The organism is Sporosarcina sp. SG10008, assembly GCF_044569405.1.
In the GTDB taxonomy this organism is placed as follows: Bacteria; Bacillota; Bacilli; order Bacillales_A; family Planococcaceae; genus Sporosarcina; species Sporosarcina psychrophila.
The window spans coordinates 447501-678186 of sequence record NZ_CP172607.1 but is presented as its reverse complement, the minus strand read 5'-3'; the positions used below and the strand labels follow the sequence as shown (position 1 = coordinate 678186).

General features: G+C 39.7%; 204 protein-coding genes, 20 tRNA genes, 2 rRNA genes, 5 pseudogenes, 2 riboswitches and 1 other annotated feature (2 of these 234 only partly in view). Of the genes and pseudogenes, 73 read left to right on the top strand and 158 right to left on the bottom strand.

Annotated features, from left to right (window positions below; genetic code table 11):
* Positions 1-130 carry the end of an SLOG family protein gene (locus ACGLYD_RS03395; RefSeq protein WP_067213872.1) on the top strand. It extends 428 nt beyond the left edge of the window, so only the last 130 of its 558 coding nucleotides appear in the window; the start codon falls outside the window, past its left edge; its stop codon occupies positions 128-130.
* A 421-nt stretch (positions 131-551) separates the two neighbouring features.
* A complete protein-coding gene (locus tag ACGLYD_RS03390; RefSeq protein WP_399631360.1) occupies positions 552-1277 on the top strand; it encodes a glycerophosphodiester phosphodiesterase in 726 nt (241 codons plus the stop codon).
* Between the two features lie 76 nt (positions 1278-1353).
* On the opposite strand, the gene ACGLYD_RS03385 is transcribed toward ACGLYD_RS03390, so the two are convergent.
* From ACGLYD_RS03385 to ACGLYD_RS03365, 5 genes are all read right to left on the bottom strand, one after another.
* Positions 1354-2058 carry a gamma-glutamyl-gamma-aminobutyrate hydrolase family protein gene (locus ACGLYD_RS03385; protein ID WP_399631358.1) on the bottom strand — a complete coding sequence of 235 codons (705 nt, stop codon included), beginning with the start codon at positions 2056-2058 and terminating at the stop codon, positions 1354-1356.
* A gap of 30 nt (positions 2059-2088) precedes the next feature.
* Positions 2089-3747, bottom strand: coding sequence for an FAD-binding dehydrogenase (locus ACGLYD_RS03380; RefSeq protein WP_187047045.1), 1659 nt, complete (start codon positions 3745-3747; stop codon positions 2089-2091).
* 21 nt (positions 3748-3768) lie between these two features.
* Positions 3769-4086 (bottom strand): thioredoxin family protein, encoded by a 318-nt coding sequence (locus ACGLYD_RS03375; protein WP_399631355.1) that lies wholly within the window; start codon positions 4084-4086, stop codon positions 3769-3771.
* 110 nt (positions 4087-4196) lie between these two features.
* Positions 4197-4991, bottom strand: a complete 795-nt coding sequence (locus ACGLYD_RS03370) for a GNAT family N-acetyltransferase (RefSeq protein WP_399631353.1) — start codon at positions 4989-4991, stop codon at positions 4197-4199.
* Between the two features lie 108 nt (positions 4992-5099).
* Entirely contained in the window at positions 5100-5609 is a 510-nt protein-coding gene (locus tag ACGLYD_RS03365) for a DUF3231 family protein (protein ID WP_067213871.1), read from the bottom strand.
* Between the two features lie 217 nt (positions 5610-5826).
* Between ACGLYD_RS03365 and ACGLYD_RS03360 the strand changes: the two genes are divergently transcribed.
* The gene (locus tag ACGLYD_RS03360) at positions 5827-6813 is read left to right on the top strand and encodes a M23 family metallopeptidase (protein WP_399631350.1); all 987 of its coding nucleotides are present in this window, start codon (positions 5827-5829) and stop codon (positions 6811-6813) included.
* 397 nt (positions 6814-7210) lie between these two features.
* Positions 7211-7768, top strand: a complete 558-nt coding sequence (locus ACGLYD_RS03355; RefSeq protein ID WP_187047042.1) for a membrane lipoprotein lipid attachment site-containing protein — start codon at positions 7211-7213, stop codon at positions 7766-7768.
* A gap of 70 nt (positions 7769-7838) precedes the next feature.
* Here the strand turns inward: ACGLYD_RS03355 and ACGLYD_RS03350 are convergent, their stop codons facing one another.
* From ACGLYD_RS03350 to ACGLYD_RS03320, 7 genes are all read right to left on the bottom strand, one after another.
* Positions 7839-8621 (bottom strand): class I SAM-dependent methyltransferase, encoded by a 783-nt coding sequence (locus tag ACGLYD_RS03350; RefSeq protein ID WP_354313643.1) that lies wholly within the window; start codon positions 8619-8621, stop codon positions 7839-7841.
* 623 nt (positions 8622-9244) lie between these two features.
* A complete protein-coding gene (locus ACGLYD_RS03345) occupies positions 9245-9763 on the bottom strand; it encodes a hypothetical protein (protein ID WP_342537785.1) in 519 nt (172 codons plus the stop codon).
* Positions 9764-10332: 569 nt separating this feature from the next.
* Positions 10333-11598 carry a neutral/alkaline non-lysosomal ceramidase N-terminal domain-containing protein gene (locus ACGLYD_RS03340; protein WP_399631347.1) on the bottom strand — a complete coding sequence of 422 codons (1266 nt, stop codon included), beginning with the start codon at positions 11596-11598 and terminating at the stop codon, positions 10333-10335.
* A gap of 145 nt (positions 11599-11743) precedes the next feature.
* The gene (locus ACGLYD_RS03335) at positions 11744-12469 is read right to left on the bottom strand and encodes a class I SAM-dependent methyltransferase (protein ID WP_399631344.1); all 726 of its coding nucleotides are present in this window, start codon (positions 12467-12469) and stop codon (positions 11744-11746) included.
* Positions 12470-12665: 196 nt separating this feature from the next.
* Positions 12666-13088, bottom strand: coding sequence for a VOC family protein (locus ACGLYD_RS03330; protein WP_399631341.1), 423 nt, complete (start codon positions 13086-13088; stop codon positions 12666-12668).
* 483 nt (positions 13089-13571) lie between these two features.
* Positions 13572-15608: a prolyl oligopeptidase family protein gene (locus ACGLYD_RS03325; protein WP_399633099.1), complete on the bottom strand. Its 2037-nt coding sequence runs from the start codon at positions 15606-15608 to the stop codon at positions 13572-13574.
* 124 nt (positions 15609-15732) lie between these two features.
* Complete coding sequence (locus ACGLYD_RS03320) at positions 15733-16749, bottom strand: LLM class flavin-dependent oxidoreductase (protein WP_067206944.1); 1017 nt, start codon at positions 16747-16749, stop codon at positions 15733-15735.
* A 154-nt stretch (positions 16750-16903) separates the two neighbouring features.
* Positions 16904-17132: a binding site (T-box leader), on the top strand.
* Positions 17133-17191: 59 nt separating this feature from the next.
* Here ACGLYD_RS03320 and ACGLYD_RS03315 point away from each other — a divergent pair.
* Both ACGLYD_RS03315 and serA read left to right on the top strand, forming a co-directional pair.
* Positions 17192-18352, top strand: coding sequence for a pyridoxal-phosphate-dependent aminotransferase family protein (locus ACGLYD_RS03315; RefSeq protein ID WP_399631338.1), 1161 nt, complete (start codon positions 17192-17194; stop codon positions 18350-18352).
* Positions 18353-19939, top strand: a complete 1587-nt coding sequence (serA, locus tag ACGLYD_RS03310) for a phosphoglycerate dehydrogenase (RefSeq protein ID WP_399631335.1) — start codon at positions 18353-18355, stop codon at positions 19937-19939. It begins immediately after the preceding gene.
* Positions 19940-20905: 966 nt separating this feature from the next.
* Here serA and ACGLYD_RS03305 read toward each other — a convergent pair.
* From ACGLYD_RS03305 to ACGLYD_RS03290, 4 genes are all read right to left on the bottom strand, one after another.
* Positions 20906-21379 carry a YjdJ family protein gene (locus ACGLYD_RS03305; protein ID WP_399631333.1) on the bottom strand — a complete coding sequence of 158 codons (474 nt, stop codon included), beginning with the start codon at positions 21377-21379 and terminating at the stop codon, positions 20906-20908.
* Between the two features lie 1210 nt (positions 21380-22589).
* Entirely contained in the window at positions 22590-23396 is an 807-nt protein-coding gene (locus ACGLYD_RS03300) for an HAD family hydrolase (protein ID WP_067206932.1), read from the bottom strand.
* A 189-nt stretch (positions 23397-23585) separates the two neighbouring features.
* Entirely contained in the window at positions 23586-25652 is a 2067-nt protein-coding gene (locus tag ACGLYD_RS03295; RefSeq protein WP_354313656.1) for a catalase, read from the bottom strand.
* A gap of 138 nt (positions 25653-25790) precedes the next feature.
* Positions 25791-26879: a branched-chain amino acid aminotransferase gene (locus tag ACGLYD_RS03290; protein WP_067206917.1), complete on the bottom strand. Its 1089-nt coding sequence runs from the start codon at positions 26877-26879 to the stop codon at positions 25791-25793.
* A gap of 400 nt (positions 26880-27279) precedes the next feature.
* Here ACGLYD_RS03290 and ACGLYD_RS03285 point away from each other — a divergent pair, with 400 nt between their 5' ends.
* A complete protein-coding gene (locus ACGLYD_RS03285; RefSeq protein ID WP_067206916.1) occupies positions 27280-28248 on the top strand; it encodes a ring-cleaving dioxygenase in 969 nt (322 codons plus the stop codon).
* A gap of 297 nt (positions 28249-28545) precedes the next feature.
* Positions 28546-29193, top strand: coding sequence for a CPBP family intramembrane glutamic endopeptidase (locus tag ACGLYD_RS03280; protein WP_187047813.1), 648 nt, complete (start codon positions 28546-28548; stop codon positions 29191-29193).
* A gap of 269 nt (positions 29194-29462) precedes the next feature.
* On the opposite strand, the gene ACGLYD_RS03275 is transcribed toward ACGLYD_RS03280, so the two are convergent.
* The 5 genes from ACGLYD_RS03275 to ACGLYD_RS03255 form a co-directional block, all read right to left on the bottom strand.
* Entirely contained in the window at positions 29463-29912 is a 450-nt protein-coding gene (locus ACGLYD_RS03275) for an SRPBCC family protein (RefSeq protein WP_067206910.1), read from the bottom strand.
* A 160-nt stretch (positions 29913-30072) separates the two neighbouring features.
* Positions 30073-30795: an amino acid ABC transporter ATP-binding protein gene (locus ACGLYD_RS03270; protein ID WP_067206907.1), complete on the bottom strand. Its 723-nt coding sequence runs from the start codon at positions 30793-30795 to the stop codon at positions 30073-30075.
* Positions 30796-30812: 17 nt separating this feature from the next.
* Complete coding sequence (locus ACGLYD_RS03265; protein ID WP_338653165.1) at positions 30813-31514, bottom strand: amino acid ABC transporter permease; 702 nt, start codon at positions 31512-31514, stop codon at positions 30813-30815.
* Between the two features lie 85 nt (positions 31515-31599).
* Complete coding sequence (locus ACGLYD_RS03260; protein ID WP_399631326.1) at positions 31600-32394, bottom strand: basic amino acid ABC transporter substrate-binding protein; 795 nt, start codon at positions 32392-32394, stop codon at positions 31600-31602.
* Positions 32395-32636: 242 nt separating this feature from the next.
* Positions 32637-33254 carry a cyclase family protein gene (locus ACGLYD_RS03255; protein WP_067206899.1) on the bottom strand — a complete coding sequence of 206 codons (618 nt, stop codon included), beginning with the start codon at positions 33252-33254 and terminating at the stop codon, positions 32637-32639.
* 323 nt (positions 33255-33577) lie between these two features.
* Here ACGLYD_RS03255 and zwf point away from each other — a divergent pair, with 323 nt between their 5' ends.
* Both zwf and gndA read left to right on the top strand, forming a co-directional pair.
* On the top strand, positions 33578-35020 hold the full coding sequence (zwf, locus tag ACGLYD_RS03250; protein WP_399633097.1) for a glucose-6-phosphate dehydrogenase: 1443 nt from the start codon (positions 33578-33580) through the stop codon (positions 35018-35020).
* A 229-nt stretch (positions 35021-35249) separates the two neighbouring features.
* Entirely contained in the window at positions 35250-36698 is a 1449-nt protein-coding gene (gndA, locus tag ACGLYD_RS03245; RefSeq protein WP_399631323.1) for an NADP-dependent phosphogluconate dehydrogenase, read from the top strand.
* A gap of 220 nt (positions 36699-36918) precedes the next feature.
* On the opposite strand, the gene ACGLYD_RS03240 is transcribed toward gndA, so the two are convergent.
* Both ACGLYD_RS03240 and helD read right to left on the bottom strand, forming a co-directional pair.
* Entirely contained in the window at positions 36919-37365 is a 447-nt protein-coding gene (locus ACGLYD_RS03240; protein ID WP_187047028.1) for a GNAT family N-acetyltransferase, read from the bottom strand.
* Positions 37359-39578 carry an RNA polymerase recycling motor HelD gene (helD, locus tag ACGLYD_RS03235; protein ID WP_399631320.1) on the bottom strand — a complete coding sequence of 740 codons (2220 nt, stop codon included), beginning with the start codon at positions 39576-39578 and terminating at the stop codon, positions 37359-37361. The genes ACGLYD_RS03240 and helD overlap by 7 nt, the downstream gene beginning before the upstream one ends.
* Positions 39579-39969: 391 nt before the next feature.
* On the opposite strand from helD, the gene ACGLYD_RS03230 reads away from it, so the two are divergent.
* Positions 39970-40161: a hypothetical protein gene (locus ACGLYD_RS03230; RefSeq protein ID WP_067206889.1), complete on the top strand. Its 192-nt coding sequence runs from the start codon at positions 39970-39972 to the stop codon at positions 40159-40161.
* A gap of 77 nt (positions 40162-40238) precedes the next feature.
* The gene (locus ACGLYD_RS03225; RefSeq protein WP_067206887.1) at positions 40239-40463 is read left to right on the top strand and encodes a DUF5342 family protein; all 225 of its coding nucleotides are present in this window, start codon (positions 40239-40241) and stop codon (positions 40461-40463) included.
* Positions 40464-40523: 60 nt separating this feature from the next.
* On the opposite strand, the gene ACGLYD_RS03220 is transcribed toward ACGLYD_RS03225, so the two are convergent.
* The 3 genes from ACGLYD_RS03220 to ACGLYD_RS03210 form a co-directional block, all read right to left on the bottom strand.
* On the bottom strand, positions 40524-42212 hold the full coding sequence (locus ACGLYD_RS03220) for a methyl-accepting chemotaxis protein (RefSeq protein ID WP_399631316.1): 1689 nt from the start codon (positions 42210-42212) through the stop codon (positions 40524-40526).
* A gap of 180 nt (positions 42213-42392) precedes the next feature.
* Positions 42393-43076, bottom strand: coding sequence for a GNAT family N-acetyltransferase (locus ACGLYD_RS03215; protein WP_399631313.1), 684 nt, complete (start codon positions 43074-43076; stop codon positions 42393-42395).
* Positions 43073-44185 (bottom strand): mandelate racemase/muconate lactonizing enzyme family protein, encoded by a 1113-nt coding sequence (locus tag ACGLYD_RS03210; RefSeq protein WP_399631311.1) that lies wholly within the window; start codon positions 44183-44185, stop codon positions 43073-43075. Before ACGLYD_RS03210 ends, ACGLYD_RS03215 begins: the two co-directional genes overlap by 4 nt.
* An 83-nt stretch (positions 44186-44268) precedes the next feature.
* On the opposite strand from ACGLYD_RS03210, the gene ACGLYD_RS03205 reads away from it, so the two are divergent.
* Complete coding sequence (locus tag ACGLYD_RS03205; RefSeq protein ID WP_340765668.1) at positions 44269-45519, top strand: HTH domain-containing protein; 1251 nt, start codon at positions 44269-44271, stop codon at positions 45517-45519.
* Between the two features lie 78 nt (positions 45520-45597).
* Here the strand turns inward: ACGLYD_RS03205 and nhaC (ACGLYD_RS03200) are convergent, their stop codons facing one another.
* Positions 45598-47052, bottom strand: a complete 1455-nt coding sequence (nhaC, locus tag ACGLYD_RS03200) for a Na+/H+ antiporter NhaC (protein ID WP_067206876.1) — start codon at positions 47050-47052, stop codon at positions 45598-45600.
* Positions 47053-47704: 652 nt separating this feature from the next.
* On the opposite strand from nhaC (ACGLYD_RS03200), the gene ACGLYD_RS03195 reads away from it, so the two are divergent.
* Positions 47705-49033, top strand: a complete 1329-nt coding sequence (locus tag ACGLYD_RS03195) for a TrkH family potassium uptake protein (protein WP_399631308.1) — start codon at positions 47705-47707, stop codon at positions 49031-49033.
* Between the two features lie 164 nt (positions 49034-49197).
* Positions 49198-49908, top strand: coding sequence for a polysaccharide deacetylase family protein (locus ACGLYD_RS03190; RefSeq protein WP_399633094.1), 711 nt, complete (start codon positions 49198-49200; stop codon positions 49906-49908).
* A 162-nt stretch (positions 49909-50070) separates the two neighbouring features.
* On the opposite strand, the pseudogene ACGLYD_RS03185 reads toward ACGLYD_RS03190, so the two are convergent.
* From ACGLYD_RS03185 to ACGLYD_RS03170, 4 genes and pseudogenes are all read right to left on the bottom strand, one after another.
* Positions 50071-51429: pseudogene (locus tag ACGLYD_RS03185) on the bottom strand (transposase).
* A 144-nt stretch (positions 51430-51573) separates the two neighbouring features.
* Positions 51574-52586, bottom strand: a pseudogene (locus ACGLYD_RS03180) (IS630 family transposase).
* A gap of 107 nt (positions 52587-52693) precedes the next feature.
* Positions 52694-53386, bottom strand: a complete 693-nt coding sequence (locus ACGLYD_RS03175) for a response regulator transcription factor (RefSeq protein WP_399631305.1) — start codon at positions 53384-53386, stop codon at positions 52694-52696.
* Positions 53379-56090, bottom strand: coding sequence for a DUF4118 domain-containing protein (locus ACGLYD_RS03170; RefSeq protein ID WP_399631302.1), 2712 nt, complete (start codon positions 56088-56090; stop codon positions 53379-53381). The genes ACGLYD_RS03175 and ACGLYD_RS03170 overlap by 8 nt, the downstream gene beginning before the upstream one ends.
* A 265-nt stretch (positions 56091-56355) precedes the next feature.
* Between ACGLYD_RS03170 and ACGLYD_RS03165 the strand changes: the two genes are divergently transcribed.
* The 5 genes from ACGLYD_RS03165 (at position 56356) to ACGLYD_RS03145 (ending at position 62282) form a co-directional block, all read left to right on the top strand.
* Positions 56356-56430: a potassium-transporting ATPase subunit F gene (locus ACGLYD_RS03165; RefSeq protein ID WP_399633091.1), complete on the top strand. Its 75-nt coding sequence runs from the start codon at positions 56356-56358 to the stop codon at positions 56428-56430.
* Between the two features lie 26 nt (positions 56431-56456).
* Positions 56457-58151, top strand: a complete 1695-nt coding sequence (gene kdpA / locus ACGLYD_RS03160; protein ID WP_399631299.1) for a potassium-transporting ATPase subunit KdpA — start codon at positions 56457-56459, stop codon at positions 58149-58151.
* A gap of 15 nt (positions 58152-58166) precedes the next feature.
* The gene (gene kdpB / locus ACGLYD_RS03155; protein WP_399631296.1) at positions 58167-60233 is read left to right on the top strand and encodes a potassium-transporting ATPase subunit KdpB; all 2067 of its coding nucleotides are present in this window, start codon (positions 58167-58169) and stop codon (positions 60231-60233) included.
* A 13-nt stretch (positions 60234-60246) separates the two neighbouring features.
* Positions 60247-60885 (top strand): K(+)-transporting ATPase subunit C, encoded by a 639-nt coding sequence (gene kdpC / locus ACGLYD_RS03150; protein ID WP_399631294.1) that lies wholly within the window; start codon positions 60247-60249, stop codon positions 60883-60885.
* Between the two features lie 680 nt (positions 60886-61565).
* Positions 61566-62282 (top strand): 3-ketoacyl-ACP reductase, encoded by a 717-nt coding sequence (locus ACGLYD_RS03145; RefSeq protein WP_340765670.1) that lies wholly within the window; start codon positions 61566-61568, stop codon positions 62280-62282.
* Between the two features lie 68 nt (positions 62283-62350).
* Here the strand turns inward: ACGLYD_RS03145 and ACGLYD_RS03140 are convergent, their stop codons facing one another.
* The 5 genes from ACGLYD_RS03140 to ACGLYD_RS03120 form a co-directional block, all read right to left on the bottom strand.
* Positions 62351-63649 (bottom strand): hemolysin family protein, encoded by a 1299-nt coding sequence (locus tag ACGLYD_RS03140; protein WP_399631290.1) that lies wholly within the window; start codon positions 63647-63649, stop codon positions 62351-62353.
* Between the two features lie 69 nt (positions 63650-63718).
* Positions 63719-64042, bottom strand: coding sequence for a MerR family transcriptional regulator (locus tag ACGLYD_RS03135; RefSeq protein ID WP_399633089.1), 324 nt, complete (start codon positions 64040-64042; stop codon positions 63719-63721).
* A gap of 506 nt (positions 64043-64548) precedes the next feature.
* Positions 64549-66555: a penicillin-binding transpeptidase domain-containing protein gene (locus tag ACGLYD_RS03130; protein ID WP_399631287.1), complete on the bottom strand. Its 2007-nt coding sequence runs from the start codon at positions 66553-66555 to the stop codon at positions 64549-64551.
* A gap of 355 nt (positions 66556-66910) precedes the next feature.
* Entirely contained in the window at positions 66911-67462 is a 552-nt protein-coding gene (locus tag ACGLYD_RS03125) for a DUF420 domain-containing protein (RefSeq protein WP_399631285.1), read from the bottom strand.
* Positions 67463-67567: 105 nt separating this feature from the next.
* Positions 67568-68350, bottom strand: coding sequence for an ABC transporter ATP-binding protein (locus ACGLYD_RS03120; protein WP_399631282.1), 783 nt, complete (start codon positions 68348-68350; stop codon positions 67568-67570).
* 155 nt (positions 68351-68505) lie between these two features.
* Between ACGLYD_RS03120 and ACGLYD_RS03115 the strand changes: the two genes are divergently transcribed.
* The 4 genes from ACGLYD_RS03115 to ACGLYD_RS03100 all read left to right on the top strand — a co-directional run bounded on the left by ACGLYD_RS03115 (position 68506) and on the right by ACGLYD_RS03100 (position 71915).
* Positions 68506-69411, top strand: coding sequence for an AEC family transporter (locus ACGLYD_RS03115; RefSeq protein ID WP_187047018.1), 906 nt, complete (start codon positions 68506-68508; stop codon positions 69409-69411).
* Positions 69412-69528: 117 nt separating this feature from the next.
* Positions 69529-69960 carry a YusW family protein gene (locus ACGLYD_RS03110; RefSeq protein ID WP_187047017.1) on the top strand — a complete coding sequence of 144 codons (432 nt, stop codon included), beginning with the start codon at positions 69529-69531 and terminating at the stop codon, positions 69958-69960.
* A 619-nt stretch (positions 69961-70579) separates the two neighbouring features.
* Complete coding sequence (gene pssA, locus ACGLYD_RS03105) at positions 70580-71113, top strand: CDP-diacylglycerol--serine O-phosphatidyltransferase (protein ID WP_067206854.1); 534 nt, start codon at positions 70580-70582, stop codon at positions 71111-71113.
* A gap of 25 nt (positions 71114-71138) precedes the next feature.
* Positions 71139-71915 carry a phosphatidylserine decarboxylase gene (locus ACGLYD_RS03100; RefSeq protein ID WP_067206852.1) on the top strand — a complete coding sequence of 259 codons (777 nt, stop codon included), beginning with the start codon at positions 71139-71141 and terminating at the stop codon, positions 71913-71915.
* Between the two features lie 67 nt (positions 71916-71982).
* Here ACGLYD_RS03100 and ACGLYD_RS03095 read toward each other — a convergent pair whose 3' ends face one another.
* The 12 genes from ACGLYD_RS03095 to corA all read right to left on the bottom strand — a co-directional run bounded on the left by ACGLYD_RS03095 (position 71983) and on the right by corA (position 86656).
* Positions 71983-73419, bottom strand: coding sequence for a DEAD/DEAH box helicase (locus tag ACGLYD_RS03095; protein WP_399631278.1), 1437 nt, complete (start codon positions 73417-73419; stop codon positions 71983-71985).
* Between the two features lie 249 nt (positions 73420-73668).
* A complete protein-coding gene (gene ptsG, locus ACGLYD_RS03090) occupies positions 73669-75708 on the bottom strand; it encodes a glucose-specific PTS transporter subunit IIBC (RefSeq protein WP_354313674.1) in 2040 nt (679 codons plus the stop codon).
* Between the two features lie 379 nt (positions 75709-76087).
* Positions 76088-76930 (bottom strand): glucose PTS transporter transcription antiterminator GlcT, encoded by an 843-nt coding sequence (gene glcT / locus ACGLYD_RS03085; RefSeq protein WP_067206843.1) that lies wholly within the window; start codon positions 76928-76930, stop codon positions 76088-76090.
* Positions 76931-77332: 402 nt separating this feature from the next.
* Positions 77333-78307, bottom strand: a complete 975-nt coding sequence (locus ACGLYD_RS03080) for a zinc-binding dehydrogenase (RefSeq protein ID WP_067206840.1) — start codon at positions 78305-78307, stop codon at positions 77333-77335.
* A gap of 15 nt (positions 78308-78322) precedes the next feature.
* Entirely contained in the window at positions 78323-80095 is a 1773-nt protein-coding gene (locus tag ACGLYD_RS03075; protein WP_399631274.1) for an acyl-CoA dehydrogenase family protein, read from the bottom strand.
* Entirely contained in the window at positions 80085-80846 is a 762-nt protein-coding gene (locus ACGLYD_RS03070) for a 2-phosphosulfolactate phosphatase (protein WP_340741669.1), read from the bottom strand. Before ACGLYD_RS03070 ends, ACGLYD_RS03075 begins: the two co-directional genes overlap by 11 nt.
* The gene (locus ACGLYD_RS03065) at positions 80843-81907 is read right to left on the bottom strand and encodes a phosphotransferase family protein (RefSeq protein ID WP_399631272.1); all 1065 of its coding nucleotides are present in this window, start codon (positions 81905-81907) and stop codon (positions 80843-80845) included. Before ACGLYD_RS03065 ends, ACGLYD_RS03070 begins: the two co-directional genes overlap by 4 nt.
* Positions 81908-81947: 40 nt before the next feature.
* On the bottom strand, positions 81948-82820 hold the full coding sequence (locus ACGLYD_RS03060) for a 3-hydroxyacyl-CoA dehydrogenase family protein (protein WP_067206835.1): 873 nt from the start codon (positions 82818-82820) through the stop codon (positions 81948-81950).
* 3 nt (positions 82821-82823) lie between these two features.
* Positions 82824-83393, bottom strand: coding sequence for a TetR/AcrR family transcriptional regulator (locus ACGLYD_RS03055; RefSeq protein ID WP_187047013.1), 570 nt, complete (start codon positions 83391-83393; stop codon positions 82824-82826).
* Positions 83390-84163 carry an SDR family oxidoreductase gene (locus ACGLYD_RS03050; RefSeq protein WP_187047012.1) on the bottom strand — a complete coding sequence of 258 codons (774 nt, stop codon included), beginning with the start codon at positions 84161-84163 and terminating at the stop codon, positions 83390-83392. The genes ACGLYD_RS03055 and ACGLYD_RS03050 overlap by 4 nt, the downstream gene beginning before the upstream one ends.
* A gap of 2 nt (positions 84164-84165) precedes the next feature.
* Positions 84166-85392 carry an acyl-CoA dehydrogenase gene (locus ACGLYD_RS03045; RefSeq protein ID WP_187047011.1) on the bottom strand — a complete coding sequence of 409 codons (1227 nt, stop codon included), beginning with the start codon at positions 85390-85392 and terminating at the stop codon, positions 84166-84168.
* Between the two features lie 301 nt (positions 85393-85693).
* Positions 85694-86656, bottom strand: coding sequence for a magnesium/cobalt transporter CorA (corA, locus tag ACGLYD_RS03040; protein WP_067206826.1), 963 nt, complete (start codon positions 86654-86656; stop codon positions 85694-85696).
* Positions 86657-87316: 660 nt separating this feature from the next.
* Between corA and ACGLYD_RS03035 the strand changes: the two genes are divergently transcribed.
* Entirely contained in the window at positions 87317-87715 is a 399-nt protein-coding gene (locus ACGLYD_RS03035; RefSeq protein ID WP_354313794.1) for a DUF5658 family protein, read from the top strand.
* 63 nt (positions 87716-87778) lie between these two features.
* On the opposite strand, the gene ACGLYD_RS03030 is transcribed toward ACGLYD_RS03035, so the two are convergent.
* Positions 87779-88096 carry a spore coat protein gene (locus ACGLYD_RS03030; RefSeq protein WP_354313680.1) on the bottom strand — a complete coding sequence of 106 codons (318 nt, stop codon included), beginning with the start codon at positions 88094-88096 and terminating at the stop codon, positions 87779-87781.
* Complete coding sequence (locus ACGLYD_RS03025) at positions 88093-88293, bottom strand: hypothetical protein (protein ID WP_067206822.1); 201 nt, start codon at positions 88291-88293, stop codon at positions 88093-88095. Before ACGLYD_RS03025 ends, ACGLYD_RS03030 begins: the two co-directional genes overlap by 4 nt.
* Positions 88294-88295: 2 nt before the next feature.
* Here ACGLYD_RS03025 and ACGLYD_RS03020 point away from each other — a divergent pair, with 2 nt between their 5' ends.
* Positions 88296-88847, top strand: a complete 552-nt coding sequence (locus ACGLYD_RS03020; protein WP_399631266.1) for a hypothetical protein — start codon at positions 88296-88298, stop codon at positions 88845-88847.
* 216 nt (positions 88848-89063) lie between these two features.
* On the opposite strand, the gene ACGLYD_RS03015 is transcribed toward ACGLYD_RS03020, so the two are convergent.
* From ACGLYD_RS03015 to ACGLYD_RS03005, 3 genes are read right to left on the bottom strand one after another with little or no spacing between them, the layout of a single operon-like run.
* Positions 89064-89633 (bottom strand): manganese catalase family protein, encoded by a 570-nt coding sequence (locus ACGLYD_RS03015; protein ID WP_067206819.1) that lies wholly within the window; start codon positions 89631-89633, stop codon positions 89064-89066.
* Between the two features lie 14 nt (positions 89634-89647).
* Entirely contained in the window at positions 89648-89914 is a 267-nt protein-coding gene (locus ACGLYD_RS03010) for a spore coat protein CotJB (protein WP_067206816.1), read from the bottom strand.
* Positions 89911-90117 (bottom strand): spore coat associated protein CotJA, encoded by a 207-nt coding sequence (locus ACGLYD_RS03005; RefSeq protein WP_082786798.1) that lies wholly within the window; start codon positions 90115-90117, stop codon positions 89911-89913. Before ACGLYD_RS03005 ends, ACGLYD_RS03010 begins: the two co-directional genes overlap by 4 nt.
* Before the next feature lie 150 nt (positions 90118-90267).
* Between ACGLYD_RS03005 and ACGLYD_RS03000 the strand changes: the two genes are divergently transcribed.
* On the top strand, positions 90268-91077 hold the full coding sequence (locus ACGLYD_RS03000; RefSeq protein WP_340741666.1) for a DUF2935 domain-containing protein: 810 nt from the start codon (positions 90268-90270) through the stop codon (positions 91075-91077).
* Positions 91078-91873: 796 nt separating this feature from the next.
* Here ACGLYD_RS03000 and ACGLYD_RS02995 read toward each other — a convergent pair.
* Positions 91874-93502, bottom strand: a complete 1629-nt coding sequence (locus ACGLYD_RS02995; RefSeq protein ID WP_340741665.1) for an ABC transporter substrate-binding protein — start codon at positions 93500-93502, stop codon at positions 91874-91876.
* A 433-nt stretch (positions 93503-93935) separates the two neighbouring features.
* On the opposite strand from ACGLYD_RS02995, the gene ACGLYD_RS02990 reads away from it, so the two are divergent.
* The 4 genes from ACGLYD_RS02990 to ACGLYD_RS02975 all read left to right on the top strand — a co-directional run bounded on the left by ACGLYD_RS02990 (position 93936) and on the right by ACGLYD_RS02975 (position 99215).
* On the top strand, positions 93936-94550 hold the full coding sequence (locus ACGLYD_RS02990; RefSeq protein ID WP_342537754.1) for a YIP1 family protein: 615 nt from the start codon (positions 93936-93938) through the stop codon (positions 94548-94550).
* Between the two features lie 736 nt (positions 94551-95286).
* Positions 95287-97263 carry a methyl-accepting chemotaxis protein gene (locus tag ACGLYD_RS02985; RefSeq protein ID WP_399631261.1) on the top strand — a complete coding sequence of 659 codons (1977 nt, stop codon included), beginning with the start codon at positions 95287-95289 and terminating at the stop codon, positions 97261-97263.
* Positions 97264-98330: 1067 nt separating this feature from the next.
* Positions 98331-98750 (top strand): DUF948 domain-containing protein, encoded by a 420-nt coding sequence (locus ACGLYD_RS02980; protein ID WP_067206802.1) that lies wholly within the window; start codon positions 98331-98333, stop codon positions 98748-98750.
* A 15-nt stretch (positions 98751-98765) separates the two neighbouring features.
* A complete protein-coding gene (locus ACGLYD_RS02975) occupies positions 98766-99215 on the top strand; it encodes a DUF948 domain-containing protein (RefSeq protein WP_338653200.1) in 450 nt (149 codons plus the stop codon).
* 47 nt (positions 99216-99262) lie between these two features.
* Here the strand turns inward: ACGLYD_RS02975 and ACGLYD_RS02970 are convergent, their stop codons facing one another.
* The 4 genes and pseudogenes from ACGLYD_RS02970 to ACGLYD_RS02955 form a co-directional block, all read right to left on the bottom strand.
* On the bottom strand, positions 99263-99796 hold the full coding sequence (locus ACGLYD_RS02970; protein WP_082786505.1) for a DUF948 domain-containing protein: 534 nt from the start codon (positions 99794-99796) through the stop codon (positions 99263-99265).
* 27 nt (positions 99797-99823) lie between these two features.
* On the bottom strand, positions 99824-100240 hold the full coding sequence (locus ACGLYD_RS02965) for a DUF948 domain-containing protein (RefSeq protein ID WP_354313687.1): 417 nt from the start codon (positions 100238-100240) through the stop codon (positions 99824-99826).
* Positions 100241-100381: 141 nt separating this feature from the next.
* Positions 100382-100474, bottom strand: a pseudogene (locus ACGLYD_RS02960) (hypothetical protein); the annotation flags it as partial.
* Between the two features lie 196 nt (positions 100475-100670).
* Positions 100671-101426, bottom strand: a complete 756-nt coding sequence (locus tag ACGLYD_RS02955) for an NRDE family protein (protein ID WP_342537752.1) — start codon at positions 101424-101426, stop codon at positions 100671-100673.
* Positions 101427-101720: 294 nt separating this feature from the next.
* Between ACGLYD_RS02955 and ACGLYD_RS02950 the strand changes: the two genes are divergently transcribed.
* The 5 genes from ACGLYD_RS02950 to ACGLYD_RS02930 all read left to right on the top strand — a co-directional run bounded on the left by ACGLYD_RS02950 (position 101721) and on the right by ACGLYD_RS02930 (position 105787).
* Positions 101721-102092 (top strand): hypothetical protein, encoded by a 372-nt coding sequence (locus ACGLYD_RS02950; RefSeq protein ID WP_067206789.1) that lies wholly within the window; start codon positions 101721-101723, stop codon positions 102090-102092.
* A 96-nt stretch (positions 102093-102188) separates the two neighbouring features.
* A complete protein-coding gene (locus tag ACGLYD_RS02945; protein ID WP_342537751.1) occupies positions 102189-102815 on the top strand; it encodes a LysE family translocator in 627 nt (208 codons plus the stop codon).
* A 675-nt stretch (positions 102816-103490) separates the two neighbouring features.
* Positions 103491-103919 carry an Rrf2 family transcriptional regulator gene (locus ACGLYD_RS02940; protein WP_354313689.1) on the top strand — a complete coding sequence of 143 codons (429 nt, stop codon included), beginning with the start codon at positions 103491-103493 and terminating at the stop codon, positions 103917-103919.
* A gap of 138 nt (positions 103920-104057) precedes the next feature.
* On the top strand, positions 104058-104699 hold the full coding sequence (locus ACGLYD_RS02935) for an NAD(P)-dependent oxidoreductase (protein WP_399631254.1): 642 nt from the start codon (positions 104058-104060) through the stop codon (positions 104697-104699).
* A 23-nt stretch (positions 104700-104722) separates the two neighbouring features.
* Entirely contained in the window at positions 104723-105787 is a 1065-nt protein-coding gene (locus ACGLYD_RS02930) for an LLM class flavin-dependent oxidoreductase (RefSeq protein WP_340741658.1), read from the top strand.
* A gap of 822 nt (positions 105788-106609) precedes the next feature.
* Here the strand turns inward: ACGLYD_RS02930 and ACGLYD_RS02925 are convergent.
* Positions 106610-107890 (bottom strand): acetylornithine deacetylase, encoded by a 1281-nt coding sequence (locus ACGLYD_RS02925; protein WP_399633085.1) that lies wholly within the window; start codon positions 107888-107890, stop codon positions 106610-106612.
* A 211-nt stretch (positions 107891-108101) separates the two neighbouring features.
* Positions 108102-108204: riboswitch (TPP riboswitch) on the bottom strand.
* Between the two features lie 18 nt (positions 108205-108222).
* A complete protein-coding gene (locus tag ACGLYD_RS02920) occupies positions 108223-110409 on the bottom strand; it encodes an S-layer homology domain-containing protein (protein ID WP_399631251.1) in 2187 nt (728 codons plus the stop codon).
* 232 nt (positions 110410-110641) lie between these two features.
* Between ACGLYD_RS02920 and ACGLYD_RS02915 the strand changes: the two genes are divergently transcribed.
* Entirely contained in the window at positions 110642-111670 is a 1029-nt protein-coding gene (locus tag ACGLYD_RS02915; RefSeq protein WP_399631249.1) for an NADP-dependent oxidoreductase, read from the top strand.
* A 96-nt stretch (positions 111671-111766) separates the two neighbouring features.
* Here ACGLYD_RS02915 and ACGLYD_RS02910 read toward each other — a convergent pair whose 3' ends face one another.
* Both ACGLYD_RS02910 and ACGLYD_RS02905 read right to left on the bottom strand, forming a co-directional pair.
* Positions 111767-112684 (bottom strand): PhzF family phenazine biosynthesis protein, encoded by a 918-nt coding sequence (locus ACGLYD_RS02910; protein ID WP_067206769.1) that lies wholly within the window; start codon positions 112682-112684, stop codon positions 111767-111769.
* Between the two features lie 41 nt (positions 112685-112725).
* Positions 112726-113271, bottom strand: coding sequence for a hypothetical protein (locus ACGLYD_RS02905; RefSeq protein WP_067206766.1), 546 nt, complete (start codon positions 113269-113271; stop codon positions 112726-112728).
* A gap of 226 nt (positions 113272-113497) precedes the next feature.
* Between ACGLYD_RS02905 and ACGLYD_RS02900 the strand changes: the two genes are divergently transcribed.
* From ACGLYD_RS02900 to ACGLYD_RS02890, 3 genes are all read left to right on the top strand, one after another.
* Positions 113498-114130: a TetR/AcrR family transcriptional regulator gene (locus ACGLYD_RS02900; RefSeq protein WP_067206763.1), complete on the top strand. Its 633-nt coding sequence runs from the start codon at positions 113498-113500 to the stop codon at positions 114128-114130.
* Between the two features lie 307 nt (positions 114131-114437).
* Positions 114438-115265: a DUF418 domain-containing protein gene (locus tag ACGLYD_RS02895; RefSeq protein ID WP_255428604.1), complete on the top strand. Its 828-nt coding sequence runs from the start codon at positions 114438-114440 to the stop codon at positions 115263-115265.
* Positions 115266-115363: 98 nt separating this feature from the next.
* Positions 115364-115561, top strand: coding sequence for a hypothetical protein (locus tag ACGLYD_RS02890; RefSeq protein ID WP_067206759.1), 198 nt, complete (start codon positions 115364-115366; stop codon positions 115559-115561).
* A 118-nt stretch (positions 115562-115679) separates the two neighbouring features.
* Here the strand turns inward: ACGLYD_RS02890 and ACGLYD_RS02885 are convergent, their stop codons facing one another.
* The 4 genes from ACGLYD_RS02885 to ACGLYD_RS02870 all read right to left on the bottom strand — a co-directional run bounded on the left by ACGLYD_RS02885 (position 115680) and on the right by ACGLYD_RS02870 (position 120328).
* Complete coding sequence (locus ACGLYD_RS02885; protein ID WP_067206758.1) at positions 115680-116204, bottom strand: 5' nucleotidase, NT5C type; 525 nt, start codon at positions 116202-116204, stop codon at positions 115680-115682.
* Between the two features lie 639 nt (positions 116205-116843).
* Positions 116844-116951 carry an SEC-C metal-binding domain-containing protein gene (locus ACGLYD_RS02880; protein ID WP_082786504.1) on the bottom strand — a complete coding sequence of 36 codons (108 nt, stop codon included), beginning with the start codon at positions 116949-116951 and terminating at the stop codon, positions 116844-116846.
* Between the two features lie 160 nt (positions 116952-117111).
* Complete coding sequence (locus ACGLYD_RS02875) at positions 117112-119925, bottom strand: DEAD/DEAH box helicase (RefSeq protein WP_399631243.1); 2814 nt, start codon at positions 119923-119925, stop codon at positions 117112-117114.
* Positions 119885-120328, bottom strand: a complete 444-nt coding sequence (locus ACGLYD_RS02870; protein ID WP_354313695.1) for a hypothetical protein — start codon at positions 120326-120328, stop codon at positions 119885-119887. Before ACGLYD_RS02870 ends, ACGLYD_RS02875 begins: the two co-directional genes overlap by 41 nt.
* A gap of 213 nt (positions 120329-120541) precedes the next feature.
* Here ACGLYD_RS02870 and ACGLYD_RS02865 point away from each other — a divergent pair, with 213 nt between their 5' ends.
* The 5 genes from ACGLYD_RS02865 (at position 120542) to ACGLYD_RS02845 (ending at position 126197) form a co-directional block, all read left to right on the top strand.
* Entirely contained in the window at positions 120542-121051 is a 510-nt protein-coding gene (locus ACGLYD_RS02865) for a ferritin (RefSeq protein WP_067206752.1), read from the top strand.
* 546 nt (positions 121052-121597) lie between these two features.
* Complete coding sequence (locus tag ACGLYD_RS02860; protein ID WP_067206749.1) at positions 121598-121930, top strand: DUF485 domain-containing protein; 333 nt, start codon at positions 121598-121600, stop codon at positions 121928-121930.
* Positions 121931-121945: 15 nt separating this feature from the next.
* Positions 121946-123496, top strand: a complete 1551-nt coding sequence (locus tag ACGLYD_RS02855) for a cation acetate symporter (RefSeq protein ID WP_187046999.1) — start codon at positions 121946-121948, stop codon at positions 123494-123496.
* A gap of 83 nt (positions 123497-123579) precedes the next feature.
* On the top strand, positions 123580-125499 hold the full coding sequence (locus ACGLYD_RS02850) for a DUF294 nucleotidyltransferase-like domain-containing protein (protein ID WP_187046998.1): 1920 nt from the start codon (positions 123580-123582) through the stop codon (positions 125497-125499).
* 32 nt (positions 125500-125531) lie between these two features.
* Complete coding sequence (locus ACGLYD_RS02845) at positions 125532-126197, top strand: exonuclease domain-containing protein (RefSeq protein ID WP_340741651.1); 666 nt, start codon at positions 125532-125534, stop codon at positions 126195-126197.
* An 89-nt stretch (positions 126198-126286) separates the two neighbouring features.
* Here the strand turns inward: ACGLYD_RS02845 and ACGLYD_RS02840 are convergent, their stop codons facing one another.
* The 9 genes from ACGLYD_RS02840 to argC all read right to left on the bottom strand — a co-directional run bounded on the left by ACGLYD_RS02840 (position 126287) and on the right by argC (position 135831).
* The gene (locus ACGLYD_RS02840) at positions 126287-126412 is read right to left on the bottom strand and encodes a hypothetical protein (protein WP_255428601.1); all 126 of its coding nucleotides are present in this window, start codon (positions 126410-126412) and stop codon (positions 126287-126289) included.
* Positions 126405-126713: a hypothetical protein gene (locus ACGLYD_RS02835; RefSeq protein WP_231885777.1), complete on the bottom strand. Its 309-nt coding sequence runs from the start codon at positions 126711-126713 to the stop codon at positions 126405-126407. Before ACGLYD_RS02835 ends, ACGLYD_RS02840 begins: the two co-directional genes overlap by 8 nt.
* Positions 126714-126869: 156 nt before the next feature.
* Positions 126870-128252, bottom strand: coding sequence for an S-layer homology domain-containing protein (locus ACGLYD_RS02830; protein WP_067206738.1), 1383 nt, complete (start codon positions 128250-128252; stop codon positions 126870-126872).
* A 193-nt stretch (positions 128253-128445) separates the two neighbouring features.
* Entirely contained in the window at positions 128446-129987 is a 1542-nt protein-coding gene (locus ACGLYD_RS02825) for an S-layer homology domain-containing protein (protein ID WP_354313698.1), read from the bottom strand.
* Positions 129988-130160: 173 nt separating this feature from the next.
* On the bottom strand, positions 130161-131108 hold the full coding sequence (locus tag ACGLYD_RS02820; RefSeq protein WP_187046994.1) for a stalk domain-containing protein: 948 nt from the start codon (positions 131106-131108) through the stop codon (positions 130161-130163).
* A gap of 556 nt (positions 131109-131664) precedes the next feature.
* Entirely contained in the window at positions 131665-132834 is a 1170-nt protein-coding gene (locus tag ACGLYD_RS02815; protein WP_399631236.1) for an acetylornithine transaminase, read from the bottom strand.
* Positions 132813-133592, bottom strand: coding sequence for an acetylglutamate kinase (argB, locus tag ACGLYD_RS02810; RefSeq protein ID WP_399631233.1), 780 nt, complete (start codon positions 133590-133592; stop codon positions 132813-132815). Before argB ends, ACGLYD_RS02815 begins: the two co-directional genes overlap by 22 nt.
* Positions 133555-134781 carry a bifunctional glutamate N-acetyltransferase/amino-acid acetyltransferase ArgJ gene (gene argJ / locus ACGLYD_RS02805; protein WP_399631230.1) on the bottom strand — a complete coding sequence of 409 codons (1227 nt, stop codon included), beginning with the start codon at positions 134779-134781 and terminating at the stop codon, positions 133555-133557. Before argJ ends, argB begins: the two co-directional genes overlap by 38 nt.
* A 15-nt stretch (positions 134782-134796) precedes the next feature.
* Positions 134797-135831, bottom strand: coding sequence for an N-acetyl-gamma-glutamyl-phosphate reductase (gene argC / locus ACGLYD_RS02800; protein ID WP_399631227.1), 1035 nt, complete (start codon positions 135829-135831; stop codon positions 134797-134799).
* A 217-nt stretch (positions 135832-136048) separates the two neighbouring features.
* Here argC and ACGLYD_RS02795 point away from each other — a divergent pair, with 217 nt between their 5' ends.
* Positions 136049-136828 carry an enoyl-ACP reductase gene (locus ACGLYD_RS02795; protein WP_399631225.1) on the top strand — a complete coding sequence of 260 codons (780 nt, stop codon included), beginning with the start codon at positions 136049-136051 and terminating at the stop codon, positions 136826-136828.
* A 598-nt stretch (positions 136829-137426) separates the two neighbouring features.
* On the opposite strand, the gene argH is transcribed toward ACGLYD_RS02795, so the two are convergent.
* The 4 genes from argH to ACGLYD_RS02775 form a co-directional block, all read right to left on the bottom strand.
* Positions 137427-138755: an argininosuccinate lyase gene (argH, locus tag ACGLYD_RS02790; protein WP_399631222.1), complete on the bottom strand. Its 1329-nt coding sequence runs from the start codon at positions 138753-138755 to the stop codon at positions 137427-137429.
* A gap of 305 nt (positions 138756-139060) precedes the next feature.
* Positions 139061-140164 (bottom strand): Ger(x)C family spore germination protein, encoded by a 1104-nt coding sequence (locus tag ACGLYD_RS02785; RefSeq protein WP_354313701.1) that lies wholly within the window; start codon positions 140162-140164, stop codon positions 139061-139063.
* A gap of 2 nt (positions 140165-140166) precedes the next feature.
* A complete protein-coding gene (locus ACGLYD_RS02780) occupies positions 140167-141246 on the bottom strand; it encodes a GerAB/ArcD/ProY family transporter (RefSeq protein ID WP_067206714.1) in 1080 nt (359 codons plus the stop codon).
* A gap of 3 nt (positions 141247-141249) precedes the next feature.
* Complete coding sequence (locus ACGLYD_RS02775) at positions 141250-142722, bottom strand: spore germination protein (RefSeq protein WP_082786503.1); 1473 nt, start codon at positions 142720-142722, stop codon at positions 141250-141252.
* 1054 nt (positions 142723-143776) lie between these two features.
* On the opposite strand from ACGLYD_RS02775, the gene ACGLYD_RS02770 reads away from it, so the two are divergent.
* Positions 143777-144679, top strand: coding sequence for a cation diffusion facilitator family transporter (locus tag ACGLYD_RS02770; RefSeq protein ID WP_067206712.1), 903 nt, complete (start codon positions 143777-143779; stop codon positions 144677-144679).
* A gap of 50 nt (positions 144680-144729) precedes the next feature.
* Here ACGLYD_RS02770 and ACGLYD_RS02765 read toward each other — a convergent pair whose 3' ends face one another.
* Positions 144730-145710, bottom strand: a complete 981-nt coding sequence (locus ACGLYD_RS02765) for an LCP family protein (RefSeq protein WP_067206709.1) — start codon at positions 145708-145710, stop codon at positions 144730-144732.
* A gap of 20 nt (positions 145711-145730) precedes the next feature.
* A complete protein-coding gene (locus ACGLYD_RS02760) occupies positions 145731-146384 on the bottom strand; it encodes a DUF1232 domain-containing protein (protein ID WP_354313703.1) in 654 nt (217 codons plus the stop codon).
* 237 nt (positions 146385-146621) lie between these two features.
* On the opposite strand from ACGLYD_RS02760, the gene ACGLYD_RS02755 reads away from it, so the two are divergent.
* Both ACGLYD_RS02755 and ACGLYD_RS02750 read left to right on the top strand, forming a co-directional pair.
* Complete coding sequence (locus ACGLYD_RS02755) at positions 146622-147203, top strand: branched-chain amino acid aminotransferase (RefSeq protein ID WP_399631217.1); 582 nt, start codon at positions 146622-146624, stop codon at positions 147201-147203.
* 74 nt (positions 147204-147277) lie between these two features.
* Positions 147278-148162: a TRM11 family SAM-dependent methyltransferase gene (locus tag ACGLYD_RS02750; protein ID WP_399633084.1), complete on the top strand. Its 885-nt coding sequence runs from the start codon at positions 147278-147280 to the stop codon at positions 148160-148162.
* Positions 148163-148230: 68 nt separating this feature from the next.
* Here ACGLYD_RS02750 and ACGLYD_RS02745 read toward each other — a convergent pair whose 3' ends face one another.
* Positions 148231-149778: a sensor domain-containing diguanylate cyclase gene (locus ACGLYD_RS02745; protein WP_354313705.1), complete on the bottom strand. Its 1548-nt coding sequence runs from the start codon at positions 149776-149778 to the stop codon at positions 148231-148233.
* Between the two features lie 246 nt (positions 149779-150024).
* On the opposite strand from ACGLYD_RS02745, the gene ACGLYD_RS02740 reads away from it, so the two are divergent.
* A complete protein-coding gene (locus ACGLYD_RS02740; protein ID WP_399631214.1) occupies positions 150025-151212 on the top strand; it encodes an ABC transporter permease in 1188 nt (395 codons plus the stop codon).
* A gap of 320 nt (positions 151213-151532) precedes the next feature.
* Here the strand turns inward: ACGLYD_RS02740 and ACGLYD_RS02735 are convergent, their stop codons facing one another.
* On the bottom strand, positions 151533-152918 hold the full coding sequence (locus tag ACGLYD_RS02735; protein ID WP_399631211.1) for a leucyl aminopeptidase family protein: 1386 nt from the start codon (positions 152916-152918) through the stop codon (positions 151533-151535).
* A 331-nt stretch (positions 152919-153249) separates the two neighbouring features.
* Here ACGLYD_RS02735 and ACGLYD_RS02730 point away from each other — a divergent pair, with 331 nt between their 5' ends.
* The 3 genes from ACGLYD_RS02730 to ACGLYD_RS02720 all read left to right on the top strand — a co-directional run bounded on the left by ACGLYD_RS02730 (position 153250) and on the right by ACGLYD_RS02720 (position 155679).
* Positions 153250-153876: a LysE family transporter gene (locus ACGLYD_RS02730; RefSeq protein ID WP_399631208.1), complete on the top strand. Its 627-nt coding sequence runs from the start codon at positions 153250-153252 to the stop codon at positions 153874-153876.
* A 152-nt stretch (positions 153877-154028) separates the two neighbouring features.
* On the top strand, positions 154029-155261 hold the full coding sequence (locus ACGLYD_RS02725) for an MFS transporter (RefSeq protein ID WP_354313710.1): 1233 nt from the start codon (positions 154029-154031) through the stop codon (positions 155259-155261).
* 124 nt (positions 155262-155385) lie between these two features.
* On the top strand, positions 155386-155679 hold the full coding sequence (locus ACGLYD_RS02720; RefSeq protein ID WP_338653248.1) for a LysE family transporter: 294 nt from the start codon (positions 155386-155388) through the stop codon (positions 155677-155679).
* A gap of 72 nt (positions 155680-155751) precedes the next feature.
* Here ACGLYD_RS02720 and ACGLYD_RS02715 read toward each other — a convergent pair.
* Positions 155752-156284: pseudogene (locus ACGLYD_RS02715) on the bottom strand (amino acid permease); the annotation flags it as partial.
* Between the two features lie 462 nt (positions 156285-156746).
* Between ACGLYD_RS02715 and ACGLYD_RS02710 the strand changes: the two are divergent.
* Positions 156747-157421, top strand: a complete 675-nt coding sequence (locus tag ACGLYD_RS02710; protein WP_354313711.1) for a DNA alkylation repair protein — start codon at positions 156747-156749, stop codon at positions 157419-157421.
* 127 nt (positions 157422-157548) lie between these two features.
* On the opposite strand, the gene ACGLYD_RS02705 is transcribed toward ACGLYD_RS02710, so the two are convergent.
* On the bottom strand, positions 157549-157734 hold the full coding sequence (locus ACGLYD_RS02705; RefSeq protein ID WP_338653252.1) for a gamma-type small acid-soluble spore protein: 186 nt from the start codon (positions 157732-157734) through the stop codon (positions 157549-157551).
* 347 nt (positions 157735-158081) lie between these two features.
* Between ACGLYD_RS02705 and ACGLYD_RS02700 the strand changes: the two genes are divergently transcribed.
* Together ACGLYD_RS02700 and ACGLYD_RS02695 are read left to right on the top strand one after the other, a co-directional pair.
* The gene (locus tag ACGLYD_RS02700) at positions 158082-158405 is read left to right on the top strand and encodes a PadR family transcriptional regulator (RefSeq protein WP_340765795.1); all 324 of its coding nucleotides are present in this window, start codon (positions 158082-158084) and stop codon (positions 158403-158405) included.
* Entirely contained in the window at positions 158398-159426 is a 1029-nt protein-coding gene (locus ACGLYD_RS02695) for a DUF4097 family beta strand repeat-containing protein (protein WP_342537726.1), read from the top strand. Before ACGLYD_RS02700 ends, ACGLYD_RS02695 begins: the two co-directional genes overlap by 8 nt.
* An 857-nt stretch (positions 159427-160283) precedes the next feature.
* Here the strand turns inward: ACGLYD_RS02695 and ACGLYD_RS02690 are convergent.
* Positions 160284-160787 carry a DinB family protein gene (locus ACGLYD_RS02690; RefSeq protein ID WP_067206678.1) on the bottom strand — a complete coding sequence of 168 codons (504 nt, stop codon included), beginning with the start codon at positions 160785-160787 and terminating at the stop codon, positions 160284-160286.
* Between the two features lie 234 nt (positions 160788-161021).
* On the opposite strand from ACGLYD_RS02690, the gene ACGLYD_RS02685 reads away from it, so the two are divergent.
* Positions 161022-162347, top strand: coding sequence for a M28 family peptidase (locus tag ACGLYD_RS02685; protein ID WP_399631201.1), 1326 nt, complete (start codon positions 161022-161024; stop codon positions 162345-162347).
* Positions 162348-162407: 60 nt separating this feature from the next.
* Positions 162408-162854 carry a YaiI/YqxD family protein gene (locus ACGLYD_RS02680; RefSeq protein WP_399631198.1) on the top strand — a complete coding sequence of 149 codons (447 nt, stop codon included), beginning with the start codon at positions 162408-162410 and terminating at the stop codon, positions 162852-162854.
* A gap of 283 nt (positions 162855-163137) precedes the next feature.
* On the opposite strand, the gene ACGLYD_RS02675 is transcribed toward ACGLYD_RS02680, so the two are convergent.
* Positions 163138-163284, bottom strand: coding sequence for a hypothetical protein (locus ACGLYD_RS02675; protein WP_399631197.1), 147 nt, complete (start codon positions 163282-163284; stop codon positions 163138-163140).
* A gap of 1122 nt (positions 163285-164406) precedes the next feature.
* On the opposite strand from ACGLYD_RS02675, the gene ACGLYD_RS02670 reads away from it, so the two are divergent.
* Positions 164407-164862 carry a GNAT family N-acetyltransferase gene (locus ACGLYD_RS02670; protein ID WP_067206669.1) on the top strand — a complete coding sequence of 152 codons (456 nt, stop codon included), beginning with the start codon at positions 164407-164409 and terminating at the stop codon, positions 164860-164862.
* A gap of 357 nt (positions 164863-165219) precedes the next feature.
* Here the strand turns inward: ACGLYD_RS02670 and ACGLYD_RS02665 are convergent, their stop codons facing one another.
* Positions 165220-166224 carry an LLM class flavin-dependent oxidoreductase gene (locus tag ACGLYD_RS02665; RefSeq protein ID WP_338653269.1) on the bottom strand — a complete coding sequence of 335 codons (1005 nt, stop codon included), beginning with the start codon at positions 166222-166224 and terminating at the stop codon, positions 165220-165222.
* Between the two features lie 132 nt (positions 166225-166356).
* Between ACGLYD_RS02665 and ACGLYD_RS02660 the strand changes: the two genes are divergently transcribed.
* Positions 166357-167436, top strand: coding sequence for a type III polyketide synthase (locus ACGLYD_RS02660; protein ID WP_399631195.1), 1080 nt, complete (start codon positions 166357-166359; stop codon positions 167434-167436).
* 12 nt (positions 167437-167448) lie between these two features.
* The gene (locus ACGLYD_RS02655; protein WP_187046968.1) at positions 167449-167979 is read left to right on the top strand and encodes an isoprenylcysteine carboxyl methyltransferase family protein; all 531 of its coding nucleotides are present in this window, start codon (positions 167449-167451) and stop codon (positions 167977-167979) included.
* A 537-nt stretch (positions 167980-168516) separates the two neighbouring features.
* Here the strand turns inward: ACGLYD_RS02655 and ACGLYD_RS02650 are convergent.
* From ACGLYD_RS02650 to nhaC (ACGLYD_RS02635), 4 genes are all read right to left on the bottom strand, one after another.
* Positions 168517-168771, bottom strand: a complete 255-nt coding sequence (locus tag ACGLYD_RS02650; RefSeq protein ID WP_067206657.1) for a GlsB/YeaQ/YmgE family stress response membrane protein — start codon at positions 168769-168771, stop codon at positions 168517-168519.
* 331 nt (positions 168772-169102) lie between these two features.
* Positions 169103-169513: an NUDIX hydrolase gene (locus tag ACGLYD_RS02645; RefSeq protein WP_399631191.1), complete on the bottom strand. Its 411-nt coding sequence runs from the start codon at positions 169511-169513 to the stop codon at positions 169103-169105.
* Positions 169514-169560: 47 nt separating this feature from the next.
* A complete protein-coding gene (locus tag ACGLYD_RS02640; RefSeq protein WP_399631188.1) occupies positions 169561-169926 on the bottom strand; it encodes a hypothetical protein in 366 nt (121 codons plus the stop codon).
* A gap of 426 nt (positions 169927-170352) precedes the next feature.
* Entirely contained in the window at positions 170353-171750 is a 1398-nt protein-coding gene (gene nhaC / locus ACGLYD_RS02635; protein WP_067206648.1) for a Na+/H+ antiporter NhaC, read from the bottom strand.
* A gap of 746 nt (positions 171751-172496) precedes the next feature.
* On the opposite strand from nhaC (ACGLYD_RS02635), the gene ACGLYD_RS02630 reads away from it, so the two are divergent.
* The 4 genes from ACGLYD_RS02630 to ACGLYD_RS02615 are packed head-to-tail and all read left to right on the top strand — an operon-like array spanning position 172497 to position 175602.
* Positions 172497-172868 (top strand): GntR family transcriptional regulator, encoded by a 372-nt coding sequence (locus ACGLYD_RS02630; RefSeq protein ID WP_067206645.1) that lies wholly within the window; start codon positions 172497-172499, stop codon positions 172866-172868.
* Between the two features lie 14 nt (positions 172869-172882).
* Entirely contained in the window at positions 172883-173572 is a 690-nt protein-coding gene (locus tag ACGLYD_RS02625) for an ABC transporter ATP-binding protein (RefSeq protein ID WP_399631184.1), read from the top strand.
* A complete protein-coding gene (locus ACGLYD_RS02620; protein ID WP_399631182.1) occupies positions 173569-174399 on the top strand; it encodes a hypothetical protein in 831 nt (276 codons plus the stop codon). Before ACGLYD_RS02625 ends, ACGLYD_RS02620 begins: the two co-directional genes overlap by 4 nt.
* Positions 174400-174414: 15 nt before the next feature.
* Positions 174415-175602, top strand: coding sequence for a hypothetical protein (locus ACGLYD_RS02615; RefSeq protein WP_399631179.1), 1188 nt, complete (start codon positions 174415-174417; stop codon positions 175600-175602).
* A 219-nt stretch (positions 175603-175821) separates the two neighbouring features.
* Here ACGLYD_RS02615 and ACGLYD_RS02610 read toward each other — a convergent pair.
* The 10 genes and pseudogenes from ACGLYD_RS02610 to ACGLYD_RS02565 form a co-directional block, all read right to left on the bottom strand.
* Positions 175822-175931: pseudogene (locus ACGLYD_RS02610) on the bottom strand (thermonuclease family protein); the annotation flags it as partial.
* 91 nt (positions 175932-176022) lie between these two features.
* Complete coding sequence (locus ACGLYD_RS02605) at positions 176023-178329, bottom strand: glycoside hydrolase (protein WP_399631177.1); 2307 nt, start codon at positions 178327-178329, stop codon at positions 176023-176025.
* 36 nt (positions 178330-178365) lie between these two features.
* Positions 178366-179553, bottom strand: a complete 1188-nt coding sequence (locus ACGLYD_RS02600; protein WP_197485375.1) for a cell wall metabolism sensor histidine kinase WalK — start codon at positions 179551-179553, stop codon at positions 178366-178368.
* A 175-nt stretch (positions 179554-179728) separates the two neighbouring features.
* On the bottom strand, positions 179729-180376 hold the full coding sequence (locus ACGLYD_RS02595; protein ID WP_067206628.1) for a response regulator transcription factor: 648 nt from the start codon (positions 180374-180376) through the stop codon (positions 179729-179731).
* Positions 180377-180506: 130 nt separating this feature from the next.
* Positions 180507-181343, bottom strand: a complete 837-nt coding sequence (locus ACGLYD_RS02590) for a metallophosphoesterase (RefSeq protein WP_399631174.1) — start codon at positions 181341-181343, stop codon at positions 180507-180509.
* A 331-nt stretch (positions 181344-181674) separates the two neighbouring features.
* Positions 181675-182415 carry a thermonuclease family protein gene (locus ACGLYD_RS02585; protein ID WP_342537712.1) on the bottom strand — a complete coding sequence of 247 codons (741 nt, stop codon included), beginning with the start codon at positions 182413-182415 and terminating at the stop codon, positions 181675-181677.
* A 112-nt stretch (positions 182416-182527) separates the two neighbouring features.
* Entirely contained in the window at positions 182528-184567 is a 2040-nt protein-coding gene (locus ACGLYD_RS02580) for a catalase (protein ID WP_399631170.1), read from the bottom strand.
* Positions 184568-184641: 74 nt separating this feature from the next.
* Entirely contained in the window at positions 184642-185004 is a 363-nt protein-coding gene (locus ACGLYD_RS02575; protein WP_399631168.1) for a fluoride efflux transporter FluC, read from the bottom strand.
* The gene (locus ACGLYD_RS02570) at positions 185001-185378 is read right to left on the bottom strand and encodes a CrcB family protein (protein ID WP_187046957.1); all 378 of its coding nucleotides are present in this window, start codon (positions 185376-185378) and stop codon (positions 185001-185003) included. Before ACGLYD_RS02570 ends, ACGLYD_RS02575 begins: the two co-directional genes overlap by 4 nt.
* Positions 185375-187531 carry an ATP-dependent helicase gene (locus tag ACGLYD_RS02565; RefSeq protein WP_399631165.1) on the bottom strand — a complete coding sequence of 719 codons (2157 nt, stop codon included), beginning with the start codon at positions 187529-187531 and terminating at the stop codon, positions 185375-185377. The genes ACGLYD_RS02570 and ACGLYD_RS02565 overlap by 4 nt, the downstream gene beginning before the upstream one ends.
* A gap of 433 nt (positions 187532-187964) precedes the next feature.
* Between ACGLYD_RS02565 and ACGLYD_RS02560 the strand changes: the two genes are divergently transcribed.
* Positions 187965-188498: a hypothetical protein gene (locus tag ACGLYD_RS02560; RefSeq protein WP_399633081.1), complete on the top strand. Its 534-nt coding sequence runs from the start codon at positions 187965-187967 to the stop codon at positions 188496-188498.
* A 720-nt stretch (positions 188499-189218) separates the two neighbouring features.
* On the opposite strand, the gene ACGLYD_RS02555 is transcribed toward ACGLYD_RS02560, so the two are convergent.
* From ACGLYD_RS02555 to ACGLYD_RS02480, 16 genes are all read right to left on the bottom strand, one after another.
* Entirely contained in the window at positions 189219-189821 is a 603-nt protein-coding gene (locus ACGLYD_RS02555) for a hypothetical protein (protein WP_399631162.1), read from the bottom strand.
* Between the two features lie 274 nt (positions 189822-190095).
* Positions 190096-190557: a VanZ family protein gene (locus tag ACGLYD_RS02550; RefSeq protein ID WP_399631160.1), complete on the bottom strand. Its 462-nt coding sequence runs from the start codon at positions 190555-190557 to the stop codon at positions 190096-190098.
* 454 nt (positions 190558-191011) lie between these two features.
* Complete coding sequence (locus ACGLYD_RS02545; RefSeq protein WP_399631157.1) at positions 191012-191365, bottom strand: hypothetical protein; 354 nt, start codon at positions 191363-191365, stop codon at positions 191012-191014.
* Between the two features lie 119 nt (positions 191366-191484).
* A complete protein-coding gene (locus ACGLYD_RS02540) occupies positions 191485-191880 on the bottom strand; it encodes a nucleoside 2-deoxyribosyltransferase (protein WP_399631155.1) in 396 nt (131 codons plus the stop codon).
* A 295-nt stretch (positions 191881-192175) separates the two neighbouring features.
* Positions 192176-192742, bottom strand: a complete 567-nt coding sequence (locus tag ACGLYD_RS02535) for a histidine phosphatase family protein (protein ID WP_399631153.1) — start codon at positions 192740-192742, stop codon at positions 192176-192178.
* A 140-nt stretch (positions 192743-192882) separates the two neighbouring features.
* Complete coding sequence (locus ACGLYD_RS02530; RefSeq protein WP_067206574.1) at positions 192883-193185, bottom strand: hypothetical protein; 303 nt, start codon at positions 193183-193185, stop codon at positions 192883-192885.
* Positions 193186-194090: 905 nt separating this feature from the next.
* Positions 194091-194954: a CPBP family intramembrane glutamic endopeptidase gene (locus tag ACGLYD_RS02525; protein WP_067206571.1), complete on the bottom strand. Its 864-nt coding sequence runs from the start codon at positions 194952-194954 to the stop codon at positions 194091-194093.
* A gap of 59 nt (positions 194955-195013) precedes the next feature.
* Positions 195014-195547 (bottom strand): hypothetical protein, encoded by a 534-nt coding sequence (locus ACGLYD_RS02520; protein ID WP_067206568.1) that lies wholly within the window; start codon positions 195545-195547, stop codon positions 195014-195016.
* Between the two features lie 201 nt (positions 195548-195748).
* Positions 195749-196132, bottom strand: coding sequence for a hypothetical protein (locus ACGLYD_RS02515; RefSeq protein ID WP_338653308.1), 384 nt, complete (start codon positions 196130-196132; stop codon positions 195749-195751).
* Between the two features lie 123 nt (positions 196133-196255).
* Positions 196256-196555, bottom strand: a complete 300-nt coding sequence (locus tag ACGLYD_RS02510; RefSeq protein WP_067206563.1) for a hypothetical protein — start codon at positions 196553-196555, stop codon at positions 196256-196258.
* Positions 196556-196697: 142 nt separating this feature from the next.
* A complete protein-coding gene (locus tag ACGLYD_RS02505; RefSeq protein WP_399631148.1) occupies positions 196698-197138 on the bottom strand; it encodes a terpene synthase in 441 nt (146 codons plus the stop codon).
* Positions 197139-197248: 110 nt separating this feature from the next.
* Positions 197249-197818, bottom strand: coding sequence for a hypothetical protein (locus ACGLYD_RS02500; RefSeq protein ID WP_399631146.1), 570 nt, complete (start codon positions 197816-197818; stop codon positions 197249-197251).
* 481 nt (positions 197819-198299) lie between these two features.
* Positions 198300-198869: a nucleotidyltransferase domain-containing protein gene (locus ACGLYD_RS02495; RefSeq protein WP_187046950.1), complete on the bottom strand. Its 570-nt coding sequence runs from the start codon at positions 198867-198869 to the stop codon at positions 198300-198302.
* A gap of 485 nt (positions 198870-199354) precedes the next feature.
* Complete coding sequence (locus ACGLYD_RS02490; protein ID WP_187046949.1) at positions 199355-199645, bottom strand: hypothetical protein; 291 nt, start codon at positions 199643-199645, stop codon at positions 199355-199357.
* A gap of 356 nt (positions 199646-200001) precedes the next feature.
* Positions 200002-200439 (bottom strand): hypothetical protein, encoded by a 438-nt coding sequence (locus tag ACGLYD_RS02485; RefSeq protein WP_067206554.1) that lies wholly within the window; start codon positions 200437-200439, stop codon positions 200002-200004.
* Between the two features lie 616 nt (positions 200440-201055).
* Positions 201056-201244, bottom strand: a complete 189-nt coding sequence (locus ACGLYD_RS02480) for a hypothetical protein (RefSeq protein ID WP_067206551.1) — start codon at positions 201242-201244, stop codon at positions 201056-201058.
* A gap of 551 nt (positions 201245-201795) precedes the next feature.
* On the opposite strand from ACGLYD_RS02480, the gene ACGLYD_RS02475 reads away from it, so the two are divergent.
* Positions 201796-202329: a hypothetical protein gene (locus tag ACGLYD_RS02475; RefSeq protein ID WP_399631142.1), complete on the top strand. Its 534-nt coding sequence runs from the start codon at positions 201796-201798 to the stop codon at positions 202327-202329.
* A gap of 283 nt (positions 202330-202612) precedes the next feature.
* Here the strand turns inward: ACGLYD_RS02475 and ACGLYD_RS02470 are convergent, their stop codons facing one another.
* The 7 genes from ACGLYD_RS02470 to ACGLYD_RS02440 all read right to left on the bottom strand — a co-directional run bounded on the left by ACGLYD_RS02470 (position 202613) and on the right by ACGLYD_RS02440 (position 209391).
* Positions 202613-203161, bottom strand: a complete 549-nt coding sequence (locus tag ACGLYD_RS02470; RefSeq protein ID WP_187046947.1) for a GNAT family N-acetyltransferase — start codon at positions 203159-203161, stop codon at positions 202613-202615.
* Positions 203158-203745: an AAA family ATPase gene (locus ACGLYD_RS02465; protein WP_187046946.1), complete on the bottom strand. Its 588-nt coding sequence runs from the start codon at positions 203743-203745 to the stop codon at positions 203158-203160. Before ACGLYD_RS02465 ends, ACGLYD_RS02470 begins: the two co-directional genes overlap by 4 nt.
* Positions 203742-204269 carry a signal peptidase I gene (gene lepB / locus ACGLYD_RS02460; protein ID WP_067206530.1) on the bottom strand — a complete coding sequence of 176 codons (528 nt, stop codon included), beginning with the start codon at positions 204267-204269 and terminating at the stop codon, positions 203742-203744. Before lepB ends, ACGLYD_RS02465 begins: the two co-directional genes overlap by 4 nt.
* A 377-nt stretch (positions 204270-204646) precedes the next feature.
* The gene (locus ACGLYD_RS02455) at positions 204647-205084 is read right to left on the bottom strand and encodes a YusW family protein (RefSeq protein ID WP_187046944.1); all 438 of its coding nucleotides are present in this window, start codon (positions 205082-205084) and stop codon (positions 204647-204649) included.
* Positions 205085-205781: 697 nt separating this feature from the next.
* The gene (locus ACGLYD_RS02450) at positions 205782-207782 is read right to left on the bottom strand and encodes a methyl-accepting chemotaxis protein (RefSeq protein ID WP_399631136.1); all 2001 of its coding nucleotides are present in this window, start codon (positions 207780-207782) and stop codon (positions 205782-205784) included.
* 184 nt (positions 207783-207966) lie between these two features.
* Positions 207967-208560, bottom strand: coding sequence for a histidine phosphatase family protein (locus tag ACGLYD_RS02445; protein ID WP_335339517.1), 594 nt, complete (start codon positions 208558-208560; stop codon positions 207967-207969).
* Between the two features lie 42 nt (positions 208561-208602).
* A complete protein-coding gene (locus tag ACGLYD_RS02440; RefSeq protein ID WP_067206522.1) occupies positions 208603-209391 on the bottom strand; it encodes an alpha/beta hydrolase in 789 nt (262 codons plus the stop codon).
* Between the two features lie 119 nt (positions 209392-209510).
* Between ACGLYD_RS02440 and ACGLYD_RS02435 the strand changes: the two genes are divergently transcribed.
* Complete coding sequence (locus ACGLYD_RS02435) at positions 209511-210023, top strand: gamma carbonic anhydrase family protein (RefSeq protein WP_187046942.1); 513 nt, start codon at positions 209511-209513, stop codon at positions 210021-210023.
* A 302-nt stretch (positions 210024-210325) separates the two neighbouring features.
* On the opposite strand, the gene metK is transcribed toward ACGLYD_RS02435, so the two are convergent.
* On the bottom strand, positions 210326-211522 hold the full coding sequence (gene metK, locus ACGLYD_RS02430; RefSeq protein WP_067206517.1) for a methionine adenosyltransferase: 1197 nt from the start codon (positions 211520-211522) through the stop codon (positions 210326-210328).
* A 189-nt stretch (positions 211523-211711) separates the two neighbouring features.
* A riboswitch (SAM riboswitch) is annotated at positions 211712-211829 on the bottom strand.
* A 182-nt stretch (positions 211830-212011) separates the two neighbouring features.
* On the opposite strand from metK, the gene pckA reads away from it, so the two are divergent.
* Positions 212012-213598: a phosphoenolpyruvate carboxykinase (ATP) gene (pckA, locus tag ACGLYD_RS02425; protein ID WP_067206514.1), complete on the top strand. Its 1587-nt coding sequence runs from the start codon at positions 212012-212014 to the stop codon at positions 213596-213598.
* A gap of 155 nt (positions 213599-213753) precedes the next feature.
* Here pckA and ACGLYD_RS02420 read toward each other — a convergent pair whose 3' ends face one another.
* From ACGLYD_RS02420 to ACGLYD_RS02400, 5 genes are all read right to left on the bottom strand, one after another.
* A complete protein-coding gene (locus tag ACGLYD_RS02420) occupies positions 213754-214545 on the bottom strand; it encodes an alpha/beta hydrolase family protein (protein WP_399631131.1) in 792 nt (263 codons plus the stop codon).
* On the bottom strand, positions 214535-214996 hold the full coding sequence (locus ACGLYD_RS02415; protein WP_067206508.1) for an NUDIX domain-containing protein: 462 nt from the start codon (positions 214994-214996) through the stop codon (positions 214535-214537). The genes ACGLYD_RS02420 and ACGLYD_RS02415 overlap by 11 nt, the downstream gene beginning before the upstream one ends.
* A gap of 46 nt (positions 214997-215042) precedes the next feature.
* Positions 215043-215351 carry a transposase gene (locus tag ACGLYD_RS02410; protein ID WP_231885774.1) on the bottom strand — a complete coding sequence of 103 codons (309 nt, stop codon included), beginning with the start codon at positions 215349-215351 and terminating at the stop codon, positions 215043-215045.
* An 88-nt stretch (positions 215352-215439) separates the two neighbouring features.
* On the bottom strand, positions 215440-215622 hold the full coding sequence (locus tag ACGLYD_RS02405) for a putative motility protein (protein ID WP_067206503.1): 183 nt from the start codon (positions 215620-215622) through the stop codon (positions 215440-215442).
* A gap of 63 nt (positions 215623-215685) precedes the next feature.
* Entirely contained in the window at positions 215686-216135 is a 450-nt protein-coding gene (locus ACGLYD_RS02400; protein WP_067206501.1) for a Dps family protein, read from the bottom strand.
* 101 nt (positions 216136-216236) lie between these two features.
* Between ACGLYD_RS02400 and yidD the strand changes: the two genes are divergently transcribed.
* Positions 216237-216467: a membrane protein insertion efficiency factor YidD gene (gene yidD / locus ACGLYD_RS02395; RefSeq protein ID WP_067206498.1), complete on the top strand. Its 231-nt coding sequence runs from the start codon at positions 216237-216239 to the stop codon at positions 216465-216467.
* Between the two features lie 160 nt (positions 216468-216627).
* Positions 216628-217605: a metal ABC transporter solute-binding protein, Zn/Mn family gene (locus ACGLYD_RS02390; protein ID WP_187046939.1), complete on the top strand. Its 978-nt coding sequence runs from the start codon at positions 216628-216630 to the stop codon at positions 217603-217605.
* A gap of 527 nt (positions 217606-218132) precedes the next feature.
* Here ACGLYD_RS02390 and ACGLYD_RS02385 read toward each other — a convergent pair.
* The 5 genes from ACGLYD_RS02385 to ACGLYD_RS02365 form a co-directional block, all read right to left on the bottom strand.
* Entirely contained in the window at positions 218133-219578 is a 1446-nt protein-coding gene (locus ACGLYD_RS02385) for an o-succinylbenzoate--CoA ligase (protein ID WP_340741601.1), read from the bottom strand.
* A gap of 196 nt (positions 219579-219774) precedes the next feature.
* On the bottom strand, positions 219775-220593 hold the full coding sequence (gene menB, locus ACGLYD_RS02380) for a 1,4-dihydroxy-2-naphthoyl-CoA synthase (protein WP_067206491.1): 819 nt from the start codon (positions 220591-220593) through the stop codon (positions 219775-219777).
* Positions 220590-221435, bottom strand: coding sequence for a 2-succinyl-6-hydroxy-2,4-cyclohexadiene-1-carboxylate synthase (gene menH / locus ACGLYD_RS02375; RefSeq protein ID WP_399631126.1), 846 nt, complete (start codon positions 221433-221435; stop codon positions 220590-220592). The genes menB and menH overlap by 4 nt, the downstream gene beginning before the upstream one ends.
* A complete protein-coding gene (menD, locus tag ACGLYD_RS02370) occupies positions 221428-223140 on the bottom strand; it encodes a 2-succinyl-5-enolpyruvyl-6-hydroxy-3-cyclohexene-1-carboxylic-acid synthase (protein ID WP_399631123.1) in 1713 nt (570 codons plus the stop codon). Before menD ends, menH begins: the two co-directional genes overlap by 8 nt.
* Complete coding sequence (locus ACGLYD_RS02365; RefSeq protein WP_067206483.1) at positions 223133-224518, bottom strand: isochorismate synthase MenF; 1386 nt, start codon at positions 224516-224518, stop codon at positions 223133-223135. Before ACGLYD_RS02365 ends, menD begins: the two co-directional genes overlap by 8 nt.
* A gap of 163 nt (positions 224519-224681) precedes the next feature.
* On the opposite strand from ACGLYD_RS02365, the gene ACGLYD_RS02360 reads away from it, so the two are divergent.
* Both ACGLYD_RS02360 and ACGLYD_RS02355 read left to right on the top strand, forming a co-directional pair.
* Entirely contained in the window at positions 224682-225593 is a 912-nt protein-coding gene (locus tag ACGLYD_RS02360; RefSeq protein WP_399631120.1) for a 1,4-dihydroxy-2-naphthoate polyprenyltransferase, read from the top strand.
* 185 nt (positions 225594-225778) lie between these two features.
* Positions 225779-226507, top strand: a complete 729-nt coding sequence (locus ACGLYD_RS02355; RefSeq protein WP_187046933.1) for a TraR/DksA C4-type zinc finger protein — start codon at positions 225779-225781, stop codon at positions 226505-226507.
* Between the two features lie 801 nt (positions 226508-227308).
* On the opposite strand, the gene ACGLYD_RS02350 is transcribed toward ACGLYD_RS02355, so the two are convergent.
* The 22 genes from ACGLYD_RS02350 to ACGLYD_RS02245 form a co-directional block, all read right to left on the bottom strand.
* Positions 227309-227380, bottom strand: a tRNA-Glu gene (locus tag ACGLYD_RS02350).
* 10 nt (positions 227381-227390) lie between these two features.
* A tRNA-Ser gene (locus ACGLYD_RS02345) sits at positions 227391-227481 on the bottom strand.
* Between the two features lie 9 nt (positions 227482-227490).
* A tRNA-Asn gene (locus tag ACGLYD_RS02340) sits at positions 227491-227565 on the bottom strand.
* 1 nt (position 227566) lies between these two features.
* Positions 227567-227643 (bottom strand) — tRNA-Ile (locus ACGLYD_RS02335).
* 4 nt (positions 227644-227647) lie between these two features.
* Positions 227648-227721, bottom strand: a tRNA-Gly gene (locus ACGLYD_RS02330).
* 7 nt (positions 227722-227728) lie between these two features.
* Positions 227729-227804: transfer RNA gene (locus tag ACGLYD_RS02325), tRNA-Phe, on the bottom strand.
* A gap of 59 nt (positions 227805-227863) precedes the next feature.
* Positions 227864-227939, bottom strand: a tRNA-Asp gene (locus ACGLYD_RS02320).
* A gap of 3 nt (positions 227940-227942) precedes the next feature.
* A tRNA-Met gene (locus ACGLYD_RS02315) sits at positions 227943-228017 on the bottom strand.
* A 42-nt stretch (positions 228018-228059) separates the two neighbouring features.
* Positions 228060-228152: transfer RNA gene (locus tag ACGLYD_RS02310), tRNA-Ser, on the bottom strand.
* Between the two features lie 17 nt (positions 228153-228169).
* Positions 228170-228246, bottom strand: a tRNA-Ile gene (locus ACGLYD_RS02305).
* Positions 228247-228253: 7 nt separating this feature from the next.
* Positions 228254-228327 (bottom strand) — tRNA-Met (locus ACGLYD_RS02300).
* Positions 228328-228349: 22 nt separating this feature from the next.
* Positions 228350-228425: transfer RNA gene (locus ACGLYD_RS02295), tRNA-Ala, on the bottom strand.
* An 81-nt stretch (positions 228426-228506) separates the two neighbouring features.
* Positions 228507-228583, bottom strand: a tRNA-Pro gene (locus ACGLYD_RS02290).
* A 26-nt stretch (positions 228584-228609) separates the two neighbouring features.
* A tRNA-Arg gene (locus tag ACGLYD_RS02285) sits at positions 228610-228686 on the bottom strand.
* Positions 228687-228707: 21 nt separating this feature from the next.
* Positions 228708-228793: transfer RNA gene (locus ACGLYD_RS02280), tRNA-Leu, on the bottom strand.
* A gap of 7 nt (positions 228794-228800) precedes the next feature.
* Positions 228801-228875: transfer RNA gene (locus tag ACGLYD_RS02275), tRNA-Gly, on the bottom strand.
* An 8-nt stretch (positions 228876-228883) separates the two neighbouring features.
* A tRNA-Leu gene (locus ACGLYD_RS02270) sits at positions 228884-228965 on the bottom strand.
* Positions 228966-228995: 30 nt separating this feature from the next.
* Positions 228996-229071: transfer RNA gene (locus tag ACGLYD_RS02265), tRNA-Lys, on the bottom strand.
* Between the two features lie 6 nt (positions 229072-229077).
* Positions 229078-229153, bottom strand: a tRNA-Thr gene (locus ACGLYD_RS02260).
* Between the two features lie 24 nt (positions 229154-229177).
* Positions 229178-229253 (bottom strand) — tRNA-Val (locus ACGLYD_RS02255).
* A gap of 66 nt (positions 229254-229319) precedes the next feature.
* Positions 229320-229435 (bottom strand): 5S ribosomal RNA (gene rrf, locus ACGLYD_RS02250).
* Between the two features lie 153 nt (positions 229436-229588).
* A 23S ribosomal RNA gene (locus tag ACGLYD_RS02245) occupies positions 229589-230686 on the bottom strand (it continues 1834 nt past the right edge of the window).

The window sequence follows — 230686 nt, the reverse complement described above, 5'->3', positions numbered from 1 at the left end:
TGGCTCTCCAAAATTTGTTAAAAGGTCCGCGGAAAAACATGCGGAACGTTCCGATTATCAAGTTCTCACAATCAGCGCGGACGACTTGCAAGTAATTGCAGAAGAAGAACAAATGGATGAATGGCAATAAGGTTTCCGATTCCTTGACACTTCTTGTGCTACATGGTATGATAGTTCCGTTAACAATAAGGTAATGCTTAAGATTTGAATATCTGGCATTCTACGTACTGTTTTTGAGAATACTTATTCACACTGGCGCGACTAAAGGGTCGCAAGGACGTAAAAGTAGGCAGGGTTTATGTTGCTTAAGTTAGAAAGCACCCAGTGGAACAATGACCGCGGCTCTGAAAGCTTATCCTTTCTATGGAAATTATTCCCCGAATAATCGGGATGAAAAATTAAATTCAAAAGTATAGTGTTACCTGACAAAACAAAGGGATGTTCCTCAATCGAGGGCATCCCTTTTCCAATTTCATTTACTAATCGGGTTTATAATTGCGTTGCTGTTAAACACATATTACAATAGCATGAAAAGGATGGTGGTCCCAATAATGGATATTTACTCACATCGCGGTTCGTCCGGAACACATCCAGAAAATTCACTCGCCGCCTTCCATGAAGCTGCCAGGCTTCCTATTTACGGCGTAGAATTCGATGTTCATTTGACAAAAGACGGTGAACTGGTTGTCATTCATGACGAAACTATCGCTAGAACATCAGATGGCAAAGGTTTCGTGAAAGACATGACACTTGCGGAGTTAAGGTCATTTGATTTTGGCAGTTGGTTTTCTGATGAATTCCGAGGTGAACCTATACCGACGCTGTATGAAGTGCTCGATATTTTTTCCGAGACTTCTCACCATCTAAATATCGAACTAAAATCGGATATATTCCCTTACGAGGGAATGGTGGGGAAAGTTGTTGCAATGGTTCAGAAGATGAAACTCGATTCGCGTGTCGTTATTTCATCATTCGATCACGAAGCTGTTCGGGCAGTAAAAAAAATTGCACCACACATTGAAACTGCAGCTTTGTTCATGGAAGTACTAGTCGATCCGCTCGATTATATGCGTACTATCCCTGCTGATGCACTCCATATCTCATTACCATCCGCTGCTCGTCCATCTATGAGAAAAGTGGTAGAAACCGGAGTGGCTGTTCGTGTCTTCACTGTTAATGAAGTAAAGTATGCAGAAGCACTGAGGAAAATTGGTGTCACCGCCCTATTTACTGATTATCCAAAGAAAATGATGATTCATTTGAATAGAAAAAGCTGAACAAACCCAGCTTTTTCTATTCAATCATTTTTTCGTTTAAAGATTGATTACTATCACTAGACATTATTTAGTTCCCCTAGTTAGTACACTCACTAATGAATCTTTCAAATAACCGCAAGGAGACAGCATCCCCTGCTGCCGATAATGCTTCGGGATGCCATTGAACGCCTAATACGAATTGTTCATCCGTGCTTTCAATTGCCTCCACAATCCCATCGCTTGCTACAGCAGTAACTTTGAAATCAGACGGTACTTCCTTCAGCGATTGATGATGATACGAATTCACCTGAATGCGTTCACTCCCCGCAATCGATTCAAGCAAACTTCCTTTATCCAGTTGAACATAATGAGAACAGTGCGTGTTGGGTGCCTTTTGTATATGTTGAAGAATTGGACTGTCGTTTTGTTTATAAAGATCTTGATACAATGTTCCACCAACTGCGACATTCAGTACTTGAAGCCCTCTACAAATGCCAAGAATCGGTTTCCCTGTTTTGAGCATTCTGCGCGCAAGTTCAAGTTCGCTTGAATCCCTGCTTGGTGAGACTACTCCGAGATACTCATGCGGTTCTTCATTAAACAACATCGGATTGATATCATTTCCTCCAGATAATAAAAGGCCATCAAACATTTCGATCAGTTGCTCAACGTCTTGCTCCAACCCAACCGGAACAATCATCGGCAATCCACCCGCTCGGATAACTGCCTGTACATATGTGTTTTTTAATATATTTTCCCCATCTTGCTGAACATCTGTCGTTATACCAATAACTGGTTTCATCCACATATCCCCCTTATAACTAGTATATTCTTACGCTCGCGTATAGTTTGCACATGCCCTTCCCGCTTGCCTTCCGGAAAAAATACAGCCTCCAAGGAACGTCCCTTCCAATGAACGATAGCCATGAACACCACCACCGCCAAATCCTGCTACTTCGCCAGCGGCATATAAACCCGGTATTGGATTCCCAGTCAGGTCAAGAACTCGGCCATCTAAATCGGTTTGCAATCCACCAAGTGTCTTTCGACTGACGATATGTAAACGCACCGCAATCAACGGTCCTTTTTTAGGATTAAGGAGTTTATGTGGAGCCGCTACTCTGACAAGCTTATCTCCGATATAGTGACGTGCACCACGCAATGCTGTAATTTGCAGATCCTTGGTGAATTTATTATCCATCTCACGATCCCTAGCAATGACTTGCCGTTCAATGTCGTCTAACTTCAATAAGTTTTCTCCAGTCATTTTATTCATCCCCGAGACAAGTTCCGGGAGTGTATCGGCTACGATAAAATCTTCGCCTTTATCCATGAATGCTTTTACCGGCGCAGTTGGGCCAGGCAGGATTCTCTGTAGCACTTTCCCGATACTCTTTCCCGTCAAATCCGGATTTTGCTCAGATCCGGATAACGCAAATTCTTTCTCGATGATTGATTGGGTCAATATGAACCAGGAGTAATCGTAGCCGGTTGCCCGGAGTGCTTCAAGTGTTCCTAATGTATCAAATCCTGGGAAATTCGGAGCTGATAATCGCTTCCCCTTAGCATCTAGCCAAAGGGAGGATGGGCCAGGAAGAATACGAATCCCATGATTTGCCCATACCGGGTTCCAGTTTTTAATGCCTTCCGTATAATGCCACATCCGATCCCTGTTAACAATTCGGCCCCCAGCTTGCTCTGTAATCGCCAGCATACGCCCATCCACATGTTCAGGAACCCCTGAAATCATATCTTTCGGTGCTTTTCCAAGACGGAGTGGCCAGTTTTTTCGGATCAATTCAAGATCCGCTCCCATACCCCCACTTGTCACTAACACCGCTTCCGCATATAATTCAAAGCCACTAATCACTTCACGGGAACTCGCTACACCACGGGCGACGGCACTAGGTACAAGTACAGCACCACGTACTCCAGTCACAGCACCATTTTTCGTAATCAATTCATCGACACGGTGGCGAGGCAGATACTCAACTAATCCTTTATCTATCGCAATCCGCATTTTATCCTCAAAAGGTTTAACGATACCAGGTCCTGTTCCCCATACAATATGAAAGCGCGGGACCGAATTACCAGGTCCTTCCGCTAGATGGCCACCGCGTTCCGCCCATCCTACAACCGGAAAAAAACGAATGCCTTGCGCATGCAACCACTCTCTTTTCTCAGTTGCAGCGAAGTTAACATACGCTTCGGCCCACTTCTTTCCCCAATAATCTTCATCTTCCTGACGGTCAAAACCAGCAGTTCCCAACCAGTCCTGCCAAGCAAGTTCCCGCGAATCCTTAATGCCCATTCTTCGTTGCTCAGGTGAATCAACGAGAAATAAGCCGCCAAATGACCACCAAGCTTGTCCGCCAAGAGAGGCTTCAGGTTCCTGATCGAGCAGTAGAACTTTCTTCCCGGCATTTGTAAGCTCTGCCGTCGCAACTAATCCCGCCAAACCAGCACCAACAACAATGACGTCATATTTCATCGAGTAGCCTCCCCCCTTAAATCAAGCCGAAAGACTGTTTATAAATTCTTCGATTTCCGTTTGTGATTTACGGTCTTTACTAACAAAGCGACCCACTTCAACACCACTATGGAATGCGATAAAACTCGGGATTCCAAAAATATCTAAATCTCCACATAAATCTATAAACTCATCACGGTCAACAAGAATGAAATTATATTCCGGATAATCTGCTTCGATCCCAGGTAACAAAGGTTCTATTACTCGGCAGTCCGGGCACCAATCTGCCGAAAACATGAACATTGTTCTCTCCTCATTTTTCAGCTTGTCGAATTGTTCCATTGAATGTAGTTTTTCCATTTGAAATCACTCCTATTTTTTAGTTAGCTTACACGATCTAATTATAGCATCAACAAAGACACAATTTAATATTTTCAGTGAATTATAGTTAGATTCCACCTACCATTCTGTTATTTGAAACTCCACATGCACCATTTCCCAATATCAACAAAACCAATTCGTTTATAGATGGAGCCCGCAGCGGGATTATCATAGAAAAGACAAAGCATCTTGCCTTCATTGAGCAATTCTGTGCAAAGAATAGACATGCAATATGAAGCTAATCCTTTTTTCTCATATCCCGATAAAGTACCAACGCCAACAATCATGGCCGACTGACTATTTTCTGCAGTGCTCGATGCGGAACTTATTATCCGCCCATCTTCTTCGATGAAGTACGTACGGGCAGATTTATTACTAAGTGACTCACGTTTACGTTCAACACTGAATGTACTCGTAGCAAATTCGGGAATTCCATACATTTGATCTATGATTCGTTCCGCGTCATCAGGTGTCGCTTTTTTCACTTCAATCTCTGGGGGTACTTCTTGCAAACCCTTAGCATGCTCACATTTAGCGTAATAGAGTACACGTGGATTTGACGGTTTACTAGTCAAATACGGTTCCAATTTAACAACAATCTGCTCAATCCCTGAAATGAACTCATACTTTTCATCATGATTGATAATTTCTGCAAACCCTTTTGCATCGTATTCTTCTGGTGCATATACGATGAAATTACCATCATAGTTTAGTAGAATCCCTCGCAATTCACCATCCTCAACAAAATCACCCCATAATTTCTGAATCGGGTTAGTAAACCCATACGCTTCAATATCTCCTATTATAAATAGATTTTCTGCAGGCTTCTGTGAAACGAAATCGAACGTAACTTTCCTGTCTTCTTCCACAAGCTGTCGAATCATCTGAATCATCCCTCTTCAAGTTTTATGGACTAGCTTACCACATAAGACTTTCAAGGTGCAATACGAAAAGGACCTTGTCAACTTAATGACAAGATCCTTTTCGTTTCGTTAACGACTAGGAGAATCCGTATGAAGCGGTGGCGGTATAATCCACCCTTTTTCTTTGTTCATTCTCAATAACTTCAAACCAAATAACATTTTATCTGCATGGAATTTTCCGAACATCATTGCAAGGTCTTCTCGCAAGCATTGTCCCAACACTTGGCTGCAAGACACAAGAGCTTGTCCGACGTTAATCGATATGGCACCGCTGATTTCAGGATCCATAAACCTTGCTCCGACCGGTATATCTTCCGCTTTCGCTTTAGGACGCTCTGGCAATGACGGCGGCAATGCAATGCCATTCTCTTTTAAAATATTTTCAAGTTGTTTGTTCTCCGATTTCATCGTTTTTACTGCTTCTTCCAACAGCTCGATGAGATCCCCGTCACCTGCATGATTAATAAATGCTTGATACGCACTGATTAAACCATTATTCGCTCCAACAAACGCCCATGAGCCTAGTACTTCACCGTAATGTAACGGTTCATCTTTTGGATTACCATTTAAAATACCCAATTCATCTCTCCTTTTCTCTCCACTTGTGTAATGGATTTCAATCGTATTATGTGTTAGAAAAACATTTATATACATATTTTTCACCTGCGAGTCACATACAAACCACAGGTGAATAATTAGTTTAAATTCAATTTTGAATTGTTTTCCTGAAAAATGTACTTATGAATAAATCCAATTGGGGAATTCTAATATACATGTATTAAAAGGAGGTTTTTTCGTGCGTCACTGGTTTGTCTTACCAATGTATGTACTCGCATTGTCTTTGCTATTCTTAACGGTTGTTTCAGCAAAAGAAGAGCCTAATCAAGAAATGATGCTAGATGAACGAATGCGTCTTTATTTGCGCTTCGAAAACATAACTGTCCCGTGGTATTATTTAGCGGCAGTTGATCAATTTGAACGCAACATCCAACAAGTTCGAACTGACATTCCGAAGAATGAAGGGCCGGTCGCCATTCAGTTTTCAGATGATTATTGGACAGGTCCACTTAACCCCGATAAAAAAGATACTTCTCCTGAATCGATTGCTTATTCAGATGGGAATGGACTTGATGGCAATGAAGATGGGCTAGCCAATATAAATGATGCAGAAGACGTCCTTTATACAATGGCAACTTATTTAAGCGAATATGGGCAAGCGGAAGAAGATTTCAAATTGGCTTTATTGGACTATTACAAGCGCGAAGACACGGTTAAACAAATTATAGCTATTGCAAAACTGTATAAACACTTTGAAACATTAGACTTGGATGAACACGCCTTTCCTGTCCCAACCAATTACAATTACAGTTACCGTGGAACCTGGGGAGCAAGCAGAGGATGGGGTGGCAGAAGGATTCACGAGGGAACCGATTTGTTCGCTGGATATGGTACCCCTGTTCGAGCCACGTCCTATGGCGTTATCGAAATAATGGGGTGGAATGATTTTGGAGGTTGGCGGGTCGGCATTCGCGACACCCATAATACGTACCACTATTTTGCCCATTTAGCTTATTTCAATAAAGATCTAAAAGAAGGAGACATAGTTGAACCAAAGACCATCATTGGTTCAGTGGGCAGCTCAGGTTATGGAAAAGCAGGAACATCAGGACGTTTTCCTCCTCATCTCCACTACGGGATGTACAAATATAACGGACGAACAGAATGGGCTTTCGATCCTTATCCTTCGCTTAGAATTTGGGAACGGCAGGATAAACAGAAGTGAGGTCAGTGAAAACATCAGTTATAATACTAACGTATTCGGTTGACGGAGAGAAAACATCAAATAACAACCTATATTGGGGACACAATTCACTATGAATTGATGTCTTCCTTTTTGTTGTTATATCAGTGCTTAAGTCGATTTGACAAACTAATTAACAGATCAATACGTACACGAATTGAAGTCACCGCATAAATTTATGCGGTGTTGTTGAAACAAATGCCGATAATGTTGCTAATTGTTCACTTAATATGAAGCGAACTTATTAAATAAATGAAATTTATGTTTAAATATATTTTGAATTTTTAAATTATCCATTTAAACAAACTAGCAGGATTCTTGAATGAAGTGAAACCAAAAAGTGGGACAATTCGTCTCATTAAAAAAAGGGGGATAATTGTTGAAAAAAATATTATTGTTTATTTTAGCCACCTTCATTTTGAGCGCTTGCAATCAATTGACTAAAAATTCAAATGAAGCTAGTGTTTCGCGTTCAAAAGAAACCGCTTCTACTGTTCAAACTTTGCCAGAAGATATGCCAAATGACTTTGGGTTCTCTGTTCAGTTTGGTGTGGGAAAAAATAATGAAATCAACACATTTCAAAATACAGTGACCAAAGATTTAATAACGGATGGGACTGCAAAGGCAACTGTAAATTTAACAGATAAGGAAATGGATAAGATTTATAAGAAAATGAAAGAAGTTAATATAGTTGAAAAGAAAACTTTTATACCCGAACCTATAAACGGAACCATTTGCACACAAGAACCACACGAAGAGGATGAATGGAAAATTACCATCAACGGCGAAATCATAACTCATTCTTTTTCAGAGACATACTGTGATCCTACCAACGATGCTAAACAATTAATTGAGTTACGAAATTACGTATTTAGTATAATTAGAAGTAAGGAAGAATATATAGGACTTCCCGAATCCAAAGGGGGATATGAATAGTTAATAAAAAATGGATACTTTTTTACTAACGTTTAATAATTCAACTAAAGTACTGTTAGTGAAAAAAATATTATTCAATCTTTAGCTTTATAGCTCTTGTAGTAATAAAAGTTTTAATATGCTTGTCTAAAATCCTTGTTCCACCGAAGTCATCCTCATAAAAACCTGTAATAACAAACCCTGCTTCAATTTGCCCTTGAATTTGATCTTCCAAAGTATGTGCGTATTCTATTGTTTGACTTGATTTTATATAAGCTTGAACTTCATCCTCTTGCAAATAATCCAATGACGATGAAGGTATGGAATATTTCACATCAAGAATACCTTTTCTTTCTTGATTATCATCAAAAATCCATAATAAAGGATTTGTAAATCCTGCAATTAAAATACCTCTATTTTTTAAAACTCTTGAAACTTCCTTCCATACAGGGTTAACATCTTTTACGAATAAGTTAGAAACAGGATTAACAACAATATCAAAATATTCATCTTTAAAGTCACTAAGGTCTGACATATCGCCTTGTACCGTTTTTATAGTTAATCCATCACGTTTAGCTACATATTCATCTTGTTGCAATTGCTTTTTAGATATATCAGTCACTGTTACATCTGCTCCAGCCGCAGCTAAAATAGGTCCTTGTTGCCCTCCACCAGATGCTAAACAAAGTATTTTTAATCCTACTAAAGATTTCGGAAACCAATCTCGTGGAACTGATCTTTCAGTAGTGACAGTAATTTCCCATTCACCAGATTTACTTTTTTCAATGATTTCGCTACTCACAGATTGTGTGTATCTAGACCCCTCTTCAACTTTCTTATCCCAAGCGTTACTGTTTTGTTGTGTTGTGTCCATTGTAATTCCTCCTATTTTGGCTAGGTTGTGGATGGGGCACCTTCTTAAAGTGAATCCGCTACGTTACTTTATTAACAGTAAAAACAATCTCCTGGCAACCTTGTTTTGCTAAAGTTAGCAATAGGTAAGCATTTGATTCTATTCTCCAGATTTCCCCCTGCACCGCACGGAACGTACCAGTTTCCATGCATTCCACAGTTGACACCTACTACTGTGGACAAAAAACACAGATGATTTCTTAGGATAATCATTACATCATATTTGGAATAAATACTTTGATAAACAGGGAGTAGCCTAGAGCACCTACGAATAAGGCAATAAGAATTATTACAATCGGTGTAATTTTTTTCATAGTCCCCCTCCTCGTTTGAATTTTAATAGATAATATTCTGTATTGATACTCTATTGTCATGATCGACTATATTGTGCTCATTCTAGTAATCTGCTCCATTTAGTTCAATAAGGCGTAATAAATATAAGCTGTTTTATATTTACTGATTATTTTCCACACATAAAGGATTTTCTTAAGCTACTTTACTTGAAATAACGCCCCGTTACTTTAAGTACAACTAACTCGTATTGTAAAGATCGTATCCAACACCTTCATCATCGAGTTTTACTTCTTATTTGTTTATTTGAATCCAAAATCCAGCTATATTAATAGCCTTTATATTTTCATTGTTCAATACGATTTGACCCTGTGAAAAAACAAAATACCAATCAAAAGTTAAACCTTGAATTGCATATTTAGTCGCTTGCATTTGAAGCTTGTTATCATTTACAATTTCAACAACTTCTACACATTCCACTACTGAACAATGAATCGCATGTTCCTCAATTAAGTACGTCTCAAATTCGGCTGGGCTTGTGGGAACACGATATATTACAAAAATAAAAATGACTATAAATATAAAAATGACTTTATCTTTTATTGGTGATTTTGTATGCAAAATTAGTCCTATTGCACAAATCAGTGTGATCCATAACACTGATTTAATATCAAAAATAGAAAAAAAGAAAAAGGAATTGATAATTATGAAAGATAAATAACGTTTCAGAACATCATTTTTTGATTTGATGAACAGTATATATATCGAAGCTATTAATATGAAGATAAAAAATGCGAGATTAACAATAACCATTTCTCCCCCTCCTTGTACAGTGCCTGTCTCCATACTTTAAAGACACGGCTGCCGAATTTCCAAAAATTTCTCCTTTTGCTTGAAGAGATCAGACATCACTGCACAACCATCTAAAATCCAACATAGCAATACTAAAATCACTTTTTTATCAAACATGCACACTCCTCTAATGTGTAAGAAAACAGGTTTTTGACCTTTGTTATAAAAAGCGCAAAACAAAGAGGATGCAAACGTGTACAGAACGGATATTGAATATTACGGCTACCAAAGATGGTCGATCAACAATCGTGTCATATGGCCCAACCACCAGTCTAACTCCAACGTTCACGGTGCATTACAGATTGTCGCACTTGATATGAGTAGCAGCTATGCGAGATTAATCCTACACTAGTTATTGCACTAGCCTCTAGGAAGAATGGAGTTGGTTCCTGATTTACCTATCATATCGATATAATCATTCTGAAGGCTCAGTCTTTTTTTGTTATGCAACTTTATAGATTCTAAGCAATATTTAATTTTCATAGGAGTTCAAGTGGAAAAGTTACATTTACTAATAAGCTCAGCATAAATTATTTAGTATTATATAATTCCAACACCTTTTTCACCACCTGTTCAGCAGTATTTTCAACTGGGGGCATCCACAAGTCAGTAATCGGTCCATAAATCACTGGATTCACTTCCACCTCATAACCACCGTATGGGTACGCTTCTTTTGTAGGTAAATAGCCAAGATAACCATTGGTATAACCCCCAAAAAAGGCAAGTTTATTCTTTAGTCTTTTTTTAATGTCAATAGCTGTTTCAGAAAAGGGCTCCATTGGTATTCCTGAAAATGAACCCTCATTAATTTGAAGTAATTGAATTTCTAAATCAATAGAAAGTTGCTTAATATTTTGTTTATGCATATCCAAAAGAACCATTAACCATTTATCAGTATTTACACCCCATTGATCTGCAGCTAAAAATGCCATCCTTTTTATAACATCAGGTTCAGGAATATCTTTTAGTTTCATGGACATTTTAGTTGAAACAGTTCTAAGCTTAGAAATAGACTTACAATTAATACTTGGAATCATCGTAAGGACGCTACCACTTAAGGCATAAGCCATTTTTTCTAAGGCTTCCTTTGAACCACGATAATTAGCATTAACATTTCCAGCCGCCCCTTGAATAATTATTACAGGACAGTGAAGTGTATTTTGAAGAATATCCCTTGTTAGCCCAGGATAGTCTGCTGATAAAATATCACTATCTCCCTTTAATACATTTGGATGGGCAGTACAAAATACAATTAGACCTTGAAATTTTCCTGTTGCAGGGTGTTTTATTGCTAATACTCCTATTCTGTTATCAACAGCCCCATTCACATTTATACCCATCTTCACTTTTCCATCTAATGAAATCTCTCTTCGGTTTACTCCTATTTCACCCATTGTTACATTCCATCCAACCTCAGATGGTTGCATATTCTCATTTGCATTAACAGTAGCTTTTACGACATTTGTAATTAAGCTAGTCTTATAAGATTGAACCATTTGATTATTACTTGCTGTTGCAGGACCAGAATGTGTATGAGTATAAACAACCGTTATATTTTCAAATGGGATTTTCAATTCCTTTACTATTTGTTCACGAATAATTATAGTATCTTTTATTAACATGCCTATGTTATCAATACTAATAATTACGGACTTTGTTTCTTTGCTTTCAAAAATAAAGGCTGTTGCATAAATACGTTCATCAATATTACTTATCCCAGTTGGTCTATGGTATCCAATAAAATCAATACCCAATGGTGGCGTGATATCAACCCTATAAACTCCAACTTTACTCATTTAAATCTCCCCATTAATTCTGTGGTTTTTTATTTTAGGACGTTCCGTTCTTCTTCAACAAACCTGGCCGGTAAGTCAAAAACGTTCCTATTTATCATAGAATCGTCGCGACGTTAATACTAATTTCAGAAATAATTTTCCATCATTACTTTTTGAAAGCTTTTATTATAAATGTTGCAGGCACTAATTGGGCTTTTTGGGTTGAGTACCATCTCGAAGGATTATCTGAAACTTTGTTATCAGATAACTCAACATCATCTAATACTTTTTCAATAGTGAAACCGGATTCGATTAGTGTATTTATATATGTACTTAATTTCCGATGGTGAATAATGACACTATTATGCCACGCTTCATTGTATTCCGGACCTTCGATATTATAAGATTTATTAAAAGTAAACGATGAATCTTCGTAGGTCAAGCGGTCGTGGATAGGGTGTTCCCAACTAAAGATGAAAATACCACCTGGCTTTAGATAGTTATGGATATTTGACAATGTACGTCGTAAATCAACCGTCCACCCTAATGCATAAATTGAGTATGCAATATCAAAGTAATTGCTTGGTAGTCCAGGGTTTTCCTCCATTGGAGACTCTACTAAAGAAACTTTGACTTGTTGGTTACCCAACAATTTAGTAGCTGTTTCTATTTGCTTTGTTGAAAGATCTACCCCCCAGAGTTCCTTTGCTCCTTTATTTCCCATATATTGTAATGAATGCCCACTACCACATCCAATATCCAAGACCTTTTGATTTGAAATATCACCAAATAGTCCAAGTCGTTCTTCATTCAAAGAAAATGGTCCATATTCCGGAAGAGCTGTTCTTCCGAAAAAACGTTCTGCTGATTTCTCCCAGCTTTCCTTATTCAATTTCAAAATTTCCTTATTCGCTTCGATGTTTGCCACTTCCTTTGATTATTCTCAAATTTAATTTAGTACCAATTTACATCTAACTATCTAAATTCTACGAAGTATTATTATTTCTTTTTCAATCAAATGACCCTTTAGTTTAACAAGGAAAATAGTTACAATTAGTTATTTTTCCTATTCCAATCTTCTAACGACATCATTTCAAAGTCTTCCTAAAATCCAACCTTAAAGGGGTGATTAATTCAAGAGAATTACCATCAGGGTCTTGAAAATATATTGCTGCATGCGCATTGGGATTATTCGGTAAAACTAGTGGTTGCTTTTCTGGTCGGAATCCAAAGTCAGTCTTTACTGGAATTCCTTTTTGTTCGAGCCATTCTTTGGCAACCTCTATATCCTCTATATCAACTTGAAAAGCAATGTTTCTCAATGAAGGATGATATGGTGTTTCAACTTTATCTGTTTCCCACAGCCCTAACCAACTACGTCCTTTCTCAATCCAAAAAAATACTAGTTTCTCTTTTTGATATGCAATTTCTAAATTAAGTTTTTTATAAAACTCTATAGAAGTTTCAAGATTCCTAACAGGTAAATGTGCTTCATATAAACCTTTAATCATCGACATAACTCCCTTTTGGTTAGAATACACTTTTTCGAAAAAATCACCTCAAATTACTGTCTGAAAATCACTCAATTTCAGACCTGAGGTGAAAAACATTCACTTTATGATCTGGAGACGAAAGATCAAACCAACACCTATGTTGAAGTATTGAATACGGTGTACAAACTGAGCGAAGGCGCCTTACAAGGGGTAGCCGAAGCCCTAAGACTAACGGCGAAGCTGTCTGGCTTAGGGCGGGAAGCATCCCCGAGCGCCGGAGGGAATTCAATGGGATTCTTTATTCCAACTTGTTAACTTACCTCATTGAAAAATTCTTGCTAAAACTGTTGCGCTTTTTAATCGCAAAATCATAGGAATGGCTATATACAAAAAAAGGGGGACCTATCCGCTATTGCGAATAGGTCTGTAATTCCCCTAGCTATTTAGTTATTTCGTTCCCATCACAAGAAATAGTTACGATTGTTTCGGTTCTTGTCTAACTTAAATTTCAATCTCCAATGTCTTAAACAAGAACGAATACATATCCGTCTGTTCTTCGATGATTTTAACAGTTGGTTTACCAAGTCCGTGGCCGGCATTCTTTTCCACCCGCAGAAGGATTGGATTATTTCCTAGTTGTGCCGCTTGCAATGTCGCTGCAAATTTCGTCGCATGCCACGGCACCACACGATCATCCGTATCAGCTGTTGTCACAAGTGTCGGTGGATACTCGACGCCTTCTTTGACATTATGAAGCGGAGAATACTTGTACATGAACTCGAAATGTTCCGGATTTGTTTCAGCATTTCCGTAATCGGTCACCCAATAGCGTCCCACAGTAAATTTATGATAGCGCAGCATATCAGTGACAGGAACGAGACAAAGTGCCGCCCCATATAGATCAGGCCGCTGAGTGATGCATGTTGCGACAAGCAATCCACCATTACTTCCGCCCATAATGGCAAGTTTCTTGCTGTTCGTATAGTTTTGTTCAATCAGCCACTCTGCTGCTGCAATGAAGTCATCAAAGACATTTTGCTTTTGCCCCAACGTCCCCGCTTTGTACCATTCCTCACCAAACTCTCCACCGCCACGTAAATTCGCAACCGCATACACGCCGCCCGCCTCAATCCACATACGCTGTGATGGGGAAAAAGCCGGAGTCAAGTTAACATTAAAACCGCCATAACCATATAACAAAACAGGATTATCGCCCGTCAATTTCAACCCTTTTCGATGCGTCAGGAACATCGGAATACGCGTGCCATCTTTGGATGGATAAAACACTTGAGTAGTCTCGAAGCCTGTTGCTACAAATAACTCTGACGTATTAAATACAGTATTCAATTCATCTTTTTCAAAATCATAGCGTGCAATCGTTGTCGGCACCAAATATGATGTATAGCCTATGAACATCGTTGACGCTGTTTTCTTGCCGGTCACGCCTGATAAGGAAATGTAATTAGGAAGAGACACTTCTTTTTGGAACCGTCCGTCCAAATCATAAATACGTAGTTTGTAATGGGCATTATGCAAATAGCATACGACAAACTGCCCGTTAATGATTTTTGCGAATGTAAGGACGTCTTCTTGTTCTGAAATGATGTCAATCCAATGCTCTTTCCCTGGTTTGTCCAAATAAACAGCAATAATTTTTTCTTTCGGTGCATCGTGACTAGTCGTGAAGTAAAAGAGCTTCCCTTCATTTCCTATAAACGAATATTCGCCGTCATCGTCTGCCAATAAATGAACAAATCCTTCATCAGCTTGTTCATCACGATAATAGATACGACTTTTATTTTCTGTTCCTTTCCATACTGATAAAATCAAATAACGATAATCATCAGAGAGTATTGGATTAAAAGATAACTCTTTATCCTCAGTGTCTTCATATGCCAGAATATCCTCTTCTTGGACTGTACCAACCGTGTGCCAGTAAACGCGGTTATAGTTACTCTCATCTTCTGAATCGACCGTCCCAGGTTCAGGGAATCGATTATAATAAAATCCGCTTCCCTCTTCATTCCATGCAATACTGCTAAACTTGCACCATTTGATGACGTCAGCTTCGTCTTTTCCCGTCTGTAAATTGCGGATTCGGATTTCCTGCCAGTCACTTCCGTTCAATGAAACACCGTAGGCTAGGCGATTCCCATCTTTCGTAAACGCAAGATTCGTTATCGCTGCCGTCCCTTCTTCATTCAACGTATTCGGATTTATAATGACCTCAAGCTCATCTGATGATATATCCTTTGTCCGATAAAAAATTGCTTGGTTTTGTAGTCCATTATTTTTATGAATATAATAATAGTCCCCTTCTTTTTGCGGAACGGAGTATTTCGGATAATTCCATGATTTCGTTAATTTCTCTTTCACTTTATCCCGTTTCGGATACGTTGCTAAATAGTCTTGGGTTGCTTCATTTTGTTCATCAATCCAATTCTTCACCTCTAAAGTTTCCGGCTTTTCGAGCCAGCGAAAAGGATCTGCAACATCAGTACCATGGTAGTTTTCAACAATCGTTTCTGTCTTTGTCATATTGCTCACCTCATTACCCCCTATAAATGTCATCATCTATATTTTACCATATCACCACCTCAATTAAATAACTATTCTAAATAAAAAGCCGCTAACCTAATTAAAGGTTGCGACTTTTATTTATTCAATCCATCATGTCTGCAATTATGCTATACGAACGCATGCGCTCTTCATGACTGTATACTTGCGTATTGATAATTAATTCGTTCGCTCTTGTTTCTTGAATGAAACTTTCGAGCTTGCGTTTAACCGTTTCGGGACTGCCAACAATCGTTGTACGAGGATCGAGCGTTTGCTTAATAGATGCTTGTTGCTGTGGTGACCAATACTCATTGATATTGTCAACTGGTGGTTTTAATTGTGATGGCATTCCCGTAGTGATACCAAGGAATTGAAGTTGCTGTGAAGTCGCCAACCATTGCGCTTTTTCGTCCGTCTCCGCTGCGATGACATTGATACCAAGCATGGCATACGGTTCTTTCAAAAACTTAGATGGCTTAAAGTTTTGATGGTACAACTGTAATGCTTGCAACGTATACGCAGGTGCAAAATGACTCGCGAAAGAAAAAGGTAAGCCTTTCTGTGCTGCAAGTTGTGCACTAAAGCCGCTCGAGCCGAGAAGCCAGATGGGTATATCAAGTCCTTCACCTGGAAAGGCGCGAACTCGAGCGGATCTGTCCGGTTCAAAATAAGCTTGAAGTTCGGCTAATTGTTCCGGGAAATCGTCACCAGTACTTTGTAATGTGCGACGCAGTGCATAAGCAGTTGCTTGGTCAGAACCTGGCGCACGCCCAAGTCCCAAATCGATTCTTCCCGGATAGATAGATTCGAGTGTACCAAACTGTTCGGCAATAACAAGTGGTGCATGGTTAGGTAACATAATACCGCCCGAACCTACGCGAATTCGTTTTGTTACGCCTGCAATATGACCTATAAGTACCGATGTTGCGGAACTTCCAATGCCAGGCATATTGTGATGTTCTGCAAACCAGTACCGATTGAAACCTAATTTTTCAGCATGCTGTGCCAATTCCGCACTATTTTTGAAGGACTGTGTTGCATTGCTACCTTCATTTATTGGAGAAAGGTCCAAAACGGAAAGTGGAATCGAATTGAACTTTTTAATTTTATCAGCAACCAAATCTTTTCACTCCTTATTTTGTTCTTATAAGAAAGAATACCGTTCCTGACTAGATTCCTCTACCAATTGGACTCAGAAAAAAGTGATTTCGGATAAAATGATGCTTGACATTCAATTTTCATTTGTTATGATTAGTTCTAATTCCATAACTAATCTAACTATTTTGATGGAGACACACTTTATCTACTGAAATCTCAAGAGAGCTGATGGATGGTGCAAATCAGTGATTTCGCAGTAAAGTAGCACTCTGGAATAGATAAACTGAAACGTCTAGTAGGTTTATCCGTCACATGCGCGTTAAGCATGCTAACCAAGACTGTCTATTTTTTTCAGACAGTAAAAAGGGTGGTACCGCGTGAGTATTTCAGCTTTTCGCCCCTTACATTTATTTGTAAGGGGAGGAGGGCTTTTTTTTGTTCCCAAAATCGAGAGGAGAATGAAGATGTTACAAGATCAAATGCTACTTAGGATTCCAGGACCAAGTCCCATCCCGCCAAGTGTACAACGAGCGATGAGTCAACCAATGATTGGCCACCGAGGACAAGAGACATCGAATATGCTTAAAAATATCGCACCAGGTCTGCAACGGATTTTCGGTACGACACAAGACGTTGTTATTTTAACAGGTAGCGGAACAGCTGGTTTGGAAGCTGCTGTTGTAAATATTGTGAAGCCTGGCGATGAAGTATTAGTCATTGTAACAGGCGCATTCGGCGAGCGTTTCTCAAAAATTTGTGAAGCTTACAATATCACGGTTAAAAGCTTAAATGTCGAATGGGGCGAAGCGCTGAATCCCCTAGAAATTAAACGCTATCTACAAGAGCATCCTGAAATCAAAGCTGTATTTTCTACATATTGCGAGACTTCTACTGGCGTATTAAATCCTATCAAGGAACTCGCACAGGCAGTACGTGAAGTGTCAGATGCATTAATCGTCGTCGATGGTGTTTCATGTGTTGGCGGTGTTGAGACGAAAATGGATGATTGGGGAATCGATGTCCTGGTGACAGGTTCTCAAAAAGCATTCATGCTACCAGCAGGACTGGCTTTCATCGCGGCAAGTGAACGTGCCTGGACTATCATCGAGAATAACCCACAACCACGCTACTATATGGATTTAGTAAGATATCGCGACAATCTGTTAAAAGATACTACCCCTTTCACACCTGCACTATCCTTGTTATTCGGCTTGGAACAAGTTCTTCAGCTTGTCGATCAAGAAGGAGTCGAACAAGTAAATGCACGACATATTTTGATGATGAACATGACGCGCGCCGCTTTCCGGGCATTAGGTATTCCTTTATTAACAAGTGATAAAGATGCCTCTCCTACGGTCACAGCGGTTAAACCGGAAGATTTCGACGCAGAAGCGTTTAGAAAAGTGATTAAACATGAGTTCGGCTTAATCGTAGCAGGCGGCCAACAGCATTTAAGCGGCAAAATATTCCGCATTGGCCATATGGGATACTGTTCTCCCGCAGATGTCCTTCAAACAATCAGTGCGATGGAAATCGGCTTACTCAAAGTCGGCAAAGAAATTGAATTAGGAAAAGGCACTGCCGCTGCACAGCAAGTCTACTTAAACGAAGGAGTGTTGGTCTAAATGACTTTTAATATACTTATTAGCGATCCGTTAAGCGAAGATGGTATTTTTCCATTAAGGCAGGCTGAAGGCTTGAACATCGTCGTTGATACAACTTGCACACCCGCTGAATTAGCGTCTAAAATTCATAACTATGATGCCTTGCTTGTTCGTAGTCAAACACAAGTGACACGCGAAATTATTGAAAAAGCAACGAGGTTAAAAATCATTGGGCGTGCTGGTGTCGGCGTCGACAATATCGATTTAGACGCAGCGACTGAACATGGTATTATCGTTGTCAATGCTCCGGATGGCAACACGAACTCCGCTGCTGAACATACAATTGCAATGCTTATGTCCCTTGCACGCAAAATTCCGCAAGCCTTCAACTCATTAAAAAACCAGCAATGGGACCGTAAGTCATTCATTGGTGTTGAATTAAAAAATAAGACACTCGGTGTAGTAGGTCTTGGTCGTATCGGTGCGGAAGTTGCGGCAAGAGCAAAAGGTCAGCGAATGAATGTCATTGCCTATGATCCTTTCTTAACAGAAGAGAAAGCGAAGAAGATGGGTATTACTGCGGGAACTGTTGAAGAAGTACTAAGAGCAGCAGACTTTATTACTGTTCATACTCCACTTTTGAAAGAAACGCGACATATGATCAATAAAGAAGCCTTTAATTTGATGAAAGACGGCGTTCAAATCATTAACTGCGCACGCGGCGGTATTATCGATGAAGATGCATTGTATGATGCAATCGTAACGAAGAAAGTTGCAGGAGCTGCACTCGACGTCTTTGAAACAGAACCATTTGTTGGCCATAAACTGCTGACACTTCCTGAAGTCATCGCGACTCCACACTTAGGTGCAAGTACGATTGAAGCGCAAGAAAGCGTTGCAATTGATGTTAGCCGTGATGTTGTCACTTTCTTAAACGGCGGTGCGGTGCAAAACCCTGTTAATCTTCCTTCTGTTTCAAAAGAAGCGCTGGCTAAAGTTGAACCATTCTTTGACTTAGTTGAAAAGTTGGGCGTATTCTTATCTGATTTAGCAGAGGGGGTTATCGAGGAAGTAAATATTTATTACTCAGGGCAGCTTGCTGAATCTGATGTCCGTCCTTTGACACGCAACACGCTAAAAGGCCTGTTGAAGCGCAATCTTGGAAACCATGTCAATGATGTCAACGCCAAGTTTTTGGCAGACCGTATCGGCATCAAGGTTAATGAACATAAAACTTCTACATCGAAAGGTTTTTCAAATTTAGTTACGGTTGAAGTATCGACAACGAATGGAGTAAGACGTGTTGCCGGAACTTTACTAAATGGTTTAGGTGCACGTATTGTCAAAGTCGATGATAACCTTGTCGATGTAAAACCTGATGGCCATTTACTGTTCATTAAACATAAAGACCAACCGGGTGCAATTGGCCGGGTCGGAACATTACTAGCAATCGAAAACATCAACATCGCAACGATGCAAGTTGGCCGATCCACTGTTGGCGGTAATGCAATCATGATGCTATCTGTCGATAACCATGTTGAGAAGGCTAACGTAGAACGTTTGAAAGAGCTTGAAGATATCTTTGACGTTATCGCGATCGATTTGTAAGTACGATTCCGATTTTGTTTGACTTGAATCAAATAAATAAATGGATAGAGTCTTCAGATGACATCTAATTCTCTATCCATTTTTCTTTTAAAGTTCATTGTTATAAAATCCACTTTCACTGGACCACTTCCGGTTCGCTTTCGGCGAACTAATCACGACACATTTACCGTGAGACATGTGTGGCTAGAAGTGACTCCGTCACTTCTAGCCACACTTTTTTCGGTAATCCTGTTGCGAATAGTTGCCTGTCGCTTACCTTCAATGTTCAAGTGAAAAATGCAGTTATGTTTGAAAGAAACGAATAGATGACTTTCTATCGGGCACTCTTGCAAGTTGTACATTGTGTTCCTTGCTTACTTCTAGCAAAGAGTATGCATCTAATCTTGTGATATCTTATAGAAAGTGACACTCCTTCACTAATACAAAAGGGAAAACCCTATAGAAAGTTTCAGCCGCCAAAATTGCATCTTTGGCGGCTTTTCTCCAGGTAAGAAGCCAGCTATTCTTTCGTCCCAAAAAGCATCTGCACTTCGTGTGAAGCCACTGAAAAAGCTCTTTTTTATATTACGAACTAGTTGATTGTAGTGAAGAGCGGCGACTCCAGCGGGAACAGCGCGAGCTGAAGACCCCGCAGGAACGCAGTGACGAGGAGGCTGAAGCCGTGCCCGCGGAAAGCGTCCGCTCGGAACGGAAATCAACGGGATTGAAGGAAATCGTACTTTTTCAGTGCCCTCCTTCATGTACTTATGCATTTTGAGCGCGCCGGATGAAGGGCCACCATACGATTACCGAAAAGAGTGTATAGGGATACGACAAAGTCGCATCCCTATACACACAGACCTCTCGATAATGATATAGACGTCATTCAATCCAAAGCAGCCCAAATGCCACTATACACGTAGCGCCCAGTAGGTGATCACGTCATTCACTGGTTAATTTTGTTTAATTAACAGGTGTGAAATAAAGCTAACTTATTTCTTTAACCTTATTATTAACTAGTCTAACCAACGCAATAACTAAAAATAAAATACCGATAAACAAAAGACTAGCGAAAATGATTTTCAAACCGCTAGTTGGAGAATTAGACAGGAAACCGCCTAATACCAGGAATAAAACACTAATAGAAGCAAGGTAATACGTGAACACCTTATGGTTACGTTTAAATAAAATATACCCCAGGAGGATTATGAGATATGTCCCACTTAACAACATTAGCAAAGGAAATACAGGTGCAAATTTAGCTGCATACATAAAATAATCAATTGGTAGAATTTCGCTTGCGTTTTCCACTTGTCCATTCACTATTCCAGAAAAAAGCGCGGTATGTTTCCATTCCCAAGAATGCTCTAGTAGTGCGCTACCTTCATACCATGCTACCCCAGTAGAAAATAGTAAAAGAATTGATGCCAAAACAAATTGGATGATGACCCTAAAAGACATTTTCTCCACCTCAAATTATCGATAAACTCTGATTTCCATTTACTCACAACTTAAATATCTCTACTATATATGTTGAACAAATGAATACGACGTATGCGCTTTACAAGGGCTTTTGGAAGGCTACTGAAAAAACCTAATAATTGGAATGAAATAGAAATCCTACGAATACCGCTTCGATGCTTTGTGGATGCCTCCCGCGATAAGCCAGGGCACTGAAAAAGTACAATTTCCTTCAATACCGTTGATTTCCGTTCCGAGCGGACGCTTTCCGCAGACACGGCTTCAGCCAATCGAACAGAAAAGGGTTCGATTTGCCGTATTTCTGCGTTCTTTGCAGAAATTAAGGCATTCTTACCCCGTGCTCCCAACGCTAGCGCTTTTGCTCGCAAAAGCCGTTCTTCGTAACGGCTCTTCCTGCGGGGTCTTCAGCTCGCGCTGTTCCCGCCGGAGTCGCCGCTCTTCACTACAATCAACTAGTTCTTACTATAAAAAAGAACTTTTTCAGTGGCTTATCGCTCCGGCTACCACGAAGACGCGCCTTCGCTAGATGGTCTTTGTGAGAAAGCGCATTTCATTATTAGTGGTGAAATCTGCAACCTGGATTGCGTCTTTCTTGACTATAATTATATATGTTGAATCCGGTATATATACTGAGCGAAGGCGCCTTAACAGGGGTCGCCGAAGCCATAAGACTGGCGGCGAAGCTGCTTGGCTTATGGCGGGAGGCATCCCCTAGCGCCGGAGTGGTTCAATGGGATTCATTTATATAGTAGCAACTAGTAATCACATTATAATCTCAGCATATACATCTCAAAATCACATTTCTCTCGATATTGAACACCCTAGCGCAGGCGCGGCAAAGGGGTCGCCGAAGCCGTAAGACTGGATGCGAAGCGCTAATCCAGGCTTATGGCGGAAGGCATCCCCAAAGCGCCAAGCGTTCTATAATCCACACCCCGAATTATAACTCTCTCATTATCGAGAACCACAGCAGATTCAATGGGATTCTTTAATTCAACATATATAATACGTTCTTCACGATACGAAGATTCCGTTAATTTTAGATGATCAATCCAAAACTATTTTCATTTCCATAATTTAAATCCCGCACAAAAAAGCGCTGACCAACTGGAGCGCTTTTTCGTTTTGTAATGTAAGCAGTTTGTCCACTCCATCCTCAATCCTCAATCCTTCAGGATAGATTTGATACTCATTGGACAGCCTGTTTCTTATTCAACTCTTCAAGGATAGGATATAACTTTTCTAAATGATTAATTTCATAAGTCGGTACAACTTCTTCACTGGGCAGTTTATTCTCCCGATTAATCCAGACAGAACGCATTCCGACACGTGATGCTCCTAAAATATCCGTCATTAGATTATCGCCTACCATTATTGCTTCCTCTGCAGTTACGCCGTTTTCAGTAAGCACATGTTGAAAAATAGATGCGTCGGGCTTTCCTACTCCGAATGCGCCTGAGACGATGATTTGGTCAAAATAAGGAACGAGTTCGGATGTGACTTCAAGTTTCGTGTGTTGTAAACTTGGTGAACCATTTGTTAATAGTACAAGCTTGTATGTATCTTTCAGACTGTCCAGCACTTCGAATGTTTCTTCATATAGATAAGGATGCTTTTTCCGTTCCTGTGGGAATAATTCTGCTAACGTGCTGCCAAGGTCTTCATCATTAATGCCGATTCGCTGAAGTCCATTTGTCCACGCTTCCTTACGATAGCCTGGAACAATTGCTTTCATTTTTTGAAAATAGTCCCCTTCATCATTGAATGTCCCCCAGAGACCTTCGAATGGGTTAATGCCAATCATCTGAGTAAATTCATAGGTATCATACGATTCGTAAAGCTTTCTCGCTTCCAATCTGACAGCTTCTTCAAGTTTAGCAGGATTAAGATCATGTACTTGGGCTGCATGTTCACATGTTTTTTCGAATGCGGTTTCTACACTTTTTTTATCCCATAATAATGTATCATCCAAATCAAAAATAATCGCTTTTATCATAAGAAATCATCCCCTATCTGCTTTATAAACTAGTATACATGATTTCAGACTAGTTTAACGAGTAAGAACAAAAGCGCTAGAGTCTAGACGTGAAATAGCTTCTCTTGGTGTTTAACCACAGTACGAGATTTTATAATTTCCTAGTCAAAGAAAAAACCGCTCCCTATTTCTAATCGGAGCGGCCATTCTTCAATAAATTTCTCTGTCCCAGAAGCGTTGCTGTGCGATTGCTTTTACAAAATCATCATCAAAATCGGGATTATCCGTCGCGAAGACAATTCCTGGCCCCGCCTTCGCATTTGATAATTCAAAGAAAGGAAGACCTGTCGATGCAAATCCAATCGGTTTATAATGCTTGAACGATTCGTTAATAAAGTATTGGATATTGGAATTGAATTTTGCTTGATTTTCAGCCGTACCACCAACAACATATAAGCTATCAAATAAAACCGGATCCATTGTAAGGAATGTTTCATTAACGATTACATTAAGGCCATCCGCACCTCTTACTGTGCCTAGTTTTTCACCAACAATATCCACTGTGACGCCATATTTCCTTAACGTTTTGACAGCTCTTTTCACTTCTGCACCATTAAAATCATTACCAATCAGTACGCCGACTTTCAACGTGTAAGGGACTCTAGTTGTATTTTCCTGACTGAGTGCCGGTGATGAGGCCTTGACGTTCACTTGCTTGCCAGTAGGAGGGTTCACCCCGACACCATCTGCGATATGGATTGCCAATCCTTCATCCACATTGGCAAACATGTCAACAACTTGCTGTCTTACACTTTTACTAGCCACTTTCCCAACTTCAAAGATGAATGCATCAGTGATATGCTGCTTCTCTGGTGGCGACATACTATTCCAAAATAGTCTAGCCTGAGAAAAGAAATCTTTGAATGAATCGCTTCTTGCTTGAATGATACGCCCTTCCACTTTTTCTGCATAATGGACGAATCCGCCTTCTTTCGCAGTAGAAGTGGACGGTGTATTATCCGCAAGCGAGTTTTTATGGTAACTGACCTGCCCAACATCAATTCTCTGACGGCTATAGCCATTTCGCTGATTATTATGGAATGGACAGACGGCACGATTGATAGGAATCTCAGTGAAATTCGGTCCCCCGAGGCGAATGAGTTGTGTATCTAAATAGGAAAATAATCTACCTTGTAGAAGTGGGTCATTTGTGAAATCAATTCCAGGTACGACATTACCCGGATGGAACGCAACTTGCTCTGTTTCCGCAAAGACGTTGTCAACATTACGATTAAGCGTCATCTTGCCAAATATTTTAACAGGTACGATTTCTTCCGGCCAAAGTTTCGTAGCATCTAGTACATCGAAATCGAACATGAATTCATCTTTTTCATCAATCATTTGTACACCTAGTTCATACTCAGCAAAATTACCATGTTCAATTGATTCCCATAAATCCCGCCGTTGAAAGTCTGGATCTTTCCCAGAAATCTTCTGTGCCTCATCCCATACAAGCGAATGTACGCCAAGTGCTGGTTTCCAATGGAACTTTACAAACCGGCCTTTGCCTTGTTCATTGACGAATCGGAATGTATGAACACCAAATCCCTCCATCATTCGCCAACTCCTCGGAATCGCCCGATCTGACATTAGCCACATGACCATATGCGCCGATTCTTGGTTGTTAGCAACAAAGTCCCAAAACGTATCATGTGCAGAGGCAGCTTGCGGCATCTCGTTATGTGGTTCAGGCTGTATCGCATGGACAAGATCCGGGAACTTAATGCCATCTTGGATGAAAAAGATGGGAATATTGTTACCCACAAGATCATAGTTCCCTTCCTCGGTATAAAACTTAACAGCAAATCCCCGTACATCCCTTACTGTATCCGCAGAACCTTTGCTCCCTACAACATTCGAGAATCTCGTAAAAACTGGGGTTTTCGTTCCGGGTTCCTGTAGAAATCCTGCTTTTGTAAATTCCTTCATTGATTCATACAATTCGAAAAAACCGTGTGCTGCATATCCTCTGGCGTGTACAACCCGCTCTGGAATCCTTTCATTGTCAAAGTGAGTTAATTTTTCACGAAAATGAAAGTCCTCCATTAATGTTGGTCCACGGATACCCGCTTTCAATGATTCCTCGTCATTCGAAACTTTCAGTGCTTGATTTGTTGTCATTTTTGTTCCTTCATTATTCACACGGAATTGTTCCAACTGTTTATCTTTACTGTTTTCATCTATGACTTGTTTGTGGTTTGGTGATAATTTATCCACACAATCCCCTTCCGCTATCCATTTAGTAATTCTAGGCGCTTCCCTACTATATGCAGGACTTCCCCAACTGGATACAAAGAAAAGGATAGCACCTTGGAAGGGCTACCCTTTTCTTCACCTATTATATAGAAGAAACAATTATACTTTTACCGTGTCAGTGACTTCAACTACCCACCCGAATGAATCTTCCACTTTACCGGTTTGAATACCCGTTAGTGTCTCATACAGTTTTTTAGATAATTCACCGGTTTGATTATTATTAACGACCATTATGTCATCGCCCCAATTTAGTTCTCCAATTGGTGAAACAACTGCTGCCGTTCCTGTTCCGAAAGCTTCCTCTAAAGTACCTGCTTGGTGTGCTGAACGAAGTTCTTCCATGGATATTTTACGTTCAACAACCGGAATATCCCAATGCCTCAGTAATTGAAGGATTGACTTCCTCGTAATTCCTTCTAAAATACTGCCATTTAATATTGGTGTAATAACTTCACCGTTAATTTTGAAGAAGACGTTCATACTTCCCACTTCTTCTATATACTTTCTTTCTACACCATCAAGCCAAAGAACTTGTGAATAACCTTTTTTGCTTGCTATTTCTTGTGCTCTTAGCCCGGACGCGTAGTTACCGGCTGTTTTTGCCGTTCCAGTTCCGCCTGCTACTGCACGCACATACTCATTTTCAACGAGAATTTTAACGGGATGAATTCCTTCTTTATAATACGATCCAACAGGAGAAAGGATAATGATGAATTTATATTTCTTCGATGGTGAAACGCCAAGATAGGGTTCAGTCGCAACCATGAATGGTCTTATGTACAGGGAAGTTCCTTCTGTTACTGGAATCCAGTCTTTATCGATAGAAATTAATTTTTCTAAAGCTTCGATTGCAATTTCTTCATTGAAAGCTGGCATGCATAAGCGTTCACTCGATTTGTTCATGCGACGCATGTTTTCTTCTGGGCGGAATAACAATACTTGCCCCTCTTTGCCTACATAGGCTTTTAATCCTTCAAAAATTGTTTGACCATAGTGAAAAACGGTTGCCGCCGGATCCATTTCAAGTGGTGCATATGGAATGATTCTATGATCCGTCCAGCCTTGGCCTTCACAATAGTCAGCCACAAACATATGGTCTGTAAATACTCTTCCGAATTCCAACTGATCTGATTGTGGTTTTTGTTTTTTTGATTCACTCAATGTGACAGTGATTACATGGTTCGTCATGATGTGTGCATCTCCCTATGTCTAATTTTCAGGCCAGCTGATTTGGCTATTTCCGTATATTATGTGATTAAAAAGGAATACCAAGATAAGCGTTACCTCACGCTTAAACGATATTCCTTCATTTATCCATGTACGTAAATAACTTTCTAATAATATAGATTATATCAACTTCTTCGTAAATAAGCTATCTAATCATAAAAATATATCACATTTTTTATAGTCCCTTTCCAGAATAAAGAATAATCGTTCTGAATACCTATGAAGATAAAAACAGATGATATGTATGGATATTGAACCCTCGAAGGGACACATCTCTTGACAATTTCGTCCTCTCGCTGTAATATTAGCTTGAATTCAAGATAACTTTACAAAGATATTATCCAAGAGAGGATTGATAAAGATGAACGTAAAAGGCATTCACCATCTAACAGCAATGACTGGTAGCGCGGCGCATAACTTTAAGTTTTACACTGAGGTACTTGGTATGCGACTAGTGAAAAAAACAGTAAATCAGGACGACACAACTGCTTATCATTTATTTTACGGAGATGAGCAAGGGAATCCAGGAACTGAACTGACATTTTTTGATTTCCCAAATGCTGGACCAAAACGAGCAGGTGTCAGTAGTATTTCCAACTCATCACTTCGTGTAGCAAGTGACGCTGCACTAAATTATTGGATTGAACGCTTTACTGAATTTAACGTAAAACATGCACCCATTTCAGAATTTGCTGGTCGCAATGTTATTTTCTTCGAAGATGCGGAAGGTCAACAATTGACGCTCGTTTCCGATGAGACAAACTCAGTCGCTGCGACTGGAACTCCATGGGATAAGAGCCCTGTTCCGGTTGAGTATGGGATAACCGGGCTTGGTCCAGTTAGGCTAACTGTCCGCACTCCTGAACCGACTATCGCAGCTCTTCAAATACTCGGGTTTACAGAGAAGAACCGTGTTCCAGCTCTTGTTGAAGGACAAGACGACATCATTGTTATGGAAGTCGGAGATGGTGGTTCAGGCGCTGAAGTGTTCGTTGAGCCACGCAATGACTTACCTGCAGAGGTGCAAGGGATAGGCGGCGTTCACCACGTAGCTTTCCGTGTTAAGGACGAAGAAGAACTACATGCATGGATTGATAAAATTAACAGTACACGATTGCCGAACTCCGGATTTGTAGAGCGATTCTATTTCCGTTCACTATACTTCCGCGAGCCAAATGGTATCCTATTCGAACTTGCAACAGATGGACCTGGATTCGCAACAGATGAGCCGCTTGAAACATTGGGTGAGTCACTTGCGCTACCACCGTTTTTGGAAGGTAAACGTGCGGCAATTGAAGCGAATATCAAACCATTGAATACAAGTAGATAAAAGAGCTGCGTGTAGAGATAATGTCTGGCTCTATACATCAAGATTCCTATATGGAGTAATCACCATTACTGGTGGTTACTTCTTTTTTATTGGAACATATTTTATGCGTTAACCATGAAAATCTAACTTGAAATTGTTTAGTGTAATCGATGTATCCTTCAAAATCCAATTAGTAGATTATACTGATTAATTAATCGGTAAATGATACGATATAATGGATACGGTTTAAAATGATAGTCATTGCTACCCGAAAGATAGGGATCTTTATTACGACTTAAAACACATGGAGGATTTATAATGAAACTCTCAGTTTTATTAATTGGCCCTACGATTATGATCTTTTTAGGTTTAATCATATTCAAAAGTGTCCCTATTACCTTTATCCTATTCTATGGTTGGCTTTTATTTGTTCCGATTCTACTATACTTTAGAAATAAAAGTATTCGATGGAATCGTAAAAAACACCTCAATCTCAAATCTTTCACAGTTGGTCTGATTAGTGGTGTTATTTCTTTGGTAGCTATTTACGGGGCAGTTGCACTACTACATAATTTAGTTTTCGATCTTGGCGAACTAAAACAAATTTTGGTGGAGTGGAATTTCACAGGAAGTATCCTTTTCTGGTTAATTATTTTCCTCATCTTCATCAATCCTGTTTTGGAGGAGCTCTATTGGAGAGATGTTATGTATAAGCGCCTTATAGATAGAGTAGGTGCGGCTCAAACGATTATGATTACATCATTTTTTTATAGTCTATATCATCTAGTTCCCCTCTTTTCAATTTTCGCATTTCCTTTTAATTTCATTGCTGTTATTCCAGTATTTATAGCAGGTCTTATGTGGGGCTACTTTAGATACAAATTGAATTCAATCAGCGCATCAATTATTAGTCATATCCTAGCTGATCTTGGAATCATGTTGGTTTACTTGAACTATATTTTGTAATTTGCCCTACCAAATATCCCCTAAGTAATTTACTCTATTTGTTGAGATAAAGAATCCCATTGAATTCGCTAGGGAATGCTGCCAGTCTTTGGGCTTCGGCTCCCCCTTTAAGGCGCCTTCGCTTAGTTTATATAGGAATTCGGTGTATGTTGTGTTGCCCTCAAATCATATTGGTACTCATCATGATAAAAAGGCCATTCCCCGTGGGATGGCCTTTTCTATTGTATAGACTCCATCATCCAGTTAGTTTCTGTGAGAGGATCGATAGTTTAGTTTTCCGATTCAGCTACCTCTTTTACCCGTTGTAAAAATTCCACTACAATCTTGTCTGTGGAAAACAGTAAAAATAATTTCATGAACCATTTTAACGGACGATTCGTCGCAGTATAGGTTAAAGAAGTTCTGTGATCACTGAGCTTGACCAGCTCGTAGCGCGCCGTTATATCAAACATATTAGCAAGTGTAAAACCAACCTTTAACTTTTTCGCATTCGGGGAATCGTCATACTCTAACGTTTCTATTTGGTACTCCATAACACGCTTTCCTTCTTTATATTTTTGTAAATACACACTTCCAACCATTCCATCTGTTATTGTAATAGGTTTATTTTCAACTACTTGTGGCATAATCTTTTGCATATTTTCTAAAGAACCATTAAAAAAATTCCATACTTGCTCAATTGGCGCATCAATCTCTATTTCCTTCGTCCACTGTTTCATAATAAAAATCACCTCACAAAAATTTGCTTACATGTATTATAAATTTCACTTTACCACACAAGAAGATTCACTAATTCCTTCATAAAAAAGGAAAACAGTATAAGCGAACATACATCGCCTATCTGCTTTCCTTGATTCCAGCTTGCAAGATTGGTCCAAACTAGAGCACTTTACTTAAAAATGCTTTTGTTCGTTCGTTTTTGGGTTTATTAAATACTTGATCAGGTATACCTTCTTCTACGATTATTCCTTGATCCATAAACATCACGCGATCGCCCATCTCTCTCGCGAAGCCCATTTCATGCGTGACGACGACCATTGTCATCCCTTCAATTGCAAGCTGTTTCATAACATCCAGCACTTCTTTCACCATTTCTGGGTCGAGTGCAGAAGTCGGTTCATCGAATAGCATGATTTTAGGTTGCATCGCTAATGCCCTTGCAATTGCAACACGTTGCATTTGACCACCCGATAACTGTTCGGGATAAGAATTCGCTTTATCAGCTAGTCCGACCTTCTTCAACAATTCATGAGCTAGTTTTTCCGCTTCCGCAGAATTCATTTTCCGGATTTTCCGCGGAGAAATAGTGATATTATCGATTACACGCATATGCGGGAACAGGTTAAACTGTTGAAACACCATACCCACATCTTTCCGGATTCCATTGATATCCGTTTTCGGGTCATTTACTTTAACTCCGTCTATAAAAATGTTGCCGGCCGTAATATCTTCCAACAAATTTATACAGCGTAAAAATGTACTTTTCCCAGAACCACTTGGACCTATAACACAAATGACTTCTTTTTCTTTCACTTCATAATCGATTCCTTTTAACACTTCCAATTTCCCAAAAGACTTATAGAGGCCTTCCACTTTAATCATTTGATCACCTTCCTACCTTAACGCCGAGTTGAGAACATTTTCTTTCTTTGCATTGGAACATAGCTATTACTGAAGCGTTTTTCTACATACGAAATAATTTTACCGAAAACGAAAGTTAGACACAAATAAAGTATTGCAACCGTAAGATAGGGCTCCCAAAACCTTGAATAAGCTCCGGCAACTACTTTCCCCGCGTACAATAAATCATTAGCTGCGATAATCGTAACTAATGATGAATCTTTTAGAAGGGCAATCAATTCATTCCCAAGTGGTGGAACCATCCGTCTAAAAGCCTGCGGTAGAATAATATTTTTCATCGCTACATTTTGCGTCATTCCAAGAGACCTTGCCGCTTCCATTTGCCCTTTTTCAATCGACTGAATACCCGCACGTATAATTTCCGCATTGTATGCAGCGCTATTTAAAACAAGCGCAAGTGCACCTGATACAAAATAACCCAATGAGTGACCGAAAATCCCTGGAATAAGTGCTAGATGTATTAATAAAATTTGTACTAATAATGGCGTCCCACGGAAAAAGTCGACATAGTATTTGGATGGATAATAGATCCACTTTTTCTTGGATAATTTCCCCATACCCACGAATAAGCCTAATACAAAGCCTCCCAAATAGCCAACTACGGTGAGTGCTAAAGTAATTCCAATTCCACGAATGAATAATTCGCGATAATTCCATATCATTTCCCATCTAATATCCATTAAATCCAGAAAATCTAGGAAAACCAATTCAATCACTCCCATTAAATGACTTGGTGTATGCATATCGTCTTTAAACTACAAACGATTAGTCAACATCAAACCCTGTGATTTCCTTCAATTTCCCGTTGTCCTTGATAATTTTAATCCCTTCATTCAGCATGTCAATAATTTCTGTATTGCCTTTTTTGACCATTAATCCATAAAACTCTTTTTCAAAACTATCATCTTCTACTGTTTTAAGTTTCACCTTCGGGTTGTTCGCTTTGTAATCAATGATAACTGCATTATCCCCTACAGCTGCATCTGCATTACCATTAATCATTTCACTAATTGCTAGTGGCATAGATTCTGTTGCTACAATTTTGGAACTTGTATTCCCTAGAAGCTCCCTAGTTACGATATGACCCGTTGTATTGATTTGAACAGAAACCCTTTTATCTTTCAAATCTTCAAACTTGGCAACAGTTGAATCTTCCGGTACAAGAATCAATTGGTTTGCAGCAAAATATGGATCTGAAAAATCGAATGATTCTTTGCGTTCATCTGTGATCGTAATCGATGACACAGCAAAATCCACTTCTCCACCATCTACTGCCGGGAATAAAGGCTCCCAACCGTAGTTTTTGAATTCAACTTCAAATCCTGCAGCTTCTGCAATCGCTTTCACAATATCAATATCTATCCCAACAATATTGCCTTTCTCATCCATTAACTCCATTGGTGCATACGTTGCATCCGTCCCAACTTTTAATACTCTTTTTCCACTGTCTCCATCTTTCGATGAACCAGAATCCTTCGTGCCTGTTCCACAAGCAAACAATAGAATGCTTACACTCGCTAACAGTAACCCCAATGATATAGAGCGCAATCCTTTTTTCATCGTCATTCCCCCTTATGTTTTTGAGTTCCTGCAACATGTATCACTATAGTTATCCGAAAGTTCTGGATAGTTACTTTATTATATACGAGTCATCAGTCCTATACAATAGAAAAATAGACGTTACCTAAGCACAACCGACTAGGGTATAATCCACAGACCAATAATTTTATAGTTTCCTATAGGAACAACAAAATCCCACCGGTAATAGTTACCCGGTGGGATTTGATTCTCAATTAATAAAATTATTGTAGTCCCTCAAATAATAACACTCTTGCAGGTGATGCATCTGTACCCGTCAATTTTAAAGGTGCAGCAACCATGAAATAGTCCCCTTGTTCAACTTCTTTTAAACGAAGTCCTTCAATAATAATAATTTCGTTTGCAAATAATGTTTTATGAGTTGGATGTCCTTCTTGGCTTCTTTCAATTCCAAGCGTATCTATTCCCACTCCTCGAATACCGATCTCGGAAAGATATTCTGCTCCATCTTGTGCAAGATAAATAAAATCAAAATTAAATGTATCCTCAAAAGAATTCTTCGTTTTAAATAGAACGAAATCACTCTTTTGGATCTCAAATTTTTCTAAATCCGCTTTAGAAATCCCATCTTCTACATTTGTTAGATCGAGTACTTTACACTGTCCCACAAGACTTTCCATTGGAATTGATTCGAATGTATCTCCATCTACAACCATGTGTAGCGGCGCATCGATGTGTGTTCCTGTATGCACATCAATCTCCAACCGAGTTTCGGTTACATAGCCATTTGTTACCCGATTAAGTTTTGGTTGTTTTTCAGGTTTATCTTTGTAAACAGTCATACCTTCATAAATAGTGCCTGTTACATCATGCATTTTCATTTTAGCAACACTTCCTTTTTTTTAGTGTCTGACTATATAGCTATCCTCGCATGAAATTTAGCATGCCGTCTAGCAAAACTACTTTCGTTACCTCATCAGTATACCAAAATTGACACTAAGTTCATGCATGTCCTCTATATATGATTTTATTTATAGTCTTAGAACCACACATCGTTTAATGATATACTTGAAGCAGTTTCAAGTATAATTCGTGTCTACACTACAATTGGAGGAAAGCGAAAATGGATAACGTAACAGCCTCAGTTGGACCTGATGAAAAAAATCAATTAATTGATTTCCAAGAAGAATGGACAACCCAAGACATGACCTTTGTTTTATTTGGAGCAACGGGAGACTTAGCAAAACGTAAATTATTTCCTGCTTTATATAATTTGTTTCTCGACGGCAAATTGCCAGATTCAATCTCCATAATTGGTTTAGGCAGAAACTATTTTTCCGATGACATTTTCCAATCAAAAGTCGAAAGTGCACTTCGTGAATATTCTAGAAGAGCTGTCCAAACTACCGGATTGAATGAATTTTTAGCCAAATTTCGATACTGTAAATTTGATGCAACAGACAATGATTCGTATCAAAACCTACATGAACTTATTCACGACAGAGAAATAGAATTAAACATTCCCGGAAATCGACTTTTCTATTTGTCGGTTGCTCCTCAACTGGTTGATATCATTACATCTGGTCTTAATCAAAGCGGTATCAGTCAAACGTCAGGCTGGAAGCGGCTCATTGTTGAGAAACCCTTCGGAAGCGATTTAAAGACGGCACGACAATTAAACGAGAGTTTGAACAACGCTTTCAATGATGAAGAAATTTACAGAATCGACCACTATCTTGGAAAACCTATGGTCCAAAATCTCGAATCCTTTGAATTCGCCAATCCGATATTTGGTTCATTATTAGATCATAAACGAATTGCTAATATACAAATCACAGCATGTGAAACGGTCGGGGTAGAAACACGAGCCGATTATTACGATCAAGCAGGTGCAATTCGGGATATGGTTCAGAATCATCTTCTTCAGTTAGTAATGATGACGGCCCTTCACCTACCCGAAAAAATGACTGCTGAAGAAATTCGAAAGCAAAAAGTAACGATCATGGAATCCCTTCGACCTATCAATAAAGATAAGATGGAACAAGATGTTGTACGTGGTCAATACGAAGCCGGTGAGATTTTTGACACCCCGGTTGTTGGTTATAAAGAAGAGCCTGGGGTTAATGCTTCTTCAATGAATGATACTTATTTCGCAGCTCGCCTCTATATTGACAATCCATCTTGGAGCGGAATCCCCTTTTATATACGAACAGGGAAACGGATAGGTACAAAATCCACCAAGATTGTCATTGAGTTTACGAACAATGTAAAACAAATAGATGCCCTTCCAGCCGATGGGATCACTCCAAACTTATTGATATTCGAAATTAGTCCGAATGAAGGTATTTCTTTAGTGATAAATATGAAAAACCCTTCAAGTAACCAATTTGAGCCTGCTTCCATTAATTTCTCCACCAATTCAGAGGATCAGCCAGAAGCATATGAACTACTTCTATTTGATGCGATACGCGGTAATGCAACATTCTTCGCTAATTGGAAAGAAGTTGAATTATCATGGCAGTGGATTCAACCACTCCTAGAAGCGTTTCAAGAGAATACACTACCTTTACATTCATACCCTGCCGGTTCAAATGGGCCAGAGGCAGCTAATCAACTATTGCAGGCCGATCAATTTCATTGGTGGTAAAGAGCCGCCTGTTCAGGAGCACAGCCAAAGTACGCCGCGTCCTGCGACAATTAGGAGGGATGAAGTTCAATCCCTCCCCGCTGCGTGACCCATATCCTGGAGGCCTCCAAGTCTCTAGGTGATGGAGTCTAGACGTGAAATCTTCATATTGCAGATTACCTACAGTACGAAGTTTTATTATTTCCGAAGCAAAACGTGATAAATTACATAAAAAGAATGGGGTAGGATTATGACTAAGAAACAAATGGGCGTTATTGGTTTGGGCGTAATGGGGATGAACCTTGCGCTAAACATCGAAAGTAAAGGCTATTCGGTAGCTGTCTATGATTATTGGACAGATCGAACAGATGAATTTTCCAACAAAGAAGCGAAAGATAAAGCTATTCATGGTAGCTATAGCATTGAAGATCTAGTCGCTTCGCTTGAAGTTCCACGTAAGATCTTATTAATGGTTAAGGCCGGGGAAACGACAGATACAGTGATCCAGTCCCTTGTCCCTCATCTTCAACAAGGGGATATTCTTATCGATGGAGGAAATACATTCTTTAAAGATACGAATAGACGTACAGCAACCTTAAAAGAATCAGGCATACATTTCATTGGTGCAGGTGTTTCTGGTGGAGAAGAAGGAGCTCGTAACGGCCCATCGATTATGCCTGGAGGCTCAAAAGAAGCTTACGAACAAGTGAAGCCCATTCTTGATGCTATTTCGGCAAAAGTTGACGGCATTCCCTGCAGTGCATATATGGGTCTTGATGGAGCAGGACATTATGTGAAAATGGTTCATAATGGCATTGAATATGGCGATATGCAACTGATTTCCGAAGCCTATTTCATCATGAAACATGCACTTGGTCTTGAAGTGCAGGAGTTGCATGAAATATTTTCAGAATGGAACAAGGGAGAACTCGACAGCTATCTCATTGAAATCACAGCAGATATTTTCACAAAGATGGATGAAGAAACTGGGAAACCGCTCATTGATCAAATTCTAGATGTAGCCGGACAAAAAGGCACAGGAAAATGGACAAGCCAAAATGCGTTAGACTTAGGCGTGTCCCTTCCAATCGTCACAGAGTCCGTATTTGCACGATTTATTTCTTCTATTAAGGGAGAGCGCGTTGCAGCAAGTAAACTACTAAAAGGCCCGGAACTGAAAAAGTATGTAGGTGATCCAAAAGAGTTGATTGAAGCGATTCGTAAAGCTTTATATATGAGTAAAATTTGTTCATATGCCCAAGGTTTTGCGCAAATGCGTGCAGCATCTGAGGAGTATGATTGGAAAATCCCTTACGGAGAAGTAGCCATGATTTTCCGTGGAGGATGTATCATTCGTGCCCAGTTCTTACAGAATATCAAAGAGGCATTTGATACTAACAGTGACTTGCCAAACCTTTTAGTTGATCCCTATTTCCAAGAAATAGTAGGAGACTATCAGAATTCGCTTCGCGAAGTAGTAGCCGTAGCCACTCAACATGGGATTCCAATTCCTGCTCTCTCAAGTGCATTGGCTTACTATGATAGTTACCGTACGGAGACATTACCGGCCAATCTTATCCAAGCTCAACGCGATTATTTTGGCGCACATACCTATGAACGCCTGGATAAAGAAGGCCATTTCCATACTGAATGGGCAATAACAAAAGCGCAAGCGCCTGGTCAGGAGCGACAGGCATAAGACGGGCTGGCGAAGCGGCGTTCTTTGCCGCACAGCCGGACCGACTTATGACCCGAGCCCCTAGGCGCTGGAGCCTAGACGTGAAATAGCCTATTTCGCAGGTTATCCATAGTACGAGATTTTATAGTTTCCTAAGCAGCAAAAAAGTACCAGGAACCGATAATCGGCGCCTGGTACTTTTTATTGGCTTTCGGTCGTTTAAAATTTCGGTGACAGTCATTTAGTTTGCGGACAGTTTTTTCTCCAATATGATTCTATGAATTCCCTCGTCATCCGCGAATGTTTCCACAACATCAAATCCATTTTTAATATTAAGGATAAGCATATTCCGCCAGCTATTTCTCGTCTTTGTTTGAACAATTTTATAACCCGACTCAACTAAAAAGCGATGTTGCTGTTCCAGTAGCCTTGTTGCGATTCCTTTTCCTCTGTAGTCCTCATGAACTGCCCCGTACCAACTATAATACTTATGCGGGTCAAGCTCGTAACCAATTTTATAACCGACCACCGTTGATTGATCAAAAGCTACATTTATTAAGATTTTCTGCTTTAATTTTATTTTCTCCACTAACGTTTTGGAATCTTTGAAAATACTTTCATGTAATTCCAAAATCCCATCAATTATTTCATGTTCAGGAATCTCCAAAAACTGTTTAAAGTTCAGCATAACGAACCCTCCTCACCAATAATATGCAGTTCATGCATTGGCCTTGTCATTGCTACGTATAGTAACTTTCGGTCGATTGGGTGATTTCGGAATGGCTCGTCGAAAGCGGCGATAATGACCGCATCAAATTCCAATCCTTTTGCTAAGTGGCTTGGAACAATGAGCAGACAATTGTCATTGATGCCAGATTGATCTCCCACTAGATGGACTGACATTCCAAACTCCTGCAGAGAGGTGAAAATCTCCCTAGCCTCTTTACGCGTTTTACAAATAAGTGCGACAGATTGATGACCGCGTTCGATAATTCCTTCATAAATACGTTGAATGCCGCCCCCCTCTAACTCATGCATCTCATAATACTTCGGTTCTCTTCCATGACGAACGACCGGTTCTACAAGTGGTAGATCTTCATCCATCTGTGCAAGAACTTGATTCGCCAGATTCATTATTTCAATCGTCGTTCGGTAGCTTTTTTGAAGTGTCGTATACGTTGCTCTTGGAAACAGTGCCTTTATCGGTTCCCATGATGTTAATGATCTGTAACTATGAATTCCCTGGGCCAGATCCCCAACCATTGTAAACATATCCGTCTCTAGACCGTCTTGCATTGAAGCAAGCTGGAATTCGCTGTAATCCTGTACTTCATCGATGAAAACAACCCTCATTTTCCATTCATCTGCAATGCCTCTAAGCTTTGCGTGCAAATAATAAAGAGCTGCTAAATCCTCGACTTCCCAAAACTCTTTTTTATGTGCCTCCCAAAAAGCATATCTGTCGCGCTCGGACCACTCGTCTGCAAATTCCTTTTGTAGTTCGCTACTTGTTAGCCAGTCCCGATATAATTTCTTGATATTGAACTTTTTGAATCTGCGCATATAGGCTGACGCAACCGTTTTGCCTTCCTTTTCAATAACAGGAAGTCTTTCATCTCTTTCTTCCAATATTCTTGTTAACTTCAGTTTCCTTCTTTCATCATCCCTTATTCCGTATAACGCCTTATCAAGTGCCGCGTCGTACTTTGTCGTTAGCATATCCATAAGTTGTTTTCGTTTTCGCTTAACGTCACTTTGAACGATAATTTTAATTCTATCCAGTCTTTTCTCAACTGGCATATACGAAAACTCTTTTAGAAATAGCTGTTTCAACCGAGAAGCTTTCATAATCCGATATTTTTCAATAAAGACATCTTCAAATAACTCAGCCATATCCAGTTCCAACTTATGCACATAGCGTTGCATGATTTCTCGGTATTGTAGGCTTCCCTTCACACGTGTTACAAAAAGCAAAATTGCATCTAGCGTGTCAGATTCAGTAAGCTGTTCCAACTTAGCGTCTGGATCCATCAACTTCAGTTTCAATCCTGTAGCACTTAAAACATATTCGCTATATGTCGTCTGACAGATGCGCCCTACACCGAGTTCGGGAAGCACATCCGCAATATAATCCATAAATAATTTACTTGGTGCCAAAATCATCAATTTATCAGCAGGAAAGTTTTCACCCATTGTATAGAGGAAATAAGAAATACGGTGAAGGGCAATCGTTGTTTTCCCGCTTCCTGCGGCTCCCTGTACAATAATTGGTTGTTTCAAATTCGCACGGATAATTGCATTTTGTTCAGCTTGAATCGTCGACACAATTTCAGTCAGCCGTGTATCCGCCTTGCCAGCAAGGGCTTCCTGAAGTAGTTCATCATTCGTTGTAAGATCGACATCACGGATATCAAGAAGTTCACCTTCTTCAATTCGATACTGCCGTTTGGAATAGAGATGTCCCTCGAACTCTTCATCTCGCACTTTATAGGATAGAGCCCCTAGTCTCCCGTCGTAATAGACATTTGCAACCGGTGAGCGCCAGTCGACGATAATCGGTTCCTGCGTTTCCCGGTGGAATAAAGAAGTCTTGCCAATATAGAGTAACTCATCAGCCTCATTCTCTTTTCGAAAATGAATGCGGGCAAAATAGGGCTTCTGCTGAATTGCCTCCAGCCCCTCTTTTTGCGAACGGGCCATTTCAAAAAATCGAGCGTTTGTCAAAATGTTGATATAGCTTAAACTTGAATCCAAATAATCCAGATCAGCCATCGACTGGCGGATCTGTTCTTGGGAGGATTTTACATCACGTCGCGATTCCTCCAACAATTGCTGCATGTACTGTTTGGTGTAGTCAAGGCGCTGTAATTCAAACTCTAAGTCAGGATGTTTCTGAGACATACAGACCCTCCATTTGTTGTATTTTGCGTCACGTGCGGTTGTATGGGAGATGTTGGGGATTATTAAACAGAATTGAAGTTTACCACTTGCTAAAGGCGGAATCAACACCATTTAGTACAATGGAAAAAATATTCTGATTAAAGAAGTGATTCAGCGCGGATAGATACAGATAAGTAAAATTCACTTCCACTGGTTTAGATATTTGTAAAAGTAAATAGCGCTTTCTCATCAAACTCTCATCTGCGTCTCATGTCTCTCTAATTTAGGTGCGTTACTCTAGATAAGTAGGACAGGTTGAAAGCATGTCCACAAAATTGGCTAGCGTATTTCATGTACATTAATCAATTCTTAAAAATTATTCTATCAAACATAAAAAATGGAGGCCCCAACTATGTTGACTAAACTTCAAAATCGAATTCATGAATGGATAGCAGTAAACTACCAAGGGAATGAATATTCATGGCTCTCCCAGAATGCAGTCACAAACTGGTTTAGCCCTAATCCATTAAGTAAACATGAAATTCAGCAATTACAACAAGCTAAAATCAAAGCAAATGCTAACATGCATAACTTCATGTACTAGTCCTAGAATTATACTTTCTCAGCAAATTTTTATTATGACTTTTAAAATATCAATCTAAAAAAATGGAGGCTACAAGTATGGTCAATCAATTTCAAATTAAAAAAGCGTTATTCCAGAACCACATTAATGAACGGTTTTCATTTTCATTAAACTACCAAGGTAATGATTTTCAAGGCATTTATCACGAGGGCGTAATTAACTGGTTCAATCCACACCCACTAAACAAAATTGAGTCACAACAATTAGGAAAAATCGAATCCAGCGTAACTAATAAAATGAACAGGCTTCTTGTCTCCAGCTAAGAAGTGTGGCGAAAAAACAAGCTAATTGCACGTGGCAATCAGCTTGTTTTTTCCTACCTATTAGACTTTAAATTGTCCCATATCATTTTGCAGTTTTTCCGAAAGCTCCGCAAGCACTTGCGCACTTGAAGAAATCTCTTCATTTGCAGCAAGCTGTTGTTCTGTCGCTGCGCTTGTCGACTGAGCTGCAGCAGATGATTCCATGGCAAGTTCCTGCACTTTTGAAGAACCACTAGATACTTCATCCGTCATTGTACGAATCTGTTCGATTGCGGCGGAAACAGCTGTCACTTTTTCACCGACGTCACTAGCCGCCTGTTCAATCCGGTTAAATACACTGCGTGTACGTTCCGTCACAACAAGCCCCTCTTCAACGCGGCGACTTCCATCTTCCGTGCTGGAAACAGCCTGTGCGACGTTGCCAATCATTCTATCAATCATATTACCGATTTCTCCAGCGGATCGTTTCGACTGTTCAGCAAGTTTTCGCACTTCTTCTGCAACAACCGCGAAGCCTTTTCCATGCTCGCCAGCACGGGCTGCTTCAATCGCCGCATTGAGCGCCAGCAAATTGGTCTGCTCAGCAATATCAGTAATGAGTGACGTTACTCTCCGGATTTCTTCCGAATAATTAGCCATGCCATTCATTATCACAGCCGACTGTCCAATTGCTGAACTAATGACCGTCATTTGGCCGTTAACATCTTCCATAAGGGATGCTCCCTCTTCGACCAATTGGGCAACGTCTTCAGATGACAGAAGCATTGCTTCATTATCTTCCGTAATTCGGTTGATGCTTGTTACCACTTCTCCCATAGCTAAAACCGTCTCATTTACAATCGCAACTTGCGATTCGCTTCCGAATAAGTTTTTCTCCGAAATTTCGGCAACCATTTCAGATGCTGCTAAACTCTCTTCCGAACTCGCAGATAATTCTTCCGCCTGGACGGCAAGCTGAACTGCAGATTCATTTGCATTCGTAATGATAGCGCGAAGGTCTTTGCTCATACTGTTAAATGCCGTCGCCATCTCACCTATCTCATCTTTATTGCGAATTATAACCGGTTCTATTGCTAAGTTACCATCCGCAATTTCTGTTAACGCTGCTGTCATTTTCCCGACTGGACGTGCAATACTACGGCTGATCACAACAGCAATAGCAATACTCAACAGAATCGCTAGGGCAATTAGCCCCACTGTCAAAATACGTGTTTGCTTAATAAGTTTTTCAATTTCTAGGTTTATTTCGTCCGTCTTTGCATTTTGATCATTAATTTGGTCATTGATTTCCGTTACAATGATATCCTCAAAGACAGATGCATCAGATGCAATACTGAGCGCCTTTTCTTCACTGGAATTATTAAGTTCACTAATGGCCGACTCTAAAGTTTCTACATAATTTACACGTGAGTCTTTTAGTTCGTTAAATAACACACGTTCGGCGTCTGTCTGTGGCAATTTGTCTAGGATTCCCCAGTACAAATCAAATGTTTCGATTGACTTTTCTTTATTCTTTAAAAACAATTCATTTCCAAACAATAAGTAGCCCCGAAAATCGGTCGAAGTTGCATACTGTGCAGATAATAGTTTTTCAAACAACACCACTTTTGTTACCTGTTCGTCTAGGATAGATCGGTACTCACTATTCACTTTAGTTAGCGACCAAAAACCCATTGCCCCCACTATTATCATAAAGACAAGAACAGATAAGAACCCGCTCCATAATTTTTTACCAACTGAAAATTTCATTTAAGTTTTACCTCCCGCATATTAAATCCATTCATTAGTATAGCTTATATGAAACTAGTAGTATAGTTGTAATAATAAAATATAATGACATAGGTATTAACATCTAATTACAATTTAATCCCATCTAAAAAAACCTTACTTTACATGTATCTTGTAAAGTAAGGTTTTATTCTATCAAGATCACTTTTCAAAACGAACAACCCATTGGTTATCCACTTGTTCAATGCCTGTCCCCTTCCAACCATCATACAGGTACTTTTGTTGTTGTTCTGTATCCGCCATTAAGACAAAGCAACAGTCCAAGGTATCCTGTTCTATTAAAGGGCCTGTTAAATCTTTCATCAAAATATATCTGAGTAAATCACCATATTTCACTTTTAATGCTACAATTTGCATACCATGTGCAAATTTATCTTTTAGACTGGCAATATTAAATGGTGCAACAGTTGTACAAATATAGCGGAATCGCTGTGAATCAACTTGCTTCATTAGAACTTTCCCCAATAACACTTGTAAGCCATTGCCTTGGAAGTCCGGATCGACATTCGAGATTTCGGAATAGAGCACAAGCGGCCATTCACTTCTTGGTAGTCCCGCATCTTTCCCTAGATGCTCTTCATCCAGTTCTGGTTCAAGCATGGCCCGAAATGCAATCAGTTGTTCATGATAATAGGCACCAATCATGAGTCCTTTGCCGTTTAAAATATAGCTAAACTCTTCTTCTGTCAACGGCTGTAAAAAAGAACCTGTAGATAATGATTCAATCACTTTCCGCTGAAGGATAAGAATTTCGTCGAGCCAATCTGCTTCTAAGCGTTTTATAGTAATTTCACGCCCGTTTTTCAACAAATGCTTTTCCCTCATCCGCTTACCTTCTCTGAGAACACAGTCAGTTCCTGCAACACTTGCTCATCAATGTCGATTCCTAATCCCGGCTTGCCACTCAAACGGATAAATGGAACGTCATAATGTAAATTTCCAACGTCTTTGCTGAACTTAAGCGGTCCTGTTAATTCCACACTTGTAATTATTTTTTTCGAGAATGCAACGTGGAATCCTGCTGCTGATCCGATAGATGACTCCACCATCGAACCAATCTGACACTCAATCCCCGCCATTTCGGCCATATGGGCAAGCTTTGTCGCTGGATAAATCCCGCCACATTTCATCAATTTAATGTTCACTTTATCAGCAGCACGCTTCGCGATGATTTCTCTCATGTCACGCACGCCACGTAAACCTTCGTCAATCATCATTGGAGTAGAAGACTTAGATTTCACCTCGACCATACCATCTATATCATCAGCTCGCACAGGCTGCTCCAACCAATCGAGCGAACAGTCCTGCAGCTTTTGAAGACCTTGTAATGTATTGGCGCTATTTACCCAACCTTGGTTAACATCGACACGAATCGCAATATCCTCGCCTACACGCTCACGTACCGCTTGAATGCGTAATACATCGTCCGCTACATTGGTGCCGACTTTCATTTTCATCGAACGGTATCCAGCGGCTACACGTTCTTCTGCTTCAATCGCCATTGCTTCCGGAGCGGCGATGCTTAACACATGCGTAATCGGAAACTCTTCGTGGTATCTTCCTCCAAGAAGATTATAGACAGGGACACCAAGTGCTTTTCCTGCAACATCATAGCATGCTATGTCAATTGCAGCTTTTGCTGTTGGTACTCCGTAAATTTCAGCATCCATCAGTTCATGAATTCGCTCCATATTCATAGGATTTTCACCTATTAACTTCGGTGCCAGGGTATTTTTCAAGATTTCAAAAGTTCCTTTCCAACTCTCACCCGTTACATGTTCATCGGCAACACCTTCTCCATAGCCGACTAAACCGGTATCCGTTGTGATTTTGACAATGATGGATGGCATATAATCATAAGTGGCGTAACTAATAATAAAGGGTTCATAAAGTGGTAAGTGAATCGCATAAATTTCAATTTCAGCTATTTTCATAAGTCAAAATCCTCTCTCTTGGCAAACTCTATTTTTTATTGTATCATTGTCGTTAAATAGTCGCTAATCATTGGGGGTTCATCGTGAAGATTAAAATCGCAGTTATCGGGTCAACTGATTTTTGCCAACGTACAGAACAACTTGTCAACAATCGAAAAGATATTGAACTTAACTGGTATCGCTACGCTGAACCCAGTGAGGCACCGAGTTTACTGCAGACACTTAAACCGTGTGATGCCCTTTTGTTTTCAGGTTCCCTGCCTTACTTTTATTCCAAAAAGCTACTTGAAAACCTACCGATCCCAGCCGTTTACCTGCAACAAGATGAAACAGCATTGGCCATTACATTGCTTCATTTATCTACACAGAACCAGCAGGAATTGAGTCGCGTATCCATCGACGTGCGTGAGCAATCCTATATTGAACACGTACTCAATGATTTAGGTCGAGGTGTGGAGTTGCCTTTTGTTCACTTGCTAAAAGATGATGAAAAAATCACTACCATAACGTCCTATCATCAAACTCTTTCTTTACAAGGTAAAACAGATATGGCGATTACAAGTGTCCATGCTGTTTTTGAACAGCTACAGCAGCAAAACATTCCTGCATGTAAGATGATTGACCCTGAAAGTACGATTCTCCGGAGTATTGAACAGGCAAAACAGCAAGCATTGTTACAAAAAAGTAACTCCGCACAGATTGCAGTCGGAATTGTAAAATCAATTTCTTCGCTACCAAACGTAGAGACATCCATTGCGAAAATAGCATCCATTATGCAGGCTCGTTGGAGTGTACATGACGGTGATTTCACCCTGTACACTTCAATGGGAAACATCGAATCCGCTATAAAAAACAAGGAATTTCTTTCTACATTCCAATCACTTGCTACCAAAGCAAAAATGGCATTCGGCTGTGGCGAATCAATCATTGATGCAACTGAAAACGCGAATTTCGCACTCAATCTTATACAACTAAGTGATGGTCATTGTTTTTATATGTTAGATACAAACAAAAGATTGCATGGTCCGTTTCCACAATCGGAAGTAACCGTTGAGATGAAAATCACTGAGCCTGCACTTGTGGAGATGGCCGAAAAAACCAAGCTCAGTCCAGCAAATATCTCTAAATTGATGCAATATAGTCTGATGCGTCAAACGAAACAATTTACTGCAAATGATTTGGCATTATATTTAGATGTCTCACGAAGAACCGCAGAACGTACATTAAAAAAACTCGTCGACTATAAGTATGCTACGATCATTGGTGAAGAAATGACCTACCGACAAGGAAGACCTCGCGCTTTATATGAATTTAACTTTCACCCTTATTTTTAAAAAGAATGGAAAGTTCACTTGATAGATGTGAACTTTCCATTCTTTCTCGGCTAGACTCCAGCGCTTGCGCTTTTGTTTTTAAGCCAAATTTACCTCTTCGTTTACTTTTTCTTTTTTTAATTCATCTACTGCAAGTTTTTCCTTTTCTTGTTCAGTCAACTTCACAATCGAAAAGCCTGTTAATGCATAAATAATGGATATCAAAGGAACAACTAAATTCAATATGGCATATGGACCGTATTGTACAACACTTACTCCCAATGTTCCAAAAATGAATACACCGCATGTATTCCATGGGATGAAAACCGAAGTCAGCGTTCCACCGTCTTCAAGTGCACGTGATAAGTTTTTCGAATGCAAGCCCATATTCTGATACGCTTTACTGAACATCCGTGATGGAACGACGATAGAGATATATTGCTCTGAACAAGATGCGTTTGTTAAGAAACAAGCTCCGATTGTCGAGATAATTAACGACGCGGAAGATTTAACAACTTTAAGCAGTTGATTCATTAATGACATAAGCATGCCCGAAAACTCTAGAATCCCGCCAAATGTCATGGCGACAATAGTCATAGATACCGTAAACATCATCGAATCCAATCCGCCACCGTTAAACAAAGCATCTACCATTACATTCCCTGTGGCAATTGTGAATCCGCTTTGCAAAGCCTCAATGCCTGCAATAAGCGTACCGCCCTGTACAAAAATTTGTGATAGGAATCCAAGCACAATTCCTATTACAAGAGCAGGTATAGCCGGTACTTTTACAGCAACAAGTACAACAACGGCCAATGGTACAAGCATCAACCACGGTGAAATGACAAAGCTTTCTTTTAACACTTGTGCTGTTTGCGCAATTTCTTCTACTTCAATATTGTTTGCTGCAAAACGATTTCCTAAAAAGGCATAGACGCCAAGAGCAATTGCTAAGCCAGGAATCGTCGTGTAAAACATATGCTTGATATGATCAAACAAATCCGTCCCTGTTAACCCTGCTGCTAAATTCGTAGTATCTGAAAGCGGTGACATTTTATCCCCAAAGTAGGCTCCTGATATAATTGCTCCTGCAATCATACCTGCTGGAATCCCCATACTTAAACCGATTCCCATTCCCGCTACGCCGATTGTTCCCATTGTCGACCATGAGCTACCAATTGCCAAAGATACAATTGAACAAATAAGACAAATTGTTACGAGAAACCAAGCTGGTGTAATGATTTGCAAACCATAGTAAATCATCGTTGCAACAATTCCGCCGCCCATCCACGCTCCAATTGTCAGCCCTACCAAAATAATGATAACGACAGCCGGAAGAGCCAATCGAATACCTTTATACATCATTTCCTCAATTTCCTTCCAAGTAAATCCAGCTCGCCAAGCTACAATAGCTGCAGTCGATGTTCCAATTATCAATGGAATATGAGGACCTTGTTCTAATTTAACAACCGTAAATATCATGACAACAATCATTACGACTAAAGGAAGTAACGCCATCCAAAAACCAATTTTTCTCTCATTTTGTTGATCCATCTATATTCCCCCAGATTGAAGTATTTTCAAAATTATTAACTGTCGCTTAATAGTCGTTAATAGATATATTAAGGGCTGTTTGGAACAAAGTCAACCGTATTTTCGAATTATTTGTAAGCGGTTTCAAAAGAAATGAACTATTATTAAAGTTACCCCCATCAAAAATAATCTCGCCCCGCCCTTCAAATAAAATAGGTAATGAGATTTTTCATTCTGATTTAAAATGGCTAGGCGGAAGCATTTTAACACTTTAAAAGATACTTTTTGCATTGTAAGTGTTGAAATAAAGAACTTCATTGAATTAGCTACAGCGCTTGGGGATGCCTCCCCCCTTTTAAGGCGCCTTCATTCAATTTATATAGGTATTCGAATGTCCAACTTATATAGTTGTTTATTCCCAAAAAAGTATCGTAAAATAGCACCTATTCTGATAATATATAAGCAACTAAACACTATCAAGCTGACACGCATAAATTTCTATCCGCTGTGTCATTCTCATCTTTTTAGCTCAGATAGTAACAGTCGAATGGAAAATACTACTCTCCATCGAGAGACTGCAATCGGAAAGGTTTACTGTAGTTGGTTAATCACTAGATATCTTTCGACTAGCCTGCAATAAGAATTCCATATTCTATAGGATGGGAGCATGCATATGTACTCAAAGAAACTATATAAACGACATCTCTCTCCCCCGGTTGTGATTGCTGGTAATTTCCTGCTGCTAATCCTTATCGGCACGTTACTTTTGAAATTGCCGATCGCAACTGAGCATCCAATCTCTTGGATAGATGCACTATTTACAGTGACGTCTGCAACTACGGTGACTGGGCTAATTGTATTCGATCCAGTCTCTACACTCACATTATTTGGAGAAATCGTTTTGCTGTCTCTTATTCAATTGGGCGGAATTGGCTTAATGGTATTTGCCGTAGCGATACTTTTATTGCTTGGGCGAAAAGTTGGAATGCAAAACAGAATTTATCTACAAGAATCCTTCAGTTTTCAAACCCTTGGGGGAATGGTGAAATTCGTTCGTCAGATTTTACTTTTTGTTCTGATTGTTGAAGGGATTGCTATTATCATCTTATCGCTCCATTGGGTACCTACCTTTGGGTTACGGGATGGGATTTATTACAGTGTTTTCCATGTCATCTCGGCATTTAATAATGCTGGATTTTCATTATTTCCTGATAACCTTGCTCAATTTGTTAGCGACCCGCTCGTTAATCTTGTTCTTTCTTCATTACTCATCATTGGAGGATTGGGGTTTGTAGTCGTGCTCGATCTTGTCAAAAACAAGTCGTTTGTGCATTGGTCACTTCATACAAAGATGATGATTAGTGGAACAATTGCATTAAATTGTGTAGCCACAGTGACAATCTTTGTGCTTGAGTTTAATAATACACATACAATTGCTGACTTTTCATTGGCTGAAAAAGCACTGGCATCTTATTTCCAGGCTGTTTCACCTCGTACAGCCGGTTTTAATACAATTCCGATTGGTGAAATGGAAGACTCCTCCTTGCTATTTACAATGTTCCTTATGTTCATTGGCGGAGGTAGTGCTTCAACTGCATCGGGGATTAAATTGACTACATTTATGATTATTGTCATAGCTACCCTCTCCTATTTTAGATCCATACGGGAACCTCATCTGTTTGGAAGGACGATTAAATTTGACATCATCTTTCGATCATTGGCAATTGCAACGGTTAGTACTATGATCGTTTTTGGTTTTATATTTTTATTAACGATTACAGAAACCATCCCGGTATTCCCTCTCGCATTCGAAGTCTTTTCAGCATTCGGGACTGTGGGATTATCAATGGGGGTAACCGAAGACTTTAGTGCTATTGGAAGAGTGTTATTATGTGTAGTGATGTTCTTAGGTCGCATTGGTCCACTAACTTTATTTTTTTTACTGTTGAAACCGAAAAAAGAGTCTTTCCGTTATCCTTATGATCAAGTCCAATCTGGATAAAAAATAAATGACTCGAAGTACAAAAAAATAGCCGTATAATCCTTCCTCTTTGACAAATACTATTTGCGGGGACACAAACAACAATGAATCCTCTGCCAAAATAGCAAGGCAAGGAGGGATAATGCGTGAAGCATTGGGGATTAAAAATAGGTATTGTTAGTGTTATGTTTTTTTCAATTGCTTATGTTTCTTTTGCAACAGAGAAAGATAGGCCTTATTACGAGGATAAAGGGTATGTGCTGTGGGATATCAAAACAACAGAGAAAGTCATTGCTCTTACATTTGACGATGGTCCACACGCTACTTATACACCACAAATTTTAGATGTGCTTGACAAATATGATGCGAAGGCTACATTTTTTGTTATTGGTGAGCATGCAAAAAAGTTTCCAGCTATTATCCTCAGAGAAAAAGATGAAGGCCATGAAATAGCTAATCATACGTATACCCATCCTTATTCAAAAACAGTTGAAGTACTAGAAAATGAATTAATAAAAACGAATGAGGTCATTTATGACATTATCGGTACTTATCCAACGTTATATCGGCCCGTAGGTGGAAGTTATAATGATCGTATTATTAATATTGCTGTAGAAAATGGGTTTAAGGTGGTTATGTGGTCATGGCATCAAGATACAAAGGATTGGCAAAGACCAGGGGTAAATAAAATTGTAACAACCGTATTATCAGGTGCTAAACCAGGTGATGTCGTTTTATTTCACGATGCTGGCGGTGATCGCTCCCAAACCGTGCAAGCACTCGAAGAAATTCTACCTGCACTTAAGAAGCAGGGATATGAATTTGTCACGATATCTGAACTTTGGAATAGTAATGGTAGTCAAGTATCAAATCAAAAAGATGATTTATTGAAATGATGAGCCATAAAATCTATCTACGGAGCGCATAATGATGAGTTCAAATTTCCCATTGGAAGTATAAAAGAGCTATATGAGCCAATTTCATAATTGACGTTTTTAAAAATATGTGGGATAGCCCCTTGATATTTTCAAGGTTTTTCAAACTGAATGCTGATATATTTAAGCCACCTGGAAGAACTGTCTCTTGAATTTCATTCTGATTCGATCCGTGACTACTTTCGAGGCATTGTAAACAAGCGTCACCAACTGGAAATGGAGTCTCGCTTTCTTTCCGGTTCGATGACGAACATTATTAAGACCGAAGTACTCCATTAAATATGCATTGACACGTTCGACAGCTGTATGTTCTTTGTACAGTTCAGTCCATTTTTTTGACCCTCTCGCTGGGAAAGTATACTTCCGGATATCCAGAAGCTTCCTGGTTTTATACGTCTTTTGATAAAGTGAATCGTGTTGTAATGGGCAAGTTGCACATTCTTTTGGGCGGGTATATTTTTTAGCGTGCTGTATGTCGTATCAAAACTGTCGTAATGATAGGAATGTTCTAGGACGCATGTTGGCGCGAAGTGGATATCGTATCCAATTACTTCTCCTTCACCGCGAGGATTATAAGGAATGATGGCTTGTAAGTTTTGACTTATTGCTTGCTGATAACCCCCTTTAAAATCATAACCTGCATCGAAAAGGATAGCGTGAAATTAGGTTGGAAGGTCCTGTTCAATCTTTTTTAATAAGGAAATTGCTGCTTTTCCATCGCTCAGATTACCCGATGTCATCAGTCCCGCAAGAATATATTGACTCTTTGTGCTGACAGCTAAGTGGGCTTTGTAACCGAACCATGAAAAGTTTTTCCCATCACTGTTTTTCTTAATTCCCCATTTTGGATCAATCGGAGCCTCAGTATATAGCGTTTCCACAGATTCGAATAGTTGATGAATAATTTCTTTTTCATAAATCGGACGTGCTGCTTCTTTAGCTTCTTTATCCGCTAACCAGTGTTCACGTTCTGCTTTCGGTTTACGCCCCAACTTTTTAGGTGCAGGTTTTTCTTTCTTTTCCGATGGCCAAGCGCGATCTCGCGCTTCAAAATGAGTTGCGTCAATTGCGATGTTTTCCTCAGTAATATATCCTTCATCAATCGCAAGCAGAAGGAGTTCATCATGCACGCGTGCCATCGCATCTGATTTACTAATCAGTCCAATCATTCGTGAATAAGATACTTCGGATGGGACTGTATCGCAATGAAGAAAGCCACAGTCATATCGAAAAAAAGGATCATTTCCAAGACGTTTCACAAGGTCCTTCACCGTTGGAATTCGCTCCACCGCACGAGCAATTAACGAATATGCCATGGCCTATAATTTAATTCTCTCGGCGCACCTACACTTGTGTTTTTTCCAACAAAGTCCAGACAGATTCAAGATTTATCGTTGAAAAAATGGCGTTAAAACGATGGGTAGGTTCCATGTCATAAAGTTCATGCATGTTAAACAGGCTATGTTGTCGTACAATGGGGATCTCTCCAGTCTGTAATGTTTGTTGTGGTGACTACATTATTCAGGATTTGGGGAGGTCCTCTATTTTTTTGTCTAGAAAGCCTTGGTACGTATGGGCTGAGAATTATGAAATTAACTCATATATGTTGAACATAAGAATCCTGCTTTAAAATCTTACACAAAGACGGTCAATGACCTCGTCGTGTCATTTGTAACATCAAGAATAAATTCTCTTACTTTCAAAGTGATCTTTTGAACGTTAGGGAAAAAGATGTTATTAATAACAGACTCTTTCAGCCATTTTCATAAGCCTTCAATCAAGTTAAGTTGTGGGCTGTAGGGAAGTAGAAAAACGAGTTCAAGTCTGTCTACGTTTTCTTCTAAAAATTCTTGCAGATGCTTGGCGTGATGAATGCGTGCATTGTCCAGAATCATAACGATTTTACCGGAAGGATAATGCGCTAGAACTTTAGCTAGAAATTCCTTAAAGACGACTACGTAATACTTTTCTTCTTCGATGCAAAAGATTTCACCTGTTTCATAATCCAATGTTCCAATCAGCTTGACACTTTGTGTTGGCCGTACATTGGGATAATCCGTTGCTTTGCCTTTTAGGAACCAGGTCCGTTGAATCACCTGATAATCATGGATCATCGACTCATCTTCGAAAAGGATATGATTAATATCTTCGTCTACAAGCTCTTTTTAGTGCGGGAAATGTTTCTTCAACAAACACTTTCTGTTTTTCGGGATTTGCCTTTCCAGTGTATAGGTCGGACGTGTATAGCTATGACCTAGCTGCTCTAAAACACGGGATATTCCATGCAAAGAGTGAGAGATCCCCCATTTTCCTTCAACAAATTCAACAATAAGCGCAAGTGTCTAACTGTATCTGGCTGTAAACCATACATTAGTTGGGACTTGAGTCGACACAGTTTCTAAGAGAATGTCATTTGGGTCCTTGGATAATTTAGGAGATTTACCAATAGAATGGCCGAGTGCAAGTCCTTCAAGACCACTTTCTTTATAAGTAGAAACATAAATGCTGATTATTTCAGGGATTCAGTCAATAATTCGAGCAATTTCTTTCATTTTATACCCGGATAAATAAAGATAGATAGCTTGAGAACGTTCGAAATGACGCCGGCCTTTACACATCGCATCGCTTTTTTTCTTCATCAATTTGATTATGAGCAACCATAATCAATCATTCCTTTCGGGGATTTATTATATCTATCCCCGTTTAGGAAGTCTGGGAATCTTTAATTCAACTTATATAATTAGGATTAGTACCGCAACATCCGATACCCAACGCGCACATGCGTCTGGATATATTTTGGAGTCGCGGGGTTGTCTTCAATTTTCTTGCGTAGCGTCGCCATAAATACACGCAGGCTTGGCACGTCGGATTGCAACACATGGTTCCATACTTCCTTCAAGAGAAAATTATGCGTCAATACTTTGCCGACATGTTTGGATAATACTACCAACAACTTATATTCAATCGGTGTCAAATGTACTTCCTGCCCACGCACAAAAACGGTATTCGCTAAATAATCGATTCGTAAATCGCCGTTCTCGAACACGGGTTGTTCTTTATCCAAATTGCGATCGCTCGAAATCCGCCTAAACGCTACGCGAATGCGTGCCAGTAGCTCATCGACGCTGAACGGCTTCGTTACGTAATCATCGGCTCCGGCATCGAGTGCGTATATTTTATCATTATCCTCGCCACGTGCACTCACGACGATAATCGGAGTTTGCGACCAGCTGCGCACTTTATGGATAACGTCAATGCCATCCATATCCGGTAGTCCAAGATCTAGAATAATTACAGCAGGTTGCATCGATAGAACTCTTTGCAACGCGGTTTTACCATCTGACGCAATTTCATAATCATAATTCTGCATAGTCAATGTCATTTTGATCAAGTTTGCGATAGCTACATCATCTTCAACTACTAAAATTCGATTATTCACAGACATTGATATCTCCTTTTTTAAGCATAAAACCAAAAATGGTGCCTGATGGGTCATTGTCTGCCACTGTTAGTTCGCTACCATGTACTTTTAAGATTGTCTGACACAATGCTAAGCCAAGTCCGAGACCCCGTCGGCTGTCACTGCGGTGAATTTTACCCGTCGTAAACGGTTCGAAAAGTCGGACTTTTAGCTTGTCATCAATGCCAGGACCGTTATCCATGATGCGGATATGCACGTAACTACCTGCTTCCTGCGCAGTTAGGCTAATCTCACTGCCTGCCGGTGTGTATGTCAGCGCATTATCGATAATATTAATAATCACTTGAATGATGAGCCGCGCATCCATCATTGCGAATAACAACTCCGGCTCGACATGGCAAGAAATTCTATGCGTATTGTCATTGCGCACCACATGTAAAAGTGCTTCCTGCATAATATCTCCCACAATTTCTAGTTGTATTTCAATCGCAAGTTGCCCATCATCCAGCCTCGATACAGCGAGCAGATTTTCCACCATTTGCACGAGCCATTTCGAGTTGCTGTAAATATCGCGATATAGCTGGATTTTTTGTGTGTCGTTAAGTTGTTCTGAGCCCATCAACAATATATCAGCATTACCTGAAATGCTTGTCAGCGGTGTCCTTAAATCATGTGAAATTGCACGCAAAAGATTTGCTCTCATCTGCTCAAGCTCCGCCTCTCGAGTGACTTCCTCATTCGATTTCTGCAAATACCATTTATCAAGTGCAAATGAAAAATCGTTCATGATGGCGTGCAAAATATGACGTTCAAAAGCCGGCAATGGTGCTTCTTTTGTCAGTGCGATACCGATAACCCCCTTCACATTGCCGCCCGAGATGAATGGTAAATAGTACCCGTTCGCTTCAGGGAAGGTATCTGTTGACACGCCTGCCACATGCTTATTATTTGCAACCCATGTTACCACGCCGCGCTCGTTCGCATTGTCAAACAGTGCTGCGAGCTCTTTGTTTTCCGAATTAATTAGGGCATTTGACGGGGAAAATACAGAACTCACAATTAGTTCATTCGCGATTTCAAAAAATTCGACAGGCTTTTCAACTAGCTTGACAATTTGTGACATACCCTCATTAATGATTTCCTCAAGCGACTTCGCATGCTGCAATTTCCGATTCGTTTCAAGTAATACTTCCGTTCGATATGACTTACGAACTGCTCCAATTGCCTGCGCCTTCACTTTCCGCGTCAGACTACTTGTGATGAACCCGGAAACAAACATGATTAAAAACGTCATCGCGTAGTCTCGGTGATACGCTTCGAACGTAAATCGTGGTTCGGTGAATAAAAAGTTGAACAACAGTACCGCCACTAGCGAACTAATCATGCTTACCACCCAGCTGGTTGACCACATGGCAAGTACCAACACGCCTAAAATATAAATGGTGATGATATTCGCTTCACTTACACCGACCGTTGAAAAAAACAGCCCGATTGCCGATGCCAAGCCAAACACGACTGACATTTTTAACAAGTCATTCCAATTAAACTTTAAGTGTGGTCTTACACGAGGGAAGCGCATCGGTTCGTTTTGTTGATCTGCTACAATATGCATCGACAAATTCGGCACGTAGTCATTAATTCGGTCTGCGATTTTGGGATTTGGCAGCCACCACTGCTTTGTCGCCGCGGATCTCCCAATAACGAGACTTGTCACACCGCTCATCCTCGCATAATTGGCAAGCGCCGCTGCCACATCGTCCTCCTGCACAGTGACTACATGGCCACCGAGCTGCTCCGTCAGTTTAATATGCTGTTGCAGCCGTTCGGACTGAGCTTCGTCGCCATTATTCATATCATCTCTTTGTACATAAAGTGCCGTGAATTTGCCATGCAGAGCGTGTGCCAATCGCGCTGCCGAACGTATAACTTTTGCGTTCGTCGGCGAACCACTGATACCCACCAATACATGATCTTCCACCTGCGCGTTGTTGCACCGCGAATCGCTCTCATGCGCCGTTTGATGATAAATCGTGTCTGCTGTGCGTCGTAGCGCGATTTCTCGGAGCGCCACCAGATTCGATTTTCGGAAAAAATGGTCCATTGCGTTTTCAATCTGTGCCGGTCTATAAATTTTACCTTCTATTAAACGTTGAATTAAATCATCCGGTTCAATATCGACAAGCTTGATTTGCGATGCATTGTCGATCAAATAATCCGGAATGCGCTCGCGTACGTTCACACCAGTAATCTCTTCAACCAAATCGTGGAGACTTTCAATATGCTGAATATTGACGGTCGAATAGACATGGATTCCTTTCGCTAGCAATTCTTCAACATCGCCAAATCGCTTTAAATGGCGCATCATCGGTACATTTGTATGCGCCAGCTCATCAATCAGCACAATCGCGGGCTTTCGTTCAAGAACCGCGTCGATATCAAGTTCTTCAAAGGTCTTTCCTTTATAAGCTATATTTTTGGGCGGTACTATTTCAAGCCCATTAAGTAAGGCTGCTGTTTCTGGTCGGGCATGTGGTTCGACATAACCGACGACCACATCCATACCGAGCTTTTTTGCTCTGTGAGCGGCGTCTAGCATGGCATATGTTTTACCTACTCCCGCAGCATATCCGAGAAATAGTTTTAGCTTGCCTAGCCCTACCTCCATTTCCTGTTGTTTAATCTTCGCTAAAATTGCTTCCGGACTCGGACGTAAGTCTTCCATTAGTCTTCACCTCTCTTTTATTATAGCGCCAACTACCATTAAGGCAGTATTAAGATTGATATCTTAATACTGCCTTAATACAATTCGTTTTTCTCTAACACTACGTTAATTTGAAAACGATTATGATGGAAATAGCTAATAGATGGAAAGGGTGATAGATGTGATGGATGTTTATATGGTTAGTTTACTAATCATAAGTTTTGCTAGTATTTATGGCTTGACGGTCTGGTGTTACAAGCAAGTAAACAACTAGGGAGGAATTTTGATGTGGATAGTAATAGGCATTGTGAGTGCGTTGTTTGTTTATTTAGGTCATGCATTGCTTTATCCAGAAAAATAGTAATTAGCCAATAGGAGGTAACGGATATGTGGCAAATCGCCTTAGTACTATCAGTATATTTACCGCTTGTCATTGGTATAGGTCATTATTTGTATCACGTGACGATGCAGAAAAAAACATGGCTTGATCCGGTAATGGACCGAATTGATAATGTCATCTACAAATTTGCGGGTGTCAAGCGGGTTGATATGACTGGCAAACAATATGTGCTGGCGCTCATTCTTTCAAATGCCATTATGGTATTCATCGGCTACGTTATATTGCGTATTCAGTCGGTACTATCTTTCAACCCGAATGATATTGGTAATATGGAAGCGACGTTGTCATTCAATACGATTGTTTCTTTTATAACTAATACGAATCTGCAGCATTACAGCGGTGAATCAGGGTTAAGTTACTTGGCTCAGATGCTTGTCATCACGTTCATGATGTTTACATCTGCGGCGACCGGTTACGCGGCCTGCATGGCATTTTGCCGTCGCTTAGTGGCGAAAACAGATACACTCGGCAATTTCTTTGTGGACCTTGTACGCGTGACAACACGTATATTACTTCCTCTTTCCTTTATCGTAGCAATGATTTTAGTATTCGAAGGAACACCGCAAACTTTTAACGCGAACGAAACTATACAGACAATAGAAGGCAAGATGCAGGATATAGCACTTGGGCCTGTTGCGTCGCTCGAATCAATCAAACACGTCGGCACAAACGGAGGCGGTTATTACGGCGCCAACTCAACAACCCCGTTTGAAAATCCAACTGTGATTTCAAACATTGTTGAAATACTATCCATGATGCTGTTGCCTGGCGCATGTGTTGTGGCATTCGGCTTGATGGTTGCATCCCGGGGTAAGAAAGTACTATTCGGTAAACAAGGGATGGTCATCTTTGCAGCAATGGGTATTCTGTTCTTTATCGGCTTGGTCACTTGTTACATGGCTGAACGTGCGGGTAACCCGGTTATAGACTCACTCGGCATCACGCAGGATCTTGGCAGTATGGAAGGGAAGGAAATGCGCTTTGGTGTTGCGCAATCTGCTTTGTTCACAGTTGTGACGACGGCCTTCACGACCGGAACCGTCAATAATATGCATGATACCTTAACGCCGCTTGGTGGTATGGTGGCGATGTTTAACATGATGCTAAACGTTGTCTTCGGCGGCAAGGGAGTCGGTTTGATGAACATGATGATGTATGTCATGCTGACAATTTTCATTGCCTGTTTGATGATCGGACGCACCCCGCAGTTTTTAGGTAAGAAAATTGAAGAAAAAGAAATGAAATTAATCGCGCTTTGTATTTTAATCCACCCAGCAATCATTTTGATTTTCTCCGCAATTGCTGTTACGACCGTCGCGGGAATCGCGGGAATCACAAATCCGGGTGCGCATGGCTTATCGCAAGTTCTATATGAATATGCCTCTTCCTCGGCGAATAATGGTTCCGGTTTTGAAGGGTTAGCCGATAATTCGACATTTTGGAACGTGACGACGGGTCTTGCGATGTTCTTTGGCCGCTATTTAACGATTATTATTCAACTGACCATTGCATCACTACTTGCTACTAAATTATGGCACAGTGAAACGGTGGGGACATTGAAAACAGACAACGCAATGTTCACATTCATGCTTGTCGCAATTGTACTGATGATTGGTGCATTGACATTCCTACCCGCTTTAGCACTTGGTCCAATTACAGAACACTTACAAATACGTTCTTGACGAGGAGAGACAACAATGGAAACTGCATCAAAAAAGAGTTTTATCACGCGTGATATTATAAAAAGCTCTTTAATAGGGGCCTTTAAGAAATTAAATCCAGTCTATATGATAAAAAACCCTGTGATGTTCGTAGTTGAAATTGGGTTCATATTTGTACTCGTGTTAACTTTTTTCCCGAATATGTTGGACGATGGTGGAGATAGACATGCGCGTCTCTATAATGCGATAGTCGCTTCGATTTTACTCGTCACGATCCTATTCGCAAACTTTGCCGAAGCCATAGCGGAAGGTCGTGGAAAAGCTCAAGTGCAGACACTTAAGAAAACAAAAACCAGCACAGAGGCGCGTTTGTTGCTTGCTGACGGCACGCAGGTCATGAAACATGCCGAAGAACTTAAAAAGGGCGATATTGTGTTAATTCGGGCTGGTGAAATCATCCCGAATGATGGCGAAGTGATTGAAGGGATTGCAACTGTCGATGAATCGGCAATCACCGGTGAATCGGCCCCGGTAGTGAAAGAGCGCGGTGGTGACTTTTCATCGGTTACAGGCGGTACCACTGTGACAAGTGATTGGCTAAAAATTGAAATCACCTCTTTACCAGGTGAATCATTCTTAGATAAAATGATTGTCCTTATTGAAGGATCGAGCCGTAAAAAAACACCGAATGAAATTGCATTAAACACCTTATTAGTCAGTTTAACGATTATTTTTTTACTAGTTGTCGTGACGCTATATCCAATGACTACCTATCTAAATGTTGATATTCCTATAGCGACGCTAATTGCGTTAATAGTCTGTTTAATCCCGACGACAATCGGTGGGTTGTTATCAGCAATTGGTATTGCCGGTATGGACCGCGTGACACAGTTCAACGTTATCGCTATGTCAGGAAAAGCTGTCGAAGCGTGTGGCGATGTCGATACATTGATTTTGGATAAAACCGGAACCATCACCTATGGGAACCGTCAGGCATCAGAATTTTCGCCGGTACAAGGCGTTGATAGTAAAACACTGATACGTGCTGCATGGTTGAGTTCATTAACAGACGACACGCCTGAAGGGAAATCGATTTTATCACTTGCGCGAACACTAAACGTCGATGATACCGATGAAAAAACGATTACCGAGACGAGCGATCATATTTCATTTACAGCTCAGACACGCATGAGTGGGCTAGATATGAAAAACGGACCAAAAATTCGAAAAGGCGCGTATGATTCGATGAAAAATAGAAGCATCGCTTCCGGCCAAGTTATCCCACAAGACTTGGAGGGTCTTGTGAATCGAGTTTCATCACTTGGCGGTACACCGTTAGTCGTGACGGAAAATGATAAAATACTTGGCGTCATTTATCTAAAGGATGTCGTGAAATCTGGCTTAAAAGAACGATTTGAACAGCTGCGTGCAATGGGCATTAAAACGATTATGTGTACAGGCGACAACCCGCTTACAGCTGCAACAATCGCAAAAGAAGCCGGTGTTGACAGCTTTGTCGCTGAAAGCAAACCAGAAGATAAAATTAATTTAATCAAAGTAGAGCAGGCATTAGGGAAAATTGTAGCGATGACTGGTGACGGTACGAATGATGCACCAGCACTTGCTCAGGCAAACGTCGGATTGGCAATGAACTCCGGGACAAACGCGGCGAAGGAAGCCGCGAATATGGTCGACTTGGACTCGAACCCAACGAAAATCATTGAAGTTGTAGAAATTGGGAAGCAATTGCTGATGACAAGGGGTGCATTAACGACATTCAGTATCGCAAACGACGTGGCGAAATATTTCGCAGTCATTCCGGCGATGCTAATGGTGGCAGTCCCTGAGATGGGCGCACTGAACGTCATGCAGTTGAACTCGCCGACGAGTGCGATAATTTCAGCTTTACTATTTAACGCGATCATCATCCCGTTACTAATACCAATCGCACTAAAAGGTGTTCACTATAAACCGATGAGCACTGAGAAATTATTAAACAGAAACTTGCTACATTTCGGGCTTGGTGGTGTCATCGCACCCTTTATAGGTATAAAGTTGCTCGATTTAATGACAGGGCCTATTTTAAGTATGATAGGTCTATAGGAGGAAGAGTACTATGAGAGGGTTTTTCGAATACACCAAACAAGCACTGTTGGTCACGTTTTCGTTACTCGTTTTATGCGGCTTAATCTATCCATTTGCAGTCACTGGGGTAGCTCAAGCTTTATTCAATAACCAGGCAAATGGCAGTCTAATCGAAGTGGATGATAAGATTGTCGGTTCTAAAAATTTGGGGCAGGCGTTTACTGACCCTATGTATTTCTCGGGACGCGTATCTGCGGTGAATTACAATGTCTATTCGAAAGAAGATACCGTGCCGAATGCGAACGGCGAAATAGCTTACGGCGGTGTCAGTTCGGGGACATTCAACTACGCACAGTCCAATCCTGAACTAAAAAAACGAATTGAAGCGGATATCGTGAATTTTTTGGATGCTAATCCGGGCGTAAAGCGTGAGCAAATTCCAGCTGACTTGATGAACGCCTCGGGATCGGGTCTTGATCCGCATATCAGCATTGAGGCTGCGGACATCCAAGTGAAACGCGTAGCACAAGCAAGTGGATTGTCTGTAGATGAAGTGAATGCAATTGTCCGAGCAAACACCGAGAGCCGTGTGCTAGGGGTGCTCGGAGAAGATAAAATCAACTTCTTGGGCGCTAACTTAGACATATTCCGGAAAATGAAGGGGGAATGAAGGAGATATATTGAATGATTCCATTGAATAATGCTCCGGCGCTTAGGAGATGCCTTTCGCCCTAAACCAGGTAGCTTCGCCATCGGTCTTAGGGCTTCGGCTACCCCTGTTAGGCGCCTGCGCTGGGCTCAAATACGTAATCTGGGGCCAGTTAATAACACCGGATTCAATAATTCAACATATATAGTTGATACTAATTATAGTCAAAAAATCTGCACTCCAGATTGCAGATTTCACCGCAGATAATGAAAAGCTCTTTCTCACATAGACCACCCAGCGCAGGCGCGTCTTCGTGGTAGCCGGAGCGATAAGACTGAAAGCGGTCTTCTTTCTGGCTTATCGCGGGAGGCATCCACAAAGTGTCGAAGCGGTATTGGCAGGAATTCTAATTGTGCTAAGTATCGGGACTTTTTCAGTGGCCTCCCAAAAGCCCTTGTAAAGCGCATACGCCGTATTCATTTGTTCAACATATATATCAATCATTTTTGTTGTGAAAGCAGTATAAACTTGGATAAAAACCGTTTGTAGGTAACTATTTGCGGTTGGCATCTGCTAGTGATGCCACTTTTTTTCACACCTCAGTTCCTCCAAAACGTTTCTTATAATCGCCGCGGACACTAATTCGCGCTGCATTTGTTATACTGCTCTATGTAGAAACTTTCATAGAGGGAGTGTTATGTATGCAAATCATAAAAGGTAAAAACGCTATAATTACTGGTGCAGGCAGAGGTATCGGCCGCGCGACAGCCATTGCTTTTGCTCAAGAAGGCATCAATGTAGGACTTATCGGAAAAACAGCCGAAAACCTTGAGAAAGTAGCAAAAGAACTTAGCGAATACGGTGTCGAAGTGACGATGGCAACTGCCGATGTGTCGGATAATGAATCAGTCATTGCTGCAGTCGAACATATCAAATCAGAGCTTGGTCCCATCGATATCCTCATTAACAATGCAGGCATCGGTAAATTCGGCAAGTTCCTTGAACTTTCACCAGAAGAATTCAAAAATATAATCGATGTTAACTTGATGGGCGTCTATTACGTCACACGAGCTGTTCTACCAGAAATGATTGAAAGAGAATCAGGCGACATCATTAATATTTCCTCAACTGCCGGTCAAAAAGGAGCACCAGTTACAAGCGCATACAGTGCATCAAAATTCGGTGTTCTCGGACTTACGGAATCGCTTATGCTTGAAGTGAGAAAACATAATATCCGTGTCAGCGCATTGACACCGAGCACAGTCGCTACAGATTTGGCTTTCAGTGAAAACTTGACAGACGGCAACCCGGATAAAGTGATGCAGCCTGAAGATCTTGCTGAAGTAATGGTTGCACAATTGAAACTGCACCCGCGGATCCTAGTTAAATCTGCTGGTTTATGGTCAACTAACCCTTAAGAGAACTTCAACTAAATTTTTTCAAAACAAAAGGACCTTTTTAGGTCCTTTTGTTTTGAATGAATAGTCTATTCGTTTTTCCGGATTTCTATATAGCGTATTTGATGCCCGTCTAGTTCTTTGATTATAAAAAGAAAGCCGTCTTTCTCAATCACTTCGTCTTCTTCAAGTTCGTAATTCTGCGACAAGCACCATCCGCCAATCATATCCACAGTTTCATTTTCCAATGATATTCCAAGTAAATCATTGATTTCTTCTATCAATACTTTACCGCTGACGATATAATGGTCTTCTGCAATTCTTGTGATTTCCGCGATCTCATCTTCATCAAATTCATCGTGTATATCCCCGACAATTTCTTCAAGGATGTCTTCGATTGTTACCATTCCAGCCGTACCGCCATATTCATCGATTACAAGCGATAATTGGGACCGTTCGTTTTGCATTCTTTTTAGAACTTCATCAATGGGCAATGTTTCGATTACCACTGGTATCGGATGCAACAAGTCTTTAATGGAGAATGACTCTAAGGCCGAGCGATCTCCGAGAGTAAAGTATAGCAAATCCTTACTGTTGATAAAGCCTATGATATTATCTATATCCCCCTCGTAAATGGGATAACGTGTATATCTTTCCTCTTGGATTGTATATGCTACTTCATCGAAAGAAACATCCGAAGAGAACGTTACCATTTCAGTCCGTGGCACCATAATCTCTTTTGCAATTCGGTTGTCAAATTCGAACATTTTGTTAACATAGTTCAGTTCGGACTGATTAATTTCTCCGCTTTTAAAACTGTCTGACAAAATGAGCCGTAACTCTTCTTCAGTATGAGCAACTTCGTGTTCCGATGCTGATTTAAAGCCAAATAGACCTATAAGCAAACGAGCTGATCCATTCAACACAAAGATAAAGGGAAACATTAATTTATAGAACCACATTATTGGTTTAGAAAAAAGCAATGTCAATGCTTCTGCTTTTTGGATTGCTATTGTCTTCGGAGCAAGTTCCCCCACTACAACGTGTAGGAAAGTGATGAAGACAAAGGCGATTACAAAGGAAAGTATCTGGGAAACAGATGGATCTACATCGAATTTTTCGAACAGTGGATGTAGCATTGTCTCGACTGTTGGTTCCCCGAGCCAACCAAGCCCTAAAGCAGTAATTGTAATTCCTAATTGGCAGGCAGAGAGATACTCGTCCAAATGAGTGGTGACGTGCTTTGCAGATATCGCACCTTTTCGTCCTTCCGCAACTAGCTGATCAATTTTTGTACTTCTAACTTTCACTAATGCAAATTCTGTTGCTACAAAGAAAGCTGTTAAAGCAATTAGTACTGCGACTAATACTAAATTTAAAATTTCCACTATGTCAACCTTACATTAAGCAAAGCCTCCACCTCCTGAAATGATTGTTTACTACTTTCGCGTGTAAAATTAGACAAGTAATTGTAATAAAGCTTGTATTACTGGCAGAGTATCATGGGTGATGCTCTCCTTAATTGAAGAGTTTTCCCGTTCAGCTCTTTTTAATAAAACCAAAAGTTCCTGAAGATTACTTTTTACTAAGAGTGCTTTCTCCAGCACCAGCTCACTAGTATCCGGAAACGCCAGCTTCTCATTAATTTCTTCAAGTGAGAAACCTTTTTCCTTTAAATGTGAAATCTTATCTAACTGCACAACATCAGAAAGGTCAAAAAGACGATAGCCAGTATCGGAACGTGATGGTTTTAAAAGATTCAAGTTTGTATAATAATCGATTGTCCGTTTAGATACTCCTGCAATGTCGGCTAATTCCCCAATTCTTAGTTTATCCTTCCCAATAGACTCGCCTCCAAACTATCACGTGATACTTTTATTTTACCATTTTCATGAAACAACAAACAAATATTGAACTAACTTTTTTCTACACTTTCAAAAAATTGTTCATAGAAATGTACCAAATCGCGCTCCTAATATAATAGTTAAAATCAAGCTACATCACCTGACAATCTAGAAATCGAGCAAGTCATCACTTTAATCGATAAAATAAGGAATTTTCCAACTATATAGGTTAAATTAAAGAATCCTACCAACAACGCTTGGCGCTAGGGGATGCCTCCCACAATAAATCACTGTCAGCCTTATTGCTTCGGCTACCCCAGTAGATGCCTTCGCTGGAGATTATATAGAATCATTCGTTCAACATATATACTATGAAAAGCATCATTCGCTGTACTTGCGTTTTTTCAGTGAACTAGACACCCAAACCATGCTTGCACAAGCTATTAGTTCCCCATGACTTGTGCAACCCTTTTTACTACATAGCTGCTTCCACCTTTATCTTCTATACTTTCAATCATCATAGCCAAAATATAAGATGTTTCATCTGTTTGATACCCGACGAAGAATCCATTTTCCTTGCCGCCTTTTTCCTGTGATGACTTTAATTCTGTAGTGCCTGTCTTCCCAGAAAGTTTAACAGCAGGGATATTTGCATCTTTAGCAGAACCATTTACCACAACTTCACGTAAGTCTGCCCGAAGGATTGCAGCGTTGTCAGCTGAAATTAGCCCCTCTACCCATACTTCACCTTTTGGTTCATCTTTGAATAAAACCATCTTGAACATCTTTCCGTCATTTAAGATTGGAGCATAACTCGAAGCTAAGTGAGCGATGTTCATTAACATTTGACCTTGTCCATAAGAGGTATCCACAAGTTGTGCTTCTGTCCCGATTGTTCCGTCATTCGATATTTGAGAAGTTCGCAGTGGATAACTAAAGGGAATATCTGCTCCAAAACCGAATCTTTTTAGACCTTCAGTTAGGGTATCTTTCCCCATTTCGAGTGCTTCCTTTGCAAAATAGATATTATCCGAGTAAGCAAGTGCTTTTTTTAAGTCGATTGGATTCGGTGGAGTATAAACTCTTGTGACACCAAAATTGCCCCATGATTCATCTTTTTTCCACCTCTTCCCTTCAATTGTATACCCTTTACTAGGATCAATCGTTCCTGCCTCTAATCCAATTGCCGCTGTAATCGGTTTTATTGCCGACCCAGGAGCATATGTCGCTGCGAATCGATTTAATAGTGGTTGTAAAGGATCATCAGTCAATTCTTGGTAGCGTGATGAACCCACGCCAATCATAAATTCATTTGGATCGAAAGCTGGTGAACTTGTCAACACAAGCATTTCTCCCGTTTTGGGATCCACTGCTGCCGCTGTTCCTACCTCACCATTCATCGCATTAAATGTCCTCTGCTGAAGTTCCGCATCGATTGTTAATGTGACTGAATTACCATCTGTCGCAGTTTTCTCAGCTATCGTAATTCTCTCTGCTTCTTGTTTCGTTTTCTCAATATATATTCGAATCCCGTCCTGACCACGGAGCTGTTCTTCAAGTAGCTGTTCCAGTCCACGTTTACCGATAGAATCGTTTTCTCCATACCCCTGAGCTTTGACTTTCTCTAACTCGTCAGCATTAATACGACTGATATAGCCCGTAAGATGTGAGAGTGACTCGCCATATGGATATTCTCGCATTTCTACTTGTGTATAGGTAACCCCTGGCACTTCAATCATTTTTTCTATAATCATATCTTGGGTTGATGCCACTTTTTTAATAGGAACAAATTGATCTGGCTTGACCCAACTTTGAGTGAGTTGTTTGTTAATAAATTCCGGCGTTACGCTAAGTATTGTTGCGAGTTTTTCTGCATCTCTTTCTTCATTGAACTTTTCTGGTACGATTCCTGCTTCGTAGCCCTTTCCGTTTATAGCCAAAGGCAGTGCATTACGATCAAAGATTTCACCGCGCTTTGAAGAAATAGTAGAAATGCCTACTTTATCTGCCTTCGTTAAATCTGGGAGAATGAAAGATGGATCCCATTCGACAAACCAATTTTCATCTTCACTTGATTTACTATATGTCATAATTACTTTTTTCTCGAACTCCACTGGTCCTGCAACGGTTTCCATTGTTATATGTACAGGAAACTCCGGTTGATCCTCAGGTTTATAGTTCTTATCTTCATCCGACTTAGTAAAAACAACTTTTACATCAGTGATAGTTAAATCTTTATAAAGCTTCGTCGTTCGGTCAATATATTCACTTGAACCAAAAGCATCTTTTGAAGCTTCACTTACATATTCATCATACATTTTTGTAAACTCAGCATCGTTCCATAATTTGATATAAGCCGAAAGCCTATCTTCGGGCGTTTCCTTTTTTGAACATGCTGCGAGAATAGCAATAACGATAAGAAAAATACCGATGTATCTCCATTTTTTCATATGTATGACCTCTTTCATTTGTATTTACACTGAAAAACCATTTGTGAATAATTGGATTTAATTACTTCCCTTAGATTCAAGGCATTACTCAAAACCCTCCTTTTTATCAAAGGCATCCTTCATCATAAAAAGAACGCTCTACTATCAGTACGTTTAATTATACAGAAGGTTCCATTAATTCAAAATAAAAGACCTTTAAATTACACTTTCAAAATTCACTCCCCTGCATTTCAAATCCACTGACTAAATTTCCACATAAAAAAACACCACCAAAAGGCAGTGCTAATTCATGTACTACTATGATGTTAATTTAAGTGTGCTTGTCCATACATTTATACTAATTCCAGCAACTCACTTAATAATAAGGTGAAATCAGTATATACACCAAAACACCTGTAAAGCTGACGTATAACCAAATCGGCATTGTCCATCGCGCAATTTTCTTATGACGCTCATTCTCCATATTCCATGCGCGCGCTACACTCGTCAGTGCAAGCGGGACGATAGCTGCTGCAAGAATAATATGTGTAATTAGAATGAAGTAATAGAATCCGGCCATAAAGCCTTCTCCACCGTAGGGCGTGGATGGTGCTAGATAATGGTAAGAGACATACGTAATTAGGAAGAGAAATGTTGTAACAAAGGCCGCATAGATAAAACGGCGATGAACAGTGATATTCCTTTTAAGAATAGCGATAAGAGCACACACCAGGAATACAAATGTAAAACTGTTGAAAATTGCATTCATCAAAGGCAGGATTGTTAGATCGAATGCATCAAAATCTTTAACTCCTCGCATTCCAGACAAAACGCCAATTGCACCGATGAGTATAACAGAAAGTGCAATAATCCATGGTTTATAATTACGTTTTTCAAACGTTTTTGCAGATTTTTCATTCTTCATCATAAAAATCATTCACTCCATTACTAATTAGATGAAACGCTATCCTATAATTGTATAGCAAGAAGTAAATCAATGCCTTATCAAAGAGTACTTTTTTGTGAACGAATACTAGCTCCTTATTTCCAACCATGGCCTACTTTCCTTCCAATGCACATGGACGGGAATTCCAAATGTGTCACTTAGCAACTCATCGCTAACTACTTGTTCTTTGGGTCCTGCGGCAATGACTTTTCCATCCTTCAGAAGGAGTACATGTGATATCCCTTGGACAAGCTCTTCGATATGGTGGGTTACATAAACGATATGACATTCATCCTTCATAATTCCATCCAGTGATTGGAGGAACCGCTCACGCGAAAGAATATCCAATCCAGAGCATGGTTCGTCCAACACAAGCATTTTAGGCTCACTCATTAACGCACGGGCGATGATGACTTTTCTCTTTTCCCCTTCTGAGAGTAGCCGATAGGGCTTTCCCTTCAAATACGTCAACTGCAGACTCTCGAGTAAAGAATCCGCTTTCTCCCATTCTTCTTTTTTCACTTGCTCATAAATACCGAAACTAGCAAACTTTCCACTTACTACGACTCTTTCAATCTTTTCGTTATTGAAATACTCGGCAAAGCGCTCCAATGAACTACTGACAAAACCTATTTCTTTACGGAGTTCCGGCAAATTGGTCTTCCCAAAAAAATTGCCCAGTACGCTAACCTCGCCAGTTGAAGGGAAATGGAATCCAGACATGATACTAAGTAGGGAAGTTTTCCCTGATCCATTCAAACCAAGTATTCCCCAATGTTCATTTTGATGGACGGACCAATTAATGGCCTGCAAGATTACCTTGTCCCCCTTACTGAATGACACTTCCTTGAATGAAACAATTTCATTCACACTAAAAACCTCCTTTTTTTTACAGCAAAAAGCACCGTGCAGATAATGTAAATCTACTGGACTTCGCTACATTACTTTGTTTGTCTATCATTATAGTTGACTAGTCCAGATTCTGCTATGCTAGTAGCAGGTCAAAACGTTGGAGCTGAACCCTAATGAATTTACTATTAATTATTTTACCAGTATTTATCATCTTCTCAATTGGCTACATAGGACAAAAATTTATAGGCTTTGATATTAAATCAATTTCAACAGCGGCCCTTTATTTAATGTCTCCCTTTTTAGCATTCCGCACGTTTTACACAAATGAGTTGACGATGGACTATTTCTATATTGTGTTATTTAGTTTACTCCTGACAACTATCCTGCTAATTGTTGTATGGATTACGGCAATTAGTATGAAGGCAACACGGTCAGAACTATCAGCAATGATTCTTGGCGGGGTATTTATGAATAGCGGGAACTACGGAGCTCCGGTAGTACTGTTTGCATTCGGAGCAGTCGGATTTGACTATGCCGTTATTATGATGGTATTTCAATCGTTACTAATGAATACCGTCGGCATCTTCTTTGCAGCGATGGGTGGAGAAGAAAAATCTACATTACGCCAGTCCGCACAGCGGGTAATCCGTATGCCACTCATGTATGCCGCCTTTTTAGGAATAGGACTCCAGCTAGTTTCAGTGTCTATTCCAACCGCAGTCATGGAAGCCGTTAGCCTAATTGCCGATGCATCTATTCCGACTGTGATGCTCGTACTCGGTATGCAGCTTGCGGCCATTTCGCGAAAAAGAGTCGCTTACCGCTATGTTTCTGCCGTCAGTATTATCAGAATGGTAGCCTCTCCGTTGATTGCAGTCGGAATTTTGTATTTCATGCCCGTCAATGACCTTCTAAAAGCGGTCGTTATTGTACAAGCATCCATGCCAGCAGCGGCAAATACAACGATGCTTGCATTACAGTTTGGGACAGAACCTGATCTTGTATCGTTTACAACATTTTTCACAACACTAATCAGCATTATCACTATTCCGGTCATACTGTTCTTCTTAGGTGTTTAATACTGACACGTGATTGGAAACAGATTTTTCGTCTCCAACCGTATAACTCCCCCCTACTCCGGTTAGATTGACAGTAGTCTACTTTAGATAAGGCCGGAAAGGATGACCGAGTTGAATATGATGCGTTTAATTTTACGAATCGCGATGATTTCTACACTAATACTGATTGTCGGTTGTAGCAATAAGAACCTAGTAACAGAATCCGATTCACCCAAAGAGCCGCTTGGTGAGACATACGGCTTCACGGCTTTTGATGTAGCAATTGATACAAAAGAAATCAAACAAGCAGTCACCGCCAATTATGATGAAAAACGTGATAAAACAGAGGCAACATACGAAAATCAAATAGAAGACCTCTACTTGCATGGCAATAAAGCCATGGAAAAGCTTAATACAATCTTCGAGGAACTCTCGCTTGAACCAGACATGGATGATGAAGATATCATCAAGCAAGCATCAGAGGCATTCGAAGTGATTGATTATACAACGTTAAAATTGACAGTGAAGTTTAAAGGCCACGATATAAAAAAATTAATGATGTCGAAATAGTCCCTCTGAATAACAGTAACGCCCCTATCAGCAATTGATTGGGGCTTTTTTTGTTGCAATCATTAGCTCTACTTTTTGCGCGTTTACACTTTTTTTAAAAAGAATCCTCAAGACATTCATGATGCATCGAGTTTTTTGCCAAAACATTTTGGGAAAATCAAAGATCTTGATTTCAGCTTACATTAGACAAAGCAGCTATGATTTTTTAAAGTGTAGGGGATAGTAGATGGTCAGTTCCCCCACTGCTTATCTCTGAATAAGCTATTGTCCACTGAAGTTATTCCTATGGCTAATCATATAGGAGTAGCGCCACCACTTAGCTTGTTTGAAAGCTTTTGTTCATGTAGCAAGAAACCCCTACTGCAATAACAGTTTATTATAAGTAACGGGAGGTCCAAGAGATTGAAAGAGAGCAAAGCGGCTGACATTCATACTTTAAATTGCATGGCATTCATTATTCAAGTATAATATAAGATTACCGGTTACATACTTTATTTTAATTCGTCTTTAATTTCACAGTTTTCACCATAGAAATCATGGTATCATTGTATTTTCGGGTAGTTGAAATCATGGCTATTAATTAATCGAAAATCGTATGTACACTATTAGGAGGTGTTTTATGATTTCACCTGATTATGTTGAACAATCCAAAGTGAAAGCGCAGTTAGCAAATGCAATTACATTGATGAACTTATGTTTCGGCGTTATTGCTATTATTCTTATTATAAAAGGCTTAGGTCATATGAGTTTACTTTTCATCTTCCTTGCCGCATTATTTGATCGTTTCGATGGAATGGTCGCGAGACATTATAATGCAGAATCGCTTTTTGGTAAAGAACTTGATTCATTATGTGATTTAGTTTCATTCGGATTAGCACCCGCATTATTGATTTACGAAACAACACTTTATTCGACGCCTTGGCTTGGAATCATTGCTACCGTTTTTTATGTCTTAGCCGGTGCAGTTCGTCTCGCTCGTTACAATGCATCTGAATTTGATGGTGCATTTTATGGTGTTCCTATTACGGTAGCAGGGGTTGTCATGACACTAAGCTTTTTCCTTGTTCCATATGTGGGTCCATTATTTTTCGTTATATTGATGTTGATTATGTCAGTATTGATGATTAGCAACATTCGTATTGCGAAAGTGTAAATGAATCGTTCGGAGGATAAATTAAATGAAAAAAGCACTCTTTAAATCTTTTGTTGAGCTCACGGGGAATCCAGTTTCTTCTGCTCTCTTAAAATCATTTACAAGTTCACGATTTAGCCGGCCGTTCATTCAGCCATTCAGCAATGCTTATCGCATTAATAATGACGAAATGGAACACCCAATCTCACACTATAAAAGTCTACAAGCCCTCTTCACACGCCAGCTAAAAGAAGGTATTCGTCAAGTGGATCCTTCGCCAAATGCCCTCACTTCACCAGTGGATGGTGTTGCAAGTGGAGTTGGGAAAATAGCTACCGACCAATCTTTTCTGATAAAAGGCCATCAGTATAAGATAAACGAAATTATGGGTACCTCTGAAAAAGCAGCTGCTTATAAAGATGGCACGTATTATATCTTTTACCTGTCACCTAGCCATTATCATCACTTCCACTATCCTGTTACAGGAAGTTTGGTTTCACGCTACGCTCTTGGCGGCGTTTCTTATCCAGTGAATAGTTTAGGATTACGTCTTGGACAGAGCCCCTTCTCCACGAATCATCGCCTCATTTCAGAAGTAATGACAGATTTCGGAAAAGTGGCCATAATAAAAGTTGGAGCTTTAAATGTGAATAGCATACAGCTTCACAATTCATCAAAAGAATGCATTAAAGGAAATGATTTTGGTTATTTCAGTTTTGGATCTACAGTTATTCTGTTTATAGAAAATAATCCGGACTTCATTCCGACTATTGAGTTGAACAGTGAAGTGCAAGTGGGACAAGCAGTTGGTAAATGGACTTAGTAGTATATAAAAAGCAATCCTTGTTCAGTGAATATACTGATCAAGGATTGCTTTTTTATATCGAGATTTATTTTTTCGCTTTATGCACTTTCAATAACTTCCCTTTAACTGTTGTCGTTTTCATTTCATTCAACACCAGCTTACCTTTGCCATTCAGTATATCAATATAGGTCACAGTGTCCTGGATTTTAATGATTCCGATGTCTTCTGCAGATACGCCAGGAATATTTGTAATTGTACCGACAAAGTCAACCGCGCGAAGCTTTTTCTTTTTACCACCGTTAAAATAGAGCTTCATAATATCTTTATTTACTAGTTCATTTTTGTTCTTTTTCAATTCAGGAAGGCTTTCTATTTTCTCTGTAAATGCGCCCATTGCTACTACAACTGCCTGTTTGGATGGAGCATTGCGTTGTTGAATTTCAAATCCAATGTACGCTTCAATCTCATCAAGGAAGTGATTTTCATTAGGCGTAACGAAAGAAATCGCTTTCCCTCTCTTACCAGCCCGTCCAGTTCTCCCTACTCTATGCACATAGCTTTCAGTTTCCACAGGAAGATCATAGTTAATTACATGCGTAATGCTGTCGATATCAATACCACGTGCAGCAACATCTGTGGCAACTAGGTAACGGAATTCGCCGCGCTTGAATTCATCCATGACAGAGAAACGGTCTTCCTGCATCATGCCGCCATGGAGTTTGTCGCAAGTATAGTGGAGTTTTTCAAGCTGTTCAGTAACACTATCCACTTGATCTTTTGTCCGGCAAAAAATGATGCAGCTATCTGGATTTTCAACAACGGTCACATCACGCAGCAGGTCAAATTTCTGTGGGTCCCTTACGATAATGAGTGAGTGGTCAATTTGATCCGTCAATGTAACAGTAGAAGCTATCTCAATATTTTTCGGGTTCTTCATATATTTACTGCTTAGTTTGCCTATCTTTTCTGGAAGTGTTGCTGAGAAAAGCATAGTCGTTCTATTTTTCGGTAATTTATTAATAATCGATTCGACTTGGTCAATAAAGCCCATATTTAGCATTTCATCAGCTTCATCTAGCACTAGATATTCAATTCGATCAAGCACAAGTGAACCTCGCTCAATATGATCGAATACACGCCCTGGTGTCCCGACAACTACGTGGCATTTTTGCTTTAGTTCTTCTTTTTGATAGGCATATGGTGATTTCCCGTAAACAGCGGCAGCTTTAATACGCTTAAAACGGCCAATGTTTGTAATGTCTTCTTTGACCTGATCTGCGAGTTCACGCGTCGGTGTTAAAATTAGCGCCTGTGGTTTGTTCTCGTCCCAGTCAACCATTTCACAGATGGGAATTCCAAAAGCCGCAGTCTTCCCGCTACCCGTCTGTGATTTGACAACTAAATCGTTTTTAGTAAGTGCCGCAGGAATTACTTTCTCCTGCACTTCTGTTGGTGAAGAATACCCAAGCCCGTCTAGCGCCCGTGTAATCTCCTTGCTTAAGTTGTAATCCTGAAATGTCATTGTTAATCAGCCTCTCATTCTAAGTGTATTATCTCACAAACAGGGGCCATTCGTCAGTTAAGGAAGTCTTCTGACACTAATTATAAGGGTGATATACAAAAAGAAAGAAATCAGCCATTTTATACATGGCTGATTTCTCTCTAAAGGGGCCTGACACTCAGTATTTACAGGTAAGAAAGTATAAGTTTTCCGACTTAGAATAGTGTCTAGCTTCAGACGCTCGGTTCTAGAAGGCGCCTTCCGCTTTTCTTACTTTTCAATCGTCACAATGTTGTCTTCTTCTAATTCAACAGTACCTGACTTATTAATAACGACTGATTCACCCTCAAATAGATTAGTGAAGATAATCGGAGTAATGATTGAAGTCGCATGCTCCTTAATATAATCAACATCGAATCTCAACAAAGGTTGTCCTTTTTTAACTTGATCACCTTGTGCAACTAAAGCTTCGAAACCTTTACCATCTAATTTGACCGTATCAATTCCAACATGAATTAAAATTTCTCTTCCTGAATCAGCTTGAATTCCTAATGCATGTTTTGTCGGGAAGAAAGTAACGATTGTCCCATCTACTGGTGAAACAACAATACCTTCAGATGGCACAATCGCAAAACCGTCGCCCATCATTTTTTCGGCAAACACAGCATCAGGTACTTCTGAAAGTGGCTTAATCTCGCCTTGTATCGGTGAAATAAATACATCTGTCGTTTGATTCGTTGTAACTTTACTTACAGCTTGGACAGGTTGTTCAACCACCTCAGTACGAGGTCGTTTTCCACTGATTACATCTTGAATTTGGCCTTTAATAATTTCAGAACGTGGGCCGAATATTGCTTGAATGTTATTACCAACTTCAAGTACGCCCGCCGCACCTAACTTTTTCAAGTCTTTTTTGTTAACGGCTTGAACATCGATAACAGATACACGAAGCCTTGTAATACAAGCATCTAACTGGCTGATATTCTTTTGACCACCCATTGCTTCAAGAATATTGTAAGCAAGATCAGTGTTGCCCTTTGGACCAGTTTTCGCTTCTTCTGTATCTTCATCATCTGCTTCACGTCCCGGTGTCATTAGATTAAACTTACTAATCATAAAGCGGAACAAGAAGTAATAGATCACTGCAAAAACAAGGCCGAGTAATACGGCAATCCACCATGACTCTTTGCCCGGTAAAATACCGAAGAGGAAGAAGTCAATGGCTCCACCTGAGAAGGTGTAACCGATATGAACTTCCAAAAATGTCATCAATACAAATGATAAACCATCTAAAACAGCATGGAGTAAGAAAAGTATAGGCGACAGGAATAAAAATGAAAATTCAAGTGGTTCGGTTATCCCTGTTAAGAATGATGTTAAAGCACCTGATGCTAATAGTCCTGCAACTAATTTTTTCTTTTCTGGTCGCGCTGCATGATACATCGCGAGCGCTGCTGCCGGCAAACCAAACATCATAATTGGAAATTCTCCACCCATGAAGTTACCAGCTGTAAGTTGTACACCATCTTTTAATTGTGCAAAGAAGATTGTCATATCACCACGAACAACTGAACCAGCCGCCGTCGTATATGTACCAAATTCATACCAGAATGGTGCATGGAAAATATGGTGCAATCCAAACGGTATTAGCAAACGTTTGATAAATCCAAAGAAGAATACGGCGATATATGTACCTTCATCGAGTAACCAAAGTGATGCACTATTCATTCCGGCTTGAACTGTTGGCCAAATAACAATCAATAGTAATCCAGCTACGAAAGCCGCACCAGCTGTAGCAATTGGAACGAACCTTTTCCCTGCAAAGAACCCAAGGAAAGAAGGCATTTCAATATCATGAAACTTGTTGTAACAAAACGCTGCTATCAAACCTACAATAATCCCGCCGAAAACTCCGGTTTGTAACGTTGGAATTCCGAAAACGAGTGCATAGGCTGGATTATCAGCAAGCATGTCTGGTGTAATCCCGAGCCATGAACTCATTACTTGATTCAATACGAGGTAACCAACAAGTGCCGCAAGTGCTGCAGCGCCGTCTTTTGCTAACCCAATCGCGACACCAATTGCAAAGATAAGCGGTAAGTTATCAAAAATAATTCCCCCCGCATCTTCCATTACTGTTGCTGTCAACTGGATCCAATCTGCTGATAAAAATGGCAGATAGTTAAGCATTGTTTCTTGCTGGGCAGCATTACCTATACCAAGCAATAAACCTGCTGCTGGAAGTAGGGCTACTGGAAGCATTAAAGCTTGTCCAACTTTTTGTAAAACACCAAAAGTTTTTTTAAACACTGTATAACCTCCTAAATCTTTAATAAGTCATCGGGGTTTTTCAACTATATAGGTTGACATAAAAAATTCCATTGAATTCGCTACGGCGCTTGGGGATGCCTTCGCTTAGTTTAATAGCTATTCATATGTTCAACATATATACATACAAAAAAGACATGAGAAAAAAGGAAATTGAAATAAGCCTAAGAGTTGCCCCCAAAACTATCATCAATCATCTTTTCACTCATGCCTGATCGTATCAGTAACACGTACGAAGATAATATTTTTATAAATTATGTCTGACGCCAATTGTATTACCCAATGACTTTATATATTAACCCTATCATAGTTATTAGAACCTTGCAAATAGATTTATTTGACCTGCAACAGATTACGATCTTTATTCCATTTTTGCTTGAATCCGTTGGAGATGTAGTGTTAAGTAAACCGCTTCAGCTTCATAGATCTCTTTTTGTAAGGTCTGTTGCATTACTTTAATCAGCTTCCAAGCTAGATTGTAACAAATTGGATACTCGTTTTTTAACAACCCTGTGATTTTTTCCGGCTCAGCAATCTTGTCTCCACGCACCACCCGCTCAATTGCAAAACGAAGATGGCGGATTAAACGAATATAGTCAATGCTAGTTTTATCAATAATTATGTCCAATTGCTCTTCAATCATTGTGACAAGTCGAACAATTAAATCTGAATGTCTCGTTAATTCACGCACATTTTTATTTACAAGGGCACTGTGAATATGTAAGGCAATGAAACCAATTTCACCTTCTGGGAGCGCGACAGATAGCTGTTCATTGACCATCGCTGTCACTTCAGCAGCAATTTTATACTCATCAGGATAAAGTGCCTTTGTCTCCAGTAAAAAAGGATTCCGAATTACCATTCCCCGTCTCATCCGATTAACCGCAAAGAATAAATGGTCTGTCAGCGCTATGTGGATATGTTCATTTAGCGGCATGCCAGCCCGTTCCCGAATAATTTCGACTGCTGAAATAAGCACTTTTAATGTCTTTTCATCAAGAGTGGAAATAAGCTGTTTGTACTGCTCCTGCTCTTCAGGATCATTCAATACAAATAATTTCTCAACTTCCTCTCGAATAATCGACTCTCCAGACTTTTTACCAAAGCCAATGCCCCGACCAATTAAAACGACTTCATTTCCATTCACATCAGTAGCAATAAGTACATTATTATTCAACGCTTTCTTGATCAGGTACGTTTTCATCCATCTATCCCCATTATCTTTTCTTGACTCTATTCTAGCACTAATCTCAATTGAATAGGTGCCTGTTATGCTCACCATGAATGTACTTATGACCGCCACTGGGCTGTTTATGACCGGCACGAAGCGTATTATGACCGCCTTACGTCACTCATGCAAATAAGTTTTAATACATTTTCTTTACATATAGAAACACCACGAGTAGGAAATCTTTATCAATCTCTCAACTACCTATTTATTGAACATATGACTACATGTAAAAACTTAGCGAAGGCGTCTTAAAAGGGGTAGCCGACGCCATAAGACTGATAGCCGCGCAGCGTCAGGCTTATGGCGGAAGGCATCCCCGAGCGCCGCAGCGGAGTTGAGGGGTATTTTTTCTCAACTCTCTAATTACCACTATTATTAAGGAATCAAAACAAGTTTCCCCATCGTTTTTCTCCCCTGCATCAATCGATGTACATCCGCCGCTTCTTCCAGTCTGTACGTGCCGCCAATCGTCAATGCTAAATCGCCGCTCTCAATAAACCCAAGCAATTCCTTGAAACTAGCTTGATACATATCATAATTATTCATAATTTGTGGCAGGAAAAATCCAATGACAGATTGATTGCGGCGCATCAATTCTCCAGCCAGCAGTGGTGAGGATTCACCGCTTGCCGCACCAAATACAACCACACGTCCGAATGGTGCAAGGCATTTCAACGTCTTGCGGAAAATATCGCCACCGACCATTTCAAGTGCTAGATCCACGCCTTTACCATTGGTTAGTTCACGGACCTTTAATTCCCAACCTTCTTCTGTATAGTTAACAACATGATCGGCACCCATTTCTTTTGCATGCACCAATTTTTCATCACTGCTTGCAGTAGCAATAATCTTGCCTGCTCCAAATATTTTCGCAAGTTGAACTGCAATTGCACCGACCCCACCTGCTGCTGCATGAACGAGAACGGTTTCTCCTTTTTCAAGCCGTCCCATTGTCTTTAAAATATGGTATGCCGTTTGCCCTTGCAGGGGTAGCGCGACTGCCTCAACAAAATCAACGCCGTCAGGAATAGGGGCAAGTGCCATCTCATGAAGATTCACATACTCCGCATAACCCGCCGATTCAATTAAAGACACGACGCGCATACCAGATTTATAACGTTTAACGTCTTTCCCTACTTCAGTAATAACGCCTGCAACTTCAGCACCAGGCATAAACGGCAGCGGAGTCGGCACAACGTATTTCCCTTCACGACGCGCGATATCCGCATAATTCACACCAATCGCCTTCACTTCAACCAGCACTTCTTGATCGCCAATTGTTGGTTTATCGATATCGACTAGTTCCAACACGTTCGGACCTCCATACTGTTCAAATCGAATTGCTTTCATCTTCAAAATCCCCCTTTAAGATATATACTGCCGTGATTCATTAAATGCTTTAGCAATGGCTCTTTTCGTTTGGATTGTGCCTTTACTCGCTAGATTACTAAATCGATTTGTCACATCAGCAAGTGCTGTCTTGCGCTTCTCTCCAGTTGTAACACCTGCAATCAATTTGCGAGCAATCATCTCAACTTCGAAAAGCGTATCGTCAATCAAAGCTTCTGTCAGTTGCACTTTAAGAGTAGATTTTTCTTCACCTTTTTTTGCAATTGATTTCTCAGTTCGCAGTACAGCAGATTCAGCTGCGTATAGTGCAATTGCGATGTCAGCCAATTTTAGTATCGTTTCTTGCTCATCCGCAATACGAGCTGCAAAAGCTTCATAAGCAAGACCTATGGACAGTAAAAATACATTGCGGATTGAACGGATTGCTTCTTTTTCATGGGCTAGAATTTCATCCTCTAACTCAATTGATTGCTTTAGTTGCGCAACGGCCTGCCCGACAAGCCCTGGTAACGGGACTAATCCTTTCCCCACCTGTTGCAACAGAGCCATCGGAATGAGCAATCGGTTAATTTCATTTGTACCTTCGAAAATTCGGTTAATACGCGAATCACGATACACTTGTTCAACCTTATACTCTTTTATAAATCCATAACCGCCATGAAGTTGAAGTGATTCATCCGCAACATAATCCAACGTTTCAGAACCGTATACTTTGCAGATAGCGGCTTCAACCGCATACTCCCTCATTCTGTCTGCAATAAGCTTCATGTTACTTGACCCGTCCACTTCACCAAGTGCATCTTCAAGATAGGAAGCAGTTCGGTATTGAAGAGACTCTGCTGCGTAAATGCGTATTGCCATATCTGCCACTTTTTCTTCGGTGGCAGTAAAGGATGCAATCCTCTTGCCAAATTGTTGACGTTCATTTGTATAATCAATCGCTAACTTGAAGGTGTATTTCGCTGCTCCTGTGCAGGCAGAACCAAGATTGAAGCGGCCCAGATTTAGCACATTCAATGCAATATGATGTCCTTTGCCGATTTCACCCAATAAGTTCTGGACAGGCACTTCACAGTTGTCGAAAAATACGGCTGTCGTGGACGAACCCTTGATGCCCATCTTCTGTTCTTCTGGCCCAAGTGATAAGCCTGGAAAATCTTTTTCAACGATGAACGCCGTAAACTTGGTACCATCGACTTTTGCATAGACAATGAAGGTATCGGAAAACGAAGCATTTGTAATGAACATCTTCGTTCCGTTCAACAAATAATGCGTTCCCTCTTCATTTAATAGCGCTGTAGTAGATGCAGCTAAGGCATCCGACCCGGCAGAAGGCTCTGTAAGGCAATAGGCGCCGATAAATTCACCAGATGCAAGCTTCGGCAAATACCTTTCTTTTTGCCACTGCGATCCGAAATACGTAATCGGTAACGTTGCAATACATGTGTGATTAGAATGTGCAACGCTATAACCACCTGCAGCTCCGATAATTTCCCCTACAAGCCCTTTCGTGATTTTATCGAGGCCAAGTCCACCGTATTTCTCGGGAATACTATGGGCAAGCAAACCCAATTCTCCTGCTTTTCTAAGAAGTGACCTGACAAGCGTAAAGTCCCCGCCCTCAATTTGTTCATTGTGAGGCCGCACTTCTTTTTCAATGAATTTCTTCGCCGTATCGGCAATCATATGGTGTTCAGCCGTAAAATCTTCCGGGGTGAAAATAGCTTCTGGCTGCGACGCGCTGTATAAAAATGACGTACCACGATATATTAGTTGATCAGTAGTCAATCGTTTTATCCCCTTTCACACTCATTTTCCCGTCCTCAAATTCGGGTACAACCTCAACTATTCCTCTAGTAGCGGAATAGAGAATATCTTCCTCCAAATCCACTTGCATAAGCATCTGGCCTGTTAAAGATGTTTTGAGTATCGAAGCGGCGTTCTCTTTATTCCCTCTATATAAATACAGAGCTGCTTTCGCAGAATCCGTCAGTTCCCACGACTCATTTTGTCGAAGTAATTCATCTATGAAATAGCCTGCCCCGTAAAAGTCCTCTAGGGAAAACTGCTTCATGGTTCCAGCGCAAATTAAAATGATTGAATCGTCCACGTGCTCTAGTGCTATTTTTCGTGCAACAGCGTGCCCATTTATCAATGAGGCGGCGAATACCTTTTTTGCGTTCTCGACATGACGAATAGCGACGGTGCCATTCGTTGTTGAAAGGATGATAGTTTTTCCCTTTGCAACATATTTAAGTATCGTGGGAAGCGGATCCACAAAACCTTCAATTGTTAGTCCTTCAGATTCTCCAGCTATAATTGTCGCTGATTTCTCAAAACTTCCCGCTACTTTCAAGGCTTCCTCCCCGTCCATTACAGGGATAACTTCCTTTGCTCCATGATGAAGAAGTGTGGCAATGGTCGTTGTCGCAAGTAAAATATCAAACACGACTGCCACTTTATCTTTATTGATCAACTCTGGCATGATCGCTTCTTTTTGAAGAATGACATGAAGCTTTGGTCGAGTTACTGTCATCATTTTGTCGTTCCGACCATCGCTTGCTTGACAAGTATCTCTACAAATTTATCCATATGAGAGAAGCGAGCATCTGTCGTTTGTCCATTTTTATAGCGGTAATAAATTTGCTGACAAATGACAGCGAGTTTAAAGTACGCAAAGGTACTATAATAATTAATATTCGTCATATCCCGCCCACTTTTCTCTGCATAACGCGCAATAAAATCTTCGCGTGTAAAAAATCCTTTCTGAATCGTAATCGGTGGTTTGCCAAGTCCATGCAGTAACTGATCCGGATCATCTGCCTGCATCCAATAACTTAGTGCCGCCCCGACATCTGCAAGTGGGTCTCCAACAGTCGTCATTTCCCAGTCAAACAATCCTGTCATCACAGAATAATCACGTGAAAACATCGCATTATTTAATTTATAATCATAGTGAATAATCGTTGGTTCAGCTGATTCAGGAATATTGTTTTGCAGCCAAGTAGTAAGCGCTGCAACTTCCTCAATAGCAGATGTCTTCGCTTTTTCATAGCGTCCAATCCAGCCATGGACTTGCCTTTCCAAGAACCCGTCCGGCTTGACCATCTCAACAAGTGCTGTTTTTTTGTAGTCAATCGCATGTAACTCCACAAGTTTATCGACCATAATTTCAGATACTTTTCTTCCTAATTCATCAGGAGAATTCGTACCACTTGGAAACTCTGTATCGAGAACAATTCCGTTCCGTCTTTCCATAACAAAAAATGGGCTACCTATGATAGTTGAATCATTACAAAAGACGAGCGGTTTCGGTGCAGTTGGATAAACAGGATGAAGTGCAGCTAATACATTGAATTCTCGTTCCATATCATGCGCTTTCGCAGCAACTGGACCGAGTGGCGGACGTCGAAGTACCGCTTGCCAAGTCCCTATTTCGATTTCATAGGTTAAATTAGAATGGCCCGTTCCAAACTGCCGAACTTCAAGTTCACCTTCTGGTAAATCGGCACAATTCTCCCGAAGAAATCGCAAGAGGACTTCTTCGTCCAATCCTTCTCCTTTTCGGACAGGTATCGTATCGTTAGTTGTTGATATCACCCTACTCACTCCCTATTCTTTTGGAATTAATTCACCCTCATCAGCCGCGATTGTAGGAATAGAATCCTTGTCCCGTTTTCCGTCCTAAATGACCTGCTTCTACTTTTTGCACAATACATGCAGCTGGTTTGTCTGCCTGATTTCCCGTTTCCGCGAATTGCTGCTGCATGACAAAATTGACAACGTCTGCTCCGGATAAATCAATAAGTTCAAACGGTCCCAATGGATGCCCAAGCGATTTTTTCACGATTAAATCTATATCTTTAAAATCAGCGATTCCATTTTCATAAAGTGCAATGGCTTCTTTATGAATTGCGCCTAATATACGGTTTGCGACAAAGCCGGATATTTCCTTTCGAAGGATAATTCCCTCCTTGCCGATTTGTTCACAAACAGCTAATGCAGTCTGCGCTGTTTCTTCAGACGTTTCTTCACTCATGACGATTTCCACACACTCCATAACCAGAGGTGGGAAAAAGAAATGCGCGTTACAAACTTTGTCTGGACGCTCCGTCACTTCTGCAAGCAACGAGTTGACGATGGTTGAACTATTAGAGGCTAAAATGGCATGTTTCGGTGTAAGACGGTCCAGTTCCCTAAACAATTGCTGTTTACTAGTTAGTTTTTCCACAATCGCTTCAATTACAAAATCTGCATCTCTCGCGGCTTCGTTGAGATTATCCGTGAATGTGAGATTTTGAAAAGCAGTTTCCTTGCTACTCGCAGTTAACTTCCCACTTGCAACCCATTTATCCATTCGCTTTTCCAAGCTCGCTTCTGCATCCTTCAGTGCTTCACTATTTACATCCTGCAATGAAGTCCTGTATCCTCCAAGCGCGCACAGCATAGCAATTTGATGCCCCATTTGTCCCGCTCCAACAACAAGAATATGCTTAATTTCATTCGCACTCATCATTCATTCCCCCTTCAAATCAATTCCGTGTAAGATGAAATCCATATACATATTCGCAAGTTCTTTCGACGATATATTGCCAGACGGGTCAAACCATTCATAACTCCAGTTTGTAACCCCTAAAATCGCAAAAGTAGTCATTTTGGGATCTAGATTATCCCGAAACTCCTTCTTTTCAATTCCCTCTTTAATGATTTTCTCAATAGTGAGATGGAACATTCTTCGTTTATTTTTTATGACACTACTGTTTTCCTCTGATAAATGACGCATCTCCCTAAAGTAAACACGTACATTTGAACCTTGTGTTTGAATATCCTTAATGAGCATCTCAACAATTTTCGTAAGCTGATTTCGGCAACTTTCATTACTGTCTAAAACCTTCTTTTGTCTGGCTACTAAATCATCGATATAGCGGAGATGGATGTCCATAAGAAGCGTTTCTTTACTCGTGAAGTAATAGTAAAAAGTCCCTTTCGTCACGCCTAGTGAATCAACAATGTCCTGAACAGAGGTTGAACTAAACCCTTTCCGTTCAAAAAGTTGAATGCTTTGTCTAGTAAGCTCTTCTTTCATAATGTACTCATTCCACCGTCGACTAGCAGAATATCTCCCGTCACATAGTCAGAAGCTTTCGATGCAAGGAAAAGAGCGACACCTTTTAAATCTTCTTCTGACCCTAAGCGGTTTAACGGTGTGGAATTTAAAATATATTCATGCCCTTGTTCAATTGTGACTTTTGACATTTTGGTTGGGAAAAATCCAGGTGCAATCGCATTAACGTTAATATTGTGCTGCCCCCATTTAGCTGCGAGATCTTTCGTAAATGTGATAACTGCTCCTTTACTGGTGTTGTAGCCGATAGTATCCATAAAGCTCGGATGCGTCCCGCCAAGTCCAGCAACGGATGCGATGTTAATGATTTTTCCGTTTTCTTGCTCAATCATGACTTTACCGACTTCTTGACTCATCAAAAATGTGCCATTGACGTTTACATCCATCACTTTTTTCCACGCTTCATAGGGCATGTCAACAACAGGCGCACCCCATGTTGCCCCGCTATTGTTGACAAGGATGTCTATCGTGCCAAAAATTTTCATCGTCTCTTCAACTACCTTTTTTACGTCATGCTGATTCGTCACGTCACATGCAAGTCCAATCGACCGAACACCAAGCGCTTCCAGTTCTTTACTCATTTCAATACAAGCTTCAATATTGCGTGAACACAGCACAACGTTTGCACCTGCTTCCGCAAACCCTTTTGCAATCTGTGCCCCAAGTCCTCTGCCACCACCTGTTACGATTGCTGTTTTCCCCGTTAATCTAAAAAGGTCAAGTACAGTCATAATTAGTTCCCCTTTCCGTGAGCTGCATATTTTTTAAGTTCCAGACGTGCGATTTGATTGCGATGAACTTCATCAGGTCCATCTGCGAGACGCAGCGTTCTTGAATTTGCCCACTGCGCCGCCAATGTATAATCTCCACTTACACCCGCTCCACCAAACGCTTGAATAGCGCGGTCGATTACACGCAGTGCCATATTTGGCGCCGTCACTTTAATCATCGCGATTTCTGCTCTCGCTTCTTTATTACCAACCGTGTCCATCATATAAGCTGCTTTTAACGTCAAAAGGCGTGCCTGCTCGATATCAATGCGTGATTCTGCAATCCATTCTCGAACGACGCCTTGTTCAGCAATAGATTTCCCAAATGCAGAACGTTGTTGAACACGAATACACATTTCTTCAAGCGCACGTTCTGCAGCGCCAATTAACCGCATGCAGTGATGAATTCGACCAGGTCCTAGACGACCTTGCGCTATCGCGAATCCTTTCCCTTCACCCCACAACATGTTTTCCGCCGGTACACGAACATTGTCAAATGTGATTTCCGCATGTCCGTGCGGCGCATGATCATAGCCAAATACGGAAAGCATTCTCTCAACCTTCACCCCGGGTGTATCAAGTGGCACTAAAATCATCGACTGCTGCTCATGCAACGCAGCATTAGGATCGTTCTTGCCCATGAAAATTGCAACTTTACAACGCGGATCGCCCGCGCCGGAAGTCCACCATTTACGCCCATTTAATATATACTCGTCCCCATCCCTGATAATGCTTGATTGGATGTTTGTTGCGTCGCTAGAAGCGACATCCGGTTCTGTCATAGCAAAGCAAGACCGGATTTCCCCATCTAACAGCGGTTCGAGCCATTGTTTTTTCTGCGCTTCCGTTCCATATCGCACAAGCACTTCCATGTTTCCTGTGTCAGGCGCGTTGCAGTTAAATACTTCTGGCCCTATTAATGATCGGCCCATAATTTCACAAAGCGGTGCATATTCTACATTGGTAAGGCCTGCACCCATTTCACTTTCAGGAAGAAACAAGTTCCATAGACCTTTTTCGCGTGCTTTCATTTTCAACTCTTCTATAATTGGCGGATTTTGCGCCCAGCGATTTTCTTGTGCATTTAGCTGTTCGTCAAAAGTCTTTTCATTTGGATAAACAAGTTCTTCCATAAATGCCGTCAACTTCTGTTGCAATTCAATCGTCTTTTCCGAGTATGAAAAATTCATAATCTCTCTCCATCCTTTCATTCTATAAATAATATGTGTACTAACCGGTTAGTATGTTCTGAATATAACAACTATTCAACATGTTAACGCTTACTAATCGATTAATCAAGTAGATATATGGAATTATAGGATGCCATCGAATTCGCTACGGCGCTAGGGGACGCCTTCGCTTAGTCTGTATAGTATTTATTTGTTCAACATATATAGTTTTATAGAGTAAGGAAGAACAACGTTTAAAAAGGCGCCAGCTATGTAGATGCTGACGCCTTTCGATAAATCTATCCATACAAATGACTACCATTTAAGATTTAAACATACCTAACCAGCCTTTATATTTGAACAATGCCAACATAGACGTTCCTATTACAAGCATAACAATTAATACGATGATGTATCCGTATCGCCAAGTAAGTTCCGGCATGAACTCAAAATTCATCCCGTATACACCCGCTATAAACGTTAGAGGTATGAAAACGGATGATACAATCGTCAGTATCATCATAATACGGTTCATTTGATTCGAATTTATCGATAATTGGCTGTCTCTAATATCAGTTGTTAGTTCCCGGTTAGATTCAAGAATATCTCCGAGTCGTAGTAAATTATCATAGATATCACTAAAATAGGCTTGTTCATTCGCGGATAGCTTTATCCGTTCTGAATTAATTACTCGATGTAAAAGTTCATGCATCGGCAAAATTGTTCGCCTTAATCGCAATAAATTGCTGCGGACTTCGAATACAGAATCCATGGATAAATGAACAGTTGATGGTGCAAGCGTGTCTTCAATATCATCCAGATGATCTTCTATTTTATGAAGTACCGGGAAGTAATCATCGACGATTTTATCGATAATCTGATGCGCAACAAAAACATGTCCTTTTTTCCATTTCCCTGGATTTTGAATAATCCTTTCCCTCGCATTTTCCAGCCCCTGAACCGCCGTATAATGAAAAGTGATGACATAGTTTTTTCCGAGATACAAATTTATTTCTTCTGCTTTTATCGTTTCAGGATTTATGGTATGCAATACAAAAAAAGCATAGTCATCATAAAAATCCAATTTCGGTCGTTGAAGACGGTTCAAACAATCTTCGATAGTCAGCGGATGAAACTGAAAAAATGAATGCAACAAAGAAGCTTCTTCTTCATTTGGCTGTTCCAAATCCACCCAGTACCACTTGAATTGACGAGTATGTATGTCTTCTAGCGGAAAATCAAACAATAATTTATTCTCTACTGTGAGTCCCATCGTCCGGATCAAACGAACACCTTCTTTCTAACTCCACAAATCCTGTTCATGAGTAGCCTTCGCTCGATATATATATGTTGAATTAAAGAATCCCATTGAATCTGCTGTGGTTCTCGATAATGAGTGAGTTGTAATTCGGGGTGTGGATTGTAGAACACTTGGCGCTTTGGGGATGCCTGCGCTAGGTTGTTCATTATCGAGAGAAATGTGATTTTGGATGTATATGACGAGATTGTAAGGTGATTACTAGTTGATACTATATAAATTTGAAATAAAGAATTCCAATGAACCGCTACGGCACTCAGTATATATACCGGATTCAACATATATAATTATAGTAAAGAAATCGGCAATCTAGGTTGTAGATTTCATCCCAGCTACTAAAATGCGCTTTCTCATATAGACCATCCAGCGCAGGCGCGACTTCGTGGTAGCCGAAGCGATAAGACTGAAAGCGGTCTCCTTTCTGGCTTATCGCGGGAGGCATCCACAAAGCGCCGAAGCGGTATTAGTAGGAATCCTAATTCATTCCAAGTACAAGGGCTGTTTCAGTGGCCTCCCAAAAGCCCTTGTAAGCGCATACGACGTATTCATTTGTTCAACATATATAGTATACAAAAGAAAATCATTCACCGCATTGTTCACACTCTTTCATCAGTCTTACTGTCTAGTATGAATAGCCGCAAGTTATCCCAAACTCTATGTAGAACTTTAACTATCGTCAGCATAGGAGGCATTACTATTCAGGATGACAGGAATATATTTTCCACCCGTAAAAAACTGCTTACCGCCGGAATTCTTCTTTTACTATTAGCCGTTGTTGATTCATTTTTCACCGATTTTGGCATTCAAAAACAGTATATCACTGAAGCGAATCCATTAATGGCACTTATCTACGACACAAGCATTTGGGGATTTTACGCCCTTAAAATTAGTTTGCCCTGTGTTTTACTCTATTTACTGACAGAGATTGAACAAAAAAGGTATTTAAAACTATTAGTTGGATCTGCAATTCTGCTTTACAGTGTCGTTCTATTCCAGCATATCTATTGGATTTCATTAGTGCTTTAGGACAATGAATCCAAAATAAACACCACTCAATCAACTTAGTGGTGTTTATTCGTGTTACTTTTGTTATTTTAGTTGTTGCTTGTACTCGGTGTACTCCTGATAAAGGGCTGTAACCTCACTAGACTGAGCAGGTGTAAGCGAGCACCAACCATGTTGGAATTGCAAATCATATAATTTTCGATGTTGCTGCGATGTTTCTTTCATCATATCAAATAGTGATGAGTAGAACTTTGAATTGCTCGCTTCAGGCATAGCAATTGCGTAGGAGTTGCACATATTTTTTTCCGTCGCTAATGCTGAGCTTAACATATCAGAATCATTGACCGCGGACTTTTTAGAAAGCTGTGTTTTAGGATTTTGAATCTTTTTAGTAGAAGTCATTGCATATTACCCCCGTTTTCATTCAGGACAGTTAGCAAATTATCATAGTGCGTCAAGTGCATTTTCCCTGCTTCTTCGAATTGTCGTTTTAAATCAGGCAGTTGGCAACTTTGAGCGGCCTGTCTATACTGTTTCACCGCTAGCAAATTCGAATTTAGCATATTTTGCAAATAGCCAATATCTGAAGTTGACACCATTCTTGGGGGCTCAAAGTAAAGTATCTTCTGTTGTTGTTGCGATTTCCCTTCTGATTGTTGTGGTTGTTCCAGTGGTTCAGGTTGCTTTGGTTCTTGTGATTGCGGTGTTTGCTGTGGTTCTGGTTGTTGTTGTTGTTGTTGTTGTTGTTGTTGTTGTTGTTGTTGTTGTTGCTGCGGTTGCTGTGGTTCTGGTTGTTGTTGTTGTCCTTGTTGTTCTTGTTGTTGTTGCAGCGGTTCTGGTTGTTGTTGTTGTTGTTGTTGTTGTTGTGGCGGTTGCTGCTGCTGCTGCTGTTGCTGTTGTTGTTGTTGTTGTTGTTGCTGTTGTTGTTGCTGTTGTTGTTGTTCTTCTTGCTCCTGCTGTTGAATCTGTATCTGCAGTTCGAGTTGTTGAAGTTGAATTTGCAGTTTTTTTAGTTGTTGAAGCTGTTGTTGTGATTGTGCAGACTCCACACTTCTTAGCTCCTTTCAAACAATTTAATCTTAGTATGAATCTTGCGACAGATATTATACGGTCTAAAATAAAAATACCAGGATATGAATCTAGTCGAAATTGAGTCTTGAAGCCCATCTTCTATCCTTCAGCTTCTAGTGAAAAGTCCTATTTGAATTGGAATAGGCGGTTATGCTGATGTTCGCAGAAATCCATCACTTCTTAAACAACGTGAAGGAGGTGGTAGTTCTATAATCAATTAGTTTAGTAAATTTAAGGATACTGATTCTAGTAAATTAAAAATTCCGTCACCCAATTACCAGGGGAACGGAATAATCTTTTAAAATACCTTTTTACGATCACGCTCATCTTTTAGTAGTTCAACTGATTCCCTAAAGCGCAAAGAATGAATATTTTCCCTCTCCCTCAAAAACCTCAAGGAATCATTGATTAACGGGTCGTCTGAAACGTCGATAAGCCATTGGTATGTCGCTCTCGCTTTTTCTTCAGCTGCGATGTCTTCATACAAATCGGCAATCGGATCACCTTTCGCTTGAATATACGTTGCAGTAAACGGAACACCGCCTGCATTTTCATAGAAGAGATCGTGACCATGATTGACGAAATGTGCACCAAGGCCAGCCTCTACTAGCTGTTCGGGTGTTGCGTCTTTCGTCAATTTATAAATCATCGTCGCTAGCATTTCGAGATGAGAGAATTCTTCCGTTGCAATATCAGTCAATACCCCGATGACCTTACTTGGAACCGTATAACGCTGATTCATATATCTGAGCGCCGCAGCAAGTTCCCCATCTGCTCCACCATATTGTTCCATAAGGTATTTCGCGAGCGTCGGATTACATGTACCTACCTCAACTGGATACAAGAGTTTTTTTTCATAAACCCACATTACCTATCCCCTCCTTATCGTTGCCATGGCCACGGTGTTGAATTCCAGCGCCATCCAATTTCAATTGCCTGTTCAGAAGGAACTGATGCGAGGGATAAAGGTCCATATCTATTTTCGTATTGGTGTCGTACATGGGCTGCTGCTTTTATTGCTTCCCGCCATTGATCTAGGGCTTCCGCTTCATCGGGATGCGTATCCGTGTACAATGTTAGTTCAACAACGACGAAATCTGCTTGCTGCACGCGTAACATCATTTGGCGTTCTTCTTCAAACGCACTCATGAAATCCCCTCTTCCCGAGAAAATCCATCTGCAAGTGACGGCCAAAGTGTCCCTGTTCGTAACGCTTCTTCAGGTGAGTTTTGAGGGAGTCCCGGTTGCTGGTAATTCATAAAAATTTGTGGCGGCAAAACAAAGGTCTTCACCCGTATAGGCGGACACGGGTCAAGCGGCGAAACGTAAGGCCTATAACTCCCCCGGAACATTGGACGTTCCAAATTTAATCACTCCTCGAACCATCATATGATAGAACCGCCTACTTGATACACTGACATATTTTTCATAATCCGAATGCTTTATCTCATAAATACTATGTGTGACTCATAGGAATAACAATAGAAAGAGGAGGTTGTTTTTTGGTTAAATCGTTTCAAGTGGATGCACTATTTAAACTTCATTTTTGGCTACAAATTTTGGGAGACCATAGCCGTTTCATCCATGACTCATTAGCGCCCAGTGAAATTGAAAATATCAAGATTTCTAATACGTTCATAGAGAAATTCGATCAACTGCTTACAGCTTCTGAACAGCAATTAGAAGAGCAACAGCTTCTCACCCTGCTCCAGAATGCAAAAATCGCAAGTGAGGAAATTCGAACATTTAAATTGCAATTAATTCAGGAACAGTTAATCGGAAATATAAAAATCTCTTTACCTCCATCCTTCATCAACCACATGGTCAATGAAGTAGAAGAAGCGATCCGTCTCTTTTCCTATTTGGAAAAAGGACAGATAGCACCAGCCGTCCATCCACTCCATCATGATTTGCTTTGGTTACTTGACGCCGCCGGTCATGCAGGTGCCATTGACGCAAACCTGGACCGGGTTGAAAAACCACTGCATGAGAAAAGCCGTAAATTTACAAAGGAATGGGAAGACTTCTATTTAAAAGCGATAGAACTCGCTGGTTTCTTACGAACAAACATCATGAAATTCCCTGCTTTAGAAAATTTCCATAATGATGTTCATTTGGAAATGACAATTTTCCAAGTATTTTTGCACGAATTAGAAGAAATGGAACTGAATAAAGAAGCACTAGGAACTTTTACTGCACTTATGGCTGATCATATGGCTCGAGAGGAAAGTTATTATTTAATGAAATTGGCAGAAACAGCCGGTACCCCATCCCCATCAAGCAATCCTACAAAACCGCGAACAACAGCATAATCGAACCGCTGAAGATTACATCAAAATAAAAGAGGCAGCGTCTAACACGATTCTAAATCGTGGCAGACGCTGCCCTTATTGTTGTTCAAGTTTTAACCAACACAACTATTCTTTATGTTTAACAGATAACAAGTCTGTTGATTAACCACTTTCTTACATTATGACCTGTTAGAAAAGCAAATAAGTCTGCATTTGCAACTATACATTTCTGACTCGCTTTGGACTAAATAATCACAATACCTTTACCTCGGGTTAAATGTGGCTGGAAGTGTTGAAGTCACTTCCAACCACATCCCTTGGGGAGGAATTGTAATTCATTCCTCCTCGGCCATTCTGTTGCGATTATCTGTCCGTCGCGAACCTACAATGTTCAGGTGTTAATGCAACTACTTTAGAAGATGAAAATTCGGGCACTCCATCGATTTTAATAAAGCCTCTTTGCTTAATTTAGCAAAGATTATACAAGTAACAGTGTGACACTGCCTTAAACTCGAAAAGGTAATATTAAAAAGATGGGGTAAGTAGCCAAAATTGCATCTTTGGCTGCTCCATCCTGGATAGGAAAGTAGCTATTCACTCGTTCCCAAAAGCTTCAGTACTAAGTGTACCTATATCTTTGGGGAACGAAGGACGAACGGCAACCCTACACAGCAAGAAATCCCGATAATTGTATAGTAGTCGTTCACCACAAAGCAATACGAATACACCTGTATATTGGGCGTCTTGTGTCTTATCACAATCGTAAGCGGTATCTCCTGGTTAACTTTGGTTAATCAACACTTGAGACCTTTTACCATTATTTATTTAAATAGATTTTAGCGAAATTATCATTTTCCATTGGATGAGCCTCAAAACCTTCAACATAATCGGCAAGGCCAATAGGCGGTGTTGTATGAGCTATTGTTACCCATGGAGCATCTTCATGGAATATTTCCTGCGCCTTTTTATACAATTTAATTCGTTCTTCTTGATCGAAAGTTTCACGAGCTTGTTGCAATAAAGATGTAAATTCTTCATTTTTATAAAAAGCACGATTACTAGCGGGTTTCTCAGTGTTAGTGCTACTTAAATTCGGAGATAAGAAATTGTCTGGATCGGCCATCACACCTGTCCAACCGTACATTGCCATCGTATGCTCACCGTTTCCTGTTTTCTCAAGATACGTAGCCCACTCATAGGTTTTGATTTCAGCTTCAATACCAATCGCTTGTAAATTTGCTTGAATCACTTCAGCCGTTTTTAAAGGCTGCGGCATATATGGTCTTGGGTTACTCATTGCCCATATCTCTGTTTTAAACCCATCGGGATACCCGGCTTCCACCAATAATTTCTTCGCATCTTCAGGATTATATGGATAATCCACAATATCATCATTGTATCCCCAAAGTGATGGTGGTATTGGATTCTTCGCCACTTCGGCATAGCCATTATAGAATGCATCTACTAACCCTTTCTTATCAATAGCCATATTAATCGCTTGACGCACTTTTACATTATCAAACGGTGCCTTTTCCGTATTAAATACCATGAAACCATTATTAAAACTTGGTCGTTTGACCAGTTTTAAACTGTCATTCGCTTCGACTGTATCAGCATCACTAGGGTTCATACCATCAATGATATCTACCTCTCCAGATAATAAGCCATTTAAGCGAGCAGAGTTATCAGGAAGTACCGTGAAAATTATTTTATCCAAAAGTGGTTGACCTTCAATATAGTAATTTTCGTTCGCCTTTAATACAATTTTGTCATTACGTGTCCAACTTTCGAATTCAAATGGCCCCGTACCTACGGGATGTTCAATGAATTTCTCATTGTACTTTTCAATCGCCGCTGGACTTGCCATACCAAACATCGGAATTGCCAAATAGCTAATAAAAGGAGCTGTCTTTTCTATCAATTTAATTTCAACAGTTGAATTATCGATTGCCTTTACATGTTCAATTTTGTGATTTGGTTCCCCTTTAAATCCTCCATAGAGGAACGGATAATATGTAAAATCCCCAATATGATAAGGATTCTGTGGATCCATCCAACGGTCGAAATTGAAAACGACTGCATCGGCATTGAAATCTGTCCCATCGTGAAACTTAATACCGTTTTTAAGATGAATTGTCCACGTTAACCCATCATCAGCCGTTTCGAAAGATTCCGCCAATTTAGGTTGTAATTCCAACTTCTCATCGTATTCAAATAATGTTTCAAAAATAGCATGTGTAACCCGTATCGATTCGCCGTCCGTTACATTAATTGGATCTAGCCCTACAGAATCCGCACCTCGAGCATAAACTAACGAACCGCCTGCTTTAACTGCCCCATCCTTATTTTCTTCTTTTGAATCTTTCTTATTATCTTCTGAACAAGCCGTAAGTACTAGTAATAGTACCACTAGAATACTAGTCAACCTAAAAGCTTTCCTTTTCACTATAATTCCCCCTTTATTTCAACGGGATAAAAAGTAATATGTGTAGACTCTATGCAGAATGAATTCAGCTCAGTTCACATAACAATTATCTGTATTTTAATCCGATTGATTATACTGATTTATCTTATATAACTATTTTCTACTCGTCAAGGTCACTTTTATTGGTTATATAGGTTGAAATAAAGTATCCCATTGTTAGGCGCCTTCGTTCGGTTTATATGGTATTCATTTGTTCAACATATTTAGCACGATTTCCCCCAGTAGAGTAATGGTAAATAGTGACCTGCACTGGGTTGCATCTCATACAATATAAATAATAGAGATGACTATCGATTCGTCATTTTCAGTCAACTAATATACAGACATACTAATTTTCAAATATATAAAAAAGAAAAGTGGATCATGAAAACTGACGGAAAGGAGCAATTTAAGAATGAATCCGCTATTTTCGATTTGGTCACAGCCAAGCACCACAATTCGATACATTATTGGTCATAAATCAATGATGTATCCATTTATCCTAATTTCCATTTCCGCGCTTATCAATAGCATTATGGCATTTGCAGACTTAGGCCTTTTTAACGGTTTGTCATTATTTACAACACTTGTTGTCGTTCTTTTTTCTAGCTTGCTTTCAGGGCTGGCAGGCTGGGGAGTTGTTATAGTTGCGTATACGTGGATTGGTAAATTATTAGGTGGAACAGGGACAATGCGGAAAATGGGCCTTGCAACCGGAGCCAGTGCAATTCCTATGATTTGGACAGCGCCTATAGGAGTCATTGCAATTTCCCTCTACGGACAGCAGCTTTTCGCTACTCCAACAGGCCCGTTAGGTACGAATATGTCCGTAGGCTTCTTCTTCTTTCAAACCTGGATTATGTTAGCTATTTCTATTTTCGGGCTTGTTGTCGAGAGTAAAGCAATTGGAATTGTTCACAACTTCTCTGCATGGCGCGGATTTGGCACAATGATGTTATTTATGTGTTTTATAGTCGTTATTTCAATCATTATCCTTGGATCCATATTTTCAATACTTCTTGCTATGTAGTCGGTACTTAACAAATAGACTGTTCTTCCAACAACGCTTTGTCGCATGGTGATGGCCTCACGTAATAAGCTCGCCAGAAGATCACATAGGAGGGATTGAACTGCATCCCTCCTTGATCTTATTGCTCCAGCGCCTGTAGTATGCGGATGTGCAGCCTTTCATTAGTGGCGCTCCTTCGCTAGATTTGTTCGTTATACGGGTGAGGTATAACATCTAGTAACTCCAAATAAATAGTGCCGAATTTATAGTATTTAATCCGAAGGTTACCTACCTTTAAAATAACTACTGACTAAACGACAAACTTCTATGTTTCCCACCAAATGACGCTATTACTCTAGTAAATTGGTTCACTATTAAAATTGCATTACTTTTCTAGTCAAATAAATAAGCCTTTATTTTTCCATTTGAATTGCATTAATTTCATCCATATAAATGTATTTTAACCGAATCCCCTTTTGGTACTATTGCATTCTCAACTAATATCACAAAAAATATCCCCCTCGTTTCAGTATAAATTTTTTCTTCTACTCTCCTATTTATTATTTTAAAATAATTAATCAAACCATATAGAATATTATGACATGTTCAATTCTTTCGTTTAGTAGTATGCTAAAGTTAGTGGATAAATATGATTCCTTAGTTCTACGTATATCCACGTAGTCACCTGAGCAATCAAGCACTATTATCCCTATTTCCAAAGACTTAAAACACAAAGTTAGAGAAAGAGGTTAGCTGGATGAAAAAAATCTTAATGGGCCTGCGAAACATTAAAACGAAACTAATTACATCTTTTGCAATCGTATTAATTATCCCTGCAATTATTATTGGAGCACTGGCTTATATGACGGCCAAAGACGCGGTTAAATCTGAGATATTGGCTGGTTTCACTGAAAATATCAACTTATTAAATTCAACAATTGATAATACGATGCAACTAAAAACACATGATATAAATACCTTTTCTACAAATATAACTTCAAGGCTATACCAGGGAGATAGTAGTCCTGAACTACGCGAAATCTTCACTCAGTACATAGAACTACATCCGGAAGCCGAAATCATCTATATAGGTACTGACAAAGGTTTATTTATACAAGAACCTGATGTAGGGATTCCTGCGGATTACGACCCTAGAAAAAGACCCTGGTATATAGAGGCAATGGACAAAAAAGGTGAAGTCATTATTTCCGATCCCTATATTTCGGCGAGTACAAATGAAATGGTTGTTACCCTTTCACAGGTAATAAAAGATGGTTCTGGGGTTGCGGCAGTAGATATCAACTTGAATCATTTACAAAATATAACCAATAAAGTAAAAATAGGTAAATCAGGATATGCCGTTCTAATAGACAAAAGTAAAAAATATATCACGCACCCTACCGAAGCTGCCGGAAATGAAGTAAATATTGGCTTATCCGATAAACTTTATGCTCAGGAAATCGGACAGTTTGACGCTAAGTTCGATGGTGAAGAAAGATTAACGGCTTTCGTAACCAATGAGTTAACCGGTTGGAAGCTCGCGGGATCTGTAGCCACCTCAGAGATTAATGCTGCAGCATTACCTATTCTACAAAGGACCGCTTTGATCATCTTGCTTGCGATCATTATAGGAGCGATAACTGTTTACTTTATTATTAAATCCATCATTAATCCAATCAAAGATCTAAAAGAAAAAGCGATTACAATAAGCCAAGGAGACTTAACACAGCATATCGATGTGCAAACTAACGATGAAATCGGACATTTAGGACAAGCATTTAACGACATGCAGGAAAGTCTCAGAACGTTAATTAAAAACGTTGAAAAGAGTGCAGAATTAGTAGCATCCTCTGCTGAAGAGTTATCGGCAAGTGCGGAACAAACAAGCGATGCTACAGAACAAGTGGCAACTTCCATTCAAGAAGTAGCACATAGTGCAGAAATGCAAACAGATGGTGTAGACTCCGCTGCACATGCATTAGCTGCGATTTCTATTGATGTCACGCAAATTGCAGAAAGTTCTACAATGGCTTCTGAACTATCTTATCGTGCAACGACTGAAGCTGAAATAGGTGGTCAAGCGGTCACAGATACGGTTAATCAAATGACATCAATTCATAAATCTGTTATTGAATCGAACACAATCACCAAATCATTGCATGAGCGATCTAAGGAAGTGCGTTCGATTTTGGATGTAATTACAGATATTGCGGGACAAACAAACCTTCTTGCTTTGAATGCCGCTATTGAAGCTGCAAGAGCTGGTGAACATGGTAAAGGATTTGCTGTTGTAGCTGATGAAGTTCGTAAACTAGCGGAACAATCTCAGAACTCTGCAAAAGAAATCCGTGAAATCGTGGAAGGCATTCAAGTAGATACAGAGAACTCCGTTGAAATCATGGAACGTATTACGGAAAATGTACAAGAAGGTGTAGATGTATCAAATGAAGCCATTGAGAAATTCAATCACATCATTCACAGTATGAAAGAGATCACACCTCAAATGGAAGAAGTCTCGGCCACTGCTCAAAGAGTAGCCGGCGCTGTTCAAGGAGTCACTATCACGGCAAATGAAATTGCAAACAGCGCGCAAGGCAATGCAGCTGCTTCCCAAGAAGTAGCTGCATCTTCAGAGGAGCAGCTAGCTTCGATGGAGGAAATTTCTTCATCGGCTGAATCACTATCCTTTATGGCAGAAGAATTAAAAGAATTGATTTCCAAGTTTAAGTATTAATAAACCTTAGATTTCTTCATGATTAAAAGCTCAACTTTCTCTTGTATGAATAGAGAAAGTTGAGCTTTTATCACGTCTATTAATTAACCAATAGTAACCAGTGAATATCATGATCAGCTACTGGGCGCTACGTGAATAGTTGACTTTGGATTGCTTTGGATAGAATGACTTCTATACGATTACCGAGATGCCTGGATGTGTAGGGGTGCGACTTTGTCGAATCCCTACACATTTTTTCGGTAATCGTATGAAGGACCTTTATCCGTCGTGCTCCAAATCCATAAGTACTCGTAGTGCTGAATCTTTTTTGGACGAAAAAATAGAGGGGCATCTACCTGGATAAAAGCCGCCAAAGATGCAATTTTGGCGGCTGATGCTTCCTATATGGTTTTCACTTTTTTATTAAAGATGTGTCAGTTTCTATAAGACATCACATGAATTAGATGCATAATCTTTACTAAAAGTAAGCAAGGTACGCATTGTACAACGTGCAAGAGTGCCCGAAATTGCATCTTCGGGCACTTACACTCTCTATAGAAAGTCATCTATTCACTTCATTCAAACATAACTGCATTTTTCACTTGAACATTGTAGGGACGCGACAGGCAACAATTCACAACAGGATTACTGAAAAATGTGTGGCTAGAAGTGACGGAGACACTTCTAGCCACACTAGGACCCCTCAGTAAATCTGTCATGAATAGTTAACCGAAAGCGGGCCGAAAATAGTCCAGTGAAAATCAAGGTCATTAAGCCCTACTCACCAGTATTTTATGCAACTAAATGGTTAATCAACAGACGTAAGTTTTTATCTTACTATGCTCTATAGCTTATTTGAACCTCCCCTCCGCCTACCCTAAATGACAACTCCAAAATCCGAGTTCAACTGCATCCAAACTGTTGTAAGTGTTTAGTGAGGGCTGTATAGTGGTAGAAAAGAGATAAAGATAATTTACTATATATATTGAACAAATGAATCTCTATATAAACTCAGCGAAGGCGCCGCAGCAGATTCAATGGAATTCTTTATATCAACATATATAGTCCGAATTGGAGATGAAGTATTAATGGAAATTCTTTTATATGTAAGTGCCCTCATTGCATCCTTATCCTTATTGCTTATTGTCATTTTTGTTATCATCACATTAAAAAGTGCAAAACAGACCATGGGAGAGGTTTCAGAAACACTGAAACGGGTTGAGACGAAACTCACTGGCATCACTGAACAATCCGAGCAATTGATGGAAAAGACGAACCGAATTGCCGATGATGCGGAAAACAAACTACAAACATTGAATAGCTTATCCGACTCTGCAAAAAAACTTGGAAACTCCACGGATCATATGAACAGATCGATTCTTGCGATTTCGGATGATGTTGCTACACCTCCCGAAAAATATCGTGATTTTATGGAGAAAGCAACGGTTCTAACTGAGACAGCGGCACGGGTTTATTACCGTTTTCAAAAGGAAAAGCATAAAAATTAAATGAGGTGATTCAATATGGATTGGTTAGGTATTGGTGTACTCATTATCGGAATCGCATTTGCTATACTCGTCATTTATTTATTGAAACCGATTAAAAAACTAGCGTCTGTACTTGGAAGCCTCCAACAGACAACAGATCGTCTGCCAAAGGTATTAGACGATGTAACAAGCCAAGCCACGACCGTACTTCAAGCAAGCAATACGACACTCGCTAACGTCAATCAACAAGTAACTGATATTAGTCCAGTATTCCACATTATCGGAGAGGTAGGTAAAGAGGCAGAAAAGTTCACATCCGCTGCTCTTGATAAAACAACTTCGTTAAAACAACAAACTACTGGCGCAAAGGAATTTGTGACAAGCAAAAAGTATGAAGGTATCTTTGGCCTACTGTCATTCCTATTCTTCCTTTCACAGAAGAGACACGAAATCTCAGAAAAAATGCCTAAAACAAATTCAAATTAAGCAAATAAAAATCGTGTGAAGGGAATCTTAATCCCTCCACACGATTTTTATTCTCCCCTACTAACAGCCTCTTTTGCTTCTTCTTTCATCTTATTAATAGCAATTGTATGTTTCTCACCTTCGCTATACAAGTTTTTCCCAAGAATTACACCAGACCGTTTTTTAGCCATTTTAGTTTTTCTCATTGTATAGAATCCGAGAGCGGCAGTACCATATAAACCACCCAATCTCTTATCCTGCTTGTCTCTATCTGCTTCGCTCATTTTATTCTTAGCGGAAGCAGTCAAATCGACAAGTGAAGATGACAATATCCTTGTAGACTCACCAACATCACCGACGATATGAAACAAAGGTGACAGCGTTCCAAGCTTTTCATTGACATCAGCAAGAGTGTTATTACTATTTTGGATTAAGTTCCCTGTCTCCTGTAAGATGCCGTCCAATTGAGTTGGTAGTTGTTCAATTGTCTTATCAACACCATTTAAAATAGAAGCAACATTATTCAATACGCGTGCGAGATAAATGGCAAGTACCAATAACGCGATTCCAATCAGCAATACGCCGATTCCCATTAAATCCATATCCATCCCTCATTTCAATTTTTTAAATTAAGTACGTTTTCCACGTTGCCAAGAAGTTAATAGGCTTGAAGCGAATTCAGAAAACTGAATGACGCGCACGAACGGTTTTATCCCCGGCAATGAAGAGTTTTGTGCATAGCGCTCAGTTCGCACTTCCAATTCCTCACCCAATAATGATGACGAATCCCCAACATGCTTGACCGTATAAAAAACACTATTTAATGCCAGTGATTTTTCTTCAATATCTGTTGCCGTAGTATTTGCCTCCGCAATCGTTCGTTCCAATTCAATAACCGACTTATCCAGTTTAGTTTCAAACGTACTGACAGTCTTTCCAACAGTCCCAATGATACCTGACACGCGGAAAAGCAATTTTGCAAAGTATACTGAAACAAGCGCAAACGCGATTGCTACGATAAACACGCTAATATGTATGAAAGCCATTTATCTGCAGCTCCTTCCTTCTCATTTTATACCACTTAGACATGGCCCATGAAACATAAGTATTTTTATGATTAATCAGAAGTTAAAAATCAATCCTTTCTACCTAATCACAAACAACCACTTTATCTCATTCTAACAGATTTATTCTGCATCCCAATTCCAATACGTAATTTCACCTAATGAAACGCAATGAATTCCTTTTAATTCTTGCAGTTTCATTAATTCTTTGACTGGACCTGTAACAACCGCACCGTTCGCTTGGAAACCCTGGTCCCTAAAATGGTCGTACTTCTATAAAATGTTAGGGTCTATTTTGAGCTTTCTATAGCTTTTTCAATTAAGACTGAAAAATGTTTCCGATCAACTGAATCGATTGGCAACTTGCACACTAGATATTCGGAATTCTGTATATGTATTTGTGGTAAATACATCAGATGAAATACTTCCTTTCATTCGCCAATTCTCCGTTTACAAAAGTACGCTCAACGAAAGTAATGCTTTGATCATGCCCTACTAACAAAACAGTAGACGAACGGGTTCCATAATTAGGAGTTTTGATGAAGAGCGGTGATAGTTGCCGTTCGAGGTCCAAGCCTACCCCCGTATTCGGCAATAGTGCATCTGGCGCGACGTCAGCATCAGAAATGAGTTCGAACAGTGCATCAGTATCAATAATAGCGTGTTCCAATACATAATCCCGAAGTGTAGTTCTCCCCTTCACCACTTTCGGCCAAGCAGTGTTTAGAAATTGATTGCTCAAACCATGTGTCCCTGCGGATACTTCCATAATTTCTGGTTGCTTATTGGAAAAGTAGAATAAGGAATCAGCATCACCAACGAGAATGTTGAATCCTGCATAATCATCTTTTCTCTCTTTTAACGTTTCGAGGAAAACTTCGGGCGACACGTTCCCCGCCAAAAAATTTGTGACGATATCCCCCCGCGTTTTTTTGTCGGCATTAGCTTCTCCCGGATCACGGTAATTCGTCAATGCTGCAAATCGACCAGACTTCGTTATACCGAGCCAAGTCCCCATATGCAATAAATCACGTCCTGCCAATATATCAGGCTGATCCGTCCAAAATTCTGCGGAAGCTGTCGGACGTTCATAAAACTCATCTCGATTCGCGGCTACAATCAATTTGTACGTCGGATGTTCATCGTAATGAAAATTAATCAGACACACTTTCTCACGTCCTTTTAACCTTTATTATACATTGAATCAATACTAAGTTTCTGAACAATGATGTAACATATATTCATTCGGTTAGAAATTGACAAAAGACTAAATTTTCGTTCACACTAGTAATAATCTATGCTCCTTTTGATAGTGTAGGGCACTGATTGAGTCATCATTTCCCTCTCTACAATTGGTATTTTTTATTTTTCTGCAAGTAATTTAGATATAGCAATCAATTGTTTTACATATTTCCACTAATAATTCAGTGGGTACCTTAGATTTAGGAGGTGAATTAAAACTATGATGTTAGAAATTAAAAATAAAAAAACATTGAACAAAGCTAAAATTACAACCTTTATATTTTACACTATTTTTTTCACACTGCTTGTAGGTTGTAAACAGAGTAGCACAGATTGGGCATTCCATTTTGTAGTATGGAACGAAGATATATACGAAATTGATAAATCGGTTATTGTTGATGTAGAGAAAGAAATTGGCACGGTGAAAAAGTATGTAGAAAATGAAGGATACTATAAAGGGGTTTTTTCAAATTTCGTTCCAAAAGGTACAAAGTTATATAAGATAAAAGATATAAATGTTAACGAAGCAATAGCAGTAGAGTTAGATGGCTATTATATTGAAGCGAGAAACCAGGGAAAGTATGGAGAATAAAAAAAGGCATTTGGCACTAATGCAATTCGGAATTTTGTCTGTACCAGCGGTCTTAAATTTAGTTTGTTTATTAAAATAGTCGAAAGGGGTGGTGAAATGCTTGATATCTCTACTTTGAGCGCATTTATTATCGTCGTCATCGGATTGTTTTTGATACCAGGACCTGCTGTCTTATTAACAATTACCCGGGCGGCACAGGGAGGTCGTAAAACCGGAATCATGACTGGACTTGGCATAGCAACAGGTGATTTCATTCATACGTTATTTTCTGCTGTCGGATTTTCAGCAATCCTAATGACTTCCGCGGTTGCTTTCAATGCTGTGAAATTCGCGGGAGCGTCCTATTTATTATATATGGGTATTCGGGCGATTTTGGCAAAAGCTTCGACAACCAAGATGCCTGATATTTCACAGGTGTCAGCATCACGCGCTTACGGGCATGGTATTTTGGTGGAAGCTTTGAATCCGAAAACTGCTCTTTTCTTTTTAGCTTTTTTCCCACAATTCGTAAAGCCGGAAAATGGGTCAACCTTTATCCAATTTCTAATTCTAGGCATTATTTTCGTTGCATTGAGTATGATCTATACAACAATTTTGGCAATTGGTACGGGTACGATTGGGCGACTGATGAAGCCGAGATTAGGGATTGGCCGGTGGGGCGGAAAAATTTTAGGATTAGTTTATATCGGCATTGGTTTTAAAGTCATTTTTCAAAGTCGTTAACACTTTATTGGTCTAGATAACTACATTTTTCAATAAGAGGTTTCGTGAAGTTAACAAGAACCGGGTCTCTAAAACTTGTTTAGTATAAGTCCCTAAAATCATAATTTCCAGCTCTGTATCAAGATCAAACACCCTATATTATGTTGAACAAATAAATATGGCGTATGCACTTTACAAGGCTTTTGGGAGGCTGTTGAAAAGTCTGATACCTAGCATAAAATAGAACTCCTACCAATACCGCTTCGACGCTTTGTGGATGCCTCCCGCGATAAGCCAGAAAGAAGACCCCTTTCAGTCTTATCGCTTCGGCTACCACGAAGACGCGCCTTCGCTGGATGTTCTATGTGAGAAAGCGCATTTCATTAGCTGTGATGAAATCTGCAAGTTGGAGTACGTCTTTCTTTAATATAATTAGTATCAACTAGTAATCACCTTATTATCTCAGCATATACATCTCAAAATTACATTTCTCTCGATAATGAATACCCTAGCGCAGGCGCGACAAAGGGGTCGCCGAAGCCGTAAGACTGGATGCGAAGCGATATCCAGGCTTACGGCGAAAGGCATCCCCAAAGCGCCAAGCGTTCTACAATCCACACCCCATCACTTGAAGAATAACAATTGACAATCAATACGCGTTGTAACTATAATGATTACACCGGGAGGTTACTTGCAATGAAAATCAGTAGTCGCTTTACAGTTGCAGTTCATATTCTATCCCTCGTGGCGATTGAAAGTAACGAGCTTTGTACTTCGGAATGGATTGCAGAAAGTGTGAATACAAATCCTGTAGTCATACGAAGAATAATTGGTAAACTAAGAAATGTAGGACTTATTCAAGTTCGGCAAGGTCTTGGGGGAGCTACGCTTCAAAAACCTTTAAAAGATATTACTTTACTCGATGTGTACAGAGCAGTCGAAGTCGTTGAAGAAGGCGAGCTTTTTCAATTTCATGAAAAACCAAATCCAAATTGCCCGGTTGGCGCCAACATTGAGGCAGTTCTTGAGCTGATTTTACTTCGAGCTCAAGAAGCAATGGAATCTGTGTTACATGAAATTACGATGGAAGAATTAGTATCGGTATTAACACAAAAAATCGGATAGTTCATTCGATTTTTTAGCCGCCGCTGTAACTGTAACCATTACAGTTACAGTCGGATTAATTATAGCCAATGGCTTCAAATCACTAGGCGCGCATTATTTTATGTGCATAAAAAAACTAATTTACTGGAGGATTTAAACATGAAAATTGGAATTATCGGAGCTACAGGAAAAGCAGGAAGCCTTATTGTAAAAGAAGCGAATGACCGTGGACACGAAGTAACAGCTATCGTTAGAAATGCAGCAAAACTAACTGAAGAAAATGTTGTCGCCCTCGAAATAGATATATTTAATCTACAAGCTGAAGACCTTCGTCAATTTGATGTTGTTGTAAATGCATTCGGTGCTCCTGCAGGACAGGAACATCTTCATCTAGATGCCGGAAGAGAGTTAATAGAGGTGTTTGAAGGCGCTCCAGAAACAAGATTAATTGTTGTAGGTGGCGCGGGAAGCTTGTTTGTAGATGAAGCAAAAACCATCCGTCTAATTGACACACCGGAATTCCCTGAAGAATACTTTGCAACTGCTTCCAATCAAGGAAAGAACTTAGAAGACCTGCAAAAGACGAGTGGAGTTAAATGGACATTCATTAGCCCAGCAGCATTCTTTAATCCTGAAGGAAAAAGAACGGGTTCGTATCAAAAAGGAAAAAACAATTTAATCGTGAACTCAAAAGGTGACAGCTATGTAAGCTATGCTGACTATGCAATTGCAGTTCTTGATGAAATCGAAAATCCTCAACATATAAATGAACGTTTCACCCTTGTTTCTGAAGCGGAATAACTTAGTTTTAGGAGATGAGAACAATGCAAACAGAAACTAGGAAACCCGGAATTGAAATTGGAATATATACATTTGGGGATCTTGGTCCAGATCCCCTAACTGGAAAAACAATAAGTATTCAACAGCGCCTTCATGAAGTATTGGCTATTGGAAAGCTGACTGAAGAAGCCGGACTTGATATTTTTGGTGTCGGTGAGCATCACCGCTTAGACTACGCCGTATCAGCTCCGCCAGTTGTTCTGGCGGCAGTGGCACAAAACACGAAGCGTATTAAATTGACGAGTGCAACGACTGTTTTGAACACAGTCGACCCTGTTCGCCTATTCGAGGATTTTGCTACACTCGATTTAATTTCGAATGGTCGCGCTGAGATTATTACAGGTCGTGGTGCATTCGTTGAATCTTTTCCGTTATTCGGTCATGACTTAAACAATTATGACGAACTGTTCGATGAAAACATACGACTGCTTCAAGAATTGAATACCAATGAAATCGTCAATTGGAATGGGTCATTCCGTTCGCCTTTAACTAATTCTATGATTGCCCCGCGCCCTGTTCAAAATAAACTGCCGATTTGGGTTGGTGTAGGTGGAACACCTGATAGTGCAATACGAGCTGGAAAACTTGGAACTGGTTTAGCATTAGCTATCCTTGGTGGGGATCCAATTCGTTTCAAACCACTTGTTGATTTGTATCGCCAAGCTGGCATAAGTGCCGGACATCGTGTAGAGGATTTAAAAGTGGCTGTAACAGGACATACGTATATAACAAAGACATCCCAACAAGCGAAAGACGAATTTTATCCTTACTATGCAAATTATTGGGGATATGTGAACAAACAACATGGAATGATTACGAGAATATCCCGCTCTGATTTCAATTATATGGCCAGTCCCGAAACCGGATTATTTGTCGGCAGCCCTCAGCAAATAATTGAGAAGATTCTCCACCAACACGAACTATTTGGACATCAACGATTCATTGCACAAATGGATATCGGCGGCTTGCCGTTTTCTAAAGTCGCAGCGAGTATTGAAATGTTAGCAACACAAGTAGCTCCGATCGTTCGGCGTGAAACGGCTCGTTAAGATTATCCCATGTGAATTTAACTCGAAACATAGCAACCATTTGAAACCGCATCAGAAATAACCCCAATTATTTGGCGATATGCAACAATATACTAGTACTAGATGAATGGAAAGTTTACTTACACTCCCTATTTTTTCGTATTACACCACGTCTGTCGATTAACCAAAATTAACAAAAAAACTTGATCACACACTGGGTACTCTTTGTATAGTTGCATTTGGATTGCTTTGCATTAAACGACTACTATACCATTATCGTGATGTCTAGATGTGAGGGATGCGACTTTGTCGCATCCCTCACATCTTTTTCGGTAATCGTATGGTAGTCCTTCATCCATCGCGTTCCAAATTCATGAGTACACGTAGTTCTGAAGCTTTTTGGGACGAAAGAATCACTGGCTTCTTAATTGAAGAAAAGCCGCCAAAGATGCAATTTTGGCGGCTGAAACTTTCTATATAATTTTTTCTTTTTTTAGTAAAGAAGTGTCACTTTCTATAAGACATCATATGATTAGATGCATACTCTTTGTTAAATGTATGCAAGAAGTACATTATACAACGTGCAAGAGTGCCCGAAATTGCATCTTCGGGCACTTACAATCTCGATAAAAAGTCATCTATTCATTTCTTTCAAACATAACTGCATTTTTCACTTGAACATTGTAGGTACGCGACAGGCAAGTATTCGCAACAGGATTAACGAAAAAAGCGTGGCTCTCGGTAAATATGTCGTGATTATTTCGCCGAAAGCGAACCGGAAATGATCCAGTTAAAATGGGTTTTCGAAGCCCTACTCACCCAGTGTTTTATGCAAATAAATGGTTAATTTACAGACGTGGTATTACACCACTCATTTATAAATATCATAAGCGTCTTGGTAAATACCACTAATTCTTCAATGTTTATCTTTTCATCGACTGAATGTGCCTCTTCCAACTTTCCAGGACCATAGATAACAGTTGGAATTCCTGCTGCACCTAGCCATCCAGCATCTGTTACTGATCTCGACATACCTATTATTGCAGGACTTTTTTCGGTTTGTTCATGACAATGTGCAAGAAGTTGAACAGCTGCATGGTCCGCATTCATTTCAAGCGCCGGAAATATTTCTCCACGTTCTTCAATCATTGATTTTCCACCCCAGCGAAAGTGAATGGGATTTTCTCTTAACCACGTGTCTGCTTTTGCTACATGGTTCAAATGCTCTTCGATTTCTTTTGTTACAGATTGATAGGTTTCATTCGGATAGAAATGAACGGTGATCCAGAGCCGACATTCATCCGCCACAAAAGCTGCATGCCTTCCTCCTTCTATAACTGCTGGATTAATAGTAGTGGCGCCAGGCGCAAAATCCGGATATTTTTTTGTCACAGCCCAGTGACGTTCTAAATCTTGTAATCCAGCAATAACCTTCATCATCTTTTCTATCGCACTAGCCCCATTAACCGAACCGCCTGCATGAAGCATACTCATCCTCATTGCATCATGGAAAACTTCCTTACTTTTAATCGTTATCCAGCCGGTAATCACACCACCCTGACCATGGATTTGACGATCACTGCCATCGACTACAAGTGCAAAGTCTGCTGTATAGCCTTTTTCCATACATGAAAGTGTTCCAGCCTCTCCCGCTTCCTCCCCAATGACAGTCTGAATTTGCAAATCACCTTTCAGTTCCACACCTAGTTCGTTTAATAATTTAACGGCTAGTAAAGTCGCCGCTACTGCACCTTTCATATCGGATGTTCCTCGCCCATATGCGTTGCCATCTTTAGTCGTCAGTTCAAAGACAGGCACAGTCCACTCTGTTTCATACCCCACTTCTGCAACGTCTATATGTCCATTAATGATTAGGCTGTTATATAGGTTTCCATCCGTTCCCTTTTTAATGCCTACAACGTTCGGGTCGCTAGGAAATACATCCCAACTAACCGTTTCAAATTTTTCTTGTTCTAAAAAATCTTGAATATACCGCTGTACGCCTGTTGTATTTCTTGCCGGTGGACTAACTGTCGGGAAACGAACGAGGTCCGCTAGCAATTGCACTAACTCCTCTTGACGTTCATCAACTAGGTTACTAATTCTATTTTCCATTTTACTCATCCATCCCTTATCTATATTTTTGGTAGGTGAATCTATATACGTTGTAATAAAGAATTCCATTGAATTCACTACGGCGCTAGCCCTTGTAATGCGCCTTCGCACAGTTCACTATCTTTATTTCATTTGTTCAACATATATACACTGGAACAGAAAACAGCCGCTTTCCATAATCGGAAGGCGGCTGTTTTCTACGTATATAAAGACATTATGTGTAAAGTTTCAGCTGCTTCCCTACGCTAGTATGAACTAGATCAGGTTCGAAGGGTTTACATCTATGATGTGTCTCAGCCTAAACGGCTCCCCTAGCAGTATCTATTTAGTTTTTTTCTTCTTCACAATGCATCTGTTCTTTCTTCCCCTTTAGGAAGATAGTTTGATAAGTCGATATCACGTAACCCGTTCTTTATTTTAGTTGTGTAACCTAAATTTTCATTCGATAAAAACGAAGCTTTTGAAGCAATCATTTCTTCTAATAAAGGCAAATACGTCGGATCAATATCTTTCCAAAGTTTGTACGAATTTATTAAGTCCTCTAAAGTCAGGTGCTTGTAATCATCGCCTTTATAGTCACGTAATGCGGAAATACGATACCAAATATCGCCATTATCACGAATCCAATCATCTTTATCCGCTACAATCGCTGTTTGTATAGCCTGCGCTGTATCTAAATACTTCTGATCACCGAACTCATTATAAGCCATGAGTAAAACGTTCATACCGCCCAACACATGATTCATAGAGGCATGTGTCGTTACTTGCTGTGCAATCGGGAAGTAATCCGCGATGTAGTAAGACTCGTCATTCACAGGAATGACGTTTCCTTTACTTTTTTGTGAGACTAGTAAGTCAGCATAATTACGCAATGGCTCTTTCGCATTCTCAATTCCAAAATCAGCACCACTATTATAGTAGAAAAGCGCGATTTGCTCATTAAAACGTGTATCAATGAATGGAGCTGTAATGTCATATAAATCTTTCAAATAGGTGCTTGTAACTTCTGTTTCCCAATAATCTTTGTCACCTTTGAAATTCTTCAAGTTAACAAATGAGTTGTAAATTAAGTTCTCAAAATAACGATCCTCTTGCTCATTATATAAAACCAGAGCACGATCTTCTTTTAATAGAAGTAAGTTCCGCCCATATCCTTGCCCTGTATCAGGCATTGGCTCTGTGGTTATCGCCATTTTATTGTATGGGCCACCCGCCGTGTACCAATTATTACGTTTTTTATAATACTTAGCTGACTCAAGCATCCAGCTCTCCATATTCTCTTCATTCGCAAATAATTGGTCATCCGCATTCATATACCACTGATCTACAATGTCATTGCCTTTTGAATTTAACGTATGCACAGATAATAATGTTGTTCCAACCTGAGCATAAGACAGTGCCTCTTTTTCACCGAGCAATTGACGCATGTAACTGTAGCCATCATTCTCATACTCTAATGACAATTGCTTTGACAAATAAGACTGACCAACCATCCGCTCCTTCACTGATCCATCTAGCTTCACAAATTGGAGTAAACCTGTCGGATAGGATGTTGTGTCACTGCCAAAAACGTCTTTATCATTACGTTTAATCTTGTATTTATCATAACGGTTTAGCTCAAATGAAGCCACTTCATTTTCTTTTTGAATGACATCTACTGTTACAGCAGATTCAGTAGGGTTAATGATTTTCGAAAATAAGAAGTAATCGCCATTATCAAATGAACGAACCGTTAACTCAATGGTCGCACCTTCTATACCGATGTCATAAGTGTAAATATTATCTCGTGAAAATGAGTTATCGATTCTCGTATGATTCGTGAAAAGTATATTCTCTGTCGATCTTAGGTAAATCGGATGTTCATCAAATGACACCTTCATTAAATTCACAGCAGAGGGAATCCGAGTAAAATTAGGCGACAGCTCTAAGTTCGTTAATTCATATTTTTTGGTAGTTGCAATGTTCCCCTTCTCCACAAGTACTTGATGCAGAATCACCGCAAAAGTAGCGCGGTCTACTTGTGATCCGTGATTGAATAGACCTTTTTGTATGCCTGGCATAATTCTGTATTGTGGAACTGCGCCTACACTTCCTTTATCCAATGAAATAAGACTTGGCCATTCGATTAATGCACTATCTTGCAAATTAAATGCATCTACTAATGCCAACTCCATTTGCCTACGTGTTAAAGGTTCTTCCATACCAAAAGAATTGCCTGTCACGTCTTTGATTAAAAATTCATATCCCGCTTTTGTAAAAGATTGAGTAGCCTCTCCAACTGTCATTGCTAGATCCGGACGAAATTGCATATCGCCGTAACCCGTCAATATGCCCATTTCTACAAGTTGCATAACTTCATTTTTCGCCCAGTGGCTATTTGGAATATCCGTAAATTTTGCAGCTGTCGTGACGTCTTCTGATTTAACGACTTGAGCTTCTGCCGCGTTAGCTGTTAATCCAACAGTAGCTGACGTCGGTAAAGCTACCGTTAATGCTAAAGCGAGAAACAGTGTATTTATTTTCTTCATTTTTGTTTAAAGCCCTCCTTTAGTTAAAATTAATAACATCAAATTATAGTTAAGTATAATTATAACACTTTTGGATACTATTTTGGAGTTCGTCCACAGGAGAAAGCAAGGCTGAACAATAGCAATTCAATGGAAAAGAAACACCAGTCCATAATCATTGACCTTAGTAACTCTTGAGTGTTAGGGTTTTCACTTGCCAACTAATTCGGCAAACTACAAAGGAGGAATTGCAATGAAGCAATTGATACAACAGGAAATTCACCTAGCAAATCGTCCCAAAGGAATGCCTGCGAAAGAAGACTTTACCTTTGTAAAGAATTCAGTTCCCTCACCAAAAGTAAATGAAATTTTAGTACGGACGCTTTATTTATCTGTTGACCCATACATGCGTGGAAGAATGCAAGATGCCAAGTCATATATTGCTCCATTTGAATTGAATAAGGTCATTTCAGGGGGTGTCGTAGCTGAAGTAGTTGAATCCCAGTCAGACGCCTTTAAACAAGGTGATGTCGTTGTTGGGAATCTTGGCTGGGCTGAATATACCGTAGCTACTCCAAATGAAATTCGCAAAATAGACCCTAAAATGGCACCTATTTCAACACATTTAGGTATTCTCGGCATGACAGGTTTAACTGCCTATTTTGGATTGCTTGATATCGGAAAACCCCAAGAAGGCGAAACGGTCGTCGTTTCTGGGGCTGCCGGGGCAGTTGGATCAGTAGTTGGACAAATCGCGAAAATCAAAGGTGCCAAAGTAGTAGGTATTGCAGGTTCAGATGAAAAGATTGACTACTTATTGAATGTACTCGGCTTTGATGCAGCTGTAAATTATAAAAAGGATAGTTTCTGGACAGATTTAAAAAATTCCGTACCTGATGGAGTAGATGTCTATTTCGATAATGTAGGCGGCGACGTTTCAGACGCTGTTTTTACAATGCTAAATCGAAATGCTCGTATTCCATTATGCGGATCAATTTCTTCCTACAATGCTGAAGGAAAAGATAGAGGTCCACGTATTCAATCAGCTATGATCAAGACGAGCGCTATGATGCAAGGCTTCACGCTAGGCGATTTTGCCACTGATTTTGAAAGAGGGTTTACCGACTTAGGTAAATGGCTACTGCAAGGTAAACTGAAATATGAAGAAACAATTGTTGAAGGATTTGAAAATACACCAGAAGCATTCCTTGGTTTATTTAAAGGAACAAATCTGGGAAAACAGCTCGTAAAAGTGGCTAATCCTGAATACGCGAAACTTTAACATTTAATGTGAAATAGCATGACCTGCAACTTCCAAATACTTATTCAACAATCTCCTCAGGTTACTAAATGAGGAGATTTTGTTTTGTCAAAAAGTCTAAACCTTGTTGTGTTTGTTCGTAACAAAAACTATTTCAAGCTCTTTTACATATACTGCAGTTCCTGTAATTTCAATATCATAACTTTTTTCATTTTTCGAGACTTTAACTAGTACACGACCATCCTTTCCCATTTCATGGCCTTGTTCTACTAAAATACGTAGATGGTTTTCGAAGTTTCTATTTATGTATTCGGCGTAATAAGCACCCATCACTCCTGAGGCTGTTCCTGTAACGGAATCTTCAATTGTACCGGAATATGGTGAAGAGAAATGTCGAGCATGCATATCTGCATTTTGATCGTACGTCTCCAAACAAAAAGGATGAATAGATGCTTTAGGTATTTCTTTTAATACGGATGGAAATAGCTCATTGTTAGCTTTCATTTTATTAAAAATGCTAAGTTTCTTAATTGGAACTAACAATGTCCATGAACCTGTACTACCATATACAGTGGGTAAATCAGATTCTATATCATCTCTATTAATTCCGATTGAATGGGCCAATTCTTCGTACGAACCGCTAAAGTCTTTTAATTGTGGGGAATCTTGTTTCATAGTTATGTATTCCTCACCATCCGCTTGTGAATCTATTCTGATAGGTAAAATCCCTACTTTCGTTTCAATTGTTAGTTTACTCTTATCATTCAATAAATTCTTAGACTTTAAAGCATATACAGCAGCAATTGTTCCATGTCCACATAAATCCATTTCTTGTCCTGGTGAAAAATAACGTATTCCAAGATCAGCCACATTCGAATTGACTAAAAATGCAGTCTCGTTGAAACCTGCCCTGTAAGCTATTTCTTGCATCTCAAAATCTGTTAAATCATCCCCGTTCAGCACTACTCCAGCAGGATTCCCTTTGTTTGGCTCTTTACTAAATGCGTCATAATGGTAAATAGTTATCGATTTCACTCTTCATTTCTCCCACCTAAAATAAATATATTATCCACTCTTCATTTCCATACAGTCATATACTTCTTACGGTATTTGATATCTTCTTCTGTCTCAATCAAACCCATTGCTATCTGTTTAATTTCTTCCTCTTTTAATGCATCATATAAATTTTTCAAGCCTTGAATCATATCAAATCGAATCAAGGTGTAATGTTTTTCATGCACACCGTTTTGAAAACGTTCCACTATATGATGAATCACTTGTTGTTTTTGTTCCTTTCCAGCTAAGCCCACTCTCCATATCGACTGTAAGCTATGTCGGGCTGTAACAAATTTCGGATCTTTGGTCACTTCCCATAACGCTGGAAAATCGCCTAATATACGTTTTTCTGGATCACTTTTCGCAAGACCAGCTAGGAACTGAGCACCCCTAGATCTTCGATGATTATCGGAATCTGTTAGCCATTCCTTTAATTCGTCCCAAACTTCATAAGCCCAGTCCACTTCTTCTTTTACAGCTGCATTAATAGCATTAAACGCTTCAAATTGAACATTTTTGTCCTTTGCTTCTAGGTTTTCAAAGTAGGATCGGGTTACACTGTCCACTTGATTCATCTCCCTCTCAATAAAAAGTTATTTACTTACGACATTACATCCTACCGATAAATATACAGTGAACCCCCTCATATATCTATCGCTATACTTCATTAATAAATTGACCGTGAAATTTCTCCGTGTTAAAATCTGATTGAGTGATCAATTAAAAATTTGATTGTACAATCAAATTAACTTGGAGGAATCATAATGTATATAAATAATAGAGGTCATATAAATGAAGGAAGATAACAAAGTTGAAGGAAAAAAATCGTTTATCGCAGAAGCAAGACGTGACCAAATTGTGGAAGCAGCAATTAAAACCCTTGATGAAATTGGATACTTAAAAGCCAGCCTTTCTCAAATTGCTAAAAGAGCGGACATCAGTACCGCATTAATTTCTTACCATTTTTCGGATAAGAACGATTTGATGAACCACCTTCTGATGAATCTTGTAGAAGGGTCAACATCTTATATCTTAGAGAGAGTTGGTCGAGAAAATACAGCTTTTGAGCAACTGAATACATTCATAGCGGCAAATTTAGCATATCAAGGTACGCATCCGACACGTTATACGGCTCTGATAGAAATTGTCTTTAATGCCAGAACGCCCGATAACATTCCCTACTATAAATTAGGCGATGATGAAGAGGACCAAATCATGTATGAACTACAACAAATACTACATTATGGTCAAAAACAAGGGGAATTCGGATCTTTTAATGTAGTAGTCATGGCCAGTATGATTCAAGGAGCTATCGGAGAGTATATGGCTCACACTGCTATAACAAAAAAAGTCGACTTGGATACGTATAGCAGCGAGCTCGTGAAAATTGTTAATCAGGCAGTAAAGGGTAACAAATTTGACTAACGTTACTCTAAAGTCAAATCCTATCTCCAATTATGATCGGAAGCTTGCTCCGGATCTTGCCCGCGGCTTTATGCTACTGTTCATCGCATTGGCACACGCCCACGTATTTCTATACGCCGCCGATCGAGAAATCACAAAGGTTGACCAGATCGTTGTATTGTTTCGGCAAGTCTTAGTTGACGGCCGTGCATTCCCTATGTTCTTTCTCCTCTTTGGCTACGGTATGGTCCAGCTCATGCTTCGTCAGGAAGAAAAAGGTAACGATTGGATTTCAATTCGCAAGCTGTTCCGCCGGCGAGGCTGGTTGATGATTCTCATCGGTTTCTTGCATGTAGCACTATTATTCGAAGATATCATAGCATTATATGGCCTGGCTACCCTTCTCTTGGTCGGATTCCTCCGTGCATCAGACAAGAAGCTGTTATGGATTGCTGGAATATTTCTTGTTCTAGTAGCAATCTTTGGTTCATTGATGCCTCGTGGTTACGACGCCTTAGTAGATAACGCTGTACTCTCCTCAATAGCGCTGGAGAACCCATTTCTCGCTAGCGCTATCCGTATTCCGGAGTGGATTATCTACACACCTTTGCTTGTCTATCAGGTCGTCCCTGGCATGCTTATCGGAATTTTGGCGGCACGGCGGCGAATCCTCGATAATCCGGAGCAACACCTGCTCTTGCTTGTGCGCACTTCAATGATTGGTATTGGTCTCGCTACTGTCGGAGCAATCCCGTTGGCACTGATGTCCTCACAGTATTGGACTAATCCATCGTTTGGAGCGCAGACGTTCGCTACTATTCTACACACCGGTACTGGCTATGCAGGTGGATTGGGCTGGGCAGCGTTTATCGGATTGTTAGTCATCAAGCTTGGGGAAAAACGAGGACCCATCACTATGGCTATCGCCGCAGTAGGACAGCGCTCGATGACCTTTTACATTTTTCAATCGGTCGTATTCATCGCTGTTTTTGCTCCGTATGCCGGCGGTCTAGGTGCACATATGGGCCAAGCTGGCAGCGATGTCATCGCGTTATTCACCTGGCTCCTCTCAGTAGTCATCGCCGATTTCATGCGTCGCGCTAATGTGAGAGGTCCTGCGGAGACCTTGTTGCGAAAGCTGTCTTATCGTACTTGATTTACTGATTGGGATAGTCGTTAATTTAGGATGCACCAAGGTTGTTAATTAAGAAAGCGATTGTGTGAAGGAAGTTACTCAAGAAAAAGGAGATTACAATGAATTTTATAGAGAAAGTATTTAATTGGATGGTAATGATTGGACTAGGATTATTAGTAGGACGAATTATTACACTTGTGTTTAGACTTCTGGATATTCCGTTTACAACCTTTTTTAAAGACTACAGTATCATTTCATTGATCATTTTAATAGTAGGCGCGATTGGTTCACAAATGATGAAGGATAATAAAAAATAAAAGGTATCTGGTACTAATACAATTCAGGGTTGTATCAGCACCAGATACCTTAAATTTATAATACCCCTCTCTTCCTTTGATGAAGATGAGGGGTTATTTTTGATTCTATCGCACTAATTTACTTAAGAAAATAATCCGCGGTATCTTTCCAATTGTTTAATCGCGTATATCCGGTTGTATGGACATTATGTGGAGCTGTGAAAAGTAGGCCCTTCCCCTGAAATGTTTCTAAATTACTTGGCGTATCGTCTATCAAATAATCTGCAAGAATTATGCTTTTATCGCCGCAAAAGACGAAATTCTTTTCATTCAAAAAACTGAAGTGTTTCTTTAACCAGCGATATTTTGGTGCTAACGAAGCTGGAAACTCCATTGCTGCGGTTACAATATATATTTCATAGCAAGCACTTAATTCTTTTATCACTTCTTGACTATCTTTGATCACGTCTAACTCCAAGAAAAATAATTCGTTTGCTAAATAGTGGTCCACTTTCTTTTCAAATCTAGCATCTAATTCTATGAGTTTCTTGCCATGCAAATGGTGGTCCGTATAACTTTCGTTAAATTCATCATTAAATAATTCTAGACATTTAGCGCTAAAATGCGATATGACTTCATCCATATCTATCGCGATACGTTTCACAACATTTACCCCTTTATGATTCATCTCATGATTCTACTATATATGTTGACATAAAGAATCCTCTCAACAACGCTCGGCTCCTCATAGGGGTAGCCTTCGCTGGAAATTATATAGAATAATGATTGCGGCGTATGCGCTTTACACAGGCTTTTGGGAGGCCACTGAAAAAGCCCTTGTACTTGAAATGAATTAGGATTCCCCCTAATACCGCTTCGGCGCTTTGTGGATGCCTCCCGCGATAAGCCAGAAAGGAAACCACTTTCAGTCTTATCGCTCCGGCTACCACGAAGACGCGCCTACGCTGGATGGACTATGTAAGAAAGAGCTTTTCATTATCTGCGATGAAATCTGCAATCGGCATATACATCTCAAAATCACATTTCTCTCGATAATGAACATCCTAGCGCTGGCGCGGAAAAGGGGTCGCCGATGCTATAATACTGGATGCGAAGCGCTAATCCAGACTTACTGCGTAGGGCATCCCCAATAGCGCTAAGCGTTCTACAATCCGCACCCCGAATTAATACTCCCTCCTTATTGAGCGCCACAGTAAATTTAGTGGGCTTCTTTAATTCAACATATATAGCATGCAATTGTCGTTCATATAATGACTAGTGCTGTGCACGGCTTATCTGAAATTTATGCCCCACAACATTTTTTATACTTTTTTCCACTTCCACAAATACAAGGTTCATTCCTTCCAATGCTTACATCGTTAACAAATGTTTTAGTGTTTTCCACTCCCATGCCAAGCAACCTCTGAATATCGGAAATATCCTTAGGCTTGTCCCCCACTTTCAAATGTAATATTTACGAGATTCTGTGCACTCACACAATTCAAAAGCTGTGACATCCACCAGAGTTTTCAACTTTATTCAGCAGGGGTTTGAATCCCTGCTGAATAACCTTAAATCGATAATATCTCCCGAATATCATCTTCCGATAACGAGGATAGCATCGTTTCGCCTGTTTGAATAACTTGATCGATTAATTCCTTTTTACTTTGCTGCAATTCGTTTATCTTTTCTTCTATTGTTCCTTGGGCAATTAGCTTTATAACTTGAACGACATTTTTCTGCCCCATTCGATGTGCCCTCCCAATCGCTTGCTCCTCGATTGCTGGATTCCACCATAAGTCATAGAGAACAACCGTATCTGCCCCGGTTAAATTCAGACCCGTTCCGCCCGCTTTTAATGAAATAAGAAAAATCGTTTCAGATCCTTCATTAAAATCATCGACGAGTTGAACTCGCTCCTTGGCTGGCGTTTGACCATCTAAATAGAAGCAACTCTGTCCTGTTTGCACAAGTTTTTTCCTAATAATGTTCAACATGCTTGAAAACTGTGAAAAGATTAAGATTTTGCGGCCATTTTCCCGTCCGTTTTCAATAATCTCAAAAAGCTCTTCCAGCTTTCCAGATTGCCCTTCGTAGTTCTCGATGAATAAAGAGGGGTGACAACAAAGCTGTCGAAGTCTTGTCAGTCCCGCCAAAATTTTAATTCTCCCTTTACCTAAACCTTCTGTGTCAAGTGACTCTTTTGTTTCAGCGCGGATTTTGTCCAAGTAGCCGAGGTAAAGCTCCTTCTGTTCTTTCTTCAGTTCTGAGTAATGAACCATTTCAATTTTGTCAGGTAATTCCTTCAAAACGTCCTTTTTCAACCTTCTCAAAATAAAAGGTTTAACCAGCCTAGCAATGTATTCAGGTTTTAAACTACGAAACGTTTTCTGATCATGTAAAAACCCAGGCATGATTGCTTGAAAAATCGCCCACAACTCGTCCAATGAATTTTCAATCGGCGTCCCAGACAAGGCAAACCGCTTATGCGCCGTTATCGCCCTTACTGCTTGCGCAATTTTGGATGCATAGTTTTTTATCGACTGCGCTTCATCTAGAATAAGCGTATGGAATTCTTGCTCCTCATACCACTCTAAATCCTGCCTCAACGTATGATAGGAGGTAATGTATACATCCGGAATATTATCCTGGCCCAAAATAACCTTTCTTTCCTGAACTGTTCTAGTAGCGATATCCACCCTTAATTCAGGAGAAAACTTACTGAATTCATTCTTCCAATTATAAACCAATGATGCTGGAGCGACTACGAGCACGGGCTTCCCCGACTGAGCCTGCTTCTCAGATTGGATATAAGCAATACATTGCAAGGTCTTTCCTAAGCCCATGTCATCTGCTAAAATTCCACCCAGTTGGTATTGTGCCAATGACTTCAACCACTGAAAACCCGTCAACTGATAATCTCGCAAGTTTGCTTGAAGTGTGTCCGGTATCACATATTCTTCTTCCTCTGGGGATTTAATGGCGCTTATGAACTGCCGGAAGCTTTTCCCGAATTTCCGGTTCTGTTTGTCCAACTGCGTTAAGCGCTCATCGATTTGCAGACCTCTATATAACGGCATGTTCATTTTACCATTTACCATTTCAATCGATTTATCATTTAACTCTTTATAAAGATCTGCTACGTCCTTCAACTGTTCATCATCAAGTGACAAAAAAGCTCCAGTTGGTAAACGCACATAGCGTTTCTTTTCAATAACAGACTGGAGAATATGTGGAACCTTGTCGTAATCCACTCCGTCCATTGAAAAGTCAACTTCCAATAGGTTCCCACTTGAGTGGATATCGACAGCAACTTTAGCCATTTTCTCTGTAGGTAGAATCAATGATTTAATGGCTGGCGCTAAAAATATGTCTGCCTTCTCTTCAAGTAGCGCCAATGTGTCGTATAGAAATCCGAATATATCTTCCTCGTCATCTGTGTAATACTGATTCTCGCTCACTTTCAATGAAGAATCCTCGAATGCATTCATAAATAATTGTTCCTGTTTTGCATCACGGATTAATATCGTTTGTTCCTCATTAGCATCGGTCTCACTTTGGGCAATCGGGTTAATGACAATCGAATCGTAATGATACTCTACCTTCACCTCGATACGATCACTAGTCCCTTCCACAAACATCTTCACCCGTAGTGGAGGATTCATAATGATCGATGAAACAGTCTTGGCTACTTGAACCTTGCCAATTTTCTTTAGCTTTGGCATGGCTTGTGAAACAAATGTCCCAACTTGTTCAGCTGATATCGGGATAATTGGACTTCCTCCACTTTTAATTAATGGAACGAATAGTTGTAATGCCCGTTGCTGTTCACCCGATAGTTTATGTAATTTCCCTTTATATGCATACCAGCCATAGGTTTTAAAATATTCCCCATCTACATGTCCGCTTACTTTCAATTGAAATTCTTTGGACTTGCCATTTTCAAGCGAAAAGGAGAAAGGAAGATCTTCGTCTACAATTTGCAGTTGTCCATAAACGAAATCTTCTTGCTGAAAAACACAATTTTGATGTTGCAAGGTAGCAAGTAACTCATCTACCGCGTATGGAGGTATGACTATATCTTTTCCTGACCTACCGTTACCTCCCCAAGTACTCGTATCATAGATGGTTTCAGTTTTATAAAACTGCATTAATTTATGGATAATCGCCAAATCTTCCATTTGAAACACATGATATGCGGGATCATACGTAAAATGCTTGCCAAACTGCAAGTCAGTGTTTTGTGACATGCTATCGAATAACTGCCGAATATCCTTGACGATATATAATCGTTTAGTTCCAATTTTCATCTGAATGTCAAAAATATCTTTTTCTCTATAATAGCTAGCTAACGTATGTGCCCTCAATAGAAATTCTACTTTCAAATAGCACTTCATCTTCTGCATTCAATTCTGAACGATTGTTACTTTCTCCAAAGTAATCAATCAACTCTTCAGCTCGCCGATATCTTGCATTTTTCGTTCCACTCTTTTTGCTACTAGTAGCAACGTTTTGTTCATCGGCAATTGCCAAAAGCGTAGCACAAACATGCTTACACTCTCCATAGGAATAATGCGCAGGACAGTTACAATCATCATCAATGTCGTAACCATTCAATTCTATTTGAACAGTATACAACTTGCTTCCAGAGACTGTTGCACGCCATATATTCTTAGCACTATTTAATTGTAAACCATGTACTCTACCACTTTTATGGTAAGCTTCTCCTTTATTAAATGTAGAAGCCGTAAATATTCTTTTTATTAAACTAGTATCTAATTTGTTCATATATCTTCCCTCCGCCTATTTTCCCGGTGCGAACACTCACTTTTATCCTCTATTATACAATGTTCCAAGTTCTAACCGTAAATTTCATCTTTTCCTATCGCTAAAACTCCTAATACGACAAAATTCCGTGTTTTCAATCAAAATACGTGAATGAAAATCTAGATTAGGCTATGATAAAGAAGAATAGTCTTAACAATAAAAGGAGGCAATATGATGATTAGTCAACGACTAGCGGATGCTCTTAATCAGCAAATGAATAATGAGTTCAACGCTGCACAAGCTTATATGGCAATGGCTGCTTATTGCGAGCACAATAATTATGCTGGCTTTGCCAATTATTATCTTCAACAAGCCGAAGAAGAGCGTTTTCACGGCATGAAAATTTATAACTATATGAATGACCGTGGGTTACAAGCTAAATTCTCCGCAACGTCAGAGCCAAAAATCGAATTCGCGTCAGTATTGGATACATTTGAATCGGGTTTACTACAAGAAAAAGGCGTTACCAAGAACTTTTATGAATTAACGGACCTCGCTTGGGAAGAAAAAGAACATGCCACAATTTCGTTTTTGAGATGGTTCTTGGACGAACAAGTTGAAGAGGAAGCATCTTTCGATACACATATCGAGTATTTGAAGCGTATCGGAGAAGATAAAAACGCATTATATATTTATGAGAAAGAACTTGGGCAACGCGACTTCTCTGCAGAATCTGGAGAATGAATAAGTTCCAATTTTTTCACTACCCCTCTCTTCCTTGACGAAGATGAGGGGTATTTTTATACACTTTTTTTGTGATATACCTACATGTCTTAGACCTCATAACACTTTCCTCTCCCCCCAGATTGATAGGATACTAATACCCTATGACTTCACCTCCCTTTATAAATGTTGAACCATTGGATACTTAAATTGGCTGAGCGAAGGCGCCTTATAAGGGACACCCTCCCGCCGTAGTGAATTCAATGGGTTTCTGTATTTTAATATATATAAATTGGTTCCATCGTCTATACTTGCCGCTAATTCCTAGCCATTTGATAAGTTCCTTTTCTCGCAGTGACAAAACTAAGTTTTAACTATTCAGAAAAATACCTTGTGAGTTATCGGAAAATTTGGTAATGTGAAACTAGCCTTCTATTATATGATTAACATTTTTAACAGATTTAGTGCGTTTTTTACAAAATATGAAAGCGAATTCATCTAAAAGGAGGCTTATTACTTTACTAAACTACCAGTTTTCAACACTTCAGAAAAAAAGGGGATGAAATCGTGGGTAAAAATCCGAAGAAAAAGCAAGCAAGTGAAACATTGGACTATGAAAAAATTATCAATACACCTGAATTCAAAAATTTAGTCAAACGAAAAAGAATCTTTTCTACGCCATACATTATTTTCTTTTTTATCGCCTATTTTACACTACCTATTCTCACCGGATATACAACCATACTTGAAAATCGAGCCATCGGTTGGATGACTTGGACATGGGTCTATTCATTAAGCATGTTCGTAATGGTATGGGTGTTTACATCCATCTATATGAACAAAGCTAAAAGCTTCGATATAGACGTTGAAGAAATTCTAAAGAAAAATGTTTTAAAATAAAGGGGGTACTTACACGTGGACAATATTATATCAATAGCAATTTTCGTTGCAGTGATTGGATTGACACTCGGTATTACTTACTGGGCTGCTAAACAGACAACAACTGCAAGTGATTTTTACACGGCTGGGGGATCGTTAACCGGTTGGCAAAACGGAATGGCGATTGCTGGGGACTACTTGTCTGCTGCATCATTCCTTGGAATTGCCGGAGCAATTTCGTTAAATGGATTTGATGGATTTTACTATAGTATCGGTTGGTTAACTGCTTATCTAGTAGTTTTATTTCTAATCGCCGAGCCGCTTCGTAATCTAGGGAAATTTACAATGGCCGACATGATTGGAGCACGTTTTGGAGCAAAAAAGGTTCGTGGCGCTGCAGCGTTAAATACAATTACGATTGTGTTATTTTATATGCTTGCTCAGCTTGTAGGTGCAGGTGCACTTATTAAATTACTTCTTGGAATTGACTACTGGATTGCAGTTCTAATCGTTGGTGTCATGATGACAATCTATGTACTATTCGGTGGTATGACTGCAACAAGTTGGGTTCAAATTGTTAAAGCGATTTTACTTATGATAGGGACCATTGTTATTTCATTCCTCGTTTTGTTAAAGTTTAATTTCAACTTTATTGGGATGTTTGATGCCATGAGAACGGCAACACCACATGGCGATGCCTTCTTACATTCCGGAATAATCTATAAAGATCCGATTGGTTTGATCTCTGTACTAATTGCACTCGTTTTAGGTACGGCTGGCTTACCGCATATCTTAATGCGTTTCTTCACGGTAAAAGATGCGAAAACAGCTCGTTCTTCTGTTATTTATGCAGTTTGGATTATAGGTATATTCTACGTCTTAACCATTTTCCTTGGATTCGGTGCAGCTAAGTTTGTTGGTGTGGATGCCATTGTTGCTGAGAATGCTGCTGGGAACATGGCCGCACCAATGTTAGCGGGTGTGTTGGGAGGATCAGCACTTGAGTCATTCGTTGCAGCGGTTGCGTTCGCAACGATTCTAGCAGTTGTTGCCGGACTTGTTTTGTCAGGAGCTTCAGCTATTGCACATGATATTTACGCAGAAATTATAAAAAAAGGAAAAGTAACAGAGAAACAACAAGTAAGAGCTGCAAGATTCGCTGCACTTGCAGTTGCTATTGTCTCAATCATTTTAGCACTAGGTGCGGAAAAATTGAATGTCGCGTTTCTTGTTTCACTCGCATTCTGTATCGCCGCCTCTGCGAACGTTCCGACAATTCTTCTTACGATCTATTGGAAAAAATTCAATACGACAGGCGCAGTTGCTTCAATGTTAACCGGTTTGATTGTCGCGCTTGTTCTTGTTGCATTAAGTCCTAGCGTTATTAATCCTGTAGAAGGAGCGGCGTTCTTCGTTGGGCAACCACTCTTCCCATATTCGAACCCTGCCATAATTTCAGTTCCAGCAGGATTCTTAGCAGCGATTATTGGTACACTCGTTTCATCTAAGAAATTCGAAGCTGAAGAGGTTTCTTATGCCGAAGTGAAATTTAAAGCAGAAACAGGTTATAGAGAGCTAGAACGATAATTCATAGCAAAAAATCCCCCTCCCTAATTTAACTGGACGAGGGGGATTTTTCTCTAAAAAGATGAAGGTGGAGGAAATTCATAATGAACAGTGCACAACAAAAAATGTATAAGAAAGTGCATGACCAGCCTATTTTCAGAGGATTAACTGAGGAAAAATTTGCTGAACTAATGGCTGAATGCAAAATTACCTATTATCGGAAATCTGCAAAAGTGAATTACTTTATAACACCTCATGAAGGGTTGTTACTCATTTTAACAGGGACAGCAGAGATATTCATAGTTGGAGATGATGGGCAATCCTTCGCCCTTGAAGAAGTTCAAGAAGGTGAGGTAATCGGTTTTTCAAATATCGCTTATTATTTAGGTGAATCCAATAGGCCGCTCGATCATCATCGTCTTGTATTGGAAGTAGTAGAAGATTCCTATTGTCTACAGATTCCATATGCTGTCCTAAAAGAAAGAATAGATGACACGGATGTCCGTGATGCTATTTTGAAACTCATGTCTATTCGTCTCGCAAATGTCTATGCTTCCCTTGGTGAGCAGGTTAAGTTGTCAGATGAGTGGGGAGAAAGCGAGCCTTATGTACGTCGTGTCGAAGACTTTATGAACTCCTCTGTGATTACAGCCTCTGAAGATGCGTCAGTTCAGCAAATAGCACGAATAATGGTCGATAACTCAATCAGTTCGCTAATGGTCGTGGATCAGGAAGAGCAACTAATCGGGATCATTACAAAAAAAGACCTTGTCCAAAGGGTCGTTGCACAAGTGGCAAACGGCGAACTGAAAGCTAAAGATATTATGACAAAAAAACTGCATACTATTTCACGTCATGATTATTATTACGAAGTCCTTTCGGCATTTTATAAGAATGGGGTAAAACACTTACCCGTTATCGAAGGTAATCGTTTGGTGGGTATAGTTACACTGTCCAATCTTATTTTCAAGCGTGATCGTGGATCAATGGGTGTATTGAAAACGATTGAAGAGGCTTCTTTCGAAAATTTACCTGCCGTTAAAAACGCGATTTACGATGTGTTATCTAGTTTAATTAACGATGATATCTCTACCATTCATACGTTGGAGATTGTTACAAAACTATACGACCGACTCGCACGACACTGTGTGAAACTCGCTGTACAGTCGTTAGAAAGGCAAGGTAAAGGAACACCACCCGTCCCCTTCGCATGGTATGAGATGGGCAGTGGTGCTAGGGGCGAACAATTCATGTTGACGGACCAGGATCACTTCCTTGTCTACACCGACCCGCACGAAGATGATAGGAAGCACGTGGCGTTTTATTTTTCATTGCTTGGTGATGCAATTGTTAAGCATTTGGAGAAAGCTGGCTATTCCAGATGCGTCGGAAAAATGATGTCAAGCGAGGTGCAGTGGCGCGGTTCCGTTACCGATTGGCAGCAACGCTTACGTAACTGGGCGCTTAAGGCGACTAATGATGATATATTACTTGGCTATAACTTTTTATCTTTTCGTTTTCTAATGGGTGATGCATCGTTACATAATCATTTTGTTCGGATGGTACAAATTCAATTGAAGTCCTCACAAACTTTTCTTTATTACATGGCGCAGCAGGAACAAAACAAGCCCATACCCCAAGTAAACCAGTCCTTTTTGGCATTATTTAAAGGAAGAGGAACCCGAGAAATCATTGACATTAAAAAAAACGCATTGTTTCCAATGCATCATTGCCTACAAATACTGGGCGTTCAAAAAAATATCATTACACGCACACCATTACAATTAGTAGACGACCTTGTACAATTAGGTGAACTATCGGCTGGCTTTGCCGATGATATACGTCATTCATATGAAATTGCACTAAAAACACGAATTCAACTGGCTTGGAAAAAACATCTGCGAGATGAATCTATTACCACTGAAATTCAGTTTGCATCGATGCGAAGATGGCAACAGGATGAATTAACAACGATGTTAACGACAGTCCACGCGCTGCAATCACATCTACTTGCAAAATTATGATCTATTTTCGCTATCGCTTGGAGGCAATATGTATGTTTTGGAGAAAACAACGATTAAATTATAAGTTGGATCAATCATTTTTGCTGAATACAAAGTTGCGTGATATGCCGTTTACTGTCTTCGATACTGAAACGACTGGGTTTGCAATTGCTGCCGATGACGGACTCATTGAAATTGGAGCTGTCCATGTCGAAAAGTCAGAAGTAACGAATCGTGTATTCCAGACCTTTGTAAAGCCATTAGGTGAAATACCTGAATATATTACTAGGTTAACTTCTATTGAACAATACCATGTAGAAAATGCCCCAACTGCGCTCGAAGCTATAGAGAGCTACTTTCAGTTTATTGAGGATACGAAGAGTGGAGGGTGGATTGGACATCATGTAAGCTTTGATACGCTGGTCATAAAAAAAGAATTACAGCGTGTGAAATACTCCTACGAAGAACCCACTTCTTTTGATACGCTTGATTTAATCGATTATTTAAATCCATCTTGGGACCAACTAGATCTCAAAGAGTACGCACAGCTATTTGGCACGCCACTATTTGAACGCCACCGCGCACTTGGAGATGCACTGACAACAGCTCATTTATTTGTTGAATTATTGAAGCATCTTGAAGAAAAAGGAATTATAACGCTGGCGGATTTACTGCGATTGAAACACAGTAATCTTCGTCTAAAGACAGCTCGGTTTTAGCTATAGCTAATAAAACAGGACCCGCTGATTTATTTGGAGTCCTGTTTCCCCTTTTTCGTGCTTATAGGATGAAGAAACATTATTAATTATTATAGATCTACCACTTCCGTCAACTCCCCTAAATTCGTCGAGCCAAAAACTAGGAGAAGAAGAAATACGATTAAGATGACCGTATTAATAAAACTTCCGGCGTCAAAACCGATTTTTTCACTCACGTCCGTTCCCCCTGTCTTTATTCATTCGCCTTTTTATTCCCTCAAATAACTCGTCTAATGTTAGATCACCATTTTTCTCTAGAAAATCAGTCATTTCATTTACTTTTTTATCGTTTAAACTTTTAAACTCTCCTAGCAATGTAACTGATATGACTGGTTTATCCCTAAATAGTTGAACGGAATCGACTTTCAGTTTGCCGAGCAAAAGGAGTGATGCCGCTACAATTTCAAGATCTTTCCCTTTCAAGAGATCGCCCAGCGTGTATTTTGTATTTGGATTTTGATTGAAATTATTGTACACGCCTAAACACATCCTTTTTCGGGATAGTGATTCGTACTTTGGTGCCTTATTGTTTATCTTATGTTAAAGGCTTTATGTTTGTGTTTGGAATTCCTTTAGAAAGGGAGTTTCAATTCCTTATTACCACAAAAAAAACACCCCGAAGGATGCTTTTCGTCATTTTTTCAGAATGTGTTTTTTCCCCTTACTATCTTCAACTATGATTTCAGTGTCCATTACAGTCATATCTTGCGCTTGGATAGTAGACAACCTTTTCGTTTTACCATTCAGCATACTGTAGGCGAAAACACCTTTTTTATTGAAATAATACATGGCACTAGAATCATATTTAATCGATTTATTATTTTGGTTTACGTTAGGTTTCACTTTTGAACCTTTTATGTCGTCAAAAATGACACGCGCATCAAACTCATGAACTTTCTTTATGCCAAAGCCAATTTGATCGGCTGAATAAAGGATTAACATATCATCAGTATTAACTTCCTCATTAAAACCTTTATCGAATTGACGAACCTTTTTCTCTATCGTGAAGTAGATTTCAAAATTATGGAGTGTTACATTCCGGATAACATTGCTATTCGGAAGGTTATACATGGTAATATCGTTGTACTTGTCACCAGTTGTGCTTAATTTCTCACCCGTTATCGATGATACCATTAGACCGTAATCTGTTGGCAACCCGCTCTTTATATCAACTTCTTTCCAATAAGGAGTGAAGATTTGATTATTGAACAAGATGATGGGAAATCCATTTCTAAGCTTTTGCTCTACATAGCCATCTGAATCACTGAAATCATCTTCTGACAGTAAGATAATTTCCTCTTTTGTCTTTTGATTAATTTTCACAAGTTTGTTAGTTTTCACTGTGTATATCCAACCGTCCCGTTCAACTTCTACACCTTTTTCACTGACAGCAGAACGATAACCCGCAAGTTTCATTTTGTCATCAAGAGCACGGGCTAGGAAAGAAGAAAATTGCGAACGTGTTACCGGATTTCCCGGTTTGAACGTTCCATCTTGGTATCCACCTGCTATCAAGTTTTTAGCTAAACTATTGATATCCTTAAAAGCCCAATTTGCTGGCGATACATCGACAAATGTCGGCTGATTGTCCATTGGCAACTCGAATGCTCTGCGCAAGATTGCCGCCATTTGCGCTCTTGTCGTGATTTCTCCGGGGCGCATATAACCATTTTCTCCACGAAGAATACCAAGTTCACTGACTGTCGCCAAGGTTTGATAATGTTTAGATATATTGGAAACGTCTTTAAATTGCACTGTCGGTTTGTCAATCAGCTTAAAATCGAGCGCTTTCACAAGCATTGCTGCGACCTGAGCACGCGTGATGGGTTCATTCGGTCGGAACGTTCCATCTGGATAACCACCGATAATGTTTTTATTATACAAATAAATAATATCTCCATTCGGTCCCTTTAAATCGGAAAATGGGTTTGAATCGCGCCCTGTTTCTGCTTTCGCAATAGGAATAATAGTAAATACTAGCAGGAATGCAACAAGTGCCATGGTAAATTTCTTCATTTTAATACCCCCTTATTCTAGTAAATTATAACATATGTATTGGAAGTAAGACTCCCTTATAAGGTGCCTTCGCTCAGTTTATATAGGTATTCATTTGTTCAATAAATAGTAATTTCATTGAATAGATGGACCGTTTTCATGAAAAAAAGACGGTGAACCAATTTCCCAATCGGTTCACAATCTAGTGTAGTGGTTATTTCAAATATCTTCTTGAGCCCGCATAGTTTGCTTTGTATGGGTGTGTATCAATGGATACAATTTCCACGTTTCTGCTTGAATTGGGTGCGTGAATCATCTGACCTTTTCCGATATACATGCCGACGTGATAGACCTTCCCTTTGCCTTGATTGTACGCAAAAAATAGTAAATCGCCCGGTTGCATACTTTTCCTTGCAACAGGTGTACCATTCACCGCCTGGACGAATGAATCACGCGGAATCATGATGCCGTGATTTTTGTACACCGAATGGATAAGACCCGAACAGTCAAAGCCAAAACCTGATATCCCTGACCAGATGTACGGAAGTCCAAGAAACATCTTGGCACTATCGACGATATCTTGTTGAGTCGGTTTTGGTATTGCAGCAAAGTTTTTAACGACTTTTGCATCTTGCTTACGCAAATATTTCACACCATTGGCAGGCGTTTGAACGTGTAACCAATCCCCTTCTTCCTTAATGACAGGAAGCATTGTTGTGTAGCTGATATCCATGAACTTGTTGGCCTTTTTCGGTTCATTATAAAGAGTAGCGATATTCGTATCAACGATTGCTAGTTGGCAATCCGTATAATCAGTCGTTATTTCCGTCACATGAGATTTCGGAACCCATCCTGGATATCCCGCTTTATTCCTAGGCGTGTATTGGTCCTTTACAGCAATTTCATGCCAGTTTCCGCTACTTTTTAGAATAACAACTTCTTGCCCATAAAGGGCTTGTGTATCTGTTTTTCCAACAAGCCATAATTTTTGACTGACAGACATGCTTTTCGCCCACTTTTGAATGTCGGTAGGATTAGAAATAGAAGGACGGTCCACTACACGATTGTTGTTCGGTGATTTCCATAAGTTTGTCACCTGCACAGCAACAACTGCCGTCTTTTTACCGTCAGACTTATAGCAGACAGGCTGTTTTTTAAATTCTGGGTTCAGTATTCGTGCGAGAAACACACCGAAATTCGCTTTTGTAATGAATGCTGTTGGCTTATATGTATTGTTTGGATAACCCGTTGTGATTTCATTAGCGAAGAGCGTTTTAATAGAATCAGACGCCCAGTATGCCGAATCGACATCTTTGAAAGTCTGTTCTGTTGTTCCCTTCAACTCAAAAGCCTTGACTAAAATTGCTGCCATCTGTCCCCTTGTTAACTTATTGTTTGGCATGAACTCGCCGTCAGCATTACCATTGACGATACCTTCATCGGTTATTGTCGCAATGATGTCGTATCCTTCGTCTTCTGGAGTGACGTCGGTGAAGTTTGGATCGGGTCGGTCTACCGTTTCGAGTCCTAACGCCCTAATAATCATAGCTGAAGCTTCAAGGCGCGTAATTTCTTCATTCACCCCAAAGTTTTGTGCTGGGTCTGCAAAGATAATACCGCGCTCCGCCAAAAAATCTAATTCTGCTTTCGACCCGTACTTATCATTGACGTCTTTAAATAATGGTGCCGCAGAAACATTGTCGAATGTAGCTAACATAACAAGCAGCGCAGTAAAAAATACCATAATCTTTTTCATCAAACATAAACTCCTTTTCTAGTGAAAGATTGTATATTAACAGTACAGGAGATTGAACATTCTGTATAGTGGTACTTCATGAAATAACATAGAAAAAAGCCTGAAACGCCTGACCTTTTACAGGGCAGTCCCATCGTTTCAAGCTTTTTTTCATATGCCATGCTTTTCGATTGTTAGTTTTGGATTAGTAGCTCCAAGAAGTCTTCTGAAACGTATGTTTTCATACCTTTCAATTCTGGTGCAACTTCGAATTTACGAATGCTTTTATTATAACCATACATGTTGTCGCCGCGTTTAATAGTGAATGAACTGTTATCCAATGTAACAAGTGCACCATTTACTTTTGGTTGAGAAAGAACATGATAACCAAGATGCTCAGCGACTATACGAAGTGGAATCATCTTAACGCCATTTTTCATGTAGTGGTCGTTAGCGATGATGTCTTGTAAGCCTGTTGATACTTCTGGTTTTTCTTCCGGCTCAACTTCAGGCGCTTCTACTGTTGCATTATCCAAAGCAATAATTTTAGTTGGTGGTGTTTGTGGTGGTAGGCTTCTCGTTGTGATTGAGTAAAATACCATCAATTCTTTACCGTTCAACTCTTTCAATTCGATTGCTTTACCTTGTTGATTGAAAAGAGGCGTATCTTTGCCGATATTCAATTTCAACTCGCCATCCAAGCTTAAGAATTCTTTGTCAAACTGGCTGACTTTCACTTCACCAAAAACTTCTTCATCGTTTAAAATGACAATTTCAGGTGTCACTGTTGCCGGATAAATCAGGATCATAGGTTTATTTTTATCATAATAGGCTGAAACAGTTGCACCCTTTTTAAAGTCTGCTGGTTTTAAAGATTTTGTCGTCCCACTATTAAATAGCAAGGAATTATCATTGATGCGCAAAATCGTAATCATTTTATCTTCATTTTCAATCGTTACACGAATTCCCTCTTCTTCTTTTTCAATTTCTTGAATGACACCCGTAGCTTTCATAAAGTTTGTCGTAACTTGTTCTTTTTCACTAATGGCTTGTGTAGTATCTTCTTGTGCTTGTGCTGAATAGCCACCCACTACGCTTCCTGCTAATAGTGCTGCCAATGCGATTGTACCGATTTTCTTCATAATATCTCTCCTCACTTTTCCTTATTCAATTGATTAGACGGAGGACGATGGAAGAAGTTTCATTTTTTTTGGCGGGGCCATTATGGGATATGATCGGTCGGTCGGGTTATATGATCGGGGCGCGGGGGTTATGATCGGGACGACAGGGTTATGATCGGGATGCCGGGGTTATGATCGGGACGACGGATTTATGATCGATGCGGCAGGGTTATGATCGGGACGCGGGATTTATGATTGGGGCGCCCGAGTTATGCTCGGTGCGACATGGTTATAATCGGGACACCAGATTTATGATCGATACGACTGGTATATGATCGGGTTGCAAGATTTATGATCGGTGCGACATGGTTATGTTCGATACGACTGGTATATGATCGGGTTGCCAGATTTATGATCGGGCCGCTCTTTTTGCATCATTGGGTATGCTTGTCAATTGTATGAACGTTTCGTTTCAAATACAAAAAGACCCGCTAGTTTTAGCGAATCCTTTTGTTTTAACCTTCAGACTGAGGTCTATTGAATAGCGCTTCACTGAACGCCTTAATTCAAAAGATCATTACGTTATTGCCGTTTTTTCGGGGAGTAGAACTGCCGAAAGAATATCCACAGCTTGGTCTATTTCTTCGTATGTAACCGTTAACGGTGGTAATAGTCGAATGACGTTAGCTCCTGCTTGAACGAGCAGTAAACCTGCTTGTTCTGCCTGTTGAATGAATGGCAGAATCTCCTCTTCGCATTCAATACCGAGTAACAGACCCGCCCCACGAATAGAAAACTGGTCTTGCGGCAATAATGCCTGCACTTTTTCAATCAAGTAAGTCGATTTGTCTTCTACTTCTTGTAGAAACTTCTTTTTAAATACAATATCGACAACTGTTTGTGCAACTGCAACGGCCAGTGGATTACCTCCAAATGTCGTGCCATGCGTTCCTGGGCCGAATGAAGGAAAAAGCTCACTTGATCCAAGCATGGCACCAATCGGGAATCCACCGCCTAATCCTTTGGCAAGTGTAATGATATCTGGCTCAAGGTTTGTCTGCTCATAGGCATATCGCGTTCCCGTACGACCAATGCCAGTCTGTACTTCATCGACAATGAGTAAAATACCTTTTGACTTACAGATATCTGTTATTTTTTGTGCAAAGTCCGGGTCAATTTGGTTGACGCCACCTTCTCCTTGTATAACTTCTAGCATAATTGCGGCTACATCGCCGTCAATTGCAGCTTCCAGTTGTTGTTCGTCATTGTATGGAATGATACGAAATGTTTCTAGCAGTGGACCGAAGCCCTCACGAACCTTCGCTTGCCCAGTCGCAGACATGGCGCCAAATGTCCGGCCATGAAAGGATTGTTCGAAGGTAATGATGACGTTTTTCTGTGTATGTTTTCGAGCTAATTTAATGGCTGCTTCATTTGCTTCAGCACCGCTGTTACAGAAAAAAGCATGGCTGAAAGGTGTATCCTTTATAAGCTTAGCTGCCAACAGTTCCTGCTCGGGGCTTTCGAATAAATTTGAGACATGCCATAGTTTTTCACTTTGCTGTTTGACTGCTTCAACGAGCGCTGGATGTGCATGACCAAGACTGATGACCGCGATTCCACTTATGAAGTCGAGGTACTCTTTTCCTTTATCATCCGTCACGACTGTACCTCGCCCTTTTACAAGATGAACTGAACGACGTGCGTAATTTTGAAATAGCGTAGTCAAATGAAAACCTCCTCGCATTTAATTGTGGTACCTTTAAATTGCTGTCCGACAATTTGCACCGATGGAATGCCCGCATCTAGACAGTCAAGTGCAGCTTTCACTTTCGGTAACATGCCTCCGTATATTTCGCCTGTTTCAATCCACTGGACAATTTCGGTCGGTGATGCGGTTTGTTGAACACTTCCTTCTATTTGAATGCCAGGAGTATCCGTCACAAGAAGCAGGCTGTCTGCATTTATTGCCAGAGCGATCTTACTTGCGACTGTGTCTGCATTAATGTTGAGAGGAGCTCCATCTTCTGTTGCACCGATACACGAAATAACTGGCACAAGACCATTATTAAGAAGTGTTTCTATTAATTCGGTGCGGACATCCTGGATTTCTCCTACAAATCCGTACAGTTTTTCATTCAACACTTTACATGTTAGGAGTTTTCCATCGTATCCGCTAAGGCCAATCGCATCGATGCCACCTTTATTTAATTGATGGACGAGGGCTGGATTCACTTGACCTATTAATGTCGATTGAACTATCCCCACTGCTTCTTTCGACGTTACACGGATACCGTTTACTACGGATGATAACACTTTATTTCTGGCAAGTTCTTTATTAATAAAAGGTCCGCCTCCGTGAACAAGCACTACATCATTATCGGCTTTTTGCAGTTGTATCATATTCTTGAAAAAGTCTTCATTTAACCCTTCCAACATACTTCCACCGAGCTTTATTACCATTCGTTTACGAGCGATACGTTGCGTTGATTTGGACATAGTCATATGTTAAATCGCACCCCCATGCTACTCCCTTACCAATTCCCTGATGAAGATCCACACTAATTTTCACTTCCGGTTGTTTCAAATAGATCAGCAGTTGCGCTTCGGAAAATGGGACAGGCTCCCCGTTTTCAACAACAGTTGTTGGACCGATTTTAATTTTTATGGCATTCGGATCCAGCGTGGCCCCACTATAGCCGACAGCCGCGATAATTCTTCCCCAATTGGCGTCACAGCCAAAGATAGCCGTCTTCACAAGCGGTGAACCAACCACCGTTTTAGCAATTTTACGTGCTTCGATATCCGTAATCGCTCCTGATACTTCGACTTCAATAAGCTTCGTCGCGCCTTCTCCATCTTTCGCAATCATTTTCGCAAGGTCTTGAGAAACAGCATGCAATGCTTCCGTGAATTGTTCCCAGTCCGGATGTGCCGGCGTCAATGAATTATTCCCTGCCATCCCATTTGCCATTACGAGCACCATATCGTTTGTAGATGTATCGCCATCTACTGTAATCGAGTTAAACGTCAAATCTGTCACCGTTTTGAGAGCAGCTTGTAGATGAACTGACTCAATCTTAGCGTCCGTTGTGATGAAACCAAGCATTGTTGCCATATTCGGATCAATCATTCCCGATCCCTTTGCAGTTCCGGCGATAGTAATCTTTTTGCCATCAATCACTGTGCTGTATGCTGTGTTTTTTGTTACGGTATCTGTTGTTAGAATCGCTTGTGAAAAAAGAATCGAACCTTCTAATTCAGAACTTGGCTCAAGCTTTTGAATTCCATTTACAATCGGTTCCATTCGCATCATCTCACCGATAATTCCAGTCGATGCAACTCCAACTAATGCAGGTGCAATACCGAGTTTTTCTGCCGCTTTTTGTTGCATAAGACGGGCATCTTTCAATCCTTGCTGGCCTGTACACGCATTCGCATTTCCCGAATTAACAATGATTGCCTGCATTTTTCCCGTTTGTTGCATCGCTTCTTTTGTAACCATTAGCGGTGCCGCCTGAATTGCATTCGTTGTAAATACACCTGCAACATTTGCGGGTACTTCACTAACGAGTAATGCCAAATCATTTTTCTTATGTTTAATTCCACAATGGATGCCCGTGGCTTTAAAACCAATTGGGGACACGATGTTATTTCCCGATATGCGCTTTAGAGCTAAAACTGTTGTCGTCATAATACTCCCCCTAAGTTAGATGAATGCCGGGACAAGTGACAAGCCGGTTATTTCCTCGAGACCGAATTGAACGTTCATGTTTTGAATGGCTTGCCCTGCTGCCCCTTTGACTAAGTTGTCGATGACAGAAACGATTGTTGCCCGATTCGTCCGCGGGTCCACTTTCACAAGGAGATCACAATAGTTTGAGCCGTATACTTGATTGGTTCCAAACTTATCTTTTTCTTGCATAACACGAACAAATGGATGATTAGCATATGCTTCTTTCAGACAATCAATGAGGTGAGCTTCTGTTACCCCCTCCACAACTGGTGCATAACTCGTCGCCAGAATTCCTCTTGTCATAGGAACAAGATGTGTACTAAATGTGATAGGTGGAATTTCTTTTGCAAAGAATGCCAACGCTTGCTCAATTTCTGGAATATGCTGATGCTGATTTAATTTATAGATGGCTGTATTTTCATTTGTTTCGCTGAAATGTGTCATCTGACTAGGCTGATTGCCAGCACCGGATACGCCGCTTTTTGCATCGATAATTAACTGGCTTGCATCGATTGCATTTTCTTTCAATAATGGCAATAGCGACAACAGAACCGCTGTTGGGTAACAACCCGGATTGGCAATTAACTGCGCTTGCCGGATTGCCTCATAATTCCATTCAGTCAATCCGTATACGCTCTTCTCAACAGCTGACGCCGGTGCTGGTTTTTTTTTATACCACTGCTCATATTGAGACAGATCTTTTAAACGGAAATCTCCCGACAAATCGATAAGCTTCGGTCCTTTTCCGATTAACGGAGGAAGAAGTGTACTGGCAACACCCGCTGGAGCACTTGAGAATACGACATCGAATTCCGCTAACCTGTCTAGCTCTATTTTTTGAAGGGGCTGATTGACTATATTCATAAGATGTGAATACTTATGCGAAAACACTACACCTTCTTCAGATGAAGTGAATAATTCAATTTGTTCGACTTTTGGGTGGTTATGCAGTAGCCGGATGAGCTCAAGTCCACCGTACCCTGATGCGCCAATGATTCCTACTTTCATTACAATCACCCCTGTTTATAAGTTATCCTTATTATATGTATGCATAATTATAAAGTCAACTGTATTTTTATTTATATTTGAATTATGTATCTTTGAATACGTTTTCATTTTTATGTAATGGCTATTCACAATTTCTGAACAAATGTGCTATAATTCTTTTAGCATCTGGTACTAATAATAGGTATATAAGATTTTATTACCTACTCAGGAGGTTACTATGGAAGATTTACTTAAAATTAAAGGTAAGAACATTGTTGTAATGGGCGTGGCAAATGAACGAAGCATTGCTTGGGGCGTCGCAAAAACACTTTTTGCAGTCGGTGCAAATGTTATTTTCACATATAGAAAAGAGCGTTCACTTGCTAAACTTGAAAAACTATTAAGTGCAGCCGGTTTTGAAGCAAAACTGATTGTGCAATGTGATGTAAATGAAGATGAAAGTATCCATGAAGCATTTGGGAAAATTGGCGCTGAAGTCGGTACAATTCACGGAGTTGTCCATTCACTTGCATTTGCGCATGCAGAAGATCTGAAAAACGACTTTGTTGAGACTACGAGAAGCGGATACGCATTTGCGCAAGATACGAGTTCTTATTCACTCATTGCGACTGCTAGAGAAGCACGTCCATACATGACAGACGGTGGTTCGATCGTAACAATGAGTTATTTAGGCGCGCAACGTGTGCTTGATGGCTATAATGTGATGGGTGTTGCTAAAGCAGCGCTTGAAGCATCTGTGAAGTACTTGGCGTTTGACTTGGGGAAAGAAAATATCCGTGTCAACGCAATCTCAGCTGGTGCGATTCGCACACTGTCTGCAAAAGGCATAGCTTCCTTCAATACGATTTTGACTCAAATTGAAGAAAACGCTCCATTAAGACGCAACGTCACACAAGAAGAAGTAGCGGACATGACACTTGTTACGTTGAGCAACCTGTCCCGCGGCGTAACTGGTGAAATCATTTATGTAGATGCTGGCTATAATATTATGGGTTAAGAAAATAGCTTGAAAGGATAAATTGTCCTTTCAAGCTATTTTTTTGTTTCGATATGAGGAGTGTTAACATATATCTCTGGGGACCAAGCATATATCGCCCTAACCGATCATATAACCCGCTTACCAATCATATAAGCCACTTACCAATCATATAATCCGCCACCCGAGCATATTTCCCCCTAACCGATCATATATCCCGCTTACCAATCATATTTCCCCCTTACCAAGCATATATCCCACTTACCAATCATATAACCCACTTACCAAGCATATAACTCACTTACCGATCATATATCCCACTTACCAAGCATATAGCCCACTTACCAAGCATATAACCCGCTAACAGATCATATAACCCACTTACCAATCCTATTTCCCCCTTACCAAGCATATAACCCACTTACCGATCATATCCCCCGCTAACCAAGCATATATCCCACTAACCAAGCATATCCCCCGCCAACCAAGCATATATTCCGCCAACCGAGCACACTTCCCCCTAACCGAGCATATCCCTCCGCACACCGAGCATCCCCCCCCACTCACATGCCACAACACAACATAAAAAGGACTGTCCTTTTTCAGACAGTCCCATCCTTTATTTCCCTACTTGCTTCATCAAGTGCTTATTCCCTTTTGTTATAATGTTTTCATAATCAATGTAATCATATATATCATCAGTAATTTGCTCGCTAAACTTAGCCAACTCTTCGACTGTCAAATCCTCGATTGCTTTCTTCTGTTGCTCACAATAAATAATCAATCTGCCAACGATTTCGTGTGCATCACGGAATGCTGTTCCTTTGCCTACTAAATAATCGGCAACTTCTGTCGCGTTGAGGAAGCCCGCTTTAATCGCTGCTTTCATATTGTCCGCATTGACGTGTAGCGTATCAATCATTTTCGACATAATTTCAAGACAGTCCATTACCGTATCAAGTGCGTCGAAAAATTGTTCTTTATCTTCCTGCATGTCTTTATTATAAGTAAGGGGCAATCCTTTCAACGTCGTCAACAATGAAAACAAGGAACCATAGACACGTCCCGTTTTCCCGCGAATTAATTCTGCAGCATCAGGATTTTTCTTTTGTGGCATAATGCTACTTCCCGTTGAATAGGCATCTGCCATATCGATGAATTTAAATTCTTGGCTGCTCCACAAAATAAGTTCTTCACTCAATCGGCTCAAGTGCATCATAACAATTGAGAAATCCGACATTAATTCAAGTAAATAATCGCGGTCACTAACGCCGTCTAGGAAATTGTCCACTGGTTTTGCAAACCCTAATAACGCAGTCGTTACGTCGCGGTCGATGTTATGCGTTGTACCTGCAAGCGCTCCGCAGCCTAATGGGTTTTCATCCAAAATATCAATCGCATTGCCTACACGCTTTTTATCCCTTTTGAACATTTGTGCATAAGCCCCTAAATGGTGGCCGAACGTAACGACTTGCGCACGCTGTAAATGTGTATAACCAGGCATAATTACATTGTTTGCTGCCCCTTTAGTATTCAACGAATCGATAAGCATTTGCAGACTATCCATCACTTGCGCCGCTTTGCCTTTTGCATACAAGCGCATGTCCACAGCGACTTGGTCATTACGGCTACGTGCTGTATGTAGTTTCTTTCCTGTTTCTCCAATACGTTCCGTCAAATGCATTTCTACGAATGAATGGATATCCTCATAATTGCCTTCAATTTTAATCGCACCCGTTTCGATATCTTGCAAAATGGAATCGAGTCCACCCACAAGCAGATCGCCTTCTTCTGGTGTCAATAAATCACAGTGCACCAGCATCGTAACATGCGCAAAGCTTCCTGCAATATCCTCTTTATACAACCTATGATCAACAGGTAATGATGTATTAAATTGCTCCATTATTTCATCCGCACGACTTGTAAAACGTCCGCCCCAAAGTTTCATGTATAATCAACCTCTCGAATGTATTATTATTCATTTTAATGTATTATAATAATCATTCTACATGATTGCAACAATAATTACAGATTGACTGTATTGCAATAATTTGTATTAGTTATAAAAAGTGCAACCGATCATTGCACTTGTCATATCACCAATAGAACAATTTTCTTCACTTCTGTTAGTGAAGCATTTATTCGCATGAAATATTGGTGAGTAGGGCTTGGGAAGATCCATTTTCACTGGATCATCTCCCGTTCGCTTTCGACGAACTAATCACAACATATTTACCGTAAGACATGTTTGATTTACTTTATAATACCTGCGTTAAGAATTTTAAAATCCACATCTACCTTGTATTCTGCCGTTTCTATTATTTTCTCCGTTAATTCATCCGTCCATTTCCCTTTGTGATACATTCTAAAATTCTCACTAAATCCAACTGGGTCAACTTTCAATTCCTGTAACTTTTTCAGCAAATCTTCTATTTCTTTTTTTATGTGTTTGCTAATTTCTTTTTCAAGCTTTTTATTCTCCTCAACTTTACTAAGATCCCTTTTCCCCTTATATTCAACAATCACTCCTTCTATTTCAAGTGAAATGGACAACTCTGGAGATTCAATATCTTTATTGCTCTTTATTTTTAATTTGTTTTTAATTTGTTCAAGAAATAGTTGTTGATCCTTCTCACTTTCTTTGAATTCAACTGCAATTGGCGAAAGCTTTTGAAGTCCTTTCAACGCTTGAATTAGTAACGATTCCTGATTCGTAATCGTTTGAACCATTTTTTCATTATTAAACAAAGCGATACTAGTGATTTTAAGTGATTTCCCCTTTTTTTCTAAAAAAGGAACCATCGTATGATATATCGGACTTGTTTGGGTGTTCATGTACTCTTGAATCGTTGTAAAAGGACTAAAAGAATTATGGAGTTTAGGCTGAAACAAATCATTCAAATAAGCATCCAGATGTTCATTTTCAGGGTAATCGGCTTGTAGAATATCTTCCGCTCTATCTTTTACCACTGCAAGACGAACTTTATTCCCAACTGTTGAATCTCTATAAAAATGTTCAATTACTTGCGTCATCTTTCCACTCTTCGCAAACTCTTCATTAACTAAAACTGTACGTAGCTGGTTTAATATAATCATTTTGTCTGCTTCAGAAGATATTTTGACAAGACCTTCTTGTATCATCTCTGTGTTAACTGAATAGACTTCCGTTAGTACTGGAGACTCGCCCATTGGTTGGGGTATCGATACGGTCATCCACATTTCTTTATCATTCACGTAATCGAGGGCAACGCTACTGACTAACGCTAAATCTTCCACGGAACCCCGCTGGCCATCTTGCGTGCAACCTGCTATGAAAACGGAACATATAATAAGCAGTCGTAAATTAATTTTCCACATCTCTATCCCTCGTTCTTTTTTTGTTTAAGTACGTGGATTATACATAATACAACTGGCCATATAAACAGCGCATACATAACGTAAAAAACACGTTCAAACAACAGCTTTTGAAACTCTTCCATAAATGGAAATTGGACAATTACGTAGACGAGCGCTGCTATAATGTATAGATGTGCCTTCTTAGATGTTGATCGAATTGAATCTAACCCTCTCTTTGCAACCCACAAGTAAGCAGCAGTCGTAGATAAAATAAGAAACACCCACATCGTCATGGCTAAAACGTCGATTCGTTCTAGAAATGATAATTCTACTTCTTTAAATAATCCTAAAACGGGATACAAAACATTTTTAAGTTGCCAATCCGAATAATACATTACACTCACGAAGGTGAATGCAAAAGTGAACAAAACGGATATCCATATTCCAATTGAAACATGTTTCAATGTTTTTTTTTGATTGATGATATGTGGAAAATAAAACAATATTAATTCGAAACCGCCAACCGCTAGTAACCCTTTTTTAGTTGCTGTGTAAAACTCCTGCTTATTGAAGTTAAAAAAAGGCATCATATGACGAATATCCCCCGCAACAAAACCCCATTTCAAAAAGTAAACGGATCCTATTGTTAAGAAAAAGGCCATGATACAAAATCGTGCGATTGATTTAATCTCGCCGCTTACGATGTAAATGAGCAAGAGTAAAAAAATGAGTAGAGGGCCTGTAATTGTACGGTCTATAAGTGCACTAACTTGGATTAATTGAAAGTAACTTGCGCAGACGGCTGCTATCACTATGATGAAATAGACCAGCAGAACAACATTTAAACTCTTCCCTAGCCATTTGCCAAGCAGTTTTTCATGAATGGCGAATAAATTATCGTCAGTATATTTTAGACCTAGCCATATCATCGGAATAAGTGCGATATTTGCGATAATCCCAAACAATAGGGGCATCCACCACTGACTGTAGCCCATTGCGCTTATTCGATTCGGCAATGACAAGACAGTGGTCCCTACAATCACATTTTGAACAAGAAACACGACATGGTAACTATTCAGTACTTTTAATTTAGTATTATCCATTACTCATTTCCCCCCTTCTACAGGAGGTTTTTTTGTACTCTGTGCCCTTGAAATACCCGCCTTTCGTCTACGGTACAAAGTTGGCACACGCACAACACTGTTTAGATAATCTGACCATTTCCTTGGTATTACGGGCGTCATATATGGGGTCCCTAAAGAAGTTAAACTTAATAAATGATGAAAAAGCCATGCAAATGCAATCATCTGACCGTATAGTCCAAACATACCCGCGGCCACAATAAATAAATAGCGAATCGAACGACTCGCGTTACTCATTACAAAATTCGGCGGTAAAAAGGACAACAGCGCTGAAATCGCGACTAAAACAATAAGTACATTACTCACAAGACTTGCTTCAACCGCAGCTGTTCCAATGACAATCCCGCCAACAATACCTATCGTTTGACCAATTTTTGTCGGCATTCGTGTGCCGGCTTCTCTTAATATTTCAATAACGAGTTCCATAAATAGCACTTCAAGAACAGGAGAAAAAGGAACCTTTCCTCTAGACTCTTGTAAGTTTAGCAAAACATTAAAAGGCAACATTTCCGGATGATGAGATAGCACTGAAATATACGTAGGCGTTAATATTATCGTTAAGAAAAAACCAAAAAAACGAAGAGCACGAAGAAGTGAGGCCGTTGTCCATCGGTTATAATAGTCTTCAGGGGAAGTAAATAGTTCAAAAAATGAAATTGGACAAATTAACAGTGCTTGACTGTTATTCATTAAAATAGCGACTCTTCCGTCTAACAAATAGTTTACTGCAGCATCAGGTCTAACCGTCCCATGAAATTGCGGGAATGGTGAAAATGGATGATCATCCATTAGTTGTTTTAATACAGAGATATCATTAAATCCCGGATGTTTAATTTCAGAAATTTTTTTTAATACTTTATCCAAATTGTCCTTATTCACAATATGCTCCATATAAACGACAGAAATTTTAGTATTTGTTTCAGTTCCTATGGTGTAGTCCTCGTTTTTTAGACCCGTATTTCGAAGCCTTCTTTTTATTAGTGATAGGTTTGTTTTTAACGATTCGGTAAAGGCATCTTGCGGGCCAATGACGCTCGATTCGGTATCAGACCCAATAATTGAACTCATGGGAGGGCTATATGTATGAACAGTTATAAATAGATTTTTTTTATGAAAATATACGATCGTATTTCCTTCAGTGATTGAAAATAAAACACCAGAAAGATTGACTTTCTCTGGCACATCAGCCGATTTTAGCAAGTCTTCCTTTTGATCTAACAATGGAAAAATAACAGTTCTGTACAAAGTAAGCTTTTCGATAAGTGAGCTAAAGTAAATGATCGTCACTAGCTCATCGGGTGTTTGAATGTCTTTAAATACGGCATCATTTATTCCAGTTAACTCGTTCTTAATAGCGGCAATCGTAATGAGCACCTTGTCATTCTGAGAGGATGTTCCATTATTGTGACTATCCTCCCCTCCTTGCAAAAAACTCATCAAGATCACCTCCCTTTTTGTATACTGTTAGTTTCACTATCTCCTAAATCTTGATAATTTATTCTAAACGGGGGTAGTATACATCATAATTTTCTCCTTTATAATAAGTTGAAACTCGTCTGTTGATTAACCATTTGCTTGCATAAATAACAGGTAAGAAGAGGCTTGAAAACTTCCATTTTCACTGGATCATTTCCGGCTCGCTTTCGGCACACTATTCCCGATATGATTAACGGGGGAGAGGGTGTGACTAAGTACCTGTCGCAAACCTACACTAATTAAGTGAAAAATGCAGTTGCTTTAGAAGTAAAGAAGAACAACCTTTTTCACAAGGTATAAGTGCCCAAAGATGCAATTTCGGGCACTCTGGTACATTGTACAATGTGTAATTTAGTGAGGCTTATACTCCACATCATGTAAGCTCCTATAGAAAGTAACACTTCCTAAAATAAGAAAAGAAAAGACCATAGAGAAAGCTTCAGCCGCCAAAATTGGATCTTTGGCGGCTTTTACCCAGTTAGGAACCCTCTATTCCCCCGTTCCCAAAAGCATTAGCACTTCGTGTACCTTTGCCTTTGGAGAGCGACTGATGAACGACCACCAGGCGATTACTGAAGAAAATGTATAGGGATGCGGCGAAGTCGCATCCCTATACATAAAAATAGCTCAGTTATGTATAGAAGTTGTTAAATCCAAAGCGAGCCAGAAGCAACTGTACACCGAGCGCCTAGTAGTCAATTAAGTTATTAATTGGTTATTTAACACGAGTGATGTTGATATAAAGAATTTCATTGGATTCGCTAAGGCGCCTTTGCTCAGTTTAAATAGATATTCATTTGTTCAAGACCTATGGTAAAGAATTGATGAAGTGCTAGCACTTTTCCTTGCTGTCTGAATCTGGCAGTGTTACAATTGGAAAACGTCTTAATTTAGCGAGTGATAGCTATGAATGCATTCAACTTAAACGATTATACGAATACCCAAAAACCTTGACAGGAGCCTGTCAAGGTTTTTTGTTTCCCTCGGGAAACATATCAATAGGAGGTCATCATTGATGAATAAGCATAGTCATTCAAGCGCTTCAATAATTGCGGTTTGGATTAGTTTAATAAGCAATATCCTCCTAACAGGGATTAAACTTGTTGTGGGCTTCCTCTTTCAAAGTCCGGTCCTTCTAGCTGACGGTTTCCATAATGCAGGCGACGTGATTGCCAGCGGTGCTGCTCTGACCTCAATGCGAATATCCAAACGTCCCGCTGATGATGACCATCCTTATGGTCATGGAAAAGCGGAAGTCATCAGTTCTGCCATTGTTGCACTGATTTTAGGATTAGCCGCCATTTATATTGCGTATGAAGCAATTTCTGCACTTTTTGAGGAACCAGCAAAGGCTAGTTTAATAGCCTTACTAACTGCATTCATTTCGCTAATATGGAAACATGCCTTGTATGTCTATACAATCCGGATTGGTAAATTGACCAATAGTAAAGGGTTGATTGCGACCGCCTATGACCACTTGGCAGACGTTTACGCCTCCCTAGCAGCTGTTGTCGGAATTGGACTTGCACTTGTTGGTGATCTGTACAACATTCACTTCCTCTCTTACGGTGATCCGGTTGCCGGTATCATTGTGTCGTTTTTAGTGCTCAAACTTGCTTATGATATCGGAAAAGAAGCAATGGATGTCCTAATGGAGAAAAATATAAGCCGGCACAGACTGGATGGATTCGCGGCCTTAATCATGACAATCCCTGAAGTGAAACGGATTGACCGTTTGCGAGCTCGGGAACATGGACATTATATTCTTGTAGACCTGCGTGTAGGTGTACCAGGTGAAATGACTATCCAAGAAGGGCATGATGCTTCACGAAAAATCAAGGATACCATCATGGCTAGTAATGAAGATGTAGATGAAGTTTTGATTCACTTAAACCCTTGGTATAAAGAAGACGAATAATAAAATGGCGTACATGTCAGCTGACATGTACGCCATTTTTTGTTCGTTACTTAGTTTTCAGGTTGCTCTTCGACTAATTCAGCATCTACCACTTCGTCCTCTGTCGATAAAAACTGTTGTAATGCCTCTTTGTTTTGCTCGAAATCAATACTTAGAACTTCCCCTGCCGCTACACGCTTCTCTTCAAAAGAGTGTTCAACAGGAATACGTAGCGTCTCTATTTTATCAGTCTTGCCAAGAAGTAAACCTTTACCGATTGTAAGGATTGTTCGATTATCCACATTTGTATTAACGTAAGGCTCCACAACGCCGAGTAACTTAGGCAAGTTTAGTAAACTGTGGATGCTCACAGCTTCATCCTTTAATTTCGACAATGCTTCCTGCTGCCGTTCCACCCGCCCATAATCATTATTTTTATCGTGGCGGAAACGCACATAGCCAAGTAACTGTTCGCCATTTAAAACTTGGTTTCCAGGCTGTAATGTCATTCCAATTCCATGAGACATGGCATAAGGAATATCAACTTCTATCCCATTAGGAGCTACAACGTCTACGATTTTCGAAAATCCAGTAAAGTCAACAATTGCATAGGAATGAATATCAATATCAAAATTTTGCTTAATCGTTTGTCTTACAAGTTCCGGACCTCCAAGTGAAAAGGCAGAATTGATCTTATGACTTCCGTGATTAGGGATATCCACATACGTGTCTCTCATAATAGATACGAGTTTCATCTGATGAGTTGTTTGGTTATAATGAGCAATCATTAGCGTGTCAGCTCGTGCATCTTCTTCTCCTCGGGAGTCACTACCTAATAACAGAACATTAATTTCACCAAATTGTGGATCCGCACCTTCAAATTCATCAAATGACGCGCTGTCATCTTTAAGTGATCCTTCGTTTGCCATAGATAATCCGCTATAGTATTGGACTACTCCGTAAATGATTCCCGCTAACAAAATCAATGTAGTTACTATAAAGAAATTTCTTAGTCCTTTACGTTTCTTATTTCTTCGCTCGCTTCTTTTCATTCAAAAATCCACCTATCGCTTTATTCTATGTTAGTTCTTCCTATTGAATTTGAAGCAAGTTGTACTGCAATCGCATCATCTAAATAACCAATGGCAAATAGGTAGTCAGGGATAGCGTCTAAAGGAATGATAAAATACAATAATGCACTTCCAATTATCGCAAGTTCACTCCGTGTACCCTTCCCCAGACGAAACTTCTTGAATAAGTCCTTCATCTGACAAATAAGTGGCCCGATGCTACCCACACTTTCCAGCTTCTTTCCGAATCCAGTAAGAATATCGTTTTTTCCTTCTACTGTTTGTACATACTGTTGGTACTTTGCTAACTTCTGTTCGATGACGGCTTCAGTTACATTTTGATTTGCCACGTCTGAAGATGCAAAAACCTCCTGAATACTATCAGCAGATGTACGGTTCTTCAACAAAAAATCTTCCTGCTTCTGTTCAATAGGGTAACCAGCTGCTTCAACAAGATCGACCAAAGGCACTTCTAAACAGTCAGCAAATCGCTCTAAATGTTGCAGGTTCGCTTTTCTTTTACCGTTTATCACTCGTGAAATGGTAGCTGTATCGATTTTGCTAAGTTCACTTAGTTTTCGCATTGACAATGAACGGTCTTTTAATAATTCCCTTAGTAACAAACCAAGAGGCGAATTGATTACGTCTTTAGCCATTATCAATTCTCCTTTCCATGAAACTAACCGAGAATTAGACGCTATGAAGAATTGTATAGTTGCGTTGACAATTTGTCAATATAAATAAACCTCATCTTCTTCGACCACTTTTTTTAAAATAGTTGAAGGAAATACGAGTTACAAATTAAAAGCCTAATGAAACAATGTAGGCTATACTAGTAGATAAGAGGAACGGAGTATAATTCAATTCCTCTCTAGTCAAGGAGCTGATCTGAAATGTTAAAAAAACAGATGGAAAAGTATATTGCTGAAAATACGCTGGATAATAAAATCGAGTTCTTTAATGTGGATAAAGAATATGTCGCCAAACATCAATTGATTACCGGTGATGTAACCGTTGTAGAGAAAGCGTTTAAATTCAGTGCCATAGAACGGTGTGTGAAAGAGACAGAAAATCTGATTCGGGAAGAAGATCAGAACTTTCTCAATGACAGCATTTCCTACTTAAAAAATCATATGAATGAATTCGTTTACGTAGAATCAAATGCTTTTGAAGTAATCAGAGTCGACGCTGTCGTTCTAGAACTTGATGATGTCTTCGAAACGTATACAGCCCTATTCGGACTAAAATTACAAAAGAAATTCGGGAATGACATGAAGGCATATCTTGACACGCATTTACATGGAGATGGTGCTAAATATAGTGTGATGTTTTCCAATGAAGACGGGTTATGGGATGTAAATTTTGCACTTAATTATATTGAAGGTTTTAGTGAAGATTTATCTTTTGTTGAGGTTTATCAACTGATGTATGACTTTATATTCAAAATGGTTGAGGCCGTTGATGAAGCGCAATGAAGGATGGGAATTAATTGAATGATTTAGGTTTTATTTACACATATACGCAACACACAGATGAGCATGATTTGTGCATGTTAGAGATGAGATCATTTTTCGGCTTTGATGTCACTTCTACTGTATTGAGAAGTTCGATTGAAATCGATCCAAGTCGCAGCGCATTTATGAAAGAAAGACTGGATATCATGTATGAAGGCGACAATCTTGAGGAAATCTCCCGGCAAGTTGAAAAATACGATTTAGGTGGCTCTACATTTAGAGTCGTCAGTTTGAATACAACAGATCTCGATACGACGAAAAAGATTGGGCATCCGGAGCGTAGGAAAATCGAGCGTGAAATTGGACTACGTGTCAATGGTACTCCCGACTTAGTGAACCCACCTGCAAATACGTTTGGCATTGTTTTATTAGATGGTAAGTGGTATTTCGGGAAGCATGTTGAAAGTGAGTCGGTCTGGTTCCTTCATCAGAAAAAGCCGCATATGTACTCTACGGCATTAAGTACACGTGTCGCAAGAGCAGTGGCCAATATTGCGATTCCGCATCCAGAGGGTGTACGAGCCATCGATCCATGTTGCGGCATTGGTACGGTGCTGGTTGAAGCACTGTCGATGGGCATTAATATCGTTGGACGAGATATTAACCCGCGTGTCGTTTTGGGATCAAGAAAGAACATTGCTCACTTTGAGTTAGAAGGCACTGTAGAAATCGGTCCTATTGCAGAAGTCGTTGACGAATATGATGTTGCGATTATCGACATGCCTTATAATCTTTTTACACATATTACTCCTGAAGAGCAGCTTGAAATATTGAAGGAAGCACGCCGGTTTACGAAGAAAGTCATCGTCGTGACGATTGAAACAATCGATCACATGGTTGAAGAGGCTGGATTCGTCATTACTGATCGCTGTGTTGCGAAAAAAGGACATTTTATCAGACAAGTGCTTGTTTGTGAATAAAAGGAAAGACCTCGTTTAAAGTAGCGAGGTCTTTCCTTTTGTGATTTCATGGGAAAAATCTAGGCTATTTAATTTTCAGATAGTACAACTCTATTCCTTCCATCCACTTTTGCTTGATATAATGCTTTATCCACCCTGCTGAATAGTTCTAGGATTGTTTCCCGATTACTATGATAACTACCGACACCTAGTGAAATTGTTATATTATTATTTGTCGGACATATAGTGGACGAGACATTTATACGAAGTCTTTCAGCGATATCCATTGCTTCCTGGACATCCGTTTCAGCCAGCAGGATTACAAACTCTTCTCCACCCAATCTAATACAGACATCGTCGCCCCGAATAATTTCACTCATTTTTCCAGATAAAAACTTAAGCACTTCGTCTCCGATTTGATGGCCATATCGATCATTGACGGCTTTAAAATGGTCGATATCAATCATAATCATAGAAAATGGTCGATTGTCCATAGTCCATCTTGCAGTGACTTTGTCTCCGTACCTACGATTCTTTAATCCGGTAAGAGGGTCTGTGTAGGAGCGTTCCTTATAATCCGCAACCCTCTGTTGCTGACTTTTTGCGTATTCGTGAATTGTTCCATTCAACTGCTTAGCTTCAAAATACCATGTTGGAATGTCAGCACATTCGCTTTGTCCTCCATTTTCTTTTAGATTTGCCGAAAACGTCGCCAATTTGCGCAACGGTGACGATAATCTCTCAGTCAATACAATCGTCAACACGAAGAAAAACATGACAAATGGAAGCGCGTAAAGTAACATTTTGTACACCATTCCTGATAAAGGTTTGACGCTTGCTTCATAGGGTGTTTGCGAAACAACTCCCCACTTACTAGACTTTATGTATGTGTAACCGGCAAGATAATCTTTACCTGTTGAGTTCATAATTTTTTGTGCACCGCTTTTATGCAGTAGGATTTTTTGTGTGATTTCATTTTCAAGGACCGTTTCCCCGATTCTTTCAGGGTCCGGATGGTAAATCAGCATCCCTTTATTATCGACCACCCACACGTAAGAACCGTCCGTGGAAAAGTGTTCGCCAAGAATATCATGAATAATATTATCTTCCTGCAAATAAATCGTGCCGCTTAAAAAACCGAGGTATTCATTTTTTTCGTTCCACAATGGGGTGGAAATTAGAATAAGCAGTCTGCCGGTTGCAGCTCTGTAAGGCGTAGAAATCAGGTTCTTTCTTTCAGATAGTGCTTCTTTTGGACCTTCTGTATCTAGTTTCTTCCCTACTATGCCCACTTCCGGCGAGGTGGCAAGTACTACACCATCTTTGTTAACAACGGAGAGCGAGTTAAAGTTTTTACTACTGCTTATTAAGTCCGCAAGTTTTTCAGTTAACTTTTCAGCATCGTCAATTTCAGCACTCATTTCAGACGCTTTAACTTGCAAATTACTTTGCATTCCTTTAAATACTTCTTCCGTTAATTGTGCCAGTTTCATTGAGTAGACTCTATTAATCTCCAGGGAATTGTTTATTAAATTTTCTTTTGTGACATAATATCCAGATAACAACGTAATACTGAGAATACCAATCATCGCAAATGATACGAGAAGCGTTATCCAGAATCGTAACGTTTTGATCATATTTATTACCTCTTTTTTGTTGTATTTCACTTCTATTATTAAAGCGGTTATTTAGAGAACTGTTGAATTGCTTGGTTTATCAACAAAAAATATGAACGAGATTAGGAACCGTTTTATGGGTTGTGGATAGACTACGGCTTCCTATATATGGTATACACTCACTTTATAAGATATACTATATGGGATAACTATGCCTAGTAAATGTCCCTTATAGTATAGTACATATTCGAAAGTCATGGTGATATAATGGAAATTAATTCAATCTGGGATAAAAGATTAAGAGAATTTTATGTTGAAATCGTAAAATACTTTTCACTTATTGCAATGGGTGTATTTTATTCCTTTATCATCTTTGGTAGTGTTTTTCTTTATTACTACGTGAAATTTCTTCAATGGTTACCTCCCTTTCTTCCAACTGAAGTGATAGCGTCATTAGTAATTACGTTTACTTTTTTGATGACGGACGTTCGTACATTTGTCAAAAAAGCTGATGTCATCTTTTTAATGCCAGCAGAGACAGCGTTGTCCTCATATTTTAAAAAATCGTTGTTTTATAGCACTTTTATGGATGTAATCAAACTACTAATCACGTTATTAATTATTAGTCCTCTTGTAAAACAGACTGAAATTATTTCGATTACAGTCCTTATTACTTTTTCAGGCTTAATCCTCTTGAATATTCGCCTGACTTGGGTTGAACAATGGATTACTACAAAACTTCAAAAGTTACTTCACAAAGTCATTAGGTTTCTATCATTTTATACTATTATTTATTTGATGTTTACGGGTCTGTGGGTAATTGCAGGAACTTTACTAATTATCAATTCCTTCATTTGGTTCTATGTATTTAATAAGAAAGGAACGGGGCTTAATTGGGACTATTTAATAAGCCAAGAAGAGAAGTCCCTATTAAAGATTTACAGATTTATTAATCTATATATTGATGTCCCCCATCTTCAGCATTCGTTTAAACGCAGGAGGTTCTTGGGTTGGCTAATAAAGAACGTAATAACTTATAAGCAATCTTCTTCTTACACATACTTATTTTCACACTTGTTTATTAGGTATAATGAATTTTATTATTTGTATGCAAGATTAACCTTAATAGGGATTAGCATTCATTTTTTCTTTCCTGCTAATGGCTGGATTATAGCTTTTCCACTGTTATTTTTATCTGGGTACCAGTTACTTCCTTTACAATGCTCGATAAATAACAGTTCCCGTATTTATCCCGTATCAATTAAGGCCCTTAAGCAGTCTTTTCAAAAACTACTAATGAACCTATTAATCGTGCAGCTACTTTTTTTCAACTTGGCTTCGTTTAGTCCTAATCCTCTTATAAAAGTGGTTGTAATAATTTTCTCGGAGTTGTTAGTTATATATTGGTTTGTTTACTTTTTTGCATCAAAACGAATTATGAGACAACCTGAATAACTATTTACTTCTAAATTACAGCAGTTACTTCACAAGTATAAGTACAGTAAATCGCACTGAAAAATACAAGAGCCTTTTGGGAGGTGCATATGCTGAATTCACTAATGCACACGTCACTTGCAATAAAAACAAATTTCACTAAATCCTAATTTTTTTATATTGATTAGTTTCCAGCCTTTCATTCTACCAGGAATAATAGGTAGAAATAGAGGTAATATGTAGATGTTAGTTGTATGAGTACCTATATAATTTGAGCACTACACGGTCAATTTCACAAATAACAAGAAAGTACCCAGCATGATAACTGAGTACTTTCTTTTTTAGTTTGAAACATATATTGTAAAGTCAGCCAATAGGCGTGCACCGTAGCCTGTCGCAGATTTTGCATAGTATCCTGAAGCACTGTTTTTACTCATCATGCCCGCCATATCAACATGCAACCATTTACTTTCTTTCGGTACAAAACGACGAAGGAATAAGCCTGCCGTAATTGATCCTGCACCACCTAATGAACTGATGTTGTTCATGTCCGCATAGTCACTGTCAAGCGACTTTTCGTATGCGTCAACTAATGGCATAGGCCAGATGAAATCACCGTTTTGATCGCCGATTTTTTTCATTTGGGCAGAAAGTTCTTCATCTCCGAAAACGCCACCGATTTCAGTGCCGAGTGCATTGACGATTGCGCCTGTGAGCGTTGCGATATCGACGATGTAGTCCGCTTTCCATTCGCCTGCACGAATAAGTGCATCTGCTAAAATGAGGCGTCCTTCTGCATCGGTATTGCCGACTTGCACCGTCAATCCATTTTTGTAGGTAATGACTTCTCCTGGTAAAACAGATGTGTTGTCCGGCATGTTTTCCACTATTGGAATAAGTGCCACGACATTCACTTTCGCGTTCGATTTTGCAAGCAATATGAGTGCACCAGAAACAGCAGCTGCTCCCCCCATATCCATGCGCATATCACTTAGGTCTTTGCCGCTCTTCAAGCTGATGCCACCTGTATCGAATGTCACGCCTTTACCGACAAGTGCCACAAGCGGTTTCGATGCGTCACCTTTGTAAACTAGTTCAACGAATGAAGGCTTGTAGATACTGCCACGCGCGACTGTCAGGACGCCGTTCATCTTCATTTCCTTAAGCTTTTCTTTATCGAACACATTCACTTCAACGCCAGTACCTTCAAAGTTGTTTTTCAATACTTCCGGGAATGTTTCTGGATTTAAGACGTTTGACACTTCATTCATCAAGTCGCGTGAGAATGCAGTTGCTGCCGCACGAATCTTCCCTGCTTCAACGAATGGTTTCGCTTCGCCTCCAACTACATGAAGCTTAGTTTGGAATGCTGTGACATCCGATTTATATGTAACAAACTGGTACGCTCCTAGTTCCCATCCTTCTGCAAATGCTGTCAGCACAGATCCTTTATCCAACTTTGTATAGGCATCCGAAAGAACTTGCGCTTCTACAATTGCTGTTTCGGCTTTTTGAGCGCTTACATCTCGAGCAATATTCCCTGCTGTTGCGCGAACTTTCTCTAGTGTCATATCTTTTTCTTTACACTCTTTTACCACAATATAATGTGTTTCTCCGATTAATATAGAACTATGCCCCGCCTTTTGATTGGCTACGAATTGTTTGATCGCAGCATTTCCCGAAACAATTGGATTGTTTGCGAAAATAACTTTTACTTCATTAGACATATGATTTCCCCCTGGTAAATTATTTCGACTTCTAAAATAGTTTATCACAAGTTATCCAACTTCAACGAATTATCTTTTTTCGGTAATCACGAGGCAAAGTGTTGTTTACTAAATCGAGATTTATCATTGCTTCTTACCAAATCCACTATATAAAGGCAGTCTTTAATCAGATGAACGGAGCCATCGCAACTTAATATTATGTTAATAAAAACGCTTCTAAAGCAGAGAATACAACCTCAAACATTCCATTTGAATTCCCCCCTTTAAATAGTCCTATAAGTCATCGCCTTTGAATAAAATGAAATGACGTCATATTAGTGGAGGGCTATTCATGAATTCAATATTCACCTATATCTTTTTAGGCATATCAATGGCTGCACCAATTGGACCGGTTAAGTCCATCTTATTAAATACGGGTATTAAAAATGGTTTTTTTCATGCCTGGTTTTTTAGTCTTGGTGCTTTGACAACCGACATCATGTATATGTTCATAGTGTATTTTGGCGTTGGTCAATTTATTGATTCGCCTTTAATGAGAATAATTCTTTGGTCTTTTGGCTGTTTTGTACTGTTGTATACGGGTATAGAAAATTTACTATCGCTACATAAAATTGAGATGAATTTGAAATTCGGTAAAAGAGTCCGACTTAGAAAATCAATACTATCTGGATTCTTCATGTCATTGTTGAATCCACTGACCATCCTTTTTTGGCTAGGGATATATGGTTCTATACTCGCGAATACGGCCGGAGTCTCTACAGGATATCAAATTTTTATAAATAGTATCGCCATTTTGGTTGGCATTATTTTAGTGGATTTTATAATGTCCTTTTTATCCAGCGGAGCTCGTAAATTATTATCCACCAAGCTTTTGAAAATCGTCTCTCTTATTTCATCCATAATAATGATTGGTTTCGGAATCTACTTTGGCATGCAGGCTTTTCAAGCGTTATTTTAATATGCCCTCAAAAGGTTTGATGAGTATGTTCCCTCATTTTTACATAGTACTGTTTAGTAAAAGACTATACAATAAACATCTAACGCATAAAATGAACACACAAGGAGACCATACCTTTATTAGTCAAAAACAGGATTAGTCGAGGTGTGGTAATGGGAAAAAGCACGGTTCAAGTAAGTATATGGTGCACTGTAAGTATGGCTTCAATTCCTCTTATCATGACACTAGGGAATTCCATGCTTATTCCAGTGCTCCCGATACTGGAAGAAAAGGTTGGAATCACATCATTTCAGTCGAGCATGATCATTACAAGCTATTCGGTTGCGGCTATTTTTCTAATACCAGTAGCCGGCTATTTATCAGACCGTTTTGGTAGGAAAATGGTTATATTACCGAGTTTAATCTTCGCTTTAATCGGGGGTCTGATTGCAGGGTTTGCTTCATGGAAAATGGAGGACCCATACACAATGATTATCGTTGGTAGAATCCTGCAGGGAGTAGGGGCGGCTGGAGCCATGCCAATCATTTTGCCACTTGTGGGTGACCTTTATCAAGATGATGATGAAAAAATGAGTTCTTGTTTGGGTATTATCGAAACGTCGAACACGTTTGGAAAAGTATTAAGTCCCATCTTAGGTTCAGTATTTGCCGCTATTTTATGGTTCCTGCCGTTCTTCTCCATTTCAGCGCTTAGTTTAATTTCTTTTGCACTTATCTTTTTCTTTGTTAAAGTCCCCAAAGAAAAAGATGATCCTGTAAAGTTTAAGCAGTTTTTAAGTAACACAAAAAAAGTATTCAAGGTGGAAGGAAAATGGTTGTATACCGTATTCCTTAATGGAGTCCTAGTTATGCTGATATTATTCAGTATGTTATTTTTTCTATCAGAAAACCTTGAAAAAGTTCATGATATAAAGGGCATAAAAAAAGGGTTTGTTTTGGCCATACCGCTTCTGTTACTTTGTATTTCTTCGTTTATTTCCGGTCGAAAAATTAAAGGGGATCTAAAGACCATAAAAAAAGTAATGATTATTTGCTTGATTGCAATGTCCGCCAGCGTTATATTCGTAGGGTTTACAAGTAAAAAACTGATCCTTCTGTTAGTGGTAACGAGTATAGTTGGAATAGCTATTGGTGCATTATTGCCTGCACTCGACGCTATTATTACAGAAAACATAAAAAAAGAGTTAAGAGGTACGGTTTCCTCTTTTTATAGCTCAGCGAGATTTATCGGTGTTGCAGCTGGTCCCCCTATTATGTCACTTGCTATGAAAAATTTTCTCAATGTCAGCTATATTACTGCAGGTGTATTGGGATTCATCCTAATGTTCATTGTCTTTAAGTTCATCAAAGTCGAGGAAATTGAAAAAACAAATAAAATAGCGTAAAAAAAGGACCTAGCAGCGATTGTTGCTAAGTCCTTTTTCAATTAGTATTTCTCCTTTAGATAGTTGTACAGGTCAATCCCTTCGAATAAGATGCATAGACATCATTTTAAGGGCGGACTTTTTCATGAATTCAATAGTTGCCTATATCTTTTTAGGTGTATCCTTGGCTGCGCCAATCGGCCCTGTTAACGCGGCGCAACTAGACACGGGGATTAAAAACAGATTTTTTCATGCTTGGATTTTTGGTATTGGAGCTTTAACAGCTGATGTCTTGTATATGATTATGGTATATTTCGGGATTGGCCAAATTATTGAGTTCCCTCTTGTAAAAATAATTCTTTGGTCTTTTGGTTGTTTTGTTCTTACATATACGGGTATTGAGGGTTTACTTTCGCTACATAAAATTGAGTTAGTTTAGAAATTCGGTAAAAAGTTCGTCTTAGACGTTCCTTATTACCAGGTTTTTTCATGTCACTTTTGAATCTACTGCAGATTGAGGAATTCCGACCTTTAGATTGCCCTCAATTATCCCTGTCAGCGCTAAAATGGCAATCACAATAAACATAAAAATAGCGGCGATTTTCATTACAGCGTATACATTTTCTAATTTCCCCAAACGGCATAGATCGATATAAATATCCATAACTAAACGTTAGGAAACCAAAATCTAGACAAGATTGAAATCGCCTTAAGCTGACTGCCAATGATTAATATTTCCGAACACCATTAAACCCAACCACTACTAAAACCGGCACAACGTCCATATGCATTTTTGGCATAGGTACGGAATGACTCTTGCTGCGGATCCTTTGCAGACATTTTCGCTAGTATTTCAAACACGATAAATGTTGCACTTGCAGCCCTGATAACAGAAGGACCTGTCATTTTAATCGCAATACTTGATGCCTGGAAAAAACATGTACCAATAATGCGACCTACTCCGATAAGGGATAATTGCCACCAAGCAAAATTTGCTGTTTCATTCTTGCCGCCCGACGTCCCCCCATTTCTACACCTCCACATAAAGATAGACTTCCACAAATCAGCGGATTTATTTGTTAACGAAATGATAAAAAAATTCTATTAATACAATAGATTCAACTTATTAAAATTATTAGCTTCCCTTAATTTAACACAAGAAAGCATCACTACCACAACAGCTCCGTGATGCGAATGTTACTCGCTTCACAGGACTATTTTCTATATTGAGCACTTTGTTATTTCATTCCGATTAAATTATTTATTCAAGAAATACCCCTCAATATCATCTATATACTCGGCACTTAACAATTGGAAAGGAAGTGAGTTTTTTGGGCTTATTACTAGGAATCAATTTCCAATATCGCTACGTCGCTAGATTCATGTGTCGTACAAATAGATTATTGCAGTTTCTATTGAATTCTAAATTAATAGTGCCAAGTATATAGCATTAAGTTATTCTTTTTGATACGCTTTTCTTAATCACACCGTCAGGAGGTAATTTCATTGAAAACAGTATGGAATCATCAAGGAATTATTGAACTATTTGAAGCCAATCGCAATGAAGAACTAGCTGGACCGATGACGGCCTATCTGAAAAATCATTTCCCTTTCCTCGGTATCAAAAGTCCTAGACGTAAGGAATTATTGAAAGAGCACTTCGCCGAATATACGTTGCCTGGACCTGAGCAGCTGTTTGAAGAAGTGTGGAAACTTTATGAACTGCCGAAGCGGGAGTACCAATATGCAGCAATTGCGCTGATTGAGAAAATGAAAAAGCATTTAACGACAGATGATTTTCCTGCTTTACTTCAATTAATTGAAACGAAATCATGGTGGGATAGCGTGGATTCAATTGCGCCTCACTTTGTAGGTCACATTGTAAAACTTGATCGCGATTATGGTGAAAAAATCATGTTGGAGTGGTCTCTTTCGGACAATATGTGGACAAACCGTTCAGCAATTCTTCATCAATTAAAATTCAAACAACAGACAGATACCGAGCTATTATTCCAGATTATCAAACAGCATTCAGATTCTAAGGAGTTTTTCATCCAAAAAGCGATTGGTTGGGCATTGCGAGAATATGCAAAGACGGATCCAGATCTTGTGAAAGTATTTGTGGAGGATCATCCATTAAAGCCGCTTAGTAAGCGGGAGGCGTTGAAGCATTTTAAGTGACTTCGCTCTTGTCAGTGTAAGTAAACCATCAAAACAAGAAAATCTCCCCTTAAGTTGAAGTTATTTCATCTAAAAAAATGCCAAGTATCCACACCATTAAAAACGGTTCGGTTACCTGGCATCTTTTTTATAGATTTTTCTTTTTTACCTCTTCCATATTAGTATCACTATAAATTGCGGTTCCAGTTCCACCCGTTTTGGCAAGTATTTCTTTCACCTCATTATACGTTAGACCAGATTCTTCATTTTGTCGTTTAACCTCCATAATGTCCGTACCCGCTTCTGTAAATTTCTTTTGACTATTACTTTTCATTTGAGAACCTCCAATTATTTTGTCCCCTTATAGTTCCCCAATGAAAGATTTTCACGCAGGCTCTTCCTGCCAACTATAAAACATTGTCAAATGCCAGGAATATCACCGTTACTTGCCTTCCTCATAAATGCTCGCAATTTTTCCAATTGAGGCAATTCGGATTTACACATTAGTTTGGCTAACACTCAAAATTATATGCGGAAATTGTGTGGGTATGAAAAGTACTTGTATAAATGACAAAACCAGTACCTTGCAATGAATAATACTATATGATATATTGTTGTCAACAAGTACTTTGTATGAGATAGTACTGTCCATTGAACTATAGTGAAAGGAGTGTAAGCGAAGTGAATGTACAATTCAAAAAAGGTGTGCTGAATTTATGCGTGCTTGTTCTTCTTGATAAGCAAGATCGCTATGGCTATGAGCTTGTGCAAAAGATTTCCGATCAAATTGCAATTTCCGAAGGATCTGTTTATCCCCTGTTGCGTCGTTTAACAAAAGAAGGTTATTTCACGACCTATTTGCAGGAATCAACGGAAGGCCCTCCCCGTAAGTATTACACATTGACGGATGCTGGCCGAGAATATCTTCATGAACAGTTAAGCGAATGGAAAAGTTTCACGGATGGCGTGAATACATTAATCGAGGAGGGTGTAAGGAATGACTGAAAACCAATTTATAGTTGAACTTGAAACTGCATTGAACCAACTGCCTGCTGAGGAACGGAATGAAATTATTCAAGATATCCAAGAATACTTCACGAATGGCCGTGAGGATGGAAAATCAGAAAACGACATCGCCACCTCCCTAGGCTCTCCTAGGAAAATTGCTGAAGAATTACTTGAGTCGTCTTCATTTGTGGAAAATAAGGCGGAAATCGTGTCAACGAATGAAATCATTACAATCCAAGATAACCTGTTTTTGAATGTCGATATCAACGTCCAGCATGGCGCACTATTTGTCAGTCCATCTGACAGTTCGATGACGACCGTTGAATTGATTGGTTCTAATGAAAAATTGAAACTAACTGCGGAAGTCGTTGGCGATACATTGTTCATCAGGCTTAAAAGTTTACGCCACTGGTTACTCATGTTCAATTTCAATATGAAAGCGGTGACCCTTAACGTGATTATTCCAATGAAGCTGTATCAATCGATTGCGATGAAGACAGATAATGGACGGATTTCTGCTGAGAAAATACTCTGCAAAAAAGTCAGTGTAAATACCGACAATGGAAAAATCCAATTAAAAGAGATTGCTGCCACTTCGTTGACAGCTGAAACGGATAATGGACGAATTGAAATCGATAAGGTGCAGATCGATCATTTACGAGCGAAAACGGATAACGGGCGAATTGAAATGCGTCATGTCGATGCGGACAGCATTGCAGCTGAGTCTGATAATGGTAGAATCGAGCTCGAACATGTCACGGGTTCCATTGTTGGCAGTACTGATAATGGCCGTATTACACTTCAGACGGACAGCCTTGATCGAAATATTGATTTTCAAACTGATAACGGAAGCATTGTTATTCAATCAACTAGCAAGCCAACAAATGTCTCCATTCATACGAAAACGGGCCATGGTAAAGTCGATGTATTTGGCGAACGCAATTCACGGACGGTCATCGGCACTGGTGAACATACGATTCGTTTGAAGTCGGATAATGGACGGATTACGGTCGGGTGACCATGGATATGATTGGTTGGTGATGGTTTATATTCGCTCGGTGAACGGATATGCTCGGGAGCAATGGGATATGATCCTTTAGCTTACGGATTTGCTCGGGGGTAATGGTATATGATCGTTTTGCTTACGGATATGCTCGGGAGCAATGGGATATGATCCTTTAGCTTACGGATTTGCTCGGGGGCAATGGGATATGATCGTTTTGCTTACGGATTTGCTCGGGTGTAATGGTAAATGATCGTTTTGCTTACGGATTTGCTCAGGGGCAATGGGATATGATCCTTTAGCTTACGGATATGCTCGGGAGCAATGGCATATGATCGTTTTGCTTACGGATTTGCTCGGGAGTAATGGTATATGATCGTTTTGCTTACGGATATGCTCGGGAGTAATGGTATATGATCGTTTTGCTTACGGATATGCTCGGGAGGTAATGGCATATGATCGTTTTGCTTACGGATATGCTCGGGAGTAATGGCATATGATCGTTTTGCTTACGGATATGCTCGGGAGCAATGGTATATGATCGCTTTGCTTACGGATATGCTCGGGAGCAATGGCATATGATCGTTTTGCTTACGGATTTGCTCGGGAGGTAATGGCATATGATCGTTTTGCTTACGGATTTGCTCGGGAGTAATGGTATATGATCGTTTTGCTTACGGATATGCTCGGGAGCAATGGCATATGATCGTTTTGCTTACGGATATGCTCGAGAGCAATGGCATATGATCGTTTTGCTTACGGATATGCTCGGTCTACAACCCTATATGCTCGTTTTCCATGTTAACTAGTTAATCTCAAATAAAAAAAGCTGAGGACACCGATTTCCAGGTGTCCTCAGCTTTTTCATGTCTTTACACGACCGGTGCTTCTCCACCAAATGCTGCCCACTCTTCGCGGGATGGTCCATAGACGCCCGGTACAGGCAAGCCGGCTTGTCTCATAAGTACGGTCATTTGACCGCGGTGATGCGTTTGGTGCGCTGTTAATATACCAAGCACAGTTCCGATCGCCCATTGCTCCCCATACATCTCTTTTAATTCAGCTAACGATTCATCAGTCCACTGTTCTTTGATTGCCGCAACCATTGCTTCATTTGTTGAACGGTAAGCCCCAGCAATTTCAACAGCCGATGTTGGTACAGCTGCATCGTGAGGATTTGCTTCGAAATCAAGGCCTGTCCGTGACATCATCTCGCCAAGCGTTGTAACGATATGCCATGCGATTCGGCCAAGGGTACGGTCTTCGGCTGACACTTCTTGATCAAGAGATTTATCAGTTAATGTGTTTAGGATTTTCTGTGTCGATTCACTTTCATGGCCCCAGTTAATAAGAAACTCTTCGATTGTTTTAAACATATATATCCCTCCAAATTTTTCTTTACTCTATAAACCTTTTCGTCACCTGTCGTAATTTCCCCTTCATTATCATAAAAATAGAGGACATGGGCATTCTCCTGCTATTTATAGAACTCGCCGTTTCACTTCCTCTAGTAGCGTTGCTTGCCTGGCTTTGTGAATCCATCCCTGTCACGATTTTAATGTAACTGTATCGTCATGGTATAATTTCCATAATTAGAATGGAGGAATCTTATGACCCGTAAAAAAATGCTGTTCCCATTCCTATTACTAATTTCTATCCTAATGACAGCTTGTTCAGCTAGTTCATCTGGCGTGGAAGGTCCTGAATTTGATAAAGCACAAACTGAATTTATCCAGGAATTAAGTGTTGAAAATATTTTTTCTTCATTAAGTGAATTAACGAAAAACCCCCGAGTAGCTGGCACAAGTTCGGAAATGCAGGCAGCTGCTTTTTTGACTGCTCAATTGAAGTCGGAAGGATATGAAGTCGAAGTTCAACCATTTGATTTCGAAAGGTACGTCATACCAGAGTCGCATGGCCTAGTTGTCGAAGACTTTCCGGGCCCACTCTCTCCTGCCCCATTTCAATATTCAGTTGACGGTAATGTCGACGGTCAATTGATCGATGCAGGATATGGCTTGAAAAAGGATTACAAAAAAATTGATGTAAAAGGAAAAATTGCGCTTGTCGCTGTTGATAAAACTGCTTTTTATGAACTGGTTTTATTCGCTTCAGAGGCAGGTGCTAAGGCTATTCTTCTCTATTTCCCTGATGAACTGGAAATTGATAACTGGACGCTTGGTAGAGAGCATTTTAAAGACTTCATCCCCGCTCTAGCTCTTACTTATGATGAAGGGACCAAGCTTGTTGAATTTGTGAAAAATGGTCCCCCCGTCAGTGCGGCTGTTAAAATTAAAGGAGCCCGTATTGACAAGGCTGCATCACAAAATTTGATTGCCACTAAGCATCCCACTTCCGAAGCGGATGATGACATCATACTAATTGGTGCCCATTATGATTCCGTCGACAAAGCACCCGGTGCGAGTGACAATGCAAGCGGTACAGGAGTTGTCCTTGAACTGGCAAGGATGTTCAAAACGGTTCCAACAAATAAAGAAATTCGATTCCTATTTTTTGGTGCCGAAGAAGAAGGATTACACGGTTCAGAAAAGTATGTAAGTACTTTGACGAAAGATGAAATCAAGCGCTCTGCCGCCATGTTCAACTTGGATATGGTTGGCAGTGCCGACGCTGGAGATTTAGCCATACAAACGATAGATGGTTCAGACAATGTAGTTACAAAAGCCGCAAGTAAAGCGAACGAAGCACTAAATGGTGACCCAATCGAGACCGACTTCGGTGATAGAAGCGATCACACACCTTTTCATAATGCAGGAATCGACGCAGCGTTGTTCATTTATGATCCAGTGGAAGAGTGGTATCATACGCCAGAGGACACAATTGAAAAGTTAAGTAAGGCCCGTCTTGTTAACGTCGCCAAAATTGTTGGTACATCGATTTTTGAACTAACCTTTTCAGGTACAACCAAAGAATAATACAAAACGAGTTCTTTATTCATAAAATCTGGCATACTAAAGATAAAGGGAGGCTGCTTTATGACGACAATTCTAATCGACGCGGATGCGTGTCCGGTTGTGAAAGAAACGATCCGAATAGCGGGGACCTTCGGATTTCGCTGCATCCTTATCTGCGATACGACCCACGAAATGCATCGAGATGGTGCAGAGACTATTATCGTCTCTAAGGGGGCGGATGCAGTTGATTTTGTTCTTGTAAATCGTGTACAGAAAGATGATATTGTCGTTACACAAGATTATGGTTTGGCCGCGATGGTGCTTGCAAAAAAAGGGCATCCAATTGACCAAAATGGGCGACTCTATACGGAAGACAATATTGACCAGCTGTTATATGCTCGCCATACCGCCCAGAAAGTTCGAATGGCTGGCGGACGATTACGCGGCCCAAAAAAGCGTTCAAAAGAGAGTGATTTGAAGTTCGAAGAGAGTTTAAAGAAGTTGTGTGCGGAACTTGTAGAGAAGTAAGAAAAAACCTGTAAGCATCTTATGAAAAATAGAAAGAGAGCCCAAACCATAATCGGTTGGGCTCTTTTTTGTCAGCATCGTTATTTTTTGTCCCTTATTTCTTCAAAAGATCTATTACTCGATTGTTTTGCGTTTCAATGGACTTTAAACTTTTCTCAATTGTGTTTGAAGAAAAAAACACAATCAGTACAATATTCACTCCAATAATCAATTCCAATGCTTTTCCCCTATAAAGTAGCTCTTTTCATTATGAATATTTTCTAGTTTAAAGCATCGTCGCATTCTATACCTTTTTCCTCAATTCATCACGTATTTCTTTCAGGTATTCATTCCTTTGTTTCGCGGACTTTATAATAGCAACAACTGCATAAATACCAAATCCTAGAATACCTAAATACAGTAAGAAAGGTATAATTCCTAAAATAGACAATAAACTAACCCCCTTTATTAATCGTATCTCCCTCCACTCTACCACAATTATCCATAACGGTAAGACGTATATATGCAATATGTTTTCATTTTCGCCTTGATAAGAGCAATAGTATATAGTCGGTGCTTAACAAATAGAATGTTCTTCCAACACCGCCTTGTTCGTTATACGGGCGAGGTATATCACCCATTTAACCCCAAATAAGTAGTGCCAAATACACATGTGTTGATTAACCAAAAACAACCAGTAAATAACTGAATCCAACACTAGGCGATTCGTGTGCAATTACTTTTGGGTCGCTTTAGATTGAACGACCTCTATAGGATTACCGAGATGTCTTGAAGTGTAGGAATGGTGCTTATTCATCCGTCGCTCTCCAAATGTATACGTACACAAAGTGCTAAAACTTTTCGGAACGAAAGAATAGCGGAACTTTTTATCTGGATAATAGCCGCCAAAGATACAATTTTGACGGCTGAAGTCTTCTCCATAGTCTTGTCTTTTTTAGTTAAGGAAGAGTCACTTTCTTATAGTACATCGCATGATAAGACGCGTAATCTTTACTAAAAGTAAGCAAGGAACACCTTGTACAAAGTACTTGAGTGCCCGAAATTGTATCTTCGGACACTTACAACCTTTATAAAAAGTCATCTATTCTTTTTTTAAAAAACAGCTATATTTTTTACTTGAACGTTGTAGGAATGCGACAGGCAACTATTCGTAACGGGATGACCGAAACAAGTGTGGCTAGGAATGACGAAGTCATTTCTAGCCACACTTGCCACTCGGTAAAGAGGTCATGAATAGTTCGCCGAAAGCGGACCGGAAATGATCCAGTGAAAATAGAGTTTTTCAAGTCTTTCTTACCTGCTCTTTATGCAAGGTAATGGTTAATCAACAGACGTGTGCTGAATATAAAGTAGAAGAAAAAAGATTTTTATGATAATTAATATGATATAATCAAAATGCTCACAAATTATCTGATAATTAGTAGGGAGAAATAGTAAGAGGAGGCGTTCATTATGACAAACAAAATCACTTTTATTACTGACGACTACAAGGGGATAGCGACTAATTAACAAATTGGTTTAGTGTTTCCCCGAATTTTGAAAGGGGAAAATTATGAGTACAGAGAATGTGAAAATTGTAGAACTAAATGCAGAAAACTGGTATGACTGTTGTGAATTAGAGGTATCAAAAGAACAACAAGAATATATTGAGCCAAATGCAATATCAATAGCTCAATCAAAGTTTGAACTTACGTTAAAGCCATATGCTATTTATGCTGAAGAAAGAGTAGTTGGTTTTTTGATGTACAATTCTGTTCAAGAGGAACTTGATGGTTATTGGGTATATAGAATAATGGTGGATAAGCAATTCCAAGGCAAAGGTATAGGTAAAGCCGCTACTAAACTAATGATATCAGAAATGGCTATATCGCTAAATGCAATAAAAATTGTAGTAGGTTATCATCCAAATAACTTGGGAGCTCATAATTTGTACTCTAGTTTGGGATTTATTGATGATGGTGATAGGTTCGGTAAAGAAATGGCAGTTATCAAATATATAATCAATTAATAAACCAATAAGTATCTTAAATTCCGTCCTAATCGATGATTCAATTGAAGATAGAAAGAGCATGTTTTGAATAATCCCTTTCAAAACATGCTCTTTCTTTTTTAAAAATTTTAAATTTCTTTCCTTACTTTTATCAAATCAGTTTTACTATTCTTGTCAGATCTACCGGGCTATTTTATACAGTTCCTTAGATTTCAAAAAAACAAAATAAGAGCACCGCCAAAAGGCAGTGCTGGTATCTTAAATTGAAATACATTGCTTTCCCTGAATGAAATCCAGCAGCCTATCGACAAGCTTTTTTCATCGTTCTGTCATCTTTTGTACAAGTTATGCGTACGTTGAAGGGTAGACAATCGTTCAGACTAACATTTCCTTAGCAATCAATTCATAGGATTTCAGCTTATCTTGGAAATCGTAAGCAATCATGACAAGCATCACTTCATCCGCATTATATTCTTCTGCAATTTTTTCAATCTCAGCACGGACCTTTTTTGGCGTACCGACAATCATCCGTTTGCGATTTTCGATAACCCGTTGCTGTTCATAATGACTATATGGATAAGTAAGCGCTTTGTCGGGTGAAGGAGTTCCAACTGAGGGCATTCCCTGTTCAAGCATGACCATGGACAAATCAAGTGAAGAGATAATTCGCTCCGCTTCTTCTTCCGTTTCTGCACAGGCGAAGAAGACAGCAACTGCCTGCTTTGGCCTTTGCAAATATGCAGAAGGTTGGAATCTTTTGCGATAGTGATTCGCGTAAGAAGGGCCTCCTTCTCCGTTGATGAACTGTGCAAACATATACGGTAACCCTTTTTCTGCTGCGAGAAGTGCGGAACTTTGGCTTGATCCCAACATCCAAACTGGTGGTGCTTCTTCAATGATGGGCGTTGCTTTCAAGCCTTGATATATGTGCTCTGCTGGCATTGTGTCATTCAAATACATGAGCAAGTCATCCACTTGTCCAGGGAATTTATTGACATCTCGGTAGTTCCCGTCATGCAGTGCATATGTCGCACGCGGCATTCCACCCGGTGCGCGGCCAACCCCAGCATCAATCCGTCCTGGAAAAAGTGCTTCAAGAAGTTTGAAGTTCTCAGCTACTTTATAAGCCGAGTAATGAGGCAACATTACACCACCTGACCCTAAACGGATTGAAGACGTAACAGATGCAAGATGGGAAATGAGTATTTCAGGTGATGACCCAGCAAGCGTCGTTGCGTCATGGTGTTCAGAAACCCAGAACCTTGTATAACCCCATTCCTCAGCTTTTTTTGCAAGTTGTGCTGTGTGTTTTAGCGATTCCACGGCGTTACTGCCTTCGGAAATCGGCGATTGGTCTAAAATGCTTAATTTTATGGACATAAAAGCCCCCCTATTATCATTCCCTCCATTTTACATGAAGTTCCCTATTTACATGGTGGGCATGCTCAATATCAATGTTTGATAAAGTCATATTAAGGCAATGAGTACTATTAATGAAGCTGGAGGTAGCCTATGCCAAAAATTCTTTCTGTCAGTACTTTTAAACCGCCTCATGAAGTGAAACAGCAACAAGCAGTTGAGTTAACCCGATCACTTTTTAGTAAGAAATATAATGATATTGAAAGGCTTTTAAAAGTCTTTCAAAATGGCGACATCGAAACGCGGAATGTCTGTATGCCCATTGAATGGTATGGAAAAGAGCATGACTTTGAAGAGCGCAATAATTTATACATTCAACATACTGTCGATTTCGGTGTACAAGCTGTGCTGTCATGTCTCAAAGGGGATGGCATGCTTGATGAACCGATTGAACCGTCAATGATTGACGCCATTTACTTCATCTCAAGCAGTGGGATTTCAACACCAAGCATTGAAGCACGTATTATGAATCGGCTTCCTTTTCGGGATGATACAAAACGTGTTCCTATTTGGGGGCTTGGTTGTGCTGGAGGGGCCGCTGGAATCAGCAGGGCGTATGAGTATTGCCTTGCCTTTCCGGAAGCAAATGTCCTTGTACTCTCTGCTGAATTATGCAGTTTGACGTTTCAGAAAGACGATTATTCAAAAAGTAATCTAGTAGGTGTCTCACTATTTTCTGATGGGATTGCTTGCGCATTGGTTTCTGGGGATAAATCTTCGGTGAAGGTCAAAAAAGTGATGCCCAAGGTTATTGCAACCACGTCAAAACTGATGCCCGATTCTGAAAATGTTATGGGCTGGGATGTGAAAAACACTGGACTGTATGTTGTTTTCTCAAAAAGCATTCCAGCTATCATAACAAATTGGCTCGGACCTTTCGTCCATGAATTCCTCGGTGATCATGGGCTAACAAAAGACGATATCTCACACTTCGTCGCACATCCTGGTGGAAAAAAAATACTTGAAGCATATGAAACAGCCCTAGGATTTGATCAAAACAAAACGGATATTTCGCGTGATGTATTGCGTCACAATGGGAATATGTCGTCCCCTACTATCCTTTACGTGTTAGAGAAGTTCATGGAAAGTGAACCTGCTGCCGGTGAGTATGGACTAATGGCTGCACTCGGCCCTGGATTTTGTGGTGAACTGCTGTTATTGAAATGGGAATGAGGTGTTTTGCAGATGCTATTTGCCATTGTCATTTCAATCGTTATCTTACAGCGGCTTGTTGAACTTGTTGTTGCGAAACGCAATGAGCAATGGATGCGCAGCCAAGGGGCTTTCGAAGCGGGTGCCGCCCACTACCCCATTATGGTTGCCATGCATATAGCCTTTTTCATTTCCCTTCTTGCAGAAGTCATTCTGCTCGACAAGTCACTGTCATCAATATGGATTATACTTCTCGTCATTTTTCTAACGGCGCAAGTAGCACGGATCTGGTGCCTTACTTCGCTCGGGAAGTTCTGGAATACAAAAATCATCATCTTACCAGGTGCAGACGTTGTACAGAAAGGCCCGTATAAGTGGGTGCGCCATCCGAATTATGTAATTGTGACGACTGAGCTCTTGGTGCTTCCCCTCATGTTTGGTGCTTATTTAACAGCAATCATTTTCACATTGCTGAATGTTTGGATGTTATCCGTGCGGATTCCCGCAGAAGAGAAAGCATTGAAGGATGCGACGAATTATAGAGAGAAGTTTTCGCTGGACTAATATATTCGGCACTACCTATTAGAATTAACTAGGCGGTATACCTCACCCGTATAACGAACAATTCTAGCAAAGAAGCGACACTAATGAAAGGCAGACCAATATCGCCGCATCCTGCAGGCACCTGAGCAATATAGACCAAGGAGGGATGCAGTTCATCCCTTTCTGACGGGCTTATTGCGTGAGGCCATCACCAAGCGACAAAGCGGTGTTGGAAGTACACTCTAATTGTTAAGTGTCGACTATATAATTAACGAATACATTCGATACCTACTTTTCTAAAGAACAAAAGCGCAAGTGCCTGTTCAGGGGCGACAGGCATAAGACGGGCTGGCGAAGCGGCGTTCTTTGCCGCACAACCGGACCGACTTATGACCCGAGCCTCTAGGCGCTGGAGTCTGGACGTAAAATCTCTATGTTGCAGCTTATCCACAGTACGTGATCTTATGATTTTCTAAGCTACGATTAAAAAACGCTGAGCTTAACTAGTCAGCGTTTTCTTATTTCCTAGCTATCAAACAACTTTCAATCATGAAGAGATTAATATCTCCTACGCATGGATTTCATAACGAAACTAACAACAATCACTATGATAAGTGCTCCGACAATGGCAGGAACAATGTAAAAATCAGCTAATTTCGGACCCCAATTCCCTAGCAACCTACTTCCAATCCATGCACCAATGATACCAGCAATCACATTTCCTACGAGTCCACCCGGCATATCTTTACCTGCGACTAACCCTGCAAACCAACCGATGATTCCCCCAATAATTAAATATAATAACAGTCCCATACATTACATCCCCTTGTTATTTATTTTTAGTATATGAATTAATTATGATAACGGTAAAAATCCATTTTTTTAATCAACTAGAATGTTTATAAAGCCTATAGAATACTTAGAAATTGCCCTGAATAATTGAAGAGACAAATGACATGTCGTTACTCCTCCCCATATTCATCAGTTCCTTTTCCTTACTCCAATGAAAAAGTTCAAATTTCGTATTCTCTATAAACTAATACGCTTAATAATTCTTGAATATACCTTTTCTCCATAACTCTTGCCACTCCATTTCACCATCGACTAATCCCATATTCTATTCTATCTTCTAGCATCCCTCCCATTACACTTGAATTGTATAAGCCGAAGATGATTTAAGCATTCTTTCTACTCCGCCAGGATGATAAGGCATAAAGCCATTCGCTGTCGGCAAATCTACCCACTTTATTTCTAAAATTTCTTCTTCGTCTTGAATCGAGCATTCCCCGGATACGATCGTTGCTTTAAATGTTAGAAATAAAGCGTGATGCCCTTTTGCATTAAAAAATGCTTCATTCACCGCCACGATACGGTCAACTTCAATTGTCAAACCTGTTTCTTCTTGGGCTTCACGAATAATTGCCAGCTCTAACGTTTCCCCATCTTCAACGTCACCGCCGGGAAGAGACCAGCCGCTACCTTTGTTATTGACCATCAGTACTTTTTTCTCGTCTTCTTTATAAATAAGTGCATAGACAACATTTACTCTTTTCATTTCTGACTTCCCCCCAATGTCCATTAACTACAACAAAATACCCAAAACTACCCTTCATACATGCCTAGATAGGGTATCTCCTTACCGTCTACTACTGCAATATATGCGGGCGTATCCGTTTTATATATCTTTGTTCCAACAGGTAATTTATTAGATGTACCACTTTTAAAGTTCCATGCTTTGTCCGTCTTTTTTGTTATTTCTCCCACTTGCTCACCCAATTCATAGGATAATTCTTTTAGCCATTCTAGATCTCGAGCCTTCGAGTAGACGATACTATCTAAAACAAAAATATCCGCATCACTACTTCCAAGAAAATCTTTCGGCGTGGGATTTCCTTTATAAGCTTCTTGACAGCCTGATACTACCAATAGAAGGAAAGTTATAAAGAGTACTAATCGACCGATTTTCATGAATATAACTGCCCCCCTTATTCAAAAGTCTTATAAGTCAACATGCAAAAAGCGAGTGATATGACAGGCAGAAAACCGTAAACAGGCCCAAGTGTAAATGAAACCCCGCCATTAACATAGCGACTAGTCCGAAGCGGTTTCGTATTGATATTCTATCTAAATACGCTTTATCAGCCTCTGAAATACCTTCATCGTCTTATGAAAATCTGTTTATAAACTCCATGCATTTTTTTATAAAGCCTCATAATTCATATGCCCTAAAATACAACATAACCTCCTATATTCGCCACAATATGGAACAACCCTACTACTTATACGTTGTTCATGTACAAATGGTTCCATAATCTACAAATAATAGGCTTTTGAATGTTTTATTAATTTCCAAAAGCGAAGGAGCACTCCCTAACAGGTGTGCTCCTTCGCTTTTTACACTTTTACCTTTTCATCAGTCAGATACGTCAATGTTTTCCCAGTAAACCCAAACAGAACTGTTAATATCGGAGACAACAGGCAAAAGAATGCGAATGGCAAATAGTCTACTGTTGCGACACCCAACACACCTGTAATGAAAATACCGCAAACGCTCCACGGTACTAACGGATTGACAACCGTGCCCGCATCTTCCATCACTCTACTCAAGTTCTTATTCGCTAACCCTACTTTTTCATATTGTGATTGGAAAGCTTGCCCTGTCAATAATATCGACAAATACTGTTCACCAATCAACACATTAATCCCAATCGCCGTTAACGCAGACGCTGCAATGACAGAGGAAACTTTCTTCAAAAGACTTTCAATTTTCCCGAGTAGACATTGGACAATTCCTAGTGTAAATAACAATCCCCCCATACTAAGTGCCAACAACACCAAACCAATTGTAAACATCATACTTTGCATGCCACCACGAGTAAGTAATTCGTCAATGTCTTTGATTCCTGTCGTTGAAACAAAGCCTTCGAATAAAATCTTAAACACTTCTGGAGCACTGAAACTCTGATGGAAATAGGAAATGATAATCGCACTGATGGAACTTAACGCCAATGTCATTAACGCCGGGACTTTCATTATCGTCAGAACAAAGAGAACAACAAGAGGAATCACCGTATACCAGTGAATCATCCCTGTTTCCAACAAGCCATCTTGGAAATAGGCAATTTTATCAACATCGCTTAATGTGACACTTGGTGATAATAAAGCGAAGATAATCAGCGATAAAATAAATGCCGGGATTGTCGTCCAACCCATATTTCGAATATGTTCAAACAAATTGACGTCAACAATGGATGAGGCCAGGTTTGTCGTATCCGACAGGGGTGACATCTTATCTCCAAAAAATGCTCCGGAAACAATTGCACCCGCCGCTATAGGCAGTGACAAATCGAGCATAGTCGCCATCCCAATAAATGCTACCCCTACTGTTGCTACCGTCGTCAACGAACTACCGATTGAAACACCAACAATTGCAGTAACAACAAAAACAATTGCAAAGAAAAATGACGGTGTAATTAGATTAAACCCGGTATAGATTAGCGTCGGTATCGTCCCACTCATGATCCAACTACTAACTAAAATACCGATGAAGAAAAACAGGAATACTGCACTCATACCCGCTCCTGCTCCTTCGACCAGGCCACCTTCAAGTTTGCGGTACGAAACCTTTTTGAGCAGACCATAGCAAATTAATAGTAATATTGAAAACAAAATTGGCAAATGTGGAACTGCACCAAACTGAACAATACTAACACTAATTATCGTTACAATTGCTGCTATAAGTGTTATCGCCTCTAGAAATGTGGGTGAAATAACTTCCTTTATTCGAAACATGATGAAATCCTCCTCGATGGTTTAAAACTGTGTATTATTTTTGGATACAAAAAAGCCCCTTCAATCCCTTGGAAAGGGACGAAGAAGCTCTCCGCGTTACCACCCTAATTGATGAACCAGTTCTGGACTGGCCATCCACTTCATTAGTTGTTGAGAAAATCGGATGGCGTACTTCATACATATTGCTGCCTGAATTCACACCTACCATTCAGTCTCTTGCTGCTGCTCACAATATGATTACTGGACCATCTCTCAAATATATTCAATTTTAATGATTATCTTTTGTACAAAAGTAATTGATTTGAATCTTATCACGTTTAGCGGGCATGTCAAGGAGTTTCGCAAAAAGATTAAGTGTTGCACGTTTCTCGAAATTCAGATAACAACCAACGTCTAACGCAATTTAGAACTCAATAAGAACCATCGAACAAGAAGAAATGGATATTCTTGGTTGACAGTAAAAGTGTATTAAGGATATAATACAAATTGTAATGTGTATCAACCAATTAATACACATTGTTTGTAGGACAGGTGAATGTATTACGTGGCATTTCTTTGCGATTACTGTATAAATGCTTTAATACATAATATTGCTTTTCTAGACGCATTCTTTTATCGCAAAAGTATTAGACACTTAATACAGTCATCGTAACTAGTGTTTCGTCCATTATTTTTGCCAACACTGTATCACCCCCTTAGTACAGGTTAGGCGTAAAACCATTATGTTTTTTTTAGGAGTTGGGTTTATGGATATAAAGTTTAATAATCGTGATCCTGTTTATGTGCAAGTGATTCGGCAATTTAAAGAACAAATTGCAACAGGTTACTTTGAACCGGGTCAGGAGATTCCATCGAGAAGGGAACTCGCTAATCAGCTGAAAATTAATCCAAATACGGCGCAGCGAGCGTATAAAGAAATGGAGGAACAAGGGTTGATTTTTACGGAGGGGAATTTGCCAAGTCGCATTACGAGGGATGCGCAGATGCTCAAAATAGTAAGAGAAGAATTGATTTTAGAGGCTGTAGATACGTTTGTTCATTCGGTTCGATCCATCAATGTTCCTGTACACGAGGCTTTGGATTTAGTGAAGAATACGTATGAAAGGGAAAATAATTAAATGGGGGGATCTTTGTGATTGAAATAAAAAAAATAACAAAAAAGTTCGGCAGGAAAAAAGTATTAAATGGCGTTTCTTTTACTGCTGAAAAAGGGAAAATCACTTGTCTAATTGGCATTAATGGTGTTGGGAAAACAACAATTATGAAAGCAATTATGGCTTTAACTCCTATTAATGGAGGTGAAATCCTCATTGATGGTGAAAAAATTCATAAAGGGAGTTATGAAAAAATCACCTTTATACCAGATACAATAACGATGTTACCGCAAATGCGAATACGGGACGCCTTTGTATTTATGACTGATTTTTACAACTGTTGGAATCAGGAACGTGCCACTGAACTGCTCCAGTTTTTCAAACTAAACGAAACGGATCGTATTTCTGAACTCTCAAAAGGCAATTCCGCAAAAGTGAACCTTATACTTGGTTTGGCAATGGATGTCGATTATGTCTTAATGGACGAACCATTTTCAGGAATTGATATATTTAGCCGTGAGCAAATTGCCAATGTATTTACGAGTCATTTAATTGAAAATCGTGGCGTTATTATCACGACACATGAAATTAATGATATCGAACATTTAATTGATAAAGTTGTTTTACTAGATGACGGCGTAGTTTTAAAAGAATTCGATACAGAAGAAGTAAGAGAAAAAGAGGGGAAATCGGTAATCGATGTAATGAGAGAGGTGTATCAAGCATGAATCGTTATTTGAAGTTAGTCAATTTCGAAGTGAATAGATTTTTAAAGCTTTACCTCGTTTTACTTGGCATTACGATTCTTTCGCAAATCATTGGGGTGATTGTTCAATCACGGGCCTATTTAAATCGGGCAAATGAATTAATGTATAAGGATTTAATGACGAAGGACCAGTTTATCGAACAATATGGGAATATCTCTTTCTATAATTTTACACAGGCAGCTTGGTTTCTGCTCCCCATTATGCTTTGTGTTGTAGTATTAATAATCTATGTCTTTTTTATTTGGTATCGTGATTGGCTTGGAAAAAATACATTTAGTTATCGTTTACTCATGTTGCCAACAGCACGCATTACTATTTTTTTTGCAAAGGCTACAACGATTTTACTCTTCGTTTTAGGTCTTGTTGCATTACAACTAGTATTATTGCCAGTTGAAAGTCAAGTTTTACAGTGGGTGGTACCAAGTGAGTTTCGTACCGATCTTTCGATTTATGAAATTACTAACCTCCACAATTTAAACGTATTATTGCCAAGTTTTTTTATAGAGTTTGTTCTTTATTATGCTGGCGGAATGCTAGCGGTGTGTATTGTTTTTACGGCGATTTTGTTTGAACGTTCTTTCCGTATTAAAGGGATTATTTATGGCGTTCTCTATTGTGTTGGTTCCCTTTTAATCTTCTTTGCACCTCTATTCGTTAATGGGTTCATCTTAAGAAATTATTTTTATCCAATAGAACTATTTTTCCTGGAACTAGTAGCAGGTCTTCTCGTTTTAGCTTGCGCCATTTGGATAGGTAATTTTCTACTAAAGAATAAAATAAGAGTTTGATGGGAGGTTACATAAGTGAAACGTTATTGGAAAATCATTTCGATTTGTTTGATTACGCTAATTGTGATTGGAACTTTTTATATACAATCAAGTTTAGCTACAAATGAGCATATAAAAATTGATTTTGAAAAAGTAAATGGCAATGAGGATGAGTTGCAAAATATAGTATTATACTGTGATTATTCAGGAAATAATCACCGCCTGTATCAACCTTTACAAGTTACAAGTGAAGAAACAATCAAACCAACTAATTTATCTTTTTCACAAAAGTTATCTAGATTGGGTGTTCCGAATTATCTTGAAGAATTGGTAGAAAAACATAGGAATTTTATGCGAAGTAAGGATTTAAGCCCGCATCTTTTTTTTGAAGACGAAAATTTAGTGGCATATGCCCATATGAATGATTTTAGCTTTGATATTGAAGTGTTAACTAAAAAAACGGACGAAATTACGTCAATCCAGTTGGATGTATCCGAAAAAGAAAATTACGGTTGGATGCAAGTTGAGGAAGTTCAAGTAATAGATAGTGAATTAAAGGTCATTACACGGGCTTCTCGTATAGGTGGTAGTGTTAGAGATGAATTACGAGTCTATACATTTGATATGGAAGAGCAAAAGCTTGTAAGTGATGACACGATTGCTTCTACTCCGACGGTAGAGAATGGTTATTCTGATTTAAGAATCATAAATGATAATTATTCTATTCAGCGACAAAAATACCTTCTAGTTAAAATTGAGGCTTTTGAAGATGAAAAAATCTATAGAGACGGTGAACCGAAATTAGTCGCGAATGAATTCATCGTTTACGATATAGAAACTAATCAATCGAAAAAAGTTGTTGCTTCTGATGAAACACTTGGATCTATAGGTGGTTCATCCGCTATCTCTAATTCTACACTCTTTATTCCTTCACAGACAGCTAATGGTATAGAAGTCAATCAGTATGATATTGAAAGCGACAAATGGGGCAAAAAACTATCATTTGATTTAGTAGATAATAAGGATGATGAAGAGGCTCCTTACATTAAGGTAATGAATGGAAAATTCTATATTATTCATGCAACAACTAATGGGCATACCATTTTTATAGGCGATTTAATAACAGGGGAATCCCTATATGAAGGTAAGTTGAAAGTGAAAAACCAAGAAGAAGTTCAAAAGAATTATCGTCTTTACTTTCATGGAATCGAGAATGTTCAATAAAAAAAAGGGTAGTTTGGTCAACCACCTTTTAATTAGAAAGAGATGAGAATGACAGCATTATTGCTGTCATTCTCATCTCTTTCATTTTGAGTAACGGATTCTAACACAATTCGGGGTTCAATGGGAATCCTCAATAAAATCAACGTTCACACGTAAAGCCACCCCTTTTCCGAATAGGCGGGATGCTTTCTCTTTACGCCGTTTGGATAGTTCTCGCTATCCGCTGTTGAATAGCTCATGAGTACGTTCTTTCGCTTCCTCTCCGAACGGCTGCTTCCCAAGTCGAAGGTGGTGTTCGTTTCAGGCGTATCGATCAGTAAATAACGGATATTCATCACAAATATCTCCATGTCAAAAGTCATCTGATTTATTTTTAAGTCTCATTAAAAATAAGCAATTAAAATGTGCTAAATGCAACATCTAATTTTTCGGCGTATAGATACTTTTACTCTTTCCATCAATAATTAATAATGACTTTTCTGGTATTGTCTCGCCTAGATAATTAAATTCATCTTCTGAAAAATTGGCTACTACACTTAATGTTTCACCATATTCAGTCATTTGAACTAATCTATCATCTGATATGATTTTAAAATCCGTCATTTCTTCTGTTATTGCTTTTTCGCTAAAATTTGACCATACCTTAGAATGTCTTACGATTGTTTCTTTATGTTTTTTCCACTCGTTTTTATCTATATGATATAAAGGAGGTACATTATAAAGTATCTCATACAACATCCTATTTGATATTTCATCTTCCAATTTTAAGGTTCCCCATCCCCACCAATAAGTCGTGATTACTGAATCGTTGTAAACCAACTTATACAATGGGATCGTGTAGTTTGAATCCAAAAATAACTTCTTGTATTTATCCTTTACAGGTATTTGTTTAGAAAACAGTTCGGGAACTCCGCCGTTACTCGAATAGTATCTCCCTACATAGTACTCACTTTCTTTATTTGTTTTCATATCCTCATCCATCCAAGAAAATGCTGGCGTTTCTATTCCATGTGCAAAGGCAATCGTTTTGTTTGCAAAATCATTTCCGCCTTCAGTTCCAACTACCATATCCCATTCTTGTTGCAGATACTCCATTCTCTTAATTCTAGCCTGGATATCATCCTTTTCAGTAGTAATATGTTCTGGCGAATAGTCATCATAGATCTCCCCAGTGCCATCGGTGTCTAGAAACCATGAGTTAAATGCTAGACCAGTATCTAGAATCGAAGTTATTCTTTCTTCTACACTAGGCATTGCAAGCGTCGGATTCAACTTTCTACCTTCACCTTGGAATCCTTCAATCTTGTTTCCATCTTTATTGGTTACAGTTGCATTCTCGTAAAGTGAAGTATCCCTAAACTTAGCAGTTTCCCACTTCTCTTTACCGGGTTCATGGATTGAATGATACGAATCATAGGTGCCAATTAAATAGCCAAGGTCTTCTGCTTCTTTTACTAACTCTGGTTTAATAAATCCTTCCTGCCAGTCATCAAGTCCAATCCACATATTTTCTAACCCTGAATCCTTCATATCTTTTATCACATCTACAGTATTTGCATCTGCCCACTTCTCTATTGGGTCAACTACATTTCCAAGTACGCTTTTTAATAATCTCTTATTTAGGTCAATTAATTCAACAGGATTTAAATTTTCTATTTTCCTGTTTAATAGCCCCTGAGTTTCTTTATCTGTTTCAGTAAATATTTCCGGATTATAGAATTCTTTTAGTTGCATTACGGCACTTAAGCCTTTTACTATTCTATTTTTAGTGTATTTGTCTACATAATCTAAGTTATTTAAATCATCAAAGGCCGATGAAAGATCTGATCCATCTTCAACTTTAGTAGTTAATAACTCCTGAATCCATAATCTCAGTTTTTCGGGGAAACTGTCTCTTAGTTTTGCCCATTTTATATTTTCCTCTGAAATAACAGTTCTGTCCCAAAAATAAGCATGGGGTGCACCGTAAAGCTTTTCAATTTCACTATTTTCTTTAGCCTTATCCGCCAAGCTTTTGAAGTCACCCTGTTCAACCAAATACTTTTTATAGGTCTTTGCAACATCTGCTGGATTTTTTTCCGTTACATATATTCTAAAACCATATTCCTTCACTTTATTAATCGCTGGAAACTCATGATTAAAAGTAAACTCAATATCATTTTCTGTATTAAAAACAACTTCACTATTATAAGGATTTTTAATTATATAGACTAGCGAATACGCACTTTTATCAACTGCAAAAAACTGCATAGAGAAAGCCTCAATCACCTTCATTTTTTCTTCACTTAAATAATCTTTCCAGACTGGATCATTGCTTGGAATATGCTTCCCTTGATTTAATGGGAGCATATATCCATCACCTTTCACTTTTGGCCATGCAAACATGTTGTCTTCATCTTTGTTGGATTTTATGGTTACATCTACATACTTATCTTTTTTTTCTATTTCAACATCAATTGCCTTTTCTAAATAGGTCCAAGTTATAGTATCTCCACTGTCTTTTAAATTTGAAACTTTCATTTTCTCCAGTGGTTCCGATGCTCTTTCAGTAATTCCATTGGACTCCACCTCAAACGCAAGGGTCTCTGGATCCACACTAAAGTTAAAATCCACATTATCTTTTCCTGAATTAACCTCTTTGATTGGTATCTTTTTGTCGTTCACACACCCTACTAGAACACTTGTTACAATTGCAGCAATTAACATGATTGATAGAATTTTTTTCATGTATCACACCTCCATAACTAGAGTAACCGGGGTGTGTTACGCGAATGTTACAAAAAAAGCTAACTTATTATTTTTTAATTCAAACCCAAAATCCAACTTGTGATTATCCAAAATGGTCTTGATAATAGGTAAGCCCAAACCTGTACCTGAAAGCTCCTTACTTCTTGATTTTTCTAATACATAAAAAGGTCTCCATATATGTTCTAAATCATTTTCGTCAATTGCGCCAACCCCGTTAGCAATCGTAAGCTTGACGATATTAGTGTCTATAGTTAATGTAATTTCAATACGCTTATCATCGGAATATTTAATAGCATTAGTAATTAAATTATCGAGTACAACATCTATTGCTTCTTTTTCTGCATTGATAAAATATTCCTTGTCCGCATCTACATTTAATGAAAAATCAATACAGTTTTCCTGTAGTATCAGCATGTATTTTCCCGTCATGTCTATAACCCTTTTACCTAAATCAAAAGTAGATTTGTTTAATGAACTATTTTCTAACTCTGTCCAAAACAGAAGCTTCTCAATTAATACATCCATTTTCTCAATCTGTTCTTCAATTACATCTCTAAATGTTCCGTCATCCAAACCGTCCACTATCCCCTGTTCATACACTTTCATTATTGATAGTGGCGTTTTTAGTTCATGGGACACATCTGACATTAATTCTTTCAATCGCTTATTTTGGCCATTGATTTCATTATGGGCTTTCTCTAATTTTCCACTCATACTGTTTATACTTTTCGCAAGTTCTCCTACCTCATCATTGGTTGTAATCTCTTCTTTCCTGAACTTTAAATTAGCTATATCTTGAGACAAACTTTTCAAGGATTCTAAAGGCCTTGTAATTTTTTTAGATATGATTACTACTAAGAAAACAATTAATATGACTGAAATGGTCATCAAAAATAGATTAAATCTATTTATGATTATGATTGCTTCTTCCATATGTGGTAATGGTAATCCTATGGCGATAATCGTATTATCAATTTTTATAAATTTAGTTAAAACTTTATATTTGCTTACACCTTGATCGTATATCTTATTGACGCTTTTCTCCTGCAAAGTAGTTAACGTACTTTCAGTAATCCAAAATTTATTTAACTTTATTTTTTTCATTTCAAATTCTAATTTTATTTTTTCATTAAGTTGATTCAAACTTCCACTAATCTCTGAATGAACAATAGTTACGGCGTACTCTTCTTCTATCTGTTTCAATTCGTTTAAGAAACCACTTTCAGGTACACTGATTATCTCGTTAGCTACCTTGTCTAAAACCTTTCTTTGCTCATAAATGTAATATCTGTCTACCAGGAATATATTTATGAGTATTGAAAAAATAAACGTGCAAATTACAATGGATGATATGCCAACTGAAAACTTGCTTCCGATTTTAATCTTCCTTCACCTCCAGGCAGTACCCAATGCCTCTATAGGTTTTGATAAGGTCATCCCCTATTTTAGTTCTTAATCTTCGGATGTGAGTATCTACTGTTCGATGATCCCCTTCATAATCCATACCCCAAACTATATCAATAAGCCTATCCCTCGATAAAATAACACCCCTATTATTAATGAAGAACAGTAATAAATCATATTCAATCTTGGTAAGTTGTAAGGGTTCATTGCTCTTATATGCTTTTTTTTCATTCTCCTTTATCCTAATACCTCTGAATTTAATTTCCTCACCAATGTTCAGGAGCTTTTTAGCTCTTAATATTACGATTCGTGGATCAAATGGCTTCTTAATATATTCATCAGCCCCTCCATTTAAGGCCTTTATTTCATCTTCATGTTGACCTTTAGCTGTTAATATCAGAACTTTGGTTTGACTATTTCCCTTTATATATTTACATACTTCTATTCCACCAATTTTTGGCATCATCCAATCTAAAACGGCTAAGTCAATCTTGGTTGATTCAGCTATATTCAATGCTTCCTGTCCATCCCTAGCTCCCAGGACATTGAAGCCTTCCTCTTTGAAATATGCTGACAGTATCTTAACCATTTGCGGTTCATCATCTGCGATTAGAATATTCATTTTTTCCCCCTTGAGTTAGAAACTTTGACCAAAACCATATTATTACAAAAGAAAAACAAAAAAGGCATCACAAAAGTTTGGTCAACTCAGGAGAAGCCTTCAAAAGTACAAAAACAATCTAAAAGAAATTTTATATAGCTATGTCAAACACGGATATCTCAGGAGGGCTCCAAAATCGAATAGGTATCCTCGTAGTGCCGATTCCGCTATTCACATAAAGATGAGTATGAATTCTTAGTTGATACATTCCTTTTCTATATTTCTTTGCAAGAGGAGGTGTCACCACGGGACCAAGCGTCGGAACAATGACCTGCCCTCCGTGACTGTGTCCTGCCAGTGCCAAATCAAAATTATCATACCCTATTTCGTCCACAAGGTCCGGTTGATGCAACAGAAGAAGCTTAGCCCCCTGATCGTCAACACCTGAATACGCCTTTTGAACATCGGGGTTTCCAAGCATGGCATCATCCACCCCTATTATAGTTAATACTTTTCCACTTTCAAGTTCTATTTTGCTATTCTGATTTGTAAGTAGCTTAAATCCTGATTCTATCATAATCTTTTCGTAAAACCTGACGCCGCCACCTCCATAGTCATGGTTCCCCCAAATGGCGTACTTTCCATATCTACTACTTAGCTTATCAAGTATTCCACTTATCTCTGATCGCCCCTCGAACTCGGATGCTACATCTATGAGATCGCCTGTAAAAGCGATTAGGTCAGGTTTGAGTTTATTAATTCGGTCTACAAGTCTCTCCAGCTGCTCTAGCGAATAATTCGGACCTAAATGGACATCTGAAAACTGTACTACCCTTATAGAATTCTCACCTCCCGACGAGAACTTAAGTTCATATTCCTTTGTGATCAGACGTTTTGGCTCTATTTTAAGTGAGTATACAACTATTCCTGCTACTACTATGCTTACTATAATCAAGAATTTTATACTGCCAAGAACTACTCTTTTCAATTCTCCACTGCCTTTCTTGCACATTAATACTAGCTATTGTTTCAAAGTATTAGGTACCTCTTGCTAGTACTATACAATCTCATTGTGACACCAATGTTACGTACGGAAGAAAAGCTCAGCTAAACTCGGGTACCCTTTCACAAAAAAGTAGATGGAATTTTTTTAATCACATATTTAAGTATTCATTTGTGATAATTGGTTACACAATTAAAAACATCCTTAAATCGATAACTGATTTAAGGATGTTTTTGTTTTATATGCTGTGCCTATCATCTTTCCCCGTTTACAAAAAACGAGAAGTTAAGTATAGTTCTATCTTTTCCATCGAATATTAACGCTCGCACGCATTACCATCTTTATTGCCATCCATTTTTTCTGAGTAAGCAGGATGCCCTTTTTTCACGCCATTCGGATACTTCTGACGTAGTTCCGTACAGTTTTTAAACGCTTCTTTAGCACCGGATACTGGTTGTGTTTCAGGTTTCTTTTCTACATACGTTTCGCTGTCAAATCCGCGATCAGTCGCATAATCTTCAAGCGTCCAGATGCCAATTCCCGCTTTTTTGGCCTTCTCTTCTGCTTTCTTAAAAGCGTCTAGATGTCGTGTATTTGGCGGATAAACGTACCCCACGCGGGCTAGCCCTTCTTCCAACAGTTTTTCCTGAACACTCACACCATCAATATAAATATAAGCAAGCAATCTATCATATTTATCTGTTTTCCCACCGACATCGAATTCGATTTCTAATTTCCCGCTGTTCATCAACTCACGATTACGCTCTTTTGCTTTCTCGCCAAACGGCTGCTTTCCGAGACGTGGATGATTCGTTTCCGGTGTATCAATTAGTAAATACCGGACATTCTGTTCTTTACCTTCATACATAATTTTTACCGTATCGCCGTCAATCGTTTTCACAAGCTCCACCGGGATTAAACCGACTCGGCTCGGTTCGGCTTCCTGTTCAGGAAAGAAAATATTGTACACAATCAATGCGAGTAAGACGACACCGATACTCACAATGCCTGCTGGTTTTTTCAGTAAGGTACTAGTATTCTTTTTGTTTTGTTTCATGTATCCGTCATCCTTTTACTAGTTCATTAGTTGTAACATTCATATGTTACCAGTTCTGCAACCAAATGAAAACAGCCGCCACCTAAGTGACGACCGCTTCACTTTCACTTTATCAATAGATTTTACGTTCCCAGTGCCGGTGTTCAGCGATTGCAGCGATGAATTCACCAGTGAAATCTGCTATGTCAGACAGTACGATACCTGGACCTTCTTCTGCATCTGAAGCATCGAAGAAAGGCTTGCCGTTTGTGGCGATACCAATTGGTTTATAGTGTTGAAAAGCTTCGTTGATAAAATTGACGATATCTTTCTTAAGTTTCCTTGGATTATCCGCCTCGCCTCCGACGACGTATAGTCCATCATACAAAACGGAATGGACAGTGAGGAATGTTTCCGTCACTTCGACTGCCAGTTTATCTTCACCATAAACGAAACCGTACTTCTCGCCGACGATATCCACAGTCATTCCTGCATCCAGGCAGGCTTTGACAACCGCTTCCACTTCGCCGCCATTGAATTTTTCACCAATGAGAATGGCGATTTTTCGTGTAGCCGGCGATTTCACCGTTAATTCCTGACTAAGGGCTGGTGACGATTCGGTCACGTCCGATTCCTTGCCCTCGGGATGATTGACCCCCACCGCTTCAGCAATAGCGGTTGCCAAGCCTTTATCGACATTGACAAACATATCCACGACTTGCTGTTTGACATTCTTATCTTTCACTTTACCGACTTCAAAACTGAACGCATCGACAATATGCTTTTTCTCGGGCAATGTCATACTGTTCCAGAAAAGACGTGCTTGCGAGAAATGGTCACTGAAAGAATTACTGCGTGCTTGAATTTTGCGTCCTTCCACTTTCTCCTGATAGTGGACGAAACCGCCTTCTTCTTCGGTAGATGTTGTCGGTGTATTGTTTGCCAATGAATTTTTATGATAGCTGACCTGCCCCACATTGATTGCCTGTCTGCCATAGCCATCACGCTGATTGTTATGGATTGGACACACTGGACGGTTAATCGGCAACTCATGGAAGTTCGGTCCGCCAAGGCGAATGAGTTGCGTATCCGTATATGAAAACAAGCGACCTTGCAGCAATGGATCATTTGAGAAATCAATCCCGGGAACAACACTTCCCGGATGGAATGCGACTTGTTCCGTTTCCGCAAATACATTATCGACATTGCGGTTCAACGTCATTTTCCCTATGATTTTGACGGGTACTTTCTCTTCCGGCCATAGCTTGGTCGGATCCAGGATATCAAAATCAAACATGAATTCATCTTTTTCCTCAATCAATTGGACGCCGAATTCAAATTCGACGAAGTCCCCTTTTTCAATGGACTCCCAAAGGTCCCGGCGATGAAAATCAGGATCTTTCCCGGCGATTTTCTGCGCTTCATCCCAAACGAGGGAGTGAACGCCGAGTTTCGGTTTCCAGTGGAATTTCACAAAATGCGCTTTCCCTTCAGCGTTCACCAAACGGTATGTATGAACCCCGAATCCTTCCATCATCCTGAAACTCCGAGGAATCGCGCGATCGGACATATGCCACATGATCATATGCGCAGACTCCTGGTTACTTACAACGAAATCCCAAAAAGTATCATGTGCAGAAGCCGCCTGCGGCATTTCCTTATGCGGTTCAGGTTTTACGGCATGGATAAGATCCGGGAATTTGATGGCATCCTGGATGAAGAAAACTGGCATATTATTACCCACTAAATCATAGTTTCCTTCTTCGGTATAGAATTTCACCGCAAATCCGCGTACATCGCGTACTGTTTCTGCCGATCCCTTGCTGCCGGCAACGGTGGAAATCCGTGTGAATACCGGTGTTTTCGAACCGGGTTCCTGCAGGAAAGCCGCTTTCGTATAGTCTTTCATCGATTCATATAATTCGAATTCACCGTGGGCCGCGTAGCCTCTAGCGTGAACGACTCTTTCAGGAATCCGTTCATGGTCAAAATGGGTCATCTTCTCACGGAAATGGAAGTCCTCCATCAATGTCGGGCCACGCAATCCCGCTTTCAAGGAATGTTCGTCCTCTGACACGTTAAGTCCTTGGTTCGTCGTCATCTTTTTACCCGCATCATGTGAACGGAACGTCTCTAACTGCCTATTCTTTTCATCACTATGTTTGTTGTCCAATGTCGTTTCCTCCATTCGGAATTTTAGTAGTCTACTACTCTATTCCCAAATGGACTCAACTCAAACGGACAAATTTAGTAAACACTGCTTCCCGCCAGGTAGCCTAGAAATGCAAGGCCGATTCCCGACATATAAATAAGCAGAAGATAGAGTATCGCATTCCTTTTCCTACCGTTTCCCCACATGATTAACAGCTCTTTATTCATCGTGGAAAAGGTCGTCAGCGCCCCTGCGAAACCGGAGGCAAACAGTAGTGCCACCCATAAAGGTAGTTCCAGCCCGAAAACGACTCCAATCATTAGTGCCCCTGCCAGATTGACGAGCAATGTCCCAGCTGGAAACCCATCCTGCTTATTCATCTTTGCTGAAATATAATACCGAATGACTGCACCGGAAAAGCCTCCGATTCCAATCATCAATAAATCCACGAAAGTCATGTACGAACCTTCTTCCTGCCTAGATGAAAGCCGAGCGCCCCGGCAGTAAGTCCGCCGATTATACTAAGAATGATATACAATCCAGCCAAGAGAATTTGACCTTTTTCCATCAGTAATATAGTCTCCATGCTTAACGCTGAAAACGTTGTAAAAGAACCTAGAAAACCCGTCGTTACGATATCTTGCAATTGTTTATCCGCTGCTAGTTTGCGAAAAGCTCCTGCTACTATAAAACATAGCAAAAACGTTCCCACAATATTTACACCTAGCGTCGAAAAGGGAAATCCTGAATCGTTGGAAACGACATGGCCAATCGCCACGCGTATAATTGCTCCTGCCGCTCCTGCCAATCCAATCCATAAGAGCTTTTTCATAGGGCAACTTTCTCAAGTAACCTAAGGGAAAGAACCGTTTCAAGATCAAGCCTTTTCTCGATTTTACCAAATTGGATATGAATTTCATCACCATCACGCCGTGTGACTTCACCCTGCCCGAATACACGGTGTTTGACCGCTGTTCCAACCGCTAGCTCGTCACTATCTTGAATACCATCAGGATTTAGTGCAATCGACGCTTTCCTAATCTTCACTGGCTTCTGCTCTTTGTTCGCTTCACCCGGTTTCAAAAGAAGGCCCCTTACTTCATTCAGAAACCTAGAATCTTCTTTTGGCTTCCCTTCGTCCTGACCATATGACAGCAATTCAAGTCGGTTTTTCGCACGTGTCATCCCGACGTAGAAGAGCCTACGCGCTTCTTCCAACATCGCTACATCACTCTCATCTTCCTCTGATGGAATAACCCCTTTTAGTAAATCAATCATGAACACACGCCGGAACTCAAGCCCTTTCGCACTGTGAAATGTCGATAACGTCACCGCATTTTCAGGTGCATTGAATTTCGCATTTTTTACTGCCTGTTCAAGTTCTTTCAAACGCGTCGCAAATTCCACCATCGTTCGGAGTTGTGATGCAATTCCTTCAAGTGTATCTAAAATGCTAAGCAGGCTTTCAAAACGGAATCCAAACTTTTCAGCTCTACTTTTAAGCGCCGCCTCATACCCAAAATCATTCCGAATCAGTTGAATCACTCGTTCCGGACGCATCTCTGGAATCACAGCGTATCCTTTTTTATAGTCAGCTAACTTTTTGACTTGACTGTCTTTCATTTCAACCGTTTGAATAAATGCATCGAATACATTCCCCGTTGTTGCAGTATTTTCAAACTGGGTGAGCATGTTTCGTGAAATAAAGGCATTCATTTTCATGATGATCTTCGCAAATATATCTTTCCGTTCCATATTAAAACTAAGACGCATAAAGTTCAAAATATCCTCGACAATCCAATGTGTGAAAAACTTGTCATCTGCATCCTTCATATAAAATGGGATACCTCGCCTGTGTAGTTCGCTCACGAACATCGTTGAAGATGAATTGTTCCTGAACAAAATAGCAACCTCATTCAAATTCTTCTCGTTTAACAGCTCATATGTTACGTATTCTAATTGTTGTTTCGGGCTAGTAAGCTGTTTAATATAGATCGGCTCGACCTTGCCGTTTTCTGTATGCATGTCTTTCGGATAGCGCTTTTTGTTCCGTTTGATGAACTTCGAAGACATCTCCACAATTTCTTTTGACGAACGGTAATTACGCTCCATCATCAGCACTTGAGCATCCGGATAGACACTCTTGAAATCAAGAAGATAATCCGGCTCCGCCCCTCGCCACGTATAGATCGACTGGTCATCATCAGCAACCACACAAAGATTGCCGTGATGCGCCACAAGATGCTCCACAATTTTATGTTGAACAAGGGACGTGTCCTGGCTTTCGTCGGTTAGGAGGTAGTCGTAGAGGTTTCGAAAGTGCTCGCTAAGTTGTTCGTCTTCTCGAAGTGCCTGTTCCGCAATTGTCAGCATATCATCGAAATCAAGAAGCAGGTGACCACTTGTACGCGTCTTATACTGCTCGTATTTCCTGGCAATGCGTCCTGCCTTATCAACAGGCCCTTCAAGCTCCTCCCATTTCCCAAGTGGGATCATGCGGTTTTTAATCCCACTGATGAATGTCGAAAGAGACGACAGTTCGTCATCAGTGCAATCCTCTTTCAATACGTCTTTATATATGCCTTTCAATAAAAATGCCTTATTGATAGACTGACGCCCTGTCTTACTTCCTTCAATCAGCTCGTATGTTGTACCTATTTTCTCTAAGTAGCTACGCGCAATCATAAATGCCAAACTATGGATTGTGGAAAAGTCCACGCGGGCACTGTGCGGGAAAAACCTTGTGAAACGCTCCGTCATATCGCGCGCAGATGCCCGGCTAAATGTAATTGCTTTAATACGCTTCGGATTGACGTTTTTTTCTTCAATCAAATATCCGATTCGCATGATCATTGTCGTCGTTTTCCCTGATCCAGGGCATGCTAAAAGCAAAAGCGGGCCATCTGTTTGCAGCACTGCTTTCTTTTGCACTTCATTCAAATCTATATTCAATTCTTTCTTTTTTCGTTCAAAAAAATCATTCATTTTACCGTAACTCCTTTTACTTACACTGTACTTAATTTACCATACGAACGCCTATTTGTAGAGGAATCAAACATCATTCATATCAAAAAACCTCCCCTGAGTAAGCAAAGGTGACGGTTACCTTAATTTAGTCAAATATAATCGCGAAGGACAAAACTAAACAGAACCAAGGTACTAAATTTACATATGCACACTTCTTCACTTTCAAAACCTCACATATTGTCTTATATCATTTCAATATTAATTATAGTGTTTAACTTCTTTTGTTTGGATGAAAATGTGTGCAGAACAATGCTACGACTCGGGGAAGTTGAAGATAACATCAAATACTTACCTATTACCACCGTTAGTTGAATAAGGGGATTTTACTAAAGATGAATTATAACTGTATAATCAAAAATAATGAGATGGCCTATTAGAGGAGGAATTTCTTATTACAAAAGTACATATATTTGGTGCTGCTGGTTCTGGAACTTCGACACTCGGAACTGCGTTATCACAGGAACTTCCTTATACTCATCTTGATACAGACGACTATTTTTGGTTAACTAAGTTCACAGGACAAAGACCAATACCTGAAAGAAGAAAAATGCTAAAACATGACTTAACAACATATCAAAACTGTATTCTTTCGGGGGCAATATGTGGTTGGGGTGACGAATTTAAAGCCCATTTTGACTTAATTATATTTTTGCAGCTTCCCCAAAATATAAGACTTGAGAGATTGCAACAAAGGGAATTTCAAAGGTATGGGAATGAAATATTGGATGGTGGTAGTAAATACGACGAATCCAAGGCTTTTTTGAAGTGGGCTTCCTTATATGATGAAGCAGGAATGGAAGTCAGAAGTAAAATGTTACACGAACATTGGATGTCAGACTTAGTTTGCCCGATATTGAGAATAGAAGGTGACGATACGGTAAAAGAGCGAGTGAATATAGTCCTCAATTATTTAAGTTCAAACTGAAAAAATTATTGTGCTATCGGATTAGTTGAGCAAAATGGCCAATCCTTTTATCAGATTTTGTCACATCATAACAGTGTCGTGATTTTTAAGTTATGACACCAGCAATAGATAAAAAAGTCTCCCTTTCTAAATAAAAGTGAGACTTTTCGCAAATCTAACATATTTGTATTGTGATAGTTTTGCAATTTTCCAAGCACACTTTTATACATTTACTGTTCTAATGCGAGTTTGAATGCTGCATACACCCGAAGTGTTCAGGGAAAAGTAATCGGTGAATGTGAATCATATAACGAACGTTCGGAATTCATTGGAGAGCGTGATGTGATGAGTTAAAGAAAAAAGCGTCACTTTTTTTTAGTTGTTGGTTTCTTTTTTTGATTGAGTAAATAAATTCCAGATAAAAGTAAAACAAAAGTGAAAATGGCTATTAAAATGTTGGCCATTAAAACCGACATGTGGTTTTTAAAATCAAATACTATATGTATTAATAAAAATATTGCTGCTAGAACTACGCTAAGTATAGATAAGTTTCGCTTATAAAGACTCCTTTTTTCAGTACTCACACATTTTACTTTCATATTTTTTTATTTCAAACAAATCCCCATAACTAATGTATGCACTATTTACCACTAGTTGATATTACACCCCTTCATGGAAGTATTCTTACCCTTTAATTCAAAGAAAAGCCTGCCAATTCTCGTTTAACTAAACCAGCAACCGTTACTTTAAGTGATATGTTTCACGAACTTCTTTTCTTCTGCATTCCATGGATTTAGAGTAACCAAAACAATCTCTAAATAACTTCCTGCCAATATATTTTTTGAAATCATTGTTTCTATATCTGTAATATTCGTTCCAATAGCTAATCATTCTATTGTAACTTTTGCAAAACAGCACAATATTTTCAAGACAAAATCTCTTAATCCGTTCTGTATCCTGTTCTTTTAAAGTATCATAAGTCATTTCTATTATCTCTACGACATATTCATCACATATTTTTACGATATAAGGAATAGCCCAATCTTCATAATCCATCTGAAGCAACGAAGAGATATGCTTTTGACGAACAAATCCGTCACAACTTCTTGAATAAATACAATGCAAAATCATTTTTTGTCGTAGACTTAAATTGTCTATAACTTCATCTAAACTATCAATATAGTATATGCGATAAGGAAACCTAATCATGGTATCATCTAGAAAGTATTGAATAGTATCCTGGGACACACCACTAGTGACATTTTCATAATTTTCATGAGGAATCATTCCAACCGCTGTGGCCACATCATCTCTCAAATAATTTGGAAATCCATCTTGAAACATTCAATCACATCCTAGCTTCGCTTAATCCTACATTTGCTTTTATCCCATTATATCCATATGTCTAATAGTCAAAATCATTATACCAATAGAAATTAGGATCGCAATTACAAATTGATTAAATGTAATCTTTTTAAATTCACCTGTTCTTTTCTTACCGGATAAAGCCACTATAAACACAATAACCCACGTCACCATTAGTCAATAAGAAAAAGCCGCCGTGAAAGGCAGCCGACTCTTCACTAAAGCCCCAGATAGTTGAAGAATAATTACAGTTCTATTTAAGTAGATTCTGAACAAACTTTGTTCTCCAAATTCCAAACCCTATTAAAGCACCAGGCATATTTAGGATGAAATCATCAACGTCGAAACTACCCTTTCTTGTAACTAATTGCATTACCTCAATAATAAATAATAATACAATCATTGAAATAGAAAATACCATTACTTTGTTTGTTTTCTTTATGAAAAATGGTAAATAAATACCCATTGGTAAAAACAAAATAAAATTACCAAAAAGGTTTTTGATAGGGATATTCAAATTTATACTTCTATCAAGTATTGCTTGAAAATATGTATTTATAGTTTTAAATGGAACGAAATTTGAAGAGTTTTTCATATACTCTAAGAATGGCAGGTCATACCTATAACCCCTAAAACCTAAGAATAATATAAACACCAATACCAATAAGTAAAATATAAAACTTATACTAAATACAATCTTAATTTCTTTCTTCATTTTCTCCCCCTGCACTTGCTGTTATTCATAAGGTACTTTTTTTACTTTACACCATTTAGCCCGTCGTTGGATGGTATATGAGTTTCCTCATGTTCTAACTTTAAACCTTTTGGAAAGTCCGTCAGTTCCTTTATAAAGGAACTATTCTCACCATGTCTAGCTTTTCAGCCGCTCGGCATACCTTTTCCTTAGGAATGTCTTTAGCCTTTGTTCTGTCGACTTCATCTGGCTCTTTTCCTTAGGAATGTCTTTAGCCTTTGTTCTGTCGACTTCATCTGGCTTCAGAACTTCTAACCTATCAGTCATAATGCAAGCAGAAGTATTAACGCGATGGTTTTAGGTAACGTGGTTCCTTCATTCCTACCCTCCATTGTAAAGTTGAGATTTTAAATCACAGAATCTCCTGTCTTTCACGCTGTTTTCATTTATAACAGAACTTATCGCGCGTACCCAGTTAGCTTAAGAAGATAGAGATAATGATTAGATAAACGTGTGTTGCAATAATTACAGTTAACACAACTAAACCGAACCACGCTATCAATTTCCAATTACCCTTCGAATTCAAATAGAACGCGACATATAAAACTATCGCCAGCACTGCGATAGGCAAGTGATAGAACCATACTCCACCAAGTTGCAGAAATATTGTCATTGGGTAGCTTAAAAGTAAAGCTACTATGCCTCCCAATATATATCTAAGTGCTTCAGCGTTAAAAAATTTACGACTTACTTTATAGCTCAGGAAACCACCAATAGCACTGATAAACACCGCTAACAAACAGATATAAAGAATGGTTAGATAGGTCACAGTCACTCCCCTTTTCAATCCCATATTACCATAATTGTTCATACGTTTTGTTAAGCTAACCTGCCCCGTTAGCACAATAAGAAAAGAATTACTGTTGTTACACTAAAGCATCCGTTAGCTTAAAAACTTTGTGATTTTAAGTCTATAATATCTACTAACTCATCTATGCTTCCAAAGCACTTTTCGATTTCAGGTAAATGATAAAATGTACTGGTTGTTTCAATGTTATCTACTTCTTTGTTCGGTGAGTAAAGGTAAACTTTTTTGTCATTTCCAATAGCAATACCTAGTTCAATATGGCTTCCTTTTCCAGCTGGTAATAAAACTACAACAAAATCAGCTTCTATTACAGCATTTTTCTCCTTTTGACCTATTGCCTTTAGTTCTTCCAATGTTGTTACGTTATCATTTACAGTCCAGTCATATGTATGGATAAATCCTTTATTTTTTAACCTTTTACTAACATATCTAACCTGGTCTATATTTTTTAAGCTAGATGCAATATAAAACTTCATGATTTATCTCCTTTTTTTCACAATTTTATCATACATCTTACTATTCCTTCTTCAACTAAACTGCCCAGTTAGTTTAACAAGAATCTCGATTATCTCCACCCGCAAACCTTCGATTCGATCGATGTAAGAACTTGTATGCGCCATACACCTCTAGTTAACATAACGCCAGCAAGTTCACGGAAGTTAACTACATTACTCAATAAGAAAATCTGCCCTGTAAAGGCAGATGATTATTAAACTAAAACGCCCGATAGTTTAAGAACAAAAAACTTTTTTTATTGGTTAACATCAATATTTACACCCATAGTCTTTGAACATTCACTAATTTCTTTTCATTGAATTCCATTCTATAAATATCAGGTTTTGATGTGCTATGTAAAAAATCCAAGTCATAAGTGCCATCGAAATATTCCATCATCAAGGTCATAACAGCCCCGTGAGTACCTATCACTATTTTTTTATCTCTAAAAGTTTCTAATAGTTCTTTTAAGACCTTTATAGCTCTTTTTTGACAATCAGCATTTGATTCTCCTCCCTCTAAAGAGAAATTTGATTCAAAAAATGACTTCTCTAAAAGTGGAACCAATTCTTTATCTGATACTCGATTGTTTCCTGAAGAGAATATCCTCTCTTTTAAATCTTCAAAAACTAAAACTTCCTCTCCTATTTGTTGGGCTAACTGTTCTACAGTTAAAATTGAGCGTATATATGGACTTGAAGTAACTACATCAATTTCTTTATCTTTCAAAATGTCAGTCACTCGTTTAGCATCTAAATAACCTTTTTCGGTTAATCCTCTGGTTCTATCGTTTCCTTCTTTTGGCGATTCACCGTGTCTCACCATATAAACAAATGTACTCATAATATAATGTCTCCCCCAATAACTTCCTCTTTTTTTCCTCCTAAACAAAACTACGGCATTAGTTCAATAAGCAAAAAGAGCTGCCAAAGCAACTCAATAATCTTCCGCTAAAGCGCCCGTTAGTAAACAAAGACCTAAATTTATTCAGAATACAACCAAGGGATAACTGGTGGTATTCCTGCTTCAGGTACAAGATAAACAAAGACAAAAAATACACAAATTAGTACCCCAAAAAGAGAAACGAATATAGAAATTAAAGGATTAATTCTTTTCAAAATACCATATATCCCACTAACAAAGCTGGCTAATCCAAGAAATAACTCAAAAAATGCTACTGGATATACATTAAACTGTTCCATTACAAAAATTCTAATAAAGTTAAAAACAGAAATAGATAACATAAAAAACACTTGTAAAATCAACCCTAAAACTGGAATGCTCAATTGATATCACCATCCTACCTCACAAACTCCCCTGAAGAGTGTAACAAGTGATTGTCATCTTTTTAAAAAACTAAACTCCCCCGTTAGCACAATAAGAAGAGCATTATTGTTGTTCCAGTAGTCGAGTAGAAGGGAACCTCTCTACCTTACGGTAAATTGTGTTCCTCCCCCCTCACAGAACCGTGCTTGCGCTATTTACGCACACGGCTCTTCCTAGTCACCATTCACAAAAAATAGCTAATCTCTTTCACTCGGATTTTTGCTGATTCTGCTATCCTTACTAGTTTTGTTTCCATTTAGTATCCCTACCTCTGTGTGTAGTAAATGTGTCCCTAATAAGGGTGATAACTTGGTAGCAGCCTTTCCTCCATCGGCATTACCCAACTTCATTGGTACTACGCTGCTATCCGACTCCCTACAACGGCATTTGGCTTCCTTGCTTATTATCGCTTGTACACCATACTCTTCTATAAGCAGAAAAGACCGGTAGGGTCTCCCGAGTTGCCGTATCCTATCAATGTGACACGTGCCAAGGTCTCTGACTCCAGAGAGGTTTTATCCTTCTTGCCTTTAACGATGGATAAAATGTAGCTTTCTGCTGTGCTTAAGGCATAAGCCCTCTCGATTTACTAACATTATGGAGCTCAATCCCTTCAACCAGTTGGCTTTCGGCCCGCCACCTAACTGTCTACGCTTAAAGGCTACTGTTACCAATAGCCCTCCAAGACTCGCTACGAGTGAATGGCTAGTTCTTTCTCGACGGGAATCCCACCCGCTATATGATACGACCTAGGCTCGGCCGCACAAGCACCTCGTTAGTTTAATAAGAACAGAGACGCTTATTAACCAATCGCGCCCGATTGTAGTAGATTTGTTATTCTAAAGTATTTTTTATTAAATCCTAATCACAAAGAGCGGTTACGTCTTATTTTTCTTTTATCATTTAATATTAAAACTGATAACACCACGACACTAAGTATTACAATAAACAAAAATGATAAGTATAGCGACATGAAGCCTTCAAACGTCTCATCAAACTCTAAAAGCGCAACACCTGATTCATATATACCTCCCAGAGAAATATATCTAGCTACTTCAAGGTAAACCAAATGGAATATTATATTCATCCATAGTGAACCGGTATATGCTCTATAAAGCTGTAGAGCAATTCCAAAAGCGAAGAGTAATATAAAATAATCTATAGTTATTGCAAATGGCTTATCAAAGAATATTGATTCCATCGCCATCACTGTTATCGGTACACAAATAAAGATTAACGGTTGCAAAATTAACGAAGTAAAAAAGCGGAACTTTTTTTGCAACTCTTCAAATATTAAACCACGTATAAAGACTTCTTCTGGAAATGCTTCGTATATAAATGCTGTTATTGTATTGATTAAAACGGAAATTACAGCACTTGTTGTCAAGTTCATACTGAGATTTTCAATCCCGCCGAATAAATAGGCCGTTAAAATACCTACTCCAAGTAAGATAAAAGGCAATGCAATTCCAATAGCCATCTTAGATGATGAATTTACACCTTTTAGGCCGATACTTTTAAACGATTCGGGACTTTTTCTCTTCAGTATATAGAGTACAATGAGCGTTAATCCAGTAAAAATCCCCCCTTGTAGAAGCATGGCTACTTTTCGTTCAATATCGTGAGTTTCTATTAAATATCGTCCGACATTACCCGATACAAAGAGAAATACCGATACTAGTAGAAAATACAAAAACAATCGACTAATCCTAAACTTCGATGAATCCAATTGGTTGCTCCTTTATATTAAGACTTAAGGTTATACATGAGTACCTAGTTATGTCCGCATTAATCAAACAATATATTTTCAACGAATTCGGATTCATTCTTATAAATTTTATACATAAAGTACATCAAAATAGTAACAGCAAAAAGTAAAGTTGATTCGTAAATATTGTCTTCAGTGAGTATAGTTGTTTTAAGCGTGAACTCATTTGCTTTGATAGTAGCGATATGAATTTGGTCTATTTTCACTTCTATCTCGCTGCTCCAATTTTCTTCAATACGTATGTCTTGTTCATCAATTTTTCCTACAACACAAAAGTAGAGTAGGCTATTCCCTGGCTTATCTTTCAAAAAATAGGTCTTCTCTTCTGTTTCAATGATATATGTAGCAACAAGTAAGTTTTTGATATTTCGTTTTTTAATCCCTATCTTAATTTCGGATCCTTTGTGAGCAGTAAATGACACTACACTTCTCTTTTCACATCCTGTAATATCTGCTTTTTCAATGGTTCCAACACTCTCTTTCTCCCTGTTTTCCACTTGAATAGCATTCTTTTTTTTCATGTATCTCACATCATTGAATTGATATTTTTTCATTTATATCCCACCTTTCTTAGTGGCTTATTCATGGTTATACATTTTTTATATTCCTCACTCTTATATTTATTACGATTTAAGCAAAATTAAGTTTCAAATACATAGTTATTCTATAATTTGGCCCGTTTGCTTTATATGGTTTCCTTAAGGGCAGCCAGCTCGCCTTAAGGCAATTTATTCAACAATCGCGCCCGATTGTTGTTACTTTGCATTCTTCATACTTTTTATCGTTCTCCCGTATCCAAGTGCTAGCAAGAGCATGGCTGTATATATTATCGTACCGCCCATGGTGAATAGCGCTGATGATTTATAACTAATCGGTGGATAGCCGCTATGCGCATTATAATGCCATTCTGCACCAGCAAACACTGACTGGATAATGAATAACGTAATTCCGAACAATGCTAAAGCCAATACAGCCTTTTTTTGAAAGACCATCTTAGCTAAGTTGTCTTTAAAAACAAATAGAAAGGTTGATTGTCCTTTATGCACTTTTCTACTTTCCTTCTTAGCAGATGGAACTAAAAAGAAAATAAACATTCCGCTGTAAATCAGTGGCAGGATAGTAACTTCAGAAATGCTCATCAAAAAAACTCCTTTACCTTTTGAACGTTTTTGACTCGAAATAAGATTCGTCAATCTGGCCCAATTGCGATATAGACGAAATCGCTTATAAAGCAATCGCACCAGTTAGTGCAATAAGCGACATTAAAATAAATCACCCAGACTTACTACTATTCCAATAAGTGAAAGGGCGAACACTAACAATATCAATAAAATTATAATAGGGGCTATCTTCTTCAGAAAGCCTTCTTCTTTGTTTTTAAACGCCAAATAGCTAAGTATCAGACTAAGAACACCCGCGATAATGAAAGTGAAAAATAATATTTTTAGAAGTACAACCATCGAGCCTTCAGGCTCTTGTGGTGCAATTGCATAAGAAGTAAAAATAGTTATTGCACAAATAATACTTAATATGGCAGACCACTTGCTATATTTTTTGTTCATTGTGTTCCCCCTACTTTTTAAATAATACCATTTATTGGATTTAGGCATCATAATTAATATGAAAGTTTGTTCAACTAACCTGCCCCGTTAGTTCAACAAAAAAAAGAGTTACCTAAGTAACCCATTTTCAACTAAATTGACATTATTCTTGAGATAAATTTAACCAACTTTTTTCATCAATTGATTGGATCTTATACTTTGAACCAACTATATCTAACATTCTTTGATGAGTTTTAATATCCCACGAATCATCCACATGTTCATATAAGTCTTTCTGTATAAATTCTTGAGTAATATAGTTTGTAACAGAACTAATGTCAACTAATTCTCCAAAAAACTGTCTTAACATCATCGAATCTTCTTTTTCTAAAGGTTCATCTGACAAGAAATAAATTTTGAATACATTTACAATTATATTTATATCTTCGTCATCTAAAAAACAAAGTGGCTCTAACTTTTTATCTTCTTCTGTAAATGGTCCTCTAGTATCTTCAATAATGACATAAGCCAACATTTTATTGTCTTTAAAGAAACGAAAAATTTCTAAATCTCGTAATCTTAGTTTTCTATCGATTGAAATCATTTTTTTCACCTATTCAAATATGAATTTATAACTCGCAGTTATATCTGTACATATTCTTAATCTAAACAAATTCCCCTTCTGAAACAAGAAAAAAGAGATGCATATTAAAGTTACTTAATTAATATTTTAATCTCATTTTTATGTTCTTTTACAAATTCATTCAAAAAGTCATTGGCTTTTTTATTGTATACCTCTAACCCATCTTCGTTGTATGCGTCTGGTTCACCAAACATTTCTTGCGTATAAGCATCTATATAAGCAATTTGTTCACTCCTGATTTCTACGTACTTCTTATAATATTCTTTAGGTTCCATACCTAACTTTTGAGCTTGCATTTCGATAAAATCAATCATAGATTTTCCGAATGGATCTTCTTTATCTCTAAGAGGTAGCAACATCATTGTTTCCCCTTGTAGATCTTTGTTATCGGAAACATCCAAATTCATTCTTTTAGCTTCTTGCAGAATTAATTCGATTTTTACAGTTCCCTCAATACTTTCCAACACCTCTTCATCTGGATACAAAAATCTTAATTCACCTATCGTAATTTCTTTGTCTTTGACAATAGCTGCAATATCTTTGTCATTATAATCTTTTATACTACTTTGAACACTTGAACTGCATCCCATCAGTGAGATAATTAAAGACAAAGAAATTATAAAAAGAGAAATTCTTTTCAAAAAAACACCTCCATAATATAAATCCTACCACCTGTAATACGTTTTATAATGCAAAATGTTTCAAATTTTCTCTCGAACGAACCTGCCCCATTAGCCATACATGAAGCGCAAAATCAGCGCTACACCATAGGGGATGAAAATGTGTACAGTACGGGTATTGGATATTACGGCTGGGAGAGGAAGGTCGATTAACTATGGTGCCATAGAGCCCATCCGTTAGTCTGACTCCAACGACCACGGTGCATCATAAACTGTCGCACTCTATACGAGTAGCACTCATGGGAGATTAATCCTACTCTGGTTATTGCACCAGCCTGCCTTTATTTTATGAAGAATGGAGTTGGTTTCTGATTAACTTTCAACTTAATATAATCATTTTGAAGGCTCAGCCTTTTTTCAAAAAACTTTTTCTGTGTTTTTTTGTTATGCGGTTTTATAGATTTAGAGCGTTTTTTAATTTTCATGGGAGTTTAACTAGACGTTATGTTAAATAATGAAGCCATTTATGTTCCGGTTCGTGCAATTGTATAGCATACTGAAGCCATTTTTTTCTCTCGTCATCTAAACATTCTAATATCGCCATAAAGTCTTGTTGGTCTTTTTCTCTTGTGTTTTTCACTTTATATAAAAGCACAATTTCTGGATTTAGATAGGGAATGCCTGTATCAGAATAACTCCAAACTGACTTAAGTGGATAGGAAATCGTTAAATCCCTTCTGAATTTCCAATCATAATCCTTTGTTTCATTTAGAAGAACTTCTAATTTGTCTCCATTTGAATTATTCAAAGTATGTATTTCGTGAATAGGTAACTCTAAAAACTCATTTCCCCAAGTATAGAGCTTACCTTTAATAACCTTTTTAAAATCCCAATCTTTAAGGTATTCCTTCAGGTTTAATTGGTCTTTTCGAAATAAGGCAATCTCTATATCTTGATGCTGTCTTGTTTCCCTACCGATAAATAGGTCAATTGCCCAACCTCCTGCAATAAACCACGTTTTGTTAAATCCTGACATTAAAGAAGTAATTCTTTGGCATTGTTCAAATGACATACAAAATCCCTCCAGACTAAACAACTAATATCCTTCTCTATTCTTTTTCTATTTTGAATAACCTCTATACTGAAACCTTGTTTAACTAACCTGCCCCTTTAGCCATACATGTAGCGCAAAATCAGCGCTACACCACAGAGGATGAAAATGTGTACAGTACGGGTATTGGATACTACGGCTAGCGATGAAGGTCGATTAACTATAGTGCCGTGGAGCCCTATCCTTTAGCCTGACTCCAACGACCACGGTGCATAACAGAATGTCGCACCCAATACGGGTAGCACTTATGGAAGATTAATCCTACTCTGGTTACTACACCAGCCTGCCTTTATTCTAGGAATAATGGAGTTGGTTCTTGATTAACTTTCAACTTATATAATCATTTTGTAGGCTCAGCCTTTTTTCAAAAAACTTTTTCTGAGTTTTTTTGTTATGCGGTTTTATAGATTTAGAGCGTTTTTAAATTTTCATGGGAGTTTAATGATTTATACAGGAACGTCCGTTTCCTTCTTCTTGAATATGCCTATTAATAGTATAATTAGTCCTATGATGAAACCAATCGTAAACAGTATAATAATTGTTACTGGTATTGCCCATATATTCCTAATAATTAAGCCATAGGTTAAACCAATCTGAAAAGATAATAATGGTGAGATTACCAACATAAAAGTGATTCCCCAAACAATGTATTTCCTTTTCTTTGACTTACCTTCGCTTAGATGATAAGCAGCAAGTGCTCCTATGAATGCAAATACATACCCTACAAAAAGCACCATTTTATCATCCCCTTCTTTTTTTTAATTTCACAATATCTCTTATCTCACTAAACTGCCAGTTAGTTCAACAAGGAATTCGATCGCTGAACAGCCTTGTATAACCATGCACACGAGGTTAACAAAACGTCAATTCTCGGCAGGTAATTATACTTCATAACCCTATAAACTCTCAGTTTCCCCCTGCGGTCCTTCGTTTTTTGTATGCATCCAATTTTATACATCGTTGAGTTAACAGGATTTCCGCTGAACGCCAGGTCCGTTTAAATCTATAGTTATGTAAATTTAACTAAACAACAAGAAAATAGAATACCTCCCAAAATCCTGTATACTAACAACCATCCCAATGAATTTTTGTTTCATTTTATATTAATATCAAAAACATAAGTTGCTTTTCCTTTGTTCCATTCTACGATAACTTCATAAATATAATATCCCTCTTCCGATGGAAGGATTATTTCATTATCTTTAAGTTCAACAACATCACTTGTTTCATCTTCGTTCCATTGTTTTAGGATGATAGATGAAGGATTTTCTTCAATTTCAATTTTTAATTTACCACCTTTTTCAACTTGTAATGTATTGAATCCAACTGCTAAGTCATTTATATCTGAACTACTAATTTTTCTAAATTTCACGTCAGTATCTAGCCATTCGAACTCACCTATCATCATTATATAATCGTGAGTACCCACAATAACTTTGCCTTCTGCTTGCTTATAAGTATTGTTTGAAGATATTCCATTACAACCAGCTATAATAATAACTGTTAACATTAACAGCATTGTTTTTTTCATTATCATATTCTCCTTTTAATCTCTAAAATTGCATTTTTTTATTTATTTGGAATATGTTCACATATTTATATATTATAGCATGCGTATTGATTAATCAGACTACAAAAATCCAGTGTCACTTTCCAACTAATTTGTCATCTTTTTGGCAGGTGATAAGGCTAAGGTTTATATTGCGTATAACGTCTGCAAAACACTTCCCGATAATCTTCCTTTTAGTCAAATAAAAAAGAACAGGTAACTTTCACCCATTCTCTGCTGCAATTTCATCAATTCATCTATCATAAAAAACACTCACCTAAACACATCACCAAATAAAGGGATAACAATAAACATCCCGCTTATTAAACCAAAGATAAAAATTATTGAATAAGTAACGTACTTTTTTCCCTATATTACTCCTTCTCTAAAGGAGTTAGTTCGCTATCTTCGAAGCATTATTGAAGAACGCGCAAGACAACAAGTAATCTGTTCCATAATCTAGACGCTGTACTTTTTTTAAAAAAAAAGAGCTGCGTTTAATTTTCATGAGAGTTCAATAAGAAAAGCTACCCTTACAGGCAGCTACTTGTTCAACTAAAGCTTTCATTAGTTGAAGTATTTATGAGGTTTCCTTAATTTAAAACGGTCCAATTTGTTGATCAATCCGTCCCACTTCTCGTAGAGTATCGTTTACAGCTGAATTCTGATTTAATGACTTTTCCTGTTCATGAAAACTATATTTCCTTTTAGTCAAAAAATCCACAAGATAGACGCCTACAATTAAAGTTACAAAGAACCCCCAGAAAATCCACATTATCCAATGCATTACATTACCTCCCCTTTTTAATATATACGTAGCGTTCGGCTAAAAGTTACATTTACTATAAAATGACAAACCTACCCGTAAGTAAAAATGGCACGTACCCCAACGAATGCAACACCAATCACAAGAACAATAGAACCTATCAATAATTTAGATTTGATGTCATTTTTCCCTATTTCAATTTATACAAAGTATACCATTAATGTGTAATAATGCGATGTGCAAGACTGGCTGGTTTTAAATGCTTGACCGATACAGCAAAATATTGCTTCAGTTGATTTGTATCCAGCAATTCCATCTCACCATCATTAAAATAACCAATTAGTAGCAAAGACTGTAACTGCGGGGGATAAGGACTCCGGGATGTAATTGTTGGTGATAGTATAAGACATATCTCTTTCCCCCTTATCTTCTCTTCGATATTTCTATTTGACTTGGTTAGGTATAACCGAATTGATTTTTTGGTATATTCGCGTTATTCGGTAGTCTTTGTAAGAGAAGACAATGAGTATGCTATTATTGGGAATAACTAGTATTTTTAAGGGAGTGAAAAAATGAAAAAGATTTATATTGCTTTATTAAGCTTAGCCTCCATCGTTATATTTCTTTTTATAATTAAGTTTTTTGGATGGACTATTGTGGTCAATAGAACTAGTATTGATAAATGGCTTTTATTGATCGCTGTCTTTTCTTTTCCTTCTGCAATTTACATAATTTCAGTTAAAAAAGATGTAAATATACGGGCAGCAGATACATTATCATTTTTTGTAATAATCATTGTAACAACGTGTTGTTTTAGGGCGTTTTTACTACCGACTTATTTTTATGCGTATGTAGAAAGTAATGATATTCTTTCAAAACCATACTTTATCTCTGAAAAGACGAATTCAAAAACACCACTAATTGAAGATGTTTTTTATACCAAGTACACTATATATAAATCCATTACCCCCGTTCTCTTTAAAAAAGAATCAACAGTAGTGGAGGAACGTGGCATAATTCGCTTGAAGGAAAGTATAGTGAAAACGGTTGAAATAGATGGAAAAATCTATATTACAACTGGCAATGGTTTATTGCCTATTAAGTAGCAGAGGACGCAAGTTATAAATCATACTAAGAACAGTAGTGCAGACCAAGGCAATGGTTAGTACTACTGATCTTAGTATGTTTTCTTATTGTGCAATGGATTTAACTACTTACGTTAAGGGAGGTGTTAACTAAGGTGCATGCGGTATACACACTTGAAAAGGTCTATTTCTTGTAAGAGAAATAGACCTTTCTTAATTTAATGATTTTCAATTAAAGCTACTCGTAAGTCTGAATCCATTTTTCAGTGGTCTCAAAATTATATGCAGAGTACTTGGGGTGTCGTTACTGATTTATCTTCCATTCAGTGTGCAAAATTGAAAATATCAACGCATCGTGGGAATGCCCATTTTGGAATAAATAACTTCTTAACTTTCCTTCTGCCAAGAATCCATTCTTCTCTAACAGTCCGATAGATGCACTATTTGCAGGAAATGTGACTGCCCCCATACGGTGCAGCCCAAGTTCATCAAATGAATAATCCAAAACCGCTTGTAATGCTTCAGAGGTAATACCGCTTCTCCAAAAGTCCGGATGTATTTCAAATCCAACTTCCGCTTTTTTCATGCCAAGTGCCAAGTTATTCAATCCAATTGTGCCTACAAACTGGTTCCCGTCTTTTAGCGTAATCGCCCAGCGCACTCCTCTTTTTGTTTCATAAGTACTTTTGAAATGCTCAATAATTTTTTCCGCCTGAGCCAACTCGTACATCGGGTCCATCCCATAATACTTAACTACTTGTGGATTTGAAAAAATGGTGAATAGTGCAGGCGCATGACCTGATTCCACTTTAGTCAATCGAAGTCGCGGCGTATTTAAAACTGGAAATGTCATACTAGCCCCTCTTTCACTTCATTTTCAACTATATCTGCCAAAGCTAATGGATTGCATTGTTCTATATACTTTTCTTCCGCGGGGAAATACCGTTGATCGTACTTTAAAGCGATTTCTTTCTTATTCCCCATATAGATGTCCCTATCTGTAATCCTTTTTAACCTCGTCTCTTGATCCAACTCTAGATAGACGACTATTTCAAAATACGGTCTCAATTCAGGACGTTGTAGAAAAACCCCTTCAACGATTACTGTTGTTCCCGCGGGGATTTCAATTTCCCGCAGTATATAACTGTCAGTTTCTCTGTTATACACTTCGATTGTCTCATTCACATCCAAACCACTTTTCAATGGTAGCAGTAATTTTTGTATTAAATAATCATACCGCCATTGTAAATGATAATAGCAATACCATTCTTCATAATTCTCGTTATAACGGACTTCCTTTTTGTGTACAAAATCATCAAGGTGCAAGATCACTGAGCCCTCTAACTGTTGCTGCAATTTATAGGCATACATCGTTTTTCCCGATCCGCCAAGACCGTCAATTCCAATGAGCATGGAACATTTAGAGTGATTTTTCATTTTGGTATTCCCATTTCACGAAATGGATAGAACCTGAACTTCACTGAACCAATAACTGATTTTTCATCGATGAAACCGATGATTCTACTATCTGTACTGTTTCTTCGATTATCTCCAAGCACGTATAAATAGCCTTCAGGTACTTCCACTTTAAAGTCTTGTGTTAACTTCTGGCCTTCGAAAATCCCAGCTTTATTCTCTTGCACATAGTCCTCTTCATATTCCACGCCATTTATATAAAGCTTGTCGTTGTTCATGACGACGACATCTCCCGGAAGACCAATTACCCGCTTAATGAAATTGTCCTCTGAATCCGGAGCATGGAAAACAATCATGTCAAAACGATCAATCTTATACACTTTTGAGATGACGATTTTATTATCATTTTCAAAAGTCGGCTGCATCGATTGACCCGATACGACGACTGGTGTAAATAAAAATTGGCGTATGACGATTGCAATGACGAATGCAATTGCTACTGATTGTATCCACGAAATGAGCTCACTTTTGCCGCCTTCTTTCATACAATACCCCCGTCTACTATATAATTCATATTATTTACCATATAACGTTACTATGCGTTTATAGACTACTATGCTCTATATTCTATTCTTTATGATAAATTCCTGCCCAACTTAAAAGATTCTTATTATAACAATCGCGCTTCGTTCACCACAATGTTAGGTAAGTGAAAAAAATGCCTTCGTCAATTCAATAAAACTTAATCATTCATCTCTTTAATTCCGTGTTACTTTTCCACTTATAACGGTCGTAAAATTATTGGATAGGCAAAGTAACTAGTTGTATATGATAAAAACAAAAAGCACTGAACTTTTGAGGTTCGGCGCTTTGAATATTGCGTACTATTTACCCCGAAAACTAGAATTCTCCCGGTAGTTTATTATTTCATATCCGAAAATTCTTGCTCACTTCCATCTGTGAATTCAATTTCCAGATCAAACTCCGCGTAATCTTCTGCACCAAATGCTTTGGACACCTTTTCTATTACTTCTTCTCTCGACATGTCTGTTGTTAAACCTAGCTCTTTAAAAATCGGTTGCAATTCACTATAAGCTTTATCTCCTGATAGCTTAATGTTATTTAATTTGTTCTTGTATTCTGCTTCGGTTTCGGACATATCCAAGTCAAATGAAGCTTCAATTGCATCTCTCTTCTTGACTGTATCTATATCTAAGTCAAATGAACGGAAACCGAACTCGCTCTGAATTTCCTCATTCGTAGGAGCGTTCTTTACTATCTCTTTATCGGTACACGCACCTAATATAAGTGCCGTCGATAATAGTGCTGTAGCGTATAACGAAAGTTTTTTAGTGTTCAAAAGATAATTCCCCTTTTCAATGTATTATCCATGCTTCATAATTCATCTTTTCAAGTAAGTTCACCTATCACGTTGAGACGAATTATCCACTGATTAGTAGGGTACATGAACAAACGGTGTTGAAAGGATAAATAAGAATACATATATAACCTAGCATTCTCAGAAACTGTCTTACAATGTTCGACAGAAAAACTGATACTTATACATAAATATAGCATACCTTATCCTGTCGGTACCATTATGGACCAAAAAATATACATCGTTTGAAATAGAGGTCGCCTGCTATTTAGTGATAGTCATTGAAGGCATCCAAAAAAGTTAAAAGTAATATCTGCACTACATATTAAGATTAACAAGGTGGTATACCTCACCAGTTTTACGAACGAATTTAGCGAATGAGCAACAAGTGTGAGACGAAGTAGAGGGATGCAGTTCAATCCCTCCTCAGCAATCTACTATCGGGCTTATTGCGTGAGACCATAACAAAGCGACAAAGCGTTGTTGGAAGAATCTTCTATTCGTTAAGCGCCGACTGTATAGTACAAAGATTATAGTAGCAAAACCATTAAGTATTTTACCGATTCCGTTATACCGCCTACTAGTAAAGCGGCTCCGTCCAAAGACAGAACCGCAAGATGATTAAGATTAATTTTAACTCTAAACAAAAACCTTCCAATTTCCCGGCAGCTAATTGTTATTAAACTTTGAAATGGCTCATGGCGGTGTGCAGATTGTCACTTAACCCCGCCAATGTATCCGCGGCTTGTGCTACCTCACGGATTGCCCGAAGCTGCTCGTCCGTCGATGCACTAATTTCTTCACTTGCCGCAGCTGTTTCTTCAGCTGTCGCCGCCATAGTTTCAATTGTCTCCATAACCGTCTCCTTATGTTCAACGACCTTATTTACTTCGTCATAGACACTGCTGATGGACTGTTCAAGCTTATTCATGAGTTTGGAAATGTCTCCGAACGTCATTTGTGTAGCCAGCACGACTTTTCCTTGTTCCTCAAATGTCTCCCCCGTTTCCCTCATTTGCCTCGAAACTTGGTGGGAGCCATTTTGAAGTTCTTGAACGGTCGCTTTTACTTCATCTGTTGCTCGTGCAGATTGTTCAGCTAGTTTCCTCACTTCATCAGCAACGACCGCAAAGCCTTTACCGTGTTCGCCAGCACGTGCTGCCTCAATGCTCGCATTAAGCGCCAACAAGTTCGTCTGCGTGGAAATTTGAGTTATCGTTTCCATGACAATTCCGATTGCTCCAACTTTCGTTTCCAAATCTCCAACGACATCCGCCATCGATTGCAGATTTGTCTTCCAGCCATCGAACGACAATTGTAGCTGATTGACTTGGCTGACTCCACTTTTGTTGACCTCTTCAGCTTCTATTGCAATGCCTGTCATAATGCTCGCTTTTTCTTGAATCCCTATTAGTTGTTCGCTTAAATAGCCAACTGTTTGCGTCACATCTTCTGTATCATGTGCGGATTTCGTTGCACCTGATGCGATATCATCGATAGCCCCCGCCATCTGCTCACTAACGGCATTCGTCTCTTCTGCGGATGCACTTAAGCTTTCTGCCGCTAAACGAACTTCATCGACAGAAAGGTTAACCAATGTAATAACATCACGAACTTTTGAAGTCATAGCATTAAAATTGTTTGCAAGTTGACCAAATTCATCCTTCGATTTCACATCCGCGTATGCGTTAAGGTTTCCTTCCGTCACCTTATCCATTGCTGTACGAATTTCACCGAGAGGACTAACAATTCTTGATATTAAGAACCAAAGAACAACAATCATTACTATTCCTGCTAATATGAAAGTTATGATGATTAAGTTCCTAGTTTGACTAACTGAACCATCAATTGCATCTTGATTGAACGCGGCACCAACTGTCCAACCGAAATGCGGGACTTCGGTAAAAACGCCGACCATTTCATTCTTATCTTCATTGTATTGTCCGATTCCCTTAGTTTTTTCTTCGTTAAATAATGCCGTTAAATAAGATAAATCCGCCAATTCCTCTTTGTCTGTTAGTAAATGAGGGTGAACGATTGCCCCATCATTTCTATCAAATAAGAATGGGTAGCCTCCAAATCCAAATTCACTTTTGGATACACTATCAGTAATATTTCCCAAACTAATGTCTACCCCAATAACACCAACAAGTGAATTGTTTCGTTTCATCGCTTTAGATGCCGTAATAACATATCCACCTGACGCTGCATCGACATATGGATCCGACCATACAACTTTGTCTGGTTGGTCGCTAGCTGCTGTATACCATACGCGGCTAGTCGGATCAAATCCATCGATAACGAGATGGGGAACAAATTTGGTATATTTGTTTTCGAATCCAAAATACATTAAATCCGTATCCGTCATTTGTCCCATATAATCATTAAAGACCTTTTCGATGCCTCGACTTAATTCGTTATCACTTCCGGTGCCATACTGCGTCTCTATAAATGATGTGACTTCCGGATTTTCGGTAAGCAAATATAGCGTTTTTTCATATTGCAACATACTGTTTTCAATCGATCGACTCATCTCCTGCACGGCAACTTCACTTTGATTTATAAGGACATTTTCCGTTTGCTTTTGCATTTGAAGATTAACGAACAAGTTTACTACCGTAAGGATAATGAAAAATAACGCTATTACACTGACAATAATTTTTGCTTTAATCGATTTCATTTCACTTACCTCCTTCTACTTTGATTCGACATACTTCACTCATAAATTCTGACCTCATTAGACTATATTTTTGATTATAGTCTAATAGTCACTAGAATGATAGAATATTTTAAATAATATAATGTATTTCGACTTATTAAATATACGCAAAATAAAAAACGCCATTCTCTGGCGTTTTAAATGCTTACTTAATACGTTGTAAATGTTTCGTACAATTAAACAGCTCGCATAGGTTTCGATCTTCTTGCAGTTTAATAATAGTGACTGATGTGTTTTCCAGATCCATAGCTAAATCCTTGTAAGGGACAAGCTCTTTTATCAATCGACCAATAAATCCTCCATGACTGACGACTAAGATTCGTTTATCTGGATGCAATTCTTTTATTTCCTCTATGAAATTAAGTCCGCGTGAAATAATTTCTTCCTGCGGTTCGAAACCGAGTTCCAGCTGTCTCCATGAGTGCCCCCATTTTTTTACTCGCTCCATTTCCGTCAATCCTTCAACCAGGCCACCCCCTGATTCCCGCAAGCGATTGTCCGATAAGAGACGGATATCAGGCATACTGTCCGCGATGATTTCAGCTGTTTTTGCAGCACGAATTAAAGGACTTGTGTAGATGACATCCCATTGTTCACCAGAAAGTCTTTGAGCTACACCGTGTGCCATCTCAATTCCTTCATCATCAAGTGGGACATCAGTACTTCCTTGTGCCCTTCCTTCTTTATTCCACGCGGTAACGCCATGTCGTACAAACCCAATTATCGTAATCGTAAACACCTCCCTCTTCACATTTACTCACAAACCATTTCCAAGTATTCCCTATACGACATACCCTAGCGACCTTAGAACATTATTCATAAATGATTCCGTATATAAGTATACTTCCTCGCGCTCTGGTTCCTGATAAACGTCATGGTACAGCCGTTTCCATTGCTTATATTGAAACTCAGAAAGTTCCTGTCGGATAAACCATTTCTTAGCAAGCACTATGTCTGTTATTTTATCCTCTTCCGCAATATGCATAAGCACTGGGATATCATGAACACTTCTTTCACTCTGCGCAACCAATTTCATGAATGATTGTAACTCTTTATACCAGGCTACGGTGAATTCATCGTTATAAAAGTCATCTTGCTTAGCTTCTTCATATAAATCACTATTGCGTGTTAACATCTCAATGTCAATTTCATGATTCAATTTCATGGATGACGAGAATTTTGTCAATACGTTCGAAAATTTAGGTGGCTGATGACGCAATGCTAGCCATGGGGAACTAAAAACAGCCCCTGCGCATTCAATTTTCTTTCGCTGTAAAAGACGCATTACGAAGGTGGCACCTATTCCATGTCCAATAATGAACAAAGGTAAATTATCATCGAGACCGACCGCTATTAATTTTTCCACAAATTTAGCGTAGGCATCAAATTGTTCATCGTGAATTTTTCCGACACCTTCCGCCCCGTGTCCAGGTAAATCTCCTGTCACGACATGAAAACCGCTGTTTCTTAGTTTCTGAATAAGCCATGCATTTCTACTATGATGTTCGTACACATTATGGACGATGGCCACGACAGCTTTTGGTGGCCCTTCCGCTTCCCATTTCCACATGGTCATCTTCCCCTCATCTATCTAGTTCTTTTATCTATATATTTCCCTATTTATCTACAATAAAAACCTAATCTTTGTTACGATAATTATACACTACCTAAAGAAAAGAGGAGAGCATCATGATTTATCCTTATAAAGGAAAAACGCCTGTAATTGATCCGTCCGTTTTCATTGGCGACTTCACGACGATTTCAGGTGATGTGACAATTGGTCCTGAATCGACAATTTGGTTTAATACCGTAATCCGGGGTGACGTATCTCCAACAATTATTGGACGTAAAGTAAATATTCAAGACTTATGCTGCCTTCATCAAAGCCCAAAGTTTCCGCTTATTCTTGAAGATGAGGTGACAATTGGGCACCAAGTAACGTTACATAGTTGTACGGTAAAAAAAGGAGCGCTTATCGGTATGGGTTCCATTGTTTTGGACGGTGCTGAAATTGGCGAAGGGGCATTCATTGGCGCAGGCAGTCTCGTGCCGCCTGGTAAGAAGATTCCCCCGAATACGCTAGCACTCGGGTCGCCAGCAAAAGTCGTGCGTGAGCTGAATGACGACGATCGTGCGGACATGGAACGGATTGTTCAGGAGTATGCCGAAAAAGGGCAGTATTACAAGAATTTACAACAGTAATAAAAGAGCTGCCTTTGAAGGCAGCTCTTATTTTTTTATAAATAAAAAGATTACTAAACCAATTAACACAAATAACGCAACAACCCCAACCAGTAGTAACAAACCTATTAAACTCATAGCCCGACGCTCTCTCCTCTCCGATCAGGTTTCACTTTATAACAATTGTATCATTTGTTTATAGCTCCTGTGATGAGAGTGTACGACAGATTCGCTACACTCTATGACGCCCGCTAAATCAAACATCCTAAACAGAAAAAACACCAAAAAACAGGGAAATCCTGCCTTTCAGTGTTTACACTACATTATTTCCCTGCTAACTCTTTCAATGCATCAGCTTTATCCGTTTGTTCCCACGGTAGATCAATGTCTGTACGGCCGAAGTGACCGTATGCAGCTGTTTGTTTATAAATTGGGCGGCGCAGATCAAGCATTTTGATGATGCCTGCTGGACGAAGGTCAAACAGTCCACGCGTAAGCTCAACAAGTTTACTTTCCTCGACTGTGCCTGTTCCAAATGTATCGATAGAAATCGATACAGGTTGTGCAACACCGATTGCATAAGCAAGTTGCACTTCACATCGATCTGCAAGTCCTGCAGCGACAATGTTCTTCGCAACATAACGTGCCGCATATGAAGCCGAGCGGTCCACTTTCGTCGCATCTTTCCCAGAAAACGCACCGCCGCCATGACGCGCATAACCACCGTACGTGTCAACGATGATTTTACGGCCAGTAAGACCTGCATCTCCTTGAGGTCCCCCTATTACGAAGCGGCCAGTTGGGTTGATGAAGTACTTCGTGTCTTCATCGATTAAATCAGTTGGTACAACCGGGTTTATGACGAATTCTTTAATATCACGCTGAATTTGCTCAAGTGTTATTTCAGGGTGATGTTGCGCTGAAATAACAATTGTATCGATGCGTACTGGTTTATTGTTTTCATCATATTCAACAGTCACTTGTGTTTTTCCATCTGGACGCAGATACGTAAGGGTTTCATCTTTGCGTACTTGTGCAAGTCGGAATGATAATTTATGAGCTAGGCTAATTGGTAACGGCATCAGTTCCGGTGTTTCATTACAAGCGTAACCGAACATCAAACCTTGGTCACCAGCTCCAATTGCTTCAAGTTCATCATCTGTCATCGAACCTTCACGCGCTTCAAGTGCCTGGTCAACGCCTGCAGCGATGTCGGCTGATTGTTCATCGATCGCAGTCAAAACTGCAGATGTTTCCCAATCAAATCCGTATTTCGCGCGTACATAACCAATTTCTTTAACAGTTTCACGCACAACTTTCGGGATATCGACATATGTTGTCGTAGTAATTTCTCCTGCAACGAGGACAAGTCCTGTTGTAATTGTCGTTTCACATGCAACACGTGCATTTGGATCTTCTGCCAATATAGCATCTAGAATAGCATCCGAAATTTGGTCACACATTTTGTCCGGGTGTCCTTCAGTTACCGATTCTGAAGTAAATAGTCGGCGATTTGTCATGTTATTTCCTCCTTATATCCTACGAGATTGATACGGTACTCATATGTCCCATGTAGAGTCTTTTCTAAATGAAAAGACTACAAGCCATTGCGAGCTCTATACACGAGGATTAAGGGCGATATCATATAAAAAGCCCTTCGCTCACGTAATAATACATGAGGAAAGGCATGATTTCATAAGCACCTTTCACTCTTATCATACAAGGACTGTGCCTTGCTACAGGTTTGGCACCTTCGCGCAGACAAAACGTCTGTGCAGGTTGCCGGGTTTCATAGGGCCTGACCCCTCCACCAGCTCGGGATAAGAGTATCCGTTCAACTATATATGCTACGAAAAATCTTGTTGCATGTCAAATCTTTTTACCCATTTTGCGTATAAATCCTTGAGGTTTGAATTAGTATAGATTATTATTCTTAATGTGTTATACTAATTCAATAATGTGATGACACCCAATTGATTGGGACTATATGCAAAGGACGGTACATACTTATGATATCTGCGAAAATTAGTGATGACCTCAACAAACTTCTTTCTGGGAAAAATGTAAAAGTTCAACTTTCAGTTCCACAACTTGTTGAAAAAGCGATTTCACGTGGTGAAGCTCAATTGACATCAGACGGAGCGGTTACAGCTCAGACAGGCAAATATACAGGTCGTTCACCTAAGGACAAATACATTGTTGAGGAAGCGTCCTCCAAAGACAAAATCGATTGGGGCAACGTCAATCGTCCAATCTCTTCTGAAATTTTCGATTCATTATATAATAAAGTAATTACTCATTTGAGAACAAAAGACGAACTGTTCGTCTTCAAAGGTTTTGCAGGCGCAGATCCAGCTTCACGACTATCCATTCAAGTTGTGAATGAATTTGCATGGCATAACCTGTTTGTTCACAACTTGTTCATCCGCCCAACTGAAGAAGAACTAGTACAACATGAATCACAATTTACAATCGTTTCGGCTCCTTCATTTAAAGCTGATCCTGTGGTCGATGGTACGAATTCAGAGACATTCATTATCGTATCAATGGAAAAACGTATTGTTCTTATCGGTGGAACTGAATACGCTGGCGAAATGAAAAAATCAATCTTCTCAATCATGAACTACTTACTTCCTGAAAATGGAATTATGCCGATGCACTGTTCGGCAAACGTTGGTGAAGACGGTGATGTTGCCCTATTCTTCGGTCTTTCTGGAACAGGTAAAACAACACTTTCGGCAGATGCAAACCGTAAATTAATCGGCGATGACGAGCATGGCTGGTCTGACACTGGTGTCTTCAATATCGAAGGCGGTTGCTATGCAAAATGTATTAATTTATCACAAGAAAAAGAACCTGAAATTTTTGGTGCAATTCGTTTTGGTTCCGTACTAGAAAACGTTGTCGTCGATCCGGAAACACGCATTCCTGACTACGATAATGGTTCATTAACTGAAAACACACGTGCAGCTTATCCTATCCAAGCAATTGATAACATCGTTGACCCTTCTGTTGCTGGTCATCCGAAAACGATTGTATTCTTAACGGCAGATGCGTTTGGCGTGCTACCTCCAATCTCGAAGTTAACAAAAGAACAAGCAATGTATCACTTCCTAAGCGGGTTCACTTCGAAGCTTGCCGGAACTGAGCGTGGTATCACATCACCTGAAGCAACGTTCTCAACGTGCTTCGGTTCACCTTTCCTTCCACTTCCAGCGACAGTATACGCTGAAATGCTTGGGAAGAAAATTGATGAACATGATGCACAAGTATTCCTTGTTAACACAGGCTGGACTGGCGGCGTCTACGGCGTTGGTAAACGTATGGATCTTAAATACACACGCACTATGGTACAGGCAGCTCTTGCTGGAGAATTGAACAACATTGAAACAGAAACTAACGGCGTATTCGGCCTCGAAATGCCTACATTCATTGAAGGTGTTCCAACAGAAGTGTTGAACCCGCGCAATGCATGGGCAGACGGCGAAGCATACGATGTAAAAGCAAATGAATTGGCAAACATGTTCCATGAAAACTTTAAAAAATTCGGTATGGTTTCTGAAGAGATTACGCTTAAAGGCGGACCGATTGCATAATTTTCAAATTAAACAGTGTAGCACATTGAATGTGCTACACTGTTTTTTTGTACCTTGGATTTGTAATTGTAAAAATGGAGTTTTAACTGCAACTTATTTCGTCCAATTGCAACTTTGGCGTTTTAATTGCAACTTCATTTTATTCAAAAAACCACTCATTTTTCTCGTCTTCTCATCCAACTACATAAATCGCGTACAAGTTGTGCATTCATGACAGGCGGTATGAAGTGTGTATATTCAGGGAAATACCATGTCTCATATACTTTTTTATGTTCACGCAGTGCGTTTTCAAGCAAAACTGCTTGTTGAAATGACACGTTCTCGTCGATCATGCCATGAATGATGAGTACGGGAGCATCAATTTCATCCACGCGGAACAGCGCCGTACGGTTTCTGTATTCATCTGGCATGTTATTCGGTGTCCCGCCGATAACTCTTTTCATCATCCGCCGCATATCTTTCCGTTCTTTATATGTAAATACGATATCGGATACGCCAGACCATGTAACTACCGACGTAATATCTTCACGTAAAATTGCTGTCCAAAGAGCCATTATACCGCCCCGTGAAAATGCAAACAAGTGAATTTTTTCCACGTTTGTCTTCGGATTTTGCTTCAGCACATCAACGGCATTCACCGCATCCTGACGATCTGCCCCAGCAAACTCATCCCGTCCCTCGCCTCCACGGTTCCCCCGATAATAAGGAGCGAAGACAACAAATCCTTGCGAAGCAAACTGTGCAATTCGGGCAGGACGAACCATACCGATATGCTGCATGCCCCCTCGCAAATAGATGATGCCTTCGTAGTTCCCTTCTGTAATTGGTTCTGCCATGAGTCCCTTCACTTTTAACCCATCTGAAAAATATGTAATTTCTTCAAGCGAAACATGTGGATTTGGAGACGGATAGGGCCTTCTATGAATAATCGTACCATCATGACTCATGCTCTTCCACCCACTTTCTTAATGTTTCCATGCCTGTGTTTTTCATAAGGAAACTCAATTCTTCACACTGGTCAAGCTCTTCATTAGTCATCCACATAGCTCCTTCTGTTTCGTAAAGGGCTGGATGCTCATCGATTTCCGCAACTTTCCCTGTGAATACAGCTTTGCAAAATGTACTATTACTTCGAACGACATACTCTGCAAATTGCACAAGATCCGTAATTTTCACACCTGTTTCTTCAATCGTTTCGCGTATAACTGCCTCCTCGATCGTTTCTCCATGCTCTGCTTTACCACCTGGAAACTCAACGCCTCGAACTAAATGCCGAGTCAGTAACCATTTACCATTATGCTTGAGGATAACAAGGACATGCCGAGCTGGCATTCCAAATTGGTTTTCTCCGAAAGTCAGCTCAACACGACCACCATTAACATCATTGAAAATAAGCATTGCACTCACGTCCTTTCAACCAGTGTAGCGAAGGACAGCAATCCTTTCAACGAAAATACGGAAGCTTTTCGATAAATCGCTTCGACTTATCATCTGTAAATTCATGAATGAGCGCATAGATCTTCATCGTACGTTGATCGACGTTGAAATTGTTCCGACCATAATGATAGGGCAAAAACGGTAAATGTGACCTAAGGAAGTTTCGGAATTCGAGTTCATCTATCTGACTAAATAACCGATGAAAAACAGGAACATACTGACTTTCTACATTAACCTCATATTCCCACGGTGAATCATCTGGGTAATGGTATACTTGCTGATTTACGACAGAAACGTACATTTTGTATTTCTCCATGCTACACCATCCTTTTTTCTTTTTAGCATGGCTTAGTATGAAAAAAGCATGCATCCCCTTTTACTGGAGATACATGCTTTACCGCAATTTACGCTTGTACGTCAACCGAAGCTCCCTTATGAGGATGGGCTGCAACAGACTGATTAGATAAACTTTTCAACATATCTGTTGCCGCTGCAGTATTCATTGCAAGTGCATTATTTAACACACTCAACTGAACAGTCGATTGCAAACTTCTCAATTGACTTGCCATGATGGAGCTCATATCCATTTGCCATCACTCCTTCCACAAGCTTATTATCGGCATTTTCCTAGTATTTTTAATGAAAAATGATTACTTGTTATCTTCACCCAGGAATGCATTCAGCATCCATTGATGTTTTTCGATACTTTGATATGTCGCGTTCAACAAATCTTCCGTCATATCGTCGCCATCTTTCGCAGCCAGCTGCATGCCTTTTTTCAACGATTTCATAATTTCACCGAAATCATTTACGACAGTTTTCACCATGCTGTCTTCTTTTTCATCTCCCGTTGCTTCTTTCACAACAGATTGTTCAAGATGTTCTTTCAGCGTCGCTACAGGATCTCCGCCAAGTGTCAAAATACGTTCTGCGATTTCATCCATATGTAACGTCGCTTCATTATAAAGTTCTTCAAACTTTACATGTAACGTGAAGAAATGATGACCTTTAACATACCAGTGATAGTTATGGAGCTTCGCATACATAACCGACCATGTAGAAACTTGGACATTCAATTCATTAATAAGTTCTTTCGACATATAAATCTCTCCCCTTATTGTTAAATATAATTCATCTCTCTGTTAATTTACCACCGAAGCATCTACAATAAACATCGAGGCATTAATAAGGAGTTTTTTAAATGAAAAAGATTTTAATTGGCTTTATTAAACTATATCAAAAAGTAATTTCACCCCTTACACCACCTTCATGCCGTTTCTATCCCACTTGTTCTCACTATGGGATTGAGGCAGTCGAAAAGCATGGAGCACTAAAAGGTTCATGGCTTGCGGTACGTCGAATTTCAAAATGCCATCCGTTCCACGAGGGTGGATTTGATCCTGTACCAGACAATGATATGCATAAAAAGTGATCTTTTTAGATAGAACGGTTTGACATAATTGTCGAGCCGTTTTTTTCGATTAAAAGAAATTCGCTTATTTAGTTGCCAAATTAGAAACACTCTTGTATGATAAAAAAGTCAGTTACACAAATCGGAATGATTACTATTAATAATACGGAGGATATATCTAATGAATAAGAAACTTTTTTTCATCATGTCATTACTAACAATTATGCTACTTAGTGCTTGTGGCGCTAAATCCACAGAAAACTCGGAAACTGGGACAGAGAAATTGTCTATTTATACAACAGTATACCCGCTTCAATACTTTACAGAACGAATCGGCGGCGACTACGTCGATGTGAAATCCATCTATCCTGCTGGCGCGGATGAACATACTTTTGATCCTACACAAAAAGATATGATGGGACTCGCGGACTCGGATTTGTTTTTCTATATAGGACTCGGCCTTGAAGGTTTTGTGGAAAATGCAGAAAAAACCATGAAAAACGAACATGTAAAAATGGTTGCAACAGCAGAGGCAATTCCTGATGAGATGCTAGACGAAGGTCATAGTGATGAAGGTCACGACGAAGATGCTGAACATGATGAACATGGACACGAAGGTCATGATCATGGGGGAATTGATCCCCATGTATGGATCTCACCACTGCTTAGTGTCGAACTTGCAACTTCTATCAAAGATGCATTGATTGCATCAAAACCTGAAATGAAAGACGAATTCGAGAAGAACTTTGAACAACTGAAAGTAGAACTTGTCGAACTCGATAGCAAATTCAAAGAGATGGCTTCCACTGTCCCTTCCAAAACGTTCTTTGTTTCACATGCATCATTTGGTTATCTAGCCGATTCATATGGACTGGAACAAGTCGCGATTGCGGGACTGAACTCACAAAGCGAGCCGTCACAAAAGCAATTAGCACAAATTGTCAAAGAGGCAAAAAATCACAACATCCACTATGTACTTTTTGAACAGAATGTATCATCTAAACTAACTAATGTCGTGCGGAAAGAAATTGGCGCTGAATCACTCATGCTCCACAATCTTGGCGTATTGACAGTGGATGATGTAAAAAACAACGAAGACTATTTTTCTTTGATGGAACAAAACATTGAAACGCTGAAGAAAGCGTTAAGTGGAAAGTAAATGAAGAAAGGTTGTCCCGTATACCAGATTTAATCTGGTATATGGAACAGCCTTTTTGTTTTTGCTGTGACAGTTTGGAGTTGCCCTTACAGTTTAATCATTTGACATGACAGTTAGCGCAATTGCCCTTACAGATTGATGACTTGCCATGACAGTCCAGAGTTGCCCTCACAGTTTAATCTGTTGCCAGGACAGTTCAAGCAATTGCCCTTACAGATTGATGACTTGCCGTGACAGTCCAAAGTTGCCCTCACAGTTTAATCTGTTGCCAGGACAGTTCAAGCAATTGCCCTTACAGATTGATGACTTGCCATGACAGTCCAGAGTTGCCCTCACAGTTTAATCTGTTGCCAGGACAGTTCAAGCAATTGCCCTTACAGTTTGAGGGGTTGCCATGACAGTTCAGAGTTACCCTCACAGTTTAATCTGTTGCCAGGACAGTTAACGCAATTGCCCTTACAGATTGATGACTTGCCGTGACAGTCCAGAGTTGCCCTCACAGTTTGACTTTAATTTCGACTTCAACCTTACTCCAAATCCACTGACTCTTTCAATTTTCGACGCAATAACTTATTTGACCCGTTACGCGGCAGTTCATCTACGAAGCGGAATGATTTCGGTACTTTGTAACGCGCCAATCGCTCTTCACAATACGCTATCAAATCAGCTTCTTTCACATTTCCTGACACTACGACAAACGCAACTGGGACACTTCCCCACTCGGAATGTTCTTTCCCGCAAACGCCTACCTCTCGAATATTCGGATGCGCTATCAGTACATTTTCAATTTCAGCAGGGTAAATATTTTCTCCTCCTGAAATGATTAAGTCGGATCTTCTATCGACGATATACAAATAACCTTCCGAATCAAGATAACCGATATCACCTGTTGGAAGCCAGCCATTTTCCAATGGATCCACTTCGGAAAAACGACCAATATATCCAGGTGTCACATGTGAACCGCGTATAAATACTTCACCTTTTTCACCTGGCGTTTCTGTATCTTTGATTTTGATTTGATTGAAAAACAATGGTTTGCCTGCTGAACCCATTTTCCTCATTGCATCACTTGCTGCTAAGGTCGCTGTTTGCGAACTAGTTTCTGTCATGCCGTACGTTTGGAGAACAGGAACTTCAAGTACTTTTGCCCGCTTCAAATAATCGATTGGAACGGGGCCACCACCTGCCAGCATTGATTTAAATGATGAATGTGCGACACTATTATCCTTTTCCAGTTCACGCAGAACTTTATCCAATGTAAGAGATACAACAGACATCCGTGTGACGGACCCATCCCTTACCGCAATCGCCGACTTGACCGCATCAAACTTCTCATGCAACTGAACCTCATTTCCGTATAGAACAGAACGAACGAGAATCGAGAACCCGCTAATATGAAATAAAGGCATCGCACAGAGCCAGACATCGTCTTCATCAAGCCCTAAATTTAGAACAGACGACAGTGCACTCGAGACGTGATTACCTGCAGTCTGACGGACCCCCTTCGGAAATCCTGTCGTGCCCGATGTATACATAATCGTAATGGTTCTGTCTGATTGCCAACTTTCCTGGATGACAAAAGCCTGTTCCGCACTTTCTTTGATCGTAGAAAATAGTAGCTGACGTACCGGCGTATCGGCAACAACACTACTCAGTTCATTCGACACAATTACCGTATTGGCGCCTGAATCATCCAATTGATATGCGATTTCTTTTTTCGACAACCGACTGTTTAGCATAACAATCTCAAGGCCGGCCAGCATACATGCATGAATGATGACTACCATTTCAGAATTGGAGGACCCAAGCAAGGCGATCCGTTCCCCTTCATTTAAACTGTTAGCCCTCAATTTTCGTGCAAGAACCACAGCATCATCTTTTAACTGTGCGAATGTCCACTTTTCCTCTTCGAACGATAAAGCTATTTTATCAGGCGTTAAATAAGCCCGTTGCATTAACCAATTTGGAATCATGCCATCACCATCCATTCAGAAAAAGCTGCCCGATTAGAGGCAGCTTTCTTAGTTTTTATCCAGTTTGATTACTGTCTAGGCTTCAGGCGCCAGCCCCTTGAGTCGCTTCAGTCTTGCTGAAAAGGCAAAGTACGCCTTTATCTTCAAGCCTTCCAGCGCTTGTCGGGGCTAAACGGCGCCTTACGCTTTTCTTTAATCAAGGAAAACGTGGGAATTGTCCGAAGTCCGGTTTGCGTTTTTCTTTGAATGCATCGCGGCCTTCTTTCGCTTCGTCTGTTGTGTAATAAAGAAGTGTTGCGTCGCCAGCCAATTGTTGAAGACCAGCAAGTCCGTCCGTATCCGCATTCATTGCCGCTTTCACGAAACGAAGTGCCGTAGGGCTCATGCCAAGCATCTCTTCACACCATTGGACCGTCTCGTCTTCCAGTTGTTCATAAGGAACTACTGTATTGACTAGACCCATGTCGAGTGCTTCCTGTGCGTTGTATTGACGGCAAAGGAACCAGATTTCGCGCGCTTTTTTATGGCCAATGATTCGTGCCAAGTAGCCCGAACCGTAACCTGCGTCGAATGAACCAACTTTAGGTCCTGTTTGTCCGAAAACTGCATTTTCTGCTGCAATCGTCAAATCACAAACGACATGAAGAACATGTCCGCCGCCGATTGCATATCCCGCAACCATTGCCACAACCGGTTTTGGAATAACACGGATTAGACGCTGTAAGTCCAAGACGTTGAGACGTGGAATTTCGTCGTCTCCTACATAACCGCCATGCCCTCGTACGGATTGGTCTCCGCCTGAACAGAATGCTTTCTCGCCTTCGCCTGTTAAGACGATGACTCCAATGCTTTGGTCGTCCCGTGCGCGTGAAAATGCGTCGATTAACTCCGATACCGTTTTAGGACGGAATGCATTGCGCACTTCCGGACGGTTGATTGTTACTTTTGCAATCCCGCCATACTGTTCGTATTTGATGTCTTCGTATGTACGTATCGTTTCCCATTGACGTGTCATAGTGATCCTCCTCGATTTTTCAACTCTGAAATATGCTCCTCTATCATTGTAGCAAATGTAGCCGGTTTTTCCACATGAATTGCATGTCCAGCATGTTCTATCGTTTCGTGGCGGACATTAGGGAAATCCCTCTGCATTTCCCGGGAAATATTTACGAACTTCGTGTCGAGTTTTCCCGTTATGAGCAAAACCGGAAGATTGACTGTTCCTAGGCTCTCCCAATAAGAAGCTTGGCTACCTGTTCCAATACCACGTAAGCTGTTCGCAAGGCCTATTTCACTCTGACTAAGCCGTTCATTCCTCACTGCCAGCTGCTTTTCTTCCGACAAAGTCTTCTGAGACGCGAACAAGGGAATATTTCCCCAAAAATCGATGAATGCCGGCAATCCGTCCCTTGTGATTCTGTCTGCCAGCCGCCTGTCAGCTGCTTGTCGTTCTTCTCTTTCCACTTCCGTCTTCAATCCTGGAGAAGAACTCTCGAGAATCAATGACGAGACCCGCATTGGATGTCGCACCGTATAAGCCAGTGCAATACGTCCCCCCATTGAATAGCCAACTAAGATGAATTGATCAAGAGAAAGCTCAGTAAACAGTTCCTCAAGGTCCTCTACTTGCTGATCCATAGAGTAGCGGCCAATGTCTTCCGGAATAGTCGATTTGCCGTGTCCCGTCAAATCGACAGCTATTGTCTGGTAGTTACCTTTTAGCAACTTTGTAATTTCACGCCATGATGTGGTGCTCCCCGTAAAACCATGTAGAAATACGATGACAGGTAGATTTTCTCCACCTTGGATTTCCACATGCATATTAATTTCACGTATACGAATAGTCTTTTCATTCATTACGATCAAGCCTGTCCGTGATTTGCTTCCATAGGTCTCGGTGCGCTTTCACATTCGCTTGACGATTCGTGAACACTTCGATAATACGCACTGGTTTTTCCTTCGCTTTATCGAGCTCCATTCCGAACTCTTCTGGCGTGTGGATTGCCGCATACTGCGCATCATACATCGCAGCAATGTGGCCGAATGTTAAGCCTGTTGGTGTGCCAAACAGCTCTTCAAAATGATTACCTGCATCAGCTTGCGGAAGGTACGAGAATATTCCACCCCCATCGTTATTAATAATGACAATGGTTAAATCTGCCTCGTGGAAACGAGTAACAATTAATCCGTTGATATCATGCAAGAACGATAAATCGCCAATTAACAGCCATGTTGGACGCTTTCTTGCCGCCTGGATACCGAATGCTGTCGATACAACACCATCGATACCATTCGTCCCGCGATTCGCAAAAATTTTAATATCCTTATCCGTCTTCCTGAAGAACGTGTCTACATCACGGATTGGCATGCTGCTGCCACTTACGAGGTCGCTCTCTGTGGGAAGGTGCTCAAATAATGTTTTTGCAAATATCCCTTCATCGCCAGCAACACCCTCATACTTATTTGTAATCGCTGATGCCGCCTCATTCGCCATCGTCCACAACTCTGTATAAGATGTCTTCGGTTTATCCACAATAATTTTCATGACTGTTTCGGATGAAGTCTGGATATGATGCGTAACGACACCGAGCGAATCCCTAAATTCCGGCGATTCATCCACCGCTATAACTGTAGCTGGTCTTACTTTTTTCAAGTAAAGCGAAAGCGGCTTCGCTACTGGCTGTGCACCAAAACGAATGACAGTATCAGGTACGACTTTCTCTTTGAATGCATCACTTTTTAATAGCGCATCATAATGATCAATACAGAGCGCTATGCATTGTTCAGGTACTTCCGTGCGAAGATTTGATAGCGGATCGCATAATACTGGCCATTCCAGTGCTTTGGCAAAGTTCCAAAATGCTGCTTTATCGAACCCTATCGGCATTTCACCAGCAATGATGAAGCCTTTTTCCGACGTTGCAAGCAACTGTGAAATTTGTTGGGCAGTAGATGCATCCAAACTGTCTACACTTTTAAATCGTTTTTTGAAAGTCATTTTCGGCGTTTCCCGATTAAAATCGATCAGAAGTGGTTCCCGGAACGGCACATTTAAGTGAACGGGTCCGCGTGGAGCTGTAGTCGCAACTGACAGTGCACGGCTAATATGGCGATCAATAAAGTCTTCGATATCCGGATTGTTTTCAGCAAGTGGGAAATCTACACTATATTTCACATGCTTACCATACATTCGAATTTGATCGATTGCCTGTGGCGCACCGACTTCCCTTAATTCATGCGGACGGTCAGCCGTGATAACAATAAGAGGAATACGCGCATAATACGCTTCTGTTATAGCAGGATGATAATTCGATGCTGCAGTACCTGACGTACAGAGAAGGACGACAGGATTACCGGATGCCTTCGCCAAACCTAATGCAAAGTAGGCAGCCGATCGTTCATCGACTTGCATATAGACATCAAGGCCTTTTGTTGAAGCGAAAGCGTAAGCCAGTGGTGTCGAACGAGAGCCTGGACTAATAACTACCGTTTTCACATCAGCCATCATCAAAGCAGCAGTCATTCTACGAACATAATCAGTCAAAACTGTACGGTTATCCATTCAGTTTTCCTCCAAGCGCCCGCATAACCGGTCTGAATTTCACCCATGTTTCATCGTATTCTTTATCTGGTTCAGAGTCTGCCACAATTCCTCCACCTGCGTATAAGTACGCACTATTGCCGTCAAGAAGTGCGGAACGGATTGCCACAGCGAATTCACCATTTCCAGCAGTATCTGTCCAACCAATTGGTCCAGCATAATAACCCCGATCCAAGTTTTCCTCAGAACGAATCATTTCCATCGCTATATCAGTTGGGACACCGCCTAGCGCCGGTGTCGGGTGAAGTGCTTGAACCAAACTAAAAATATCAGTTCCTTGTTCAACTTTTCCTTCAACTGGCGTAAACAAATGCTGAATATCACGGACTTTCATCAGTTTCGGTACTTTCGAAATTTTGATGTCTGTGCAAAATGTCTTAAACACTTGTGAAATCATATTAACGACATATTGATGCTCTTCTCGATTTTTTCTATCTTCAAGAAGTTCATCGCCAAGTTCGCGGTCTTCAGTTGCCGACTTGCCTCGTTTAATGGAACCCGCAACACATGCCGAATACGCACGGCCATTTGATATTTCAATTAAACGTTCAGGTGTAGCACCAAAAAATAATTGGCCGTCTTTTTGCAATCCAAAGTGATAACTTTCCTGCTGTTCATTTGATATATGATGAAGTGCAGTGACAGCCGGCACGTCATCTGCAAAGTTTAGTTTAACCGAACGTGCAATTACTACTTTTTCCGCTTCACCATTGTTAATTTTCTTTGTGACATCTGCAACGGTTTCCAGATAATGTTCTTTCGAAAGTTCCTCTATTGACACAACTTCCGGTTTTGTAAGCAGAGCGGATTCCTCGACTTGCGCGATATGAATTAGACGGTCTCTTTCATCCCTTAACTTCTCAAACTGTTCTGCCCCATCGTTGCTTTTTGTTACGAGGTTAATGGAAATTTCTGTCTTACCATTCGTAATCGACAACTGGAAAGAAGGTACAACGAAATGGGCCGATGGAAATGCATCCCACTCTGATTGCTTAACACTTTTCGGATCAAACGAGAAACCTCCAAAAAGAACAGGTTCCCGATCATTTTCTTCTTTAATAAGCGCACTACATAATTTTTTCCAACTTGTTGAAATATGTGTGAAACGATCATTCGTTCCATCACTTGTTAATACCGTAGCATGTCCAATACCAACAAGCGTTAAAGTTTTATCTGCATTTTGCCAATAGAAACGTTCATCTTTGTAACACGAATCCCCTGCTTCAAAAAACGCAAGTGGTGAGATTCTCCCCGCATCGACAGTTTCTGTAAAAAAACGCAGCTCATTCTGCCTAACATTTAATTGAGATTCACGGGTAGCGGTCAACTTCCGATTCATTATTTTCCCTCCGTACATTCATTCGACTGATTTAAAACAATACCTATAGTCTATCATACCGAATCAATGTCGTTTCAGCACATAATAAGCAGTCCATATGTTCACTCCACCCATTTTGGAGTACAATAGATAGGGTCATTAAAAGGATAGGGAGAGAGCCAAATTGCAACAGACAATAAAAGCGGATAAAGGCTGGCGTATTTGGTGGCAGCTTACACGTCCACATACACTAACGGCAGCCTTTGCACCTGTATTTCTCGGTACCATGATTGCACTAACTTACGGAAAATTACATTTTCCTTTATTCATCGCCATGCTCGTCGCGAGTGTTTTCATCCAAATGGCAACGAATATGTTCAATGAATATTATGATTTTAAAAGAGGACTTGATACAGAACAGTCCATTGGTATCGGCGGTACAATCGTCCGTAATGGTGTAAAACCAAAAACCGTGTTGAATCTTGCCTTTATGCTTTACGGGATTTCCGTCCTTATTGGTATCTATATATGTATGGAAACCTCATGGATGCTCGCAGTCGTCGGGATCCTGTCAATGATGGTAGGCTACTTTTATACTGGAGGACCGTATCCTATCGCCTACACGCCATTTGGAGAACTGTTTTCCGGTGTTGTCATGGGAATGTTACTTATCCTTATTTCGTTTTATATCCAGACAGAAACAGTAACGACAGAAGCGGTTCTGCTATCTATCCCAAGTATGTTGCTAGTCGCAGGTATTATGCTAGCAAATAATATACGTGATTTAGAAGGCGATAAGGAAGGCGGACGAAAAACACTCGCTATTCTTGTGGGCCGCTACAACGCAATTACAATCCTAATGCTATTTTTCATGATTTCCTATGGCTGGATTATTGCAATGATTCTCTTCGGTCATCTTACTCCATGGGCACTGCTTGTATTTCTTAGTGTCAAAAAGCCGATTGGAGCGATTACTGTGTTCCGAAAAAATCACATCCCAATACATGTGATGCCTGCGATGAAAAACACTGCAGTTACGAACACTTTATTCGGCTTACTATTAGGGATCGGAATACTCATTGGGCATCTGCTCTAACTAATAAAAAAAAAGCGTAAAGCCTCGATTTAACTCGAAGCTTTACGCTTTTTCTGATTTATATGTTTAGATGGAACGAAATAAAGGAAAGTTAAGTAACGATAGTCAACAATCTGTACTTTTGTTTATTAAGTACGGTGTGTATGTGCAGACTAATGCCATTACTAAAAAGGACGTGACAAAACTTGTTGAACGATAAACAAAAAGCCACTCTAAAAAAAGAACTATATGAAATGAAGGATCACTTAACAAAAACAGAAGAAGAAACAGATATTAAGGAAAGTGCACAAGAAGCTGCCGGCGAGCTGTCGATGTATGACAATCATCCCGGTGATATGGGTACAGAACTGTTTGAAAGAGAGAAAGACATGGCTTTAAACGTTCATGCTGGCTCTGAATTAGATAAAGTAGAAAGCGCCTTACAAGCGATGGTGAACGGTTCTTATGGGAAATGTGAAGTGTGCCAAAAAGATATACCATTTGGGCGACTTGAAGCAGTTCCTTACACAACTCTTTGCATCGACCATGCGACTGAGCAAGAAATCCCCAATGATCGACCTGTCGAAGAAGATACGCTTACCATGGCCAACCCAAATTCATTTTCCGGAGCGGCCCGGGATGGCGAAGACAGCTTTCAGGAAATCGCAAAATCTGGAACATCAGAAACCCCTTCCGATTTCAGCGGAGATCACGATGACTACAATACGTTATACGACAGCGGAATTTCAGATGGTGCAACCGAAGAATTTGAAGAATTCACAGGAACCGATATAAATGGAAAGTCACGCGGTTTCATCAGGTCCGATGCCTCAGAGAAATATGAAGCGGAACTGGATGATGAAGGAATCGAATCCCCTCTCGGAGATATTCCTTATCATGAAAAAGATAGTTATATAGAGGATCAGAAGAAGTGAAAAGAAACACCATAGGCCATTGCTTATGGTGTTTCTTTTCAGGATATTTTAGCTCACGTATGTTAATTAACCAAAAGTAACCAGTAAATGATTTAATCAAACACTAGGCGCTGCGTGTGCAGTTGCCTTTGAGTTGCTTTAGATAGAACGACCTCTTTACTATTATCGAGATATCTTGATGTGTAGGGATGCGACTTCGTAGCACCCTACACATTTTTCGGGAATCGTTTGGTGGTTATCCATCCGTTGCTCTCCAAAGGCATAAGTACACGAAATGCTAGAGCTTTTTGGGACGAAAGAATAGCGGGGCTTCTTAACTGGATAAAAGCCGCCAAAGATATAATTTTGGCGGCTGAAGTCTTCTCCATAGTCTTGTCTTTTTTATTTAAGAATGAAACAGAACTCCTACCAATATCGCTTCGACGCTGGATGGTCTATATGAGAAAGAGCATTTCATTATCTGTGATGAAATCTGCAACCTGGAGTACGTCTTTCTTGAATATAAGTAGTATCAACTAGTAATCACCTTATAATCTCGGCATATACATCTCAAAATCACATTTCTCTCGATAATGAACACCCTAGTGCAGGCGCGGCAAAGGCATCCCCAAAGCGTCAAGCGTTCTACAATCCACACCCCGAATTACAACTCTCTCCTTATTGAGCGCCACAGTAGATTCAATGGGATTCTTTAATTCAACATATATAGTGAGAATTTAAGTGAACTAGAAAACTATATATAAACAAATTAAAAAGTAGCTTTACAAGTTCATTAAGAACTTGTAAAGCTACTTTTATGTATGACCCCTACGGGATTCGAACCCGTGATACCGCCGTGAAAGGGCGGTGTCTTAACCGCTTGACCAAGGGGCCAAATTATATATGGCGGAGAAGGAGGGATTCGAACCCTCGCACCGCTTTCGCGATCTATACCCTTAGCAGGGGCACCTCTTGAGCCGCTTGAGTACTTCCCCATATATAAATGGCTCCGCAGGTAGGACTCGAACCTACGACCGATCGGTTAACAGCCGATTGCTCTACCACTGAGCTACTGCGGAATGGTGGGCCTAAATGGACTCGAACCATCGACCTCACGCTTATCAGGCGTGCGCTCTAACCAGCTGAGCTATAGGCCCTTTTTGGAGCGAGTGAAGGGAATCGAACCCTCATCATCAGCTTGGAAGGCTGAGGTTTTACCACTAAACTACACTCGCATAACAATGGTGGCTCAGGACGGAATCGAACCGCCGACACAAGGATTTTCAGTCCTTTGCTCTACCGACTGAGCTACTGAGCCACGTATTTAGTTTACATTAAGTCGTTAACTTATTCTAAACCTTATAGTATTAATATAAATGGCGGTCCCGACCGGGATCGAACCGGCGATCTCCTGCGTGACAGGCAGGCATGTTAACCGCTACACCACGGGACCATTTGGTTGCGGGGACAGGATTTGAACCTGTGACCTTCGGGTTATGAGCCCGACGAGATACCACTTCTCCACCCCGCGACAACAATATAAGTACTATTTAATTTCACCACTAGTTAAAAATGGAGGAGGTAGAGGGATTCGAACCCCCGCGGGATTTGACTCCCCTGTCGGTTTTCAAGACCGATCCCTTCAGCCGGGCTTGGGTATACCTCCATGGCTGTATATAATAGTGGTGGACCTTGCAGGACTCGAACCTGCGACCGGACGGTTATGAGCCGTCTGCTCTAACCAACTGAGCTAAAGGTCCTTTAAGATGGCGGCAGAGGGGATCGAACCCCCGACCTCACGGGTATGAACCGTACGCTCTAGCCAGCTGAGCTACGCCGCCAGGATCTTTATTAAAATTGTGTTGGTGGAGCCTAGCGGGATCGAACCGCTGACCTCCTGCGTGCAAGGCAGGCGCTCTCCCAGCTGAGCTAAGGCCCCATTATAGCTGGCAATTATTAAAGCACAAATCTACTTAAAATGGTATATTCTTTAAGCGGCGAATCTGCTTAAAAAGCTTAATGGTCGGGAAGACAGGATTCGAACCTGCGACCCCTTGGTCCCAAACCAAGTGCTCTACCAAGCTGAGCTACGTCCCGAAGAATTATAAAGTTTAAAAACATAATGGTGCGCCCGGCAGAAGTCGAATCCACAACCTCCTGATCCGTAGTCAGGTGCTCTATCCAATTGAGCTACGAGCGCATATAAGTGAAAAGTTATTAATGCCGAGAACCGGAATCGAACCGGTACGGTAGTCACCTACCGCAGGATTTTAAGTCCTGTGCGTCTGCCAGTTCCGCCACCCCGGCAAAAATATGGAGCGGAAGACGGGATTCGAACCCGCGACCCCGACCTTGGCAAGGTCGTATTCTACCACTGAACTACTTCCGCATTATAAGTGCGGGTAAAGGGAGTCGAACCCCCACGCCCGAAGGCACTAGATCCTAAGTCTAGCGCGTCTGCCAGTTCCGCCATACCCGCAATATAAATTATGACACTAAGTCATAAAAATGGTGAGCCATGCAGGATTCGAACCTGCGACCCTCTGATTAAAAGTCAGATGCTCTACCAACTGAGCTAATGGCTCGAAAAGTGGTGCCGGAGAAAGGACTTGAACCCTCAACCTACTGATTACAAGTCAGTTGCTCTACCAGTTGAGCTACTCCGGCTAATAGTTTTCATTATAAATAAAATGGTGGAGGATGACGGGCTCGAACCGCCGACCCCCTGCTTGTAAGGCAGGTGCTCTCCCAGCTGAGCTAATCCTCCTGGGTATAAGTGCGACAAACTTCAGTTGTTCGTCCTATTCATAAACCTATGTAATAATTGTTACAAGACCGGCGACGTCCTACTCTCACAGGGGGAAACCCCCAACTACCATCGGCGCTGAAGAGCTTAACTTCCGTGTTCGGGATGGGAACGGGTGTGACCTCTTCGCAATCGTCACCAGACTTGTATGGTCTTTTCTCAAAGACAATAATTATTATAACATATCATCTAATTAATTGCAAGTACTTTTTTTATGAACGGTACTTATTCGCTCAAAACTGAATAAAACAGACATTGTGCTACACAGAATCAGGGTAATCAAGCCCTTTTCAAAATTGGTTAAGTCCTCGATCGATTAGTATCCGTCAGCTCCACACGTCGCCGTGCTTCCACCCCAGACCTATCAACCTCATCTTCTTTGAGGGATCTTACTTACTTGCGTAATGGGAAATCTCATCTCGAGGGGGGCTTCATGCTTAGATGCTTTCAGCATTTATCCCGTCCATACATAGCTACCCAGCGATGCCTTTGGCAAGACAACTGGTACACCAGAGGTATGTCCATCCCGGTCCTCTCGTACTAAGGACAGCTCCTCTCAAATTTCCTGCGCCCGCGACGGATAGGGACCGAACTGTCTCACGACGTTCTGAACCCAGCTCGCGTACCGCTTTAATGGGCGAACAGCCCAACCCTTGGGACCGACTACAGCCCCAGGATGCGATGAGCCGACATCGAGGTGCCAAACCTCCCCGTCGATGTGGACTCTTGGGGGAGATAAGCCTGTTATCCCCGGGGTAGCTTTTATCCGTTGAGCGATGGCCCTTCCATGCGGAACCACCGGATCACTAAGCCCGTCTTTCGACCCTGCTCGACTTGTAGGTCTCGCAGTCAAGCTCCCTTATGCCTTTGCACTCTACGAATGATGTCCAACCATTCTGAGGGAACCTTTGGGCGCCTCCGTTACTCTTTAGGAGGCGACCGCCCCAGTCAAACTGCCCGCCTGACACTGTCTCCTGCCCCGATAAGGGGCATGGGTTAGAAGTCCAATACAGCCAGGGTAGTATCCCACCAACGCCTCATCCGAAGCTAGCGCTCCGGAATCCAAGGCTCCTACCTATCCTGTACAGGCTGCACCGGAATTCAATATCAGGTTACAGTAAAGCTCCACGGGGTCTTTCCGTCCTGTCGCGGGTAACCTGCATCTTCACAGGTATTATAATTTCACCGAGTCTCTCGTTGAGACAGTGCCCAGATCGTTACGCCTTTCGTGCGGGTCGGAACTTACCCGACAAGGAATTTCGCTACCTTAGGACCGTTATAGTTACGGCCGCCGTTTACTGGGGCTTCAATTCGAAGCTTCGCTTGCGCTGACCTCTCCTCTTAACCTTCCAGCACCGGGCAGGCGTCAGCCCCTATACTTCACCTTGCGGTTT

Coding starts and splice junctions, on each gene's coding strand:
- ACGLYD_RS02505 (WP_399631148.1), bottom strand. CDS start 197,138: ATGATTTCAATCGATAGAAAACTAAGATTACGAGATTTAGAAATTTTT.
- ACGLYD_RS02935 (WP_399631254.1), top strand. CDS start 104,058: ATGAAAATTGGAATTATCGGAGCTACAGGAAAAGCAGGAAGCCTTATT.
- ACGLYD_RS02475 (WP_399631142.1), top strand. CDS start 201,796: ATGAAAAAGATTTATATTGCTTTATTAAGCTTAGCCTCCATCGTTATA.
- ACGLYD_RS03265 (WP_338653165.1), bottom strand. CDS start 31,514: ATGGATATTAGATGGGAAATGATATGGAATTATCGCGAATTATTCATT.
- ACGLYD_RS03260 (WP_399631326.1), bottom strand. CDS start 32,394: ATGAAAAAAGGATTGCGCTCTATATCATTGGGGTTACTGTTAGCGAGT.
- ACGLYD_RS02540 (WP_399631155.1), bottom strand. CDS start 191,880: ATGAAGTTTTATATTGCATCTAGCTTAAAAAATATAGACCAGGTTAGA.
- ACGLYD_RS02930 (WP_340741658.1), top strand. CDS start 104,723: ATGCAAACAGAAACTAGGAAACCCGGAATTGAAATTGGAATATATACA.
- ACGLYD_RS03055 (WP_187047013.1), bottom strand. CDS start 83,393: ATGAAAGAAGAGCTTACTAGACAAAGCATTCAACTTTTTGAACGGAAA.
- yidD (WP_067206498.1), top strand. CDS start 216,237: ATGAAAAAGATTTTAATTGGCTTTATTAAACTATATCAAAAAGTAATT.
- ACGLYD_RS03190 (WP_399633094.1), top strand. CDS start 49,198: ATGTTTTTTTCAATTGCTTATGTTTCTTTTGCAACAGAGAAAGATAGG.
- ACGLYD_RS02365 (WP_067206483.1), bottom strand. CDS start 224,518: ATGAATCGGAAGTTGACCGCTACCCGTGAATCTCAATTAAATGTTAGG.
- lepB (WP_067206530.1), bottom strand. CDS start 204,269: ATGAAAGAAGGCGGCAAAAGTGAGCTCATTTCGTGGATACAATCAGTA.
- ACGLYD_RS03110 (WP_187047017.1), top strand. CDS start 69,529: ATGATGCGTTTAATTTTACGAATCGCGATGATTTCTACACTAATACTG.
- ACGLYD_RS02820 (WP_187046994.1), bottom strand. CDS start 131,108: ATGAAGAAAATCGGTACAATCGCATTGGCAGCACTATTAGCAGGAAGC.
- ACGLYD_RS03010 (WP_067206816.1), bottom strand. CDS start 89,914: ATGAGTGCGTTTGAAGAAGAACGCCAAATGATGTTACGCGTGCAGCAA.
- argH (WP_399631222.1), bottom strand. CDS start 138,755: ATGAAACTTTGGGGCGGACGTTTTACAAGTCGTGCGGATGAAATAATG.
- ACGLYD_RS02690 (WP_067206678.1), bottom strand. CDS start 160,787: ATGTTTAAAACAATCGAAGAGTTTCTTATTAACTGGGGCCATGAAAGT.
- ACGLYD_RS02815 (WP_399631236.1), bottom strand. CDS start 132,834: ATGCGAGGAGGTTTTCATTTGACTACGCTATTTCAAAATTACGCACGT.
- ACGLYD_RS02925 (WP_399633085.1), bottom strand. CDS start 107,890: ATGAGTAAAATGGAAAATAGAATTAGTAACCTAGTTGATGAACGTCAA.
- ACGLYD_RS02730 (WP_399631208.1), top strand. CDS start 153,250: ATGAATTCAATATTCACCTATATCTTTTTAGGCATATCAATGGCTGCA.
- ACGLYD_RS03060 (WP_067206835.1), bottom strand. CDS start 82,820: ATGAGTGCGAATGAAATTAAGCATATTCTTGTTGTTGGAGCGGGACAA.
- menH (WP_399631126.1), bottom strand. CDS start 221,435: ATGAATGAAAAGACTATTCGTATACGTGAAATTAATATGCATGTGGAA.
- ACGLYD_RS03130 (WP_399631287.1), bottom strand. CDS start 66,555: ATGAAAAAATGGAGATACATCGGTATTTTTCTTATCGTTATTGCTATT.
- ACGLYD_RS02785 (WP_354313701.1), bottom strand. CDS start 140,164: ATGTGGAAAATTAATTTACGACTGCTTATTATATGTTCCGTTTTCATA.
- ACGLYD_RS02900 (WP_067206763.1), top strand. CDS start 113,498: ATGAAGGAAGATAACAAAGTTGAAGGAAAAAAATCGTTTATCGCAGAA.
- argB (WP_399631233.1), bottom strand. CDS start 133,592: ATGACTATGTCCAAATCAACGCAACGTATCGCTCGTAAACGAATGGTA.
- ACGLYD_RS02660 (WP_399631195.1), top strand. CDS start 166,357: ATGCCAAAAATTCTTTCTGTCAGTACTTTTAAACCGCCTCATGAAGTG.
- ACGLYD_RS02390 (WP_187046939.1), top strand. CDS start 216,628: ATGAATAAGAAACTTTTTTTCATCATGTCATTACTAACAATTATGCTA.
- ACGLYD_RS03325 (WP_399633099.1), bottom strand. CDS start 15,608: ATGACAAAGACAGAAACGATTGTTGAAAACTACCATGGTACTGATGTT.
- ACGLYD_RS02895 (WP_255428604.1), top strand. CDS start 114,438: ATGATTCTCATCGGTTTCTTGCATGTAGCACTATTATTCGAAGATATC.
- ACGLYD_RS02695 (WP_342537726.1), top strand. CDS start 158,398: ATGACTGAAAACCAATTTATAGTTGAACTTGAAACTGCATTGAACCAA.
- ACGLYD_RS02410 (WP_231885774.1), bottom strand. CDS start 215,351: ATGGAGAAATACAAAATGTACGTTTCTGTCGTAAATCAGCAAGTATAC.
- ACGLYD_RS02880 (WP_082786504.1), bottom strand. CDS start 116,951: ATGGGAGTGGAAAACACTAAAACATTTGTTAACGATGTAAGCATTGGA.
- ACGLYD_RS03275 (WP_067206910.1), bottom strand. CDS start 29,912: ATGAAACAGTGGACGAAGGAAATAGAGATTGATGCGCCAATTGAGCAA.
- ACGLYD_RS02435 (WP_187046942.1), top strand. CDS start 209,511: ATGATTTATCCTTATAAAGGAAAAACGCCTGTAATTGATCCGTCCGTT.
- ACGLYD_RS02850 (WP_187046998.1), top strand. CDS start 123,580: ATGAACAGTGCACAACAAAAAATGTATAAGAAAGTGCATGACCAGCCT.
- ACGLYD_RS03370 (WP_399631353.1), bottom strand. CDS start 4,991: ATGATTCGACAGCTTGTGGAAGAAGACAGGAAAGTTACGTTCGATTTC.
- gndA (WP_399631323.1), top strand. CDS start 35,250: ATGACTAAGAAACAAATGGGCGTTATTGGTTTGGGCGTAATGGGGATG.
- ACGLYD_RS02765 (WP_067206709.1), bottom strand. CDS start 145,710: ATGAAAAGAAGCGAGCGAAGAAATAAGAAACGTAAAGGACTAAGAAAT.
- ACGLYD_RS02400 (WP_067206501.1), bottom strand. CDS start 216,135: ATGTCGAAAGAACTTATTAATGAATTGAATGTCCAAGTTTCTACATGG.
- ACGLYD_RS02620 (WP_399631182.1), top strand. CDS start 173,569: ATGAATCGTTATTTGAAGTTAGTCAATTTCGAAGTGAATAGATTTTTA.
- ACGLYD_RS03195 (WP_399631308.1), top strand. CDS start 47,705: ATGTACTCAAAGAAACTATATAAACGACATCTCTCTCCCCCGGTTGTG.
- ACGLYD_RS02770 (WP_067206712.1), top strand. CDS start 143,777: ATGAATAAGCATAGTCATTCAAGCGCTTCAATAATTGCGGTTTGGATT.
- kdpB (WP_399631296.1), top strand. CDS start 58,167: ATGGAAACTGCATCAAAAAAGAGTTTTATCACGCGTGATATTATAAAA.
- ACGLYD_RS03045 (WP_187047011.1), bottom strand. CDS start 85,392: ATGAATTTTTCATACTCGGAAAAGACGATTGAATTGCAACAGAAGTTG.
- ACGLYD_RS03100 (WP_067206852.1), top strand. CDS start 71,139: ATGAAAAAAGCACTCTTTAAATCTTTTGTTGAGCTCACGGGGAATCCA.
- ACGLYD_RS03115 (WP_187047018.1), top strand. CDS start 68,506: ATGAATTTACTATTAATTATTTTACCAGTATTTATCATCTTCTCAATT.
- ACGLYD_RS02630 (WP_067206645.1), top strand. CDS start 172,497: ATGGATATAAAGTTTAATAATCGTGATCCTGTTTATGTGCAAGTGATT.
- ACGLYD_RS03345 (WP_342537785.1), bottom strand. CDS start 9,763: ATGGTTATTGTTAATCTCGCATTTTTTATCTTCATATTAATAGCTTCG.
- ACGLYD_RS02750 (WP_399633084.1), top strand. CDS start 147,278: ATGTTAGAGATGAGATCATTTTTCGGCTTTGATGTCACTTCTACTGTA.
- ACGLYD_RS03285 (WP_067206916.1), top strand. CDS start 27,280: ATGAACGTAAAAGGCATTCACCATCTAACAGCAATGACTGGTAGCGCG.
- ACGLYD_RS02670 (WP_067206669.1), top strand. CDS start 164,407: ATGAGTACAGAGAATGTGAAAATTGTAGAACTAAATGCAGAAAACTGG.
- ACGLYD_RS03005 (WP_082786798.1), bottom strand. CDS start 90,117: ATGTTCCGGGGGAGTTATAGGCCTTACGTTTCGCCGCTTGACCCGTGT.
- ACGLYD_RS02830 (WP_067206738.1), bottom strand. CDS start 128,252: ATGAAGAAATTTACCATGGCACTTGTTGCATTCCTGCTAGTATTTACT.
- ACGLYD_RS03230 (WP_067206889.1), top strand. CDS start 39,970: ATGTTGACTAAACTTCAAAATCGAATTCATGAATGGATAGCAGTAAAC.
- ACGLYD_RS03025 (WP_067206822.1), bottom strand. CDS start 88,293: ATGGTGTCAACTTCAGATATTGGCTATTTGCAAAATATGCTAAATTCG.
- ACGLYD_RS03210 (WP_399631311.1), bottom strand. CDS start 44,185: ATGAAAATAGCTGAAATTGAAATTTATGCGATTCACTTACCACTTTAT.
- ACGLYD_RS03380 (WP_187047045.1), bottom strand. CDS start 3,747: ATGAAATATGACGTCATTGTTGTTGGTGCTGGTTTGGCGGGATTAGTT.
- ACGLYD_RS02970 (WP_082786505.1), bottom strand. CDS start 99,796: ATGGATTTAATGGGAATCGGCGTATTGCTGATTGGAATCGCGTTATTG.
- nhaC (WP_067206648.1), bottom strand. CDS start 171,750: ATGTTTCGAATAAAGGAAGTTATTTCACCCACATTTCTAGAGGCGATA.
- ACGLYD_RS02405 (WP_067206503.1), bottom strand. CDS start 215,622: ATGGATATGAGCTCCATCATGGCAAGTCAATTGAGAAGTTTGCAATCG.
- ACGLYD_RS02585 (WP_342537712.1), bottom strand. CDS start 182,415: ATGAAACAAAACAAAAAGAATACTAGTACCTTACTGAAAAAACCAGCA.
- ACGLYD_RS03070 (WP_340741669.1), bottom strand. CDS start 80,846: ATGATGACAGTAACTCGACCAAAGCTTCATGTCATTCTTCAAAAAGAA.
- ACGLYD_RS03035 (WP_354313794.1), top strand. CDS start 87,317: ATGAATAGCCGCAAGTTATCCCAAACTCTATGTAGAACTTTAACTATC.
- ACGLYD_RS03215 (WP_399631313.1), bottom strand. CDS start 43,076: ATGAGGGAAAAGCATTTGTTGAAAAACGGGCGTGAAATTACTATAAAA.
- ACGLYD_RS02550 (WP_399631160.1), bottom strand. CDS start 190,557: ATGAAGAAAGAAATTAAGATTGTATTTAGTATAAGTTTTATATTTTAC.
- ACGLYD_RS02735 (WP_399631211.1), bottom strand. CDS start 152,918: ATGTCTAATGAAGTAAAAGTTATTTTCGCAAACAATCCAATTGTTTCG.
- argJ (WP_399631230.1), bottom strand. CDS start 134,781: ATGACGACAACAGTTTTAGCTCTAAAGCGCATATCGGGAAATAACATC.
- ACGLYD_RS02535 (WP_399631153.1), bottom strand. CDS start 192,742: ATGAGTACATTTGTTTATATGGTGAGACACGGTGAATCGCCAAAAGAA.
- ACGLYD_RS02510 (WP_067206563.1), bottom strand. CDS start 196,555: ATGAACAAAAAATATAGCAAGTGGTCTGCCATATTAAGTATTATTTGT.
- ACGLYD_RS03270 (WP_067206907.1), bottom strand. CDS start 30,795: ATGATTAAAGTGGAAGGCCTCTATAAGTCTTTTGGGAAATTGGAAGTG.
- ACGLYD_RS02640 (WP_399631188.1), bottom strand. CDS start 169,926: ATGAAAATCGGTCGATTAGTACTCTTTATAACTTTCCTTCTATTGGTA.
- ACGLYD_RS02980 (WP_067206802.1), top strand. CDS start 98,331: ATGGAAATTCTTTTATATGTAAGTGCCCTCATTGCATCCTTATCCTTA.
- ACGLYD_RS02795 (WP_399631225.1), top strand. CDS start 136,049: ATGGAAGATTTACTTAAAATTAAAGGTAAGAACATTGTTGTAATGGGC.
- glcT (WP_067206843.1), bottom strand. CDS start 76,930: ATGAAAACGTACCTGATCAAGAAAGCGTTGAATAATAATGTACTTATT.
- ACGLYD_RS02745 (WP_354313705.1), bottom strand. CDS start 149,778: ATGATCAAAACGTTACGATTCTGGATAACGCTTCTCGTATCATTTGCG.
- ACGLYD_RS03330 (WP_399631341.1), bottom strand. CDS start 13,088: ATGATTAAAGGTTTATATGAAGCACATTTACCTGTTAGGAATCTTGAA.
- ACGLYD_RS03220 (WP_399631316.1), bottom strand. CDS start 42,212: ATGAAATTTTCAGTTGGTAAAAAATTATGGAGCGGGTTCTTATCTGTT.
- ACGLYD_RS03390 (WP_399631360.1), top strand. CDS start 552: ATGGATATTTACTCACATCGCGGTTCGTCCGGAACACATCCAGAAAAT.
- ACGLYD_RS02420 (WP_399631131.1), bottom strand. CDS start 214,545: ATGAGTCATGATGGTACGATTATTCATAGAAGGCCCTATCCGTCTCCA.
- ACGLYD_RS02465 (WP_187046946.1), bottom strand. CDS start 203,745: ATGAAAAATCACTCTAAATGTTCCATGCTCATTGGAATTGACGGTCTT.
- ACGLYD_RS03015 (WP_067206819.1), bottom strand. CDS start 89,633: ATGTGGGTTTATGAAAAAAAACTCTTGTATCCAGTTGAGGTAGGTACA.
- ACGLYD_RS02480 (WP_067206551.1), bottom strand. CDS start 201,244: ATGCATTGGATAATGTGGATTTTCTGGGGGTTCTTTGTAACTTTAATT.
- ACGLYD_RS03385 (WP_399631358.1), bottom strand. CDS start 2,058: ATGAAACCAGTTATTGGTATAACGACAGATGTTCAGCAAGATGGGGAA.
- ACGLYD_RS02780 (WP_067206714.1), bottom strand. CDS start 141,246: ATGGATAATACTAAATTAAAAGTACTGAATAGTTACCATGTCGTGTTT.
- ACGLYD_RS02975 (WP_338653200.1), top strand. CDS start 98,766: ATGGATTGGTTAGGTATTGGTGTACTCATTATCGGAATCGCATTTGCT.
- ACGLYD_RS02870 (WP_354313695.1), bottom strand. CDS start 120,328: ATGAACAAATTAGATACTAGTTTAATAAAAAGAATATTTACGGCTTCT.
- kdpA (WP_399631299.1), top strand. CDS start 56,457: ATGTGGCAAATCGCCTTAGTACTATCAGTATATTTACCGCTTGTCATT.
- ACGLYD_RS02495 (WP_187046950.1), bottom strand. CDS start 198,869: ATGTCATTTGAACAATGCCAAAGAATTACTTCTTTAATGTCAGGATTT.
- ACGLYD_RS02605 (WP_399631177.1), bottom strand. CDS start 178,329: ATGAAAAAAATTCTATCAATCATGTTAATTGCTGCAATTGTAACAAGT.
- ACGLYD_RS03315 (WP_399631338.1), top strand. CDS start 17,192: ATGTTACAAGATCAAATGCTACTTAGGATTCCAGGACCAAGTCCCATC.
- ACGLYD_RS02845 (WP_340741651.1), top strand. CDS start 125,532: ATGTTTTGGAGAAAACAACGATTAAATTATAAGTTGGATCAATCATTT.
- ACGLYD_RS03080 (WP_067206840.1), bottom strand. CDS start 78,307: ATGAAAGCAATTCGATTTGAACAGTATGGAGGTCCGAACGTGTTGGAA.
- ACGLYD_RS02985 (WP_399631261.1), top strand. CDS start 95,287: ATGAAAAAAATCTTAATGGGCCTGCGAAACATTAAAACGAAACTAATT.
- ACGLYD_RS02890 (WP_067206759.1), top strand. CDS start 115,364: ATGAATTTTATAGAGAAAGTATTTAATTGGATGGTAATGATTGGACTA.
- ACGLYD_RS02705 (WP_338653252.1), bottom strand. CDS start 157,734: ATGAAAAGTAATAGTCAAAAGAAATTTACAGAAGCGGGTACGGACATT.
- ACGLYD_RS02450 (WP_399631136.1), bottom strand. CDS start 207,782: ATGAAATCGATTAAAGCAAAAATTATTGTCAGTGTAATAGCGTTATTT.
- ACGLYD_RS02665 (WP_338653269.1), bottom strand. CDS start 166,224: ATGTCCATAAAATTAAGCATTTTAGACCAATCGCCGATTTCCGAAGGC.
- ACGLYD_RS03125 (WP_399631285.1), bottom strand. CDS start 67,462: ATGATGAAGAATGAAAAATCTGCAAAAACGTTTGAAAAACGTAATTAT.
- ACGLYD_RS02470 (WP_187046947.1), bottom strand. CDS start 203,161: ATGACATTTCCAGTTTTAAATACGCCGCGACTTCGATTGACTAAAGTG.
- ACGLYD_RS02645 (WP_399631191.1), bottom strand. CDS start 169,513: ATGAAAAGAGTAAATGTTGTCTATGCACTTATTTATAAAGAAGACGAG.
- ACGLYD_RS03050 (WP_187047012.1), bottom strand. CDS start 84,163: ATGACTGTACTTGACCTTTTTAGATTAACGGGGAAAACAGCAATCGTA.
- ACGLYD_RS02755 (WP_399631217.1), top strand. CDS start 146,622: ATGTTAAAAAAACAGATGGAAAAGTATATTGCTGAAAATACGCTGGAT.
- ACGLYD_RS03280 (WP_187047813.1), top strand. CDS start 28,546: ATGAAACTCTCAGTTTTATTAATTGGCCCTACGATTATGATCTTTTTA.
- ACGLYD_RS03350 (WP_354313643.1), bottom strand. CDS start 8,621: ATGGACACAACACAACAAAACAGTAACGCTTGGGATAAGAAAGTTGAA.
- ACGLYD_RS02945 (WP_342537751.1), top strand. CDS start 102,189: ATGCTTGATATCTCTACTTTGAGCGCATTTATTATCGTCGTCATCGGA.
- ACGLYD_RS03305 (WP_399631333.1), bottom strand. CDS start 21,379: ATGTCTTTTAGGGTCATCATCCAATTTGTTTTGGCATCAATTCTTTTA.
- ACGLYD_RS02825 (WP_354313698.1), bottom strand. CDS start 129,987: ATGAAAAAGATTATGGTATTTTTTACTGCGCTGCTTGTTATGTTAGCT.
- ACGLYD_RS03030 (WP_354313680.1), bottom strand. CDS start 88,096: ATGACTTCTACTAAAAAGATTCAAAATCCTAAAACACAGCTTTCTAAA.
- ACGLYD_RS02865 (WP_067206752.1), top strand. CDS start 120,542: ATGATTAGTCAACGACTAGCGGATGCTCTTAATCAGCAAATGAATAAT.
- pckA (WP_067206514.1), top strand. CDS start 212,012: ATGATATCTGCGAAAATTAGTGATGACCTCAACAAACTTCTTTCTGGG.
- ACGLYD_RS03300 (WP_067206932.1), bottom strand. CDS start 23,396: ATGATAAAAGCGATTATTTTTGATTTGGATGATACATTATTATGGGAT.
- ACGLYD_RS02490 (WP_187046949.1), bottom strand. CDS start 199,645: ATGGTGCTTTTTGTAGGGTATGTATTTGCATTCATAGGAGCACTTGCT.
- ACGLYD_RS02385 (WP_340741601.1), bottom strand. CDS start 219,578: ATGATTCCAAATTGGTTAATGCAACGGGCTTATTTAACGCCTGATAAA.
- metK (WP_067206517.1), bottom strand. CDS start 211,522: ATGACAAATCGCCGACTATTTACTTCAGAATCGGTAACTGAAGGACAC.
- pssA (WP_067206854.1), top strand. CDS start 70,580: ATGATTTCACCTGATTATGTTGAACAATCCAAAGTGAAAGCGCAGTTA.
- argC (WP_399631227.1), bottom strand. CDS start 135,831: ATGAAAGTAGGAATCATTGGCGCATCAGGGTACGGTGGACTTGAGCTC.
- ACGLYD_RS02775 (WP_082786503.1), bottom strand. CDS start 142,722: ATGAGTTTTTTGCAAGGAGGGGAGGATAGTCACAATAATGGAACATCC.
- ACGLYD_RS02570 (WP_187046957.1), bottom strand. CDS start 185,378: ATGAAAAAGCTCTTATGGATTGGATTGGCAGGAGCGGCAGGAGCAATT.
- ACGLYD_RS02515 (WP_338653308.1), bottom strand. CDS start 196,132: ATGAGCATTTCTGAAGTTACTATCCTGCCACTGATTTACAGCGGAATG.
- ACGLYD_RS02440 (WP_067206522.1), bottom strand. CDS start 209,391: ATGTGGAAATGGGAAGCGGAAGGGCCACCAAAAGCTGTCGTGGCCATC.
- ACGLYD_RS02965 (WP_354313687.1), bottom strand. CDS start 100,240: ATGGCTTTCATACATATTAGCGTGTTTATCGTAGCAATCGCGTTTGCG.
- ACGLYD_RS02485 (WP_067206554.1), bottom strand. CDS start 200,439: ATGAAAAAAACAATGCTGTTAATGTTAACAGTTATTATTATAGCTGGT.
- ACGLYD_RS03375 (WP_399631355.1), bottom strand. CDS start 4,086: ATGGAAAAACTACATTCAATGGAACAATTCGACAAGCTGAAAAATGAG.
- ACGLYD_RS02555 (WP_399631162.1), bottom strand. CDS start 189,821: ATGTTTCAAGATGGATTTCCAAATTATTTGAGAGATGATGTGGCCACA.
- ACGLYD_RS02520 (WP_067206568.1), bottom strand. CDS start 195,547: ATGAAAAAATATCAATTCAATGATGTGAGATACATGAAAAAAAAGAAT.
- ACGLYD_RS02740 (WP_399631214.1), top strand. CDS start 150,025: ATGGAAATTAATTCAATCTGGGATAAAAGATTAAGAGAATTTTATGTT.
- ACGLYD_RS02685 (WP_399631201.1), top strand. CDS start 161,022: ATGACCCGTAAAAAAATGCTGTTCCCATTCCTATTACTAATTTCTATC.
- ACGLYD_RS02565 (WP_399631165.1), bottom strand. CDS start 187,531: ATGAATGATTTTTTTGAACGAAAAAAGAAAGAATTGAATATAGATTTG.
- menB (WP_067206491.1), bottom strand. CDS start 220,593: ATGACACGTCAATGGGAAACGATACGTACATACGAAGACATCAAATAC.
- ACGLYD_RS02720 (WP_338653248.1), top strand. CDS start 155,386: ATGAATTCAATAGTTGCCTATATCTTTTTAGGTGTATCCTTGGCTGCG.
- ACGLYD_RS03095 (WP_399631278.1), bottom strand. CDS start 73,419: ATGACATTTCAGGATTACAACTTAAGCAAGGAGATTACACGGGCGCTA.
- ACGLYD_RS02680 (WP_399631198.1), top strand. CDS start 162,408: ATGACGACAATTCTAATCGACGCGGATGCGTGTCCGGTTGTGAAAGAA.
- kdpC (WP_399631294.1), top strand. CDS start 60,247: ATGAGAGGGTTTTTCGAATACACCAAACAAGCACTGTTGGTCACGTTT.
- zwf (WP_399633097.1), top strand. CDS start 33,578: ATGACCTTTGTTTTATTTGGAGCAACGGGAGACTTAGCAAAACGTAAA.
- nhaC (WP_067206876.1), bottom strand. CDS start 47,052: ATGGATCAACAAAATGAGAGAAAAATTGGTTTTTGGATGGCGTTACTT.
- ACGLYD_RS03225 (WP_067206887.1), top strand. CDS start 40,239: ATGGTCAATCAATTTCAAATTAAAAAAGCGTTATTCCAGAACCACATT.
- ACGLYD_RS02990 (WP_342537754.1), top strand. CDS start 93,936: ATGAATCCGCTATTTTCGATTTGGTCACAGCCAAGCACCACAATTCGA.
- ACGLYD_RS02915 (WP_399631249.1), top strand. CDS start 110,642: ATGAAGCAATTGATACAACAGGAAATTCACCTAGCAAATCGTCCCAAA.
- ACGLYD_RS02655 (WP_187046968.1), top strand. CDS start 167,449: ATGCTATTTGCCATTGTCATTTCAATCGTTATCTTACAGCGGCTTGTT.
- ACGLYD_RS03240 (WP_187047028.1), bottom strand. CDS start 37,365: ATGCTGAACTTTAAACAGTTTTTGGAGATTCCTGAACATGAAATAATT.
- serA (WP_399631335.1), top strand. CDS start 18,353: ATGACTTTTAATATACTTATTAGCGATCCGTTAAGCGAAGATGGTATT.
- ACGLYD_RS02650 (WP_067206657.1), bottom strand. CDS start 168,771: ATGGGACTGTTATTATATTTAATTATTGGGGGAATCATCGGTTGGTTT.
- ACGLYD_RS02575 (WP_399631168.1), bottom strand. CDS start 185,004: ATGACTTTCGTGGATTTATTGATGATTGGAATCGGAGGCTTTTCCGGT.
- helD (WP_399631320.1), bottom strand. CDS start 39,578: ATGTCTCAGAAACATCCTGACTTAGAGTTTGAATTACAGCGCCTTGAC.
- ACGLYD_RS02595 (WP_067206628.1), bottom strand. CDS start 180,376: ATGAATATTCTAATCGCAGATGATGAACCGCAAATGGTTAAGATACTG.
- ACGLYD_RS02415 (WP_067206508.1), bottom strand. CDS start 214,996: ATGCTTATTTTCAATGATGTTAATGGTGGTCGTGTTGAGCTGACTTTC.
- ACGLYD_RS02725 (WP_354313710.1), top strand. CDS start 154,029: ATGGGAAAAAGCACGGTTCAAGTAAGTATATGGTGCACTGTAAGTATG.
- ACGLYD_RS03255 (WP_067206899.1), bottom strand. CDS start 33,254: ATGAAAATGCATGATGTAACAGGCACTATTTATGAAGGTATGACTGTT.
- ACGLYD_RS02940 (WP_354313689.1), top strand. CDS start 103,491: ATGAAAATCAGTAGTCGCTTTACAGTTGCAGTTCATATTCTATCCCTC.
- ACGLYD_RS02920 (WP_399631251.1), bottom strand. CDS start 110,409: ATGAAGAAAATAAATACACTGTTTCTCGCTTTAGCATTAACGGTAGCT.
- ACGLYD_RS03170 (WP_399631302.1), bottom strand. CDS start 56,090: ATGGAAGACTTACGTCCGAGTCCGGAAGCAATTTTAGCGAAGATTAAA.
- ACGLYD_RS03290 (WP_067206917.1), bottom strand. CDS start 26,879: ATGACGAACCATGTAATCACTGTCACATTGAGTGAATCAAAAAAACAA.
- ACGLYD_RS03145 (WP_340765670.1), top strand. CDS start 61,566: ATGCAAATCATAAAAGGTAAAAACGCTATAATTACTGGTGCAGGCAGA.
- ACGLYD_RS03340 (WP_399631347.1), bottom strand. CDS start 11,598: ATGAGTAAAGTTGGAGTTTATAGGGTTGATATCACGCCACCATTGGGT.
- ACGLYD_RS02950 (WP_067206789.1), top strand. CDS start 101,721: ATGATGTTAGAAATTAAAAATAAAAAAACATTGAACAAAGCTAAAATT.
- menD (WP_399631123.1), bottom strand. CDS start 223,140: ATGGATAACCGTACAGTTTTGACTGATTATGTTCGTAGAATGACTGCT.
- ACGLYD_RS02760 (WP_354313703.1), bottom strand. CDS start 146,384: ATGGCTAAAGACGTAATCAATTCGCCTCTTGGTTTGTTACTAAGGGAA.